Source organism: Balneatrix alpica DSM 16621, assembly GCF_000619885.1.
Classification (GTDB): domain Bacteria; phylum Pseudomonadota; class Gammaproteobacteria; order Pseudomonadales; family Balneatricaceae; genus Balneatrix; species Balneatrix alpica.
In genome coordinates this window covers 1-224,817 of the sequence record NZ_KK211040.1, presented here as the reverse complement: position 1 = coordinate 224,817, position 224,817 = coordinate 1, and the positions used below count along the sequence as shown (strand labels likewise).

The window sequence follows — 224,817 nt, the reverse complement described above, 5'->3', positions numbered from 1 at the left end:
AACAGCGTTCAGGGCGCGCGGATAAGCAAGGGAACGGCTTGGGCTTACAGCAGGGGAGGACATCATAGTCAGTTACCTCGGCGAATTACACCAACTCCTAAACCTTCGATACTGAGTTCTTCTTGGCGCAGGTCGACTTCTATGGGAGAAAAGTCAGGGTTTTCGGCAATTAACAGTACCTGGTGCCCTTGGCGCTGGAAGCGTTTGACGGTGACTTCATCACCTAAGCGAGCAACGACGATTTGACCATTACGCACCTCTTGGGTACGGTGCACCGCCAACAGATCGCCATCGAGGATGCCTGCATCTCTCATGCTCATCCCTTGCACCCGTAGCAAGTAATCCGCTTTGGGGTTAAAGAAGGCAGGGGGGATTTGGCAGTGATCAGCAATGTGTTCTTGAGCCAGGATAGGGCTGCCAGCGGCGACACGGCCAACGATGGGGAGGCCCAGGTTAGCCTCTTCATTGTCGGGTAAACGAATGCCACGAGAAGCGCCGGGGATAATCTCGATTGCACCTTTGCGGGCTAGTGCCTTAAGGTGCTCTTCCGCGGCATTTGGTGACCGAAAACCCAACTCTCGAGCCAAATCGGCGCGAGTGGGGGGGAATCCCGTGGTCTCGATGTAACTGCGGATGCACTCCAGCACTTCCGTTTGGCGTTTGGTCAGTTTGATCATTGCAGTCGCTTCTGTCTGTTTATACAGTATATGGGATTATATACAGCTATTTTGCTTTGTAAAATCGGATCAGTAAAAAACTGGCAGGAGAGAACAGCCTGAATGCTTGAGCAACACCAAAAAGACGCCATCCAGCAGGCTTATCGGACTTACCTGCAAGCGAAGCAGTTAAAGCCCCGCCATGGTCAGCGCCATATGATAGCGGCGATCGCGCGAATGCTGGGGCAAATTGAGCAGAATGATCAGCAGGAGCGCCTGGCAGGTAACCATCTCTGTGTGGTGGAGGCGGGCACCGGTACCGGCAAAACCGTTGCTTACTTATTGGCGACACTGCCCTTACTGCGGGAGTGGAAAAAAACCTTGGTGGTGTCCACCGCGACGGTGGCATTGCAGGAGCAAATTGTCTTTAAGGATTTGCCGGAGCTGCGTCAGCATGCCGGGTTAGATTTTCGCTTTGCTTTGGCGAAAGGGCGAGGGCGTTATCTCTGTCCGCTCAAACTGGAACGTTTGCAGCAGGGGGCGGGAGATCCCACCCTGGCGTTGTTTGAACAGGAGCAAATTCAAGAAGATGACGCCAAGCAGTTATGGCACCAGCTCGGGCAGGCTTGGCAAGGGCAGCACTGGGATGGAGATCGTGATGCCTGGCCAGAGGTCATTGCTGATAATCGTTGGAGTCAGCTGACTACGGATCATCAGCAGTGTTTACGCAGCCGTTGCAGTTTTTTTAATCAGTGTCCTTTTTATAAAGCGCGCGAAGCCCTGGAGCAGGCAGATTGTGTGGTCGCTAACCATGATCTGGTGCTGGCGGATTTGTCTTTGGGAGGGGGGGTGATTCTGCCTGAGCCCGGTAAGACACTTTATGTTTTTGATGAAGCGCACCATTTGCCGGATAAGGCACTTTCCCACTTTACTTACTCCATGCCAGTGCGGGCGACCGATCGTTGGTTAAAGCAGTTAGTTAAAAACACCAATGCAATGGCCGGACAGCTACGTTTGACCGGGGATATGTCCCGTGCGGTGGAGGAAATTCCCAGCGAAGTGGGGGCATTAGAAAAGTCCTTACTCTATCTTGGGGAGTTATTGCGCCCGTTATGGCAAAACCTGGAGCGGGATACGGAGGTGGAGATTCACCGCTTTAGTGAAGGAAGGGTGGGAGTAGACTTACAAGATCTACACGGCCAACTAAGCCAGGGCTGGGAGCGCTTGGCGAAGCTGCTGGATCGGCTGCAACGAGGATTGCAGCAAGTGGTGAAAGGTGAGGTGGCCGATATTCCGGTTAAGGATGCAGAAGCCTGTTTGCCAATGATTGGCCAGTTCTTGGGGCGGGTGGAAGAGGCTCGGGCGTTATGCCGCAGCTATGCAGAGCCTGATCCTGAGGGCAGCATTCCTTTGGCGCGCTGGCTACAGCGGAGTCAGCAGGGCGAGTGGCTGGATACGGAGATTTGCTCCAGTCCTATTTTAGCGGCGGATAAGCTGCGCCAAGCGCTCTGGAATCGTTGCTTTGCCGCAGTGCTCTGCTCCGCCACCCTGACAGCCTTAAATCGCTTTGATCGCATTATGATGCGGGCTGGCTTGCCTAAGGATGCGATCTATGAGCAGGTACAGAGTCCGTTTAATCATGCTGAGGTGGCCAGTTTGCATGTGCCCAGGCTGGCTGCGGATCCTAGCCAGGCACAGGCGCATACTCAGGCCGTAACGGATTGGTTACGGCAACATCTGAATCCTGAAGAAGGGAGTTTAGTGTTGTTCAGCTCCAGACGGCAGATGGAAGAGGTGCAGCAGGGACTGGGTGATGCCTGGCAGGAGTTGATTCTGGCTCAGGGGAGTCGCAGTAAACAGGAAATTCTCAATCAACACCGTCAGCGTCTAGATGAAGGGCAGGGCAGTGTGCTTTTTGGCTTGGCTTCTTTTGCTGAAGGGATAGATTTACCAGGAAATTACTTAACCCATGTTATTATTGCCAAAATACCCTTTGCGGTACCGGATAATCCGGTGGACGCGGGACTGGCGGAATGGATTGAAAAGCGCGGCGGTAATCCTTTTATGGAAATCTCCATGCCCGATGCCAGTATTCGCCTAGTGCAGGCGGCTGGCCGTTTATTAAGAACCGAACAGGATCGCGGGCGCATTACCCTGTTGGACTCACGGGTACTGACTAAGCGCTATGGCAAGTTGCTACTTGATGCCTTGCCCCCTTTTCGTCGTCACCTCGACTAACCTCGACTTACTTTTGAGAGGGATGAATGCTGAAAAAATTTCTGCAGCCTAAAGAAGCAGACCGGAGCGCAGAGCCGGCTACCCAGGATCGCAGTCAGGATGATAACCGCCGTAGTCGCGCGGCAGATGCTGGCGATGGTCGCCAGGATGGGCGTCGGAAAAGACGTAAGCGTAAACCGGCGAGTGGCGGACGGGCTAAGCAGAATAGACCAGAACAGGTAGTCAAGGCAGCCACGGAGTCTGATTGGGTTCCTGCGCAGTTTGAAGTTTACCCCGAGCCGGGTAAGACCCGTTTCCATGATCTCAACCTGCCAGATGTGGTTATGCATGCTATCGCTGATCTGGGCTTCCAATATTGCAGCCCGATCCAGGCGCAGACCTTACCCCATAGCTTGCAAGGTGCTGACATCACCGGCAAAGCGCAAACCGGTACTGGTAAAACAGCAGCCTTCTTGGTGAGCATCATTACCGATCTGGTGGATTATCCGTTAGAAGGTGGGCAAGCCAAAGGAACTCCACGGGCTTTAATCTTGGCCCCGACCCGTGAGTTGGTATTGCAGATCGCCAAGGATGCGCACTCCCTGTCGACTTATACGGGGTTGAATATTCTCACCGTGGTGGGGGGGATGGACTTTGAGCGACAGAAAGAGCAACTGCTGAATGAGAAAATCGATATTTTGGTGGCAACTCCGGGCCGACTGATCGACTTTATCGGTCGCGGCATGGTCAATTTGCGTGAGGTGGAAGTGCTAGTGTTGGATGAAGCTGATCGCATGCTGAGCATGGGCTTCATTCCTGATGTGCGTCGTATTATTCGCCAGACGCCGCGTAAAGGTGAGCGTCAGACGCTGCTGTTCTCTGCGACCTTTTCGCAGGATATTCTGGCCCTGGCGGCGCAGTGGACCGAAAATCCGGTGTATATCGAGATCGAGTCAGAGCGGGTGACTACCGACTCAGTCGACCAGCAAGCCTACTTGGTTGGTGAGCGTGATAAATACAAGGTAGTGCGCAACTTAATTCAGCAACGCCAACTCAGTCGGGTAATGGTATTTGCCAATCGTCGGGATCAGACCCGTCGTTTATTTGAGCGTCTGCAAAAAGATGGTCTCAAGGTGGCGATGCTATCAGGAGAAGTGGTACAGAAAAAACGAATCGCCACACTGGAAGCATTCCGCTCAGGGCAAATTGAGGTATTGGTTGCTACGGATGTGGCGGGGCGAGGTATTCACGTTGAAGATGTGAGTCACGTTATCAACTATAACCTGCCAGAGGATCTGGAAGATTACGTACACCGCATTGGTCGTACTGGACGTGCAGGTAAAACCGGTACTTCAATTAGTTTGATCGGTGAAGATGATGCGTTTTTGTTGCCTGAGCTTGAGGCCATGATTGGTCAGAAGCTGAGTTGCGAGCATCCATCTGAAGAGTTGCTAAACGGATGAAGAGTTGGCAGCAGCTGAGCTTTGTTAACCGCTTTGCCAAGCTGCCAGAGCGCTTTTATCACCGCCAGGGGGTGATTCCTCTGGCAGATATGCAAGTCAGTGCTTGGAGCCCTCAGGCGGCGCAACTGCTGCAACTGCCAGCGGCAGCTCCTGCCGATACGCTCTCTTTATTATTGGGAGAGACTCCTTGGGAGGGGCCTGAACCTTTAGCGATGGTATATGCCGGCCACCAGTTTGGTGGTTATACCCCCAGACTGGGTGATGGGCGTGGACTGTTGCTGGGGGAGGTGCAAAATGACCAGGGGCAGGTGTGGGACTTGCATTTGAAAGGCGCCGGACCTACTCCCTTTTCTCGTCAGGGGGATGGTAGGGCAGTGTTGCGCTCCTGTATTCGCGAGTATTTGGCTAGCGAATACATGGCTAGTTTAGCGATTCCCACAACCCGAGCGCTCTGTGTTTTAAGCTCACAGCAGCGGGTTTACCGTGAACGCCCTGAGCCGGGAGCAATGTTATTACGCCTGGCAAAGACCCACATCCGTTTCGGCCACTTTGAGTATTTCTATTACAGCAAGGAACATGATGCTTTGGCGCAATTGGCAAATTTTGTGTTAGAGCAGCTGTATCCCGAGTGTTTGCAGCAACCTGATCCTTTACAGGCAGTTTTCTCGACAGTGGTTGAGCGTACAGCAGTCATGGTTGCAGGCTGGCAGGCTTATGGTTTTTGCCATGGTGTGATGAATACGGACAATTTCTCTATGGCAGGGGAGACCTTTGACTACGGTCCCTATGCTTTTATGGATGACTTTGTTCCCGACTATGTCTGTAATCATTCAGATACTTCAGGGCGTTACGCTTTTCATCGCCAACCAGGGGTGGCGTTATGGAACCTGCACGCCTTGGCTGAATCCTGGCGGCCACTGTTACCCTTAGAAGGGCTTCGGGCTGCCTTAGCGGAGTTTGAACCGAAACTGGTGGCGGCCTATGCTGATCGCATGCGTCAGCGTTTGGGCTTGCAGCTGGATATTGAAGAGGATGTGGAGTTGGTGCAGGACTGGTTGCAGTTATTGGCAGCCAATGGCACGGATTTTACTCTGGCGTTTCGTCATTTAGCGCTTATGGAGGGAGCTGCTCCGCCTGCGGCACTGCGTGATCTCTTTGTCGATCAGCAAGCGTTATCTCGTTGGTGTAGTCGTTATTGGCAGCGCATCCAGCTAGAAAAAGCGGCTGACAACTTGCGTCAACAGCAGATGTTGGCGGTAAATCCGCTCTTTCAATTGCGTAACTATATGGCGCAGCAAGCAATAGAGGCGGCTGAGCAAGGTGATATGAGTGTGCTAACCAAGTTACAGCAGCAACTTTGCCATCCTTTTATGGCGCTAGAGGGCGCGGATCAACAGACCATTTCTTGGGCAAAAGCCTCGCCAGACTGGGGTAAAGGGATCGCCTTAAGCTGTTCGTCTTAATTAGCTTATTAGGGGAAGCTTTGTAGTGATTGCTTGGTATGGTAGCAATGTTTACTGAGTTTTGCAGGTTTGGCTGTATAGCTCTTTGTAGTAAGGCGGGAGGTATAAGCCTCCCGCTTTAGCTATCAACGATCAGGTAGGGTGATGTTGAGTTCCAGTACCGAACAGTTATCGGTATTTTCGATTTGAATACTGACATCGTCCTGAGCAACCTGCACATACTTCTTGATAACTTCAAGCAATTCGCGTTGAAGATCTGGCAGGTAGTCGGGTTGATGCCGCTTGGATCGCTCATGAGCAACGATAATTTGCAGCCGCTCTTTCGCTACCGCTGCGGAGCTGTTTTTGCGGCTTCGGAAGTAGTCAAAGAAGCTTGCCACCCTTAACCTCCAAACATTCTCTTAAAGAAGCCCTTTTTCGGGGGCTCAAGGAAGCGCATGGGACGGTCTTCGCCAAGTAGACGGGCAACCGCATCCTCATAGGCCTGACCAGCATCACTTTGCTGATCCAAAATGACCGGAATACCCTGGTTGGAGCATTTGAGTACGGTTTCGGACTCAGGAATGACACCAATTAAGGGGATGGCCAGGATTTCTTCTACGTCTTTTACGCTCAGCATTTCGCCATCGATTACGCGTTCTGGATCGTAGCGGGTCAGCAGTAGGTTTTCTTTAATAGGCTCTTCGCCACGTTCGGCACGACGGGATTTGCTATGCAGAATGCCGATAATGCGGTCTGAGTCACGAACTGAAGACACTTCTGGGTTGGTCACTACTACTGCTTCATCAGCAAAGTAGAGTGCCATCAGGGCGCCTTTTTCAATGCCGGCAGGAGAGTCGCAGACAATGTAATCGAAGCTTTCGGAGAGTTCTTCGAGTACTTTCTCTACCCCTTCCAGCGTTAGGGCATCTTTGTCACGGGTCTGAGAGGCAGGCAGGATATAGAGTGTTTCAACCCGCTTATCTCTGATCAGGGTCTGCTTGAGTGAGGCTTCGCCATTGATCACGTTGACAAAGTCATAAACAACACGGCGTTCGCAATTCATGATCAGGTCAAGGTTGCGCAAGCCGACATCGAAGTCGATGACTACCGTCTTGTGGCCCCGCAGAGCCAAGCCAGTCCCGATGGCTGCGCTGGTAGTGGTTTTGCCCACCCCGCCTTTACCGGAGGTTACGACAATAATCTTAGCCACAGTGGTGTATTCCTATTAATTCTTAAACTGTTTGGTATAAGGGTTAGCCGAGCGGGTTTAATTGCAGGCGTTTTTCATCCTCCAGTATAGCCTGCACACTCTGCTTCCATAGGGCGGAGTGCTGTAAATCTTCACTGAGTTTATAATGCCCGGCGATAGATAACAGCTCTGCTTCCATGTTTTGGCAATAAATACGTGCCTGGGTATTGCCGTTTATACCTGCAAGGGCGCGTCCACGCAAAGGGGCGTACACATGAATATCACCATCCGCCAGAATTTCGGCGCCTGCGCTCACTGGGGCTAGTACCACTAGGTGAGCGTCACGAGCGTATATTTGCTGGCCGGAGCGAATCGGGCGGTCAATCACTTTGGTGGTTAAATTGGCTGCGGCAGGTTCTGGGGTATCGGTCTTGCTATTACTTTGGTTGCTACGACTGCTGACATTACCCAAAGAAGGCAGCCCTGCTTCCAATGCAGCTTGTTGTTGAGCCTCACTGCCACCGCGAATTCCCACGGGGTTTAATTGAGCGTTTTGGCACAGTTGTTTGATTTTGGCAAAGTTGAGGTCAGCGTCTGCACTGATCGAATCGAGACCAATCACGATTGGCATGTGCTGAAAAAAACGGGGGGCTTGATTAACCGTTTGTTGCAGTTGGGTTTGAAAAGCCTCAGCCTCAAAGTGGCTGAGTTCTATTACCGATAAAGTGAACATACTGCCTTTAAGGCGAAAACAATCGGGCGTACTTTGAGATTCGGGCGCGGACATAGGTCAGTTGCCTGTGATTTAGCGATTACCTAAATTTAGTCGTCATCATAGCACGTCTTTTTTCTTTCGGTGTGACGAAGACGGCGGAATAATAAGGTGTTTTCCATTTTACCAAGTTGAGTTGGTAGGGCGGGAATAAAGATTTAAAAGCGAGGACACCCTATGCAAGGTCAAACTACTGTCGCTGTGTTAGGTGGGGGCAGTTTTGGAACGGTGTTGGCCAATATTGCCGCACAAAATGGACATTCAGTCAGACTTTGGCTGCGGGATGAAGCACTGATTGAGGCGATTAATCGCGATCATGAAAATGCACGTTATATGCCTGGTTATCCGTTGTCACCCCAGATCCTGGCCGTCAGTGATTTAGCGCAGGCTGTATCGGGGGCTGAAATATTGGTGATGGCAGTGCCAAGTAAGGCATATCGAGAGGTGGCGCGCCAATGTCGGGCGTTACTGACGCCTACAACTGTAGTGCTAAGTACGGCGAAAGGGATTGAGGCAGGTAGCTTTGCTTTAATGAGTCAAATTCTGGCGGAAGAGTTGCCGCAGCAACCTTTGGCTGTTTTAAGTGGACCTAATCTGGCAAAAGAAATTGCCCAGCAACAGCTGACTGCAACCGTAGTGGCTTCAGCTGATGCAGAGGTGCGTAATCGTATTCAGCAGACTTTTAAGTCACCGTTTTTTCGCCTTTATGCTAACAACGATATGTATGGCGTGGAGTTGGGAGGAGCGCTCAAAAATATCTATGCCATCGCCACTGGGATGGGGGCCGCATTAGGTATGGGGGAAAACACTCGTAGCATGCTGATTACCCGTAGTTTGGCGGAAATGAGTCGCTTTGCTGTACGTTTAGGGGCTAACCCTTTGACGTTTTTGGGTATGGCGGGTGTGGGCGACTTAATTGTGACCTGCATGTCTCCTTTGAGTCGCAACTATCGGGTGGGATATGCACTCGGTCAAGGGCGTAGCCTAGAAGATGCGGTGGCAGAGCTGGGCGAGGTGGCCGAAGGGGTAGGAACTTTACAAACCATCAAGGCTTGGGCGGATGAATTAGAGGTGTATATGCCGCTGGTTCAGGGCTTGTATCAAGTGGTGTTTAATGGGCAAGGAGTGGATCAGGTTGTGAAGATGCTCATGACGGGTGAGCAGAGTTCGGACGTAGAGTTTGTATTGCCTAGGGGGAACTGATGTCTGTAAAGGTGAGTTTTGTGCAACGCTTATTTTCTGAATACACCCTGTTAAGGGTGCTATATATGCTGTTATTTATTTTGCTGACCGAGGTTTGTTTAGTGTTTTTGGCTATTTTGGTTCCTCTGCAGTTACTGATCTGGTTGGTGATCGGTGAGCGTAGCCAGGGGCTGAGTGACTGGGCATCGTCAGCGCTTCGTTATTTGCAGCAATGCTTGGCGTATTTGCTGTTGTTAACGGAAAAGAAGCCGTTTCCGTTCAGTGACTGGCCGGCACAGATGGATGAGCATTAATGGCTCGTTTGATTTTGATGCGTCACGGTGAGGCGCAGTGGCGTGCACCAACGGATGCGGAGCGGCCACTGACTGATCACGGTGTGCGGGATAATTTGCGGGTGTTGGGACAAATATTGGGCAGCTATCAACCCCAGGGATTGGTAAGTAGCCCTTATATACGCGCCCGGCAGACGTTACAGCCGTTTTGTGAGCGCTTGCAGTTAACGGCCCAGCACACTTCAGCACTGGTGCCGGAGGCAAGTGTTGCCGTAGCCAGTGTTTGGCTACAGCAGCAGTTAGAGGCGCAGGATTGTGTGCTGGTGGTCAGTCATATGCCGTTACTAGGCTCCTTGGTCACACATTGGGTAGAGGCAGATAATGTCGCTACCTTTCCTTTTGCCACCAGTATGGCGGTGGTACTAGAGGCCGAGTGGTGGGAGCCTGGATGCGTGCAGTTATGCCGTATTATCCAGCCATAACTGCTTGAGTCTCCTGTCGTATTTGGAGGCTAGATGTCTCAGACAACGCTTTTTTTTGCTCATGCAAATGGCTTCCCAATGGGGAGTTACCGCAAGTTACTTGAGCAACTGACACCCTACTATACCGTTCAGGGGATTGACCGCATTGGTCATGATCCTCGTTTCCCTGTCACTAATAATTGGTTGAAGCTCAAGGACGAGCTGCTGTGGCACCTGCGTCAGCAGACTACGCCTGTGATTGGGGTTGGGCATTCTCTAGGGGGAATGCTCACCTATATGGCGGCGTTAGAGCAGCCGGAATTATTTCAGCGTATTGTGTTACTGGATGTGCCCTTGCTGACTCGCTGGGAAGAGTGGTTTTTACGCTTAGCCAAACGCAGTGGTTGGATTGATCGCCTGACTCCCGCGGGACGTACTGTTGCCCGCCGTCGTCATTGGTCTTCTGCAGAGGAAGCTTTTAAATGGTTTAGGCAGAAGCCTACGTTTGCAGCTTTCGATGAGGAGTGTCTACGTGATTATATTGCGGCGGGTACGGTGAATTCTGCATCGGGAATAGAGCTTTCCTTTGATCCGGCCATTGAGCTGGCGGTATATCGCACCTTGCCTCATCACCTTTCCCGCTATTGCCGCCAGCTCAAGGTGCCTGTCACGGTAATATGCGGCTTGCAAAGCGATACGGTGCGTCCTTATCAGCGTCGAGCGATGGCAAAGCGGTCAGGGGTAAAAGTGGAGGTGGTTGACGGAGGACATCTATTTCCGTTGGAACAGCCGGTTTTGACTGCTGAGTATATTTTGCAGGCGGTTAGACAAGGAGAGCAGGGTGTTGCTGCCTGAACATATTGGCGTGATGCAATGGGGACGGCCGGGGGATACGCCAGTATTGGCGTTGCACGGTTGGCTTGACAATGCAGCGAGCTTTGCGCCTTTGGCAGAGTATTTGTGTCAACATTACCCGATCCATTTTGTGGCTATGGATTTAGCCGGGCATGGGTGTTCGGCGTGGCGACAGCATGGTCATTACTATGTTTGGGGCTATTGCCAAGAGGTGCGCGAATTAGTGGAGGCGTTGGCTTGGCGACGCTTTCATTTGTTGGGGCATTCATTGGGGGCTGGGGTAGCAACCCTGTTTGCTGCGGCTTATCCGCAAACGCTGGCATCTTTATTGTTAATAGAAGGGTTGGGACCGGTGAGTGCTGCAGTGCCTAATTTTGTTCATCATTTGCCCAAAGTTAAAAAGGTTGCATCCTCAGCCCCTTCGTCGCGTGAATTTGACAGTATTGAGCAGGCGATAGCCGTGCGTATGCGTGGCATGTGGCCGCTTTCAGCTAATGCAGCCAAGCCGCTAGTGGAGCGGGCGCTGAAGAAGGTAGCGCACGGTCGTTGGCAATGGCGAACGGATCCACGCTTGAAGGCACCATCACCATTACGTTTGACTGAGCCCCAGGTGCGCCATTATCTAGCTCAACTACCGATGCCGATACGCTTATTGTGGGGGGAGGAGGGCATATTGCCTAAGTGGCCGCAGTTGGATGAGCGTAAGTTGTTGCTAGCGCAAATGGAAGAGACCACCTTGCCAGGTGGTCATCATCTGCATTTGGATGAACAGGTTGTCGCCAGCGCACAATGGCTGGCGGCACAGTTGGGTGTTAGCGCTTATGCACCAGCACGCGTTCAGCAAGTACATCCGGCTGGAATTTAGCTAGGAAGTCATCTGCTCCTACTTTTTCAACCATACTCTGGTTGAATACGCCGCTAAGTGAGGTATGGAGCATCACATAGAGGTCTTTTAGATCGGGATGTGAGCGGATTTTCGCCGTTAGGGTGTAACCATCCATTTCTGGCATCTCAACGTCAGAGATTAGAACATAGTAATGCTCGGCGACATTGATCCCTTGGCTGGCTAAATCCAGTAGGTGGTTATAGGCGGCCGCGCCATCATTAACCAGCGTGGTCTCCGCTCCGAGCGCCTCTACGGCGCGTTTAATCTGTTTACGTGCGACCGAGGAGTCGTCCGCAATCATCACGCGGAAGGTGGCAGGACGTTGGTCGGCTGCTTTGGTAACTGCTTCCTCGCTCACTTCATCATGTCGTGGTGCCACTTCGGAAAGAATCTTTTCGACATCAAGGATTTCAATCAAACGATTCTCAAAGCGGGTAATGGAGGTGAGATAGTGACGGTTACCCAGACCGCTGGGGGGGGGCAGAATGTCTTCCCAGTTCATGTTGATAATGCGTTCAACTGCACGTACCAAAAAACCTTGAACTGAAATGTTGTATTCCGTGATAACAGTGAAGCTGCCTTCAATATCGGTTGGCTTTGACCCGCCCATGGCCAGGGCCAAGTCAATCACCGGAATCGTGCGTCCGCGAATATAGGCGGTACCGCGAATCACCGGATGGCTCTCGGGGATTTCAGTCAGCTTCGGCGTTTGGAGAATCTCTCTCACCTTAAAAACGTTGATGCCGTAAATTTGCGGCCCGTTGAGCCGGAATGTCAGCAGCTCAAGACGGTTTTTTCCAACTAGCTGTGTGCGCTGGTTAACAGAGTCAAGTACGCCTGCCATAGAAAATCCTGCCTGTCTGACCCCTCATGGGGTATTGTATGCGTAAGTGTCAGGCTCTATATCGTGCTTATGCCTAATACAATGATGTCGCCTAAAACTTGGAGTATCAATAGTCTAGTATGAGCTTTAACACTCTGATAGCCGGATTCTCACTGATGAGACGTAATATTTTCTCCCTATGGCGCCTAAGCGCGGTTTTGAGTTGGCTGTTGTTGGTGCTGGCCGCCCCAGCAACTGCTAATACTGATCAACGTGGTAGTCAGGATCACCCTCTATTTGAACGTTATCCACTGTCCTGGATTGTTGATTATCGTCGGGAGATAAAGCCCGAATACATGTTGGCTACGGGGCCTATGTTAAAAGTGAATGGGCGAGTCCAGGTAGAAAGTGAAGAGCGTCTACGTGGTCAGTTATGGCAGATTACCTATCAGCTGCCAGCGGAGCATCATCCCCGTGAGGCTTTTACTTTTATGCGTGAGCAACTAGCGGGTTATGAGGCGGAGGTGTTGTTTCAGTGTCGTGCCCGGGCCTGTGGTGACAGCGCCTATTGGGCCAATCAGGTTTTTCGTAAGGCAAACCTATACGGTTTAGATCGTGAGCAGGATTATCTTGCTGCTCGCTTTAGTCAGAATGGTAATGATATCTATGTGGCGCTGTATTCAGTATTAAGAGGCAACAAACGCGCTTTTCTTCATCTTGAGGTGATGCATGCAGGACGTACAGGGGTGAGTGAGGGGCCTTTGCGTCGTCAGGTGCCGGTGGCGTTTAGTAGCGATGACCAGTTAGTCACGCCAGCTTTGCCGCAGGAGTGGTTGGCGCCTTTGCGTAATGGTCAGTGGCGTCAACTGTGGATACTCAGTCATTTAGGTGGGGCAGAGGAGCCTGCGGTGCTCTTGGAGCGCGGTCGTAACCGGGCGGAGCAGTTCAAGCGTTTATTGCGTGATCAAGGTATTGTTGATATTCCCATCGAGGTTTGGCCTCTGGGTAATTTTGCCGGTGCGAAGGCTGCTGAAGCCTATCTCGAGCTTTGGGCGTATCCGCAAGAATAATAAGAGTATCAGGAAGCAAAAAGGGGCGCTGGCGGCCCCTTTTTGTTGTTCGTGCATAACCAGAGCTGGCTTTAACGCACGAGGGAGAGGAACTCGTTGCGGGTGCGCTCATCATCACGGAAGCAGCCGAGCATCATGGAAGTTGTCATGCTGGCATTTTGCTTTTCAACACCGCGCATCATCATGCACATATGCTGTGCTTCAATGACGACTCCTACACCAGCCGCTCCTGTGACTTCAGAAATGGCTTCGGCGATCTGCTTTGTCATGTTTTCCTGGATTTGCAGGCGGCGAGCAAACATATCGACAATGCGAGCAACTTTGGACAGGCCTAGTACTTGTCCCTGGGGAATATAGGCGACATGCGCTTTCCCAATAAAGGGCAGCAAATGGTGTTCGCAGAGCGAGTAAAGCTCAATGTTGCGCACGATGACCATTTCGCTGTTGTCAGAGGGGAAGAGGGCGCCATTGACAACCTCTTCAAGCGACTGATGATAACCCCGGGTGAGGTACTGCATCGCCTTGGCGGCGCGCTTGGGCGTATCCTTCAGCCCTTCGCGATTCAGGTCTTCACCGAGGCTGGTGATGATTTTAGAGAATGCCTGTTCCATAAGGTTTCCTTAACTGCCAGCGGAAAAAGCTGGCTACAGTAAGTCAATCTGAGAGTGGGGTAAAGTCTAGCCGTCGCGCTTTAAAAGCACATAGAGGGCACCCGTTCCCCCATCTTTGGGGAGTGCGCTGCAAAATGCCAATACAGCAGGGATTTGTTGCAGCCACTCATTGACGTGGGATTTGAGTATAGGATGTTTGCCAGCATCGCTTATGGCTTTGCCATGCACCACCAACACTATTCGTTGGTTATAGCGACGAGCATCCCGAATAAAGTTGTGTAATTCTTCCCGAGCATGATCAATTGGGTAGCCATGTAAGTCCAGGCCGCTTTCCCAGGCCAGGCGTCCTTGGCGCAAACGTTTGAACTCTTTCATGCTTAGGCCTGGGACGGCAAACAGCAACGGAGTTTCTGAACCGACCAGTTCGACTTGCGCATCGCTTAAGTCAGATTGTCGGGTGACGACATCTTCACTGGCCGCCTGGCGTCGATATAACAACGCCTCTTTGGTTGGACGGGCAGGGGGAGGAGCGACACGTTGTTTAGTGGAAAGCGGACGGACACCACGCATTTGCGTGTGAAAATCGTCCAAATCGTCATCTTGCATGCCTTGGAATAGCCTTAACCAGCTTGATTCATTATTATCTCAGACTTTTACCAGACTCTGAACCGGGGAGTGTAGGCTTCTGCGGTTATGTTAGTGGGACAGGGCATGCAACTGAATACTGAACAAGCGGTGGAAGAGCTCCGCACGGTACGGGATATGATTCGCTGGGCGGTCAGTCGTTTTAGTGAGGCCAAGCTATTTTTTGGCCATGGCACTGATAATGCCTGGGATGAAGCGGTCAATTTAGTGCTGAATGCATTGCACCTGTCTTGGGATGTGGATAAAGAAGTGCTGGATGCACGCTTAACTCGCCAGGAACGAGAGAAAGTGGTGGAGTGGGTGACACGTCGTGTGCGTGAGCGTATCCCTGCAGCCTACCTAATCGGTGAGGCGTGGTTTGCTGGGCTGAAGTTTTATGTGGACCAACGTGTTCTGGTGCCACGCTCGCCCTTGGCGGAGATCATTGAGCAAGGCTTTGAACCATGGCTGCAATATAAGCCAGTTCAGAGCATATTGGATCTATGTACGGGATCAGGTTGTATTGGTATCGCGTGCGCCAATGTTTTTCAGGATGCTCAAGTTGATTTAGTGGACATCTCCAGCGATGCCATCGCCGTTGCCAAGATGAATATTAAGCGTCATCGCATGGAGGATCGAGTACGGGTGCTGCGCTCTGATGTCTTTAATGCTGTTCCTCCCCACCAGTACGATTTGATTGTGAGTAATCCGCCTTATGTGGATGCTCAGGATATTGCTTCCATGCCAGATGAGTATCGTCATGAGCCTGCGTTAGGACTGGCCTCGGGTGATGATGGCCTGGAGGTGACTCGACGTATTCTGCGTGAAGCAGCGGATTATCTGACCGATGATGGTTTGTTGGTGGTGGAAGTCGGTAACTCTGAAGTACACCTGCAGGAGCAGTATCCACAAGTACCTTTCTTGTGGCTGGATTTTGAGCGTGGTGGTCATGGGGTCTTTATGTTGACGGCCAGCCAGTTGAAGCAGTACGCACATTTGTTTTAAGTCGTGCCTAACGGCATTGCTTCCATTTTTTAACAAAGGGTAGGGAGATGGCTGGAAACAGTATCGGCCAAGTATTTAAAGTCACCACCTTCGGTGAGAGTCATGGCTTGGCACTGGGCTGTATCGTCGATGGTTGCCCGCCTGGGTTGGCAATCAGCGAAGCAGATCTGCAACATGATCTGGATCGGCGTAAGCCGGGGCAGTCCCGACACACTACTCAGCGCCGTGAGCCTGACGAAGTTAAGATTCTCTCGGGGGTATTTGAAGGGGTGACCACAGGTACTTCAATCGGTTTGTTGATTGAGAACCAGGATCAGCGTTCAAAAGACTACTCCAATATTAAGGATGTCTTTCGTCCTGCTCATGCTGACTACACCTACACCCATAAATATGGGGTGCGTGATTACCGTGGTGGTGGTCGTTCCTCGGCCCGTGAAACCGCCATGCGGGTGGCGGCAGGCGCCATTGCCAAGAAGTTTCTGCGCGAGCGTCTTGGCATTGAAGTGCGTGGCTATTTGAGCCAGTTGGGGCCGATTAAAATCGATCCGGCGCGTTTTAGCTGGGATGAAATTGAGCGCAATGCTTTTTTCTGTCCCGATGCTCAGGCCGCGGCTGAGATGGAAGTCTATATGGATGCCCTGCGCAAAGAGGGAAACTCCATCGGGGCGAAAATCAGCGTGATAGCGACAGGTGTGCCTCCTGGTTTGGGCGAGCCGGTATTCGATCGCTTGGATGCAGACCTTGCTCATGCGCTGATGAGTATTAATGCCGTGAAAGGGGTGGAAATAGGGGCAGGTTTTGCCGCGATTGAGCAAAAAGGGACTGAGCATCGGGATGAGATGACCCCGGCAGGATTCTTATCGAATCAGGCTGGCGGTATTTTGGGGGGCATCTCTTCTGGTCAGGATATTTTGGCTCATATTGCTTTGAAGCCGACATCCAGCCTGCGCCTTCCCGGCCAGAGTATCGATAGCCAGGGTAACCCGGTCGAGGTGGTAACCCATGGACGTCACGACCCCTGTGTCGGGATTCGGGCGACGCCAATTGCCGAAGCAATGATGGCAATCGTGCTGTTGGATCATTACCTGCGTCACCGTGGGCAAAACGCAGATGTGCAGGTAGCAACCCCGGTGATACCGGCCCAGGCGGGTTAATATGGACAGCCGGCAAGGATTGCCATATTGGCGTTTGTCCGCCTTCTATGCCGCCTACTTTGCGTTGTTAGGCGGCTTCGCCCCGTTCTGGGGACTCTATCTTAAAGATATAGGCTTTAGCGGCAGTGAAATTGGCCAACTAATGGCCATTTTTATGGCAACCCGTTTGGTTGCTCCCAATTTGTGGGGGTGGTTGGCGGATAAGCGTAAGCGTCGCCTTGGCATTATCCGCTTAGGTGCGTTGCTCTCTTGCCTGACGCTGGTGCTACTGTGGTGGGCGCGTGACTTCTGGCAGATGGCGTTAGCGATGATGGTATTTACCTTCTTCCTGAACGCTGTGTTGCCGCAATTTGAAGTGGTCACGCTGCAATATCTGGGACTCAAACGAGCACGCTATAGCCAAATTCGGCTGTGGGGATCGCTTGGCTTCGTCGCCATCGTGGTGTTGGTTGGTTGGGCGCTTAAGTTATGGTCAATTCAAGGCCTGCCGTTGCTATTAGTTGGCTTGGGCGTACTGATGGTGTGCTCGACCTGGCTAGTACAGGAGCCGCGTGCTGAGCTGGAGAGTGCCCAGGCAGGTGCTTCTTTCTGGGCCCGTTTGGCGGTGCCTCAGGTATGGTTGTTTTACTTCATCTTTATGCTGGCGCAAATCTCCCACGGGCCTTTTAACACCTTTTATTCCATTTTTATGGAAGAGCAGGGCTTTGATAGCTTGCAGATAGGGGGGTTGTGGGCGGTGGGGGTCGTTGCAGAGATACTGGTGTTTATCGGTATGCATCGACTCATGCGTTGGGGGGTAGCCAGACTGATGCTGTGGGCATTGGCGATTACCGTGCTGCGTTGGCTGCTGGTAGCGGCCTATCCTGGTTGGTTGCCCTTGGTTCTCTTCACCCAGCTGATGCATGCCGCGACCTTTGGCATCATGCATGCCTGTGGCGTGCACCTGGTGCAGCAGTTTTTCAGTGGTGGGAATGAGGGGCAAGGGCAGGCGCTTTTTTCCAGCTTCAGCTATGGTGTGGGTGGAGCCTTAGGGGCTTTGTTAAGTGGTTATGTATGGCAGCACTGGGGCCATGGTGAGAGCTTCGCAGTGGCAGCCGTTGTTGCGCTGTTAGCTTGGTTACTGGCTTGGCGTGGTCTGCGAAACCTTAGCAGTGATAGCGAATAGGAGAAAACCATGAAGTTTAATATTCAAGTGGATATCAGTCCTGAAGAGCTGCGTAAGGTACTTGGTTGGCCAGACTTGGAGCCCTTACATCAAGAAATGCTGCAGCGATTTCGTGAACAATTGGATGCAGGCAGTGAAGGCTATGACCCTGCCAATTGGTTGAAGCCCTATATGCCAGGGGCGATTGGTACCATGGATGCCTGGCAGAAAATGTTACTAGGGATGATGAGCCAAGGCATGGGGCGCTCTGAGCAGGATAAAGAGAGCTGAGTTGCCTCGTTAGATGAACATTGGCATGAGTAAGGGCGGCATTAGCCGCCCTGCTTTTGACTGTCCTGCAGCAAGAAATGGCAGGTCTAACTGGCAGGAAGTAGCTGATCTAGGTGAGTAAGCTAGACAGGTTAGCCAGGCGGGCGGTTTAGCGCGTTGTAGGCCGGTGAGCTACCGATTAGGGGGCTGGAGCTCCCCAGGGTTGGATTGGGACGGTGCTGAGCGAGTTTTTTGGTGAGCCCTCCACTAGCTTGTCGGAGTAGGTCAGGTAAACCAAGGTATTCCGCTTGGCATCGTAGAAACGCACTACCCGTAGTTTTTTGAACAGGAGCGAAGTGCTCTTGCGAAACACCTCTTCACCATTCTCTTTGCCCGAACGAATACGATCGCTCAGCGTAATCGGGCCGATTTGCCTACAGCTGATCGAGGCATCGGAGGTGTCCTCTGCCAAGCCCAGTGCTCCTTTAACTCCACCGGTTTTGGCGCGGCTCAGCCAGCAGGCCACATTGCTGACGTCAGGATCATCGAAAGCTTCAATGACAATTTTGTGGTCAGGCCCTAACCATTGAAAAGCGGTATCCACACTGCCAAGGGTTTCGGCTTGTAGCGGGCCACAGACGAGTCCAGCGGCGAGCAGCATCTGGCTTATCGGTCTCATTAGTTTTTCCTCCTGATCAGGGGCTGGAGCCCAGGCCGGGGTCTCCCTACAATGTGCCTAAACTATATGAGGTGATTATGAACTGGCAACTGATCCTTTTTATCCTGGCGGGAAGTTTGAGCATGTCAGCGGCATTGTCTGCCGGTAGCTTCATGAAGCAGGCTCAGCGTGAGGGTAACGTCGCAAACCTGCCCAAAGCGGTATTGCTCTGGGGCAATCTGGGGGCACTGCTACTGATTCTGACCTTGGTGATGGGGGCGTTAGAATTTGCCTGGTGGATTAACTTGAGCGCCCTTTTTATCAGCTTTCCGGCGCTCCATTTCATTGTGCTGCAACGAGTTTTGACTGGTGAGCGGGCGCCCATGTTGGCAACAGTGACCGCGGCAGCATGTTTGTTGCTGTGGGGGAGTACGTTGTTATGAGTCTAAGTATCTGGTTGACCTTTTTAGTCGCCACCCTGGTGTTGAGTATTTCTCCTGGTGCAGGGGCGGTGAATACCATGAGCAATGCCCTGCGTTTTGGGGTGGTCGGCAGCTTGCCGAGTATTCTCGGTTTGCAGGTGGGGCTGGCTGTGCTGGTGGTGGTTGTGGGGGCCGGTTTAGGGGCAATAGTGGCAACCTCTGCCATGGCGTTTACTCTGATCAAGTGGGCTGGAGTGGCCTATTTGATCTACCTGGGTGTGCAGAAGTGGCGTGAGGTAGGGGAGCTTGATTGGCAGAGTGCCAGTGTGAGCCGGCAGGCAGGTAAACAGTTTTATCAGGCTTGTTTGGTTAACATCACTAACCCGAAGTCTATCGTGTTCCTGGTGGCGTTATTCCCTCAGTTTATTGAATTGCAGGCGCCGCAGCTGCCTCAGTATGCCATTCTGGGGAGTACGATGGTGGTGGTCGATACGGTGGTCATGCTGGGTTTTGCCAGCTTGGCTGCGCGTTTGCGCGTGTTCTTCCAGCAACCTGAGCGTTTACGTTGGCAGAATCGCATCTTTGGTGGTTTTTTTGTTGGAGCTGGCGGACTGCTGGCAACCGCCAGACTGTGATGCTGTAGTTAAATGAGATAAGGGGGCTTAGGCCCCCTCTTGTTTACGGCGTGAGTAAGAGTTAGCTCAGTGCCTCAGCAGGGCTGATACTAGGTAGATTAAAGGCTTCCCCTACTCCGGCATGGCAGAGTTTGCCAGCATGGATGTTCAGGCCCGCAGCAAAGCCCTTATCTTCCTGCAGGGCGGCGAGTCCCTTGTTGGCCAGTTGCAAGGCGTAAGGCAGGGTGGCATTGGTTAGGGCCAGGGTGGAGGTGCGGGCGACCGCTCCCGGCATGTTGGCAACGCAGTAGTGAACGATGCCATCGACCACGTAGGTGGGATTGGCATGGGTAGTGGCATGACTGGTTTCAAAGCATCCACCCTGGTCAATTGCTACATCCACCAGAACTGCGCCGCGTTGCATACTGGCTAGGTGCTCACGCCGTACTAACTTAGGTGCCGCTGCGCCAGGGACTAGCACCGCCCCTACAACCATGTCGGCATCACGCAATTGTTCTTCGATATTGTGTGAGGTGGCATAGAGTGTCTTCAGATTTGGGCCATAAAGTTCATCTAGCTGGCGCAGGCGTGGAATCGATTTATCCAAAATGGTGACATTGGCGCCCATGCCTAGTGCCATCCGTGCCGCATTGGTACCGACCACTCCCCCGCCGAGAATCATCACATTGGCAGGAGCTACTCCGGGTACGCCAGCGAGTAAGACGCCACGGCCTTGTTGTGCCTTTTCCAGACAGTGAGCACCGGCCTGGATGGCCATTCGTCCTGCTACTTCACTCATGGGAGCTAAGAGTGGCAGGCGACCTTGAGCATCTTCGACCGTTTCATAGGCCACGGCAGTACAACCGCTGGCGAGCAGTAGGTCGGTTTGCTGACGATCGGCTGCCAGGTGGAGATAGGTAAATAGGAGGTGTTTGCTATTGAGTAGGCGGCACTCTTGAGGTTGGGGCTCTTTGACCTTGATGATTATCTCTGCCTGTTCGAATACTTCCTCCGCGGTGGCAACCAGGGTGGCGCCGGCTTTTCGGTAGTCATCATCACTAAAGCCGATGCTCTCGCCGGCGTGTTGTTGAACCCACACACTGTGGCCTTGGCTGGTAAACTCCTGCACGCCTGCGGGGGTCAGACCGACTCGGTATTCGTGGTTTTTAATTTCCTTGGGTACACCGATACGCATTTAGCTTCTCCTAGGTAGGGCAAAAAAGAGGGGAGCTCCCCTCACTAGGACGCTTGGCCTGATTCAGTCATCACTGTCGGTGGACAGTGGCTGGGCGGACGTCTGCTAATAGATTTGTCTTTTATCTAGAACGCGTGGCCAATTTTTTCAAGCATTGGCCGGAATTACCTTGCGCTATCGCAATTGTTTCACTGCATTTAATCGGTGTCTGGGCTTGGTGTTCTCTAGGCCTTGTGATAAAACCTTGATCCAATCCGTGAAACTTTACTTGTTTAAAAAAATTGACAATAACTATTATTCAACGGGTTGTTGCGCTGATAAAAACTAAGCAAGGGCGTTGTGATGAGCATTGACGTGGGAACACGCTTGAAAGAAGTGCGTAAGCAGCATGGGTTATCCCAGCGAGAGCTAGCGAAACGTGCAGGCGTTACAAACAGTACTATTTCTTTGATTGAGCAGAATCGGGTGAGTCCATCTGTCAGTTCGCTAAAGAAAGTGTTGGATGGTATTCCCATGTCCTTGCAGCAGTTTTTTACCCTGGACGTGCCAGAGAAAAAACAGGTGTTTTATCAATCTGCTGAATTGCCGAATCTTGGTCACGGCAATATCGCCCTGCGTTTGGTGGGCTATAACCATCCCAATCGAACCCTGTCAGTGTTGCATGAGACGTATCCTCCTGGTTCAGATACCGGCGAAGATATGTTGGTGCATGAAGGACAGGAAGGGGGGGTAGTGATCCAGGGGATACTGGAATTAACAGTGGGTGATGAAAGCCGCGTATTGCACCCTGGCGATGGTTATTTCTTTGATAGTCAAATTCCACACCGTTTCCGCAATCCCGGTGAGGTAGACTGTGTGATTGTCAGTGCAAATAATCCGCCTTCGCTCTAAGAGGGTCGGTTAGGTTTCATAACAAGACCCCATTAAAAAAGCGCCTCAGGCGCTTTTTTTGGATTTAGTGCTTGTGTCGGAGAACGCGATTACGTCCTTCCTCTTTGGCAGCATAGAGCACTTTATCTGCCGCCCGCACTAGCATGTCAGCATCAACGAATGGATGGAGTTCGCTGTGGCAGGCAACGCCAATGGAGGTGGTAACGCTAACCGTGTCGCCACGCTCTGATGTGACCTCAATACTATGAATGCCCTGGCGTAAACGGTCAGCCAATTGATAACCATCTTCTTCATTAGTGCCCGGTAGCAGTACCACAAACTCTTCACCACCATAGCGGGTAATAATGTCGGAGCGACGTAGTTCCCGTTGCAGATAGCGGGCAATGGCTTTCAATAGTTCGTCGCCGGTACGATGGCCGTGGGCATCGTTGACCTGTTTGAAGTGGTCGAGGTCGATAAAAAAGAGGGTGAGGGGCCAGTTATTTTGATTCGCCTCTTCAAACTCCATTGGCAGAATACGATCCAGATAGTGGCGGTTATAAAGACCGGTCAGGCTGTCGCGCTTGATTTGTTCTTCCAGTGATCGATTCTTTTCTTGCAGCAACTCTGCCCGTTGTCGTTCTTGGCGTATCTCACGCACTAAGGTGATATTGCGAATGGCTAGCACCTCAGCGGCACTTGCTTGAATCTGGGCGGCATATTGGCTGCTGATCAGCTCGACTTCAAATAGTTGACTGTAATCATCCATTTGCCGGGAGACTTCATCCAGCAAGAACTGGAAGTCGGCATCGGTGAGCTGCATCAGTTTTTGATTGGCGATCATCGCGGCAAAGGCCGCTTGACGGGTATTGCCCAGTAGCCAGATATCAGCAATTCGCCCAGAAATCGCCACGATGGAAAGAAACTGTGCTGTCTCCTCATTCGCTTCCAGAATCGCTAAGTCATCTGAGCTCTGCACGGCTCGGCAGAGTAGCTCTGGAAAGCGCCAATGATGTAATAACCAGTGCCCAACCTCAGTATGGTCAGTGTGAAAGGACTGTCGCTCTACTCGGAGAATATCCTGGTGAGTTTTCACTTCCTGTAATAGCTGGGCGTAGTCTTGTTCACAGACTGAATATAGGGCTAATACGCCGATATCCTGTAATAGCGCGGCTAAAAACAGCTCTTCAGTGTTGTTGAGCTGGCGGAGTCTGCCCAGGGTACGGGCGGCAATGGAAGCAATAAAGGCGCGGCGCCAGAGGCGATTGCTATCCAGTCCTGGCGTAGCACGTTGGCGAAGGTGCATGGACAGGCTAAAGGTCAGGGCTAAAGAAAAAACGGCATTAATACCGAGCTTAATCACAGCCTGTTGAATAGAGTGGGTTTTCTGCCGTTGGCCAAACAAAGGAGAGTTGGCAACACGGATCACCTTGGCGGCTAAGGCCGGATCTTTGGAAATAATGTCGGTGATCTGTTCGGGTTCCAGATCGTCGCTGCCCGCGACCTCAATTAGCTGCATCACCACCGTCGGAAGCGAGGGAAGCTGGGTGCAATGTTGTAAGCGCTGCTCAAACTGCTGATCCATGAAGATATACAACTCTGAATGGGCTTAAAGACCCTGTAACTATCTTGGCGCGGTGCATTTCATTAAGCTAAGGCGCTGATATAATTGCGCGATTGTGTTCGCCAAGCACAAAGGATCACCATTTTCCCTGAAAAAGGGGTGTTTTGAAACTTAGACTTTTATTGGGGTGGAGGCAATAGGAAAACGATGGCCACAGCAGCTGAACAACCGCCGGGGGGAGTAGGCTTCAGTACAGGAAGCGAACCCAAGGCGCTGCTGCAGATTGAGAAGGTAACCAAGCAATTTGGCGAAACCTTAGCGGTCTGTGAGGTGAGTCTGGATATCCGCGAAGGAGAGATATTTGCACTCTTGGGCGGCTCGGGTTGTGGCAAGACCACCCTGTTGCGCATGTTAGCTGGTTTTGAAACGCCGACCAGTGGCCGCATTTTGCTGGATGGGCAGGATGTGAGTAAGTTGCCGCCCTATCAGCGTCCTATCAATATGATGTTTCAATCCTATGCCCTGTTCCCGCATATGTCGGTCGAGCAGAATATTGCCTTTGGTTTGAAGCAGGACAAATTAGCTAAGGCGGAAATCCAGGATCGTGTGGCAGAAATGCTACGCCTGGTGCACATGGAAAAGTTTGCCAAGCGTAAGCCTCATCAGTTGTCGGGTGGCCAGCGCCAGCGTGTGGCCCTTGCCCGTAGTCTGGCAAAACATCCCAAATTGCTGTTGCTGGATGAGCCCATGGGGGCGTTGGATAAAAAGTTGCGTACTCGTATGCAGCTGGAAGTCGTGGATATCATCGAAAAAGTGGGAGTGACCTGTGTCATGGTGACCCATGACCAAGAGGAGGCGATGACCATGGCCGGGCGCATTGGCATCATGGATGCTGGTGAAATTCGCCAAGTGGGTACCCCCACCGATATTTACGAGTACCCCAACTGCCGCATGACGGCCGAGTTTATCGGCTCGGTTAATCTCTTTGATGGCGTGGTGAGCGCTGATGCCGATGGCAGCATGCTGATTAGCAGTGCTGAACTCGGTCAACCTCTGCAAGTTGAGCATAATGCCTCTATCAGCCTTGGGATGGCGGTGAGTGTGGCGGTGCGTCCGGAGAAAGTGCAGTTAACCAGCGAACAGCCTGCACAAGCCTATAACTGGGTGCAGGGGCAGGTAAAAGATATTGCTTACCTGGGTGGGCATTCGATTTATCACGTGCTCTTGCCTGGTGGGAAACAGGTGTTGTGCACCGTGGCTAATATGGAACGTCGCAGTCAGCGTCGCCCTACCTGGGGTGATCAGGTATTTTTGAGCTGGGATGAAGCCAGCGGCGTGGTGCTGACATCATGATGGCGGCCCTGATGCGTGCTTTGCAGCGCGGCCGAACCTGGGTGATAGCGGTACCCTATTTGTGGATGCTGCTGTTCTTCTTTATTCCCTTTGCCATTGTGCTGAAGATCAGTTTGGCGGATTCGGCTATCGCCATTCCGCCTTATACCGATCTGCTTAACTACGAAGAGGGTGTGCTCAATATTCAGTTGAATTTGGGCAATTACCTCTTTCTATTGGAAGACGATCTCTATTTTTTAGCCTATCTCAGCTCGGTCAAAATGGCCTTTGTCTCGACGCTTTTGTGTCTGCTGATTGGCTATCCCATGGCTTATTTCATTGCCCGTAGTACCCCTTCGGTACGCAACGTGCTGTTGATGTTGGTCATTTTGCCGTCCTGGACGTCTTTCCTGATTCGGGTATATGCCTGGATGGGGATTTTAAAGAGTGATGGCCTGGTCAATAGCACCCTGATCAGCCTGGGGGTGATAGATTTGCCGTTGACCATTTTGCATACCGATGTGGCGGTTTATATCGGGATTGTCTATGCCTATTTGCCCTTTATGATCCTGCCGCTGTACGCCAACCTGATCAAAATGGATTTAAGCCTGTTGGAAGCCGCGGCAGACCTGGGGGCGCGTCCCTGGAAAACCTTTATCACCGTGACGTTGCCCCTCTCCAAACGCGGCATTATTGCCGGCTCTATGCTGGTGTTTATTCCGGCGGTAGGGGAGTTTGTGATTCCGGCATTGCTGGGTGGTGCGGATACTCTGATGATCGGTAAGGTGCTGTGGCAGGAGTTTTTTAATAACCGGGCTTGGCCAATCGCCTCAGCGGTAGCGGTGATTATGCTGCTGTTGCTGGTGGTGCCGATTGCACTCTTTAACCGTTATCAGGCCGAGGAGAATCAGCGTGAAGAATAAACTTTCTCTGACGGTATTAACGCTGGGCTTTACTTTTCTCTATCTGCCCATTGCCTTGTTGATAGGTTATTCCTTTAACGAGTCGCGCTTGGTCACGGTATGGTCTGGCTTCTCTACTAAGTGGTATGGAGAGTTATTCGCCGATCGGCAGATGATGGATGCGGTCTGGATGAGTCTGAAGATTGCCATGTCAGCGGCTACCGCGGCTGTGGTATTAGGAACACTGGCGGCATTCACCCTGATTCGCTTTGGTCGTTTTCGTGGTCATACCCTGTTTGGTGGGATGATTAATGCCCCCCTGGTGATGCCTGATGTCATCACCGGCTTGGCATTACTGCTGACCTTTGTGGCGATGGGGCAGGTACTGGGGTGGCCGCAGGATCGTGGCGCCCTGACCATCTGGATGGCTCACGTGACCTTCTGTACTGCTTATGTGGCGATTGTGGTGAGTGCGCGCTTAAAAGAAATGGATGCTTCCTTGGAGGAGGCCGCCTTAGATCTAGGTGCGCCCCCCTTTAAAGTCTTTTGGCTGGTGACGTTGCCTATTATTGCCCCCTCGTTGGCGGCGGGTTGGCTGTTGGCCTTTACCCTGTCGATGGATGATTTGGTGATTGCCAGCTTTGTTTCTGGGCCGGGCTCAACAACCTTGCCGATGGTGGTGTTTTCCAGTGTGCGCTTAGGGGTGAGCCCTAAGATCAATGCACTGGCTACTCTCATTGTGGCGGTCGTGGCGATTGCCGTGTTGGTTGCTTGGTGGTTTGCTCGCAAGGCAGAAAAGGAGCAGGCGCGCGCCTGACCAGCCTTGATCAAAAAAGCCGGATCTTGAGTCCGGCTTTTTTATGGGCAGCGAAAAGATAGGGGGTTAGCCTGGCTGCTTGAGTTGCTGCCATAGTTGGTTAATCAGCGTTTTGTCATCTTCGCTTAGGTGATCAACGGCAAAACCTTCGGCCAGGGCTTGTTCCATTAGCTGATTGTATTGGGCGACGGTCTCAAGCTCTTGGCAGGTAATGAGTCCGAGGTGGCCCATTAGATAGGCGTAGGCAAAGAGTTGATCATCGGCGGCCTGCTCTTCGAGGATGCGTAACTTGGCATCAAGATCATCGCCATAGGTGACAAAAGCAGAGGTCATAAGGGTCTCACGGTTATCGGGTTAGTCGAGGGACTTCAGCACTAAACGATAGGCTTTGTTGTCTTCTTTCTCGATCAATTCCAGCTGAACAATCTGATAATCCAGCGCGGGAGCCATCCAGATTAGGGTTTCCCGATCGCTGCCGGGGTTCTGGATACGGCGTATTTTAACGGCATCAAAGCGCCCTATAGGGGTGGTAATTTGCTCTTGTCCAAGTTGCTCGAAGCTATAGCGTTGCAACTTACCGCCTCCCGCTACGGGGTAGCTGAGGTTTTCGCTGGCACGCAATAGGTCCAAACGTAGCTGAGCTTGGTAGCTGATTTTGTCTTGGGTGCCGGCAGGGATGTCCATCTTCCAGGGCTGTTCTTGGACTTGGTTATGTACATGGCCCTGTTGCCAGTCAAAGGTTAAGAGGGCATCGCGGGTCTTGCTCAAGACTTTGCGGTGGTAACGGTACTCCAGCGGCTGCACTCGCTGATCAGCGAGACGGAAGCGACTGCTCTCCTGCAGGTTGGCGAGCATATTGGAAATGGTAATAGAGAGTTGCCACTCACCATTGCCAAGTGGCTTGAGTTCGCGTACCGCCTCGGCGCTCATATTGACGCCGGCTTCGATCTCAGTGCTGTACACCGCACGGAAGGGCTTCAGTTCATCGCTTAGCCCCTGGAGGGGGATCAAACTGGCCAAGCTTAGACTTAGCGTGGCCATCAACTTGCCCAGTTTCATCTTAGTTTGCTCCGACCTGTATCCCTTCGGCTGGAAGCGGCTGGCCGTCAAGCCAGGCCTGACCATCACGCCATTGCAGACGATCCTGACAAAACCAGGTCACTGCTTGGGGGTAGATTTGGTGTTCGATTTGGTGCACTCGTTGTGCCAGAGTGTCCGCCGTGTCCTGGGCATCAATTGCCACTCGTCCCTGAATAATGACAGGGCCTCCATCCAACTCTGCAGTGACAAAGTGCACACTGGCGCCGTGCCATTGCTCTCCGGCTTCCAAGGCGCGGGCATGGGTATGCAGGCCTTTGAATTTGGGTAGCAGGGAGGGGTGGATGTTGAGTAGGCGACCGCTGTAGTGGCGGGTAAAGTCTTCGGTCAGAATGCGCATAAAGCCAGCGAGTACTACCAGATCCGGTTGGTGCTCATCAATACAGGCCATCAAGGCCTGGTCGTAGGCTTCTCGGCTGGCATAGTCACGATGGTTGAGGCATAGAGCAGGCACGCCCGCCAGGCGTGCTCGCTCCAGTCCGTAAGCATCGGCACGGTTAGAAATCACCGCAACGATGCTGGCGGGGTAACCATCCTGGCTGCTCATATCCAGTAGCGCCTGTAGGTTACTGCCGCTGCCGGAAATCAATACCAGGATACGTTTCACTTAGCGCATCTCCACCTGTTCTTCGCCTGCCTGGGCCGCCTCAATACGGCCAATTACCCAGGCTTGCTCGCCAGCCGCTTGCAGCTGAGCCAGGGCTGCATCGACTTGTGCTTGGGGCACGCAGATGACCATGCCCACCCCGCAGTTAAAGGTGCGGTACATTTCACGCATTTCGACATTGCCAGCCTGTTGCAGCCACTGGAAGACAGGTGGCAGTTGCCAGCTTTGGCTATCCAGCACCGCTTTACTGTTGGCGGGCAGCACACGGGGAATGTTTTCCAGCAAACCGCCGCCAGTAATGTGGGCCAGGGCACGCACATCCACCTGCTTGATCAGTTGCAGTAGCTGCTTGACGTAAATGCGGGTAGGTTGCATCAGCGCATCAGCCAGGCTGGCATCACTGCCGGCCAGAGGCTGTTCAGGGTTGGCGCCGCTGACGCTGAGGATTTTGCGAATCAAAGAGTAACCATTGGAGTGCGGGCCGCTGGAGGCCAGGGCGATCAGCGCATCGCCTTCCGCCACTTTACTGCCATCAATAATGTCGCTTTTTTCCACCACGCCGACACAGAAACCGGCCAGATCGTAGTCTTCTCCCTCATACATGCCGGGCATTTCAGCGGTTTCGCCGCCTACTAGCGCACAGCCGGCCTGTTCACAACCTTCACCAATGCCGGTGACCACACGGGCAGCGATATCAACATTGAGTTTGCCGGTTGCATAGTAGTCCAGGAAGAACAGTGGTTCGGCACCCGCAACCACCAGGTCATTCACGCACATGGCCACCAGGTCGATACCGATACTGTCGTGCTTGCCCAGATCCATGGCTAAACGCAGCTTGGTGCCCACACCGTCAGTGCCAGAAACCAGCACGGGTTGGCGGTAACCAGCAGGGATTTCACAGAGGGCGCCAAAGCCACCCAGCCCGCCCAGTACTTCTGGACGCTTGGTGCGCTTGGCAACGCCTTTAATACGTTCTACCAGGGCGTTGCCGGCATCAATGTCGACACCAGCGTCTTTATAACTGAGAGAGGGCTTGTTGTCGGGGGAGGTCATGGTCATTCGGTTCCAATGCCAAACTAAAAGGGAGAGAGAAAAATCAGGGGGCTATTTTAGCAGCTCAACCGAAGGGAGGCGACTCCTGTACTGGGCGCACTGCCTTGGGGGTGATACTATCCCAGCAGTTTGTCAAAACGACGGCTGTTTCTGGCATGCAGAGCATGTGGTTGCAGGTGGCCCAGGCAGAGCAGCAAAGGTCGTGAATGGATAGCAACAAGGAGCCAAGGGTGAAGGTGCAACGCTACGCCAGTGTGATGCTGTTACTCTGTTTGCTGTGGAGCGGACTACCCGTTCAGGCAGTGACGTTGGGTGAGCTCTACCATGCTCGCATCGAGGTGGCGGAGCAGACGGAGGCGACTCGTCAGGCGAGTATTCAGGCTGGCTTGCAACAGGTGCTGTTGAAGGTGCTTGGGCGTCAGGCTTTATTGCGCAATGACAATATCCAAACGGCGCTGGAGCGACCTGAAAACTACTTACTGACCTATCACTATCAAAATGCCCCCGCTGGCTTTGAGCTGGTGCTGGAGTTTGATGCCAATGCCATCTTGACCCTGCTGAAACAGGCTGGTTTAGCCGCGTGGGGGGATAACCGCCCTGCAGTGCTGCTATGGCTGGCGGTGGAAGAAGAGGGCGCGCGCATGTTAGTGGGGGAGCACCCACTCAGTATTGCTATGCAGCAAGCCGCCCGTGATCGAGGAGTGCCGCTGTATCGTCCCTTACTTGATTTGCAGGATGAGCTGGCACTGGATGAGGCGGCAGTATGGGGCTTTTTTGCCCAACCGATCCAGGCAGCGTCTGAACGTTATCGGGCGGATCAGGTGTTAGTGGGACGGGTTTATCAGCAGGATACCCAGTGGCACAGCCAGTGGCAGCTGCTGGATGCGCAAGGCCGCAAGGTGTCCTTTAGCAGTGAGCAGCCGCAGTTAGAGCAAATCGGCACGGATGTGATTGCTCAGTTGGCTGAGCACTTGGCGGGTAACTACGGCGTTTATCAGGCCACCTCAGGTGAGCATCTTGCCCTTGAGGTGGCAGGGATGCGCAGCTTTACCGACTGGCAGCAGCTAGAGCGCTTTTTGCAGAGCTTGTCCATCATTGAGTCCTATCAATTGGAATGGCTGGTGGGGGACTCGGTGCGAGTCAAAATTAATACCCGTGGTGATTTGAGCCAGCTTGAACAGGCATTGGCTTTGGAGCGACGTTTGCAACAAACCTCCGGCAGCAATCCACAGGTACTGCGCTATTTTTGGCAGGTGCAACCATGACCACGGCGCAGGAACGTTGGCTGCTTTTGATGGCGGCGGGCTGTGCCCTGTTGCTGTATCTACTGCAACCTATCCTGGCCCCTTTCCTGATCGGAATGTTGCTAGCCTATCTGGCTGATCCGTTGGCGGATCGCCTGGAGGCGAGGGGCATGAGCCGCACCTGGGCGGTAGTGACATTGTTCTTCATCATGACATTGATTTTGTTGGGGGTATTGTTGCTGCTGTTGCCGCTGCTGGGGCGACAGTTAGAAGCCTTGGCACAGTTGATTCCCCAGGCTTTGGAGGTGCTGCAAAAGCAGGTGTTGCCCTGGTTGCAGGTCACCCTAGGGGTTGAGCTGGATGCGCAGTTGCTGGCCAAAGTGCGGCAGGCATTAACGGCAAACTGGCAGCAAACCACCGATATTGTCACGGGTCTGTTAACCAGTGCGACCAAGTCGAGCCTGGATGTATTGGCCTGGGGGGCGAACTTGGCCCTGATTCCGGTGGTGACCTTTTATTTACTGCGCGATTGGGATGTATTGGTGGCGAAAATTCGCGAGTTATTGCCCCGCAATGTCGAGCCGGTAGTAAGTAGCTGGGCCAGTGAGTGCGATGAAGTTTTGAGCTCCTTTATGCGCGGACAACTCACTGTCATGGTGGCGTTGGGGGGAATTTACGCCCTGGGTCTATCGCTGGTGGGGTTAAAGCTTGCACTGTTAATTGGCATGCTGGCGGGGTTGGCCAGTATCGTGCCCTACCTGGGTATGATTGTCGGTTTGGGTGCCGCCCTGATTGCGGCGCTACTGCAGTTCGATACCCTTACCCCCCTGATAGGGGTGGGGGTAGTGTTTATGGTGGGCCAAATGCTGGAGGGTATGGTGTTAACCCCCTGGCTGGTTGGCGACCGGATCGGTTTGCACCCTGTGGCGGTTATTTTTGCCATCCTGGCGGGGGGGCAGTTATTTGGCCTGACTGGCATTTTGTTGGCGTTGCCGATTGCTGCGGTGATTCGGGTGTTTCTCAGTCATGTACATGGTCACTATAAGTCGAGTCACCTGTATAATCGCGCGCCCGGCGCGGCGCGGATTAAGCCTGAAAGCAGTGATGATCTTCCTCCACCCCAGTAGCGGCTAGATGACAGCAGCGAGAGATAGAGCCTTAACCATGATGCAAATAGGTATTCAGCATGGTCGCTAAGGGGCCAGTGCAATTGCCCTTGTGGCTACAGCTGCGTGAAGATGCCACCTTGGAAAACTTTGTCGACCAAGGTAATGAACTGGCGGTGGCCAGTGTGCGTGGCCTATGGCAGCCCCAGGCTGAGCAGTTTTTATACCTGTGGGGAAGTACAGGGGCCGGAGTGAGCCATTTGCTGCAGGCAGCCTGTCATCTGGCGGGTAAAGCGGGGCGGGCTGCGGTGTATTTGCCGATGGCTGAGTTGGCAGACTACCCGGTAGCTTTGCTGGAAAATCTCGATCAATTGGATTTGGTATGCCTGGATGATATCCAGGTCATTGCTACCAATCCTGCCTGGCAAGAAGGGGTGTTCCATTTATTCAATCGCCTGCGCGAGCAGCAGAAACCGCTGTTAGTCGGGGCTAGCATGCCTCCGCGGCAGCTACCACTCAGTCTGGCGGATTTACAGTCGCGGCTGAGCTGGGGCATGGTGCTGCAGTTACAGCAGTTGGATGATAATGGGCGCTTACAGGCGTTAAAACTACACGCCCACGCACGGGGAATGGATTTGCCCGATGAGGTGGCGCGCTTTATTTTGTCCCGGGCGCCTCGTGGCAGTCGGGCACTGCTGGCGGTCTTAGAGAAGCTGGATGACGCCTCCTTTGCCGCTAAACGTAAACTCACGATTCCCTTTGTTAAGACTACCCTGGGTTGGTAGTCGTAGTTGGAGCCCAGTATGGCAAAAGCGATTCCCCGTGATTTCTCTAAACGTAGCCAGGATGATCAGCAGGCTTTTTTGCAGCAGACTTGGTGCAACACCTGTATGGAGATGGATCTGGGTATGACCGAACCACAGGAGTATGAGCTGGAAGGGCGTATTTATGTGGAGGGGAAGTGCGTGAAGTGTGGTAGCAGTGTCATTACGGAAATTGAAGAGGACTTTGAATAGCTTCGTTATCCGTTGCTGGACAGGGCTCACTGAGATAGGGCCAAGGTGATGGCGAACCGTTACCTTGGCCCTATTGTTTTATCGGGCTGGCAGGTTAGTTCAGCTCACCTTTCAGCCAGCGGCTTTGCCAGCGGGTATACATCATGGCCGCAGTAAACAGCAGGCAAATTAACGTCAGCTCCACTGCGGCGAGCAGCATTTTGGTCGGTATCATCAGGGCCAGCACCGAGCTGGTAAAGTAAAGCAGCAGTAAAAAACACAGCCAGGCATGGGGACGTAATTTACCTTGGCTAATGCTGGGCAGAAACAGCAACAAGGGCAGCGCATGCAATCCCCAGGGTAACCAGGGGCTGATCCCCTGGGGCGGTAGTATCCATAGGTACCAGGCGCTGTAGAGGGCAATCAGGCCTGGCAGGCAGCTCATCACCAGTAGTCGGCAAAGGCGAAGTTTAAAGGGGGCGGGGGCCGACATCTTAGGCTCCTTGGCGCAGGGTTAGGCTGAGATGCCCCAGGCGCTTGCCTAGAGCTTGGCAGAGTTGGCGTTCTTCATCACTCAGGCGTGGCTGGCCTTCATCGAACAGCGCCACATGACTGGGCCCATAGGGGGTGCCGCCACTGCGGCTATGGTGTAACGCCGGTTCGGAGTAAGGCAGGCCGCAGATCAGCATGCCATGGTGGAGCAAGGGCAGCATCATGCTAAGCAGGGTGCTTTCCTGGCCACCGTGCATGCTGGTGGAGGAGGTGAAAACCCCTGCGGGTTTGCCGATGAGACTGCCATTAGCCCACAGGTTGGCACTGCCATCCCAAAAATACTTCATGGGGGCCGCCATATTGCCAAAGCGGGTAGGGCTGCCAAAGGCCAGGCCGCTGCAATCACGTAAGTCTTCCTGGCTGCAGTAGATCGCCCCTTCGCTGGGAATGGCAGCCAGGCTTTGCTCGGTTTGCGGGGAAACCGGCGGTACTGTCCGTAATCTGGCTTCCAGGCCGCAGCGCTCGACACCACGGGCAATTTCTTCCGCCATTAAACGCGTGGCACCATGGCGGCTGTAATACAGCACCAACACATAGGGCTGGGCCATTAGAGAATCTCCAGAACCTGCTCAGGTGGACGACCAATGCGGGCCTTGCCGTCTTTGATGACAATCGGGCGTTGAATCAGGCGTGGGTGGCTCAACATGGCATCGATAATGGCCTCATCACTGAGGTTAGGATCAGCCAGATTTAGCGTTTTATATTCTTCTTCAGAGGTGCGCAGGAGTTGGCGCGCTGACAGGCCGAGCATGCGCAGGATGTCTTGCAGTTGCGCACGGCTGGGAGTCTCTTCCAGATACTTGCATACCTGGATGCTTTCACCGCGGGCCTCTAGTAAGGCGAGGGTTTCCCGAGATTTGGAGCAGCGAGGGTTATGCAGGATAGTGACGGACATAGCGCTTTCCTTGAGTCTGAAAGCCCCGTATTTTAAGTTTTTCCAGTGATGGCAAGCAAATCGGTAGCAGGAGCCATTGCGCTTGGCAGAGTCAGGGAGTTGTTATGGCTGAGTTAGGACAGGTTGTGCAGCGATTATCAACGGCATCGCCACTGGTGTTAGTGGTGCAGGTGTTACGCGCTTTTATTAAAGGGCAGGGGTTATTACATGGCGCGGCGATGACCTATACCACGCTGTTTGCGGTGGTGCCCTTGATGACGGTGACCTATTCGATGCTGGCGTCCTTGCCATTTTCACAGGAAGTGGGGGCGGATATTCAGACCTTCTTGTTCTCACACTTTATGCCCGAGAGTGGTCAGGCTCTGCAGCAGTATCTGCAGGCTTTTACCCAGCAGGCGCGCCAGCTGACCTGGATCGGGGTGGTATTTTTGATTGTGACGGCCTTTATGATGCTGAAAAGCATTGAAAGTACCTTTAATCGGATTTGGGGGGTGCCACGTAATCGGCAGGGGGTGGCCAGTTTCTTGCTCTATTGGGCCGTGCTGTCATTGGGGCCTTTGCTGCTGGGAGCAGCCTTTGCCATTAGTTCCTATATCAACACTCTGCCGCTTTTTACTGATGTGACGGATTTGGCCGGGCGTTTGCGCCTGCTGGAGTTGATGCCCATTGCTCTGAGTACCCTGGCGTTTGCCTTGTTATATTGGGCGGTGCCCAATTGCCCGGTACCTTGGCGCCATGCTTTGTTAGGTGGTGTGATGGCGGCATTGTTATTTACCCTGGCAAAGGCCGGTTTTGCCTTTTATGTGACGCAGTTCCCCTCTTACCAATTGGTCTATGGTGCCTTTGCCGCTATTCCGTTGTTTTTGTTGTGGGTGTATATCTCCTGGCTGATTATCATTTTTGGCGCTTATTGGGTGCATGCATTGAGCCAGCGCCGTTATCAGGGGCAAGGGCAGTGGGAGCCTTTTACCCTGGCATTGGCACTGATGGGTCTGCTGTGGCAGCGCCAACAGCAGGGGCAGGGAGCGGATGAACCCTGGTTAGGACAACAGTTGCAGGTGGCGGGGGAGCCGCTGGAGCAGGTGTTGGCGGCCTTGGCACATGCCCGCCTGTTGGAGCGCAGTGAGCAGGGCGAGTGGTTATTGCTGGTGGATATTCACTATTTAACCCTGGAGGACTGGCTGCAACGTTTGCCCTGGCCGTTGCCGGAACAGGCACAGGCGGCGATTGAGTTGAGCTGGCAGAAGCAGTGGAGTGCGCTCCTGAGTAGTTGGCGTGAGCAGCGAGGGCAGCATTTTAATGCATCCCTGGCACATCTGATTTTGCCTGCTAAGCAGCAGTGATGGAGGAAAGATGAGTACAGTCAATCAGTTAGCTATCCATGCCCGAGTGGTCGGGCGGGTACAGGGTGTCTGGTTTCGTCAATCCACTAAAGAGCAGGCTCAGGCACTGGGGCTGAGTGGGTGGGTACGTAATCTGCATAATGGCGATGTGGAGGTTTGGGCGCAGGGGGCGCCGCAACAGGTGCGACACCTGGAAACCTGGTTGGCAAAGGGGCCTGAGTTGGCCAAGGTGGCTGAGGTGCAGGTTGTGTTGGCGGAGTGGGACCCGACTTGCCAGGGCTTTGTGGTACTGGCGGATGCGCAAAGATGATTGTTGCACAGTTAATGTTGGCGGGAATCAAGGCTTAGGAGCGGTAGTAAAGCCACCACTTTTGTACTTTAAGAACGTAATTCGCTTGGCCGCTGCTGCCATTGTAACGACTGAGCGCCCAGGCTATCCGACCCTGCTCGCGTTGCAAATAATGATGCAGAATGCGACTGCCCATCCTGATGTTGGTGGGGGTATCGAGCAGATTCGCCCCTTCCTGTTCCAGCTCTTGCCGCCAAAATCCCATAATCTGCATGACGCCAATTGCCCCCGCACGGGAGACGGCAAAGCGATCGAAGTGACTCTCCACATGCATGATGGCCAGTAGCAAATCGGGATCAAGCTGATATTCCGCTGCTGCTGTTAAGGTGGCGTGCAGCAGTTGTTGTCGCTGGTTGGCCTCCGGCAGATAAGGTTGCAGGCGTTCACTTTGGCTGATAAGCCAGACCTGACTTAAATAGGGGTCGGCGTAAGCCAGGGGGTGACGGCTGGCAAACTCAATGCCGGCCAGGTTGTCAGCCTGGCTAGGGTTGCTAAGGGCAATGAAAAACAAACCGCCCCGGAGGGCGGCTTGTAAGTGCCTTAGCAGCGCTCGACCTTGGCGGCTAGCCATGCATCAAGCTCGGCGAGGCTGACGTCTTCGTTGTCAGCGGCGCGACGGTGTTTGTATTCCAGCGTGCCCTTGGCCAGGCCACGGTCGCTGATCACAAAGCGATGGGGAATGCCGATCAGTTCCATGTCGGCAAATTTGACCCCCGGGCGCTCCTTACGATCATCAAGCAGGACGTCATAGCCCATTTGCTGCAGGCGCTGGTAGAGCTCCTCACTGGCTTTGGCAACCTCTTCACTGCGATCGGCGTTAAGGGGGACGAGAGCAATCTGGAAGGGTGCCAGTGCATCGGGCCAGATGATGCCTTTGTCATCATGGTTTTGTTCGATGGCGGAGGCAACAACGCGAGTGACACCAATGCCATAGCAACCCATGGTGACCACGCTGCGCTTACCGTTTTCATCCAGTACGGTGGCGTTCATAGCGGCGCTGTATTTATCACCCAGCTGGAAAATATGTCCGACTTCGATACCGCGTTTGATGCTGAGTGTGCCTTTGCCGTCGGGGCTGGGGTCACCTTCAACCACATTGCGCAAATCCGCTACCTTGGGCAGGGGCAGGTCGCGCTCCCAGTTCAGGCCGAAGTAGTGCTTGCCGTCGATGTTGGCGCCCGCACCAAAGTCGCTCATAACCGCTACGCTGCGGTCAACGATGCAGGGAATGGCCAGGTTTAATGGGCCTAAGGAACCTGGACCGGCACCAATAATCGGGCGAATTTCTTCTTCGGTGGCAAAGCGCAATGGGCTGGCCACTTCCGGCAGTTTTTCTGCTTTGATTTCGTTTAGCTCATGGTCGCCGCGAATCAAGAGGGCGACGAAGCCGGCTTCCACTTCTTCGGAAGCGGCAACGATCAGGGTCTTGATGGTTTTCTCAATGGGCAGGCCATGTTTTTCCACCAAGTCAGCAATAGTACGAGTATTAGGGGTGTCGACCAGGCGCAGTTGTTCGCTGGGGGCGGCGCGTTCCTGGTTGGGGGCGACGGCTTCTGCCATCTCAATGTTAGCGGCGTAATCACTGCTGTCAGAGAAGGCGATTAAGTCTTCACCTGAGTTGGCCAGCACATGGAACTCGTGGGAGCGGCTGCCGCCAATGGAGCCGGAATCAGCCTGTACCGGGCGGAAATCCAAGCCAAGGCGGGTAAAGATGCGGCTGTAGGTGTCATGCATCACATCATAGGTGGCGGCCAGCGATTCCTGGTTCAGATGGAAGGAGTAGGCATCCTTCATAATGAACTCGCGGCCACGCATCACGCCGAAACGGGGGCGAATTTCATCGCGGAACTTGGTCTGAATCTGATAAAGATTGATGGGCAGCTGCTTATAGGAGCTTACTTCACGGCGAAACAGGTCGGTGACCACTTCTTCATGGGTGGGGCCCAGGCAGAAGGGGCGCTCATGGCGATCCTGTAAACGTAGCAGCTCGGGACCATATTGTTCCCAGCGGCCGGACTCTTGCCAGAGTTCGGCAGGCTGCACGCCTGGCATCAGAATTTCCTGGGCGCCAGAACGGTCCATCTCTTCACGGACAATGCGCTCAACCTTGCGTAGGGTACGCAGGCCAAGAGGCAGCCAGGTGTACATGCCGGAGGCTAGTTTGCGGATAAAACCAGCGCGTAGCATCAGCTGGTGGCTGATGACTTCTGCATCAGAGGGGGTTTCTTTGAGGGTGGCGATCAGCAGTTGGCTCGCTCGCATGGCACTCGCTCGTTAGTCAATGAGGGAAAATAGATTGCATTCTAGGGGCTTGGGGCCCCTGCTCACAAGTTTTTGCCGGTCAGAACTGCCATGACCAGTGGGTGCGTTCAACCAGCAGGGCGCAAAGCGCTTCTAGCCCTGCCACATCTTCAGCATCAAAACGGTTGGGTAGGGGGCTGTCGAGATCCAACACACCCAGTAATCGATTCTGGCTGAAAAGGGGGATGACCACTTCTGAGCGGGAGGCTGCATCGCAGGCAATATGGCCTGGGAAGGTATGCACATCTGCAACGCATTGGCTCTGTCCGCTACGGGCTGCGGCGCCGCATACGCCCTTGCTGAAGGGAATGCTGACGCAGGCGACTTTGCCTTGGTAAGGGCCTAGCAACAAAGTGTCGTGACCACGTGCCAAGTAGAAGCCTGCCCAGTTGAGATCTGGAAGCTGGTGATAAAGTAAGGAGGAAATCTGGGCCAGGTTAACAATCATGTCCTGGCTGTCGCTCAGTAATCCCTGAGCAAAACCCTGAAGTTCTTGGTATAGCGTGGTCTTGTCGGTAGCTTGGCTGCTGAAGTCGTACATCGTTATCTGATCCTGATCAATCCGCGCGGGGCGGCAAGCTTAGCGAGTTTCGCTGCTGGCTTCTAGCTGTTGCAGGCAGTCGTCAACCTGTTCCAGTTGATGCTCGTTAAAGACTCGAATGCCAGCCTGCTGCAAGGTGGCAGCGGTCATGCCATCCCCTGGAATCAGTTGGCCGTCAAACTGACCAGCATAGATTTGTCCTTTGCCGCAGGAGGGACTGTTTGCTTTCAGAATCGCAACCTGAATGTGGTGCTGGCGAGCCAACTGGAGAGCCAGTTGCGCACCTTTGGCAAAGGCTTGAGTTTGTTCCTGGCCTTGGTTGTCGACAATGCGCCCTTGTCTGTGTATCAGCCAGCTTCGTCCATCTCCTTGCTGCCATTCTGCGGGAGGACGTGGTGTCGGTAGGCCACCGCTGACCTCTGGGCAAATAGGTACCAACCTGCCTTGTTGTTGCCAGTGGAGCCATAATGGATGCGCTTGGCGGGCATCTTTGCCATCGTAGCGCACCGGTTGGCCAAGAAGGCAGGCACTGACAAGAATTTTGAGCATTAGCACTCCTGCTTTGGTCGAGGATTGATCTAACAAGCTGAAATTACGCCAGAATAGCGCGTCAGAGGTAAGACCTCTTTGTAGAAAATTTACCAATAGCTCTTTATACTTAGCGGGTTTTTTGGTGGGGTGACTAGCTTTGTGTCTATCCCTCTTTTCCGCTTATAACAAACTACAACGGAAAGGAGAGGGTAGTGTCGCGTATTTCTTGCCTTATATATAAGGTGGGGCGCTGACGCCGAGGCGAGTTGCTCCGGTCTGGAACAAGTTCTTAATTTGGGTGAGGCGATGATCAAGATCAGTCGTGGTCTGGATCTCCCTATCTCCGGAGCACCAGCCCAGCGTATCGATGGCCAGCCATCCGTACGCTCTGTTGCCGTTGTTGGCTTTGATTATCATGGATTAAAGCCAACCATGGAGGTCCGGGAAGGAGATCAGGTCAAGCTTGGCCAGGTTCTTTTTACTGATAAAAAGACCCCTGGCGTTCAATACACTGCACCGGCTTCTGGTGTAGTCAAGGCCATTAACCGTGGCGAGAAGCGGGTGTTTCAATCCCTGGTGATTGAAGTGGCTGCGGATGAGAGTGATGCCCTTAGCTTCGCAAGTTACAGTGTTGAGCAGCTGGCCGGCTTAACTGCCGCTCAGGTGCGGGAAAACTTAGTGGCTTCCGGTCTTTGGACTGCTCTGCGTACTCGTCCTTTTAGTCGTGTGCCTGCTGCCGATGCGGAAGCAGCTGCCATCTTTATCACTGCCATGGATACCAATCCATTGGCGGCAGATCCCCAGGTGGTAATTGCTGAGCATGCAGATGACTTTGTCCGTGGGCAAATTCTGCTTTCCAAACTGACTCAGGGTAAAACCTACCTGTGTAAAGCGCCGGGCGCTAATGTGCCTGCCGCGGCGCAAGTCAGTGTGGAAGAGTTTGCTGGCGTGCACCCTGCAGGTAACCCAGGTACTCACATTCACTTCCTTGAGCCGGTCGGCCCCAACAAGACTGTTTGGAACATTGGTTATCAGGATGTGATTGCCATCGGCAAATTGTTTGTCAGTGGCAAACTGTGGATGGAGCGCGTGGTGGCGGTTGCTGGTCCACAAGCTAGCAATCCGCGTTTACTCCGTACCCGTGTTGGTGCCTGTCTGAGTGAAATGTGCCAGCAGGAGCAGAAAGACGGTGATAATCGTCTGATTTCTGGTTCTGTCTTTAATGGCCGTACTGCGCGAGGCCCCTTTGATTATTTGGGGCGCTATCACAGCCAAGTTAGCATTCTGCTGGAAGGTCGTGAGCGTGAATTCCTGGGCTGGATTGCCCCGGGGAGTGAGAAGTTCTCGCTGCTACGTGTTGTTAAGGGTGCACTTAGCAAGGGCAAAACCTTCAACTTCACAACCACGACTAATGGCTCTGAACGTGCCATGGTACCGGTGGGGCAGTTTGAAGAAGTGATGCCGCTGGATATCCTGCCGACTCAGTTGCTGCGTGCACTGGTTGTGGGGGATGTGGATAGCGCCATTAAGCTCGGTTGTTTGGAGCTGGATGAAGAAGACTTAGCACTCTGTACATTTGCCTGTCCTGGCAAGTACGAGTACGGTCCCATCCTGCGTGACAACCTGACCCTGATTGAGCGGGAGGGTTGAGGGTGAGTATTCGTAAAGTTCTCGATCAGATGGAGCCCCACTTTCATAAGGGGGGCAAGTATGAAAACTGGTACGCCCTGTATGAAGCAGTGGATACCATTTTTTATACCCCACCTTCAGTCACCAAGAGCGCCTCTCACGTTCGTGATGCTCTGGATCTGAAGCGCATGATGATCATGGTGTGGATGTGTACCTTCCCCGCTATGTTCTTCGGTATGTATAACGTCGGTAATAATGCCTTGGAAGCCATCGCAGCGGGCGCCAGCCTGCCTGATGACTGGCATGGTACGCTGATTAGCATGCTCACTGGGCTTAATGCTAACAGTCTATGGGACTGCTTCATTTATGGCGCCGTCTACTACGTACCTATTTACGCCGTGACCTTCATTGTTGGTGGCTTCTGGGAAGTGCTGTTTGCCATGAAGCGTGGCCATGAAGTTAACGAAGGCTTCTTCGTTACTTCTGTGCTGTTCTCCCTGATTCTGCCTCCCACTATTCCTCTGTGGCAGGTGGCGCTGGGTATCAGCTTCGGTGTGGTTGTGGGTAAAGAAGTATTCGGTGGTACCGGTAAAAACTTCCTTAACCCTGCGCTGGTTGGTCGTGCCTTCCTGTTCTTCGCTTATCCCGCGCAAATGTCCGGTGATGCGATCTGGACTGCGGTTGATGGCTTCTCTGGCGCCACTGCGCTGGGCTTGGCTGCGGCAGGCGGTGTACAGGCGATGGCTGATGCCGGTATCTCTTGGATGGACGCCTTCCTCGGTAATATCCAGGGCTCAGTGGGTGAAGTAAGCACCCTGGCGATTCTGATTGGCGGCGCTTTCATTATGTTTGCCAAAATCGCTGCGTGGCGCATTGTCGCAGGGGTGTTCGTGGGAATGACAGCAATGTCTACCCTGTTCAACCTGATCGGTTCTGACACCAACCCCATGTTCTCGCTGCCCTTCTATTGGCATCTGGTCTTGGGTGGTTTTGCCTTCGGCATGATGTTTATGGCTACCGACCCTGTCTCTGCCTCCATGACTAACACTGGTAAGTGGGTGTTTGGTGCTTTGGTCGGGGTGATGTGTGTGCTGATCCGTGTGGTTAACCCGGCCTTCCCTGAGGGTATGATGCTGGCGATTTTGTTTGCCAACATGTTCTCCCCTCTGATCGACTACTTTGTGGTTGAGGCCAACATCAAACGGAGGAAGCTGCGCAATGGCTGCTAATAACGACACTATCAAAAAGACCGTCACGGTTTCCGTCGTTCTCTGCGTGATTTGCTCCGTGGTGGTTTCTGCTGCAGCGGTTCTATTGAAGCCGACTCAGCAGTTCAATAAGGCACTGGAAAAGAAAGTAAACATTCTAGCCGCTGCAGGTTTGACACCTGCTGCAGGTCAGAAAGTTGACGAACTGTACCAGCAAATGATCAAGCCGATGGTGGTGGATCTGGAAACCGGTAAGTTCACCGATGCGGTGAGCCCTGACTCCTATGATCAGTACAAAGCGGCTAAAGATCCTCAGACCTCTAAGGCGCTACCTGGTGAGGCTGATATTGCCAGCATCAAGCGTATGCCCCAGTACGCTACGGTCTACGTAGTGGAAAAGGATGGTCAGCTGGACAAGCTGGTGCTGCCTGTACATGGCTATGGCCTGTGGTCCACCCTGTATGGCTTCGTGGCATTGCAGCCTGATCTGAATACCGTCTCTGGGATGGGCTTCTATCAGCATGGCGAAACCCCAGGACTGGGTGGTGAAGTGGATAACCCCGCTTGGAAAGCACTCTGGCCTGGTAAGAAAATTTACGCTGAAGGTGCTGAACAGCCCAGTATTGAGCTGATCAAGGGCAAGGTTGACAGCCAGTCTCCGCAAGCAGCCTATCAAGTAGATGGCTTGTCTGGTGCGACACTGACCAGCAATGGTGTGACCAACCTGATGAAGTTCTGGTTTGGCCAGAACGGCTTCGGTCCCTTCCTGAAGAATCTGCGTGCAGGGGAGGCGTGATATGTCCGAGATGAAAGACGTCCTAACGAAACCCATATTTCGCAATAACCCTATTGCGTTGCAAATTCTGGGTATCTGCTCGGCGCTGGCAGTCACCAGCAACCTGAGCGTGACTTTCGTAATGTGTTTGGCTCTGACCAGCGTAACAGCGTTTTCTAACCTGTTCGTTTCCCTTATCCGGGAACACATTCCCAATAACATCCGTATTATCGTGCAGATGGTTATCATCGCATCGTTGGTAATCGTGGTGGACCAGGTGCTCAAGGCCTATGCCTATGAGATCAGCAAGCAGCTGTCGGTATTTGTTGGTTTGATTATCACCAACTGTATCGTAATGGGCCGTGCTGAAGCCTACGCCATGAAGAATCCTCCGATGATGTCCTTTATGGACGGTATTGGTAATGGTTTGGGTTACAGCGTTATGCTGCTGGCGGTAGGTTTTGTCCGTGAGCTCTTTGGTTCCGGCACCCTGTTTGGGGTGGAAATCCTGCCGTTGGTGACCAATGGTGGTTGGTACTACAGCAATGGTCTGTTGCTACTGCCTCCTTCTGCGTTCTTCGTCATTGGCCTGCTGATTTGGGCATTGCGTGCGTGGAAGAAAGAGCAGGTTGAAGCCCCTGACTTCAAGATCACTGCTAACTCCAAGAAGGAGGCCTACTAATGGAGCATTACATTAGTCTGTTTGTCCGTGCAGTGTTCGTGGAGAACATGGCGCTGGCATTCTTCCTGGGCATGTGTACCTTCCTGGCTATCTCCAAGAAGGTGCAGACTGCAATTGGTCTGGGTATCGCTGTGGTGGTGGTACTGGCGATCACCGTTCCTGTGAACAACCTGCTCTATCAATACATTCTGAAGGATGGTGCCCTGGCTTGGGCAGGTCTGCCGAATGTGGATCTGAGCTTCCTGGGTCTGATCAGCTACATTGGCGTTATTGCGGCAATCGTGCAGATCCTGGAAATGGTGTTGGATAAGTACGTGCCCTCGTTGTACAACGCGTTAGGGGTGTTTCTACCCCTGATTACCGTAAACTGCGCCATCATGGGTGCGGCGCTGTTCATGGTTGAGCGTGATTACAACTTCGCTGAAAGCGTGGTCTATGGCACCGGTGCAGGTGTGGGCTGGGCACTGGCTATCGCCGTGCTGGCTGGTGTGCGCGAGAAGTTGAAGTACAGCGATGTCCCGGCTGGATTGCGTGGTTTGGGCATTACTTTTATCACTGCTGGTCTGATGGCGATGGGCTTTATGTCCTTCTCCGGCGTTCAGCTGTAACAGATCTGCATGAGCAAAAAGGTTAGGTGAACATGGATTACTCAGCGATTATCCTGGGCGTCGTAATGTTCACCGTCATCGTGTTATCACTGGTGGCGGTGATCCTATACGCCCGTGCCAAGCTGGTTTCCTCTGGGGATGTAACCATCGAAATTAACGATGATCCCGAGAAAACCATCCGCGTGCCTGCTGGCGGCAAACTGCTGCAAACCCTGGCTGGACAGGGCATTTTCCTGTCTTCTGCCTGTGGTGGTGGCGGTACCTGTGCCCAGTGTAAGTGTCAGGTTCATGATGGCGGTGGTTCGATTCTGCCGACTGAAGAAGGTCACTTTACTAAGGGGCAAATCCGCGAAGGCTTCCGTCTGGCGTGCCAGGTGGCGGTTAAGCAAGATATGAAAATTGAAGTGGAAGAATCCTTCTTCGGTGTGAAGAAGTGGGTGACCACTGTCGAGTCAAACCCCAACGTGGCAACCTTCATCAAAGAGCTGACCTTGCGTCTGCCTGAAGGTGAGAATGTGGACTTCCGTGCTGGCGGTTATGTGCAGCTGGAATGTCCTCCTCATCACGTGAAGTACTCTGACTTTGATATTGAAGAGAAATTCCGTGGCGATTGGGAGAAGTTCGGCCTGTTCAAACTGGAATCCAAGGTGGATGAAACTGTTATCCGCGCTTACTCCATGGCGAACTATCCAGAAGAGAAGGGTGTGGTGAAGTTCAATATCCGTATTGCTACTCCGCCCCCCGGTAAGATGGATCTGCCTCCAGGCAAGATGTCTTCTTTCGTGTTCAACCTCAAACCCGGCGATAAAGTCGCAGTCTATGGTCCCTTTGGTGAGTTCTTTGCTAAAGAAACCGATGCTGAGATGGTGTTTATCGGTGGTGGTGCGGGTATGGCCCCCATGCGGTCGCACATTTTCGATCAGTTACGTCGCTTGAAATCTAAGCGTAAGATTTCCTTCTGGTACGGAGCACGTTCTTTGAAGGAGACCTTCTACGTTGAGGAATACAACCAGCTACAAGAAGAGAATGAAAACTTCAAGTGGCACCTGGCGTTGTCTGATCCTCAGCCTGAAGACAACTGGACTGGTTACACAGGCTTTATCCATAACGTGCTCTATGAGCACTACCTGAAGGATCATCCTGCTCCTGAGGATTGCGAGTTCTACATGTGCGGACCGCCCATGATGAACGCAGCCGTTATCAAGATGTTGGAAGACCTCGGCGTAGAGCGCGAGAACATTCTGCTGGACGACTTCGGCGGTTAAGACTGTATGACATCCTTGTTCATACGGGTGGCGGGCTGGCTGGGATTTTTCCTAGCCAGCCTGTTGCTTTCTGGCTGTGGTGAATCTGCACCCGAGATTCTTGCCCTTGAGGGGCGCACCATGGGCACGACCTGGCATGTGACGGTGGTTAATGCTCCTGAACATGACCGTGACTTCTATCAGGCTGGCATTCAGGCACAGGTGGATGCTGTGGTGGCAAAGATGTCCACCTATGAGGCTGAGTCTGAGCTGTCTCGTTTTAACCGTGCGCCAGCAGGCGAATGGTTTGCTCTCTCAGCAGACACGCTGAAAGTGATTGAAGAAGGCCAACGTTTATCCGCAATGTCAGCGGGCTCCTTTGATATCACTGTGGGACCTGTGGTGAATCTGTGGGGTTTTGGACCTGATAAACGACCGGACAAAGTGCCGAGTGAGGACGAGCTGGCGGCCGCCTTTGCCCGTGTAGGTTATCAACACATAAACCTTGATCATGAGCAGCAGCGTGCGCAAAAAGCGGTGGATGCTTATGTTGATCTTTCTGCGATTGCTAAGGGCTACGGCGTAGACCGGATCGCTGATTGGTTGGAGCAGCAAGGTGTTATCAGCTACCTAGTTGAAGTAGGCGGAGAGCTCCGTGCCAAAGGGCATAAGCCAGATCAAAAACCCTGGCGGATTGCGATCGAATCACCGCTTGATATCGAGCGCGATGTGCAGCAGGTAATTAAGGTAACAGATGTGGCGATTGCTACCTCTGGTGACTATCGAAACTACTTTGAAGAGCAGGGCGTACGCTACTCTCATACGATTGATCCATCGACAGGCAAACCCATTCGCCATAAGCTGGCGTCAGTGACGGTGCTACAGCCCCAATGCATGACGGCAGATGGCTTAGCGACCACTCTGATGGTGATGGGGGAAGAAAAAGGCTATCAGTTTGCCTTGGCACATCGTATACCGGCTTTCTTCATTATTAAGAGTGAGCAGGGTTTTATTGAGCGTTACACCCCTGAATTTGAGCCTTACCTGGAAAACTAGGAGGTAAAGGATGGAAGTATTATTTTTGACTTTCGCGCTGTTGTTGTTGGTGATTGCTGCCATGGCAGTAGGCGTGATTTTTGGTCGTAAACCGATCGCAGGTTCCTGTGGTGGTATGAGTGCTCTGGGCATGGATACTGCTTGTGATATCTGCGGTGGTGACAAGCAAATCTGTGAAACCGAGCAAGAAAAGCAAAAAGCCGCACAACAAGCAAAAGCAACATCGGAGCTGAGTTACGACGCTACCCAGCGTTAAGCAGACTCCGGGACTAGGGGAAGCGAATGGCAGTTTATCATTATGATGTCGTGGTAATAGGTACGGGCCCAGCTGGTGAAAGTGCAGCGGTGAATGCTGCTAAAAAGGGCAAAAGGGTCGGTGTGGTGGAGAGCTACAAGGTGGTGGGCGGCAACTGTACCCACATGGGTACCATTCCCTCCAAAGCCTTGCGTCATGCGGTTAAGCAGATTATTGAGTTCAACACTAACCCCATGTTCCGGGATATCGGTGAGCCCCGCTGGTTTTCCTTCCCCCGTGTGCTGAAGCAGGCGGAACAGGTGATGGCCAAGCAGGTGCAAATGCGCACCAATTTCTATGCACGTAACCGCGTCGATGTGTTTTTTGGTCATGCCCGCTTTACTGATGCTAATACCGTGTTGGTTGAAGGCGCGCGTGGTAAGGGAGATGAAGAGCTGAAGGCGGATAAGATTGTTATCGCCACTGGCTCCAGTCCCTATTGCCCCCCCGATGTGGACTTTACCCATCCCCGTATATACAACTCCGACACCATTCTGAAACTCAGCCATACCCCGCGTACTCTGATTATTTATGGCGCTGGGGTGATTGGTTGTGAGTATGCCTCTATTTTCAGTGGCTTGGGGGTCAAGGTAGACCTGATCGATACCCGCGAGCGCTTACTGTCCTTCCTGGATTACCAGATCTCTGATGCTCTGAGCTATCACCTGCGCAATAACGGCGTCGTGATTCGTCACAATGAGCAATATGAGTCAGTGGTGGGGACGGACACCGGTGTGGTCTTGACGCTGAAATCCGGCAAAAAGATCCGTGCGGATGCTTTCCTTTGGTGTAATGGACGTACCGGTAATACCGCCGATATGAACCTGGAGGAGATTGGTCTTACTCCCAATAGTCGTGGTCAGCTTGAGGTCAATGAACAGTACCAAACAGAAGTACCTCATATTTATGCTGCCGGTGATGTGATTGGTTGGCCAAGCTTGGCTTCGGCTGCCTATGACCAAGGTCGCTCTGCTAGTTCACATATTTCGGGGTCTTCTGATTATCGTTATGTGGATGAGGTGCCCACAGGTATCTATACCATTCCTGAAATCAGCTCGATTGGGCAGAGTGAAGAAGAGCTAACCGCGGCAAAGATTCCTTATGAGGTTGGACAAGCCTTCTTTAAGGATACTGCGAGGGCGCAAATTACCGGTGAAACGGTAGGGATGTTAAAACTGCTGTTCCACCGGGAAACCCTGCAGTTATTGGGTATTCATTGTTTTGGTGACCGTGCCTCGGAGATCATTCACATCGGTCAGGCCATTATGCGTCAACAAGGTGAGGCGAATACGATCGAGTATTTTATCCATACCACCTTTAACTATCCGACCATGGCAGAGGCCTATCGAGTTGCTGCAATGAATGGTTTGAATCGGATTTCCAATCATTAATGGGTACTAGCCAGTGTTGTGACTGGCTAGTGACAAGATGCGGGAAAGGGCTGTTAATCGGCCCTTTTTTCTTTTGTTTTTGTGGAGTTGAGACGAGCCTATGTCATCCCCTGATGAGCAACAGCTGCTGGCCATGTTTGATCAGCAACTCGCCTTTCGCAAGAAGATGAAAACTCTAATGCTGGCGACTCTGGGTTCGGATCAGGAGGCGGAAGTAAGCTACGCCCCCTATGTAGAGCAACAGGGTTATTTCTATATTTATATCAGTGAGCTGGCCGCCCATACCGGCAATCTGCTGCGCCATCCTCAGCTTAAAGTGATGTTGATTGAGGATGAGTCCAGCGCCAAGCAGCCCCATGCCCGCGAGCGCTTAAGTTTTAAAGCGCAGGCCACGGAAGTGCAACGGGAAACGCAGGAGTGGCAGCAGGTGCAGGCCGCTTTTAGTGAGCGTTTTGGCGAAATTGCCCAGATGCTGGCGGGCCTGGCGGATTTTCACCTTTTCCGCTTGAGCCTGAGTGAGGGGCTCTATGTCAAAGGCTTTGCCAAGGCCTATCGGATTCATGCGGACGGTATTGAGCACCTGCGGGATTTAGGGCATCGGTCGCAAAGCTAGCCTTTCTGGCGTCAAAATGAGTCTTTTTTGACATGAGTCAGCATTTTCTACTCCCTTAGGGGTATGCTCGGCTGCACTCTGGCTAGTCGTGGTAGTGACTCATGTCGATCAAATTCAAAATTTTCTCTGGTTTGTTGGGCTGTTTTGCCTTGATCTTGGCGGTGACCGCCTGGCAAATCGCCTATAACGAGAAAGAGTTAGTGCGTCAGGTGGTAACCCAGCAAACCCAAGATGCCGCTGACTCCTACTTTGATGCTATTAACCTGCTGATGCTGACCGGGCAGATGCAAAATCGCCATGTCTTGCAGGAGAAGATGCTCTCCCGCCCCGGTGTGACGGAGGCGCGGATTATCCGGGGTGATAAAGTGGCCGCCATGTTTGGTCAGGTCGAAGCGGCTAAAGCTGTGGATGAGCTGGATCGCCAGGCTTTGGCCGGAGAGGCCGTTATCCTGGAGCGCAAAGATCAGCAAGATCATGTGCTGACCATTATTAATCCGATGTTTGCCAGCGCCGATTACCGTGGTACCAACTGTTTGGGCTGCCATCAGGCCAAAGAGGGGGAGGTGCTGGGGGCGGTACGAATCAGTTATTCCTTGAAAGAGTTGGATGCTCAGGTTAATGCCAACCTTTATTTCACCCTGGCAATTGAGTTGGCGGTATTTACGCTGGGATTGCTGGGGTTGTCCTGGTTGCTCAATAAAGTAGTTATTCGGCGTATTCGCCGTTTGCGAGAAGTCATTGTGCAGGTTGATAAGGCATCTGACCTGAGGGTGCGTTTGAGTGATGACAGTGATGATGAAATAGGTCAAACCAGCCAGGCTTTTAATGCCATGTTGAACCGCTTTGGCGCTAGTTTGGCGGAGGTCTATCGCACCACAGAAAGCCTGGCAAACTCAGCTCAACATTTGGCCCAGGTCTCAACCGGATCCGCCGCTGCAGTACTGCAACAGCGTTCCAGCGTAGAGCTGGTAGCGACGGCGATGCAGGAGCTGGACTCGCAGGCTCGTGAGGTGCGTGATAGCGCTATTCAAAATGCCCAGGCCTCTACTGACAGCTTGCGTGAAGCTCAAGCCAGTGAAGGCTTAGCCAGCCAAGCGATTGCATCGATTCGAGGATTGCGAGAAGAAACCGTGGCGGTTGCCTCGGTCATCGCCCAGCTGGATCAGCATAGCGATAAGGTGGGGTCGGTGCTGGATGTGATCCGTGAAATTGCCGAACAAACCAACCTACTGGCACTGAATGCGGCGATTGAGGCTGCCCGGGCGGGTGAGCAAGGCCGTGGCTTTGCCGTAGTGGCGGATGAAGTGCGCACTCTGGCTAGTCGTACCCATGCCTCCACCCAAGAAATCAAAACCATGATTGAGCAGTTACAGCAGGAGGCTAAACGTGGGGTTGAGGTGATGACCGAAGCCTCTGACAGCGCGGAAAAGGGGGCAGAGCAAGTGCAACAAGTGGCCCAGGCGTTGGCGGCTATTTTGGCACAGATTAGTCAGGTCAGTGAACGCAATGGTTATATGGCCAGTGCAGCGACCCAGCAAAGCGAGGTGGCCACGGACATGGCGCACAACATCAGCGAAATCCGTGATAGCGCCGATGCCAATGCCCAGGCGGCGGAGCGGGTGGCCCATATCAGTGATGAGTTGGTGAAAATGGCGGGACAGCTGGAAGCCTTGGTACAGCGCTTCCGTTTGCCCTAAATAGCACAGGTGCCAGGCACTGGCTGTCGGTGCCTGGCATGAAGGGTAATGAGTCAGTGTCTGCGACTCTGGTTAACGGTTAAAGCGTTCAATCCAGCGCATGTAGTATTTCCAGCCCCACCAGGCCGGTAACATCCCCACTATAATGGCAATCAGACTGGCGATACCTGGCTCACTGATGAGTCCTTGCCAGTAGTTAAACCAACCTCGCTGTTGTAGGAACAGCAGGTAGAGCATGATGAGTACCAGTCCCAGGCCAACCAGGACTTGATAGAGTAATTTGCCCCCTTCACGCATCTTCTGTTTCCTGTTCCGGGTGTTGATAAAGATAGACGCGCAAGCTTGGCAGAAATACCTCCTCTTGCAAGCGAGCATCGGCGCGAGGCTGGCGGCTGCGGCCTGATTGCTCAGGCAGAGGCGGCGGTGCTTTGAACTGCGGTGGTTGCTGCCCTGGCTGCCAGGGAAAGAGCAACGGCAGGGGCAGGTTCATCGCTTGGCGTTTCACGGGGTCATACTGGGCAAAGACCAAATTGGCACGCAGTAAGGGGGCTTGGCTTTGCACCTGAGCCAGAGGGGTGGCTGCGGCGAGGCTGGCCAGTTTATCCAGCTGAATACGGATATGGGGTGCGCTGGTGTCGAAGCGTTGCAAGCGCTGATAGGCTTCCGCCACGCTGATACGTTTGATGCTGCGGCCATGGCGATACCAACTAAAGCTCACCTTGCTTGGTGCTTCTGGCAGACAGGGTAGGTGGCGATAACAGTGTTTCAGATGTAAGCGACCCAAGCCACGGCGATTGAGTAAGTCCGCCATCTCCGGATGGCGTTCAGGAATTTGCTGCTGCAGGCTGGCCAGATGCTGTGGAAAGGCTTGTTGTAAGGCTAAAACCTGCTGCTTGAAATGATCCTTGCACTGATTAACCCTCTGAGCCGCTTGTAGCAGTACCGGGCTGGCACCTATCAGGCCTGGATGTTGGCGGGTGCGGCGACCATCTCCCTGTTGTTGGTGCCAAAGATCACTGATCAGTTCGCGATAAAAGGCCAGGGCGTTCTGCTGCTCTGGTTGCTCGGGCAGCCAACACCAACTCACCTCTGTACTTAACAGACTGACACAGTTTTGTATTGCCTGGCTGAGGGCTGCGAAAGCTTGCAGACAGTTGAAATTCAGTAGCTCCGCACTAGGGCTGGAATGATTCTTCACCATAAATAGGCTTGATTGACTTGTGCAGGGGCTTTGCCCAGACTAGCGCCAGCTTTTTCAGGGAGTCAGGCATGATTAACTCATGGTCAGCTTGGGTCGGGGGGCGCTATACCCGAGCCAAACGGCGCAATCATTTTATTTCCTTTATTTCCGCTGTGTCGATGCTCGGTCTGATGCTGGGTGTGGCGGTATTGATCCTGGTGCTATCGGTCATGAATGGTTTTGACCGCGAGCTGCGTGAGCGCATCCTCGGTATGGTGCCCCAGGCGGCTATTCTCGGCTATCCGGTGATGGAAAACTGGCAAGAGCTGCAGGAAATGCTGGAGCGGGTGCCTGATGTGAAGGGGGCTGCCCCCTATATCCAGGCAGAAGGCATGTTGAATCACCAGGGTGCGGTGAATGGGGTATTTATCCAGGGGATTTTGCCCAGTGAAGAAACCCAGGTGTCGATTATTGCCGAGCATATTAAAGAAGGCCAACTGCAGGATCTGCAACCAGGTGGCTATGGCATTATCCTGGGCGAGTTATTAGCCCAATTTCTTAACGCCCGCGTGGGCGACAAAGTTACCCTGATTCTACCCGAGGCAACCGCCACCCTGGGCGGGGTCTTCCCACGGATGAAGCGTCTGGATGTGGTTGGCATTTTTGCCGTAGGAGCGGAGCTGGATGCCAATATGGCCATCATGCATCTTGACGATGCCGCCAAGATTCGCAAGTTAGGGCAGGGGGTCGATGGCCTGCGCTTAAAGTTTGACAATCTCTACACCGCCCCGCAGCGGGTGCGGGAGCTGGCTTCTGCCCTACCGGGGGTGTATCGGGTCAGTGATTGGACCCGTACCCACGGTAACTTATTCCAGGCGATCAAACTGGAAAAAACCATGATTGCCTTACTGTTGCTACTTATTGTGGCGGTAGCGGCGTTTAACATCGTATCCACCCTGGTGATGGTGGTCACCGACAAGCATGCGGACATCGCTATTTTGCGTACCCTCGGGGCGACCCCTGCAGAGATCATGGGCATCTTTATGGTGCAGGGCAGCCTGATTGGGGTGGTGGGTACCCTGGTGGGGATGGGCTTAGGCATAGCCGCTGCCCTCAGTGTGACCCATGTTATTGCCTGGTTGGAGCAGGTGCTGGGGGTGCAGTTTTTAAGTGCCGATGTGTACTTCATTAGCTACTTGCCGTCAGAACTGCGTTGGGAGGATGTCGCTGTGGTTTGTGGGGCCTCTTTGCTGATGAGTTTTCTGGCAACGCTTTATCCTTCCTGGCGAGCTTCCCGTACCCAACCGGCGGAGGCGCTGCGCTATGAATAAACCCCTGGTATTGGCTGCCCAGCAGCTGAGCAAAAGTTACCGTGAAGGCGACCGTACCCTGCATATTTTGCAGAACATCAACCTGGCTATCCACGCCGGTGACAGCCTGGCGATTGTCGGGAGCTCAGGCTCCGGTAAGTCGACGCTCCTGAATATGCTCGGAGGGTTGGATCTCTGTGATGAAGGCAAGGTATTGCTTCAGGGGCAGGATCTGGCTGAGCTGTCGGAAGCCAAGCGTGGTCGCTGGCGTAATCAGCATCTTGGTTTTGTCTATCAGTTTCACCATCTGTTAGCCGAATTCACTGCGCTGGAAAATGTGATGATCCCCTTACGGATTCGGGGACTGAGCGCCGCCCAGGCGGCACCTAAAGCACAGGCCTTGCTGGAGCGGGTTGGCTTAGCGCAGCGTGTGCAGCATAAACCGGGGGAACTCTCTGGCGGCGAACGCCAGCGTGTTGCCATTGCCAGAGCCTTGGTGATGGAACCTGCCTGTGTGTTGATGGATGAACCAACCGGCAACCTGGATCACCAAACCGCCTTGGATGTACAGGCATTGATGTTGGAGCTTAACCAACAGCTGCAAACGGCCTTGGTGGTGGTGACCCACGATCTGGAACTGGCCGGGCGGATGCAGCGTCAGGTGCGCCTGCACGAAGGGCAACTTAGCCCGTTGTAACTGTGCAGTGTTGAGACAAGCGAAAAAACGAAGCCCGGTTGAGCCGGGCTTCGTGCTATTCGGTGCTGGGTTTGCTCTTACGCCGGGCTAACCGGGTTGCCCAGTTGCGCCGGACCGACCACATCCAGAACATTTGCATCAATAGATAACCCAGGATACCGAATACTACCCCGCAGACTAACGAGCCAATCAGCAAGGGTTCCCAGATTTGGCTTAAGCCAGAGGTGATGGATTCCAGTGAAAAATGGAATTCTATCGGTGGGCGTTTCAGCAACCAACTGCCAATCTGGTAGCACATATAGAATACCGGTGGCATGGTAATGGGGTTGGTCAGCCAAACCAGAGCTACACTAAGGGGCAAGTTGGCGTGAAACAGAATCGACATGGCTGCCGCAATGGCCATTTGCATCGGTAGGGGTAAAAAAGCGCAAAAAATACCGACGAAGCAGGCACGCGAAACCGAGCCCCGGGTAAGGTGCCAGATATTAGGTCCATCCAGCAGTTCCCCCAACCAGCGCAATGACTGGTGCTTTTTCAGCTCCGTGGGGTGAGGAATTACACGTTTTAGATACTTACGCGGCATGGCGGGTCTTTAGGTGTGGCGTGCACAGCTCGCGCATTATGCCTGCCACCAGGGAGGATGCCAAGCAAATGACCGGGCGGATGCTTAGCGCTTTAGTGGCAGGGGCCTTGGCTGCTTACGCCTGCCCCTGGCTGTTTGCGCCAGTATGGCTGTTGATTGTGACACTGGGATTGATAAGTATCAGTGTGTATCGCCAGGAGGTACGCCTACTCTGTGCTGCCTGGATAGGCTTGGCATTAATGCAGGGTTATTGGCATGGTTACCCCAGTGCGCCGTCGAGCTGGTGGCAGGGTAACCATCCCTTGGTTGGGCGTATCGCTGAATTACCAGAGCCAACTCCTTACGGCTATCGTTTGATTCTTGATGACCTGGTTATTGCCGGGCAGCCCCAGGTGGGGCGGGCCTTGTTGTACTGGCGTCCTCCCTCTGGGTTAAGTCAGGTTGCGTTGCAGCAAGGCTGGCAGGGACGCTGGCAAGCTAAGCTCAAGCCTTTACATAGCCAAGCCAGTGCAGGTGCTTTTGATTTTGAGGCCTGGGGATTAAGCAAGGGGTTACGCTTGCAGGCTTCGGCGCGTGGGCAGGTGGAATGGTTAAGTCAGCACAGTAGTTGGCGTGGTCGTTTGGCGGAGGATTTACAGCAGCGCTTGGATGCTGAGCAACCAGCAGCCACTTCAGGTAAGGCACTATTACGGGCCTTGCTGTTAGCGGATCGCCGTGGGTTACAGGATCAACACTGGCAGCGTTTGCAGGCGTCAGGCTTGGCTCATCTGGTCGCGATCAGTGGCCTGCACCTGGGCTTGGTGTTTGCTTGGAGCCTGGCTGTTGCCGCTTGGCTATTGTCCCGCTTACCCCCTCCATGGCGTCCCCTTAACCGCTGGCCTTGGCAAAGTGCTTTAGCCTTGCTGGCAGCGTTAGGCTACGTGCAGCTGGCGGGTTGGGGATTGCCTGCGACCCGTGCCTGGTTGATGTTAGCGGCGGTGGTGATGAGTTACTGGCTGCCCTGGCAGCTATCCGCCTGGAGCCGCTTGATGCTGGCTTTGCTGTTGATCTTGCTGAGTTGGCCAGCCGCTCCCCTGGGGGTGGATTTTTGGTTATCGGCCTGGGCAGTACTGATTTTGCTCTGGGTGTTGGGCAATAGAGTGGGCAGTGAGCCCTGGTGGCGTCAAGCCTGGCGGAGCCAATGGGCCCTTAGTGTGGCGATGTTGCCCTTGTTAGTGGGGAGTTTTGCCCAGTTTAGCTTGATTGCCTTACCGCTTAATCTGCTGGCGGTGCCCTTGCTGGGTATTGTGCTGTTACCTGCTGCACTCCTGGCCTGGCTGCTTTATTGGCTTAGCCCAGAGTGGGGAGGTGAGCTACTGGGCATGGTCGCCTGGGGGTTGGAAGGGTTGTGGCAGGGGCTAGGCTGGACTTTGCAATGGGGTGGCTATGGGCACTGGCAAGGCCAGCCTAATTGGTTAGCCTTGTCGTTGGCGATGCTAGGGGGATTATTGTTGGTGGCGCCGGCGGGGTTGTTGCCATGGCGGCCCTGGGCCTGGCTATTGTGGTTGCCGTTATTGTGGCCCCGGGTGAGTCAACCGTTGCAGGAGGGGGAGTGGCAGGCGACGGTATTGGATGTGGGGCAGGGGAATGCGGTTGTGGTACGAACGGCCAATCATGTGCTGCTTTACGATACGGGGCCTGCTTGGGGCAGTAGTCCGCAGGCTGAGCGGATTATCTGGCCCTACTTATCGGCACAGGGATTGCTGCCCGAGCGGATTGTCGTCAGCCATGATGACAGCGATCACAGCGGTGGCGCTTCTTGGTTGCGGGCACGCTATCCCCAGGCACTGTGGTGGGCGGGACAACCCCAGGGGCTCAGTTGGCCTGCTGAGCCTTGCCAGGCTCAATGGCAGTGGGATGGGGTGCAGTTTGAGCTTTGGCAGGCGCCGCTTGTGAACTTTGCCGATGATAATGAAGCCTCTTGTCTATTGCGTGTGCAGGGCCAGCATCAACTGTGGCTATTAGGGGATATTTCGGCGCAAGCGGAGCGGGCGTTGCTGCCGAAGCTGCGTGAGCAGGGGCCGGTGGATGCATTGCTGGCGGCGCATCATGGCAGTCGCTACTCTTCCAGCCTGGATTTTATCCGTGCGACTGAAGCAAAACTGGCGATTTTCTCCAGTGGGTACCGCAATCATTTTGGCCATCCGCACCCGGATACACTGGCGCGATTTCACAGCCTGGGGATAGATACTTATAATACCGGCGCAGAGGGCAGCCTGGCGCTATTAAGCCAAGCCCAGGGGCTACAGATACAAGGCTATCGTCAACAAGCCGGACGTTTTTGGTGGCAGCTTGCAGCTGAGTAAGCCAAAACAGGGTCAGGGTTAAATACGAAGGAGTATGCAGGTGTTGGAACTGGTCAAGGCAGGTGGTTGGTTGATGGTGCCGCTACTCTTATGTTCGGTGGTGGCCTTGGCCATTTGCCTGGAGCGGCTCTGGACCCTGCGCACTCGCCGGGTAACGCCGCCGGAGCTGTTGCCACAGCTTTGGCAGGCAATTAAGGATAATCGCCTGGATCAAAGTATGTTGAGTCAGGTGCGCCAGGGCAGTCCCCTGGGAGCGATTATGGCGGCGGGGCTGCTCAATGCCCGTCATGGTCGTGAGATTATGAAAGAGAGCATTGAAGAGGCGGCCAGCTCGGTGGTGCATGAGCTGGAGCGTTACCTCAATACCCTGGGCAGTATTGCGGCGATCGCGCCGTTACTGGGATTGCTCGGCACGGTATTAGGCATGATTACCGTTTTTACCGAGATTACCCAGGTGGGCACCGGCAATACGGCCGCCTTGGCCGGCGGGATCGCGGAGGCATTGATCACCACGGCGGCAGGTCTGGTAATTGCCATTCCGGCGGTGTTTATGCACCGTCTCCTGCAGCGTAAGGTCGACACCCTGGTGGTCGATATGGAAGCTCAGGCGGTTAAATTAGTGGAAATTCTCCACGGAGACCGTGAGTCAGAGCTTAGCCCGCGTCAATCGGTGTTGTTATGAAGTTCCGCCGTCAACGTCGAGAAGAAGCCAGTGTGAATCTAACGCCGCTGATCGACGTGGTTTTTCTGCTGTTGATCTTCTTTATGGTGTCCACCACCTTTGAGCGGGACCGCCCACTGCAATTGAGCCTGCCTTCATCTGCAGCCAGTGTGGAGGAGAGCCCACCTGAGGCGATTGAGGTGAGTATTAGTGCAGATGGTCAGGTGGCGGTGAATGATCAGTTACTCCAGGATGGCGAGCTGGGTACCTTGCTCCAGGCGCTGCGGGCGTTGGGCAAAGGCAACGCCGAGGTCCCCATTTTGATCAGCGCCGATGCCAGTACCCCTCATCAGTTTGTGGTGCGCGCCTTGGATGCGGCGGGTCAGGCAGGGCATCCACAGGTGCGTATTCTGACCGCAGCACAAAGCCAATGAAGTGGTTAGAGCAGGCTTGGTACCGTGATGAGCCGGGTTGGTTGGGCTTGGCGGCGCCGCTAGAGCACTTGTTTCGCCGCTTGGCGCAACGTCGCCGTCAACGGCTACAGCCAGAGGCCTGGCAGGCGCCGGTACCGGTGCTGGTTGTAGGCAATATCAGCCTGGGAGGCACTGGCAAAACCCCATTGACCCAGGCATTAGTGCGTTGGTTACAGGCACAGGGCTGGCGTGTGGGGATTGTTTCCCGTGGTTATGGCGGCCAAGGGCCTTTCCCGCTTTGGGTGACAGCCCAGACCCAGGCGATGGCGGCAGGAGATGAGCCCTGTTTGTTAGCCCGTAGCCTCAAGTGTCCGCTAGTGGTGAGTCCACAGCGGGTAGAGGCAGTTAAGTTGCTACTTGCTCAGGCAGAGGTGGACATCATCGTCGCCGATGATGGCTTGCAGCATTACCGTTTAGGCCGCCAGCTGGAAATCGCCGTTATTGATGGTGCCAGGGGCTTGGGCAATGGTCACTGCCTGCCGGTAGGGCCACTGCGAGAGCCGGCACAGCGTTTGGCAGAAGTGGATTTCTGTGTGGTGAATGGGCCTCTTGCTAAGCCACTTCCGATTGCTGTGCCGTATTGGTCGATGCAGCTGCAGCCCGGTGAGTTGCAGTCGGTAGGGGGGCAGGAGCGACAGCCGCTGGCGGCTTTACAGGGCCAGTCTGTGTATGCGATGGCCGGGATAGGGCATCCCCAGCGTTTTTTTGCGACCCTGGAGGCGGCGGGATTAAAGCCGATTCCTTTGGCAAAACCGGATCATTACGCCTATCAGCCGCACGACTTACAGCCCTATCAGGACTTACCTTTACTGATGACCAGTAAAGATGCGGTAAAATGCCAGGCCTTTGCTCCGGCCAATGCTTGGTATCTCCCGGTGGAGGCCCAGCTTCCGGCCGAATTCTGGCAAGCGCTACAACAGCGTTTGGCCACTGTATTAAAGGTTGACGAGGTTAATCATGGATAAGCAACTGTTGGAATTATTGGTTTGCCCGGTTACCAAAGCGCCGCTGGAGTGGCATCCGGAGCAGCAGGAGCTGGTGTGTTATGCCAGCGGGCTGGCTTATCCAGTGCGGGATGGCATTCCTGTGATGTTGGAATCGGAAGCCCGCCAACTCAGTAGTGAAGAGCGTCAACAACGGAAGAAGAAGCACTAAACATGAGCTTTATCGTTGTTATCCCTGCGCGCTACGCCTCGAGTCGCCTGCCAGGTAAGCCATTGCTGGACTTGGCCGGGCAGACGATGATTGAGCGGGTGTGGCGCCAGGCTAAACAAAGCCAAGCCCAACAAATTTATATTGCTACTGATGATGAGCGGATTGCTGAGGTAGCACGGGGATTTGGTGCCGAGGTCTGTATGACGGCGGCGAGCCATCCGTCCGGCACGGATCGTCTGCAGGAAGTCGCGAGCCAGTTACAGCTGGCGGATGACGCGATTGTCGTCAATGTGCAGGGGGATGAGCCGCTGTTACCCCCCAGCTTGATTGATCAGGTAGCAGGGCTCTTGCAGGTCCATTCGGAAGCTGACATGGCTACTCTGGCGGAGCCTTTAGCGGATCTTGCGCAGTGGCAAAATCCGAATGTGGTGAAACTGGTGCAGGATCAGCAGGGCCGTGCCCTTTATTTTAGTCGGGCGCCCATTCCCTGGCCGCGTGATGCCGCCTTGTCGGGTACCCTGACCAGCTTGCCAGCAGGGTTGCCTGCCCAACGTCATATTGGTCTTTATGCCTACCGGGTGGGATTGCTCAATCGTTTTGTCAGTTGGCCCAGCTCGTCACTTGAGCAATGGGAGTGTCTGGAGCAGTTGCGGGTGCTGGAGAATGGTGGACGTATTCAGGTAGCGCAGGCGCTACAGGTGCCGCCAGCTGGGATTGATACCGCCGCAGACCTGCAGCGGGTGAGGGACTGGTTGGCCGCACAGGGGCAGCCAGGATGAAGCGTGTGCTGTTCGTATGCTTGGGCAATATCTGCCGCTCGCCAACGGCCGACGGGGTGATGCGGGCGCTGGTAGCCCGTGCAGGGTTAACCAAGTCGGTGGAAGTGGATTCCGCCGGTACTTCGGCAACCCACGCTGGAGAGCCGCCTGATCCCCGCACCCAGGCGGCCGCCAGGGCGCGCGGTTATGAGCTGGCCGGGTTACGCTCGCGCCAGGTGGTTGCAGAGGACTTTGTGCGCTTTGATCTGATCTTGGCCATGGATAAGCAGAATCTGGCTAACCTGCGGCGCCTGTGCCCCCCTCATCTTCAGGCTAAAGTGGCACTATTTCTGCAGCCGGTGCCGGGGGTGGCCGAGGACGAGGTGCCAGATCCTTACTATGGTGGGGCAGAGGGGTTTGCTCAGGTATTGGATCTGGTCGAAGCAGGCTGCCAGTATTGGCTAGCTCAGCTGCAACCCCATTGAGATAAGCGGCCGCTACTGTCGGGTGCAGGCCAAGTAAAGGGTAAATAAATTGACACTGGGTGTATCTTCCTCTGTTGCAGTTCCTGCGAACTGGCAGCGCCACTACGACCTGACCAGGTTTAATACCCTGGGTTTTCAGGCAACAGCCGAGTACTTTTGCCAGGTTGATTCTGAAGAGCAGTTGCACCAGGCCATCGCCAGTGCCAAGCAGCTGGGTCTCAGTTGGCGGGTGTTGGGAGGTGGCAGCAATGTTGTTCTGCTAGAGGATTTGCCAGGCCTGACCGTGCATATGCATATTCTGGGCAAGCGCGTGCGGCAACAGGACAGGACTATCCTGCTGGAAGCCGGAGCGGGGGAAAACTGGCATCAGCTGGTGCTCTATAGTCTGGCGCAGGGCTGGCAGGGTTTGGAAAATCTGGCCTTAATCCCTGGCACTTTGGGGGCCGCACCGGTGCAGAATATTGGTGCCTATGGCGTTGAGCTTGCCGATGTGCTGGTCAGGGTGCGTTGTTTGGATAGCCAATCTCTTCGCTTTATTGAGTTGGAAAATCAGCAATGCCGTTTTGCCTATCGCGACAGTTTGTTTAAGCAAGCGGAAGGTAAGGGGTTCATTATTACGGCGGTGGAATTGCGCCTCCAGCCCGATGGTCAGCCCAAGCTGGGTTATGCAGCCCTGAATACGCAATTGGCGGCATGGGGCATCAAGCATCCTACTCCTGCACAGGTGGCCGAGGCGGTGATTGCAGTGCGTCAAAGTAAGCTGCCTGATCCTGCGGTGCTAGGTAATGCGGGTAGTTTTTTCAAAAATCCTTGGGTGAGTGCTGCTCACTATCAAAAGCTTAAGGAAAGTTTCCCTGCTCTAGTCGCTTATCCCGATGGGGAAGGTTATAAGCTGGCGGCTGGTTGGTTGATCGATCAGCTCGGTTATAAAGGCATGCGCCGTCAGGGAGTGGGTGTGCATGAGCAACAGGCACTGGTGCTGGTGCACTACGGTCAGGGAGATGGCCGTCAGTTGCAGGCGTTAGCCGCAGAGATCCGCCAGGCAGTCTGGCAGCGTTACCAGGTTGAGCTGGAGCAAGAGCCACAAATTTTGCCTTAAGCCGGCGATAGTAGTGGGCAGTATTAGCGAAATGGCGATCCGGTGGGTCGCCATTTTCTTTTGGCTATTGCGCTTATTGACGTAGCAAGCCTGGAGGACTGGCACTCAGGCCGGCGTCTGCTCTGCCTGTTCGTCCTGTTCATTAAGGAGCGGCCAGCCCCCTAAGGCCTGCCAGCGATTGACGATGGCACAAAACAGCTCGGCGGTTTTCAGAGCATCATAGCGGGCGCTATGGGCCTCTTTATTGCTGAACTCGATCTGGGCGGCGTCACAGGCTTTGGCGAGGACGGTTTGGCCATAGGCCAGCCCCGCCAGGGTGGCAGTGTCAAAGCTGGAAAAGGGATGGAAGGGATTGCGCTTATAGCTGCAGCGCTCAACCAGAGCATTGACAAAGCCAAGATCGAAAGAGGCATTGTGGCCGACTAAAATGGCCCGCTTGCAGCCATTGGCTTTGACCGCCTGACGAATGGGCTTGAAGACCTGCTCCAGTGCTTCTGGCTCGGAAACGGCAATAGCTTGGCGCTCGGTGGCAAAGGGATCAATACCGGTAAACTCCAGTGCGCTGGCTTCTAAGTTAGCCCCTTCAAAAGGATGAAGGTGGCAGTCCAGCACCTGATCCGGCCAGAGTAACCCCTGTTCGTCCATGCGTAGCGTAACAGCGGCAATTTCCAGCAGGGCGTCGGTGGCCGCATTGAAGCCCGCCGTTTCTACATCGACCACTACCGGAAGATAGCCGCGAAAGCGACTACTCATGGCTGCAGAGGTTGTCATTAGCTTGCTCGCCGTCAATAAAAAGGGAGGCGAATTCTAACAATATGGCCGTGCGCCGACAAACATGAGCATAAAACTTTGTCTGGACGCGCAATGGAGTTTGGCTTGCCGAGGCAGTGGGCCGCCCCTTAAGCTTGTTAGATATTGGCCGATATACAGGCCACATCCATGTCCAGGTGTCGTATTGTTATGGGGATTTTGCGCGGGTTAGCCCTGTGTTTAGCCTTGCTGGTCAGTCTACCTGCCCAGGCGGTTACCTTTGCCGCAGGTTTAGAAAATACCCAATGGCAGTTGGATCAATCTCCTTTTATGTGTCGCCTGAGCCATAACATCCCCGCTTTTGGTGAAGTGGTATTTGAGCATGAAGCGGGCGAGCCGCTGAAGTTTTATCTGGAAGCCTTGCAACGTGAAATGTTGCAAGGTTCTGCTGAGCTGGTAGCGGAGGCGCCGGCTTGGCGTCCAGGTGAGCCTACAGCACGTATAGGCAAGGTTAATCTGAATGAAGGTGAGCGTGCTGGGGTCGCATCTCGTGAAGCAGAGTTGATGCTGGCAAGCCTCTATCAAGGCAAGGTGCCGACCTTTAGTGCGCCGCAATGGCGGGGGAGCAATGAAACCCTGCGGGTACAGGTTTCCTCGGTGAATTTTAAAGCGGCCTACCAAGATTACATGGGCTGTGTTGCCCAGCTGTTGCCGGTTAACTTCCGCCAGATTGCGCGCACCGCGGTGCTCTTTAATGCAGCGGAATGGGAATTGTCGGATGCGGCGAAAGAGCGTTTGAAAGTCATGGCGCACTATCTGAGTGTGGATAAAGAAGTGCATTCGATTTATATCGATGGCCATTCTGATAGTCAGGGACGCCGCCTGCTCAACCGTGATCTGTCGAAAAAGCGGGCGCAGGAGGTAACCGCTTTCCTGGTTAAGCTCGGTATTCCTGAAAACATGATTATTACCCGCTTCCATGGTGAGCGTTATCCGGTGGTGGATAACAAAACACCAGAAAACCGTGCCCGTAACCGCCGGGTAACTATCCGCCTGGACCGCGAAGATCAGGAGCTGGGACTGGACAGTGGTCAAGCACAGGTAGTTGAGCAGGCTGAGGGTAACTAGCCATCCGATCGGGGTGGTGAGCCCGCCCAGGTCGCATTAGCTCAAATGATGACCGGCATCAGTAAAGAAAATATTTCGCTGTTTTGCTTTATCTATAACCCTGTTAGATAATGCCTCCCTGTTGAGCGGGGAGGCTTTCCCCTGTGAATGGCAGCAAGACGGAGCAATCATGTCCAACGTAAAAAAAGTCGTGCTGGCCTACTCTGGTGGTTTGGATACGTCCGTAATCGTCAAGTGGCTGCAGGAAAACTATCAATGTGAAGTGGTGACCTTTACTGCCGACCTTGGTCAGGGAGAAGAAGTGGAGCCCGCGCGAGCCAAGGCCCAGGCCCTGGGGGTGAAAGAGATTTACATTGAAGACCTGCGCGAAGAGTTTGTGCGTGACTTCGTGTTCCCCATGTTCCGTGCCAATGCACTCTATGAAGGGGAATATCTGCTGGGTACTTCAATTGCTCGCCCTCTGATTGCCAAGCGCCTGATCGAAATTGCCAATGAAACCGGTGCTGATGCGATTTCTCACGGCGCTACCGGAAAAGGCAATGACCAAGTACGTTTTGAACTGGGTGCCTATGCGCTGAAGCCCGGGGTTAAAGTGATTGCACCCTGGCGCGAGTGGGATTTGAACTCCCGCGAAAAATTGTTGGATTACTGTGAGCTGAATAACATCCCGGTTGAGATGAAGCGTGGCAAAAAGTCACCTTACTCGATGGATGCCAACCTGTTGCATATCTCCTATGAAGGCGGTCCGCTGGAAGATCCTTGGTTTGAGGCCGAGGAAGATATGTGGCGTTGGAGCGTGTCGCCGGAACAGGCGCCCAACGAAGCAACCTATGTTGAGCTGACTTACGAGAAGGGCGACATCGTTGCGATTAACGATACTCCCATGAGTCCTGCACAGGTACTGGAAACCCTTAACCGTTTGGGTGGGGCGAATGGTATTGGTCGTCTGGATCTGGTGGAAAACCGCTTTGTTGGCATGAAGTCCCGTGGTTGCTACGAGACCCCAGGAGGCACCATCATGCTGAAAGCGCACCGTGCCATCGAATCAATCACGCTTGACCGTGAAGTGGCTCACCTGAAAGATGAGCTGATGCCGCGTTATGCCAGCCTGGTCTATAACGGCTTCTGGTGGTCTGAAGAGCGCAAGATGCTGCAGGCAATGATCGATTATTCTCAGCAGCATGTGAACGGTAAGGTGCGCGTGAAGCTGTATAAGGGCAATGTAATCGTGGTAGGCCGTCAGTCTGAAGACAGTTTGTTCGATGCCAACATTGCTACCTTTGAAGATGACGCCGGCGCTTACGATCAGAAAGATGCGGCTGGTTTCATTAAGCTGAATGCACTGCGTATGCGCATTGCCGCAGGAAAAGGTCGCCAACTGCTGGACGATTGAAAAGCAGAGTAACAGGCCTTATTTACCAACACCCCGGCTTAACCGGGGTGTTTGCATTTGAGCGAGGGAAAAAGGAAGACCAATGCGAATTCTACACACCATGCTGCGGGTAACGAACCTGGAGCGTTCTATCGAGTTTTACACCCAGGTTCTAGGTATGCGCTTGCTGCGTACATCCGAAAATCCGGAATACCGCTACACCCTGGCGTTTGTCGGCTATGGTGAAGAAAGCGAAGAGGCAGTGCTGGAGTTAACCTATAACTGGGATACCCATGCTTATGAGTTAGGCACAGCTTATGGTCATATCGCTATCGAAACAGCTGATATCTATGCGACTTGCGAGCAGATTAAGCTCAGTGGTGGCAAAGTGACCCGGGAGCCTGGTCCTGTCAAAGGCGGCACAACGGTGATTGCCTTTGTGGAGGATCCCGATGGTTACAAAATTGAGCTGATTAATGCCAAGGATGCGGGGAAGGGCTTAGGCCACTAACTCGTTGCCAGGTAGCAGGCATCACTCAATCACATCCTGGTCTGGGAATAAAAAAGGGAGCTGCGGCTCCCTTTTTAGACTTCGATTCTGGCAATTGCCTACTTCTTTAACCATTGACCACTGGGGTTCTGCACCATTTGTCCAGGATTAGCCATTTCAAATAAGCGTTGGCCAATACGCTGTTCCATAATCTCTAGGGTGACGCCGGCGCTTTTAGCATTCTCTTGATAAACGCTACGGCGTTTACGATTGACCTCATCGGCCAGGGCTTGCACCTCTTTGCCACCACTTAAGACGACCAGATAGCCGCGGTTGCTTTCCCCTACCAGGCCTTTATTTTTGGCTTCATCCAGGCTTAACGCCCAGGCACTCAGGCTTAGCAGTAGTGCGCTCAGAAGGCTGAGCAGGTATTTCCAGCTTGCCATAACTGCTCCTTAAAACAGGTCGCTGTGTTCATTTAGCAGAGTGTCAATCTGCTTATCGAGCTTCACCAGTACCTCATGTTCAATTTTTACATTGAGGTTGATGGTGATGGGCTTGTCAGGGGTTTCCACCTTGACGGTCGGGGCACAACCACTTAACACCAGGGTTAGGCCAAGCAAGGCTGGGTAGACTTTGTTCATCGGGTACCCATCTCTCTGTTCATGGCGATTTCTCCAGCTCATTCTTGATGCGCTCTCCCAGTACTGTATTGAGCTTTCCGGTTAGCTGCAAGGAGCGTAATAGTTGCAGTAGGTTTTCCTCAATACGGATATTGAAGTTAACCTGGCGCCCTTGCTCAAATTCAGGGTTGTGGCCACTGAGTTGGGTATTGAGCACCAGGGTGCCATCCGGTGCGTAGTCGACTTCGGCATCCAGGCTCTGATAGCGGAAGTCTTCCAGCAGGGCCGCTACGGAACTGATTTGCGGATACTGCTGAGCCAGCTGTAAGGCGTTTTGGTTAAGGCTGTAGCTCAGGGAGCCACCTGTGGTACTGGTGCTTAGGTAGCCTTGACGAATATGCAGTCCCTGGTGGTCATAACGGATAGGCAGAGCACCTTTCAGAGAGCCCTTACCCCGTACCCCCAGGTTGGGGCGTAGGCCAAGCAGTTCGCTGAGGGAAAGGTCTTCCAGATAGAGATAGGTTTGAATCTCACCTGGCCAGTTGAACTGGGTGGGAGCAACTCTTAGTCGGCCACTGAGTGCTTGCAGGCTGAATTGATCCAGCTGGATGGCATAACCTTCTGGGCTATAACCTATGTGGGATTGCAGACGTAAATCGGCTAAACCGGCTAAAGGATAATGCGCCAAACTGGCATCCAGATTAAGGCTGCCTCGCTCGGGCTCGCCATCCAAGCGATAGGCCAGACTAAGGCCTTTGACTTCTGGCCACTCCGGCCATTGTAAGTTGATGTCGGCACGGCCACGGCCGCTGACGAATAGCGTCTTTTGCCACTGCCATTGCCCCGCCCACTCAGCCTGGCCGCTGATGCTGGCTTCTGGCGGCAGGGACAGCCAGGGCTGCAGCTCGGCCAGTGCCAAGCGTGCACTGAGTTGACCGAGATTGCGCTCAGCCAATTGTCCGCTGGCTTTGAGCTGGCTGTTGGCGCTACTGAGATTGAAGTCAAAACCTGTGCGACCTTCCAGCCCAGTGAGTTTGATTTGGCTGGTTAGGGCGAGGGAGCCTAGCTGCAACTGGCTGCTTTTGCCCTGCATGGCAAAGGCGGGAGGGGCATCAGGAGGGATTAACAGGCGCTCTAGTTGCAGCTGCCAGCGTTGGGGTGCGAGTGCTTGCCAGGCGGCGAGTTCTAGCTGTGCGCTCCAGGGAGCTTGCAGCAGGCTACCTTGCTGAGCCTGCCAAAGCAGGGTTAAGGCGCTGTTCCAGTTCAGCTTGAGCTCAGGGAGCGGGCCTTGTTGCGGGTGCCGTGCTTTCAGCTTGAGATTGCCCCCCTGCAACAGGCTGACCAACCAGCCCTGTTGTTCGGTTGGGGTCAGGCTAAGGGGAAGTGCCAGCTGTAATTGGCCCTGTTCAATACCCAAGCCGGTTAGCTGGCTGAGACTGGCGAGCAGGGTGCCGGCCAAGCGTTCATGGCCGATCTCATCAATCAGTAGCAGTAGTTGATCTTGCGGACGTTCCGGGAAGTGGGTTTGCAGGCTCAGACTTCCAGCCTGCAGTGCAGGCAGATTCTGCCCAGCTTGCCAGAGCAGTTCGGTGGGTTGCTCAACTAATAGTTGTACTTCACCCGAAGGCAGGGGGGCGAGTTGGAGTGGCCCTGCCAGTTCACTGCCGGGGGTGAGGGTCAAGCGTAAACCTTGCTGCTCCAGGGCGAGCTTACCCGCCAGTTGACCATTCAGGCTTGCCAGTGCCGGCCAGGGTAGAGCGCTTTGCCCCTGCAAATTGAAGCGAAATGCCAAAGGTTGTTGTGGGCTGGGTGGTAGCCAGCCGAGCTGCAGGGTGAGCTGCTGCTGATCATTAAAGAGTTCAAACTCAGCTTGGTCATCCGGGCTCAAGCGGGCATTTAAAGCAAGATTGGGACGATCAGGCTGGCGTAGCTCGCCCTGCAGACGCAGCTCTTTGGCATAGCCTTGGATACCAATATCCAACTCCGCCTGGGGGGAAGATATCAGCAGCCGATTGAGTAACACCTCATCGGCAGGCAAGCGTGCCAGCCAGTAGGAAGGCGCTAACGGAGGCAAGGGCGGCAGAGCGCTCTGCCCAGGGTTGCTACTGGTGCGTGGTAGTAGTTGTGCTTCCCGGATGTGCAATTGCTGCAGTCGTCCTTCGCGCCAGAGCTGCAGGGGGTGATAGAGCAGGTTGAGGTCCTTGAGCTGGAGTTCGGCTTCGGGACCTTCTAGCACCAGATGTTGGAAGCGCCAGTGTTCGAGGGTGGGGTGCTCAAATTGAATGCCCTTAAGCTGCCAGCCGGGTTGCTTCCAACCGAGATAGGCATCCAGTGCGAGGGGGAGGCTGGTCGGTAAGGTGAGATAGAGCCCAAACAGGATAAACACCAATGAGAGCAGGGTGTAACCCAGTTTGCGCATGGGATCTCCTTATTCCTTCGCCTAGCTCGGGCCAGGCATGGCTTATGCGAATCAGCTTAGTCTTAGTCGAGTATCTTATCAGCAAAATCACATAAATCCGCCAATACGCAGGCACCGCAACGGGGTTTGCGGGCAATGCAGATATAGCGGCCATGTAAAATCAGCCAGTGATGGGCATCCTGCTTAAACTCACGGGGAACATGGCGCAGCAGCTTTTTCTCAACTTCCAGCACGTCTTTCCCTGGAGCCAAGCCGGTGCGGTTAGCAACGCGGAAAATATGGGTGTCTACCGCGATGGTTGGTTGGCCAAAGGCGGTGTTGAGTATCACGTTGGCAGTTTTACGCCCGACGCCAGGCAGCGCTTCAAGTGCTGCACGGCTCTGTGGAACCTCACCCTGGTGTTGCTGCAACAGGATCTGACAGGTTTTGAGCAGGTTTTCAGCTTTGGTGTTATAGAGACCAATGGTTTTGATGTATTCCTTGAGACCATCAAGGCCAAGGTCCAGCATGGCTTGAGGGGTGTTGGCCACCGGAAAGAGCTTGGCTGTAGCCTTGTTAACTCCTTTATCGGTGGCTTGCGCCGACAGTAATACCGCTACCAGTAACTCAAAGGGGGTACTGTAATCCAGCTCCGTGGTGGGGTGAGGATTCTCCCGCTGCAGACGCTGGAACATTTCCAGCCGTTTAGCCTTGTTCATTGCTCACCCTTAGCTGATATTGCCTGTGACCCGTACCCGTCTACTGGGACTGGGCTCTGCTTTGGGCTGGTGCTTGGCCTGGCGCTCTTTCAGGCGGGCATCAATGATATTTTTCAGCGCTATTAACAGGCCCAGGGCGACAAAGGCGCCAGGGGGGAGGACGGCAAACAGAAAGCCGGGGTAATCGCTGAAAACCACCCATACCCAGTCTTTGGCCATGGGGCCGAAGAGCAACTCCATTTGGCTAAAGAGCGTGCCCTGTCCCAGAACCTCACGAATTGCGCCAAGCAGCACGAGCACCAGGGTAAAGCCTAGGCTCATCATCAAGCCATCCAGCACCGCAGGCACGACGGGATTTTTGCTGGCAAAGGCATCGGCCCGGCCGAGAATGACGCAGTTGGTGACGATCAGGGGGATAAAGATGCCGAGTATTTCGTACAGCTCGTAGGTAAAGCCCTGCATCAACAATTCAACACAGGTGGTGAAGGAGGCGATGATCATCACAAAGGTTGGCAGGCGCACCGCATCCGGCACATGATTGCGAATCAAGGAAACCGCCAGGTTGGAGCCGGTCAGTACGATGATGGTAGCCAATCCCAGACCCAGGGCGTTGACCACTGAACCGGTTACCGCCAGCAGTGGACACAGCCCCAGTAGTTGTACCAGGGCAGGGTTGTTTTTCCATAACCCTTGTTGGGTGATTTCAGTGTAATTAGCCATCTTTGCTTGCCTCCGCGCTGAGCAGCTTGGCACGCTGGTGATTAAAGTATTGCAGGGCACGTTCAACGGCATGAACGATGGCCCTGGGGGTAATGGTGGCACCGGTAAACTGGTCAAACTGCCCCCCGTCTTTTTTGACGGCCCAGGCTTGTTCAGGCACAGCGGTTAGGCTGAGTCCTGCAAAACTGTGAATCCAGTCGGATTTGCGCGTCTCAATCTTATCCCCCAGTCCTGGGGTTTCTTTATGCTGCAGCACCCGCACCCCGGCTAAACGGCCATCCGCCCAGATACCCACAACCAGCTCAATTGCACCGCTATAACCATCGGGTGCACTGACTGGCAGAATGACAGCCTCCACCTTACCTTGCAGGCGTGCCTGATAGGCGGTGGTTTCCTGTTCATAGCCCAGACTACCTGCCGCAATTGGCAGCGGGTGCGCAAAGAAGGGCTCATCATGGGCGCTGGGGGGAATAATTTCATCCAATGCACGGGTGGCGGCGGCGGTGCGGTTGGCTTCAATCCGTGGCGCCGTCCATACCTGGGTCAGGGCAATGGCGGCGGCAGTGAGGATGGCGAAAAGCCCAAGGCCTAAGCTGTTAGTACGAATAGAACTTAGCAACATACTGACTTAACCCTTCTTTGGCAGCCCACGTTTGGCTTTTTGATGGCCATAGGTGCGCGGTTGGGTGTAGTAATCCAAAAAGGGAGCGCTCAGGTTCATTAGCAACACGGCAAAGGCCATGGCATCAGGATAATTGCCAAAGCTGCGGATGCTAAAGAGCAGGATGCCAATACCGGCACCGTAAATCAGTTTGCCCTTATTACTGGTGGCTGCGGTGACCGGATCGGTGGCGATAAAAAAGGCACCGAAGAGGGTTGCACCAGCCAGTAAGTGAAAACTAGGAGTGGAGTAGTTGCTGGGATCGCCAGCATAAAACAACCCTGAAATAAGCAGCAGGCTGGCTACTAAACTGACGGGGATATGCCAGGTGATAATGCGGGTGTAGAGCATATAGAGTCCGCCCAGGGTCCAGGCGAGACTAAGCCATACCCAGGCAGGCCAGGCGGTGGCAAGGGTGGCATGGTTTTGCCAGAGCTCACTCAGCGTCAGTCCGCCTTTATGCCGTACGGCATCCAACGGGGTGGCGGCAGTCAGGGCATCAGGCAAGGCCAGATTGCCAGCGAAGATCAGGCTCAGGGCATCGGAAAAATCAGGCCACTGGGCCAGTTGCAGGGGCAGACTCCACTGGGTCATGGGCACAGGCAGGGCAATTAGTAGCAGGGCATAGCCAATCATGGCCGGGTTGAAGGGGTTGTAGCCCAGTCCGCCGTAAAGCTGCTTGGCAATAATGATGGCCACCGCCGTGCCCAAGACAACCAGCCACCAGGGGCCATATGCCGGTAGCGATAAAGCCAGTAACCAGGCAGTCACCAGGGCGCTGTTATCCTTCAGGTAAAAGCGAATGGGGCGACCGCGCAGGGCTAAGACTGCAGCTTCACAGCAGAGTGCGGTCAAAGAAGCGAGCAAGAGCTGGATCAGCGAGCCCCAGCCAAATAGCCAGGTCAGAGTGGCTAAGCCAGGCAGGGTGGCGAACAGGACGGTGCGCATCACCTTGGCGGTGCTGACTGGTTGATGGGCGTAGGGAGAGCTTGCGTGCATGTAAGCCATAAATACTAACCTTCCGCCGCGGTCAGCGCTTGCTGAGCCAGGGCTACTTGTTGACGGGCTTGCTCGAGCTCCTGGCTAATGGCCTCGGTCTCTTCACCGGCGGCTTGCGCCTGAGCATACTGTCGCTCGGTTTTCTTGAGATGAGCATTAGCCAGCGCCAGGGTAATTTTAAGTTGCTTCAGGGTTTGCGGGTCCGCTTTGTGCTGTGGATTAGCTTGGGCTTCTGCCTCGGCCAATGCCTGCTCGGCGGCCTCAGCCTTGCTCTGTAGTTCAGCCAGGGTCTGGCTGAGGGTAGCGGTTTCCAAGCCTTTATCCTGAGCCAGTTGCAGCGCCTGCTGTGCCTTTTTGACCTTGGTCCGTGCAGTGGCCGCTTCAATCTTGAGAGTCTTGAGATCTGGGCTAGCGGTGACAGCAGTGGCGGTTAGCGGAGCATGGTTAGCTTGTTCAGCCTGCTGCAGGGCTTGTTCAGCCTCGGCATTGGCCTGTTGCAGGCTCTGCAGTTCCGCTTGCAGGGCACTAGTGTCTTCCCCGGCTTCCTGGGCGGCGGCCAAAGCTTTCTCGGCCTTTTTCAGTTTGGTACGGGCGACGGCCGCGGCAGTTTTGAGCGCCTTGAGGTCGACGCTGGCCGTTGCCGCTGGGGCGTTGTTAGCCTGCTCAGCCTGCTGCAGGGCTTGTTCTGCCTCGGCATTGGCCTGTTGCAGGCTCTGCAGTTCCGCTTGCAGGGCACGGGTGTCCTCCCCGGCTTCCTGGGCGGCGGCCAAAGCCTTTTCGGCCTTTTTCAGTTTGGTACGGGCGACGGCCGCGGCAGTTTTGAGCGCCTTGAGGTCAACGCTGGCCGTTGCCGCTGGGGCATTGTTAGATTGCTCGGCCTGCTGCAGGGCTTGTTCTGCCTCGGCATTGGCCTGTTGCAGGCTCTGCAGTTCCGCTTGCAGGGCACGGGTGTCTTCCCCGGCTTCCTGGGCGGCGGCCAAGGCCTTTTCGGCCTTTTTCAGTTTGGTACGGGCTACGGCCGCGGCAGTTTTGAGCGCCTTGAGGTCGACACTGGCCGTTGCCGCTGGGGCATTGTTAGATTGCTCGGCCTGCTGCAGGGCTTGTTCTGCCTCGGCATTGGCCTGTTGCAGGCTCTGCAATTCCGCTTGCAGGGCACTGGTGTCTTCTCCAGCTTCCTGGGCGGCGGCCAAGGCCTTTTCGGCCTTTTTCAGTTTGGTACGGGCTACGGCCGCAGCGGTTTTCAGCGCCTTGATATCAGCGCTGGCGGCGGGAGCTACAGTTGTGCCGCTTGCCGGGGCCGTGGGGGCAGCACTTTTTTGCTGACGCAGGGCCTGCATCTGTGCTGCTTCCGCCGCACGGGCCTTGCGCTTGGCTTCTTTTTCTTCCTGCTCACGGGCCAAGCGTGCCTGACGGGCTTCAAAGCGAATGCGGGCATGCTCGGCTTTTTGCTGTTCCACCTGCTCAAGGCGGATGGCATCCTTGGCATGGCGATAATGTTGCACCAGCGGAATATGGCTGGGGCAAACATAGGCACAGGCACCACATTCAATACAGTCAAACAGGTTGAATTGTTCGGCTTTATCGTACTCTTGCGCGCGGGCAAACCAGTACAGTTGCTGGGGCAGCAGGTCGGCTGGGCAAGCCTGTTCACAAAGCCCGCAGCGGATGCAGGCCTGGCTGGGGGGGGCGGGAGGGAATTCCTCCAGGGTGCCGGCAATCAGGCAGTTGGTCACCTTGGTAATGGGAGTGCCGAGTTCTTCAATGGCAAAACCCATCATCGGGCCGCCCATAATAAGCTGGTTAAGCTGGTAGGAATGTAAGCCGGCATATTGCAGCAGGTGCTGCATGGGCGTTCCCAGCAAGGCTTCGACATTGCAGGGGTTGGCCAAGGCTTGGCCAGTGAGGGTGGTAATACGACTGATTAACGGCTCCCCCAGGCTGGTGGCACGGAAGACTGCCGCGGCAGTACCGACATTACAGCAGATGACTCCAATTTCATGGGAACGGCCGGAGCTTGGGACTTCACGCCCGGTCAGCAGATAGGTGAGTTGCTTGGCGCCGCCTGATGGGTACTTGGTGGGAATGACCACCACCTGCATAGGAATCAGACTGCGGCCAGCGGCTTCCTGCATGGCGCTAATGGCTTCGGCCTTGTTATCTTCAATGCCGATTAATACCCGGGGATTACCCAATAGCCAGGCGAGGACTTCGCCACCCCGCACGATTTCGTCGGCGCGTTCACGCATCAGCATGTCATCGGCGGTGATGTAGGGCTCACACTCGGCACCGTTGAGAATCAGGGTGTCGATAGGGTCATGTTCGGGGGTATTGAGCTTAACATCGGTAGGGAAGCCCGCTCCCCCTAAGCCTGCAATGCCATGTAGGCGCAGGTGTTCCAAGACCTGATCACGGCTGGCATGCATGTAGTCGCGCAGGGGGGTGAGTTCAGTCCAACGCTCTTCACCATCGGGCCGCAAGTGGATGCAGAGGTCTGCCATGCCCGAAGGATGGGGAACAGCATGGGGGGCGATGGCGATGATGGTGCCGGAGGTCGGTGCATGAATGGCGGCACTGACCCGACCATAGGGTTCGGCTAATAGCTGCCCCTTGAGTACCCGTTCCCCGACATTGACGATGGGCTCTGCCGCTGCCCCTGCATGTTGTTTCAAGGGCAGAATCAGCAACTCGGGTAACGGTGGCTGGCTGATCGGCGTGCGGGTCGACTGTGCTTTGTTCTCAGGTGGATGCACACCGCCGTTAAAGTCCCACAAACGTAGCGGTGAGTTCATCAGTGGCCTCCCGCTGCGATGCCGCGACCACGGTCAGTGGCAATGAGCTGTGACTGGGGAGCCGGCCAGGACCAGTTTTGGATAGTGGTTTGCAGAGGAAGCATGTCAATACAGTCAACCGGGCAGGGTTCGACACAGAGATCACAGCCGGTACATTCGCTGGCAATGACCGTGTGCATTTGTTTGGCCGCACCGAGGATGGCATCCACCGGGCAGGCTTGAATACATTTAGTGCAGCCGATGCACTCGTCTTCACGGATATAGGCGACCGACTTGGGCTGTTCAGCGCCATGTTCAGAATCAAGAGGGATCGACTCAACCCCTAGGAGGTCGGCCAAGGAGTCAATCGTTCCCTGCCCTCCAGGCGGGCATTTGTTAATGGCATCGCCACCGGCAATGGCTTCGGCATAGGGACGGCAGCCAGGGTAGCCACATTGGCCGCACTGGGTTTGTGGCAGCAGGGCATCAATTTGATCGACTAAGGGATTGCCCTCCACCTTAAACTGGATGGCAGCGTAACCGAGGATGGCGCCGAAAATCAGGGCCAGGCCGAGAAGGGCTAGGATGGCGTAAATAACCAGGCTCACGGGCGGCTCCTTAAATCTGAACCAGACCGGTAAAGCCAAGGAAGGCCAATGACATCAGCCCCGCAGTGATCATGCCAATCGCTGAGCCTTTAAAGGGCTTGGGCACATCGGCTACGGCAAGGCGCTCGCGCATGGCGGCAAATAGCACCAGTACCAGGGAGAAGCCCAGGGCAGCGCCAAAGCCATAAAACAGGGACTCCACCAGGGAATTTTGTTTGTTGATGTTGAGTAGGGCGACCCCTAGCACAGCGCAGTTGGTAGTAATCAGGGGTAGGAAAATACCTAATACTTTGTACAGGACTGGGCTGGTTTTATGCACCACCATTTCAGTGAACTGCACCACCACGGCAATCACCAGAATAAAGGCAATGGTTTTCAGATAGGCCAGGCCCAGAGGCTCAAGAATGTAGCTAAACGTCAGGTAGCTGCATAGGGAGGAGAGGGTCAGCACAAAGGTGGTGGCCAAGGACATGCCCATGGCGGTTTCCAGCTTATTGGACACCCCCATAAAGGGGCAGAGACCAAGAAACTGCACCAGCACGAAGTTATTAACCAAGATGGTGCTGATCAAAATCAGGGCTATGTCAGACATTCGCTAGATTCGCTCATCCTGCTAAGGAAGGTTCAGTGCCAAGGCTTCTGTCGGGTAGACAGGCTTGGCTTATCAATAAGGTTGCCCCGTTATCCAGCTCAGTACGCTGGGTGCCACCCAGGGCTGTGCCTATTGTACTGATTGCATTGGCTTTTCGCCTAACTAGGGTTAGAACAAAACTACCTTATTTATAGCGATTAAATCTTAAATATTTTTGATTTATTGCTTCAGGTTATTAGATATGGGGCCGGTTAACCGGCCCCATCCTTCATTATTTAACCCGCATGCCGGGCTGGGCACCTTGATGAGGTTCCAGAATCCATAGATCCTGGCCACCAGGGCCCGCTGCCAGAACCATGCCTTCGGACATGCCAAACTTCATTTTGCGTGGCGCCAGGTTGGCGACCATCACCGTCAGCTTGCCTTCCAGTTGTTCCGGTTGGTAAGCGGATTTAATGCCAGCAAACACATTGCGGGTTTCACCACCCAGGTCGAGTGTGAGGCGCAGCAGCTTGTCGGCCCCCTCTACATGCTCGGCTTTGGCAATGCGGGCAATGCGTAAATCCAGTTTGGCGAAATCAGCATACTCGATGGTTTCAGCGATGGGCTCTTGCTGCAACGGCCCTTTGGGTTGGGCAGCTGCCGCTTCTTCCTTGGAGGCCTCGACCATGGCGGCGACTTTGTCGGAATCAACCCGGGTCATCAGTGCGCTAAAGGGATTGACGCGATGTGACAGTAGCAACTGCTGGTGGCTGGCCCAATTCAGCTCTTCGTTGAGGAAGGCTTCGGCACGCTGGCTCATGGCGGGCAGTACCGGTTTGAGGTAGATCATCAGCAGACGGAACAGGTTAATACCCTGGGTACAGACGGCCTGCACCTTGGCGGCCTGGCCTTCCTGCTTGGCCAGCACCCAGGGGGCTTGCTCAGCAATATATTGGTTGGCTTTGTCCGCCAGGGCCATGATGTCGCGTACGGCACGGCCAAATTCACGCTTTTCATAGTAATCGGCGATCTGAGTGGCCGCTTGCTGGAACTCGGCAACCAGTTCTGGTTGATCCAGTTCGGCGGCGAGCTGCCCATCAAACTGCTTGCTGATAAAACCGGCGCAACGGCTGGCGATGTTAACCACTTTGCCGACCAGGTCGGCATTCACCCGCTGGGTAAAGTCTTCCAGGTTAAGGTCAAGGTCATCGACATTGCTGGTCAGTTTGGCGGCAAAGTAGTAACGCAGGTATTCAGGGTCCAGGTGCTCCAGGTAGGTGCGTGCCTTAATAAAGGTGCCACGGGACTTGGACATTTTTTTGCCATTGACGGTGACAAAACCGTGGGCATTGACTGCTGTCGGGGTACGGAACTGTGCAGCAGACAACATGGAGGGCCAGAACAGGGCGTGGAAGCTGATGATGTCTTTGCCGATAAAGTGGTACAGCTCGGTTTTCGAGTCTTTGTTCCAGTATTCGTCAAAGTCCAGGTCATCACGACGATCACAGAGATTCTTGAAGCTGGCCATGTAGCCGATGGGGGCGTCCAGCCAGACATAGAAGAACTTGTCTTTTTCACCGGGAATTTCGAAGCCGAAGTAGGGCGCATCACGGCTGATGTCCCATTCCTGCAGGCCACTGTCGAGCCATTCAGCCAGCTTGTTGGCGACTTCCGGTTGGAGGGTGCCACTGCGTGTCCATTGTTTGAGGAAGGCCTCAAAGTCCGGCAATTTAAAGAAGAAGTGGGTGGACTCTTTGTTAACCGGTGTGGCGCCTGAAATAGCAGAGCGGGGATTAATCAGCTCAGCGGGGGTGTAGGTGGCGCCACAGGCCTCACAGTTATCGCCGTATTGATCTTCTGCCTTACAGCGAGGGCAGGTGCCCTTGATGAAGCGGTCCGCCAGGAACAGGTTTTTTACCGGATCATAGGCTTGCACGATGGTGCGGTTGGCAATGTGGCCGGCCTCTTTCAAGCGCGTATAAATCAGCTCGGAAAGGGCTTTGTTTTCCGGTGAATGCGTGGAGTAGTAGTTATCAAAGGCAATGTGGAAGTCACTGAAGTCCCGCTGGTGATCGGCGTTGACCTGATCAATCAGTTGTTCCGCGGTAATGCCCATCTGCTCGGCTTTGAGCATGATGGCGGTGCCGTGGGCGTCATCAGCACAGACATAGGTGCACTGATGGCCGCGCAGTTTTTGGAAACGTACCCAGATATCGGTCTGCAGGTATTCCAGCAGGTGACCCAGGTGAATAGGCCCATTGGCATAAGGCAGGGCGCTGGTAACAAGAATTTTACGAATAGCGTCAGACATGCGAGGCGCTCGGCTCTTGGTCCATGAAAAGTGGCCAATACTATAAACGAGAGGCCCCTAGGCGTGCATCTTTTTGCGTAAGTTCGCTTGCCTCGCTGTGCTACAATCGCCGCCTTCGAATTTGAGTGTGATTGAGGACAGCAGTGTTGAATTTTACCCCCGAAGCCTATCCCCAGTTATTAGCAGAAAAGGCCGAGGAGCTGCGTCAGCAGTTTGCCCCCTTGCAGGCGCCGGAGTTGGAAGTCTTTGCCTCGGATCCGGCTTATTTTCGTATGCGGGCTGAGTTTCGCCTGTGGCATGAGGGGGAGGATCTCTATTACGCCATGTATGAGCCGGGGGAGGGGCGTAAGCATTACCGGGTGGATCAGTTCCCCATTGCCGGACGCTTGATTAATGAATTGATGCCGAAGCTGCTGGATGCCATTCGTGATAAAGAAATTCTGCGCTTTAAATTATTTCAGGTGGATTTTTTGACCACCTTGTCTGGTCAGGCATTGATTTCCCTGCTGTATCACAAGCCGTTAGATGAGACTTGGCTCGAGCAAGCGCACTGGCTACGTGAACACCTTGGGGTGGAGTTGGTCGGGCGTAGTCGTAAAAAGAAATTCAAAGTTAAGCAGGATTGGGTGGAAGAGACGCTGACGGTTGAGGGGCGCCAACTGCACTACAAGCAGGTCGAGAACTCCTTCACCCAGCCTAATGCCAAGGTAGCTGAGGCTATGTTGGAGTGGGCGCTGAGCGTGAGTCGTGAAGAAGGGTTGGCCGGTGACTTGCTGGAGCTCTATTGCGGTAACGGTAACTTTAGTCTGGCGTTGGCCAGTCATTACCGTCGGGTACTTGGTACCGAAATAGCGAAGAGCTCTGTTTACGCGGCCCAATACAATATCGAACGTAACCATATCGACAATGTTCGCATTGGGCGGATGTCCAGTGAGGAGTTCAGTGCCGCCATGTTAGGCCAGGGCGGTGGCTTTCGCTTTAGTGAGCTGAATCTGGCGGACTATGATTTCACTACGGTGCTGGTGGATCCCCCTCGTGCTGGTTTGGATGAGGATACTATCGAGCTGGTGCGCCGCTATCAGCATATCCTCTATATCTCCTGTAATCCGGATACGCTCTTTGCCAATGTTGAGGCGTTGGCGGATACCCATCGTATTGCTCGTTTCGCCCTCTTTGATCAATTTCCCTATACCCACCATAAAGAGGCGGGTGTGTTGCTCGTGGCCAAGTAGGAGCGGGTGGCTGTGCCCCAGTTGGTTGACGGCTTATCGGCCTGACTGATAAGCCTCATGGGCTTTTAGCACTGTTGTTGATCTAATTCTTGAGTAGAATGCTCGGTTATTGGCTGCGCTTGCCGCACCAGGCTGTAATGGTGTCGCCCAGAATGCACCATGCTGGCTGGCAGGTTGTTAGGCTTCCTGATGCAGATGCTGAGTGTGCGCAGTAGAAAATTGTTCGAGTGATGGAGAACCCTGATGAGTGCTGAGCTGAGTGCCAAACTGGCGACTTTTATCGATCCTTTTTTGCAGCAGCCCTGGCAAACCCTGGCCAGCAGCTTAAATCTGCAGGCTAAGGATGGGGTGTTGGAGGTGGCAGTAAGCTTGCCTTACCCAGCCCAGGCCCAGCAGGGGCTGTTAAGTCAGCAATTGCAGCAGTGGTTAGGGCAGCCTGTCCGTTTGCAAACGACTCTGGTGCTGCCAGCCTCCCAGAGCAAGATCGCAGCCTTGCCAGGGGTGAAGCATGTGGTGGCTGTGGCTTCAGGTAAAGGCGGGGTAGGCAAATCGACGACCACCGTTAATCTGGCTCTGGCCATGGCCTCTCTAGGGGCACGTGTCGGTATTCTCGATGCGGATATTTATGGTCCCAGCCAGGGCATGATGCTGGGCATTGCCGAAGGTACCCGTCCTCAGCCCCTCAGTGAAACCCTGATGGCGCCGCTGCAGGCGCATGGTCTGCAGGCCATGTCGATGGCGTTTTTGGTCGATACCCGTCAGCCAATGGTATGGCGTGGGCCGATGGCCAGTGGCGCGCTGCAGCAGCTGATCAACCAAACCGCTTGGGATGATCTGGATGTGCTCTTTGTCGATATGCCTCCAGGTACAGGGGATATTCAGCTCACACTGGCCCAGCGGATGCCGGTGAGTGGGGCAGTGATAGTGACGACACCGCAGGATATTGCCCTGTTGGATGCCCAGAAAGGGGTGGAGATGTTCCGCAAGGTGCAGATTCCCGTGCTGGGGGTGGTGGAAAACATGAGCCTGCACCGTTGTTCTGCTTGTGGCCATAGCGAGGCTATTTTTGGCGCAGGGGGCGGTGAGCGGATCGCGGCGGATTATCAGACCCAGTTGCTTGGCCAGTTACCTCTGACCCTGAAAATTCGCCAGCAGGCCGACTCCGGTAAACCGACGGTGATAGCCGAGCCGGAGGGAGAGGAAGCCGCTATCTATCGCGATATCGCCTTTAAATTGACCTTGGCTCTTTACCAGCAGGCCGGTCAACAAAGCCTGCCCAGCTTTGAGGTGAGTGACGACTAAATGGCTAACCTGGGTCAAGCCAGCCCGGATTTGCTGGTTTGACCCCTTGGGGAGCTGGAGTATGATTAGCCCACTTTTCGCTCGTTAAAGATGGGTGCTGAATGTCTATTAAGTCTGACCATTGGATTCGCCGTATGGCGGAATCCCACCGTATGATTGATCCCTTTGAACCAGGCCAGGTGCGTCATGGCCCCCAGGGTAAATTGATTTCCTACGGCACCTCCAGCTACGGCTATGATGTGCGCTGCGCCAATGAATTTAAGATTTTTACCAACATCAACTCCTCGATTGTCGATCCGAAGAACTTTGATGATAAGAGCTTTGTCGATGTGCAGTCGGACGTTTGTATCATTCCACCCAACTCTTTTGCCTTGGCTCGCACGGTAGAGTACTTCCGCATCCCCCGTAATATCTTGACGGTATGCTTGGGTAAGAGCACCTATGCCCGTTGCGGCATCATCGTCAATGTCACGCCACTGGAACCGGAATGGGAAGGGCACGTCACCCTGGAATTTTCCAATACCACTCCCTTACCCGCCAAAATATATGCCAATGAAGGGGTGGCGCAGATGCTGTTCTTTGAATCGGATGAAGTCTGCGATGTCTCCTATAAAGACCGTAATGGGAAGTATCAGGGCCAGACCGGTGTAGTGGTCCCCCGTACCTAAGACAGGCATGATGAACCAGCCGCTACTGGGCCTAGATCAGGCCCTGACCCCCGCGCTCAGGGATGCCATCCTCACGCCGCTGCGTGCGGGTGTCGTGCCAGCCCAGGGTTTGGGTTATTTCCAGGTTGGGCGTGAGGCGGAAATCTCAACCCTGAACCGCGATGTTGAGCGGTTGTTGCAAGGGGGAGGCGCGGCTCGCTTTATTGTGGGTCCTTATGGCAGTGGTAAAACCTTCACCCGTCAGTTGCTGCGTACCAATGCGTTAAGCCGGGGATTGGTGGTAATCAGTGCTGATTTATCTCCAGAGCGTCGTTTACATGCCAGCAGTGGTAGCCAGGCACGTACCCTCTATGCAGAGTTGATGCGCAGTCTGGCGACCCGGGCCCGACCCCAGGGGCAGGCGCTGGGGAATGTGGTGGAGCGTTTTATTCTGGCGACGTTGCGCCAGGGGCATCTGCAGGGGCAGGAGGCTCAGCAGGCGCTGCTGGCACGTCTTAGCCCCTTTGAGGAATATCCAGGCGGCTTTGATTTTATCGAGGTGATTCAGCATTACTGGCGCGGGCTGGAGCAGGGCAAACCGGCTTGGCAGAAGGCGGCCTTGCGCTGGTTGCGGGCGGAATATCCGACCCTGAGTGAGGCGCGCAAAGCTTTGCCTGTGCACTCGATTATCGATAGTGGCAACCTCTATGGTGCGCTCAAGCTGTGGAATGAGTTTGTGCGCCTGGCGGGTTATCCGGGCATGTTGGTGTTGCTGGATGAGGTGGCGACCCTGACGGAAATCAGCCATAGCCAGTCGCGGCTAAATAATTACAACCAGCTCCTGACCCTGATTAATGAAACCTGGCTGGGCACTGCTGCCGGCTTAGGCTTTATGTTCTTTGCTACGCCGGAGTTGCTTGAGCATCCCAAGCGAGGTATTGCCGCTTTGCCCGCCCTACAGGCTCGATTACAGGAAAACCGTTTTGCCCAGTTAGGCTTTACCGATGTCAGTGGTCCTGTAGTGCGGTTGCAGCCATTGGGAGAGCTGGAAATTGATCGTCTGTTGAAGCATCTGCGCCATATCCAGGCGTTAGGGCAACCAGGGGATTATCAGTTGTCTGATGTGGAGTTGTGGAATGTACTTATCGCCTGCCGTAAACACTTCGGCAGTGATTACTATGCCAATCCTCGCCTGACCATTAAGACCTTCCTCGATATTCTGGCTTTGCTGGAGCAAAATCCAACTCTGTCATTGCAAACATTACTGCAGGGCTTGCTGCAGGATCTCAGTCGATCCCAATAGGATTGAGGCTTGATCTGGCCGTGAGTGGGCAAGCTCTCAAGACAAGATCAACAAAAAGCCGTCGCCTTGTACCTGATGGGGTAGCAGGGGCGACGGCTTTTTTATTTACAGACGTACCTTCACATAGCTGCCTGGAGCAGCCTGGAGTGCGGGGTACTGCTCACTGCCAGGCTGGCTCGGAGCAGGGATATTTTTACCTGCGCGACGCTTGAGCCAGGTTTTCCAATGGTTCCACCAGCTGCCGGGTTGTTGCTCGGCACTGGCCAGCCATTTTTCGGCATCCTGGTCGCGGTTGGCATTGGTCCAGAAATGCCGACGATTTTTGCTAGCAGGGTTGATTACCCCTGCGACATGACCACTGGCACCGAGGATAAACTCAACATTGCCACCGAAATGACTGGCACCTTTGTAGGTGGTTTTCCAGGGGGCAATATGGTCATCAATGGTGGAGAGGAAGTAACAGGGCTGCTTGATCTTGCTCAGATCCACGGCCTCACCACAGAGCTGCAGGCCGCCCGGTTGCACCAGTTTGTTCTGCAGATACATGTTGTTGATGTAGAAAGAGTACATATCCGCCGCTAAATTGGTCGGGTCGCTGTTCCAGTAGAGGATATCGAAGGCCGCCGGTTGTTTACCCTTCAAATAGTTATTCACCACATAAGACCAAATCAAATCATTGGCTCTGAGGAGGTTAAAGGTGGCGGCCAGATCCCGACCGGAAAGGACGCCTTGCTCCTGTACCCGCTGCTCTAAATGTTTAATTTGTTCCTGGTCGATGAAAACGCTGAGCTCACCGGGGTCGCTGAAGTCGGTCAGGGTGGTGAGGAAGGTAGCGGAGCCAATGCGCTCATCGCCTCGCGCTGCCATCACTGCCATCGCTGAGGCGAGCAGGGTACCACCGACACACCAGGCCACCGCATTGAGTTTGGCATCGCCAGGATGCACAGCCTGCACGACTTCGATTGCCTTGAAAATTCCGCGCTCCAGGTAATCCTCCCAGCTAAGGTGGCGCTGTTCGGCGGTCGGATTAGCCCAGGAGATCAGGAAGGTGTGTTGGCCTTGATCGACGCAGAACTTCACAAAGGAATTATCTGGTTGCAGATCCAGAATATAAAACTTGTTGATGCAGGGTGGCACGATCAGCAATGGACGTTCGCTTACTTCAGCAGTGCTGGGGCGATATTCAATCACCTGAATGAGATCATTCTGGAAAATCACTTCACCTGGGGTGACGGCCAGATTACTGCCAAGCTCGAAGGCAGTCTCATCCGTCATGCTGATCCGGCCCTTTTCCAGGTCGTTAAGCAGATTTTGCATGCCATCAAGCAGGGTTTGGCCTTTGCTCTCCAGTGCAGCTTGAATGACCTCGGGGTTAGTGTGGGCGAAGTTGCTGGGAGACATCGCATCAACGAACTGCCGGGTATAGAAGTTGAGCAACTGTTTCTGCCTGGGCTCTAAGGGAGCGTCAGCGGTGAGTTCGTCGTAGAAATTGGCGGTGAGCAGGTAGGATTGCTTGATGTAGTCAAAAATAGGCTGTTCTTGCCAGCTTTTATCCTGAAAGCGCTTATCTTTGCTGGAGGCGCCTTCCCCAGTCAGCCACTGTTGCCAGAGTTGTAGCTGCTTTTGTTGCAGTTGGCCGAGAGACTGCCACCAATGCAGCGGGTTATCCAGATTGTGCTGCATCAGGGTTTGCCAGGCCTCTGTCAGCTGCCGGGTGACTTCCTGGTTCATGCCATTGCTACTCATCAGCTGCTGCAGTTGCTTTTGGCTTTGTGCACTAAATTGTTGCAACCAGGCCAGCTGAGGGTTGGACTCTTGCATAGGGGAGACTCCTCCATGATTGATCGTTCTTTGCGCATCTTAGAGCCACTATGGGGCCTTGCCCAGTAGTCTTGCGGATAAAGATGACACTTCGATGAGCCAGCTCAAACAGGCAGGCCCCTAGTAAAGGATTAAAACGTGGCTCGCTATGTGACTACATGCAGAAAACGTGCCCTGATAGTGTGCTGTCTGGTAACGGCTCCAGATCGCTGATTAGGTAGAGAAAAAATGCTGGCGAGGTCGAAAAAGTGTTTTCTGAAAATCCAGGTTCCTGCTATAACTCCTGCGAAGTTTCTCTAACCTACGGTAATAAGGGTTATATCATGACCAACCTGGTGAAGACGTTGGTAGCAGGCGCGGTGCTTTCCGCTTCTGCCGTGGCTATGGCAGCTGAGGATGCAGTGCTGCATATCTACAACTGGTCTGACTATATTGCAGAAGACACTATCGCTAATTTCGAGAAGGAAACTGGCATTAAGGTGGTGTATGACGTCTACGACAGTAACGAGATGTTGGATGCCAAGCTGTTGTCAGGTAATAGCGGTTTTGATTTGGTGGTGCCTTCCGACTTCTTCCTGGGGCGCCAGATTGCAGCCAAGATTCACCAGCCGCTGAATAAAGAGCTGCTTGGCAACTATGCCAACCTGGATGAGCAGCTGCTGAAAGTAGTGAGCACGGTTGACCCTGGCAACGCCTATGCCGTGCCCTACATGTGGGGAACCAATGGTATTGGTTATAACCCGGAGAAAGTGAAGGCAGCTTTGGGCGAAAATGCACCGGTAGATTCCTGGGATCTGGTATTTAAGCCAGAGAATATGGAAAAGCTGGCCTCTTGTGGCGTAGCCTTCCTGGATTCCCCGACCGAGATCATGGCGGCGGCCTTGGCCTACATTGGCAAGGATCCCAACTCAGAAGAAAAAGATGACTACGAAGCGGCAAAAGAGATGATGCTCAAAGTGCGCCCCTTCGTGAAATACTTCCACTCCTCGCAGTTCATTAATGATCTGGCCAATGGTGAGATCTGTGTGGCGGTCGGTTACTCAGGTGACATTCTGCAAGCTGCTGCTCGTGCGGAAGAAGCCAAGAATGGCGTCACCGTGGAGTATCGTATCCCTAAAGAGGGGGCGCAGATGTGGGTAGATTCTCTGGTGATCCCCGCAGATGCTAAGCATGCCGAGAATGCGCACAAGTTTATTGACTTTGTGTTGCGTCCCGAAGTGGTGGCAGGTATCACTAACTACGTGATGTACGCCAACCCCAATGCCAAGGCGACCGAATTGGTTGATGAGGCCGTGAAGACCAATGCGGGGATTTATCCCAGTGAAGAGGTGAAGGCCAAGCTGTTCATGGTGACGCCTCGTTCAGCTAAGATTGAGCGCATCATTACCCGTACCTGGACCACTATCCAGACTAACCGCTAAGTTCTCATGTGACTTAGGTTAAGGGTGCGTTTCAACAAGGGGTGCTTAGGCACCCCTTTGTCTTTCCCCGATGTAATTAGGGGGCCTGTAATCGCAGCGGAGAGAGTGTTTTGACGGAGTTAGTGTTGTATTCCACCCTGGGTTGCCACCTATGTGAACAGGCAGAGCAGCTGTTAACGCAGGCAGGGTTAGCTTATCGCTATGTTGATATTGCCGATGAGGATCAACTTTTAGGGCGCTATGGTAGCCGCATTCCGGTGTTGGCAATGAGTGGCAGGGATGATGAGTTAGGTTGGCCGTTTGACCAAGCCAAGTTGCAGCGCTACTTGGCTGGTGAGGTTTTTCCTGATCTGTCTGCCGCAGGTTTTAATCCGCTGGCTGATTAAGGCGAAAAAAAGTACGGGTGGTGGTGAGGCAGGCGGAGGCGATATGTTCGGCTGGCTCAGGTCGGTGGGCAAACACTGTTGCTGCCACTTCTGGCAGATAGGCAGGCTCATTGCGTCGCGACTTCGGTTTAGGGCATAGCGTGCGGGGCAATAGGTAAGGTGCATCGGTTTCCAGCATCAGGCGTTCAAGCGGGATGTCTTTTAGCAAGGGCAAAAGATGTTGGCCGCGGCGCTCGTCACAGATCCAGCCGGTTAAACCTATGTGTAGGTCTAAATCCAAATAGGCATAGAGTGCGGTCTTGTCAGCAGTAAAACAGTGAATAACCCCCTGGCTGAGGTGATCTCGGTAGTCTTTCAGGATGGCGTACTGACGCTTAAAGGCCTCTCTCTCATGCATGAAAACCGGCAAGCCGGTCTGGCAGGCGAGTTCTAGCTGGGCACAGAAGGCTGCCTCCTGTTGTGGGCGCGGAGAGAAGTCACGATTAAAGTCCAGCCCTGTTTCACCAATCGCTTTGACGGCTGGCTCGGAGGCCAGGGCTTTGAGTTGGCTTAAACTGATGTGAGTAAAGTCTTTGGCGTCGTGTGGGTGAACGCCCGCGGTGCAAAACAGGTAGTCAGGGTGTTGCCTGCAAAGGGCTACGGCTTGTTCTGACGTCTCAAGATCGGTGCCGGTGACGATCATGTTAATCACCCCAGCCTCTTGAGCTCGGCGGATAACGTCATCAAGATCATGGGAGAAGTCAGAGTTGGTCAAATTAACGCCAATATCAATGAATTCCATGGTGCTATGGTAAAAAAGTTGATAGATAACAAATGGCTAAACTTAAATAGTACTCTGCAAATGGCTATACTCAGAGCCATTGGCATGATAGCAGGCTTTCCAGAGGGTAAGTAGGCATGGCCGGAATTCTGGACACAGTAGATCAGCGTACGCAACTGGTGGGTGAGAACCGGCTAGAATTGCTGATGTTTAAGTTGCAGTCGCGTCAGCTTTTTGCCCTGAACGTGTTTAAGGTGCAGGAAGTGATGCAGTTGCCGAAGTTGACTAAATTTCCACAGAGTCATCCGATGGTGCGTGGTGTGGCGACCCTGCGTGGTCAGGCGGTCACGGTGGTTGATTTAAGCGCAGCCATTGGCTTAAAGCCTATTGATACCTCAGTAGGATGCAACCTGATCGTGACGGAGTATAACCGTACGGTTCAGGGCTTTGTGGTGGGCAGTGTTGATCGCATTATCAACCTGAACTGGAATCACATCATGCCACCGCCTGCGACGGCAGGGCGAAATCATTATCTCACTGCAGTGACGCGCTTAGACGATAATCAGATTGTTGAAATTATCGATGTGGAAAAGGTGCTGGCGGAAATTGTTAGCTATACCACTGAAATTAGTAGCGGTGTTGTAGAGGAAGAGTTGTTTAGTGTGACACGTGGCATGAAGGTGCTGGTGGTGGATGACTCTACTACCGCACGTTCGCAGGTGTCGGGTATTCTGCAGCACTTTGGTATTGAAGTCATTCAGGCTACTGATGGCGCCAAGGCCGCTCGAATGCTGAAAAAGTGGGCGGACGATGGCCGTAATCTTCCCGGTGAGTTGCTGATGGTGATTACTGATGCGGAGATGCCGGAGATGGATGGTTATCGCTTAACCAGAGTCATTCGGGAGGATCCACGGATGCGGGATCTCTATATAGTGCTCAATACTTCTTTGAGTGGCAGCTTTAACGAGGCCATGGTGGAGAAGGTCGGCTGTGATAAGTTCATATCTAAATTCCAACCAGATGTGCTTGCTGGGATTATTCAGGAGCGCGTTAAGCAGGTCATGGAGCAGGTGTAGTCTCCCAGCGCTCTTGAGTAAGGCAATAAAAAACCACCCTAGGGTGGTTTTTTATTGCCGAGTGCATTGGCTGATAAGCCTGGCTAGCTGGGTGTAACACCCAGCTAGCCTACACATCCTAGGCGTTTTGTTGGCGCTTTAGGCGTGGATCGTTAAGTGCACGGCGGCGGGGGCGAGGTGTTTCCTCAGTATTGTCTGTTTGAGCTTCTGTAGCGGCTACTGTATTGGCTTGTGCCTCCACTGCTACATCAGATGCTTCAGACTCCTGTTCCTGGTGACTGCTACTGTTAATGGTAGCGGTCTCCTGTGCAGTGACTGGCTCACTGACTGTGGGAGCGGTGTCGGAACTGGCAGCAGATTGTTCTGCGTCCGTGACCACTTCAGCCTTTTCGACATTGGTCTCTGCGGTCATCTGTGCAGGCTGTGCTGCAGCAGGCTCAGTGTTTTCGCTGTCACGGCTGGCTGTTGCTTCTTCACTAGGAGTAGCCACTGTGGCATCTGCGTGAGCAGGTGCGGTGTACTCTGAGCACTCCAGGAGAATGGGAGCTGTAACAAAGGGTTCGATAGAGGCAGGAGTAGCTTCCGTCTCAACCTTCTCGTTATTGCTTGCTTCCTTGGCGCGCTGTTTTTTGTCGGCGCGTGGTGAGCGTTCGTGACGATCACGGCGACGACGGCGCTGACGTCCTTCATCCTGGCTGTCATTACTGGCGGTGACGTTGTCCTGAGTCGCTTCGCTGGTTGCCTCTACCTTGGTGGTTTCCTCGGCTGCTTGCTCTTCAGGTGCAGTGGTTTCAACAACTACTGCTTGCTGCTGAGGCTCGGTCGATGGCTCGCTGACAACATTCTCTGAGGGCTGAGCGTTGTTCTCTGCTTGTTCTTCCGCAGCTTGCAAGTGAGCGGGAAGGGGAGTGCGACGACCACTGCGCTCACGGCGGCGACGACTGCGGCCACGGCGGCCATCGGTGTTGACGACCTCTTCCTGGCTGTCCTGCTGCTCGTTGCTTTGGTTGCTGCTGTCGCTATTTTCTTGGGCTTCGCGGGCTTGCTGCTCACGTTGCTGACGACGCTCGTGACGTTCCTGGCGCTCGCGTTGACGACGTTCCTGACGCTCCTCACGAGTTTCGCGGGGTTCATCATTGTTGCGCTCGGTTCGCTCACTGCGATCCTGACGCTCGCTGCGTTCTTCGCGGTTGTCACGATCCTGACGATCACGGCGCTCATTGCGGTCGCGGCGATTACGGCGTTCGCCACGGTCGTTACGCTCAGAGCGCTCACGGCGTTCGCCACGATTGTCAGAGCGGGTTTCGCTCTTGGCTTCTTTGGTTTCGCTGCTGGGTTGTGGCTCAGCTGCTTTGCTATCACCTTGGAACCAGCTAGTGAACGCGCGCAGTAAACGACGACCGAGGCTGGTGTCGCTGGTGGCGGTGGCCGTTACAACCGGTGCGGCAATTGGGGTTTCAACAGCTGCTGGTGCAGGAGTAGTGGGGGGCAGAGATTTAACCGCGGCCTCTTCGCGTAGCAGCGGCTGAGGGGCTTTGAGTTCGGTGACTTCTGCTTCTGGTGCTTCAATCAATTCATAGCTGGCATCGGTCGAACGTGCTTCTACGTTGTCATCACGCAGGCGGATAACTTCGTAGTGTGGTGTCTCCAGGTGCGGGTTCGGTACGATGATGACCTTGACGCCCTGTTGTTGCTCCAGCTTGCTAATGTTGCTGCGCTTTTCGTTCAGCAGGAAAGACGCCACGCTAACCGGCACAAGGGCACGGATTTGTGCGGTGCGCTCTTTCAGTGCCTCTTCTTCGATCAGACGCATGATGGAAAGGGCCAGAGAGCCAACGTCACGGATACTGCCTTGGCCATGGCAACGGGGGCAGGTCATGGCAGTGGTTTCGCCCAGAGAAGGGCGTAGGCGCTGTCGAGACATCTCTAGCAGGCCAAAACGAGAAATGCGGCCGATCTGTACTCGGGCGCGGTCAAGCTTGAGTGCTTCTTTTAAGCGGTTTTCCACTTCGCGTTGGTTGCGGATCGGTGTCATGTCGATGAAGTCGATCACCACCAAGCCACCTATGTCGCGCAGTCGTAGCTGACGCGCGATCTCATCTGCTGCTTCCAGGTTGGTTTGCAGTGCGGTTTCCTCAATATCGCCGCCTTTGGTTGCCCGTGAGGAGTTGATGTCGATGGATACCAGGGCTTCGGTTGGGTCGATAACAATGGAACCACCGGAAGGCAGGCGCACTTCGCGCTGGAAAGCAGTCTCGATTTGGGACTCGATCTGGAAGCGGGTAAACAGCGGAATCTCTTCTTTGTAGAGTTTGAGCTTCTGCTGGAAGTTAGGCATTACCTGGCGGGCGAAGTTAAGTGCATCCTGTTGAACGCTTTCGCTGTCAATTAATACTTCGCCAATATCCTGGCGCAGGTAATCACGCATCGCACGGATGATAACGTTGCTTTCCTGGTAAATCAGGAAGGGTGCAGGACGGTTCTCAGCAGCGGAGCGAATGGATTCCCACAGTTGCATTAGGTAATCCAGATCCCATTGCAGCTCTTCAGCACTGCGGCCAATACCGGCAGTACGTACGATCACGCCGGCACCGTTCGGCACATTGATACCGTCTAGGGCTTCTTTCAGCGCTTGGCGTTCATCCCCTTCAATGCGGCGGGAAATGCCGCCTGCGCGGGGGTTGTTGGGCATCAAAACCAGATAGCGGCCAGCCAGGCTGACGAAGGTTGTGAGGGCTGCGCCTTTGTTACCACGCTCTTCTTTGTCGATCTGAACAATGACTTCCTGGCCTTCGCGCACCATTTCACGAATGTTGCCGCGGCCGCCTTTGGCATTGTCACTAAAGTATTCTTTGGCGATTTCTTTCAGGGGTAGAAAGCCATGACGTTCGGCGCCGTAGTCGACGAAGGCGGCTTCCAAGCTGGGTTCGATGCGGGTGATGCGGCCACGATAGATGTTGGCTTTTTTCTGCTCACGACTGACGGATTCAATGTCGAGATCATACAGGCGTTGACCATCGACCAGCGCGACCCGGATTTCTTCGGGTTGGGTCGCATTAATCAGCATTCTTTTCATTGTGATTCTACTTAGATCGGGTCTGCCGTTCATGCAACCACGCGGGACAGCATCCTATACCAATTTACGCCGGTTCTTCTTGCTGGACGTCGGTGGCGGCCTGGCAGTGAGTGCACTGCTTATAAGCTTAGTTGGCCGCACGGTACCGCGTCAGGGCCGGCTCGGTGCTGTCGATCTCAAATTGTACTTGCCCGCCCACAGGGTTAGCGGATGAAACCATCACTGCCCAGCTTGTTGCCGCACGCGCCTCCAACGGGGAGGGGGGCAAAGGGCCGGAGTGTAAGCCAATCCTGTGGTGTGGCATGAGCATTGAACGGAAGACGGGTTTAATGCTTTGCAGCGCCATCCAGGTCTTCGTGATCGACAGGCTTCGCGGGGGCCCTGGGGGCAGCGGGAAGTATCGGGTGAAGGCTTGGGCTGGCGATGCAGCCAAATTCTTTTTCTCCACGGCCTGGCAGATTAGGCAACAGGTAGGTGGAGCAGGTATCATAAGCTGATATCAGGGCCAGGACACCAGTGTAATGCGGTCTAAACGGCATAAATACTGGACTGGAAGTCTATCAGCGCGCCCCAATATAGCAGCAATTCCGACAGGCGGCAAATGAGCCCCGTACGTTAAAACAGGTGTTATGACAGATTCTCAAGTGACTCCTTTGGGAGCAGTACAGTGGTTGACCATCCCGGCGGATGTGGAAGGTCAGCGAATCGACAATTATTTGCGTACGTTGCTCAAAGGGGTGCCGAAAACCCGCATTTACAGCATGCTGCGCAAGGGTGAGATTCGGATTAATAAGAAGCGGATTAAGCCTGACTATCGATTACAGGGTGGTGAGGAGTTGCGCTTGCCGCCAGTACGTTTGCCAGAGCGTGATGCGCCGCCGCCGGTAAGCCAGGCATTGGGGAATAGACTGGAGGGCGCCATTCTGTATGAGGATGATGCCTTACTGGTGATCAATAAGCCGGCGGGGCTGGCGGTGCATGGTGGTAGTGGTATTAGCCTCGGATTGATCGAAAGTCTGCGTCAGTTGCGGCCGCAGGAACGAATGCTGGAGTTAGTGCATCGTCTTGATCGGGATACATCGGGCTGCATTTTGATTGCCAAGAAGCGCTCGGCACTGCGGGCGATGCATGAGATGTTGCGCAATGGCGGTATCGATAAGGTATATCAGGCGTTAGTGATTGGTCGTTGGCCGAGCCGGCATCAGCATGTTAATGCTCCCTTAAAGAAGAATGAATTGCAGTCGGGCGAGCGAGTGGTGCGAGTGAGTCCAGAGGGGAAGCCCTCTCTGACGGAGTTCCGGGTGTTGGAGCGTTTTGCTCACTTTACGTTGGTGGAGGCTAAGCCCATTACAGGGCGAACTCATCAGATCCGGGTGCATAGTCAGTATGCGGGGCACCCCATTGTGGGTGATGATAAATACGGAACGGATGAGGGTAACCGCCAGGGCAAAGAGGTGGGCATTAGTCGGCTATTTTTGCATGCGGCTCGACTGAACTTCCGTCACCCTTTAACCGGCAAGCCCTTGAGTTTGGTTGCGCCCCTTGATGAGGTGTTGCAGCAGGGGGTCCTTCGCCTGCGGGAGCAGGGTTTAGACCTCACCTAACTGCAGTGCAATCTGCACCAATTCGGCCAGGGAGTTGGCCGCCATTTTCTCCATGGCATTAGCCCGATGAACTTCGATGGTTTTACGGCTAATGCCAAGAGTGTCTGCAATATCTTTGTTGGCTAGTCCCCGGACTACCCAATGCATCACTTCTTTCTCGCGTTTGGTCAAGCTGGCATAGCGATTTTGTAAGCTTTGCAGCTGTTGGCGTTGGCTAAATTGCTGCAAATCCTGGTGTAGCGCTTGCTGGACACGATCCAGAAGGGTTTGGTCGTTGAAAGGTTTTTCCAGAAAGTCGAGGGCGCCTTGTTTCATTGCTGTTACGGCCAGGGGGACGTCACCATGGCCGGTCATGACGATGACAGGCAGTGTGATATGGAGTTCATGCAAGTGTTGCTGTACCTGCAGGCCGCTCATGCCAGGCATGCGGATGTCGAGTAACAGGCAGCCAGGACGCTCTGGGTCGTACGCATGGAAAAAGGCATGGGGATCAGCATAGCCTTGGGCTTGGAGGCCCTCAGCTTCTAATAGCCACTGCAAGGAATCACGCAGGGCGTCATCATCATCCAGGATATAGATGGTGGCTTCGGGTAAGGACACTTAACTCGCTTCCTGTGGGCTGAGGGCGGGCAGGCTCAGGATAAAGCAGCTGCCTTGGCCTGGTTGGCTATTGGCTTCGAGACGGCCGTTGTGGGCTTCGGCCAATGAGCGGCTAATGGCAAGACCCATGCCTAGTCCGCCGCTTTTGGTAGTAAAAAACTGTTCAAAAATTTTGGCAAGCAATTCTGCTGCAATGCCGTGGCCTTGATCCTGTACCCGCAGCTGAATTTCCTCACCTTGTTGCTCAAGGCTAAGTTGAATGCGTTTCCAGCGCTTGGGGCCGGATTCGAGCGAGGCATCGACGGCATTTTTCAATAAATTGACCAGAATTTGTTCGATCTGGATGGGGTCGCCTTCAACCCAATAGCTGCCATTTGCTTGCAGGTTGATCAGAATGTGTTGGCGTCTGGCTTCATCCTCAAACCACTCCAGGGTTTTGCGCACTAATAGATGCAGGTCGAGGCGTTGGCGGCGGTATTCGTCTTTGCGCAAGAAGTGGCGCATACGGCTGATAATGGCAGCGGCACGCATGGCTTGTTCGCTGATCTTGTGTAGCGCCTGGCTGACAAAGGGGTATTGTTGCTGCCAGTGGGCAGGGAGGCGGCGCAGACTGCCACTGGCATAGTTGTTGATTGCGGCCAGTGGTTGGTTCAGTTCATGGGCCAGGCCTGAGGCGAGTTCTCCCATTGAAATAACGCGGCTGATGTGGGCCAGTTCCTGCAGATGTTGTCGATGTTCTGCCTCGGCCTGTAATTCGGGACGGCGGTCGCGGGCCAGTAAGGAGAAAAAGGGTTGGCTGAGATAGCGATGATGATGGCTTTGCAGGTGCAGCTCGACAGGAATGGGCTCATCAGGACTAAGGAGGTCGCATAGCTGGCGCCAGTGTAAGTTGGGGGGGCCTTGTTCGATTTGCTCCGTTAAAGCCTGCCAGTCCTGTGGGGTAAAGAGTTGTTGTAGAGGGTGCTGATTCAACTCTTCAGGCAATTGCAGTAACTGGCGTGCGGCGGAATTGGCATAGGTCAGGTGAAACTGCCCATCAAAAAACAATGCCAGATCGCTACTGGCTTCCACCAGGCTGGCCAGGCGTTGTTGGCTGAGCTGCTGACGCATGCGTCGGCTAACATCGCGGGAGATGCAGATGTAGCCGCTACTATTACCCTGGTCACTGCGCAGTGAGCGAGTGGTGGTTTCCAGCCAGGTATAACTGCCGTCTTTGCGTTTGAAGCGATAGGTGTTGGTGTAAAAGCCTTTTTCGTAAATCACGCTGGGGGCGCGTTCAATCACGGCACGGGCATCATCAGGGTGAAACAGTTCATAGGCGGGTAGGCCAACGACTTCTTCGGGACTGTAGCCTAATAGTGGCGTGATGGCGGCAGAAGCATAGGTGAAGGTCCAGGTGTCGTGAGTGTGGCAGGAGATCATGTCGGTCGACTTCTCGGCAATTTGCCGATAGAAGTGGTGTTCCTGTTGTAAGCGTTGCCTGTCAGCGAGTTCATGCAGGCGAGCCTTAAGCCAGTCCAGCAGTGCCTGGTGTTGTTGGCTGCAGCGGGGGCTAAGGTCGAGTTGCCAGCTGGGGCTGCGATGTGTGTGCGGTTTGCTCGAGGAGGCTGGAGTGAGTTTAGCTTCGCCTGGGGAGTGAGTGTTGATGAAGTTGAAAATGCCCTGCAGCAGCTGATCCTGGCACTTGAGTTGATGCCATTGATTGAGCTGAGATAGCGAGGGTTGGGGGGTGTTGGGTTCTGACATTCGGCTAGACTAGCATGCCGATAAATGAAGAGGGAATGGGGTGGGCGATGGGGCTTGAACCCACGACCGCCGGAATCACAATCCGGAGCTCTGCCAACTGAGCTACGCCCACCATTGACTCTTATTTGCAGCAGGTCGCTGCGAATGGCTGCGTATCATAGTGGCAAATAATTTGGAGTCAAGCCTAAACCTAAGATTTTCTTAAATTTTATCTATAGGGTGGGATGGGTGGCTGGGTTACAATGCCGCCACTGATTAAGTAAGGATTGGATGGGGTTGCTTAGCATGATGGGCAAGACGCAGCGAGAGCTGGTATTTGCAGCGGCAGATGACCTTTTAATGGCCGGGATTGAGCCCAGTGTGCGTCAGCTGGCCGCACGTTTGCCGGAGCTGGACGATATTCTGCTGCAGCAGGCGTTGCAGGATTGGTGGTTGCAGGTACCGCAGCGCGTGCAGTTTCGCATGCCCATAGCTGCTGATTTGCCGAAAGAGGTGGTAACCACGATTTCCCAGTTGTGGGAGCATGCGGTTAAGCATGCTAGTGATCAACTGGAAGCTGAGCGCCGTAATATGCAGATGCGCTTGGATGAGTTGGAGCAGGATAAGGCCCATCAACTAGAGCGGATGCGTGGTGAGTCTGAAGCCCAGGAACTGCGTATTGAGCAGCTCAAAGAGCGGGTGGAGGAGTTGGAGCAGCGCAATAAGGCTCTACAGGCCGAAGTGTCTGTATTGAAGGCTAATCTACATGCAGAAACCCAGACGCGTAATCAATATGAAGAGCGTGAGCGTGAAGCGCGGCATGAGCTGGAGCGGGTGGCGAAAAGCAAAGAAGAGATGCGTCAGCAGTTTGATCAGCGTCTAAAAGAAGAGCAGGCCCGTGCGCAAGAGCAGCTTGCCAAGCAGAAGTCGGAAGTGAGCCACCTGCGTTTGGTGATTGAGCAAAATAAAGATGAAAGTGGGAAGAAGGAAGCTGCTTTAACGCGCCAGATTCATGATTTGCAGGCGGAAGTGGCGCGTGGCGAGGTGAAGGTTGAAACTCAGCAGACACAGATTCGCAATCTGGAGCAGGAGCTGAAGGGCTATCGCCTGGAAACGGCTAACTCCAATAGAGATGCAACGAAGCTCAATGCGCAGATTCTGGCGGAAGTGAATAAGAACAAGCGTCTGGAAGATCGGGTACAGCAGCTTGAGCATGAGTATAAAGAGCTGAACAAAAAGCTTTCTAGTAATGCGATGGATAGCGCACGTCGCGAGGCTGAGTTGCGCCAGCAAGTGAATGAGCGTGATGATGAACTCTTGAAGCTGAAAGCTCAGCTGAAGCAGCAGCAAAGTAATTTGCTTGCTAGAGAGGAAGAAGTGAAACGTTTACAGGCGCGCTTGCACGCTTAAAGGCGTACAGCGTCTGTGTTCTATATTGAAAGAGCCAACCCTGCAGGGGGAGGCAGATTGATGAAAAAGCCGGCTACCCGGCTTTTTTGTTTAGAGCAAATAAAGTGGCTGCGACAAGGATGTGCCTAGCGTAAAAAGGTGCGGCTGATATGGCGAAACTCGTCACTGCCGGCTCGACGTAACCACTCAAATACCACCATTTCTCTGCTGACGATGTGCGCGCCAGCGCTGTCCATTCGAGCTAAGGCTAGCTCTTTGTCTAGTTCAGAACGTGAGCCGACAGCATCGGCTACGACAAAAACCTGTTTGCCGTTCTGTAGTAGTTCCAGCACGCTTTGTAGTACACAAACATGGGCTTCAATGCCGATTACTACCACTTGATTGTAGGGGGCTAGTGCGGCCATGCAGCCGGGGTCTGCCGCACAGGAGAAGCTCATTTTTTCTAATGCAGGCGTTTGGTTGCAGCGCTCCCATAACGGCTCGACAGTGTGGCCTAGTCCACGAGGATACTGTTCGCTAATAATTTGTGGCTGTTTGAGGTAGGTGGCGATTTCGGTCAGCCAGCACTGGTTGGCAAGTAGTTCATCTGCATCAGTAATGGCTGGTAGAAGCTTGTCCTGCACATCTACGATCAGTAAACACGAGTTTTGGGCGTCAATTAGCATGGGCGGTTCTCGCGATTGGCTTATTCGGGGCGGCGGTCAACCATTAATGTGGCTTGGCCGGTGGCAACCACTTTTTCTCCCACTAAACATTCTGTTTTTAACGTCACACGGCGGCGGCGCTCATCAATTGCTTCAATGGTGGCGACGGCAGTCAAGGTATCACCGATAAAGACCGGCGCTTTGAATTTTAACGACTGGTCAACGTAAATAGCGCCGGGCCCAGGGAGGCACATGCCTAGTACAGCGGAAATCAAGCCGGCACTTAGCATTCCATGGGCAATACGCTGTTCAAAGATAGTGTTTGCGGCAAACTCTGCATTGACATGGACAGGGTTAAAGTCACCGGTGATGCCAGCAAACTGGTACACATCAGCTTCTGCAATGGTTTTGCCGAAGGAGGCACTCATGCCAACGGATAAGTCTTCCAGATAATAACCATGTAGTGACTGCATAGGCGATTCCTTGCTAAGACGGGTGGAGGAACAAGTGCTGGCATCTTAGGTGAGGGGGTGAGAGGAGTCTAGCGCTTGCGACTTTTTATTAGGGAAAACCCTAATTTGTTGTGCTATAACAGGCACATCACTCTGCTTTGTTGAAGGGAAAGGATATGAGTTATCAAGCGCCTGTACAGGATATGCAATTTGTCTTGGATGAGTTGGTGGGGATGGCAGAGATTAGCCAGCTTCCTGGCTATGAGGAGGCAACGCCAGATCTGCTGCAGGCGGTGTTAGAAGAAGCAGCGCGTTTGGCTGCGGAGGTGTTGGCGCCCTTGAATCGGGTAGGCGATCAGCAGGGCGCTAAGCTTGAAAATGCTGAAGTGAAGACTGCGGAGGGGTTTGCCCAGGCCTACCAGCAATTGGTTGAAGGTGGTTGGACCAGTTTGGCGGCTTCTCCTGAGTATGGTGGGCAAGGTTTACCCGAAGTGCTGGCGCTGGCAGTGCAGGAGATGTGGCATAGCGCCAATATGGGTTTTGCCTTGTGTCCGATGTTAACTCAGGGGGCGATTGAGGCGCTCAGTTCCCATGCTACGGCAGAGTTAAAAGAGGCCTACCTGGCAAAATTGATCAGTGGTGAGTGGACGGGGACGATGAATTTGACCGAACCCCAGGCGGGATCGGACTTGGCCTTGTTGCGTGCTAAAGCGGAGCCGCAAGGAGATCACTACCTGATTAAAGGGCAGAAAATCTTTATTACCTGGGGGGAGCATGATTGTGCGGAGAATATCATCCACCTGGTGCTGGCACGTCTGCCGGATGCACCGGAAGGGGTGAAGGGTATCTCTCTGTTTGCTGTGCCTAAGTACCTGGTTAATGCCGATGGTAGTCTGGGGCAGCGTAATGATCTGCAGGCCACTGCCTTGGAGCACAAGCTGGGTATCCATGGGAGTCCGACCTGTGTCATGAGTTTTGGTGATCAGGCGGGAGCGGTGGGTTATTTGATTGGTCAGCCGCATCAGGGGTTGGTGTGTATGTTTACCATGATGAATCATGCGCGCCTCTCTGTGGGTTTGCAGGGCGTCGCCATTGGTGAGCGGGCTTATCAGCAGGCTGTTGCCTATGCGCGTGAGCGGGTGCAGGGGGTGCCGGTAGGTCAGCGCGAGCGCGGAGCCATTTTGGCGCACCCGGATGTGCAGCGAATGCTACTTAGTATGCGGGTTATTAATGAAGCGGGGAGGGCATTGGCTTATCAGTGTGCGGCAGCGATGGATCGTGCCCATAAGGGAGATGAGTCGCAGCGTTCATTCTGGCAGGCGCGAGCGGCGTTATTAACGCCGATTGTTAAGGGGTGGTGTACTGAGCTGGCGCAGGAAGTGACCTCGTTAGGCGTGCAGGTGCACGGAGGTATGGGTTATATCGAAGAAACCGGTGCGGCTCAGCATTATCGTGATGCTCGTATTCTGGCGATTTATGAGGGTACTAATGGTATTCAAGCGCTAGACATGATTGGTCGTAAGACTCTTTTTGATAAAGGGCAGGCGGTCAGTCAGTGGTTAGATGAGGTGGCTGATGTTGTGCGCCAGCTAAGTGAGGTGCCGGCGCTGCAGTTGCTTGCTGAGCGCTTACAGACAGCGGAGCAGCAGGGGCGGCAAAGCTTGGCATGGGTGTTGGAACAGGGGAGTGATCAGCAGGCTATGGCGGCGGTTGCTTATCCTTACATGATGCAACTCAGTACTTTGGCAGGTGGATGGCAAATGGGGCTGGCGGCGTTAAAAGCTTGGCCAAAGCGGGAGCAGGGAAGTTTTTATCAGGCTAAGCTGGTGAGCAGTCAGTTCTATATGGAGCAGGTGTTACCCCGTGCTCAGGCCTATGCGCAAACTGTTGCGGCCGGAGGGCTGGCTTTGGCTGGGTTTGCCGCCGACTGGTATTAAGGATTAAGCAGGATAGACCCTGGTAATGATGAGGGGTCTATCCTGCTAATGTTAAGAATGCACAGGATTAGTCGTGCAAGTGATCAGCGGCGTAGAGGGTGTTTTCCATCAAAGTTGCCACTGTCATAGGGCCGACTCCGCCAGGAACTGGAGTAATCCAGCTGGCTCGCTCAGCGGCCGGGGCAAACTCTACGTCACCAACCAGGTTGCCGTCTTCCAGACGGTTAATGCCCACGTCAATCACAATGGCACCAGGTTTGATCCACTCTCCTTTTACGATGCCAGGCTTGCCTACGGCAACCACCACCAGATCCGCGCCCTGAACCTTACCGGCTAGATCTCTAGTAAAGCGGTGGGTTGTAGTCACGGTGCAGCCAGCCAGCAGAAGCTCCAGCGTCATGGGGCGGCCCACAATATTGGAGGCGCCGACAATGACAGCGTCCAGGCCGTACATATCAACTCCGGTGGACTTCAATAACGTCATGATGCCTTTGGGAGTGCAGGGGCGTAACAGAGGCATGCGCTGAGCCAGGCGCCCCATATTAAAAGGATGGAAGCCATCCACATCTTTATCAGGACGGATGCGTTCCAGGATAGAGTCGGCATTTAGTTGAGCCGGGAGTGGCAACTGTACCAAGATGCCATCTATGTTTGGGTCTGCATTGAGGCGATCTACCAAGGCTTCCAGCTCTTCTTGGCTGGTGGCTTGGGGTAAGTCATAGGATTCAGAATAAAAGCCTACTTCCTCGCAAGCGCGTCGCTTGCTACCTACATAAACCTGGGAGGCGGGATCTTGGCCGATTAAGATAACGGCCAGGCCAGGGCGGCGCTTGCCAGCGTCCAAGCGTGCTTGGACACCACGGGCTACCTGATCCCTTACTTGTTTGGCTATGGCTTTGCCATCAATGAGTTGTGCGCTCATGGTGGGGGGAGTCTTCCTCGCTGTCGAATTGCCGCGCAATTTTCGCACGCTTTGCCAAGCGAGCCAAATGGTTGAAATTCACGTGGCCATCGTCAGCGCTAAGCCCTTGACCCTAGAGGATTTCATGATAATATTGCGGCCTCGTTTGGCAGCGCTGCTCACCCTCGAGCAGAAAGATGTGCGCTTGTAGCTCAACCGGATAGAGCATCGGCCTTCTAAGCCGAGGGTTGCAGGTTCGAGTCCTGCCAGGCGCGCCATGTCAAATGGTATCTCTAGGTTATGGTGGGCGTAGCTCAGTTGGCAGAGCTCCGGATTGTGATTCCGGCGGTCGTGGGTTCAAGCCCCATCGCCCACCCCATTCCTTCAGTGCCTAAAACTTTGCCGAGAAACAAGCCCTTAGGTCTTAGGTGCTTGACTCCGAGGTGGGGTTTAATGAGAATGCACGTCTTTAAGATAGAGTTCGCTATCCAGGTCTATTTTGGGCTTTGTTGGTGAGAACCCTGAGTGGTGCTCTTAGCGCACCAGCCATAGCGAGAATTTAGTTAGCGCTAAGCATTGTGAGGCAGATTCATGCAAGTTTCCGTTGAAGCGACTACCTCCCTGGAGCGTCGTCTGACCGTGACCATTCCTGCGGCCCGTATTGATGCGGATGTAGAGAAGCAATTAAAAGATGCTGCTCGTACCGTACGTGTCGATGGCTTCCGTAAGGGTAAGGTACCGGCCAAGCTGGTGAAGCAGCGTTATGGCAAAGGTATTCGCCAGGATGTACTGAGCGATCTGATTCGCTCCAGCTTTTTTGAAGCTGTAACCCAGGAGAAGCTGAATCCCGCTGGTTCTCCTGCTATTGAGCCGACTCAGGATCAAGAAGGTCAGGACTTCCAGTACGTTGCTACTTTTGAAGTGTTCCCTGAAATCAAATTGGCTGACTTTGCAGCCGCGAACATTGAGCAGCAGTCTGCTGACGTAACTGATGCTGATGTTGACACCATGATTGAAACGCTGCGTAAGCAGCAGTCTCAGTGGCAAGACGTTGAGCGTGCGGCTGCTGACGGCGATCGTATTACTCTGGATTTTGAAGGCTTTGTTGATGGCGAAGCGTTCGAAGGCGGCAAAGCCGAGGGTTACGAGCTGGTATTGGGTTCCAACTCTATGATTCCTGGCTTCGAAGCTGGCCTGTTGGGCTTGGCAGCTGGTGCTGAGAAAGATCTGGAAGTGAACTTCCCTGAGGAATACCACGCGGAAAACCTGAAAGGTAAGCCTGCAGTATTCAAGGTTAAAGTCACTAAGGTTGCCGAGCCTGTGCTGCCTGAGCTGAATGAAGAGTTCTTCAAAAAGTTCGGTATTGAAGAAACGACTCAAGAAGCCTTCCGTAGCGAAATCCGCAAGAATATGGAGCGCGAGCTGAAAAACGCGCTACGTAACAAGACCAAGACCCAGGTGCTGGCTGAGCTGCGTCGCTTGAACCCCATCGATCTGCCCAAGGCACTGATCGACGAGGAAATCGATGTACTGCGTCGTCAAGCTGTACAGCAGTTTGGTGGTAACCTGGAAAACTTTGATCTGAACATGCTGCCTGCTGAGCTGTTCCAAGATCAAGCTGAGCAACGCGTGCGTAATGGCCTGTTGCTAGCTGAGTTCATTCGTAGCAACGAACTGAAAGCTGATGAAGAGCGTGTTAAAGCCTTTGTTGAAGACATGGCTTCCGCTTATCAGCAGCCAGAAGAAGTCGTGAGCTACTTCCTCAATGATGCTAATCAGCGTCGTCAGATTGAGTCTGTGGTAGTAGAAGATCTGGCGGTTGAGAAGCTGCTGGCCGTTGCCAACCTGAGTCAGAAACAGGTTAGCTATGAAGAGGCCATCAAGCCCGCTCAGCAGGCTGAAGCTGCAGAATAATACTGGCTTGACTTAGTCAGTACTCTTGAAAAACGATAGTTGTTACAGTCATGCTGTAATGGCTATCGTTTTTTCATCTTGGCGTTAAGGGAGTTGCAGGCAAACCATGAACAAATTTTCTGCTCAGTCAGGTATTCAGGGTACACCGGAAGCGGCCAGTTTGGTTCCCATGGTGGTGGAGCAATCCGCCCGTGGTGAGCGCGCCTATGATATCTATTCACGTCTGCTTAAAGAGCGGGTGATTTTTTTGGTGGGGCCGGTGGAAGATCACATGGCCAACCTAGTAGTTGCTCAATTGCTGTTCCTTGAATCGGAAAACCCCGATAAGGATATTCACCTTTACATTAACTCGCCTGGTGGTGCGGTGACGGCTGGCATGGCGATCTATGACACCATGCAGTTCATCAAGCCTGATGTGAGCACCCTATGTATTGGCCAGGCTGCCAGTATGGGGGCATTGCTGCTGGCTGGTGGTGCAGCAGGTAAGCGTTTTGCCCTGCCTCATTCACGTGTCATGATCCATCAGCCTCTTGGTGGTTATCAGGGGCAAGCAACAGATATTGAGATTCACACGCGTGAAATTCTCACAATTCGTGATAAGCTGAATCGAGTCCTGGCTAAACATACAGGTCAGGATCTGGAAACCATCGCTCGCGATACTGATCGCGATAACTTTATGGACCCGACTGCAGCGCAACAATATGGCCTGATTGACAAAGTATTAAGCCAGCGCGGTGCCTAACTAACAGGCGCAAGGGTGAGGGCGGTTGATTTTATAGGTGCCGGCCCTCATTCTGATTGCAGAAGTCGATAGTTTTACGGGGATGTCGAATGGCCGACGATACACGCAAAAAGGGTGATGACGGAAAGCTGCTGTACTGTTCCTTCTGTGGCAAGAGTCAACATGAGGTGCGTAAGCTGATTGCCGGGCCCTCGGTCTACATTTGCGACGAGTGTGTGGACCTGTGCAACGATATTATTCGTGAAGAAATCCAGGAGCATGGCAAGGAACAGCCGCAGAGTGACCGGTTACCTTCCCCGCAGGAAATTAAGCAGACTCTGGATGAATATGTAATTGGGCAGGATCGGGCCAAGCGGGTCTTGGCGGTAGCGGTTTATAACCACTATAAGCGCCTGCGCATGAGTGACAAGAATGGCGATATTGAGCTGGGCAAGAGTAATATTTTGCTGATTGGTCCTACCGGTAGTGGTAAAACCCTATTGGCACAAACGCTAGCTCGCTTACTTAACGTACCCTTTACCATTGCTGATGCGACTACCCTGACGGAAGCTGGTTATGTAGGGGAAGATGTTGAGAACATCATTCAGAAACTACTGCAGAAATGTGACTACGATGTAGAAAAAGCCCAAATGGGTATCGTCTACATTGATGAAATCGACAAGATTTCGCGCAAATCTGATAATCCCTCCATTACCCGTGATGTATCAGGCGAAGGTGTTCAACAAGCCCTGTTGAAGCTGATTGAAGGTACGGTTGCTTCTGTGCCTCCCCAGGGTGGGCGTAAGCATCCTCAGCAAGAGTTCTTGCAGGTTGATACCACCAATATCCTCTTTATTTGTGGAGGTGCTTTTGCCGGCTTAGAGAAGATCATCCGTGATCGCAGTGAGCGTAGTAGCATTGGTTTCTCTGCAACGGTGAAATCCAAGCTGGACGGCAAAAGTACAACGGAAACCTTGGCCGAAGTAGAAGCAGAGGACTTGGTTCGTTACGGCTTGATCCCTGAGTTTGTTGGGCGTTTGCCGATGGTGGCTACCTTGGGTGAGCTGGATGAAGCGGCGCTGATGCAAATTCTGGTTGAGCCGAAGAACGCTTTAACCAAACAATATGCCAGACTATTTGGGATGGAAGACGTTGAGCTGGAGTTCCGCGATGATGCATTGCATGCCATTGCTAAGCGTGCGATGGAGCGAAAAACCGGTGCCCGAGGTTTGCGTACCATTATGGAAAACGTGTTGCTTGATACCATGTTTGAACTACCTTCGTTAGAGGGAGTCAGTAAAGTGGTAATTGATGCATCGGTGATTAATGGTGAGTCCCAACCTTTGATGATTTATGAAAGTACGGAAGAGGCTCGCGCGGTGCCCGAGCGCTAAGTACAACGCTTTGCCTGGAGCCATTTGGCTTGGGCCCAGCTAGATAAAAAGGGGCGTAGGCCCCTTTTTTGTCGAATCCTGGGTAAATAGCATTGCAAAACAATGACGCAGGCCCCACGTTAGGCTCTAACTGATTTTACGGGTTGGCCGGAATGGCTGGCTCGATTGCCCTGAGGTGTCTATGGAGCAGCAAGCATCCAAACAAGCGGTGACGCTCGTCACTGTCCCCTTGCTACCACTGCGGGATGTAGTGGTGTTCCCCCATATGGTCATTCCCCTGTTCGTTGGGCGCGACAAGTCTGTTGCTGCACTGGAACAGGCAATGCAAGAAAACAAGGAAATCCTACTGGTAGCCCAGCGTAATGCGGCGGATGAGGATCCTGCCTGGGAGGATCTGTTTGGCATAGGCACTGTTGCCACGATTTTGCAGTTGTTAAAGCTGCCAGATGGCACAGTAAAAGTGCTGGTAGAGGGCGAGTATCGTGCTCGTATCCGTGAGGTAGATTTTTCTGATGAGTGCTACCGAGCGAAGGTTACGGCGATTAACGAGCCTGAAGTGCGTGATGCTGAAGCCCAGGTATTAAGTCGTGCGCTGATGACTCAGTTTGAACAGTATGTGCAGCTGAGTAAGAAAGTACCGGCGGAGGTGGTGTCTTCACTGTCTAACATTGAAGAGCCTGGACGTTTGGCGGATACCATTTCTGCCCATATGAATTTGAAGCTGGCTGATAAGCAAAAAGTGCTGGAGCTGGCGGATATCGTTGAACGTGTTGAGCAGCTGATTGCCCATATGGAAGCGGAGATTGACCTGATCCAGGTTGAGCGTCGCATCCGTGGTCGGGTTAAAAAGCAGATGGAGAAAAGTCAGCGCGAGTATTATCTCAACGAGCAAATTAAGGCGATTCAAAAAGAGTTGGGCGACCTGGATGATAATGGCGTCAATGAAATTGAAGAGCTGAAAAAGCGTATTGAGCAGGCTGGGATGTCAAAAGAGGCCCATGCAAAAGCGATGGCTGAGCTCAATAAGCTGAAAATGATGTCGCCGATGTCGGCAGAAGCCACCGTGGTGCGTAGTTATCTGGATTGGCTAATTGGCCTGCCCTGGAGCAAGCGTAGTAAAGTGCGCCATGATTTGGCGATGGCAGAACAGATTCTGAACGAAGACCACTATGGCCTGAATGAAGTTAAGGAACGCATTCTTGAGTTTCTGGCGGTACAGCAACGGGTTAAGAAGGTCAAAGGCCCTGTACTTTGCTTGGTAGGCCCCCCCGGTGTGGGTAAAACCTCTTTGGGGCAGTCGATTGCTCGTGCTACTAACCGTAAATATGTGCGTATGGCCCTTGGTGGGGTGCGTGATGAGGCCGAAATTCGTGGTCATCGCCGGACCTACATTGGCTCTATGCCGGGCAAGTTGGTGCAGAAATTATCAAAAGTAGGGGTGAAAAACCCGCTGTTCCTGCTTGATGAAATCGACAAAATGGGGATGGATCATCGTGGCGATCCAGCTTCCGCCTTGTTAGAGGTGCTGGATCCGGAGCAGAACCATAATTTCAACGATCACTATCTGGAGGTCGATTATGACCTATCAGACGTGCTCTTTGTTTGTACCTCCAACTCCATGAATATCCCTGCACCTTTGCTGGATCGGATGGAGATTATCCGTATTCCCGGTTATACCGAGGATGAAAAGGTCAACATTGCCCAGCGTTATCTGCTGCCTAAACAGATGCAAAATAGCGGTCTGAAGGAAAAAGAGCTGCAGGTTGAAGAGGAGGTTATCCGTGACTTAATCCGCTATTACACCCGTGAAGCCGGGGTGCGAGGGTTAGAGCGCGAGATTGCTAAACTCTGCCGTAAAGTGGTGAAGGCTCGCTTGCTGAGCAAAGACAAAACCGAACAAACCCGAACCATCACTGCCGTTCAGTTAGAAGAGTTGATCGGTGTGCGCAAGTTCAGCTTCGGTAAGGCTGATGAGGAAGATTTGATTGGGCAGGTGAATGGCCTGGCTTGGACTCAGGTCGGTGGTGATATCCTGACAATCGAATGTGCACTGGTACCAGGCAAAGGCCGAGTGATAAAGACGGGCTCCCTTGGTGATGTGATGCAGGAGTCTATTCAGGCAGCCATTACTGTGGTGCGCTCACGAGCTAAAGCCTTGGGCATTGCGCCTGATTTCCACGAGAAACAGGATTTGCATGTGCACGTTCCTGAAGGTGCGACGCCGAAGGATGGCCCCAGTGCGGGTATTGCGATGTGTACGGCAATGGTATCGGTGTTGGCGGGTGTGCCTATCCGCTCTACGGTAGCCATGACAGGTGAGATCACACTGCGTGGTCAGGTGTTGCCCATTGGTGGATTAAAAGAGAAGCTGTTGGCGGCTCACCGTGGAGGTATTAAGACGGTGATTATTCCGGATGAAAACCGTCGTGACTTGAAAGAAATTCCAGAAAATATCAAAGCTGAGCTAGAAATTCGTCCAGTTAAATGGATCGATGAGGTTTTGGCGATTGCGTTGCAGTACGTACCGCAGCCCAAAAATGGCGAAGAAAGCCAAGAAGTGAGCAAAACGACGGCAAAAGCGCAGGGAAAGGAGCAGGATTCTGATCCCAGTGCTCACCCGAGCACACATTAAAATGGCTCCAGGCCCCGTCAATCCTGGCTTGACACCAGTTTGAGGGGCTTGGTATAAATGAGCCCTGCCTGTTTTTGCCATCGGATTAGAACTAAAAGAGTAACGGAACTTCGAAGGGGAATAACGTGAATAAATCTGAACTGATCGACGCTATCGCAGCTTCTGCTGATATTCCTAAAGCTGCTGCTGGCCGTGCGCTGGACGCTATGATTGACGCTGTTACTGAAGCTCTGGCTAAGGGTGACTCTGTTGCTCTGGTTGGCTTTGGTACTTTCGCGGTGAAAGAGCGCGCTGCCCGTACTGGTCGTAACCCTCAGACTGGCGCGCCGATCAATATCGCCGCTGCTAAAGTACCTGGCTTCAAGCCTGGTAAAGCTCTGAAGGATGCTGTGAACGGCTAATCCCGTAATTGGCATGGTTTCATGCCAATACAGCTAGCGAAGAGCGGACAAGGCAGCAAGATGCCAAGCTTGAGGAACCTTCCCTGGCTGTTCCGCTTTTCAAACAAGAGCGCATTCTGTTGAGTGCGCTTTTTTTTTAGCTTAAACCCCTTAGACAACCTGCGCAGGCAAGCCTAACTAGTACGCTTGCATTGCTAAACAGGGAAGCAGGTTTTCTGAGTTGTAACACTGGCAAAGTGGGGGCCACATGCTGCAAAACATCAGAGACAACTCATCGGGTCTTGTCTCTAAAATTCTGGTTGGGCTGATTGCCATTACTTTTGCACTCTGGGGTGTGGATTCTTTGTTTACCCTGAGCGCAGGCAGTGATGCGCCGGCCAAAGTTAATGGTGAAGAGGTCAGTCGTCAGGCTTTGCTGCAGACGGTTGAACTGCAACGCCGCCAACTGCTGAATCAGATGGGGGGGAATATTGATCCTGCTTTGTTGGATGATAATCGCCTGCAACGTCAAGCACTGGATCGCCTGATTGAGGAAGAGGTGGTCTTGCAGCAAGCGGCTAAGCTGGGACTAGGCGTTTCTGATGAGCTGATGGATCAGATGATTGTGCGTACCCCAGACTTTCACGTGGAAGGCAAGTTTGACCAGGAACGCTTCCAGCAAGTCTTGCGTAATGTGGGGCTAACTCCTCTGTTATATCGCGAGTTACTGCGTCGTGATTTGCTGATCAATCAGGTACGTTCTGCCATTAGTGCAAGCGAGTTTATGCTGCCCCAGGAGTTAGAAACACTTTTGCTGCTGGATCGCCAGCAACGTGATGCGCGCATCCAAGTGTTTAAAGCAGATGACTACGAAGCGCAGGTGCAGCTGGATGATGCGGCCCTGCAAGCCTTTTACCAGGCAAACCTGAACAGCTATCGTGCCCCTGAGCAGGTAGTCTTGCGTTATGTGGCACTGCGTAAGGCTGACTTATTGCAGGAGGTCAATGTTGATGAAGCGGAGTTGCAAACGGCCTATCAACAGCATCTGGCGAGTTTGCAGGCGCGGAAACAACAGCAGGTTGCCCATATCCTGGTAGAGGTGAGTGACGAGCAGAATGAAGAAGCGGCTAAAGCTCGTATCGCTGAAGTTCAAGCCAAATTACAGGCTGGTGAATCCTTTGCTGAGCTGGCAAGTCAGTTTTCTGATGATGCCTCCAGTGCTGAGCAGGGTGGGGACTTAGGCTTTATTGAGCCTGGTCTGCTGGAGCCAGTGTTAGATGAGGCTTTGGCTCAGCTAGAGGAAGGTGCGGTGTCTGCGCCTGTGCGCTCTAGCTTTGGCTATCATCTGTTAACCGTTATCAAAGAACAGGAAGAAACACCACCGAGCTTTGCTGATATGCGTGCTGAACTTGAGCAACAAGTGAAACAGCGTCAGGTGGATACCCTGTTTGTTGAGCGAGCAGAGAAACTGGCTGACCTGAGCTTTACCTCTCCGGATTTACAAGAGCCTGCCGATGCTTTGGGTCTACAAGTTGAAGAAACCCCAGCCTTTGACCGTGCCGGCGGTGAAGGAATTGCTGCCAGCCAGCGCCTATTGAGCAAGGTGTTTGATCCTGAGTTTATTAAAGCGGGAGAAAACAGTGAGCCGATTGAAGTAGATGCTGACACCCTGGTGGTAGTGCGGATCAAAGAGCATAAGCCCGAGCGTCAGTTGGAGCTGGCTGAGGTCAAAGATCGCGTCCAAGCGGAAGCTCGCCGTCAAGAGGCACAAAAGCTGGCGGCAGCGGCGGCGGCAGAGCAACTAGCTAGTGTGAAGGCTGATGCGAGTCAGGCTGCCCAGTGGCCATTGTTTGAAGGGCTAACCCGAAATGCTCAAGAGCAAGACCCACAGCTATTACAGGGCCTGTTTGCCATGCCTCATCCGCAGCAGCAACCCAGCGTGGCGCAGTTGACTCTGAGCAATGGCGATCAGGCGCTGGTACAGCTACTGAAGGTGCAGCCTGGTGAAGTGAAGGACCTCCCGGCGGATCAACTGCAAAGCCTGCGTGGCTTTATGGCCAGTCAGCAAGGGCAGGAGTTGTTCCAGCACTTTAACCGTGAGTTGCTGAAGAAAGCTGAAATCGAACGCTTTTAAGGGTTGATTCTGGCTAGGCGGCGCCCTCCTTTGGAGGGCGTTGTCGTTTATAGCGTCGCCTGTTGTGTACGCTGGCGGGACAGTGCCCACTGTAAGTGTTCCGCCACTAGAGGGGTGGCGCTAGGCAGGCGCTGCTCGATGGCAGCAATAATGGCAGGGTTGGACGGGGCATTGCCCAGTGCGACAGCTAGATTGCGTTGCCAGCATTCATAGCCGCTGCGGCGAATAGGGGAGCCTTCGGTAAGGCGCAAGAAGGTGTCCTCGTCCCAGGCAAATAGCTCCAGCAGGGTAGCGCGATCCAGGGCATGGCGAGGGGTGAAGTCTGCCTCTGGACTGAAACGGGCAAAGCGGTTCCAAGGGCAAACCAGTTGGCAATCATCACAACCAAAAATGCGATTGCCAATTAAAGGGCGTAGCTCTAATGGAATGCTGCCTTTGTATTCGATAGTCAGGTAAGAGATGCATTTGCGGGCATCCAGCCAGTAAGGGGCAATAAAGGCCTTGGTGGGACAGAGATCTAGACAGGAAGTACAGCGTCCGCAGTGTTCTTTTTGTTGCTCGGTATTGAGTGGCAAGGGCAGGTCGGTATAGAGCTCACCGAGGAAAAACCAGGAGCCAGCCTGGCGATTCATCACCATGGTATTTTTGCCCACCCAACCTAAGCCAGCCTGATTAGCCAGGGCACGCTCCATCACGGGTGCACTATCTACAAAAGCACGGTAGCCAAAGGGGCCGATGGCAGCTTCAATACGTTTGGCTAACTCAGTGAGGCGCTTGCGAATGAGTTTGTGATAATCACGGCCTAGGGCATAGCGGGAGATATAAGCACGCTCGGGCTGACTAAGCACCTTGATGGTTTCGACCTCAGGGGCGAGATAATTCATCCGTACTGAAATAACCCTGAGGGTACCGGGATGTAACTGTGCTGGTTCTGCACGCAGCTCTGCATGTCGCTCCAGATAGTCCATCTCGCCATGGTAACCCTGTGCAAGCCAGCGTTTGAGATACTCCGGGTGTTCGCCCAACTCAATGCCGCTGATTCCCATTTGTTGGAAACCCAGTTCTTGGCACCAGTGGCCAATATCCAGGCAGAGTTGTTCAAGTTGTGCGGGGCTAAGATGCGTACTCATGTTCTGATCAATAACGGCAAAGTGGGCATTATAGCGGATTCACACTTATTAACGGATTTGTTGCTGTACCTCGCCTACACTTTGACAGCTTTATCGCGGTACTTAAGACAGGGAAGTATGATGAGTAAAGGATGGCGCTATAGCCTGGCACTGCTAATCAGCTGCTGGCATGAACTGCTCTGGGGAGATACCTGGCAGCAAGCGACTTTTCTGGCGGAAAACTATCCCCCTTTTCTCTATAAAAAAGAGAGCGCAGTGCAGGGCATTGCGCTTGAGTTATTGCATGCTTTGGCGGACGAACTTAAACAGCCACGCCCTGTTCCAGAGCTAGTCAGTCAGGGCGAATTGATACAGCGGCTACAGCTTGAACAAGCAGTGGTGGGCATGCCGCTGGTACGTTTGCCTGTACGTGAGCAGCGTTGGCATTGGTTGGGGCCGATTGCACCGGTGCGCTTTGTATTGTTGGCGTTAGCTGAACCTCCACCTGCAACCGTAGCGCAACCTTGGCGTATTGGCGCCTTGGATGCTGAGCTTTATCAGCACTTGATCAAGAAAGTTGAGCACCCTGCAGAGTTGATGCTGGCAAGTTCGCCCTACAGCTTATTGCGTTATTTGCAGCAGGGGCGTTTAGACTTTTGTTTGTTGGAAGAGCATCGTGCCCGTTTGTTACTCCAGCAGGCAGGGCTCGAGTCCAGTGATTTTTACAGCTACCAGAGTTTTGCCAGTCAGGAATTATGGTTTGCTCTAAGTAAGGGGATTCCTGCACAGGAGGTTGAACGTTGGCAGCATGCCTTAGAGCGGGTGAAGGCGCGCCCCCATCCGCTCTACGGTACCTTTTATCAGTCGCTGTTAGTGCGTTATTAGCTTAGGGTGATCACCCGCTAGTGTTGATGGGTATGGGGGCAGGCTAGTTCTTCAATGATGGGGCAATCTGGATCTTCGTTGCCGCCACACTGAGTGACTAACTCTTCCAGGCTGGCTTTCATACTCTGCAGGTGTTCTATCTGCTGCTCTAAGTGGTGGATGCGCTCCAGGGTCAGTGCCTTGACTTTGGCGCTGGCCCGATGCGGGTCCGTGTAAAGCTGCAGCAATTCACTGCACTCCTCCAGATTAAAGCCAAGCTGGCGTGCCCGTTGTACAAACTGCAGTGCGCGCACTTCACTGCTGCCATAGTCTCGATAGCCATTTTCTTGTCGGCTTGGGGCCTGTATCAGGCCAATGCTCTCGTAATAACGAATGGTTTTGCTGCTAAGGCCGGTGAGTTTGGCCACTTGGCTGATCTTCATGCGTGTTCCTCCCACTTAGGCTGCCAGCGTTTCAATAGCAGTGCGTTGCTGACCACTGTGAGGCTGCTTAAGGCCATGGCTGCCCCCGCTAAAGTTGGGTTGAGATAACCCATGGCCGCCAGGGGGATCCCCAGCGTGTTAAAGATGAAGGCAAAAAACAGGTTCTCGGCAATTTTGCGACGGGTCAGGCTACAGAGTTGCAGTGCAGCCGCCACCAGGCGCGGATCGTTGCGTAGTAGGGTGAGGTCTGCCGTTTCCAGCGCGATATCAGAACCACTGCCCATGGCAATACTGAGATCGGCCTGGGCTAATGCTGGCGCATCGTTAATCCCATCTCCCACCATAGCGACCACTTGGCCTTGCTGTTGCTGCGTGCGGATGTAATTTGCCTTATCAGCAGGCTGCTGGCTGGCGGCGTATTCATGGATGGCTAAGACCTTGGCCAAGGGGGCAACCGCTTCTTGACGATCACCACTGAGCATGACCACCTGACGCTTTTGCTGCTGTAGGGCCTGGATAGCACTGGCGGCTTCCGGGCGAGCTTGATCCGCCAGCGTGTAGGCACCCAGCCAACGGCCATCGGCAGCCACCATCACCAGGGTGGCAGCTTGTTGTTGCAGTGCCTGTAGCTGGGGGGATGGGGGAATCTCAATCTGTGCGTCCTGGAGCAGCTCAGCTGTGCCTATTAACAATTGTTGACCTGCCACCTCGGCACGCAGCCCTTTGCCACTGACGGCCTGCATACTGTCCACTGTAGCGAGGGTGAGCTGACGTTGTTTGGCCGCCTCAAGCAAGGCCTTGGCTAAAGGGTGCTCACTGCGCTGCTGGGCGCTGGCAACCAGACGGATCAGCTCTTCTTCGGCTAACACAGGGCTGTATACCTGCTGCAGGCTGGGGTGGCCTTGGGTTAGGGTGCCGGTTTTATCAAAAATCAGTCTATCGACCTTGGGGGCGGTTTCCAGCACCTCCAGGTTGCGGATCAGGATGCCGGCACGGGCGCCAGAGCCGGTTCCAGCCAAGAGAGCGGCAGGGGTGGCAAGACCAAGGGCACAGGGACAGGCAATGACCAGTACCGCTACGGCATTCATCAACAGAGTAGGGGTATCGGCACCGAGCCACCACCAGATAAGAGCGGTGGCCAGGGCGATCAACAGGACCACCGGCACAAAGATAGCGCTGATCTTATCCACTAATTGCTGGATAGGTGCCTTGCCGGCCTGGGCCTGCTCCACCAGTTGGATAATGCGTGCCAGCGCAGTTTGGTTGCCAACCTTCAAAGCCTCAACCGTCAGGCTGCCCTGGCCGTTCAGGGTGCCGGCATGCACCTGTTCCCCTGTCTTTTTACTGACCGGCAGGCTTTCTCCGGTGAGCATGGACTCATCCACTTCGCTGTGACCGCTGATGATTTTGGCATCGACTGGGATACGTTCCCCTGGCTTGATCAACAGCTGTTGACCAGCCTGTACGTCTTCGATGGCAACCTGTTGGGGTTGCCCCTCTACGAGTAAGGTGGCCTGTTCAGGACGCAGAGAGAGTAGCTGGTCCAGAGCAAAGCTGGTTTTACGCTTGGCTTGCTCTTCCAACCACTTACCTAAGGAAATCAGGGTGAGGAGGACGGCGGCCGTTTCAAAATAGAGCTGTCCGTGGCTGGCAGCGCCCTGTTGCAGCATTAACACTAAGCTGTACAGATAGGCGCTGCTGGTGCCCAGCGCGACGAGGACATCCATATTGGTGTAGCCGGCTTTGAGGGCGTGGTAGCTGCCACGGTAAAAACGCCAGCCCAGTATGAGTTGTACCGGGGTGGCTAGTAACCATTCGAGCCAGGGTGAGAGGTGAGTACCCAGACCCAACATCGGCGCAATTAAGGGTAGGCAGAGCAAAGCTGAGCCAATCAGGAGCCAGGGAGTCTTAGTTTGGGGTTCGCTGGCACGGGAGGATGAGGTCGAAGTTTGACTGCTCTCGACTTCATAACCGAGTGCCTGGATGGCTTGACTCAGGTGTGCGCGATCAGGCCCCTGTAACAGGGTTTTTACCCTGGTCTGGCCGCTGGCAAGGTTTACTTCGACTTTGAGCACGCCCTCCAGGCGTTGCAACTGACTTTCAATTTTATTGACGCAACTGGCGCAGCTGAGACCGCTGACGTTAAAGACCTGTTCTTGGGTTAAGACTTCATAGCCGAGCCCGGCAATTGCCGTCAGGCTGTCATCCAGTGCTTGGCTTGAGTGGGGAGTGATCACTGCTTTGTTGGTGGCAATGTTGACCTCTGCCTGGGCGACACTGTCCAGTGCTTCCAGGGTACGACCTACCTTGGCGGCGCAACCTGCGCAGCGCATGCCTTTGATATCGAGGGTAAGGGTACTCATGTTGGTTTCCCTGCTTTGTCCATCTGAATGAGCAGAGTGTAAACCTTCCAGTTGAGTAAAGGTAAAGTCAGGGTTTGCGTTTTTTACACATAATTTTTCAGCAGCTGCCAAGCGTGTTGCACTTGCTTGAAACGCTCACTGTCACCGCCGCGATCCGGGTGGTGTTGCATGGCCAGACGCTGGTATTGCTGGCGGGCCAGATTGGGCCAGTCTGCTTGCTGCAGTGTTTGGGCCGGTAGTTCTAAATCGGCTAAGGCTTGCTGTAGTGTCTCGTCAGGAAGGCCTAAGCGTCGCCAGAAGCGGTCGAGCCATGTTTCCAGGGTGCTGAGCTCGGTGCCGAGATTGTTCCAATCCAGATAAAAAGCAGCGAGGGGATCTGCTGCCTGGAGGAGGGCGGTAGTTTCTTCGTCTGTCTGGACTCCAGCGCCTGGGGGGCGTTGTGACCAGGAGTGAGCCTGAATGTGCAGGGTGTGGATTTCCAGATGAGCATAACGGCGGCTACGCCAGCGCTGTTGCAGCAAGTAGAGGCCGTGAAAAATCAGAAAGTGGCTGTGGAACAGACTGGCTGTATCCCCCATGGGCAGATTGAGGCCTTTACTGCGCAGGGTTTGAATCAGTTGGTACTCGCTCTGACCAGGGGAATCCAGAGGGAGTAGAGGCTCCAGCGCCAAGCACAGATGTTCGCTAATCGAAGTGTTCATGCCCTCAGCCTGCCAGCTTGGCAGCTGAGGTGCAAGCGAGCCTTACTTGTAGCGCAGTTTTAGCGTCAGTACCGTACAGGCTAGTAACAGGGTGATGGTGTTGGCCAGAATGATGGGTAAATCCCCCAGAGCAATGCCGTAGGTGAGCCAGAGGGCGATGCCAACCACAAACATGAGATACATCCCCAAGGAGATGCTGCTAGTGTCGCGGGTGCGGATAATTTGTAAAACCTGGGGGATAAAGGCCAGGGTGGTCATACAGGCGGCAGTAATCCCTAACAGGGTCAGTAAGGGGTCCATAACAAAACCTCAGACATGCGGGAGCGGTTGCTCTTTAGAGTAAAAAGACCGGTGGAGGTTGCGGTAGTTGTTATAGGAAGGGGGCAACAGTAGCCGGAGCGGCTCCATTATAGACTTAATTTTGATCAAGGCTAAGAGGGGTAAAGCATGCAAAGGGCACCTGGAGTGTGCTGTGATTTCCCTAAGGAGAAAACAGGCTATCTAAGATCAGATAGCCTGCCGGAGAGGGTTAGCTGGCAGCCGCTTCTTTGGGCGGAAAACGGGCGGGGAGCAGACCCAACTGCCGTGCTTGGCGGACGTAGTCGAGCAGATCAAGTTTGCTGAGCTCAAACAGCTGATCGAAGTGATCCAGTAAGTAATAAACCGGCTGCATGATGTCGATCCGATAGGGGGTGCGCAGCACGCTTAGTAGATCAAAGGCTTCGATGGCACGGGCATCGCTATTGAAGCAGTAATCGGTTTCGCCAATTGAAGACAGAATGCCGCCGCCATAGATGCGCATCTTATCCTGGGCAGTACGGGTGATGCCAAACTCCACGGTAAACCAGTACAGGCGGGCCAGGTAAACCCGCTCCTCTTTACTGGCTTTATAGCCAAGCTGGCCATAGGTGTGGGTAAAGGCGGCAAACGCCGGGTTGGTCAGCAGCGGACAGTGGCCGAAGATTTCGTGGAAGATGTCCGGCTCTTGCAGATAATCCAGCTCTTCTGGGCGGCGAATAAAGGTAGCTACCGGGAAGGCTTTGTTCGCCAGCAGTTTGAAGAAGTGATCAAAGGAGATCAGCGCTGGCACCTGGGCGACCTGCCAACCAGTAGTACGCGCCAGTACCCGGTTGACCTCATCCAGTTGCGGAATACGGTCATGGGGGAGCTTAAGCTGATCGAGTCCGGCCAGATATTCATCACAGGCTTTGCCTTGAATGGCATCCAGCTGACGGGTAATCAGCGTATTCCAGATCGCGTGCTCCGCTTCGGGGTAATGAATAAAGCCGCTGGCATCTGGGTCACGGGCGACATAGGTAGATGTTTTGCCCATGGTTTACCTCCATCGACAGGGGAAAATGCCCTGCCTCTATTGTTATTGTTTGGGTATGACTCTGCCCCGGGCAAGGGGCAGGGTCAGAGGGGTTAGATCGCATCCGGTTGTTGATCCGGCCATGCCTGGGCAAAGGCCGGTAGCGCTTGGCAGTGATGAAAAATGGCCATGAGCTTGGGGTAAGGGTTCATATCGACCTTAAATCTCAGGGCATTGAAGATCTGCGGGATCAGGTAGAGATCGGCCAAGCTCAAGTTCTCACCCAGGCAGAAGGGAGCGGCAGAGACTTCCTGCTCCAAGGCCTGGAAGCCTTCCGCCATCCAGTGGCTAATCCAGGCTTGCTTCTGTTCATCGCTGATTTGTAACTCGCGACTCAGGTACTGCTGTACCCGTAAGTTGTTCAGCGGATGAACTTCACAGGCGATCAGATTGCACCAGCTACGTACCTTGGCCCGTTGCCAGCTGTCCCTAGGGAGCAAAGCCGGCTCGGGATAGGTTTCCTCCAGCCACTCCAGAATGGCGCTGGATTGATTCAGCAGTAAGCCGTTATCAATCTCCAGGGCGGGGACTAAGCCCTGGGGATTGAGGCGAGTGTAAGCAGTACTTCGTTGCTCACCTTTGAGTAGGTTGACGCCTAGATACTCGAAGGGCAGCCCTTTGTAGTGCAGGGCAATCCGTACCCGGAAGGCGGCGGAGGAACGAAAATAACTGTACAAGCGCAATGACATAGCGGCTCCTGTGGCTGAGCTGGCTTAGCCCTGGTAGGGCTGTACCTGTTGTTCAATGGCACCAAAAATACTCTGGCCAGCCTGATCCAGCATCTCTATCCGAACCTGCTCACCAAAGCGCAGGAAACTGGTGCTGGCGCTGCCCTGGTCGATAATCTCCAGCATGCGGCGCTCGGCGATACAGCATGAGCCAACGCTGCGATCCATATTGGAGATGGTGCCAGAGCCGACGATGGTACCGGCACTGAGATGGCGGGTATAGGCAGCATGGGCAACCAGTCGGGCAAAATTAAAGGTCATATCGACCCCGCAATTGGGCTGACCGAAGAGCTCACCGTTACGCCATACTTTAAGTGGCAGATGGATCTGGCTATCGCGCCAGTGCTCACCGAGTTCGTCCGGTGTGACGAATACCGGACTAAACGCTGAGGCCGGCTTGCTATGGAAGAAGCCGAAGCCCTTGGCTAATTCTGCCGGGATCAGATTGCGCAGGGAGACATCATTCACCAGGCCAATCAGCTTGATATGTTGAACCGCCTGTTCTGGCGAGCTACCCATGGGAACATCACCGGTAATGACGACGACTTCAGCCTCGAAATCGATTCCATAGTCTTCACTGGCCAGGCAAATGGGGTCGCAGGGGCCTAACATCGCATCGGAGGTGCCCTGATACATCAGTGGGTCAGTCCAGAAGGAGGGGGGCATTTCTGCACCACGCGCCTTGCGTACCAGCTCTACATGGTTGACGTAAGCACTGCCATCTACCCATTGGTAGGCGCGTGGCAGGGGGGCGGCGCAGGCTTGGGGAGTGAAGGCTTCTGCTTCGATTTGATTGTCGTTCAGAGCCTGATAGCGCGCCTGTAATTGCGGTTCAAGTTCGTCCCAGTTATCCAGAGCGGCCTGCAAGGTAGGAGCCAAATCGCTCGGACGGTGGGCACGGCTCAGATCGCGTGAAACCACTAAGAGGATGCCGTCACGGCCATGCTTGAGGGATGCCAGTTTCATGGGTGCTCCTTAATCTTGTTTACCGGGTGACTGCCAGGAATTGACGTAGGCTGGCTCTTCCACTGCGAAGGCTGCTGCATCGACCTCAACCGCCTGACGGGTGTCGATCATCACTGCTACCTCATCGGTGAAGGTGGCAGGGTTGTCAAAGCTCTTTTTTAGCGCCTTGGGGTGAGGACCATGGGCAAAGCCACAGGGGTGTAGCGTCATCATGCCGGCATGGATGTTATCGCGGCTAAAGAAGTTACCACGGTGATAAAACAGGATTTCATCGTAGTCGTCATTATTGTGGTAGAAGGGCACTTTCAGCGCGCCGGGATCGGACTCGATCGGACGGGGGCAGAAAGTACAGACCACGAAACCATTGCCGACAAAGGTAGTGTGGGCGGATGGTGGTAAGTGGTAGCGGTGGCTCATTAATGGGCGGATATCGCGCCAATTGATCCGCACCACGGTGTTATCGCCGTGCCAGCCGATAGCGTCCAGCGGATTAAAGGGGAAGGTCACCTTGCTGACTTGGTTCAGGCGCTTGATATGGACCTGCCACTGGCTGTCGTCCTGCTGGGCACGGAAGCGCTCATTGATGCGGGGATAGTCCATCACTGCCGGATCAAAGATCGCATTGCTGCCAAGCATGCCTTTATCGGGTAATTGGTAGGCGCTATCGGTGTTTTCAATCATCAGGATTTGCATGGGCTCAGCGACTTCCAGGCGCCAGGCGGTACCGCGTGGAATCATCAGATAATCACCATCACGGATACTGAGGTGGCCATAGTCGCAGAACAGTTCACCGCTGCCTTCATGGATAAACAGCAGCTCATCGCCATCGGAATTGCGCACCAGCATGGACATAGAGGTGTGGCAGTGCCAGAAGCGCATCTGCATCTTGGGGTTGTGCATCAATAAGGGCGCATCCCAGGGGCTGGCATCGCGGCTGTCGAGCTTGGTCAAGTCGAAGGCACGTGGACGCAAGGGCCCCTCCCAGTCAATCCAGCCGGTGGGGGGGTGCTTATGATGCATATGACTGACCGGGCCAAAGAAGCCTTCACGGCCCAGTTCACGCTCATAGGTGCCGGCGGGTAGGTCGCAGTGAGCCTGACGTGAGACTTCGCCTTCTTGAATGGGGAAGCTGATCCACTTGCGCACGAGCATTCTCCTGGATTAAATGGTTTTATTTGAAACTAATATTGCATCGCTGCTGTGGCATATTCAACCCTTATTTGTTCATATTTTTACGCAATGTTGAAAATATCATTCGTCTTGCTTGATATTTTTGGGTGGGTGTCGCCAAGTGGCTAGGATAGAATGGCGCGCTGATTCAGTGTGGCGCAGTATTGAGGGCATTGAGAGGAGGGTGAGCATGTCAGAGTCCCAACAGGCAGCGGTATTGTTTTTGCCGGAGTTTTTGCCCTACAAGTTAAATCAGTTGTCGGTGCGAATCAGTCAGGCCCTGTCGGCAGTCTATAGCCGTGAGTTTGACCTTAGTATTCCGGAGTGGCGCATCATTGCCACCCTGGGGGCGAGCAGTCAGCCGCTATCGGCGAAGATGATTGGTCAGTTAACCTGGATGGATAAGGCCAAGGTGTCGCGTGCATTGGCAACTCTGGTGGAAAAGGGTTGGATTGACCGGGAGCGGGAAGAGGATGACCAACGGCAAAGCCGGATTGTGCTGAGTCAGGCGGGGGAAGACCTGTATGAGCGACTGGTGCCCAAAGCGCTGGAATGGGAGGCGCAATTACTGGAGGGCATGAGTGCCACCGACTACCGGGATCTACAGCGTCTGCTGAAAACGCTGGAACAAAAGGTGCAGCAGCTCGAGCAGCAGTATCCATCCTAGGGGCGCTTAAGCCCGGCTCAGGATGGCTGCTGTCGTTTTGCTAGTAGGTAGCGGCTAGCTAGGAGCCAATTAAGCAGGTTGTCGTAGGCTGATGGCGCCCTTACCAATCCCTTCGAATGCCTGTACCAGCCACTGGTGTTGCGGCGCGGCTTGGTGCAGGCGCTCCGCCAGGGTGGCGGACAAATACTCAACGGTGGTGTCGCAGTCGAGAATATCGCAACGATGCAATGGCAAGCTAATCGCAAACTCACCCTGTGCTGCCTGATAGCGGCTGGTTAACCAGCCCGCTTCGATACCACTGATATCTTCCCGGCTGACTAAATAGATATCCTGCCAGCGCTGGGCAATTTCCGCCTCGGCATCGGGGGCGCGTTGACCATCCTTAAACACCAGAATACGGGAGCGATGACCATGGGCAATGCGCTGGCAGTTACCCTCATGCTTCTTGAGGCCATGGCTGTAATGGTAATAAGCGCCCTCAATCGGCTCGGCAACCAGCTCAATCTCCAAATTGGTAAGATTGTTTGGCAGCAAGGGCAGCAGCAGCGCTCGCAGGTGGGCGGCGACGCTTTGCGCATCACAGCGAGCACAGTCGATTAAGGAGAAAGCTTGGGCAGGGCCACGGCAGTGCATACCGTTATTGGGGTGATCGTAGTGCAGCTCTAGTTGTGCTGCCTGCGCCTCAATCTGCAGCCCCGGCATACGGGTGGGCAGGAGCAGGGTGTGATCCAGGCTGGCATCAATAGCTTTCTTCAGGCGCTTTTTTACTTCGGAGAAGTCCAGCAGCATACCCTGCCAATCGGGCTGGCCGTGCAGGCGCACATTGACTTGCCAGCTTTCACCAATGAGTCCGCGCTCGGGATCAAAAATCGAGCAGTCGAGGACGCTCAGGTTATCAACAAACAGAATTAACGACATGGCTTAGTCTATGCCCAAATACTTATGGGTTTGCAGGCTGAGTGACCACTGGGGGTGGGCCAGACAGTAGGCAATCGCCGCCTGGGTGTTGGCCTCGCGTTGAGGGCCATCCATCGGCTGTAAATAAAAGTGCTCGAAGTCGAGGTGAACAAAACGCTCCGGTTCTGCGCCAGTTTGGGGGAAAACCAGCTTCAACTCCTGGCCCTGTTGTTGCAACAACTCGGTGCCGGCTTTGGGGCTGATGCAAATCCAATCGATACCGGCGGGGGCTGCCAGGGTGCCGTTGGATTCAATGGCAATGATAAAGCTCTGGCGGTGCAGTGCCTCAATTAATGCTTCATCCAGCTGTAAGAGTGGTTCACCGCCGGTGCAGACGACATAGGGCTGGCCACCCTGGCCTTGCCAGAGTTGACGCAGGTGCTGCGCCAGGCTGTCGGCATCGGCAAAGCGACCGCCATTTTGGCCATCGGTACCGACAAAGTCGGTATCGCAAAATTGGCAGATGGCGCTGGCACGGTGCTTTTCTTTGCCGCTCCAGAGGTTGCAGCCGCTAAAACGACAAAACACCGCCGGGCGGCCACTGTGAGCGCCTTCCCCTTGCAGGGTGTAGAAGGCTTCTTTAACGCTGTACATCAAGCCTCCGCCTGCTCATAGGGCAGTGGATCTTGGGCCTGGTTGAGGCTAAAGGCCTCCAGGCGTTCATGGCAGGCCCCGCATTTGCCGCAGGCGCGCTCGCGGCCGTTATAGCAGGTCCAGGTCTGGCTATAGTCCAGCCCCATGGCCAAGCCATCCCGGAGGATGTCGATTTTACTTTGGCTCAAGTAGGGGCTAACCACTTCAACTGGTTCGTAGTTGGCAATCAGGGAGACGGCGTTCATCTTCTGCACAAACTCTGGGCGGCAATCCGGATAGATGCTGTGGTCGCCAGAATGGGCGCCATAGAACACCTTGCGTGCACCAATGGAAACTGCGTAACCAATGGCCAGCGACAGCAGAATCATATTGCGGTTAGGCACGACGGTGGACTTCATGTTGTCGTCGGCGTAGTGCCCTTGCGGGATTTCAATGTCATCGGTGAGTGATGAGCCGGCCAGCAGGGTATTGATGGCACGAATATCCACGACTTTATGTGGCAGTCCCAGTTGCTGACAAACCGCTGCGGCTACATCCAGCTCTTTGGCGTGACGCTGCCCGTAGTGAAATGAGAGTGGATAGAGCTCATAGCCAGCGGCTAAGGCTTTATGGAGCACGGTGAAGGAGTCCATGCCGCCAGAATAGATAACAACTGCTTTTTCTTTCATGTCGCCCCCCTGACAAAGGGGCGCATTATACGCATTTTTGACTTGCGGGATAAGTTTTTGCGCGCAAGCGGAGGAGGAGCCTCCGCTTGTTGGCGTGAGTTGAGGCGATTACAACTGAGTCAGTTGGTTACGGCCATTATGTTTGGATTGATAGAGGGCTTTATCGGTGCGATCTAACCAGTTTTGATAATCATGCATTTCCAGACAGGCTTGTGCCGCCCCTAGGCTGATCGTAAAGGGGATGGAGGTGCCTTCATGGACGGCAGGGTTTTTCTCAACCTGTTTACGCAATCGCTCGGCGAAGTAGGCCGCGCCCGCTGCGTCGGTATTAATTAAGATCACGCCAAACTCTTCGCCGCCGTAGCGCCCAGCAATATCAGTGGTGCGAATGCAGGACTTGAGAATACGAGAGACGTGGCGAATCACTTCGTCGCCGGCAGGATGTCCATAGGTATCATTGACCTTTTTGAAGTGGTCAATATCAAACATGATCAGGCTGACAGGTTGTTCGGTGCGCTTAAAGCGTTGGAATTCATGCACCAAGCGATCTTCCCAGTAGCCACGGTTAAAGAGGCGAGTGAGGGGGTCTGTTTGGCTGAGCCAAGCCAGCTCGGCGTTGGCCTGTTTAAGATCATTACGGTTGAGCGCAGCTTCGGATTCGTCATACACCATGATGCAGGCATGGTCAGTGCGGCCATCCAGTCCCGTTAAGGGGATAATGGTGATGTTTTGGTACATAAATTCCGCCCGACCAGTAATCGGCTGATAGGTGCGGAAGGGGAACAGGTAGGGACGCTGCTCCCAGGTGGAGAATGCCTTGTTGCCCAGGGTAAAGACCATATTGAGTTGGCGATCCAGCCAATCAACGGGCATTTCAGGGTAGAGGGTGGTGATGTCTTTATCACGCACCACATCGGGTTTCATGCCGCTGTGGTTCTCCATAAAGCCATTCCAGAGTTGGACTTTTTTATCGGCATCAATCACCACCAGGCCCACATCCAAGGTCTGGAGCATGTTGACCATCCAGTGAAACTCTTTGAAGTTTTCGCTCATGGCAGATCCTTGGTTATTCCAAAATCAAGCGGACACGGCTATCGAGGGCCGGCATGGAGTCAGCGGTAAAGAGTAGCAGCAGATCACAGGTGATGTTTTGATCTTCCAGATCGTAGTTTATTTCAATGGCCATTAGCCGCTGTGGTTTCTGGCGTAGGGCGCTGATTAAATCATCGATGCTGCAATGCTGACCCAGAATAACTGGATGCCCTTGGCTGAACTCCACATCAAGTTGCTCGGCGACACCACGTAAACAAGCGCTGATCAGAATGTTGGAGACGTCCATGAGAACGTCCAACTGATCGCTGTCGCTCAAGGGGAGGGTGAAGTTCATCAATTGGCCGATGCTGGAGAAGTCCGCGTCAGAGAACAGCACCATGGCTTCACCCGAAATGCCGGAACCTATAAAGCCCTGACATACCGCCGATAAACTCTTTTGATCAGACACCGCCTGCAGAGCCATCTCCAGCTCGGTTGGCTCAAGAATATTGACCTTGGGTACTGGCAGCTTAACGAATACTCCCAGTAAGCGTGCTAAGCGGTCAGCAGCTTGCCCCATGGCGACGTTGACGACCTCTTGATAGCAGTCGTGCAGGCTAACCTCCAGCCCTGCAGCGGCATCGGCCACCTCGCCTTGTGAAACGAGCTGAAAGCGCTCAATCAACTCATGAATCTGCTCAGTGGAGACCGGCTTTTGCACAAACTCGAGTGCGCCCAGGCTTTTTACCCGCTGTTGGGCTTCGGGTTGAATGTCACCGGAGACGACGATGGTTTTGACCGCAATGCCTTCTTGGCCGATTGCTTCTAGTACCTGATAACCATCCATTTCGGGCATGGTTAAATCCAGGAAGAGTACATCGGTGGGGTTTTGACGCAGCCAGGTCATTGCTTCTCCGCCATGGCAGGCGAAGTTCACTTCACCTGCCCAGTCCTTGGGGAGCGAGCGAGCCATTTGTTTGCGCGCCATGCTGGAGTCATCACAGATCAAAACAGATAGGGACATAGTCTGGTGTCCTGCGGGCGATTGTTATTGTGGGCACTGATGCCGACCGCTGTGTCACAACCCGTGACGGCCTTTGTCAAAAGTGCGCTTTTGTTATTGCGCTCAAGCATGATGTAAAGAAGATGCTGGAGCAATCAAAAGTCGGTTTAAATACGTAAAGAAGTCCTTACAAAGCAAGCGATTACCGGCATAACGTCAACATTCAGGGCGTTTTCGGCGGCAAAGTGCTGCGCTGGCTTTATTTTCTCACCGGAGCGGGTGAAGCCGGTGAGAGGCTCTTGTGAGATATAATGGCGCTGCTTTTTTCATATCTCAAACAAGGGTAGGTGGGTGCAACAAGCACAAGTAACGGGATTAGTACTCAGTCGCCACGCTTATGATGAGGGGGAGCGGCTGCAGCTGCGTTACTGGTTATGGACCCCTGCAGGCCCCCATGCCTGGCAGGTAGCGGATCAAGAAGCGGTCTTTTTTATTCCTGCTGCGCAACGCCAGCAAGCTGAGCAAGTATTGGCGGGATTATCGCACTGGCGCCTGCAAACCCTGGCTTTGCAAGACTTTGAGCGCCAGCCGGTAGTGGGTTGTTACTGCGCTAACCTGAGCAGTTTTTATCGTTGCCGTGAGCGTTTGCAGGAGGCGGGGGTGCGCCTGATGGAAGAGGATATCCGCCCCCAGGAGCGTTATCTGATGGAGCGGGGAATTCGTGCCGGGGTGCAGTTGCAAGCCATCTCCACTGCTTCCGCGGGCTCCCCCGCTTATCGTGCTCGGCCAAGCAGAGTGACGCCAAAGTTGCGATGGTTGTCGCTCGATATCGAAACCTCTATGGATGCTCGTAAGCTCTACTGCATCGGCCTGCTGATGGAAGATAAGCAAGAGGTGCTGATGCTGGGGCAAGGTCAGGATCAAACCTTGCCTGGCGGAGGGCGGCTGTGTTGGTATGCCGATCGACGTAGCCTGCTGCTGGCTTTTGAGCAACGCCTGGTCAGCTGGGATCCGGATGTGATTCTGGGGTGGAACCTGGTTGGGTTTGACTTGCAGGTGCTGGCACGCCACTACCAGGAAGAAAAACTGCCCCTGCAATGGGGACGTGGTGGTGAGCTTGCCAGCATACGTCAGTCCCGCTCGACTCAGCATGTGTTTGTCGATTGGCCAGGGCGGGTCGCCTTAGATGGTATTGATACCCTCAAAAATGCCACCTGGCAGTTTGAAAGTTACGCCCTTAATGCGGTGGCCAAGGAGCTGTTGGGGCGAGAAAAGCTGATTGAAGATCCTGATCAGCGTGGCGAGGAGATCAGCCGCCTCTATCGTCAGGAACCCCAGGCGCTGGCGGCCTACAACCTGGAGGACTGTCGTCTGGTGGCGGATATTTTCGCCAAGGCGGCGTTGCTCGACTATTTATTAGCCAGGGCGGAGCTGACAGGGCTTAGTCTCGATAGGGTGGGGGGCTCAGCGGCGGCCTTTGATAACCTTTATTTGCCCGCTCTACACCGCAAGGGTTATGTTGCACCAGTCTATGCCTCAGGCGAGGCCGCGGTGGATAGCCCCGGCGGCTTTGTGATGAATTCCCGCCCCGGACTATATGAGCATGTGCTGGTACTGGATTTTAAAAGTCTGTACCCCAGCATTATCCGCAGCTTTCTGATTGACCCCTATGCGCTGGTCGAGGGGCTTAGTGGGCAGCATCCAGAGCAAGAGCTGGTGGAGGGGTTCAACCAAGCTCGCTTTTGGCGCCAGCAACCTATCCTGCCGGAAATCGTTACCCGCTGTCATCAGGCCAGGGAAGAGGCGAAAAGAGCTGGTAAAAAGGTGCTGTCGACGGCGATTAAAATCATCATGAATTCTTTTTATGGTGTCTTAGGCTCACCTCTGTGCCGTTTCTTCGATCGACGCCTGTCCTCTTCTATTACTCTGCGTGGCCATCAGATTCTGCAGCAGAGCAAAGAGTGGATTGAGGCACAGGGTTATGGAGTGATCTATGGTGATACGGATTCCCTGTTTGTCTGGCTCAAAGGGCAATATGACGAAGAGCAGGCCTGTAATCTGGGGCAGGCTCTGGCGCAAGCACTGAACCAGTGGTGGGAGCAGCATTTGGCCCAGCAATATGGCCTGGAAAGCTATTTGGAAATTGAGTTTGAAACCCACTACAGCCGTTTTTTTATGCCGACTATTCGGGGCTCTGCTGAGGGTAGCAAAAAGCGCTATGCAGGCTTGGTTTGGCGTCAGGGCGAACCGCAGTTGATTGTGAAGGGGCTGGAGTCAGTGCGTACCGACTGGACGCCTTTTGCCCGTCAGTTACAGCGGGAGCTGTATCTACGCATTTTTCTCGATCAGCCCTACAGCGAATGGCTGCGCGAGCGCATTGCCGAGTTGCGGGCAGGGCGGTGGGATGAGGCGCTGGTGTTTCGAAAACGTTTGCGGCGTCCGTTGGCCAGTTACCAGCGTCAGGTGCCGCCCCACGTGCAGGCAGCGCGTAAGCTGGAGACATGGCGTTTAGCGCAGGGGCTTACCCCGCGTTATCAACGTGGTAGCCATGTGGAATATGTACTGACGCTGCAGGGAGCAGAGCCTCTGGGTCATACCAGTGCCCCCCTGGACTATGAGCTTTATATCCAACGTCAGGTCAAGCCGATGGTGGATGCCATTTTACAGATGTTGGGTAGTAGCTTTGAGCAGGAAGTCGCCAGCCAGCTGTCGTTATTCGACTGATCAGTGTGCCTGAATCCCTTTCATATAAGGCTGCAAGGGATCGACTTCACCGCATTGGCGGTCTATGTTTATCCGATTCCTATCCATCGATCAGAGCACTGTGCAGAAAAGCATCAGGGGTAACCATGGATGAGCCCATTATTCGCTTCTGGAGTTACTACGAGGGCGATGATTCCCTCTTGCATCTCGTCTTGGCTGGGCGCAAGCGAGCTTTGGTATCCCGTCTATACAACCAGCGCCCGGGGTCTTTTGATCCGCATCAGGCGCAACTCGGGCAGATATTGCTGGCGCAGGATAGCCAGGGGCGGCCTCGCGCACGGCTGCAGGTGACCGATCGTTATGAGTTAACCTTTGCGACCATTCCAGAAAAACTGTGGCGGGCGGAAGCCTGCCGCGATGCTGAACATTTACGGGTAATTTTGCGTCATAGTTGGCCAGATGACTTCCTTAGCCCGGATTTTCCGTTACTGGCCATGCACTTTGAGCTGGTGGAAGTGCTGCCGTTGGCTAATGCCAACGCAGGTCACTAACCAGCTGCGTCAGGAGTCCTTATGCAAATCGTCGATTTTCCTTTGCTGCAAGCCAGCCTTAACAGCAATAAGGTGGTGAGTAGCTATCACTATGGTCAGCCTGGTAGTGGCTTAAAAGTCTATATTCAGGCTGGTTTACACGCCGATGAGCATCCGGGGATGCTGGTGGCCCATTATTTACGCTTAGCGCTACAGCAAGAGGAGGCGGCTGGTAATCTGCAGGGTGAAGTCATCCTGGTGCCCTTGGCGAATCCGCTGGGCTTGGATCAGAAAATACTGGGCTATCTGCTGGGGCGTTTCGAGCAGGGCAGTGGGCAAAACTTTAACCGCTATTACACCGACTTGGCGGCTTTGGTGGCCGGGCGGGTTGAGTCGAAGCTCGGCAAGGATGCAGAGGCCAATGTTGTCTTGATTCGGGCAGCGATGCTGGAAGCGCTGGCTGAGCTGCAGCCGGAGAATGAACTGGACTCCCTGCGCTTGCGCTTACAGAGCCTGGCCTGTGATGCCGATATTCTGCTGGATTTGCACTGTGATTTAGAGGCAGCACTGCATCTTTATATCCATAGTGAGCAAATCAAACAGGGGCATGAGTTGGCTCAACATCTGGGCTGTGAGGTAACTCTGTATGCTGAAGCGGGTAATGGACAGCCCTTCGATGAGGCTCATTCTGGCCCCTGGGCTAATCTGGCCACTCGTTTTCCCAAGGCTGCGATCCCGATGGCCTGCTTTGCCGCCACGGTAGAGCTGCGGGGGCAGACGGATGTCAGCTCGGGGCAGGCCAAAGCTGATGCGGAGGCCATTCTGAATTATTTGCGTGCCAAGGGAGTGTTGAAGGGGCAGCCGGAAGCGGCCAGTAAGGTGCGTGAGCCGAAACCCTTAGCTGCGGTAGAAGTGACAAAGGCCCCCAGTGCGGGATTGGTGGATTTTCTGGTGCAGCCAGGGCAGTGGGTAAGTCCAGGGCAGCCGCTATTGCGTGTTATTAACCCGTTAGGGGGGGCGGAGACGGAGCTGTGTTCCTCTATAGAAGGGATTGTCTATGCCCGTAACCGCCAGCGTTATGCCCATACTGGCATGGAGCTCATGTTTGTTTCTGGGGAGGAGCCCATTCGCTCTGGGCATTTACTGTCTCCCTGAGCGAGCTGCCTGGCTGTCATCGTCAGGGATAAACCGCAGGTTATTTCATTGTGGAGTTCTATGATGAGGCAGTTCACCGGTTACATATCAGCGGTAAAAAAAGAGGCCACCCTAAGGGTGGCCAATGCGACATATAAGATTCCGGTACAACAACCGAAGGTGCGGGGAAACTCACTTCCGTAATCAACCTATGGGGCTGTCATCGGCAGAACACAAGGTGTTGTATGAGTTGGTTGCAAATTTTAGTCGATATAGCGCCTCTGACCTGGGCAGGGCTAGGTAGCGCGGCTTTAGCTGGGGGCATTATTGGCCTGGAGCGGCAAATATTAGGGAAGCCTGCCGGGATTCGTACCAGCATGCTGATCTGTGTGGGAACCTATGTTTTTATTGCAGTGTCGTTGTCACTTTCCACTGGGGCGACGGATCCGACCCGTATTGTGGGGCAGGTGATTACCGGTATTGGCTTTCTTGGTGCTGGGGTAATGATTGCCCGGGATGGCATGATTCACGGGGTGACTTCGGCAGCGGTGATCTGGATGCTGGCGGCCATCGGAGTGGCGATAGGGGTGCAGGATCATATCCTGGGAATTAAGCTGGCGGTGTTAACAGTGCTTGGGCTGGTCATCATTGATGTGGTGGAGAAGCGTATCCCAGCACTGCAAAAAGGGGTGCATCGTAACGGCTATCAGGCACGGGCCGAAGGTGGTGTCCCTCCAGCGGGAATGGCGGAACGGCGCAAGAGTCACGAGTAGCTCTGGTAGGGGGCAGCAAAAAAAGCCCGCCTGATCTTGCGATACAGACGGGTGAGAGAGAAGGAAAGCGGCCACAGAGTACAGGCCGTTTTTTTGTTGGCCGAAGTGGGCTCGGCTGAACTTGTCGCTCGGTTAAGGCAGGCTAGTTACTGGCTGCCTTAGGCTGCATGGCCACGGGCGTAGAGCTTCTCCAGCAGTTCGCCGGCCTCCTGGCGTCGCCAGCTCTGGCCTTGGTCGTTGAACAGATGGGCCTGGGCCGGAGTAAAGCCGAGGATGACGGAATCCCCCTGCATAGTCAGGCTTTCACCGTGGGTCTTGGCGATGATTTCCTGGCCGTTTGGCAACTCGACATAGAGGTAGCTGGCCTCGCCCAAACGCTCCACCAGATTGACTTTGCCCGTCAGGCTGGGACCTTGGCTGGGTTGTTCCTGTAAATGCTCCGGGCGAATGCCAAGGGTGACTTTGTCCCCTGCTTTCGCTTCTGTACCTGCGACCGGCAGACTCACTTCCAGACCGATATCCAGGCGCACCCGCACCTGCTTGGCTTCGGCGGCCACCACCTGTCCTGGTAGGAAGTTCATGTTCGGCGAACCGATAAAACCCGCGACGAAGAGGTTGGCCGGGTGCTGGTAGAGCTCCAGCGGGCTACCCACTTGCTCGACCCGGCCATTATTCATCACGACAATTTTGTCTCCCAGGGTCATGGCTTCCACCTGATCATGGGTAACGTAAATAATGGTGGCGTTTAGCTCCTGGTGTAGCTTGCCGATTTCGACCCGGGTTTGTACCCGCAGTGCGGCATCCAGGTTGGAGAGGGGTTCATCAAACAGGAAGACGTTAGGATCACGGACGATGGCGCGACCAATGGCTACCCGTTGGCGCTGGCCACCGGACAGTTCCCGTGGCAGACGATCCAGCAGGTGATCGATTTGCAGGATGCGGGCAGCTTCTTCCACCTTGGTACGAATGGCCTGTTTGTCTTTACCGGCAATCTTGAGGCCGAAGGCCATGTTCTTATAAACATTCATGTGCGGATAGAGCGCATAGGATTGAAACACCATGGCGATACCGCGTTGCGCCGGGTTGAGCTCATTCATGCGTTTGTTATCGATCAGCAGTTCACCATCGCTGATTTCCTCCAGCCCGGCGATCATCCGCAACAAGGTGGATTTGCCGCAGCCGGATTGCCCGACCAGCACCACGAACTCACCGTCTTTAATATCCAGATCAATGCCGTGCAGGATGTTGACGGCGCCGTAGCTCTTTTTCAGATTCTTTAAGGTTAAGTCAGCCATATCAGGTTCCTCATAAAACGGGGTAGATGCTTATTTGACGGCGCCGGCGGTGAGGCCGCGAATCAACTGGCGTGAGAACACCAGGTAAAGCACCAATACCGGAACAATGGCGAGGGTGAGGGCCGCCAGTACCGAGTTCCAGTCGGTAATGAACTGGCCAATAAACTGCTGGACCCCAAGGGTAATAGTTTGGGTTTCGTTGCCCGGAGCCAGAATCAGTGGGAACCAGAGGTCATTCCAGATCGGGATCATGGTAAAGACCGCTACGGTGGCCATCGCTGGGCGAATCAACGGCAGGATGATACTGAAGAAAATGCGGTATTCGCTGACGTTATCGCAACGCGCCGCCTCCTTCAGCTCCTTGGGCACCATGCGGATAAACTCCGACAGGATATACACCGCCAGGGGTAAGCCTTGGGCGATATAGACCAGCACCAGTGCCGTCAGGGTGTTAACCAGGTTCAGATCGACCATCAGGCGCAGAATGCTCACGGTACCCAGGCGGATCGGAATCATAATGCCCATGGCAAAGAGCACGGCGATCAGCAGCCCACCCCGGAACTTATATTCCGTTAACGCCCAGGCAGCCATGGCCCCAAACAGCAACACAAAGAACAGCGATAGCACGGTCACAATCAGGCTGTTAGCAAAGTACAGCTCGAAGTCGGAGCGCAGTAACACCTGCTCAAAGCCCGCAAAGTTAAGATTAGTCAGGCTAGGTAAGCCCAGCGGATCGTTGAAGATAGCCTTACGTTCTTTGAAGGCGTTAAGCAAAATCACCAGGATCGGAAACAAGGCGATCAGGGTGTAGGTGAGCAGCACCGCATGCACGCTCAGGGTTTTCAACCAGTTTTGGCGATTCACGGGCGGCTCCTTACATCTGGAAGCGCTGAATGCGACGCTGAATGAAGAACAGATAAATCATCACGCCAACCAAAATAATCAGGAACATCAGGGTCGCTACCGCGGCACCCATCGTGGGGCTGCCAGGTTGCAGCTGGAAGCCAAAGAAGGTGCGGTAGAACAGGGTGCCCATGATGTCAGTGGAGAAGTTCGGCCCAGCCAAGGCGCCTTTCACCGCGTAAATCAATTCAAAGGCGTTGAAGTTGGCGACAAAGGTCAGGATCGACACCATGCTAATGGTGGGCAGTATCAAGGGCAGCTTGATGTGCCAGAAGGTTTTCCAGGGCGAGCAACCATCCACCACGCTGGCATCCACCAGTTCATCGGGAATGTTCAGCAGTGCGGCATAGATCAGCATCATCGGGATGCCGACAAACTGCCATACCGAGATCAGCGACAGGGTGATCAGGGCGCTGCCCTCTTTACCCAGCCAGGCATCAAAGTACTGGCCCAGGCCAAGGGAGTAGAGGAAGTCTTCACTGATACCCCACACCGGGTTCAGCAGCAGCTGCCAGACAAAGCCGATGATCACCACCGATAACATGGTGGGCATAAAGATCAGGGTGCGATAGGTGTTGCTGAACCTAAGTTTGGGCAGGCTCAGCAAGGCGGCCAGGGCCAGGCCAACCGGGTTTTGCACCAGCATATGGATGATAAAGAACTGGAAGTTATTACCCAGGGCATTCCAGAAGGGTTCAGACCAGACCGCATCAAAGAGTAGCGTCTTGAAGTTCTGTAAACCGACGAAAAACTCCTTGCCGCTGGCATCTTCACTAAAGAGCGCCAAAAACAGGGTGTCGAGCAGAGGGTAGACGCTAATCATTAAATAAATCAGCAGGCCAGGGGCCAGAAAAACCACGATATGCCAGGGAAAAGGACGAGTGCTTGGCGTTGTATTCATATCTTTCTCTCGATCACGGTGGTGCGGAGGGAGCGCTCAGAGCACTCCCTCCAGCGACTTACTTACCCTGTTGCGGGGCGTACCACTGCTCGAGTCCTTTCTGCAACTCTGCGGTTGCTTGAGCGGGAGTCATAGTGCCGTTGATGACCTGGGCGCTGACGTTCCACAACTGGTTTTCCAGGTTCGGGGTCCCGCGGGACAGAATCTGGTAAGAGTTACGGATAGTCGACTTACACTGATGGCGCCAGCTCACGAACTCGCGTGCGACGGGATCTTCCACCACAATTTTGTGGTTTGACAGGGAGAAGAAACCAGGCAGCTCGTTGGTGTATAGCTGAGCAAATTGCTCGGTAGTCATCCACTCCAGGAACGTACGGGCTGCTTCCTGGTTGGGGCTCTTGGCGTTGATGCCCATGCCGATATCGGTGTGGTCACTGATGTAGCAAGTGTCCTGACCCGCCGGTGTGGGAGGGGGGAAGGCGCCGAAAATGAAGTCAGCCTGGGCGCGGAATGTGGGGATGTCCCAGGAGCCAGCAGGGTAGATGGCGCCACGGCCCAAGCTAAACAGGTTTTGTGAATCGGCGTACTTTTGGGCTTCAAAACCGCGACCCAGGTAGTCTTTCCACTTGGCCAGATGCTCAAAGGTTTTGACTTGGGCTTCATCGGTCAGCTTGGCAGAGCCATCCAGCAGGGCTTTACGACCTTCTTCGCCTTTCCAGTAGTTGGGGCCAACGTTTTGGTAACCCATGGTGGCGGCTTCCCACTGATCAGCGGTACCCATTACCAGCGGTGTGTAGCGGCTTTCATTTTTGATGGTTTCCAGCACCTTGAAGAACTCTTCTTCTGTCTTGGGCGGCTGCAGGTTCAGCTCATCAAAAATCTGGGTGTTGTACATAAAGCCGTGAATAACCGAGGCCATTGGCAAGCAGAAAACATCTTGGCCGTCATCGGTGACCCAGGCGCTCTTGGCAACATCGGAGAAATTCTCCAGGCCTGGCAGATCGTTCAGTTTGGCCAGATTACCTTTTTGGTACAGGCCTAAAGACAGGTCAAACGGGCGGCAGGTAATGAGGTCGCCTGCAGTACCACCATCCAAGCGTGCCTGCAAAGCAGAGTTGTAATCAGCGGGAGGGGTGGGGTTAAAGCTGACATCAATCTCAGGGTGCGCCTTTTTGAAGGCGGGCAGAATGACATCGTTCCAGATCACCGCATCGTCACTGCGCCAGCTTTCAATCACTAGCTTTTGTGCGGCTAGAGCAGGGTTTGCCAGCAGGGTGGTGGCGAGGGCCAGGGCGCCGCCAAGGCGGGCCGGGGTATTGAGGTACGGCATTGTTATTGTACTCCTGGTTTATTGCCCACGATGGAAAGGTCGAGTAGACCAGATTCACACAAGTGCGGGGTTAATATAAAACCAATTTGACACCTTTAACAAGAGTTTTGCTTGATTGTTGGGCAGAAGAATGATTTTGGTTTGTTTTTTAGCGGGTGTGTGTAGAGGGTGGCCAGGCTAAATCTGTGCTTTGGTATCTTAATGGTATTGTTATCCTGGTTGACTTGCAGTAGCCTGTTTACCCATTAGCCAGGCAGGGGGGCGCAAGCTCTACTGACTTGACGCTTATATATATTGGGAGTGTGTTATGCAGGTAGTCATCGTGGCGGATGCTGAGGCCGCTGCCCGCACCAGTGCGGCAATCTTGATTGAACAAGTCAGCAATAAACCAGATTCTGTATTGGGGTTGGCAACTGGTAGCACCCCTTTAGCGGTGTATGCGCAGTTGGTGGCAGCCTACCGCCGGGGGGCGGTGTCCTTTGCCAAGGTCAGCACCTTTAACTTGGATGAATACCTGGGGTTGAATGCTGAGCACCCGCAGAGTTATCACTACTACATGCACGAGCATCTGTTTGCACACCTCGATATTCCCGCGCAGAATAGCCACCTCCCGCAGGGTTGGGGGGATCCGTGGCAGGCTGCAGCTGATTATGAAAATGCTATCCAAGCTGCCGGTGGCATTGATCTGCAGTTGCTCGGCATTGGTCGTAATGGCCACATAGGCTTTAACGAGCCAGGCTCCAGCTTGGCCTCTCGTACCCGGATTAAGGCGCTGACGCCGGCGACGCTGGAGGATAACCAACGTTTCTTTGCTGCTGGCGAGTTTCAGCCAACGCTGTCGATCACCATGGGCATTGGCACCATTTTAGAAGCACGCAAAATATTGCTGTTGGCTACCGGTGCAGCGAAAGCCGAAGCGGTGGCCGCGATGGTAGAGGGACCTGTGAGTGCGGCTTGCCCGGCATCCGCCTTACAATTGCATCCCCAGACAATTTTGGTCGTCGATGAGGCTGCCGCGGTTGGCTTGCAATACGTTGACTACTATCGCCAGGCTCAGCGTGAACAAGAGCGCCTGCTGGCACAGCGTGGCCAGTACGCTCAGCCATAGGTTGTACGGTTAGATAGGTCGCGTCAGTATCGTCAGCGCGCACGAATCGAGCGCAAGCATCGATAGCCAGAATAGATCGCCAGAATAGATCGCCAGAATAGATCACTAGAATAGAGAGTTGAGTAATGACAGAACCCTTACTGCTGGGTGTGGATGGTGGTGGCACCTCATGCCGCGCCCGCCTGTATTCCTTAGAAGGAAAGGTACTGGGTGAAGGTAAGGCCGGCAGTGGTAACCCGCGGGTGGGGCTGGAGATCGCCTATGCCAATATCCTGGCGGCGACCCGGCAAGCTTTGCAGCAAGCTCAGTTACCGGAATCGGTATTAGCTCACACCTACGCAGGTTTAGGCTTAGCCGGGGCTGCTCAAGCCCATGAGCAGCAGTTGGTGCTGAATTATCCTCATCCGTTTCGCGCCGTTAAGCTGTTGACCGATGCGCATATCGCCTGTCTGGGGGCTTTTGCTGGTGGTGATGGTTCCATTTTGATTATCGGCACTGGCTCCTGTGGGCTGGTGGCGAAGCAAGGGCAGTTTGAGCTGAAGGGCGGGTGGGGGTTTCCCATCTCTGACCAGGGTAGTGGCGCCTGGCTGGGGCTGCGATTGCTACGGGCAGCGTTATTGGCCCATGAGGGCATGGCAGAGGTGTCAGCCTTGACTGAGCAGGTGATGCAAGGTTTTGAGCATAATCCAGAGCAGTTAGTGGCGTGGCTGAATGAGGCCAAGCCTAAAGACTATGCCGCCTTTGCGCCGATGGTGTTGCAATACGCCGAACAGCAGGACCCGATTGCCCGGCAACTATTACAGCGCCAGGCGCGGGAAATTGATATCCATATTGCCGCCCTGATTGCAGCGGGATCCCAGCATTGTGCTTTGATGGGCGGCTTGGCTGAGCCGATGCTGCCCTGGCTAAGTGAGGCGAGTCGCGCGGTGTTGGTGGCACCCCAGCAGGATGCGCTCTATGGCGCGATGCTGCTGGCCCGTCAAGCTTGGCAGGAGGAAGGCCAATGAGCCAGTCATGGCAAGCTTATCAAGGCGCGCGCATTTTTGATGGGCAGCGTTGGTGGGAAGGGCATAGCCTGGTGATCTCTGCTAATCAGGTGCAGAGCATTGTGGCCGATGAGGCACTGCCTGCAGGTGTGCGCCGTCATCAACTCAGCGGTGGTTTATTAGTGCCAGGGTTGATTGATGTACATGTTAATGGTGGTGGTGGGGTGCTCTTTAACGATCACCCAGAGGCGGCAGCGCTAGGTAAAATTGTTGAGGCGCATCGTCCCTATGGCACCACGGCGATGATGCCCACCCTGATTACCGATCTCGACCCTGTGATGGAACAGGCAATTGCTGCCGTTGCCCAGGCTACCGCTGAGGGCATGCCTGGGGTGCTGGGATTGCACCTGGAAGGGCCTTATCTCAATAGTGCACGTAAGGGTGTACATGATGAGCAGCGCATTCGCCCCATGCCGGCGCAGATGTTGGAGCCTATTTGCCAACTGGCGGGGCAGACTAAGGTGATGCTGACCCTGGCGCCTGAGTGTGTGCCAATGGCCTGGATCAGCCAACTGGCGGCGGCTGGGGTCAGAGTGTGTGCCGGCCACAGTGCGGCTAGCTATGCGCAAATGCAACAGGCATTTACTGCGGGTGTTGTGGGGGTGACCCACCTGTTTAATGCCATGAGTCCCTTGCAAAGCCGCGAACCGGGTGTGGTAGGGGCGGCACTTGAGGATGAGCAGAGCTGGTGTGGTTTGATTGTTGATGGTCTGCATGTGCATCCGGCAACGATGCGTGTGGCGCTGCGTGCCAAACCCCAGGGCAAGGTTATGCTGGTCACCGATGCGGTGCATACCGTGGGGGCTGTAGGAGAAGACTTTAACCTGATGGGTAAGGCGATTAAGCGCATCAATGGCAAAGTGGCCACCCTGGATGGCGTACTTGCTGGTTCCGACCTGAATATGATTCAGGGGGTACGTAACTGTGTGGAGATGCTGCAGCTCGATTTGGCTGAAGCCTTGCGGATGGGGGCGCTCTATCCAGCTCAGTTTCTTGGTTTAACGGAGTATGGTTGGTTGGGGCAGGGTAGCCGGGCTGACTTTCTGTGGTTGTCCGACGCCTTGCAGGTGCAGGCTAGTTGGATAGGGGGGGAAGCGGAGTATTACCGCTAAACCGGCAACACTTAGGGTTTATATACTGCAACAGAGGCCTTTGGGCCTCTGTTGCGTTTTGCAGTGCCCTAGTCCTTTAACGCTGGTGGATAAAGGCTTTGATGGCCGGGCCAATCTGCTCACGGAAGCGACGACCATTAAAGATGCCATAGTGCCCCACGCCAGGTTGTTCCAAATGACGCTTTTTATTGGCTGGCAGGTTGGTACACAGATCCAGTGCTGCCTTGGTTTGTCCACGTCCGGTGATATCATCCAGCTCACCTTCCACGGTCATTAAAGCCGTTTGCTTGATTGCACCTAAATCCAGGGGTTGTCCCCGGTAGGTTAGGGTTCCTCGGGGCAGTTGATGCTCAAGGAATACCCGTTGGATAGTGTCGAGATAAAACTGTGCAGGTAGATCCATCACCGCCAGATACTCGTTGTAAAATTTTCGATGCGATTCAGCGCTGTCGCCATCGCCTTGAATCAAATCACCAAAAAACTTGAAGTGCTTTTGGATGTGCAAATCCGGATTCATCATCATAAAGCCGGAGAGCTGAATAAAACCGGGATACACCAGTTGCCCGGCACCCTCATACTCCTCTGGCACGGTACAGATCACATTGCGCTCAAACCACTCATAATCATGGGTAGAGGCGTAGTCATTCACTTCGGTTGGGTTAATACGGGTGTCGATCGGGCCGCCCATCAGGGTCAGGCTGGCGGGCTGGTGAGGGCTATTTTGCATTGCTAGCCAGGCGCAGGCTGCCAGTGCCGGTACGCTGGGCTGGCACACCGCCATGACATGCACATTCGGCCCGAGCAACTCAATAAAGTCGAGCAAGTAGCTGACATAATCATCGAAGCTAAAGCCCCCTTCACTGACAGGGACATCACGGGCATTGCTCCAGTCGGTGATGTAAACCTCATGGTCGGGCAGAAAATGCTCAACCGTTCCCCTCAATAGAGTGGCGTAGTGGCCGGACAGGGGGGCGACCAGCAGTAGCTTGGGGTGTTTTTCCTGACAGAAACGACGGAAATGGAGCAGATCGCAAAAAGGCTTAGCCTGGGCGATTTCTTCACGAACCAGCACCTTGCGACCATTAATCTGGGTATGGCAGATACCAAACTCAGGCTTTTCGTAGTTGTTGGTGCAACGCTCAAATAACTCAATACCCGCGAGCAGTGTGCGGCCAGAGTAGAGCATGGGCAAAGGGCTACCGGGCAGGGTGAGTTGTTTGCGTGCAGCCTGGGCCCAGAGATGCCAGGGTTGTAACACCTGCTGGCTGAGGGAGTGAAGTTGGTACAGCATGAGGGCTCCTTAGTTAACCTGGCAATTCTCAGCAATCCTGTTGCTCTTGCAGAGGCGGATACCGTTTAGGCGGCATCGGAACTCTGCCTCCTCTGTTATCCCTTAGTGGGTTGCGTTACGCGCTTACTCTTAAAGTTAAACAGGTCAAGATGGCTACTTGATGGCAGCGACTTCATTCTGCTTGTGATTGCAACAACTTGATTGCAGGTCTGACTGCCTTGCTTTGTGCGGTGCAGCAAGTAAAGAATAGGGGTCATTAATCTAATGAACAAGCATCATCGTGTTTTTTCTTGTGAGGGATGGCTACCTGAGGCTAACCGCAGTGGACGGAGATAATCCTCCTCTTGTTAGCGCGGGCGGGATAGTCGCGAGTAATCCAAGGCGACAAGTAAAAAGGGCACCTGATTTGCTCAAGGTGCCCTTGGTGATGCTGGTTGGCCTACGTTGTGTTGGTAGGAAGTCAGACCTTAGCCGTTATCGATACGCATCCGTTTGCGCGGCGCGCTGGGCTTAACGCCGGATTTGCGCTGCTGGCGCTCCCAGCTGGCCTGCTCTTTGGCGGTCTTCTGCGGCACTTTTTTCGGCTCTAGCCCGGCCATTTCATAAATGACCTTGGCATCTTTTTGCTGGATTTCTTCCCACTGACCAGTTTTCAGGCGGCTGGGCAGAAAGACGTGGCCAAAGCGTACCCGCTTCAAGCGGCTGACTTGTACCTGCTGGGATTCCCACAGACGGCGTACCTCACGGTTGCGGCCTTCCATCACCACGCAGTGATACCAGCGGTTAATACCCTGACCATCAAAGAAGCGTACATCGGTGAAGCGGGCAGGGCCGTCGTCCAGCATGACGCCTTTCTTCAGAGTTTCCAGCACCTCATCCTTTACTTCACCCATAATGCGAACCGCGTATTCCCGGTCGATCTGAGTGGAGGGGTGCATGAGTTTATTGGCCAGTTCGCCATCGGTGGTAAACAGCAATAGACCGGAGGTGTTGATATCCAAACGACCCACGGCAATCCAGCGTTGGCCTTGCAAACGGGGCAGGCGATCAAACACGGTGGGGCGGCCATCTGGGTCTTTGCGGGTGACGACTTCACCTTCAGGCTTGTTATAAAGCAGGATGCGGGCTTCGTAATGTTTCAGTGGGCCTGCCTGCAGGGGCTGGCCATCTACCAGGATACTTTCATAGCCAGTGACACGATCACCCAGATTGGCAACGCGACCGTCAATGCTGACGCGGCCTTCACTAATCCAGGTTTCCATTTCACGGCGGGAGCCGAGGCCAGCACGGGCCAGGACTTTCTGTAACTTCTCATCGCTTTGCATGGTGCAGAGTCTCCAGGTTAGCCGCCTCACGGCGGGGAAGGGGCGGCAAGTATAAGGCAAAATCTCTGTTATCCCTAGCGACAAATAGTAGGGTACACCAAGCGTTTGATGCCAAATTTGCTGAGTTTTGAGGCGGGCGGGTGCCAGCGTATTGGGTGCTGGTTAACAACGGCTTGACAATAGCTTTTACTTACATAAAGGTGAGGGTTATGAAAACTTATCTTCAGCACCTCAATAAGCGAATTACCATCACTCCATAGCAGTGGTGGGCTTTGTTACATGCTTATTTTGTCAACCCACCCTAGAGGTGGGTTTTTTGTATCTGCCTCATGGGGACTCTCATGGAGGAATAGATATGAATAAAATAGCGGTGTTTGGTAAGCCTGGTAGTGGTAAATCGACTGTTAGCAAAGCGCTTGCTGTGGCGACGGGAATAGAGCTATATCAACTTGACTCTATCGTATATCAGCCAAATGGTGAGCCAGTTGAGCGTGAGGTATTTGAGAAAATACATGGAGAAATTCTGCAGGTAGAAAATTGGATTGTTGATGGATTGGGTCCTATTTCCTTGTTCTATAAGCGTTTAGAGGCTGCAGATACCTTGGTTTATATTGATCTCCCTTATTTGGTTAGTTATTGGTTTGTGACCAAGCGTTTGCTGAAAAGCTTTTTCGTTAAGCCCGAGGGATGGCCTGAGGGCTGCTCTGTTTTGAAGGGCAGCTTGGAGAGCTACAGAATATTAAAGCTGTGTCCTAAGTTTTGGAATGCTGAGTTTCTTGCTCGTATTCAGGCGATGTCGAGTGTTAAAGAGGTGTATGTGATTAAAACCGTTGCGCAATTAAATAGTTTTGTGGCTAGTCGCCTGAGCAAGTAATAGGGTGGAAATGAATCATGCCTATGCCAATGCTGAATAACCTGCGTCGCGCCTAATTAAAATAGATTAGGGGCAGATAAGGGTGGAGGAAATATAAATGTGCAAGATTTATAAAGGCTCTTGTCTGTGTGGCGCGGTGACCTTTGCGGTTAATGGTTTCAGCGCACAAGCAGCCAACTGTTATTGCTCAATGTGCCGTAAATTTCATGGAGCGGCCTTTGGTACCTTAGTGGCAGTGCAAGGACTGCATTGGCTTTCAGGTGAGTCTTTGCTTAAAGATTTTATTGCGGCTAATGGCACAGTAAGAACGTTTTGTTCAGCCTGTGGCTCCAGTCTTGGCTTTCGTGGCAAACATGCTGGCGTGGATGAAATCGAATTGGCGATCGCCACCTTTGATGATGACATCCCTGTGACAATCGATGCCCAGATTTATACCGCCTATAAGCCGAACTGGTGTGTACTGCAGCCTGATTTATTGGCCTTTGCACAAGGGCGTGAAGGTTAGGGTAAGGGGCGCCGACTATTTGGCTTGGCACTGTTGTTTGGCGGTACTCCCCTGCAACCATGAGTCTGGTGGCTGCAGGGGAGGTCAGGTTTAACTGGCCCAGTAGGCTTTTTCCAGGCTGTCTTCGCGCTCCGGTAAACCACGGGTCAGGCGGGTACGGTGTTGGCTCAACACTTCATAGCTGACGCGATTGGCATAGCGGCCCAGTTGCGACAGGGAGGAATAAGCCAAATAGGGGCGATTGTGTTTGGGGGAGTCCGGACAGCGTCCGGCATGATAATGCTGGGCGGCCAGATCATGCAGAATGGCTGCTAAGGCAGCATCTCCCGCCCCATTGGTATTCACGATCTTGCGTGGGCCACCCATGTAGGGTGCCAGGTGGGTAAAGATTGCCACCGGCTGCTGACATTGTTGGCGGCGCATGGGGCGGCTGTATTCATAGCGATTGTAGGCATCCAGTTGGGGATGGCGCACCAGCGTTTGGCGGGTCGGGCGCAGGCTGCCTTTGTCGCAATAGCCACCCAGATAGAGCCCTTCGGCACCGGCGGTAGTGAGTACCAAATCTGCCAACTCTAAGGCGGCCTGGGTGGCAATGATCGGGTCTGATTCGCCGGTGAGGGCTTCTGCTTCCTGTTCATTCATCGCCAGTACCTGCACATGATCACGAATAAAGGCTCGCAGCATGTCGCGGTACTTGGTCACCAGTAATCCAGTGCCTAGGGTAAAGACCACCGGCACCTGGTGGCGATTGGCAATTTCTACCGCCCGGTAGGTGGCGGCAGCAATGGGGGCATCGGGGTTACTGCAGATCAAATAGGCTGAAATCAGCAGCGCTGAGCTGGTGGCAACGATGTCCTCTGGAATGGATTCCGGGCGCAGGTCGCTCATGCAACCTGGGGAGATGACAAAGGTGCGCTCGTTATCCGGAGTGATCAGGGTAATGCAGCGGCCAATCGCACCCGGTACCGGTTGTAGATGGCTTAAGTCTACCCGGCTGGAGGTGTCACAAAGATAGCGGTAGGCGTAACTATTGAGGGTGATGGTTTCAGACATGACCCCCAGCAATACCGCGTGATCATCTGCCAGCATGGCGTAGTTGTGCAGGGTGTTACCCCCTGTCCCACCGGCATACTCATAGCGGATCAGTTGCTGCGTTTGCAGGTAGGCGTAGAGCTCATCGGCCCGCTCCTGCGGTAACCACTGGGATAGCCCTTTGCCCAGGGCAAAGCGTTCCAGCAGGCTGTCATCGACATGAGCTTCAATATCCACCACCAGTTCATCAATGCCGCAGATGTGGGTCTCGCTTGGGCCCAGATGTGCGCTATCAAAGGTGGGGGTGGCTTGGGTAACAGGGAAGTAATGCTTGGATTTGCGTTGACCAGGGAAACGCATGGGAGTCTCGCTTCCAAAAACCGCTATGCTAGCGAATGCCGAGGGGGAGTGCCAGCTTTTCGCCCTTTTGGTCAAAAAAGCGGGAACAGTCTTTTCTCGTGACTGTAGCTTACCTGGGGTTTAGCCGAACTAGGGTCAAGTGATATCGTCGCTGCTGCATTGAAAGCTGACATCTTCCCCTTAATAAAAGAGATACACATGGATAAGCAGCCCTCTGAATTAGTGGTGTGTTTGCACGCGGCCTTAAGCAGCAAGAGTCAATGGCAGGCTTTAGTGTTAAAGGAGGACCTGCCCTGGCAAACCCTGGCATTGGATTTAGCGGGGCATGGGGCGGAGCCGGCGAAGTTACAGGGATACAGCCTGGATTGGGAGTTGGAGAGGTTGCGCCAACAGGTGCCAGCCGAGCGGGTACACCTAGTCGGACACTCTTTTGGTGCGGTAGTGGCATTACACTGGGCCTGCCGTTATCCAGAGCAGGTGGCGTCATTGTGGTTGTATGAGCCGGTGGCATTTTATTTACTGCAACCAGGCTCTGAAGAGTATCAGCAGCTACAGAGTTTTGGCCAACGCCTGCAGGAGCTGGCTGAAGCGCAGGATTGGCCCGCCGCTGCGGCTTGGTTTGTTGACTACTGGCAGGGTGGGCCAAGCTTTGCCTACCTACCCGAGCCCGCCAGACGACTGTTGAGCAGTCAGATGCCGCAGGTGATGGCTCAGGCGCGGGAGCTATGGCAGCCACGGTCAGCGTTACAGTTACGCATGCCGGTGCAACTGGTGAGCGGCCGTTATTCGCCGACAGTCTTGCATCGGGTAGAAGAAGCATTAGGAAACTGTTGTAGCCAGCTGAGTCAGCAACAGGTAGAAGCAGGGCACATGGGGCCATTATTACAGCCGCAGCGGGTGCTGCCGGAGTTGGAGCGCTGGTTGCAGTTACAGCTACAAGCAAGCTAAGGAGCATGCCGATGGCATCGGTAAACTCGGATGCGTTTCTGGCCCTCGATGAGGAGATGCGCCAGGATTTTGTTGATTGCTACAACGAAGCGGTTGAGGACATTGAGGGCTGCATTAATCGCATGGAGAAGGCCTACAGTGCGGCAGGAGTGGATGAGCTTTTTCGGGCCTTGCACTCCCTGAAAGGCAACTGTGCCATGGTATTTATGGAACCACTGGTGGATGTGGTGCATATCCTTGAAGAGGTGGTGGATGCGGTGCGCAAAGAGCGGGCACCCTGGCGCTCGTTGTATGGCAATTTGATCCTGGAGGGGATTGAGCGCCTGGGACAGGTGCGGGATGAGCTATTAACCGGTGATGCTGATCCGCAGCATTATTTTGAGTTGCTCGATGCGGTTCAACTTATTCAGAAGGCCGAATATGCACAGCATGATGAGCTGATTGCTGGCTGGTTGGGGCTGGAGGCGGAGGTTAGCTACCCAGCTGAAGCTGAGCCAGAGCCTGAGATTGCTCAGCCTCCACAGACGCTACAGGCAGTTGAGGTGGGGGATAAGCAGGCTGACCTGGCGTTGTTCCATGACTGGGCGGAGCGACTGGATAACCTTTCACTGTTTCGTAATGATCGCTCCAGTGAGAACTTAAAACTGGCGTACTGGCTCAATGAGGAGTTGGACTTGCCAGTGGAACCGGATCAGTTAGAAGCTGCTGTGCTGTTACACGACCTGGGGATGGCATTGATTCCTCATGCCATCTTCAATAAGCAGGCGCCTTTGAGTCGTGATGAGCAGCGTCAAATGGCAGACCATGTTGACTTTGGTGCGCAGCTTTTAGAGCGTTTTGGCCACTGGCAGGAGGCGGCCGTGATGGTGCGTCAGCACCATGAGCGTTGGGACGGCAAAGGCTACCCGATGCATTTGGCAGGGGAGGACATTCATATCGGTGCGCAGATTCTGGCTATTTGTGATGCCTATCTGGCGATGACCACTGAGCGTTCTGATCGCACCTTTAAAAAGTCGCTGTTGACCGCGGTGGCGGATATTAATCGCAATAAAGGCCTGCAGTTTGCCGATTATGTGGTCGATGCCTTTAACAATATGCTGCGTAATAAGGTGATTCGCCGAGAGGGCTAAGGCCCCATCCATAGTTACATTCATAGCCTGATTGATCTTCTTTCATAGGTAAGGGGGGCGCTATCGCGGTATAGTGCCCCTTCCTGTTTTTTGCTTGTAGGTATTGGTTTGCGTCCCATGAGTAAGGCTTGTTTGAATTCCCCGTTACAGCGTCTGCGCGAGCAGTTATCCAAGCGTATTTTGGTTTTAGACGGCGGCATGGGCACCATGATCCAGCAGTACAAGCTGGAGGAAGAAGATTTTCGTGGTGAACGTTTTGCCAACTGGCATAAGGATATCAAGGGTAATAATGACCTGCTGGTACTGACTAAGCCGGATGTGATCAGCGCCATTCATCGGGCCTATCTCGATGCTGGAGCCGATATCCTTGAGACCAATACTTTCAATGCCACCCGCATTGCCATGGCCGACTACGACATGGAGGAGTTGTCATATGAGATCAACCTGGAGGCGGCCAGGTTATGTCGGGTGTTAGCGGATGAGTACAGTGCCGCCAACCCTGAGCGACCACGTTTTGTGGCGGGGGTATTAGGACCAACCAACCGCACTGCTTCTATCTCGCCGGATGTGAATGATCCGGGCTATCGCAATGTGACCTTTGATCAGCTGGTGGCAGCTTACACCGAGTCCACCGATGCCCTGGTTAAAGGGGGCGCCGATATCCTCCTGATTGAAACCGTGTTTGATACCCTCAATGCCAAGGCGGCTATTTTTGCCATTCGTCAGTATTTTCAGCACGAAGGCATTGAGCTGCCGATTATGATTTCAGGCACCATCACCGATGCTTCGGGCCGTACCCTGTCGGGGCAGACGACGGAAGCGTTCTACAACTCGGTGATGCATGCTGAGCCCATCTCAATCGGTTTGAACTGTGCCCTGGGCCCCAAGGATTTGCGTCAATACGTGGAGGAATTGTCCCGGGTTAGCGCTACCTATGTCTCTGCCCACCCTAATGCGGGTCTGCCGAACGAGTTTGGCGAGTACGATGAAACTCCAGAGGAAATGCTGGCGGAAGTCGGCCAGTGGGTGGATGCCGGCTTCGTCAATATTCTCGGTGGCTGTTGCGGCACCACGCCGGAACATATCCGTGCCTTTGCCGACTATGTACAAGACAAGGCTCCGCGGCCATTGCCGGAGTTGCAGGTAGCCTGTCGCCTGGCGGGGTTAGAGCCCTGCACCATCGGCGAGGACTCCCTGTTTGTTAACGTCGGTGAGCGTACCAACGTCACCGGTTCGGCGATGTTCAAGCGCCTGATTAAAGAAGGGTTGTATGACGAGGCACTGGTGGTGGCCCGTCAGCAGGTGGAAAACGGCGCCCAGATCATCGATATCAACATGGATGAAGGCATGTTGGATGCCGAGGCGGCGATGGTGCGCTTCCTCAATTTGATCGCCGGTGAGCCGGATATTGCCCGGGTGCCGATCATGCTCGACTCCTCCAAGTGGGAGGTGATCGAGGCGGGTTTGAAGTGTATCCAGGGCAAAGGGGTGGTGAACTCCATCTCCCTCAAAGAGGGGGAGGAGAAGTTTATCGAGCAGGCCCGCCTGGTGCGTCTCTATGGCGCAGCGGTGATCGTCATGGCCTTCGATGAAGTGGGGCAGGCGGATACCGAAGCCCGCAAGGTGGAGATTTGCAGCCGTTCCTACCGCATCCTGACCGAGCTGGGCTTCCCTCCGGAAGACATTATTTTCGACCCCAATATCTTTGCCATTGCCACCGGCATTGAAGAGCACAATAACTACGCGGTGGATTTTATTAATGCCACCAAAACCATTAAGGAAACCCTGCCCTACGCCAAAATTTCCGGTGGGGTGTCCAACGTGTCCTTCTCCTTCCGTGGTAATAACCCGGTGCGAGAAGCTATCCACTCTGTCTTCCTCTATTACGCCATTCGCAATGGTATGACCATGGGCATTGTTAATGCCGGTCAGTTGGCCATTTATGAGGATATTCCCACCGAGTTACGGGATGCGGTGGAGGATGCGGTGCTTAATCGCCATCCGGATGCCACTGAACGCCTGCTGGAGATCGCCCCCAAATACAACAGCAGTGGTGAGGCGGCAGAGTCAAAACAGGATTTGCAATGGCGCAGCCTGGATGTGCGTCAGCGACTGTCCCATGCCTTAGTGAAAGGTATCGCTGACTTTATCGACGAGGACGTTGAGGAGTGCCGCCAGCTCTATGCCCGTCCGCTGGAGGTGATTGAAGGCCCGCTGATGGATGGTATGGGCATTGTGGGGGATCTCTTTGGCGCCGGTAAGATGTTCTTGCCCCAGGTGGTGAAATCCGCCCGGGTGATGAAGAAGGCGGTAGCCTATCTGATGCCCTTTATTGAGGAGGAGAAGCGTCTCAATCAGACCAGCACCGGCAGCTCTTCCAATGGCAAGATTCTGATGGCGACGGTTAAAGGGGATGTGCACGACATCGGCAAAAACATTGTCGGAGTGGTGCTGCAGTGTAATAACTACGAAATTATCGACCTGGGTGTGATGGTGCCGGCGGAGACCATTCTGCGTACCGCGCGGGAGCAAAAGGTCGATATCATCGGCCTGTCTGGGCTGATCACCCCCTCCCTGGACGAGATGGTGCATGTTGCCAAAGAGATGCAGCGTCAGGGCTTTAGCATTCCTTTGCTGATCGGTGGCGCCACCACCTCGAAGATCCATACCGCGGTGAAAATCGAGCCCAACTACCAGAACAATCAGGTGGTCTATGTGGCTAACGCTTCCCGCAGTGTGGGAGTGGCCAGTCAGCTGCTGAGCCAGAGCCAACGCGACGGCTTTGTTAAGGAAATCAAGCAGGAGTATGAGGACTTGCGTGAGCGCCACCGTGCCAAGCGCGGCGATGCCCGCCGGGTAACGTTGGAAAAGGCACGTGACAATGCCCAACCGTTTGACTGGAGCCAATACCAGCCGCCTCGCCCACGCCAGTTAGGGGTGCAGGTGATTGAGGACATGGATTTGGCTGTGCTGAAAGACTACATCGACTGGACGCCGTTTTTTGCCTCCTGGGAGCTGGCGGGGCGTTTCCCACGTATTCTGGATGACGAGATCGTCGGGGAAGAGGCGCGCCGTCTCTATGCCGATGCACAAGCCATGCTGGAGCAAATTATCAGTGAGAAGTGGCTGCGTGCCCGGGCAGTATTTGGCCTGTTCCCCGCCAACCGGCGCGGTGATGACGTGGTGATCTGGCGTGATGAAAACCGCAGTGAGGAGCTGATGGTGGTGCATCATCTGCGTCAGCAGACCGAGAAAATAGCGGGCAAGTATAACCACTGCCTGTCTGACTTCGTCGCTCCCGAGCAAGGGCCCCTCGACTATATTGGTGGCTTTGCGGTAACCGCCGGAGAAGGGATTGATGCCTGGGTGGCCAAGTTTGAGGCGGACCATGACGACTATCGCTCCATCATGGTCAAGGCGCTGGCAGATCGTTTAGCCGAAGCCTTTGCCGAATATCTGCATGAACGGGTGCGTAAACAGGATTGGGGCTACGCCGCTGCAGAGTCGCTGGATAATGAAGCCTTGATCAGCGAAGCCTACCAGGGCATTCGCCCGGCACCGGGGTATCCGGCCTGCCCGGATCACACCGAGAAAACCTTACTGTGGCAATTGCTCGATGCGCAGGCTAAAACTGGTATCTATCTGACTGAGTCGATGGCGATGGTGCCGACTGCGGCGGTATCCGGCTGGTATTTTAGCCATCCGCAGTGCAGCTACTTTGGCGTGGGTAAAATCAGTGAGGATCAGGTGGAGGATTACGCCAAGCGTAAAGGCATGAGTAAGGCAGAAGTAGAGCGTTGGCTGTCACCCAACCTGGGCTATGAGCCTGAAGATTAAATGAGAGAGATTAAAAAACCCCGCCGAGCGGGGTTTTTTAATGGCATTGAGATGAGCTAAATGTGATTAGCTAAACAGCAGCCACTGATAGCCCGCAAAGCAGGTGAGTAATAGCCCACCCTCCAGACGGTTGATACGACCCTGACGCTTCCAGCCAAAGGCAAAGATAAACAGCAGCACACTTAAGCCCAGCATCACCAGGTAATCACGTTCCAGCACCTCTGGTCCCAGTGCAACAGGAGCCAGAATGCCGGGAATTCCCATCACCCCCAGCAGGTTGAACAGGTTGGAGCCAATTACGTTACCAATGGCGATATCCGCTTCACCTTTACGGGCGGCGACAATGCTGGCGGCCAGTTCAGGCAGGCTGGTGCCGATGGCCACAATCGTCAAGCCAATCACCAGCTCGCTGATGCCAAAGCTCTGCGCCAACTCGACCGCCGCCCATACCAGGGCACGGGAACTGGCCAACAGCAGTAACAGGCCAATCAGCGTCCACATCAGCGCCTTGCCAAGGGTCATGGACTGGTCATTCAGCTGCTCTTCAAATTCGGTTTCGAGCAGGTCGCCACCACCTTGTTGGGACTGCTTATAGGTAAACCAGATTACCCCCACCAGACTGGCTAACAGGATCACGCCATCCATTACTCCCAGATGACCATCCAGCAGTAACAAGGCTGCCGCAAAGGTAATGGCCAGCAGCATCGGCAACTCTCGGCGGATAATGCCGGAGGCCACAGAAATAGGCATCAAAATGGCGGTGACGCCCAAAATTAAACTGATATTGGTAATGTTAGAGCCCAGAGCATTCCCCACCGCCAGTAAGGAGTTGCCATCCAGTGCGGCCATGGTGGAAACCATTAACTCCGGGGCGGAGGTGCCAAACCCCACCACAAACATACCGATAACCAGGGTGGATACGCCGAGCTGACGCGCACTGGCGGAGGCGCCAAGAATGAATTTATCTGCACTCCAGACCAGGACGATCAGTCCGGTAATCAAGACGCCTAAATGTAACAGCATAGCTACTCTTCTTTGGCTGAACGGATGGCTAGGCCCATGAGGGGGGCCGGTGAAGGGGCAAATTGGGCAGTTAGACCCTTGCCAATATGGCAGGGCATTGTAAGAGAGGAGGGGGGAATGGCAAGGGAAAATCCCTTGCCATTTGTATCAGCAGGCGAGCTTAGTACAGTGCTTGATAGAGCTTGCGGCGGTAGGTGGCAACCAGGGGATGGCTATTGCCCAGCATATCGAATAGCTGGATCAGGGTTTTGCGCGCACCATCATCCTGAAATTGGCGATCCTGTTTCATCAGGGTAAGCAGTTGCTGCATGGCGCCTTCGTACTGGCCGGCCAGTACCAGGCGGGTGGCCAGCCAGAAACGGGCCTGGCTGTTGCTGTCATCCTGGGCCAGTTGCTGTTCCAGGACGGCCAGTTCGGGCGCATCCCCCACCAGGCGACTAAAGGCCAGGCGGGCTTTGACCTCTTTAGCGCTGGCTAGATTTTGCTGATCGACGGGCAGGCGTTGCAGAATTTGTTCAGCGGTTTCCGCTTCACCATTTTGGGCACAGGCGTTAGCGAGCAGGATAAACAGCTCCCAGTTTTCCGGCTCCTGTTGCAAGGCCTCATTCAGAATGGTTTTGGCATCCTCAAAGGCGCCGTTGGCGATAGCGCTCTGGGCGACTTCCGCTATGCTCACTTCCGGCTCGGGGGCGGGGGGCAGGTGCTTCTCTAACAGGGCCCGTACCTGGGATTCGGGCAGCGCACCGTTGAAGCCGTCAACGGGCTGGCCGTCCTTAAATAAGTAGACGGTTGGCAGGCTGCGGATGCCAAACTGCATCACCAGGGGGCTCAAGCCCTGATCTTCGGTATCGACCTTGGCCAGAATAAAGCGGCCTTGGTATTCCTCGGCCAGCTTGGTCAGTACCGGTAGCAGGGCTTTGCAGGGGGCACACCAGTCGGCCCAAAAGTCGAAGAGTACTGGGACCTGGAAAGACTGCTCAATCAGATCACGAATATTGTCGAGGCTGACTTCAACAATGTAAGGCTTGGCTTGGTCGTTCATGGTAAATCCTTACTGAGACTCGCCATTAAATGGGGCTGTATTGCCTGCTTTCAATGAGGGTTAGAATTCGATTCCTGCTTGCGCCTGAATACCGGCCCGAAAAGCATGCTTGATATCGGCGATCTCACTGACGGTATCAGCCAGTTCGATGAGCCCAGGCTGGGCTGCGCGGCCGGTAATCACCACATTCTGTTGGCTTGGGCGTTGGCGCAGTGCGGTGGCGACTCGTTCAAAGGGTAAATAGCCAAACTTGAACATGTAGGTTAGCTCGTCCATCACCACCAGATCGTAGTGGGGGTCCTGCAGCATGCGTTCCCCCTGTTGCCATAGGCGCTCAGCGGCGGCGATATCCAGCTCGCGGTTCTGGGTTTCCCAGGTGAAGCCGGTGCCCATAATGTGAAACTCGACATCCGGGTGCTGGGCAAAGAACTGACGCTCGCCGCATTGCCAATCTTCGCTCTTGATAAACTGTAATACCCCTACCTTCTGGCCATGGCCCAGGGCGCGTCCGACCATGCCAAACGCCGAGCTGCTTTTGCCCTTACCATTGCCGGTCAGCAGTACCAGGATGCCGCGCTGCTCCTGTGCTTTGGCAACTTGCTGGTCAACGTGGGCTTTCATCCGTGCCATGCGTTTTTGATGGCGTTCATTCTTGTCTGAGCCTGAATTTTCCATATACAACTCCAGTTAGCAGGCGGCGGCCTTGGGCTTATGACAGTCTCGTTACGCTTTGCGGCTTTGTTAGACTAAAATGGCATTGCTTAGTGCCGATTTATGTAAATGGCCAATCTATGCTGATGAGAGCCAAGCTGCCCCGCGCAGTGATCGGGATCAAACATAATAACGTCGAGATGTATCCATGACACTCAAGAAAAAACTACTGATCTTTGTTGCCTTAGTCATCTTTGTGGTGACGGGGCTACTGACCGGTTCTGCCTATTGGCAGTTCAAAGGGGAGATGGAAACCAGTGTGACCCACCAGGTGGCACAAACCAGCCTGCAGGCCAGTCAACGTATTGGCGAATGGTTGCAGAGCAAAAAGCATATTGTCGCCGGGATGGCGAAAGCAGCGCCTGAACCGAGCAACATTTTGCCGGTAATTCAGCAGGGGCAAATCAGTGGTGGTTTTGATATCACCTATCTGGCCTTCTCGGATGGTAGCGTGACCTTCTCGGATCCGAACAATGCCCCGCCTGCAGGTTATGATCCGCGTCAGCGTCCCTGGTATAAGCTGGCGATGGATAAGGGCCAGTTGGCGGTGACGGATCCCTATGTGGATGCCACCAGTGGTGATTTGGTGATTACCATTGTGCAGCCGGCCAAAGACCCGCACTCCAATCGCGATGCGGTCTATGCCGGTGATGTCTTTACCCGGGTGGTGGCTGAGACAGTGTTGTCTATCTCCTTGGGTGAGCAAGGGGCGGCGGCTTTGGTCAACGCCCAGGGCGCAGTGATGGCTTATAAGAATAAGGACTTTATTCTGAAGCCGGTTGATAGCCTGTTGCAGGGCCTGAGTGCTGGCCAATTGCCTACCCTGAGCAAAGCGGAACGTCTGCAGTCAGTGAGTTTGGCGGGTGAGCATAAATTGGCCAAGGTCACTCAGGTGCCAAACAGTGATTGGTACCTGGTGGTGTTTGTCGATCCGGAAGAGGTGTTTGCGCCGCTGGCGCGCTTGCTGCAGTCTGCCCTGTTGATCAGTGTGGTGGTCTTTGTGGTGTTTATTTTGTTAGCCAGTGCAGGCCTAGGCTCGTTATTGCGCCCGCTGAATGCGGTGGCGGAAGCTCTGCATGATATCGCTAAGGGTGAGGGTGACCTGACCAAGCGCTTGAGTGTGGGGAGCCGTGATGAGCTGGGGCGTATCGCCCAGAACTTCAATACCTTTATGGATCACATTCAGCCGATCATGCAGCGTATTTCCCAGTCGATTGGCGAACTGCGTAGTGAGGCCCGTAGTGGTAATGCCAATGCTGATCGCATGACCCGTGAAGTGCAGGAGCAGCAAGGGGAAATTACCCAGGTGGCCACGGCCATGCATGAGATGGCGATGGCAGCCAATGAGGTAGCCCAGCATGCAGAAGAAACCGCCCATGCCGCCCGTCTGTCTGCCCAGGCGGGGGAACAGGGGATGAGTGTGGTGCAGCGTAACCGCGACTCCATCGTTTCTCTGGCTAAAGAGATTGATAGCTCGACCACCATCATCAACGAATTGGATCGTCATGCGCAGGATATCAGCAGCATCCTGGCGACCATCCAGGGCATTGCAGAGCAGACTAACCTGTTGGCGTTGAACGCGGCGATTGAGGCGGCCCGGGCTGGCGAGCAGGGTCGTGGTTTTGCCGTGGTGGCAGATGAGGTGCGGGTGTTGTCCCAGCGTACTCATAGCTCCACTGAAGAAATCCAGCACATGATTGAGCAGCTGCAGTCCACCACCCGTCGAGCGGTGCAGCATATGGAGCGCAGTGGTCAGTTGGCCAGCGGTAATGTGCAGGATGCGGAGCTGGTGAACTCCAGCCTGCAGGAGATCACCGACTCTATCCGCCAAATCAGTGATCGTGCCGTACAAATTGCCAGTGCGGCAGAGGAACAGAAAGCGGTAAGTGATGATATCAGTCGCAACACCACGGCGATCAAAGAGGTGGCGGATCAGTTGGCCGATGTTGCCCAGGCCGGGCATGCCGGGGCGCAAAAGCTGTCACAGGTAGCGGAGGCACTGCAGAAAGAAGTATCCAACTTCAAGCTCTAAATCTCTCTGCGTTCTGTTTAGATAACGCCCCGCTAGTCGGGGCGTTGTTTTTGGGCGTGTTTAGGCTGTCATCACCAGACCAGGGGGCGGCTAAAGTGTACTTTGTGCTTTGCACAAGATGGCGTTAAGCTCCGCTGAAACAGCCCGATGGAGAATGCAGATGACGATTGATTGGTTACCGGATCTCTGTGACCAGTATCCCGACCAGGTGCGGGTACTGGAGCCGATGTTCACCAGTTTTGGCGGCCGCGATAATTTCTGTGGCGAGATCGTTACGGTGAAGTGCTTTGAAGATAACTCCCTGGTGAAAGAGCAGGTGGCACTGCCTGGCAAGGGCAAGGTGTTGGTGGTCGATGGTGGTGGCTCATTACGCCGGGCTTTATTGGGGGATATGCTGGCGGAACAGGCGGTGGCCAATGGTTGGGAAGGACTGCTGATTTACGGTTGCATCCGTGATGTGGTGGCGATTGGGCAGCTCGACTTGGGGGTTCAGGCACTGGATACCCATCCGCTGAAAACCGACAAGCGGGGTATCGGTGACCTTAATGTGCCTCTGCGCTTTGCCGGGGTGGATTTTCGCCCAGGTGAGTATCTCTATGCTGATCTGAACGGCGTATTGGTGTCGGCACAGCCATTACAACTGCCCCAGTAATTGGCAAGGGGGTTGGCAAAGCGGATAAGGGCTGCCTTTATCCGCTTTTTTATGGGTGCTTAAAACGGGATAGGATGCCCGGCTTGTACTTGGCGGCGTTACTGGGTAGGCTGCCGCCGACATTTATGAGGAGTTTGAAGATGCCACAACTTCGTCTACATGGAATTGAATTAGATAAAGCGCTGGCGGGCAGTACCGAGCTGGTGGATCAACTGACCGCGGAAGTACAGTGCCCCCGTGACTACTTCACGATGGAGGTGGTGCAGGGCACCTTTATTCAGGATGGTCAGGTGAGTGCCGGGTATCCCTTTGTGGAAGTGCTGTGGTTTGACCGTGGCCAGCAGGTGCAGGACATCACCGCGAAGGTGTTAACCAAGTGGGTGCAGGGCATGGGCTACCCGAATGTGGACGTATTCTTTATTGCGCTACAAAAGCCGGCTTACTACGAGAATGGCGAGCACTTTGGCTAAGCACCGCTAAGCAAAAAGGGCGACGGATGAATGATCCCTCGCCCTTTTTTTATGGCGCTGTTTGTGGCGGCTCAGTTGTGATCATCCCACAACAGGATGCTGAGCTTACGCGGGCCATGGGCGCCCATCTGTAGACGCTGTTCAATATCGGCACTGCGGGAGGGGCCGGTAATCATATTAACGGTACGTGGCAGGCTGCCCAGCTCGGTGCGCAGTAACTGCCAGGCATCCTCGTAACAGCTTTGAATGCGGCTGCTGCGCAGCAACACCCAGTGCCAGTCCGGTAAAAAATTGAGCGTAGTAGGGCTGTCGGGGCTGGAGTGCAGCATCAGAGTGCCGGTTTCGGCGATCGCGGCGAAACTGCCGGTGAGGCTGGCGCTATCCCCCACGGCGGCTACCCGTTGCTGCAGGGTAATGCCCTGCTCTTGCCAGGGTAGGGCGCTAATCCAAGATTCCTTGCTGATTACTAGCTGGTTGATGCCAGCAGCTGCCAGCAGGGCCGGAATCTCTGCTAGCTGGCTGATGGGATGAATCTCGGCAGCGGCCTCAGTCGCCATCTGGATGAAAACGTGGCGCCGCTGCGTTGCATCACCCTGGCCGCGTGCTGGAATCAGCGAGCGTGGGTGGCTTTGCAGGCGCTGTTGTACCCGAGCCTCGGCGGCAGCCTGTTGCTCCGGATTACGTTTCACCCCTTGGCGCAGTTTGCTGAAAATCTGTTGGCGAGCCTGACTCATGACTGTTTCTCCTGTTGACGACGCCACTGATCCATAAAGGTACCCTGTTGCGGGGCAGGCAGATCACGCCAGTCGGTCCAGCCGCCTGCCAGGGGCACCTTACGTAGGCGTCCCTTGCCGCCAGCGAGTAGGCGCATGCCCCAATTACTCAGTCGGGCTAACCAGCGGTATAGCGCAGGGCGTTTGGCCAGGCTAGCCCAGCCAGCTAAACCGTAACGTACTGCGGCGGGGCTGAGGTGGCGCTCAAATTCCTGTTCCCGCCAGTGGCGCATCAGCTTGGGTAGCGGAATGCGAACTGGGCAAACGGATTCACACTTGCCACAGAAGGTCGAGGCATTAGGCAGGTGTTGCGCCTGTTCGATACCGATCAGCTGTGGTGTCAGCACTGAGCCCATGGGGCCAGGGTAGACCCAGCCATAGCTGTGTCCACCGACTGCGCCATATACCGGGCAATGATTCATGCAAGCGGAACAACGAATGCAGCGCAGCATATCCTGCAACTCGCCACCGAGCATGTCGGAGCGACCGTTATCAAGCAGGATGACGTGAAACTCCTCGGGCCCATCCTGATCCTCGGCACGACGGGGCCCGCTGGAGAGGGTGTTATAGACGGTAAACTCCTGCCCGGTGGCGGAGCGGGCCAGCAGGCGCAGCATCAGACTGAGGTCTTCCAGGGTGGGGACCACTTTTTCGATGCTGGTGATGACGATATGCACCCGTGGCAGGGTCTGGGTCAGGTCGCCATTGCCCTCGTTAGTGACAATGATGGTGGAGCCGGTTTCGGCGACGATAAAGTTGGCGCCGGTAATGCCGACATCGGCGGCGACAAAGTGATGGCGTAATACGGCGCGGGCTTCCGCCATCAGTTTGGCTGGATCTTCTTCGCGCAGGTGATAGCCATAGGGGCCATGGTGAGCGTGGAAGGCATCACTGACATCTTCCAAATTGAGGTGAATAGCTGGGGCGATAATATGGCTGGGGTGATCCTCTCGCAGTTGCAGAATGTACTCGCCTAAATCGGTTTCTACCGGGTGAATCTGATGCTGCTGCAAAAACTCATTCAGATTGATCTCTTCCGACACCATGGATTTGCCCTTGGTAACGGTTTTGGCATTGGCCCGTTGGCAGATTTGTAAAATAGCTTGGCGAGCATCCTCTGCCGTCCGCGCCCAATGCACCTGGCCACCCTGGGCCTGGCAGTTGCGCTCAAAGGTTTCCAGATAAATATCCAGATGTTCCAACACATGATTTTTTAGGTCGCGCGCCTGGTCGCGTAGCTGCTCAAACTCCGGCAAGCGTGCCACCGCAGCGGCTCGCTTTTGCGGAAACCCCTGGCGTAAGTTGCCCAAGGCTTTTTGCAGGGGTTCGTTATGCAGGGCAATGCGGCTGGCGTCCTTGAATTCGGGGCTGTGAATTTGCATGGAGTTACTCCTTCTCGCCTATTGCGGCGTGATGAGTCATCCCCGCCAGCACTTCAGTAACATGATAGGTCTTCACGGCACTGCCGAGGCGCTTGAGTTTTCCTGCCATGTTAAGCAGGCAGCCGAGATCACCACCGACTAGCGTGTCAGCGCCGCTGGCAGCAATATGGCTGGCCTTGTTCTCTACCATGCGATTGGAGATGTCGGGATACTTCACGCAGAAAGTGCCGCCAAAGCCACAGCAGGTTTCGGCTTCTGCCATTTCATTGAATTGGCAGCCTTCTACCTCAGCTAATAATTGCCGTGGTTGCTGTTTGATGCCGAGCTCACGCAGGCCTGAGCAGGAATCGTGGTAGGTGAGGGTGCCGGTATAGCTTGCGGCAATCTGATCGAACTGGCAGACATCCACCAGAAAAGAAGTGATTTCAAAAGCACGCTGAGCCAGACTCTGCGCACGTGCATGCCAGGGATCAGTACTGGCAAACAGGCTAGGGTAGTGATGCAGCATACCAATACAGGAACCGCTGGGGCCGACGACGTAGCGATAGCCTTCAAAGGCGGCAATGGTTTGCTTGGCCAGCTCCTGGCTAGTGGCACTATCACCAGAGTTAAAAGCAGGTTGACCGCAGCAGGTTTGGGTAGGCGGGACTTCTACTCGGTAACCTGCCTGCTCAAGTAACTTGATGCTGGCAAAGCCAATGCTGGGACGAAACATGTCCACTAGGCAGGTGACAAAAAGCCCCACGCAGGGGCGAGAGTCGGCATCTATTGCGCTGGGCATGGCGTATCCTCATCAAAGTGGTGCGACCCTGTGCTGTTATTGGAGTGTGATGGTGCGGTCGCATGGCTGTATTTAAGGTAGCTGCTGTGAAAAAATAAACCCGACTCTGTATAACTGGCCTGACCAATTCATGTCGATCAAGACTAAAGTCGCGGTTCCGCCCCGGCCTTACAATAAAGCCCAGCGTCTTTGCCAGGAGCTGGAGGCGCAGCTATTGGCGGGTGAGTTGTTGCCAGGCAGTCTGTTGCCCTCAGAGCGTATCCTGGCGCAGGAGCATCAACTCTCCCGCTCGGTGGTGCGCGAAGCGATGCAGCTGCTTGCCAGTCGTGGCCTGATTGAGACTTACCAGGGGGGCGGTAGTCGTTTGCTTAACCCGTTAGCGCACTATTTTGAGCAGGCGAGTTTAGGCAGAGGGGTGGCGGAAAATTCCACCGAGCTGCAATTGGCAGTCTTGGAAATGCGCTGGGTCCTGGAGGGGGAAGCGGCGTTCTACTGTGCCCAGCGTGCCACGGATGAGGAGTTGCAGGCCCTGCAGGCCGAGTTTGCCCGGATGGAGGCGCGTCGCGATGAGCCCAACACCCTGGAGCGGGCTAAAGCGGATTTGCATTTTCATATGCTGATTGCCCAGTGCAGCCATCATTTTTTGCTGATAGCCCTGGCGCAGGTGTTATATAGCCGTTTTTTTAATGCCATCTATGGTGTGCTGAGTAAAAATCAGCAGCGCACCGGTAGTTATCCTCCCTATATTGAAAGTCAGCATGAGCGTATCTACCAAGCCATTGTGCAGCGCCAGCCAGAGCAGGCCCGTCAGGCGGCACAAGCTCATATTCTGTATACCCGTCAGCGTCTAGAGGAAATGGACGGCGTGCCTGGTCGTTAAGGGGGTTCGCTCAGGGATTTGTTGGCCGCTTCCCTTGAGCCGTTTTTGCGGATACGGGTATACTGCGCCCCTCGTGTCGCACTTGGTTTGTGCGATTGTTTTTTTATACCGTGAATAGCCTATTCATGGCTTATGTGGCCTGTGGTAGGGGCCACCACTGAGCAGAGGATAAAGCATGCCTGTTATTACCCTTCCTGATGGTAGTCAACGTCAGTTCCCGAACCCCGTAAGTGTGCATGAAGTCGCCGCCTCGATTGGTGCAGGCTTGGCTAAAGCCGCCCTGGCGGGCAAGGTCAATGGCACCCTGGTGGATACCTCCTATGTGATGGAGACCGATGCCGAGCTGTCGATTGTCACGGGAAGAGATGAAGAGGGGCTGGAGGTGATTCGTCACTCCTGCGCACACTTGATGGCTATGGCGGTACAGGCACTCTTTCCTACAGCGCAAGTCACTATTGGGCCGGTGATTGATAACGGCTTCTATTATGACTTTGCCTTTGAGCGCCCCTTTACCCCGGAAGATCTGGAAAAAATTGAAGCCAAGATGGCGGAGTTAGCCAAGGCGGATTTCCAGGTATCACGCTCGGTTTTGAATCGCCCTGAAGCGATCAAACTGTTCGAAGACAAAGGGGAGAAGTACAAGGTTCAGATTATTGAAGCTATCCCCGGTGAAGAGCCGTTGTCATTTTACAGTCAGGGTGACTTTATTGACCTCTGCCGCGGCCCCCATGTGCCCAGTACTGGTCATCTGAAAGCATTTAAGCTGATGAAGGTGGCCGGCGCTTACTGGCGAGGTGATGTGAAGAATGAAATGCTGCAGCGGATCTATGGCACTGCCTGGGCCGATAAGAAACAGCTGAACGAATACCTGCATCGTCTGGCAGAAGCGGAAAAGCGCGATCATCGTAAGCTTGGGAAACAACTGGATCTGTTCCATGTCCAGGAAGAAGCCCCTGGTATGGTGTTCTGGCATCCCAATGGCTGGACCATCTGGCAAGTGGTTGAGCAGTATATGCGTAACCAGCAGCGTCGCCATGGCTATCAGGAGATCAAGACTCCTCAGGTGGTGGAACGTACACTGTGGGAAAAATCTGGTCATTGGGACAAGTTTAAAGAGCAGATGTTTACCACCCACTCCGAAGAGCGGGATTTTGCCATCAAACCGATGAACTGCCCTTGCCACATTCAGGTTTTTAATCAGGGCCTGAAGAGCTACCGTGAGTTGCCGCTGCGTTTGGCGGAGTTTGGCTCCTGTCACCGTAATGAACCCTCGGGAGCCCTGCATGGCATTATGCGCGTGCGTGGGTTCACGCAGGATGATGCGCATATTTTCTGCAGTGAAGAGCAGATTCAGTCTGAAGTGGCGGTCTTTATCGACTTCCTGCACGAAGTTTATGCGGACTTTGGCTTCAGCGAGATCATTTACAAACTCTCCACTCGACCAGAGCAGCGGGTAGGCAGCGATGCCAGCTGGGATAAAGCGGAAAAAGCCCTGGCAGATGCACTGGATGCTAAGCAGTTGCCCTGGGAAGAGCTGCCCGGTGAAGGTGCCTTCTATGGGCCGAAAATTGAGTTTTCATTGAAAGACTGTCTGGGGCGTGTCTGGCAATGCGGTACGATTCAGGTCGACTTCTCTATGCCTGGTCGCCTAGGTGCGCAGTTTGTCAATGAACAGGGTGAGCGGGAAACCCCGGTGATGCTGCATCGAGCCATTCTGGGTTCATTTGAGCGCTTTATCGGTATTTTGATTGAGAACTATGCCGGCGCGATGCCAACTTGGTTGGCTCCCACCCAAGTGGTATTGATCAATATCACCGATAAGCAGGCTGATTTTGTGCAGAAAGCACAAAAATTCTTAGCGGAACAAGGCTTCCGTAGCAAGGTGGACTTGAGAAACGAGAAGATCGGCTTTAAAATCCGCGAGCACACTTTACAGAAGATTCCTTATCAGCTGGTTGTTGGCGATAAGGAAGTTGAATCTAACACTGTTACCGTGCGGACTCGCACAGGCGAAGACTTGGGCAGCATGACGCTGGAGGCCTTCGCTCAGTACTTGCAGCAGGATATCGCGAGACGCGGCCGGTAAAACACGGAGAAAGAGCCATTAAGCGTACTACTAGCGCCCCTGTACGGGGCGGTGACAAGACCCTAATTAACGAGGAAATCCGCGCGCGGGAAGTCCGCCTAGTTGGTCCAGATGGCGAGCAGATCGGCATCGTTTCCTTAAGTGAGGCTTTAGAAAAAGCAGCCGAAGTCGAACAAGACCTAGTGCTTATTGCTGCCGAGGCAACGCCTCCGGTATGCAAGATCATGGATTACCGGAAACACCTGTTTGAAAAGAAGAAACAGCAGGCCGCTGCTAAGAAAAAGCAGAAGCAAACGCAAATTAAAGAAATGAAGTTCCGTCCTGGAACGGAAGAAGGGGATTATCAGGTAAAACTGCGCAACCTGATACGTTTCCTTGAAGATGGTGACAAGGCCAAGGTCTCTCTCCGCTTCCGCGGTCGAGAAATGGCGCACCAAGATCTCGGTATGCAGCTGATGAACCGTATTGAGCAGGATCTGACTGAATACGGCATCGTTGAGCAGCGTGCCAAGATGGAGGGGCGTCAGATGACCATGGTTTTGGCACCGAAAAAGAAGAAGTAACCCCGCCTTTTATTAGGTTGGCCCTGGCAGTAGGGTAATGGGTTGCATTGTTTTATCGAATGCGTGGAGTAAATCATGCCTAAGTTGAAATCTAACAGTGGCGCGTCTAAGCGCTTCAAGAAGACCGCCAACGGCTTCAAGCACAAGCAGTCTTTCCGTCGTCACATTCTGACCAAGAAGACCACCAAGCGTAAGCGTCAACTGCGTGCTACCCACCAGGTAGAAGCATCTGACCAGGCTGCAATCGCTCGTTTGCTACCCTACGCATAAGTCTATTTTAGTTAGTTTGTAATAGAAGGATTAAGAGATGCCTCGTGTTAAGCGTGGAGTGGTTGCACGTCGTCGCCACAAGAAGATTCTGAAGCTGGCCAAGGGTTACTACGGTGCCCGCAGTCGTGTGTTCCGTGTAGCCAAACAGGCTGTTATCAAAGCCGGTCAGTATGCGTATCGCGACCGTCGTCAGCGCAAGCGTCAGTTCCGTGCTCTGTGGATCGCTCGTATCAACGCCGGTGCGCGTTTGAACGGTCTGTCCTACAGCCGTCTGATTGCTGGTCTGAAAAAGGCGGCTATCGAGATCGACCGTAAGGTCCTGGCTGATCTGGCTATGCATGAACAGGCTGTATTTGCGGCAATCGTCGAAAAGGCCAAAGCGGCCCTGTAAGACACCCGCCTGTTGATCACCTCGGTGATCCAGTAGGCTAGCTGCAATAAACAGTTCTCATAGCTACTGTTTAATAGGGGAAGGGTGCCGCTCTTCCCCTATTTTCGTTTTTGGAGCCCCTATTACCATGGAACATCTCGACACTCTGCTCGCGCAAGGGCGCGAGGCGGTTGCCCAGGCGGCCGATTTACAAGCACTGGACGCGATTCGCGTACAGTACCTGGGCAAAAGCGGGGAGCTGACCCAGCTGTTAAAAGGTCTGGGTAAACTATCAGCGGAAGAACGTCCCCAGGCGGGAGCAGCAATCAATGCTGCCAAAGAAGCGCTGCAGGAAGCTCTCAATGGCCGTCGCGATCAGCTGCAGCAGGCTGAGCTGGCAGCACAATTGGCCAGTGAGCGTATCGATGTCACTCTGCCAGGTCGTGGCCAGCAGTTAGGTGGCTTGCACCCGGTGACGAAGACCATTGAGCGCATCCAAGACTTTTTCGGCAGCATTGGTTATAGCGTTGCTGAAGGTCCTGAAGTCGAAGATGACTATCACAACTTTGAGGCGCTCAATATTCCATCCCATCACCCTGCGCGGGCGATGCACGATACCTTCTATTTTGATGTAGGCACTCTGTTGCGTACTCACACCTCACCGGTGCAGATTCGGACGATGGAGGCTCAGCAGCCGCCGATTCGGATCATTTGCCCAGGGCGGGTATATCGCTGTGACTCTGACCAAACTCATTCCCCCATGTTCCACCAGGTTGAGGGGCTCCTGGTAGACAAGGGCATCAGCTTTGCTGATCTGAAGGGTACGGTTGAGCGCTTTTTGCGAGTGTTCTTTGAACAGGATTTGTCTGTACGTTTCCGGCCGTCCTACTTTCCCTTTACCGAACCTTCTTTGGAAGTGGACATCGGTTACAGTGTGAACGGTGAGCAGCGTTGGTTGGAAGTTATGGGCTGCGGCATGGTGCATCCCAAAGTGTTTGAATACGTGGGTATCGACTCTGAGGTGTATACCGGTTTTGCCTTTGGTATGGGTGTCGAGCGTCTGGCGATGCTGCGTTATGGCGTAAAAGATTTGCGCCTGTTCTTCGACAATGATCTGCGTTTCCTGCAGCAATTCCGTTAACACCAGCACGATCAGCGAGGACAGCAATGAAATTCTCAGAAAAGTGGTTGCGTGAGTGGGTGAATCCCGCTCTGGATGCCGAGCAGCTGGTGGCGCAAATTACCCTGGCTGGCTTGGAAGTGGACAGTGTCGAGCCTGTGGCAGCGGCATTTACAGGGGTGGTGGTTGGACAAATTGTCAGTGCCGAGCCGCATCCTAATGCCGATAAATTACAGGTTTGCCAAGTCTCTGATGGTCAACAGACTTATCAGGTGGTTTGTGGTGCGCCCAATGCACGGGCAGGGCTGATCACCGCTTTTGCCCAAATTGGTGCTGAGCTGCCAGGGGACTTTAAGATCAAGAAGGCCAAGCTACGTCAGGTCGAGTCCAACGGCATGTTGTGTTCTGCCCAGGAGCTGGGACTGAGTGAAGATCACTCCGGCATTATGGAATTACCTGTCGATGCGCCAGTAGGGGTGAGCCTGCGCGAGTACCTGAAGCTGGATGATGTGAGTGTTGATGTTGACCTGACGCCGAACCGTAGCGACTGCCTTAGTATTCGCGGTCTGGCCCGCGAGGTTGGGGTGCTTAATCAGGTCGATGTGCGTGAGTTGCAAGTTGAACCTGTGGCGCCCAGTCATGACCAGGTGTTGCCGGTAGAGCTATTGGCCGCTGATGCGTGCCCTCGCTATCTGGGCCGCATTATTCGTGGCATCAACCCTGGCGCTGCCACGCCGTTGTGGATGCAGGAAAAGCTGCGCCGCAGCGGGCTGCGTTGTATTGATCCCGCAGTCGACGTGACCAACTACGTGATGCTAGAGCTGGGGCAGCCGATGCATGCCTTCGACCTGGCCAACTTGCATGGTGGTATTCGTGTCCGCCTGGCGGAGGAAGGGGAAACTCTGACTCTGCTGGATGGTGCAGAAGCCAAGTTGAATGCAGATACGCTGGTGATTGCGGATCACCAAGGTCCCGTGGCGATGGCGGGGATCATGGGAGGGGAGCACTCAGGCATCAATGACGCCACAGCAGATATTTTCCTGGAATGTGCCTATTTTAACCCGCTGGCCATAGCGGGACGGGCGCGTCGCCATGGTCTGCATACCGATTCTTCTCACCGCTATGAGCGGGGTGTCGATCCTGAATTGCAGGCGTTGGCGATGGAGTATGCCACCCGTTTGCTGCTGGAAATTGTCGGCGGCGAAGCCGGTCCGGTGATTGTCGCGGAGTCGGCTGAGCACTTACCAAAACGTGCTCAAGTAACGCTGCGTAAGAGCCGTTTAGCCATGATGTTGGCAACAGAACTGCCAGAAGCTGAAGTGACGGCGATTTTGGCTCGTTTGGGACTGCAGCCACAGTTGACCAGTGATGGTTGGCTGACCCAGGTGCCTTCATGGCGCTTTGATATCAGCCTTGAGGTTGATCTGATTGAAGAGATTGCCCGGGTTTATGGCTATAACAATCTGCCCTCTAAACAACCGACGGCTGCGTTAGAGTTGCCAGCCCTGCCTGAAGCTCAGCTGCAGTTGGGCCAGCTGCGACAAACCTTGATTGCCCGTGGGTATCAAGAAGCGATTACGTTCAGCTTTATTGAACCGAAATTGCAGCAGCAGTTTGATCCGGCTTATCAGGCATTAGCACTGGCCAATCCCATCTCGGCTGATCTGGCGGTAATGCGCACCAGTCTCTGGCCTGGCTTGGTGAAAGCGGTGGTTTATAACCAAAACCGTCAGCAGGATCGGGTACGTTTGTTTGAGACTGGCTTACGCTTTGTGCCTACGGCGGATGGTCTGGTGCAGGAGAAAATGCTATCAGGAGTGCTGGCGGGTTCTCGCCAGCCTGAGGGGTGGCATGGTAAGGCCGAAGCGCTGGACTTCTATGATCTGAAAGGGGATATCGAGGCTCTGTTGGCATTGTCTGGACAAGCATGGCAATGGCAGGCGGCGGAGCACCATGCTCTGCACCCTGGTCAAAGCGCGCGAATTCTGAATGCGGCGGGAGAAGAGCTGGGTTATGTTGGCCGTTTGCATCCGACCCTGCATCAGCAGTTGGATGTGACAGGTCCGCTGTATCTGTTTGAGCTGCGGGTTAAGGTGCTGCAACAGGGGAGCGTCAGTGCTTTCCAGGGAGTGTCTAAATTCCCAGAAGTGCGGCGTGATCTGGCTGTGGTTGTGCAGGATGCGGTTAATTTTGCTGATTTGGCTCAGAGTGTGCGTCGTGCGGCAGGTGAATATCTGCAGGATGTGGTGGTATTTGATGTCTATGCCGGTAAAGGCGTGGCAGAAAATCATAAGAGTGTGGCCCTGGGCTTGACCTGGCAGCATCCATCGCGCACTCTTACTGATGAAGAAATAACCACGGCAGTTGCCAACGTAATCAATGAGTTGGAGCAACAACACCAAGCCGTATTGCGTAGCTGAGGACTAAGCCGGAGGGCGGAGTATGGGATCTCTGACCAAAGCCGATATTTCCGAGCGCTTATTCGAAGAGTTAGGTTTGAATAAACGTGAAGCGAAAGAAGTGGTGGAATCCTTTTTTGAGGAAATACGGGAAAGCCTGAGTGCCAATGAGCAGGTGAAGTTGTCAGGTTTTGGCAACTTCGATCTGCGTGATAAGCGCGAACGGCCGGGGCGTAACCCCAAAACTGGAGAAGAAGTGCCTATTTCAGCCCGCCGGGTCGTAACCTTTAAGCCTGGGCAGAAGCTCAAGGAAAAGGTAGAGGGTTACGACACCCACTAAGCCTCAGGCGCATCTTGCGACACCCGCTTCGGCGGGTGTCGTGTTTTGGGGCGTCTGTTAAAAGGGTTGTGTAGTGTGTGTGATTCGCCCAGTTTTTGCTAAAAAGCGCTTGCAATTTCAATTGGTTAGATTATGATACGCGCCATCTTCTCGCTGCCAAGGCAAGGCAGTTCAATGCAAAAATTGAATGTCTTTGTTTTAGTGTAGAAGAGGTTGTTTGACTCGGGGCGTAGCGCAGCCTGGTAGCGCACTTGCATGGGGTGCAAGGGGTCGCAGGTTCAAATCCTGCCGTCCCGACCAGTTAAACGACAGGCGTCATGCCACAAGGTAATATCTGAATTCGGGGCGTAGCGCAGCCTGGTAGCGCACTTGCATGGGGTGCAAGGGGTCGCAGGTTCAAATCCTGCCGTCCCGACCAGTTCAGATTAAACCAGCTAAAAAAGCCGACTCTATGTCGGTTTTTTGCGTTTAGTCTCATCACTTTCTTATGCTATGACTTATTGAGCGCCGCTATAGCTCAGTCGGTAGAGCAGCGCATTCGTAATGCGAAGGTCGCAGGTTCGACTCCTGTTAGCGGCACCATCTTGATGTATTGCTCCTGTTATCCCCATAGCGCCTGCACGGGGGTGTGCTGGTCAAAATGATGGCTGATTTGCGCTTGCAGTAATTCCGCAGTGGCCAGGGCGTCGGTCAGGGCGTGGTGTTGTTGGTAGGGTGGCAGATGGTAGCGTGCCCGACTGGCGGCAAGGCGTACCGACAGGGGTTGTTGCCCGCGCAGGCGTTGCCACAGGCTGAGCGGTTTACGGTGCAGGCGTGCTTCGAGCTCCAGGGTATCAATCACGGGGAAGGACAGCTCGCTTTGCCATAGGCGCTTAGCTGCCTCAGCCAAAAACTCCCGTTCGATTCGTTTGTAGTGCACCACCACTAGTTTGCCGCTGAGCAGCGGTAAAAGCTGCTCCAATACTTGTTCTGCTTGGGGGGCGCTGGCTAGATCGCTATGGGTAAGGCCATGAATCACCACTGAGGAGGCGGTAAGTGGGCGGTCAGGTTGCAGTAGCCAGTGTTGTGCCTGACGACAGTAGATGCGTTGCAGATCAAAGGGGATCAAACCAATGCTGACAATGGCGTCCTCTTTGGCATTGAGGCCGGTGGTTTCGATATCCAGGGCAAGTAGTGGGGTGTGGTTAATGGGGGTGTTGGCGCTGACGCAGCCTGCTTGGTAAAAGTCCTTTAGAGGGGCTGGCAGTGCTTGCTGTGCTCGCTCTTGGTAGTGTGTGGGCCAGTCATATTGCGTTTGTTTGGTTTGGGTCAGTCCAATATGCAGCATGGTTCAGGCCCGATTAGGTTGATAGCGGAACTTAAGATATTTCTGTGCATCACTGAGGATCTGAAAGGCATCCTTGAGGTTGCGCCGCTCAAAGTCCGATAGGCTGTCAGGCTCAATGTTGTTATCCGGCTCCTGGCCGTTTTGCAGATCGGCGGCCATATGGCGGATCCGTACCATGGCAATAAATTCCAGCGCGTCTCTTAAATCGGGCCCTCGTCCTTTGGGCAGGATATTGGCCTCCATCACTTCGGCAAGACGTTCAAAGGAGTTGAGCGCGGTGCTGCCGATGGCCAGTGCGTGCACCCGAATTAAGTCGGCTAAGGGCGCAGTGCCGCGTCGCTTCAAGTTAATGGAGTTTTTGTGTTCGCCATCCTGCTCCATCACGAAGTCTTTGAAGAAGCCCAGCGGCGGGGTGCGGTTGAGGGCGTTGCGCGCCATGGCGGCAAGAAAGCGTGGATGTTGTTTGGCTTGCTCGGCAATCTGTTGGCGCAATTGCTCAGCCCATTCCACTTGGCCATAGACACCATCTAAATCAAAGAAGATGCTGGCATCCAGCAGGCTTTGCGGATTGGGTTGCTCTATCCAGCGCTGAAAGGTCTCGCTCCATTGTTGCCGAGTCAGGCGCCACTGGGGATTGTTCGCCATCACCTTGCCACTGCAGTAGGGGTAGCCGCAGGCGTGCAGGCCATCACACAGCCAGGTTGCCAGCTGGGCAAAATATTCGCCATGCAGTGCGGGGTCATAGCTGTTATCGAGAATCAGGGCGTTATCCTGATCCGTGACCACTAACTGCTCATCTCTGGCCATCGAGCCCAGAGCAAGCAGGCAATAGGAGATGGGGGCGGGGCCTAGCTGTTCTTCAGCCAACTCCAACAAACGTTGTTTAAAGCTGCGGCCAATGACTGCCATGGCGCTGCCAATCATGTGTGAGTTGGCATCTTCTTGCACCAGACGAATAAAGCCGGCGCGCACTTCAGTTGCCAACTCTTGTAGCCCAGCCAGATCAGGCTGGCGAAAGATGCTACGGGCAACCAGAAGGGCGTTATGAGACTCATGACGGACGATGTCCGATAGTGCCAGCACCCCAAGGGGGCGGTCACGCTCTTCAATCACCAAATGGTGAATATTGTGCCTTAGCATGCATAGCATGGCCTCAAACACATAGGCCTGGGATTCCAGGCTAACTAGTCCAGGTTTGAGGATGCAGCTAACCGGTTGGTTGGCATCCAGTCCTACTGCTAGTACGCGGTTGCGCAGGTCGCGATCGGTAATGATGCCGATGGCGGGGGCGTCAACGCTGGCTTCAGCGCGGATCAGCAGGGATGACACGCTTTCCGTGCTCATCAGAGCAGCGGCGGCCTGGATGCTGGCTTGTTGCTCGATCATCACCGGCGGGCGGCTGAGCAGCTCCTTAACTTTGGCGCTGCTGAGCGGGTGGCTCTGTTGCTGATCGGTGACTGCCAGGTGCAGACGGGCATGGTCATCTGTCTCAACGAAGTAGGCAAAGTGTTCGTATTCATCGCACAGGCGGGTAAAAAGACTGTCTGGAATGCGGTAGACCAGGGTGTCCTCCAGCGCTCTGGCGGGAAAGCGTACCTGCTTCTGCATAAGCAGGCTGAACTGGCCAAACAGATTGCCGCTACTTAGGCGGTTATAGAGGCTGCCGTTACGGCGGAAAATTTCGACGGCGCCACTGCGGATCAGATACAGCTCGGCGATGGGCTCGCCAAAGCGAAGAATGTCTGTGCCGGCACGGAAGTAGCTCACTTCCACTTGGCTGGCGACCTCGGCAAGCACTGATTCGGGTAATGGGCTAAAAGGCTCGTGCTGCTGCAAAAACTGCAGGATTTCACTGATTTCTGCGGCCATACAAAGATCCTTGGCTAGAAATAACAACGGGGCGCAAGGCCCCGTTGTGTCATGCTGATATTAGGGTGGTCTTAGCCTCGGGGTTCAGAGGATAAGCCCTTCAGCACGGCGACGGTGGCAACCAGCAATACGATAGCAAAGGGGAAGCCGGTTGAGACAGCCATTGCCTGCAGAGCAACCAGACCACCGCCCAGCATCAGGGCAATGGCGACCAGTCCCTCAAAGGTACACCAGAATACGCGTTGGGGCTTAGGTGCATCGACCTTGCCGCCTGCGGAGATGGTGTCAATAACCAGTGAGCCGGAGTCAGAGGAAGTGACAAAGAACACCACCACCAGAATGATACCGAGCAAAGAGGTAATCGAGGCCATCGGCAGTGCATCCAGCATGGTGAATAACTGCAGTGGCAGGGCGGATTCCGTGACCGCGCTGTAGCCTTCGTTAAGGAACTGGTGGATAGCGGTGCCACCGAAAGCTGTCATCCAGAGTACGCAGGCTGTAGAGGGAATCAACAGTACGCAGACGATGAACTCACGCACGGTACGACCACGGGATACCCGGGCAATAAACATACCGACAAAGGGTGACCAGGAAATCCACCAAGCCCAATAGAAGGAGGTCCAGCCCTGAGCAAAGTTGACATCTTCACGGCCAAAGGGCGTCGCTAAGGCAGGCAAGTGCTGTAGGTAGGCACCCAGGTTGTCAAAGAATCCGGTCAAAATGGCCAAGGTGGGACCAGCAATAATGACAAACAGCAGCAGCAGTGCGGCCAGCACCATATTGATTTCTGACAGGCGCTTTACCCCTGCATCCAGTCCCGCCAGAACGGAAACCAGGGCAATGGCGGTAATGCCGATAATCAGCACCACATGGGTAGTGGAAGTGTCAGGGATATCAAACAGATAATTTAAGCCAGCAGCGGCTTGGGAGGCGCCCAAGCCCAGGGAGGTTGCCAGACCAAACAGAGTGGCGACCACCGCCAGGATATCAATGATATGGCCGGGCCAGCCCCAGATACGCTCACCAAATAAAGGGTAGAACACCGAGCGCATGGTCAAAGGCAGGCCTTTGTTAAAGGAGAACAGCGCCAGGCCGAGGGCCAGGATGGCGTAAATCGCCCAAGGATGCAGGCCCCAGTGATAGATAGAGGCGGCCATCGCTAACTCAGTTGCGGCCTGAGGATCATTCAGTGCGGCCCCTAAGGGGGCCCAGTCGGTACGCACACCGTTTTCGACACTGGTGCCGCCCAGGGAGCTGGCTAGGTGTGACAGGGGCTCCGATACGCCATAGAACATCAGGCCAATGCCCATCCCAGCAGCAAAAAGCATGGAGAGCCAACCAGCATAGGAGTAATCAGGCTTGGCTTCCGTGCCGCCCAGGCGCACCTTGCCAAGGGGCGAGATAATCAAGAATAGGCACACCAGCACAAAGATATTGCCAGCGCCGAGGAAGAACCAATCGAGGTTGGAAGTCAGCCAGGAGCGCAGGTCGCCAAACCAGGGGCCAACCTGATTTTGGAATGCCAGCGTGAGAAAGACGAAGGCGACAATCGCCAAGCCAGAGATCAAAAAAACCCGGTTATGGATATCCAGGCCGAAGGGGCCGATTTGCAGGGCGATATTGTCTTGCCCGACTTTGTAATCGGTATCTATGGGATTAACCGCTCCCTCAGGCGCCATCAAGTTGTCAGGTCGTTGTGTGCTCACACGATGCTCCTCTTGGTAGCCTTAGGTTATGACTGAACTTAGACCTTACCACCTTCAGTATCTACGCCTAGCTTTACAATAATGTTTAGTCGTATATGGAAAGAAGGTGGTCGTAAACAGGTAGGTCATTGAAGGTTGGCAAGAATGCCTACCTTAAAATGATTAGTCAACTAATTAAAGTGATGGGTTTGAATAGGAATGAGTTTTATTTGTAAGTGTTGGGGAGGGGATAGGCGAGAGTGCGCGCACGGCAAATCTTTATGGGGAGGGTCACTTATCACTCCCGCTCCATCCTGGGGAGTGATAAGTGGATCAAGGTAGCTTTACTGAGGTTTGTGTTCAGACCAAATCTGGCTATCAACCAGGCCGGGATAATCTCCCTTTTGCAGCTGTAAGTGTGGCTGCTGCCCACGTTTGAGCTGCTGCTCATAGTCACGTGTCAGGCGAATGACTACCCCAGAGAGCAATAGCAGTGCAAGCAGGTTGACCAGTGCCATCAATCCCATCGAGGCATCCGCAGCATCCCAGACAATTCCGACCTTTTCCAGTGCTCCCCACAGAACCATCGCCAATACCAGGGCGCGCATGCCCTGAATGACTGGCATTAAAGTGCGTCCACCGAGTAGATAGAGCAGGTTGCTTTCGGCGTACATGTAGTTGCCAATAATGGAGGTGAAGGCAAAGAAGAAGATGGCAATGGCGACTAAATACTTGCCGACTCCCCCTAGGGTGGCATCCAACGCTGCCTGGGTCAGTTCAATACCCGTCAGGCCATTACCGGGTTCAAATACACCCGAGAGCAGAATCACCAAGGCAGTGCAGGTACAGATGACGATCGTATCGACAAAAACTCCCAGTGCCTGAATAAACCCCTGAGAGGCAGGGTGATGGGGGACGGGGATGGCACTGGCGGCGGCATTGGGGGCGGAACCCATTCCTGCTTCGTTGGAGAATAGACCTCGTTTTACGCCATTCATCAGTGCCACCATGAGGCCGCCAGTTACACCGCCAGCTGCTTCCTGTAAGCCGAAAGCGCTACTGAAAATACTGGCAAACATGGCAGGAACTCGTTCCAGGTTCAGAATCAGTACACAGAGGGCAATGCCTAGATACAGCAGCGCCATCAAGGGTACGAGCTTTTCCGCAGTGTGAGCGATGGTGCGAATGCCGCCAAAGATTACCAGTCCTGCCAGACACACTAAGATCAGGCCAGACCACAGGGTGTCGAGAGCAAAGGCACCTTGCATGGCCACGGCGATAGAGTTGGCCTGTACAGCATTAAAGACGAAGCCAAAAGACAGAATCAGTAATACGGCAAACACTTGTCCCAGCCAACGTTGTCCCAGGCCACGCTCAATATAGTAGGCCGGCCCGCCACGATAGGTACCGCTACTGTCTTGGGTTTTGTAAAGCTGGGCCAGTGCGCTTTCTGCATAACCGGTTGCCATGCCAAGCAAGGCAGTTAACCACATCCAAAAAATTGCCCCAGGGCCACCGATATAGATCGCCACGGCAACGCCAGCCAAATTGCCTGTACCTACCCGTGAGGCCAGCGAGGTGCAGAGTGCTTGGAAAGGGGAAATACCATGGCGGTTCTCGCCTCGTCCCTGACGCAGGATGCTAAACATATGGCCAAAGCGCCGTAGCTGGATAGCATGAAGGCGTAGGCTGAAATAGAGGCCAACTCCCAATAACAGGGGAATCAACACTTGGCCCCATAGCAGGTTGTTCAAGAAGTTAATAATGGATTCCATCTCTGACTCTTAGTTGTAATGGATAGTTGTAATGGACGGATGGGCTAGGCCCGTTCGCAAGAACAGGCTTGCGGCTTGGTCAGTGTTGTCTTCGATGCTGCCGTACCCTGTTGTGGTGGATGACGTTGTCGTCATCACGTTGTAGTCGTTCAATAGTGCCAGCAAGGGCATCTATAGCAGGGTAGAGCCTCCGTCTCCTGCGGTAGGATGCGGACGGCGGCGGAGTCTAGCACGGCAAGAAAAGCTGGGAAAAGTATTATTAGTAGGAAGAATACTGCTCAATGCTGTTTGTTATTAGGGTAAGCCCCTAATTTTTAGAGGCTAAGATAAGGAACTACATACGGCCGTAACTCTGCCAAAGGGGGCTTACCCATCCGACAGCGTGGCGGTGCGAGTGGTTCGATAGAGTGGCGGCAAGGAGGAGCGGCTCAGCCACAGCAGTAGGATAGCCAGCAGGCTGGTCAGCATCTCTGCTAATGGAAGCGCCAGCAAAAACGGCAGTTCTGGCCAATACAGCGGTAAGCCGAGCAAAAACAGCACCGGTAGAACCAGACCACGGCTGAGGGCAATGGTCAGGGAGGCCCAGGCGTGTTCCAGCGCCGTCAGGCTGGCGGAAACCAGCACATTAAAGCCATTAAAGACAAAGATCGGCCAGAGAATCTGGATAAAACTCAGGGTCAGGCTTTGTACCTCGGCGGAGCCTTGCGGGAGAAACAGCCGGCTGAGCCAATGCCCTCCACCTAGCAGCAGCGCGATCAACAGCAGGCTGAGGCTGGCGATCAGTACCGCCGCAATGCCAATAAAGCTTCGCACCCGGGCCCAGCGTTGGGCGCCGGCATTTTGTCCGACTAAGGGATGCAGGGCATCGACAATACCGTAGTAACTCATCAGCCCGACAAAAATCACGTAATTCACCAAGGTAAAGGCCGCCACCCCGTCGCTGCCGCTTTGCCGTAATAACTCGGCATTAATCAGCCAGAGTACCAGGCCAACCGAGAGTTCATTCACCAATTCAGATAAGCCGTTACGTATACCCTGGCCTAACTCTCGCCAGGCAGGGGGTTGTGGCAGGCGTAATTGGCGGCGGGGGCTGCGCCAATAGGTGAGTAAAACCGCCAGTTGTAACACCTGGGCCAGCAGCGTGGCCCAGGCAGCGCCTGCTAAACCGCTTTGCCAGACGCCGACGAAGAGGACATCCAGCAGCATATTGGCACAGGCCCCTACGACCAGTGCTTGAGTGGCGCGGCGACCATGTTGATCAGCGCGGACAAAGTAGTAGAGCACCAGAGTAAAGAGCTGCAGCAGCATGGCCCAGAGCATGACTTGCAGATAGGGCTGCATTAACGGCTGCAGTGCGGTGGGGGCACCCAGCAGCTTAAACAGTTGTGGCATCTGCCAGCTGATCAAGGCGAGATTGCCCAGGGTCAACAGCAGTACGGCCAGCAGGGCAGCCGTCAGTAAGGCACTGGCTTGCTGGGTTTTGCCCTGACCCAGCAAATGGCTGGCCCGTACGCTGCCGCCAATGGCCAGCGCCAAGGCTAGCGAAAACACCAGGGTAAAGTAGGGGATAAGCAAGGTGATGGCGGCCATTGCCTCACTGCCCAATACCTGTCCCACCACCAACCCATCAACCAGGGTAGCGCTGCTGATCGCCAAGAGGGCCAAGCTGGCGCTGCTGGCATAGCGTAAAAACAAGGGTAGGGGGGCGGAAGTTAAAACGGGATTGTGCGAGGTAGCTGTCATAGGGCCTGTGAGTGTAAAAAATGTAACTTTAATTTAAATGATAAGTTTTATCATTATCATTCTTTTGTCGTAGGCCGCCAAGCCTGTTTACGCTTGTTAGGATAACCCAGCCGGCGCTGCAGGCGTGAGCCAGGTTGGCAGGATGCCGCCAAGGTGGTGGTAGGGGATTAGCCCGGATGCTAGTTGCCCTGCTTTCTCAGTCTGTCGCGTCGGAATGTTCCGACTGTCAGCCATTGCCATGTCAAAAGGTTGGGACATGAGTCTTACGTCGAGAGAAATCGCAGAAGAAGCCTCTTTTCAGGCTTTCCTCAATTGTTATGTGCGTGAAGTGGAACCGGGACAGTGGTATCCGCAGACCACGCCGTCATCAGGGCCGCTTTGGCATCTGGCGTTGCCGTTAAAACAACACCAGGGCCGTTTATGGGTCGAGGTGCATTACCGCTCCCTGGCCGGCCGTCATCGCTTTGGTCAAGCCTGGCTATTAATGGGCGAGAGTGAAGAAACCCGTCTGGGACCACTCAATCCCTTCACCGCTTTATTGCTGCTTACCCAGGAAGCCTATCGTGGTTACTTGCAGGGCAGCGGGGTGGATACCCATGCCTGTGAGTTGGAGATGCTCTATCGCCTGGTGGATTCCTGGCAGATGATGGCGGCCTACTTGCAGCCTGCCATGCAGCGCGCTACCCCCTGCCCGAGCCAGCAGCGTTTTATCGAAGCGGAGCAATCGCTGGTCTACGGCCACTGGTTGCATCCCACCCCCAAAAGCCGCCAGGGCATGGCGGACTGGCAGCAATCACTGTACGCCCCGGAGCTGGGGGGGCGCTTCCAGTTGCATTGGTTTGCTGCGCCGCGTCAGTTGATCGCGGAAGGCGGTTTGCCTGGAGTGCAATTGGCGCAGCTGGTAGAGGATCTGCTCGGGGAGGATCAGCCGGATTTAGCCGCTGGTGAGGGGCTGTTACCTGTCCATCCGTTACAGGCGCAGTGGTTGCTAGAGCAGCCTTGGTTGCAACCGCTGCTGCAGGAAGGGCGCTTGCGTTCCCTCGGCCTGCTCGGCCGGGAGTTCAGTGCCACCTCCTCGGTACGCACCCTGTATGCAGCGGACTGCGCCTGGATGCTGAAGTGTTCGATTCCGGTGCGAGTGACCAACTCGGTTCGAGTCAATCGCGCCCATGAATTGGAAGCAGGGGTGGCCATGCAACAGTTGCTGGATCGTAGCGCCGCCCTAAGCCGTTATCCCAGCCTGCGTTTACTGGCGGACCCCGCCTACCTGACCTTAAAGATTGCAGGACGGGCCGAAAGCGGTTTTGAGGTGATCTTCCGTGAAAATCCGTTTACGCCGGAGGATAAGGGGGTGATTACCTTGGCGGCGCTCTGTGCTGACCCGTTACCGGGGCAGGCTTCGGCCTTGGCGATCCTGCTGTCACAGCTGGCAGAGCGCGAAGGGCGGTCGTTAGAGCAGGTCGCCAGTCAGTGGTTGGAGCGCTATTTGCAGATCAGCTTTATCCCCCTGATTAGCCTTTACAGTGATGAAGGGCTGGCGTTGGAAGCCCATCAGCAGAACTCGCTGGTCGATGTCAGCCAGGGCTATCCCAGCTGTTATTACTACCGTGACAACCAGGGTTATTACCTGAGCCAGAGCCAACAGGCGCGGATTTGTGCCCTGGTGCCCGGCATTGAGCAGATACCGGCGCTGTTTTTCAGTGATGAACAAATTCAGCAGCGCTTTGCTTACTACCTGTTGATTAACCAGTTGGGTGGCTTGATGAGTCGTCTGGGCAATGACCAGCTGCTGGATGAGGCCTATGCCCTGAGTCTGGTGGTGCGCTCTCTGAGCCGTCTGCGTCCATCCCTGGGGACGTTGGGGCGCAGTTTTATTGATTATTTGCTGAGCCATCAACAGATTCCTGCCAAGGGTAACCTGCTGACCCGTCTCTACGATGTGGATGAGCTGGAGGCCAGCAATGAGCAGGCGGTTTATAGCCTGATTGATAACCCCCTGCTACTGGCTGAAGTGGTGGCGTTACAGGAGCCTGACTATGCCGTGGCCTGATTATCTGCAAGCCAGTGCCAGCCAGCGGGTGTTGGGGCAGCTGTTAGCTGCCTTGTTCTATGAGGGGTGGCTAAAGCCGCAACCCTTAACCGAGCTGGAGCAGGACTACCCCTACTGGCATTGGCCGTTGGCAGGCTATGACTGCCGTATCCGTGCTCGCCGGGGTGCCTTTGGTCGTTATCGCTTGCAGGGTGAAAGTGCCCAGTATCGACGTGGCGATAGCTGGCAGCCGCTGGATCTGGAACTGGCCCTGCGTTGGTTAGAAATTGAAGGGCTGATGCGCCCTACTCTGGAACGGGAGCTGCGCCAAACCTTGGCCGCTTGCCGCATCAATGAGCAGTTGGATGTGACCCAGCCCCGTCGTCAGTTGCCTTACGTCCGTCTGGATGCGGCCCTGCATGAGGGGCATCCCTACCACCCCTGCTTTAAGTCCCGCACGGGTTTTAGTGAGGCGGATCATCTTGCCTATGGCCCTGAGGCTCAACCCAGCGTGCAGCTGGAATGGCTGGCTTTACCGCAGCAGCAGGTACGCCATCAACTGGGCTGCACGGCAGCGGAATTTTGGCAAACGCAGCTAGGTGAGGCGACCTGGCAGTTGCTCAGCCAGCGTTTACAGCAGCAGGGAGGGGATTGGCAGCACTATAGCCTGATGCCGATTCATCCCTGGCAGCGGCGTTATTGTCAGCAGCAGGGCAGCCTGCCGCAGGATGGGCGGGATGGCTATTGGCTAGGAGCGGCTGGCGATCGCTATTTGCCCAGCCAATCGCTCCGTACCCTGTTCAATCTGGATCGCCCCCTGGCGGCAGATATCAAGCTGCCCTTGAATCTGGTGAATACCTCTTCGCTGCGCACTTTGGAGCCACTGGGGCTGACGACCGCCGCCTGGCTTAGTCAGTGGCTGCAGCAAGTGATCGACAGTGATCCACTGTTGCAGCAACGCTATCCCTTAGGGTTACTGCATGAGTTTGGTGGCCAGCGTTGGCAGGCAAATGAGATCACTCAGGGCCAAATTGCGGTGTTGCTACGGGACAGTGTGGCCTCTGCCTTGCAGCCTGGGGAGCAGGCCTGTCCGCTCAATGCCTTGATGCTGCTGGAAGCAGATGGCAGTGCTTTTATCGCCCCCTGGATTGACCAATACGGTTTGCAGCCCTGGTTGCAGCAGCTGTTGGAAGTAGTAGTGATGCCGATTTGGCATCTGCTGGTGGGGCAGGGCATCGCCCTGGAAGCCCATGGTCAGAATTTGGTGCTAGTGCATCGCGACGGCTGGCCCTGTCGTCTGCTGGTAAGGGATTTCCACGAGAGCCTGGAGTACGTGACAGATTTTGTCGCTCAGCCACAGCTGCTGCCGGATTTTTATCAGATCGAGCCAGCCTATCGGCAAGGGCAACCTAACCAGTACTACTGGATGGAATCCCTGGAAGCATTGCGAGAGCTGGTGATGGATACCCTGTTTGTCTTCAACCTCAGCGAGCTCTCCGCCTTGCTGGAGCGCTGTTATCAGTGGCCGGAAAGCCATTTCTGGCGGCAGGTGGCAACGCGTCTGCAGCGCTATGCCGAGGAGCACGGCATGCAGCAGCGTCAGCAGCAACTAGGCTGGCAGGCGCAGTGGATCCAGGTTGAGGCCTTGCTCAGCCGTAAGCTCAGCGCAGATCCGGCGCAGGAGCGACATCGTTTGGTGCCCAATGCACTGGCACCTCAGCAGCAGGCCCTGGGCAACGGGCGTGCAGCCGAGGCCGCCCCTTCTTTATTTCCCTTTATCGTGAATGGTCGTTAAGCCCTATGTTTTATCTCAATGAAGAGTGGGTCAGTCAGGACACTGTGCAGGCCTGGCAGGCTATGTTTGCTCAACATCCCCAGTTACAAGATCTGCAGTCCTGGCGGGTAGCCGTTTGCCTAACGGATACCCGCCATTGGCTGGCCCTGCTGCTGTACATCCGTGACCAGGGCGGCACGGTATTGCCTATTCACCCTGATACGCCTTGGGAGGCAGCGCAGCGACTGGCGCAGCGAGCGGGTTGTAATGCCCTGATCTGGCAGGAGTGGCAAAACTGGCAGAGGGTGGAAGTGGAGCAGCTGGCGCCAGCGGGTTGCCTGCTACAAATGAGTTCAGGCACCACCGGTGAGCCCAAGTGTATTGCCCGAAGCTGGCAGAGCATTGCACAGGAGGTGGCAGCCTATATCCAGCATTTTCCGGAGCCCGCGCAAATGACGCCGCTGCTAGCCTGTCCGGTTAGCCACTCCTATGGCCTGATTGCCGGCTTTTTAGTGGCACTGGCCCGTGGTCAGCAGCCCTATGTGCTGAATACCACTAACCCCAAGTTTGTGCTGAAGCAGATGCTGAGTTTGTCGCAGCCATTGCTGTATTCCTCCCCGGCGATGCTGCATACCCTGGCCCGTTTATTGCCCCCGGGGCAGCGTCTGCATGCGGTGATGAGCTCAGGCACCCTGTTGCCTGAACCCTGGTTCCAGCTGTTGCGGCAGCGCTGTGATTACCTGTTCCAGCAGTATGGCTGTTCTGAGGCCGGTTGTATTGCCATCAGCCGTGACACCCAGCAGGCCAGCACTCTGGGCTTGCCTTTACCCCATTTACAGGTGCAGGCCGGTAGCCCACAGCAGCCGCAGGAAATCCGTGTGTTGCGGGATGAGGGCGAGGTGGCGACCCAGGATTTAGGCTACTTCGATGAGCAGGGGCGGTTGCACTTCGTTGCCCGTCAGGACGACACCATTATTGTGGCGGGGCTCAATGTTTACCCCCAGGAAGTTGAGGCGGTATTGATGGCCATGCCGGGGGTGGAGGATGCAGTGGTCTTCAAGCGCCCCGACCCTTTTAGTGGGGAACGGGTCTGTGCCCTAGTGGTGGGGGCGGTGCAATGGGAACAGGTACGGGCCTGGTGTCAGCCACGGCTGGCTCCCTATCAAATCCCCCTGGAGGTGCAGGCGGTGATGGCGCTGCCGCGCCAGGCCAATGGCAAGATTAACCGGCGCCAGCTAGCCCAGGTATATGCGCTAGGAATGCAGTCTATGCAGGAGGCCGGCTAATGCAGCAGATGAGTCAAGCCGAGATCGTGCATGCCATTGAGCAGGTGCTCAAGGTGAGCATGGCTTACCCCCATGCCCAGCGTTTCCATCCGCAGGCGCGCTTGAATCAGGATCTGTATCTGGATTCTGTGCTGTTGATGCAGTTGCTGGTGCATCTGGAACTGGAGTGGGGGTTGAGTGTGCCTGACAGTGCCTTGAATAAAGAGCAGCTGGTGACGGTGCAGCAGTTGGCTCAGTTGCTGGCGGCACCGCAGCAGCCTGCCAGCGAGGTCGTTACGGAAGAGTATGACGATATTAAGGTGCACTGTGTGGTGAGTTGCCTGAGTGCGGCAGTGAAGGCCGCGGCGGGGGATCAGCGTCCCTTTTATTTTGGCCTCTGGGATGGTGATTTTGCCATTAATGAGCAGGGAGCCTTGAACTATCACCATGCCAGTTTGAATCATCAGGGCTATTGCCGCTGGTTTGAGCGTCTTTATGGCGTGGAGGTCAAACAGTGGTATGAGCCTGCCCTTAGTCAGGAGCAAAACCTGGCCAAGATGGAGGCCTTGCTGGCGGCACGCAGTCCGACGGAGTCGGTGATGGTGATGCTGGATCTGTACCACCTGCCGGAGCGTGAGAACAAGTTCAACCAGAACCCCTTTCCCCATTACGTCATGCTGGAGCAGACGGAAGACCCCGACACCTGGTTAATGTTGGACCCGGACTTCCGTTGGCAGGGCAGATTACCTCGGGCGCAGATACGTCAGGCGATTCTGCAGCCGAGTGTCGCAGGGGGCTTTCACTTTGACCGGGCAAACCTGCGTGCCCCTCAAGTGGCTGATATTGCCGCTTATTTCGTCGAGGGTTTTACCTGGCAGCAACCCCTGACAGAGGCCATGCGTGAGGTTATTAGTGGGCACTGGCAGGGGCGTTGGCCGCTGGCGCAGCTGGGCTTTGCCCTGCGTGAGCTGCCGGTGATCTGCGTACGCAAATATGCCTATGAGCATGGCTTTGCCTACTTTTGGCGGGCATTAGGCCGGGATATGGCGGAGTTTGAACAGCACTGTGAGCAGATCGAAGCCTTGGTGCAGGCCTTCAAACGGCTGCACTATCTGGCCATCAAGCTGGCAGAAAGTCCCAGTGAGGAGCTGTATCAGCAAATCCATGCCTTGCTGCGCCAGATGTTGCTGCAAGAGCAGCAAATTAAAACCTGTCTCTACCAGGCCTACCAGGCTTGGTGTCAGCAACAGCAGTTGGATGCCCCTGTGGCGGAGGTGGCCTGATGCAGGTTCATCTTTGCACCATCAGTTTTCGTCATCATCTGTTATCGCTGCAGCAGCTTGCCCCCTGGGCGCAGCAACAGGGCTTTGCTGGCATTGAATTATGGGGCATTCACGCCCGCCATCTGTACGAATCCTCACCGCAGTTACAGGGGGGCTGGTTGAGCCAGTACCAGCTACGGGTGCCGATGCTGAGTGATTATCTGGATCTGAATGCCCCGGCGGCACAGTTGGAGGCTCAGGCCTTGGCTCTGGCGAAACTGGCGCGCCATTGGCAAGCGCCCAAGGTGCGTACTTTTTCCGGTAATAAGGGCAGTGCCGAGGTGTCAGAGGCAGAGCGTCAGCGTTGGACCCAGCGCCTGGCCGAAGTGGCACAAATGATGGCTGAGCAGGGTTTGCTACTGCTGGTGGAAACCCACCCCCATACCCTGGCTGATAGCGGTGAGGCGACTCTGCGACTGTTGGAAGAAGTCAACCATCCTGCCCTGCGTATCAACTTCGACACCCTGCATGTGTGGGAGGGGGGCGGTGACCCATTACAGTGGTACCGGCGTCTTGCCCCCTGGGTAGCCCATTTTCACCTGAAGAATATCAGTGCGGCGCAATACCTGAGTGTGTTTAGTCCCGCCAATGTTTATGCGGCGGCGGGAAGTCGTCAGGGTATGGTGCCGCTATTTGAGGGGGTGGTGGACTATCGTCACTTTCTCGCCCCTTTGTTAGGGGATGGCCGGGTAGAGGTGTCGTTGGAGTGGTTTGGTCCTCAGGTACAGCAGGTATTGGCAGAGGACTTACGTCAATTGCAAGCCCTGCAGGCGCCAGTACGGCGTCAATCGGCCTAAGGAGTGTAACAAGTGTAAAGAAGGTGGCGATTTACGTAGATCGAATTAAGATGCAGGTCGCAATTCGAATGAGAATGATTATTGATATGATCATGACAGCTACGGAAAGTTAGCCATGGCAGAGCAAAGACAAAACCAGGGGCTGGTGTGGTTGTTGGAGTCGCCCTACGCCAGTCAAACGATTGAGCCATTACAGCGTCAATTGAGTCAGTGGGGGTATGACTGCCAGCGTCGTCCTCGCCATACCCTGGTGGAGGGGGCCGGGCTATGCGTATTAGCCCTGGCCCAGGCCAGTCAATGGCGAGAGTGGAGTCAGGGACCGCAGCAGGCGGGGTGCCCATTGGTGGTTCTACTCGAAACGGGAGGTACGGAAGAACGTATTCAGCTATTGCAGCAAGGGGCAGTTGAGGTATTGACAGCTCCCTTCCACCCACAGGAATGTGCCCTGCGTATTCAGGCCTGGTTACGCTGGCAAGCGTCAGGACCTGCTCCGTGTAATCAGCGCCTGCAACTGGACAAGCGTTTGTATCAGGTGCGTTATGGTGCCGCTGAGACCAGTCTGACCCCTACCCAATTTCGCTTACTGCAGGTTTTGGTTGAGCATCCGGGACAGGTACTCAGTAAGAGTTATCTGTCCGAACAGGTGTTGCAGAAGCACTACTGTAGTTTTGACCGTAGCCTTGATATGCACCTAAGCCGGGTACGGCGCAAGTTGATTGAGCTGGGTGTGCCTGCGGATCGGCTGCAAACCGCCCATGGTCAGGGCTATCGCTTCCAGTAGGGATGCCTGGGAGGAAAACGTAACAGTTGTAAAAAAGGTTTACAGTAGGGTTGTTGATAATAAGAATTTTGCGCAAATGAAAATCGTTATTATCAACGGATGGAACACAGAATGACTCAGACTGTACAGCCTAAGACCCCTCTTACCCTGGTGGCCGTGGCAGTGGCCGCTGCCATCAGCCCCGCTTGGGCGCAGGCGCAAACCTTGGTCAACAACGAAAAAATCGTGGTGGTCGGCAAGGTAAAGGCCGCTAGCGAGACGGTAGTTGATCAGCAAGCGCTGGAGAAAAAGCAAGCCGCCACTCTACACGATGTGTTTAGTGGTGAGCCCTCGGTGGCGGTGGGTGGCGGGAGTTCAGTCGCGCAGAAGATTTATGTGCGTGGCCTGGAAGACACCATGCTGAATGTCACCATCGATGGTGCGACCCAAGCCGGTTATATCTACCATCACCAGGGGCGTTTATCGGTGGAGCCTGAGCTGTTGAAGCAGGTTGAAGTAGAGGCGGGCGCGGGCGCCGCTACCTCTGGCCCCGGTGCGCTGGCTGGTGCGATCCGCTTTGAAACCAAAGATCCGAATGATCTGTTGAAGGATGGGCAGAACTTTGGCGCGACCCTGAAAACCGGTGGTTCGACCAATGCGGATGCTGTTAAAGGCAGTGCGACCCTCTATGGTCGTCTCAATGATAACTGGAGTCTGATGGGCACCTGGTCCGGTGCTGACTACGGTAATCAAAAGGATGGTAAAGGTCAGGTGCAGCAGTATACCGGCAGCGAACAGCAGGCGCAGTTTGCCAAGGTGGTGGGTGAGTTTGACAGCCAGCGCCTGGCACTGAGCTATGATCGTCGTCAGGATGAAGACTACCGTCTGCATCGCCCACACTGGGTGCCAAGTAGCAAAAATACCCCTCTGCAACAAGAAACTCTGCGCGAAACCGTCAGTGTTAACTATGGGTTAAACCCAGTGGATAATCCTTTGCTGGCGCTGAAGGTTAATGTCTATCAGACCGAAGCTTCTCTGGAGCATATCAATGGCCCTTACGGTACTTACAAGGGCAGCCTGAAGAGTAATGGCTTGGACCTGCGTAACACCAGTGAACTGGGCAAGCATGCCGTTACCTACGGGGTGGATTACCGCGAGGATAAAGGTCGTTTGGCGGGGAGCGGTAATGTGGATCGCGAAGAGGGCAGTGTAAAAGGGATTTACCTGCAGGATAACTTCCAGGCTACAGAACGCCTGCTACTGAGCTTTGGTGGACGTTACGACTCTTACAAGCTGGATGAGCCTCGAGCTAAGCAAAGCTTTAGTGAAAGCGGCTTTAGCCCCAATGCTGGGTTGGTGTTTGAGGTGAACGATAACCTCAGCTTCAATGCCAACTGGGCCAAGGCACTGCGTGGTACCCAGGTGAAAGAGTTGTATGTACTGGACTACTACAAAAATGCTGCCGACCGTCGCGAAGAAAAGGCACGCAACTATGAATTGGGGGTGGACTACCACCAGGGTGGTTTCCAAGCCTCAGCTAAGGTGTTCAACACCAAGATCGATGGGGGAGTGGGGCAGGTTTCCAAGGCAGTGCTGGGTAATCTTGGCACCCTGGAAAATAAAGGCTTTAACGCCCGGGTCGGCTATAGCTGGGATAGCTTCAGCACTGGGCTGAGCTTTAGCCGTGCACGTCCAGAACTTAATGGTCAGCCCCTGTCTGATGAGAGCCTGGCGATTGGTACAGCCATTGGTGATACCTGGGTGGCGGACTTTAACTACCGTGCCAGTGACTCACTGGAGTTTGGCTGGCAGGGACGCTTTGTTGAGCGTTTGACTAACGTCGCCTCTGGTTTCCAACCTAAAGCAGGTTATGTGGTACATGATGTTAATGCTCGTTGGCAGCCCTGGCAGCAGCATGATTTCAGCCTCAATCTGGCGGTGAAAAATCTGTTTGATAAGCACTATTACGATCACGCCACCTATGCCAATACCGGTGCTGTGGCTCAGGGTCTACCCGAAGCGGGTCGTGATATTCGTTTAACCGCTACGCTGGTGTTCTAACGCCTGTTTCGTTGCAAGGTAGCCGGGCTCTGTGCCCGGCCTGACCAAGGAAAATTCGCATGCAAGCAAGCAAAAAACTGTTATTAGGCGTGGGATTAAGCGCCTGGATGGGATTGGCCCAGGCCGCCACCACCCTGACGGATTTGGCCGGTCGCAGTGTCACCCTGCCGGAAAAAGTCGAACGCATTATTTTGGGTGAAAGCCGTTATATTCCGGCACTGGCGATCCTGGAACAGGATCAGGTGGTGAACCGGGTGGTGGGCATGATGGGGGATATGCAGGCGATTGACCCTGATACCTATCGTCAATACCAGCAGGCTTTTCCCAATATCGATCAAATTAAACGCTTTGGTCGTGGTTCGGCGGAAACTTTCAGTCTGGAGCAAGCATTGGCATTGAAGGCTGATGTGGCCATCTTTGGCTTGGAAGGGCACGGCCCAGGGGCACGAGATGCAGAGGTGATCAATACTCTGGAGCAGGCTGGGGTGGCGGTGGTGTTCATCGATTTTCGCCACAGTCCGCTGGAAAACACCCCCCGCAGTATGGAAATTCTTGGCGAGGTGTTAGGTCAGCAACAGCGTGCAGCAGACTATCTGGCTTTTTACCAACAGGAACTGAATAGGGTGACCGAGGTACTGGCTAAGCGAGAAGGTCAGGCTCCTAGTGTGTTCCTGCATAGTCGTGTGGGTTTAAGCGATGACTGCTGTGAGGCGATGGCGAAGGGCATGCTGGCAGATTTGCTGGCGATCACTGGCGCGAGCAACATTGCAACAGAGTTGTTGCCAGGCAGTGTTGGCGTGCTGAACCCGGAATACCTGATTACCCGGCAGCCAGATATTTATATCGGTACAGCCATTGGCTCCAGTGAAACCCAGGATACTGACCCGCAGTACTTGGTATTAGGCACCTATATCAAACCCGAATTGGCCCAGCGTTCACTGCATACCGTTACCAGCAAAGATCCGCTGGCCCAGTTGAATGCCGTGAAGGAAGGGCGAGCCAGTTCGCTGTGGCATCACTTCTATAACACCCCGCTGAATGTGGTGGCGGTGCAGGCGATGGCCAAATGGGTGTATCCGCAGTTGTTTGCTGAGCTTGAGCCTCAGCAGACCCTGAGCACCCTGTACCAGCGTTTTCAGCCGGTTCCTTTAGAGGGAACCTACTGGATGACCATGCAGTAAGTGGCTGAACCCCTTCAGTCTCTGGCCAGCCCTGTGCTGGCCGCTTGCTTTTCTAACGCAGATGACGTGATCAAAAATGATGGATTCATCCCTTGTTGAACACACGGTAGTGAGTCAGGGTTCGACCCTGGCCAGCCACTATCGGCAATTTGTCCTCAAGCGAGTGCTGTTGTTGTTGACTCTGGCTGTGGCTGGAGCGCTGGCATTGTTGGCGGATATGGTGCTTGGCCCCTCCAGTTTGGGCTTGAGTGAAATATGGCAGGTATTAATGCAACCAGAGCAAACCGAGCCCTGGATGCAGGCGGTGGTGATGGAGGTGCGGATTCCCTATGCACTGATGGCAGTGGTAGTCGGTGCTTGCCTGGGGTTGGCAGGGGCGGAAATGCAGACCGCATTGAATAACCCCCTAGCCAGTCCTTTTACCCTGGGAATTGGTGCGGCAGCCACGCTAGGGGCGGCAATAGTGATTCTGTTTGACTTCAGTTGGACGGGGCTAAGCTTTACCTACTTATTGCCTCTGGGGGCCTTTGTCTGTGCCTCTTTTGCTTCACTGTTAGTGCTGGCCCTGTCTTGTTACCGCGGCGCGTCGGTGAATACCGTGGTGCTCTTTGGTATCTCACTGTTCTTTGCTCTGAATGCCTTGGTGAGTCTGCTGATGTTTGTGGCGGATACCAACTCCCTGCAGCAGATTGTGTTCTGGACCATGGGATCATTGTCCCGCGCCAATTTGGAAAAAGTCACCCTGGTGGCGGTGGTGTTTGTGCTCTGTTTGCCATTGGCGATGCGCCATGCCTGGGCAATGACAGCCCTGCGCAGTGGTGAGGATCAGGCCAAAGCGATAGGCATCCGGGTGGAGCGGATGCGTCTGGTGGTGCTGCTGCGGGTGAGTTTGCTCACTGCCGCCGCTCTGGCCTTTGTCGGTGAAATTGGCTTTATCGGTTTGGTTGGGCCCCATATGGCACGCATGTTATTGGGGGAGGATCATCGCTTCTTCCTGCCTGGCAGCGCACTGGCGGGGGCATTGCTGTTATCCCTGGCATCGATAGCCAGTAAAGCATTGATTCCAGGGATTATTTTGCCGGTAGGGATCGTTACGGCCTTGGTCGGGATTCCGCTCTTTATGAGTCTGATACTCAGCCATCGGCGGGAGATGTGAAATGAGCCTGCATATCGACAACTTACAACTGGGCTATGGACGCAAAAAAGTCCTGCAAAATATCAGCTTGCCGCCGCTACAGGCCGGTAGTTTGACGGCGGTGATCGGCCCCAATGCGGCAGGCAAGTCGACCTTTCTGAAGGCCTTGGCTGGGTTGCTGTCTTACCAAGGTTCGGTGCGCTTGGGTGAGCAGGATAGGCACAGCCTGTCCTCTGCGCAGTGGGCCAGATTGTTGGGCTACTTGCCCCAGGCTTTGCCGCAGGCAACCTCCCTGGTGGCCTATGAGTTGCTGTTCAGTGCCTGTCGGGCGGTGTGTTATGACTACTCCAAAGCCAAAATTGAGGCGCGTATTGAGCAGGTGCTGGACGAGTTAGGTATCCGCCATCTGGCCTTGATGCCGATGCGGGAAATGTCCGGCGGTCAGCGCCAAATGGTAGGGCTGGCACAGGTGTTGGCGCGTGATCCCCAGGTGTTACTGCTGGATGAGCCCACTAGTGCGCTGGACTTACATTGGCAGCTCAGCGTATTGCAAAGTGTGCGCCGCGCCACCCAGGAAACCGCCGCCATCGGCCTGATTGCCATTCACGATATTAATCTGGCTCTGCGTTATTGTGACCAATTAGTGGTATTGGCCCAGGGAGGCTTGCTGGCGGTCGGTAAGCCCGCCGAGGTGCTCACCCCCGCTATTTTGCAGCAGGCCTATGGTATTGAGGGGCGTATAGAGCACTGTTCTAAGGGATTCCCCATTGTATTAACGGATCGAGCCATTGCTCATCCCCAGCACGGATAGGAGTGACCATGTTAGAAGCCCATACCCAGGTCAGCACCCCGGCGGCCAGCCGTCATCTCAGCCGCCTTTGTCAGCATTTTCAGCAGAAAGTACCCGCCAACTGGAGTGAGCAGCAGGGCGAGGTGGACTTTGGCATTGGCAAATGTTGGTTGCAGGCTGAGCCGCAAGCCTTGCTGATTCGCTGTCAGGCAGCCGATCAGGAGGCCTTAGCCCAGGTGCAGGAGGTGGTGAAGTCTCACCTGGAAAAGTTTGCCCGTAATGAAGGTCTGCAATTGCACTGGTAATGCGATGGCAGGAGGCTTGACCTGCCTCCTGCCAGCTACCAAGATGGCCGCAGTTCTTCAGGAAGCCGGTCATGGCCACGGAAAAAAATACCTCCTTTGGATCCTCTTCAGGCTCACAGCCACTTTATCTGCGTTTACGCGATCAGCTATGGCAGTGGATTGAGCAGCAGCCCGGCGGCAGTCAGTTTCGCTTACCGGCAGAGCGAGAGCTGGCGGAGCGTTTTGCCACCACCCGGGTGACACTGCGTCAAGCGCTGAGTCAGCTGGAGGGCGAAGGGCGGATTTATCGCTCCAATCGGCGGGGCTGGTTTCTGACCCCTGCACGTCTGCAATATGACCCTAACAAAGACACCGGATTTCATCATTACGTCCAGGAGCAGGGTTTGGCTCCACGTACTGAGACCCTGCAAAAGTCGCTGATAGAAGCGCCCCCCTGGCTGGCAGCCTTGAGCGGCTTAGCGCCTGGTGCGCCGGTATACCAGATTCTTCGCCGCCGCTATGTGGATGAGCGGGCGGTGCTGGTGGAGCACAATTATCTTAACCCTGCGCTCTGTCCTGGTTTGCTGAACCAGAGTACTGACCTGTCCATCTTTACCCTGCTAAAAGAACGTTACCAATTGCAGCCTGCGCAGCGTCAACTAAGCATGTATGCCCAGGCGCTGACCGGGCAGGAGGCGGAGGCGCTGGGGGTGAGTCCAGGTTGTGCCGGACTCTTTATTCAACGCCTGAGCCGTGATCAGCAGGGGCGTTTTTTAGAGTTGGATCAGGAGTACTGGTTGCATGATGCATTAACGGTAGTAGTGCAGGTGACGGGCTAATTCTTTTATTGGTATATACCAGATTGCCATGCTAGCCTGAGGAACTCACTCAACGATAGCACCTGCCAGGCCGAGCGATGGATGCCTTACCCCTCAGTTTGATTTTAATTTCTACCCTTCTGCATGCCAGCTGGAACCTAATTGGTAAAAAGCACGGCCAATCGCTGCACTTTTATGCGGAGTTGATGCTGGCCGGCATGCTGCTTTACAGCCCCGTATTAATTTGGCATTGGCAGGCGATCTGGCAATTGCCCGCACCCTTTTGGGGTTGGTTGGCGGCATCTGGTCTATTCCAGGTAATGTACTTGGCTGGCCTCGCCTATGCCTACCGGGGCGGTAATCTCAGCCTGGTGTATCCACTGGCCCGCGCCTTGCCGGTACTGTTGGTGCCGCTCCTGGTGTGGTTGCTGTGGGCACCTCCCCAGTTGAGTGGTGGGGATGGGGTCGGGATGCTGTTGATTTTTCTCGGTGCCCTGGCGCTACCTTTGCAGCGCTGGCGCCAGTGGCACTGGCGTGATTACGCGACCCCGGCCGTGGCTTGGATAGGTTTGGCTGCCCTCGGCACGGCGGGCTATTCCTTGACGGACAGTGCCGCAATCAAGCTGATGGTGGCCCAGGGCATGAGCCCTTTGGCGGCGGGAAGCTGTTTTGTGGTCTTGCAGGCTGCCAGTTGTTTGTTATGGATGGCGCCCTGGCTGAAACGTGTCACTCCTGCGGCTGCATCCCCTCCTGCTTATGGCATGGCCGCCCTCGGGGGGCTATTCATCATTGGTACTTATCTGCTGGTGTTAGTCAGTATGGGAATGGTGGAGGAGGTCAGTTATGTCGTGGCTTTGCGCCAGGTCAGTATCCCCATTGGGGTGTTGATTGGGGTGTGCTGGTTGGGGGAGCGCCTGAGCCTGCCGCGGATGCAGGGTTTACTCTTGATGCTGATGGGGTTGTTGCTGGTGGCGCTGTAGGCTGGGAATAAACCCAGGCCCGTGCGGGCCTGGGGGAGACATTAACTTAGAATGTCAGGGGGCGATCACCTTGCTCGTCTTTAATCCGAGTGGGTAGCCCCATTTGGTTGAGCAGATTGAGGAAGGGTTTAGGATCCAACTGCTCAACGTTGCGCATTTCTGCGACATCCCAGCTGCCATTGGCAACCAGGATGGCTGCAGCAACCGGGGGTACGCCGGCGGTATAAGAAATGCCCTGACTGCCGACTTCGGCGTAGGCTTCTTCATGGTCGGCAACGTTATAAATAAAGACTTCTTTCTCTTGACCGTCTTTTAGTCCCTTCACGACGTCACCGATACAGGTTTTGCCAGTGTAATCGGGCGCCAGGGAGGAGGGATCAGGCAGACAGGCTTTAACCACTTTCAGGGGCACAACTTCCAGCCCTTCAGCGGTTTTAACAGGTTGTTCAGATAACAGGCCCAGGTTCTTTAGGACGGTGAAAACATTAATGTAGTGTTCGCCAAAGCCCATCCAGAAGCGCACATTGGGTACGTTCAGATTCTGTGACAGCGAATGTACTTCATCATGGCCAGTCATGTACGAGGTTTGCTTGCCCACAACCGGTAAGTCATCGGTGCGGCTTACTTCAAACATCTTATTGGTCTGCCATTGGCTGTTCTGCCAGGAGTACACTCGTCCGGTAAATTCACGGAAGTTAATTTCAGGATCGAAGTTGGTGGCGAAATAGCGGCCATGACTACCCGCATTGATGTCGATAATGTCGATAGATTCAACGCTGTCAAAATAGTCGTTGTAAGCCAGGGCAGCGTAGGCATTGACCACACCAGGATCGAACCCAACCCCTAGAATGGCGGTCACCCCTTTTTCTTTACAGGCGGCTTTACGCTTCCACTCATAGTTAGCGTACCAGGGTGGGGTTTCGCAGATTTTGGCCGGATCTTCGTGAATGGCGGTGTCCAGATAGGCCGCACCTGTTTCCAGACAGGCTTGCAGCACGGACATGTTCACGAAGGCAGAGCCTAGGTTAATGACGATTTGCGATTCAGTTTCCTGAATCAGTTGCACAGTGGCAGATACATCAAGAGCATCAAGGGCATAAGCCTGAATGCGGCCCTCGGTCTTCATGCTGCCTTTTTCCAGAACACTGGCCACAATATCTTCGCATTTCGCGAGGGTTCGCGAGGCTATGGCAATATTGCCCAGTGTATCGTTGTGTTGGGCGCATTTATGTGCCGCTACGCGGGCCACCCCTCCGCCACCAATGATCAGGACGTTTTTCTTCATCGTATTTCGTTCTCCAGGTATTACCTATTAAAGGTATTAAGGTATTACTGCGGTGTTTGTTGCCGCAGTACTGAACAGACACATCTACCTGCCAGGTGTGTCCTGAGGGTGGCTGAACAAAGGGATACTTTCTTCAGCTAGCCTCCAAACCCCAAAGGTTCTTAAAGGGATGGGGTCACCATCGCCTTAAGACAAATTATTGACGAAGTCGGTGTAATCAAACTCCCGCACCAACTCAATGCTGCCATCCAATTGTTTCACTGCGATGGAGGGCATTTTGACGCCATTAAACCAATTCTTTTTCACCATGGTGTAGCCGGCAGCGTCCTGGAAGGACAGACGATCGCCAGGCTGTAATGGTTGGGCAAAGTTAAACTCACCAAAGATATCGCCGGCCAGGCACGACTTGCCGCACACCATATAGGTATGGGGGCCGTCACAGGGCGCCATCTTGGCGCTTTCGCGGTAGATCAGCAGATCCAGCATGTGGGCTTCGATGGAGCTATCGACGATGGCCAAATTTTTGCCATTGAAGAGGGTGTCCAAAACGGTGACTTCGAGGCTGGTGCTCTGGGTAATTGCTGCCTCACCCGGTTCCAGATAGACCTGCACCTGGTACTTGTCGGCAAAGGCTTTCAAGCGTTGGCAGAAGGCATCCAGTGGGTAGTCTTCACCGGTAAAGTGGATACCGCCGCCGAGGCTGATCCATTGCATACGAGCGATCAGATGACCGAAGCGCTCCTCGATCAGATTGAGCATCTCATCGAAGCGGTTAAAGTCACGGTTCTCACAGTTGTTGTGGAACATAAAACCGGAAATCTGCTCGATAACCGCTTCGATTTTGACAGGGTCCCATTCCCCCAGACGACTATAGGGGCGGGCGGGGTCAGCAATAATAAAGGCTGAAGTGCTGACCTGAGGGTTGACCCGCAGGCCGCGGGGTTTGCCTTCGCTGACCTCAGCAAAGCGCTGCAACTGGCCAATGCTGTTGAAAATAATCTTGTCGCTGTTGGCCAAGACTTCTGCAATCTCGTTGTCAGCATAGGCCACGCTATAGGCATGGGTTTCACCGGCAAATTTTTCTTTGCCAAGCTTCACTTCATACAGGGAGGAAGAGGTGGTGCCATCCATGTAATCCTGCATCAGGTCAAACACGGACCAAGTAGCAAAGCACTTGAGAGCCAACAAGGATTTAGCGCCTGAGTGCTTGCGCACATAGGCGATTTTTTCCATATTTTTCAGTAGTTTGGCTTTGTCTACCAAGTAATAAGGTGTTTGCAGCATGATCTACCGCCCCCGCAAAAACGAAAGGGGGCGATTTTAGTCAAAGTGAGAATGTTTGTCATTAAGCACTGTTGCAATTATTAGTGCAAAAAAGCGACAAAATTTTCAGCTCAGTTACCGCGTGTTAGCAGCTTACTTATTTGCCTCCAGCGGATGGGTTAACCCTTGTGACAGCCGCCGACATGGCTGGCATCCAGCTCTGTACCCAGCGGCTGACTAGGGTGGGTTAACTCCTGCAAAATGCCACAGCTATCGACGGCACCCTGGCCCTGACATTGGCTGCGAATGTCTTGCAGCTGGCGAGCCAGCTCACTGAGCTGGGCAATACGGCATTGGACGTGTTGTAAATGATGATCAAGCAGCTGGTTGATTTCCTGACAGGGCTGCTGAGGATGCTGACGCGCCTCTAACAAACGGCGGATCTCCTCCTGGGCCATATCCAGGGCACGGCAATGCCGAATAAAGTTCAGGGTATCCAGATGTTCCTGGCTATAACGGCGGTAATTATTGTCTGGATTGCGCTGGGGCGGAGGGATTAAGCCAATGCGTTCGTAGTAGCGGATGGTTTCCACCGCACAGTCGGCTTGTTCCGCCAAGTCACCAATTTTCATCTTGTGCTCCTGCTTGACCCTGTAGCTACTACAGGCTGTTAACTCCTTGCTTATAACGTAACGCGCTGGGAGGCATTTGCCAATCTACGGCGCCCATCGGCCCAAGACCAAGGAGAGCGCCATGAGTGCAGAGTGTTGCCGCCATGATCATCATTCACAGGCTAAGGTGCCTGAGCAGTCAACACCCGCGAGTGGGATGGATATCGCCCAAGCTACCGCCATCCACATTAAGGAAATGGACTGCCCCAACGAGGAAAGTCTGATCCGTAAGGCACTGAGCGGGCAGTCGGGTATCCAGAATTTACATTTTGATTTACTGAATCGTGTGCTCTATCTGCAGCATAGCGAGGAGGTATTGCCCGCCGTGCTGGCCAGTATTCGCCAGCTGGGTTTTAACCCCGAGTTGCAACGTGCCGCCACTGGCACAGCGGCAACTCCGGCGAAGCCCTGGTGGCCATTGGCGCTGGCATTGCTGGCGGCGGTTGCGGCGGAAGCACTGGCATTTGCCCAACTGGGTAGCAATATCTGGCAGCTAGGTTTGGCCATGCTGGCGATAGGATTGACCGGCTTAACCACTTACCGCAAAGGCTGGCTGGCGCTGCGTCATTTAGATTTCAACATTAATGCTTTGATGAGCATCGCGGTCAGTGGCGCCATTCTGATTGGTGAATGGCCGGAGGCGGCGATGGTGATGGCCCTCTTTGCCCTGGCGGAGCGGATTGAGGCGGCCTCCTTTGATCGTGCCCGGCAGGCGGTGCAGGCTTTGTTAAAGTTGGTGCCGGAGCAGGCCCTGGTGCAACAGGATGACGGCAGCTGGCACACTCAACTCGCCAGTGCGGTAGCTCTGGGGGCCAGGGTGCGGGTCCGCCCAGGCGAGCGGGTAGCATTGGATGGCGTGGTGCGTAAAGGCCATTCCTCCCTGGATCAGGCACCTATTACCGGTGAGAGTCTGCCGGTGGATAAGGCACCGGGGGATGCACTCTATGCCGGCAGTATTAATCAACAGCAGGAGCTGGAGTATGAAGTCACTGCCGTGGCCAAAGACTCTACCCTGGCGCGCATTATTCATGCGATTGAACAGGCGCAGAGTCGCCGTGCGCCAACCCAGCAATGGGTCGATCGCTTTGCCCGGATCTATACCCCCGCGGTACTGCTGCTGGCGCTGTTGATTGCGCTCTTGCCTCCTTTATTAGGCTGGGGTGAGTGGCTGGAATGGCTTTACCGTGCCCTGGTGCTATTAGTGATTGCCTGTCCCTGTGCCCTGGTGATTTCCACCCCCATTACCCTGGTCAGTGCCCTGGCCCGGGGGGCGCGACTGGGGATTCTGATTAAAGGCGGTATTTATCTGGAACAGGGGCGCCACTTACACAGTATTGCTCTGGATAAAACCGGCACCCTGACGGCGGGCAAGCCGAGCATGACGGATGCCGCCTGGCTGGCCGAGGCACTGAGCCAGCAACACCTCACCGCCTTAACCCTGGCCTTGGCCAGTCGTTCTGATCACCCGTTAGCACAGGCGCTGTACCGTGATTTACAGCCGCAAGCCCCCTATGCCTTAGCCGAGGTAGAGGGCTTTAGTGTGATTCAAGGGCAGGGGGTGACAGGGCTGATCGATGGCCAACGCTATTGGCTAGGCAACCCGGCGTTGATGGCGCAACAAGCCACCCTCACCCCCGGCGTGCAACAACAGTTGTTGCGCTGGCAGCAGCAGGGACAGAGTACTGTGAGCCTGGCGGGGCCCCAGGGGGTGTTAGCCTGCTATGCCCTATCTGATCAGCTGAAGGCGGGCAGCCGTGAGGCGATTGCCGAGTTACAGCAATTGGGCCTGCGTACCCTGATGCTCAGTGGTGATAACCACCAGAGTGCCGCCAGTATTGCTGCCCAGGTGGGGATAGATGAAGTGGCGGCGGAGCTTCTGCCGGAGCAAAAAGCCGAGCAAATTCGCCAGCGGGTGGCACAGGGCCAACGCCTGGCGATGGTGGGGGATGGCATTAACGATGCGCCAGCCCTGGCCAGTGCCCAGGTGGGCATCGCGATGGGGGCACTGGGTACGGACGTGGCGATTGAAACCGCCGATGTGGCCTTGATGGATGATGACTTGCGCAAGCTGCCGCAGTTTATCCGTCTTTGCCGCCGTACCTGGCAGATCCTGCTGCAGAATATCATCCTGGCGCTGGGGTTGAAGTTGGCGATATTGCTGCTCACCCTGGCAGGGGGCGGCAGCCTGTGGCTGGCGGTATTTGCCGACATGGGTACCAGCTTGCTGGTGGTGGCCAATAGCCTCCGGCTGCTGCGTATGCGCTTATAACAGCCGACATCGGTCAAGGCAGCGAAAGGCAGGTAGTCTGCCTTTCGCTACTACATGCTTAGGGTTTGGCGACCTCCCAGACGTCCTTGACCCCATGGCCGCTGGTATCTCCAGGTTGTTGGTCTTTCACCCACAGGTACAGCGGCATCCCCTTGTAGGCCCATTGCTGGCCGCCATCTTTACGGGTTACCAAACTGTAGTCGCCCTCAGCCATGTCACCTGCGGTAGCCATCAGAGGGGGCCAGTTTTGCGCACACTGGTCATAGCAGTTACTTATTCCTTCGCTATCTTTTTTAAAGGTATAAAGGGTCATGCCTGCCTGGTTGGCCAGCACCTCACCCATGGCACTGTTGTGCACCTGAATGGGGGCTTCCGCCCAAACGCTGCCAGCGGCCAGGAGAGAAAAAGCAAAGGTACTGATGGATATCATCTTGTTCATGTTATGACTCCCTGTAGGGTGTTGAGGTATTCCCTCTATCAATGCCTGAACGCCAGACTTAGATGCAGCGCAATAGCCGTTTTTTTCTTGCATCCAAAACGGCTACCTGGACGTTGAAGCAAAAAAAAGGAGCCTAGATGACGGAGTTGGAGGATTGCCTGCTGGCCTTGGGCCAGGGGGACAGCCAAGCCCTGGCGAAGATTTATCAGCATTACAGTCGTCCCTTGCTGGCGATGCTATGGCGGTTGGCGGGGGAGCGTAATCTGGCGGAAGAGTGGCTGCACGAGGGGTTTGAGCGCCTATGGCAACGGGCGGGGGAGTATCAACCTGGGCAGGGGCGGGCAGAAGCCTGGCTGTGGGCGCTGTTTCGCCATCATGGCCTGGATCAGTTGCGTACCCGCAAGCGGCGCCTGCGCTTACTGCAGCGTTGGCAGACTGAGGCAGAAGAGGAAGCATCCCCCGCGACAACCCGCTTGCCCCACCAGCCCTTGGCCCAGTGTCTGGCGCAATTACCAGGCGAGACCCGTCAAGCGTTGGTGCTGAGTTATAGCTATGGCCTGAGCCATGATGAATTACAGCAACAGTTAGGGGTGCCCCTGGGCACCCTGAAGTCCTGGATACGCCGGGGCGCAGAGAGGTTAAAAACATGCCTGTACCAGCTCGGTATCACCAGCCTGAATTAATTGAGATGCTGGCCCAGGGTTATGTATTGGGGCAGCAGTCGTTACGGGTGCGCCACCGTGTACAGCGATTACGTGGACAAATAAGTGCGCTGGATGACGCCATCTGGCAATGGGAGTTACAGCTATTGCCTTTGGCCAAGCAGGTTGCCCAGCCCAGCCAGATCCTGCCCTCCGCCCGTCAGCAGGCACGTTTTTATCGCTGGCAGCAGCAGTTGCAGCCAGGCAAGGCGGCGCAGGCAACAGGCGAGGAGCCGTCCGTACAGCCACGCAAGGCTACCTCTGCCCAACAAGGCTGGCGTGCCTTGGCACTGGTAGCTTGTCTGGCCGTGGTAATGTTGGCCGTGGGCTGGTGGCAGTGGCCACAGCAGCAAATGGTTACCCCGCATTATCTGGCCAGCATGAGCGATCATCAGGGAAGGCAGCAGCTGTTGGTGAGTTCGACTCGTTTTGCGCCAGGACAGGCGCATTTGCAACTGAACCTGGCTGATGGACAAAACTGGCCGGAGGCGGCGCTGGAGTTATGGGCAGATCTTGGCCCTGAAGCTGCGCAGCGTTATGTGATGCTGGGCAAGCCCAGTGCGAGTAACCCTGACTGGCCACTGGATAAGGCGCGTTGGCTGGCAGTGACTCAGGCCCAGGCACTGTTATTGGTGGAGGCCGGCAAAAGCGCAGCGGAGCCGGCAAACTGGTTAAGTCGCGGCCCCTGTTGGCAATTACGACCCTGGCAGAGCTAAGCTCCGCCAGGGGTGGCTCGGCTAGTGGACTTAGCGCTGTGCCAGCAAGGCCTGCAGCGGGTGCGGCAGCTGCTGGTTTTCCATACGCTTGACCTGACTACGGCAGGAATAGCCTGTCGCCACCAATTGCGGTTGGTGTTGCGGGTTACGCACAATACCTTGCCAGCTCAGCGAGTAAATCTGCTGGGAGCGGGCCAGGTTAAGTGTCTCATGGCCAAAGGTGCCGGACATGCCGCAGCAACCGGCATTCAGTACCTCCAGCTCCATCCCCAGGGCTTTAAATACCTGCTGCCAGGCTTGGATACTGGGGGCCGCATTGGTTTTCTCGGTGCAGTGCGCCAGCAACTTAAAGCGGGCCGGGCGGAAGTGTTCCGCCTGGCTTTGCAGCTGAGGCAGCTGCTGCTGTAACCATTCCTGCAGTAACAGCACCTTGGGTGCCTGCTCCGCCCCCAGATATTTGGCGTACTCACTGCGGTAGGTCAGGGTCATCGAGGGGTCGATGCCCACCAGCGCAATGCCGCTGTCACGGTAGCTGTTCAGCAGTTCCGCCTGCTTGGCGGCGGTGCGCTCAAAGGCACTTAAAAAGCCGTGTACATGCAAGGGCTTACCGTTAGGACGGAAGGGCGCGACCAGGGGATTAAAGCCAAGCTTTTGCAATAAGGCCAGGGTATCGAGCACCAGCTGGGTTTCGAAGTAACTGGTGAAGGCATCCTGTACCAGAATCACCGTGCGGCTTTTTTGCTCGTCACTGAGTCGAGCCAGTGTCTGCGCATCGGCCAGCCCAACCCCTAACTTCTCCAGACCGCTTTGTAGCGAGATGTCACTTAACAGCGGGCTATCCACCATCCCGGCATAGCGTGCCAGCAAGCGCTGAACCCAGGCTTGTTTGAGCGGCCAGTTATAGAGTGCAGGGAATTTCGCCAGGGTGGGGATGACCATCTCCAGGCCGCCAATCAGGTAATCCTTCAGCGGACGCAGGTAACGGCCATAGTACAGCTCCAGAAACTGGCTACGGAACTCCGGCACATTCACCTTGATCGGGCACTGTCCCGCACAGGATTTACAGGCCAGGCAACCGAGCATGGACTCATGGACTTCATGGGAGAAGTCATATTCACCCCGGCGTTTGGCCAGGGTGTTTTTAACCTTGGGAATAAAGGTTTGCACCGCACTGCGGCTACGCTGTTCAGCACGCAGTTGCTCGGCATCCTGGCCTTGCTGTTGGAGCAGGCGCAGCCATTCACGAATCAGGGAGGCACGCCCTTTAGGGGAGTGAATACGCTCACGGGTGCCTTTCCAGGAGGGGCACATCTGATCATCAGGATCGAAGTTAAAGCAGGCACCGTTGCCGTTACAGTTGATCGCATCCTGCCAGTGAGCACGGGTGCTGGCCTCGATCTGCCGATCATGCTGGCCACGGGTTGCCACGCCATCGATCTTGTACAGCTCGGCGCCGGACTCCAGCGGCGTGGCAATCTTGCCTGGGTTCAGTTGGTTGTGTGGATCAAAGGCAGCTTTAAGCTGTTGCAGACAGGGGTAGAGGGGGCCGAAGAAGGCTGGCGCATATTCCGAGCGTACCCCCTTGCCATGTTCGCCCCAGAGCAAACCATGGTATTTCTGGGTCAGGGCTACTACCTCATCGGTAATGCGGCGAATCAGCGGCTCCTGGGCCGGATCTTTTAAATCCAGCGCCGGACGTACATGGAGCACCCCGGCGTCCACATGGCCAAACATGCCGTATTCCAGGCCTTCACGATCCAACACCGCCCGAAACTCGGCAATAAAGTCGGCCAGGTTTTCCGGAGGAACGGCAGTATCCTCGACAAAGGGCAGGGGGCGCTTGTCGCCCTTGGCGTTGCCGAGCAGGCCGACGGATTTTTTTCGCATCGCCCAGATTTGTTTGACCGCCTGATGGCCACGGGCCAGGGTAAAGCCCAGGCGACCGCCTTGCTCCCGTTCTTGCTCCAAACGTTGGGTCAGGCGGGCCAGAGCTTGATCAAGCTCTTCTTCACTGTCGGCGGTGTATTCCACCAGGTTAATGCCGCGAATGGGGGCTTTGTCACTGGCGGGGAACCATTGCTCAACGCTGTGCCAGACAATGTCCTGCATCGCCAACATCAACACCTTGGAGTCAACGGTCTCGATGGAGGTGGGGGCGGCTTTCATCAGCTCGGTCGCATCACGCAGGGCGGCATCAAAGCTGTCGTACTGGACATTGACCAGCGCGGCGACCTTGGGGATCGGCAGAACATTGAGTTTGGCCTCGGCGATAAAAGCCAGGGTGCCTTCGGAGCCGCAGAGCAGCGAATTGAGGTTGAACTGCCCCTGTTCATCACGGATATGGGCCAGATCATAGCCGGTCAGGCAGCGGTTAAGTTTGGGGAAGCAGCGCTCAATCTCATCCTGCTTGTGCTGATAAATCTCATCGGCCAGACGGTGAATGGCACCGACCCGGTCCGGACGCTGTTTAATCCGCTGCAGTTGTTCTTCCTGCAAGGGTAGGGAGTGCCACAGGGTGCCATCGAGCAGGACCGAGCTCAGCTCCAACACATGGTCACGGGTTTTACCGTATAACACCGAACCCTGGCCGCTGGCGTCGGTATTGATCATGCCGCCAATGGTGGCGCGGTTGCTGGTGGAGAGTTCTGGGGCAAAAAACAGGCCGAAGGGCTTCAACGCCGCATTAAGCTGATCCTTGACCACCCCCGCCTGTACCCGTACCCAGCGCTCTTTGGCGTTGATTTCGAGGATGCGGTTCATGTGTTTGGAGACATCCACCACCAGACCATCATTGAGGGACTGACCATTGGTGCCGGTGCCGCCCCCCCGGGGCGCAACCCTGAGGTGAACAAAGCGTGGTTCGTTCAGCAGCTTGGCAATGCGTTGTAAGTCCTCCACGCTGCGGGGGTAAAGCACTCCCTGGGGCAACACCTGATAGATGGAGTTGTCGGTGGCCAGCACGGTGCGGTTGGCGTAATCGGGGTTGATGTCCCCCTCGTAGCCATCCTGGCGCAGGGCATCGAGAAAGTTCAGGTAGTCTTGCTGAATCGGCGAGACTGCGGCGATACGGGGAATCATGGGCTTACCTTCATTATTTTGGGCGAGCTAATCACGGGAAAGTCATACAGGGTGGCGGGGTTATCCACCAGAATTTGTTGGCGCAGACTGGCATCCGGGCACCAGAGCCCGAGCAGGTCAAGCAGGTCGCCATCATTAGGCATGGCGCCGGGTAAACAGGTATGGGGCCAGTCGGAGGCCCAGAGTAAACGCTGGGGATTGGTGGCCAGCAGTTGCTCGGCTAACGGGCGAATATCCGTATAGGGCCAGGGTTCCAGGCTGAGGCGCTCGGCACCGGAGAGCTTAACCCACAGCTTGCCGCTTTCCAGCAGGCGCAGCAGGCTGATGAAACCAGGATGCTGGGGGCCAAACTCGGCGGGCATATGGCCCAGGTGGTCGATCACCACCGGCACCGGCAACTGGCCCAATACCCCGGCCAGATCCGGGAACTCGGATACATCGGTCAGAATCTGCAGATGCCAGCCCAGGTGAGCAACCTTGGCCGCCAGGGTGCGCACATCGGAAACGGCCACGCCGGATTTAAATAGCAGATTTAGGCGTACCCCCCGCACCCCCAGGGCATGCATGCGCTCCAGTTCGGCCTGGGGGGTATCGGGCCGAATGACCACCACCCCACGAAAATCATGGCCTGCCGCCGCCAGGGTGGCCAGGGTGACGCTGTTATCGGTGCCATAGACGCTGGGCTGCACCACTACTGCCCGCTGGATACCAAGGCGTTGCATCAGCGCACGATAATCCGCTAACGAGGCAGGTGGCGGGGTATAGGAGCGGTGGGGGGTAAAGGGCGCCTGTTGTTCTGGCCAAAACACGTGCATGTGGCAATCGCAGGCGCCCGCGGGCATGGCAAAGCGGGGTGGGCGCGGGTTGGCATCCGCCGCCGCACAGAGTGGTGCATAGGGTTCTGACAGGCTGCTCATGCGGGTTTGCTCCCAGCCTTGCAGACCGCGAATACCGAGGCGGGCAGCGGTATCCATCAGGTAACGCCAGTGTTGGCGGCGGGCCAGGTCAGGGTCACCGACCTTCAGGGCATCCCACAGCAGTTGCCAGGCTTGGATAAAACCGGGGCGATCCTGTTGCCAGGGGTGCGCCTGCTGTACCGGCTTGGCCAGGGCGCCATTGAGATAGCGCAGAAAATCACTCAGGTATTCATTGCCGGTGGCGCTGGCTAGGCAGGTGATCAGCTGTTGTTCACACTCCGCCAGGGATAAATCGGCCTGCAGCAGTTGTTGCCATTGCGCCAGGTGCGCAGGCAAACGGCGACGGGCTGCCATGCTGGCGGCGGCGACTTCCAGCTCTAGGCGAAACTCCAGCAGTTTACGCAGGGCTAGCCTGTCCTCTTGCCCTGGCAGGATGCGAAAGCTCTGGTGGGCGTCGGCGGCCAGCACAAACACTCCCGCTCCCTGGCGACTCTCCACCAGACCATTGGATTTCAGGCGGGCCATGGCTTCACGCACGACGTTGCGACTGATGCCGTATTCCTGGCAGAGCTGATGCTCACTGGGCAGCTTGCTCCCCACGGGCAGTTGGCCATCGCGGATGCGGCTTTCCAGGGTTAGGGCCAGCTCGTCAGCCAGGCCAGTATTGCGACGCAAGGGGGTAGACATGGGTAAGTTGTCAGCTTGTAGGACAAGTTGTTCCACTTTAATGAAGCCAAGGCAGTGGAGCAAGCCCGTCACCGCAGTCAGGAGGGCAAAAGTAGAAAAACAGGTCGCTGATACGCCTGTCAGCCATTGTTGATCCGTGCTGAGGCTGGCGCTTTATTTCAACGCGGTTGCAGCTGGTCGAGTGCCTGTTGCCAGTGCATCTGCTGTTGTTGACAGAGCTGCTGGATTTGCTGACGTAACCAGGCCAGTCCTTGGTCACGCTGATGACGGCGATGCCAGGCCAGGCTGATGGGGGCGCCGCCCAGGGGGAAGGGCAAGGGGCGAGCCTGCAGGATGCCCTGTTCTACCCACTGACTCATCACGGGATAAGGCAGCGTAGTAATCAGATTGCTCTGGGCTAATAACAGTGGGACGGAGGCAAAGCTGTTGATGGTGACGGCTATCCGCCGAGTCAGCCCTTGTTGCTGCAGATAACGATCCACCGCCCCCTGGGCATGGCCGGTTAAGGAGACGAGCAGGTGCCGGGCGTGCAGATAGTCCTCCAGCGTCAAGGGTTGCTGGGCCAGGGGGTGATCTGGGCGGTGCAGGCAGACAAAGGGATTGTCAAACAGCAGCACCTGCTCAATCTGGTTATCCCGTCCAGCGTAATAGTCGGCGACCAGGTCAACCTCTGCCTGTTGCAGTAAGGTTTCGCCATTGGCCTGAAACGGTACAGCATGCAGGTTGATACCGGGGGCTTCGCGCTCCAGCAGCTGGTTGAGCCTGGGCCATAACAACAGGCCCATGCCATCGGACAGGGCAACACGAAAGGTGCGCTGGCTGCGGGCGGGGACAAAGGGCTCCGACTGCAGGGCTTGCTGAATATCCCCCAGGGCGAGGCGGGTCTGCTGCCACAGTTGCTCGGCATAGGGGGTGGCTTTGAGTCCACGCCCCTGTTTTACAAATAAAGGGTCTTGCCACTGATGGCGCATGCGGGCGACGGCGTTGGAGACTGAAGGTTGGGTCATGGCCAGGCGATCTGCCGCGGCGGTAATGGATTGCTCCTGCATGATGGCATCGAAAATCAGCAGCAGATTAAGATCGGTACGGGGCATAACACATCACGCTCATCAATGGATAGCATCTTAATAATCAATTAGACGCTATAGGTAAAGCTCTCGATACTGGCGCCATCCCTTTTCAAGCAGGAGTAACAACATGAAAGCGATGGTGATTCATCAATACGGCGCTGCAGAACAGTTACAGCTGGCCGAGTTGCCACTACCCATTCCAGGGGAAGGACAGGTGCGGATCAAGGTGGCAGCAGCAGGGGTAAATCCGGTAGATTTTCATGTGCGTAATGGCCTGCTGAAAGACACGGGCACCCATCAGTTGCCATTGGTATTGGGCTGGGATGCAGCGGGGGTGATTGATGCCCTGGGGACTGGGGTGCAGGCATGGCAGCCAGGGCAAGAGGTGATGGTGTTTGCCCCCATTGGTGGTCAGGGATGCTATGCCGAATATATCTGTGTTGACGCAGACTTGCTGGCCGCTAAGCCCAGCCAGCTGAGTATGACGGAGGCAGCGGCGGTTCCCTTGGCGGCGGTGACGGCCTGGCAGGGGCTGTTTAAGGTGGGTCAACTACAGCCAGGGCAGCGGGTTTATATTCATGGCGCCTCGGGTGGGGTTGGTGGTTTTGCCGTGCAACTGGCGAAGGCACGTGGTGCCTTTGTGTATGCCAGCTGTTCTGCCCGTAGCCGTGATTATGTGGCAAGCCTGGGGGCGGATGTGTGCCTGGATTATCAGCAACAGGATTTTGCCGAGCAGCTGACTGAGTTAGACCTGCTGTTTGCCTGTGTCGGCGGCAATCAGGTGTTGCCCCGGGCATTGCCGACACTTAAATCCGGCGGACGTTTGATTTCCACCTTCGATGAGATTGATCCCGCCCTGGCTCAGGCACAGGGGGTGGATTACCAACGGATGTGGGTGCAACCCTCGGGGGCCGATCTCAAGCAATTGGCCGAATTGCTGCAAAGTGGCCAGTTGAGGGTGCAGCTTGATCAGGTATGGCCGCTACACCAAGCCCGTGAGGCACTGGCACGCAGTGAGAGTGGGCGGGCATTGGGCAAGGTGGTGTTACAGCTAGCGGCGGACTGAGGGGCAGTCAGGCTTGGCGGCTTGCACCGCTTAAGCCTGCCTCTGTTACACTGGCGGGCCCACTCAACAGCAAGGAGAGCAGCGTGCCTGCCAGCCAATACTTAGCCGCCATCAGTTTATTAGTCGCAGATTATGACGAGGCCATTGCCTTTTATTGTGGCCAGTTAGGGTTTGTTTTACTGGAGGACAGTCCCCAGGGGGAGGGCAAACGCTGGGTCAGGGTCGGCCCAGCAGGGGCGACGACTCAGTTTGTGTTGGCCAAGGCGCAAGGCGAGCAGCAATTAGCTGCTGTGGGTAATCAGGGTGGCGGTCGTGTGTGGTTATTTCTATATACCGATGACTTTATCGCCGATTATCAGCGCATGCAGGGGGCTGGGGTACGTTTTCTGGAGCCACCACGACATGAACCCTATGGCACCGTCGCGGTGTTTGAGGATCTGTACGGTAATAAGTGGGATTTGCTGCAGCCTCGCTAAGATCGTGGCAGGCATACCAATAAGGGGTCTAAATTGACCCCTTATTGGTTGCGCTGGGGAAGCGCGATTAACGCTTTCTCCACCAATGCCACAGTGCCAGCAAGGGAACGGCTAGCAGTAACCAGGGTAAAGCACTGATCACCAGGGTCAGTAACTGCGCCAGGCTGCGGAAGAACACCGCCCCTGCATTATAGAGGGCATCCCACAAGGGTTTGAGGATGCTGGCATTAGCCACCTGAGGTTGGGGTTCGTAGCTGATATCCAGACGGACTTTTTCGGTTAGGTTGGCGAGGTAAGCACGTCGACCCTTGGCGGCATCCAGTTCGCTCTGTACCCGTCCCAGTTCCCGTTCAAGTTGAATCACTTCGCCCAGTTTGGCATCGGTGCTATTGAGTAAGGCACGCAGGCGGTTGCGGACTTCTTCCAGGTTGGTTAAACGGGCATCGGCATCAATCACTTCAGCGCTGCGATCATTGCGGTCAATGCGGCTTTCCAGCAGGCCCTGACTACCGAGGGCGGTGACGAAGGCGTCCAGTTCGCTGCGGGCAACGCGTACGCTTAAGTAGGCACTCTGATAGCCACCATCGGGGCTGTTATTGAAGCTGGCTTGTAGCACATCACAGCTGGGAGGCTGGCAGCGATTGGCATCGGCTTGCCAGCGGCTTTCCAGTTGCGAGCTGGCGAGCTGAAAGCGTAGGTAGCGGCTCTCTTCAATAAATTGGACAGTGTTACCGGCAGCCTGATCGGCAGCTTCCATGCTGGCAGGGGCAACGGCCATTTTCAGGGCTGCCCCCCCGCTCATTTGTGGAGAAGCTTCCATCATCGCCTGGGGCTCAGAGAGGTGATATTGGGCGTTGGGGTCTGTTTCTTGGCAGCCGCTTAGGACGAGGCTAGCCAAGCTGAGTAGCAGGGTACTCAGTAGGCGAGGGGAAGTTGGCAGCATCTGGTATGGCTCCTTGGCTTTGTTAAAATGGCCGCCTCTTTTCCGGGCGGTAGGTTCGGGGCGTCATTATTGCTGGGGATGGTCATATGAATAGACAGGCACTCAATCCACTGGCCGCTTATGCGCAAAGCCTGGCTCGCCAAGCGGGCACCCTGTTAGTACAGGAGCGTCAACAGGCCAGTTTTAGTCTGGAGCTGAAACGCGGGATCGAGCTGGTGACCAGTGCGGATATTAAGGCGGACGCCTGCATCCGACAAGGGATTGAAGCCTGCTATCCAGATCATCTTATTCTGTCGGAGGAGTCTTCCCCTCACTTGTCACCACAACAGCTAAAGCAGGGGCCGGTGTGGATCATTGACCCTATTGACGGCACGGTGAACTTTGCCAATGGCCAGCCAGCGGTAGCGGTTTCGATTGCCTTTGCCTGGAATGGTGAGGTGCAGGTAGGGGTAGTGCACTGTCCCTTCTTGCAGGAAACCTTTAGCGCGGTGCGTGGCCAGGGCGCCTACTTAAATGGTCTGCCGTTGCAGGTACAGCCACCTTTAAGTGTTGCTTCGGCGCTAGTGGCGACCGGGTTTCCTTATGAGCGGGCCCCCCGTGCAGCCCTGTTGGCCCGTTTGAGCCGGGTTATGGCCGAGGTGCAGGATGTGCGGCGCTTGGGTTCAGCCGCGATTGATCTGTGCTATGTGGCGGCGGGGCGCCTGGCTGGCTACTTCGAAACGGTCAAGCCCTGGGATATGGCGGCAGGGGCCTTGATCGTCCACGAAGCAGGTGGGGTGATCGGGCGCAGTGGCGCATTAACCTCAGGCCTGCCGGCTGAATTGGATGGTGAGCACTTGGTAGCTGCCAGCCCGGCTTTTTTACCGCAGTTGTTGGAGTTGTTAGGTGAGCCAGAGCATTGATTGGCGCCAGCGTTTTAGTGCGTTAGCGGAGATCCTGGCGCAGTGGCAGTTTGTCTGGCAGCCCCTGCCGTTTAAACAGTTGCCGCCAGAGTGGACACAGCAATTACCGCAGTTGAGTCAGTATTTGCTGGCGCTGGATGACAGCCAATGGCAGCAACTGGAGGAGAACATCCAACAGGCCAAAGGTTTATCCCCCTGGTTGCCGGTGGTGCAGTTGGCTGAGCTCGTTCAGGTGCCGGACTGGTCTACAACACTGAACCTGCCGGAGGACTGGTCTGAGCATATCAGTGCACGGAAATGGCAACAGCTACAGGCTTTTGTGGCCCAGATCCGTTGGCAGCCGCAGCAACAATTAGTGGATTGGTGTGCGGGTAAGGGGCACCTCTGCCGTACCCTTAGCCGTTGGCAAGGCTGTGCGATTACCGCGTTGGAGTGGGATGAGGCACTTTGCCAGCAAGGGCAGCAGTTGGCTGATGCGCTGGGTTTGCCTGTACAGCTCCAGCAGCAGGATGTGTTGGCAGATTCGGCGGCACGCTGGATTAAAGCCGATAGCCATACCTTGGCTCTGCATGCCTGTGGTGATTTGCATGGCCGTTTATTGCAGCTGACGGCGGCGGCACAAGCCAGTCTTACCTTAGCCCCCTGTTGCTATCAGGTGACGGCGGCGGAGCACTATCAGCCATTTTCCGCATTGGGTCAGCAGTTACAGCAGCAATTAAACTGGCAATTAACGCGGGAGGATTTGCGCCTGGCGGTACAGGAGACAGTCACGGCGCCGGGGCCGGTGCGCCAGCAGCGCCAGCAGGCCAGTGCCTGGCGTTTGGCTTTCGATGCGTTACAACGGGAATTGCGTGGTGTGGATCAATACTGGCCGGTGCCCAGTCTGTCCTACGGTCAGTTGAAACAGGGTTTTTCCGCCTTTGTCCATTGGTGCGCGCAGCGCAAGGGCTTGGCCTTGCCTGCCGAGTTGGATTGGCAGTACTGGGAACAGCTTGGTTGGCAGCGTTTAGCCCAGGTGCAGCGTTTTGAATTGGCTCGCCATCTGTTCCGTCGGCCGTTGGAGTTATGGCTGGTGCTGGATCGCCTGGTGTTTTTGCAAGAGGCGGGTTTACAGGTGGAGTTAGGCACCTTTTGCAGCAAACCGCTCACTCCCCGTAATTTACTTATCCGTACGATTCGCTGATTTTTGGCATTAACACGTAGCTATTTGACCCTTTGAGTTCGTTTTTGACTTTGCGGGCTGCGGCGCTGGAATCTAAGCTTTCGCTAACATTATCAGCAAGCTTAGGGATGAGCGCAGGAGAATCGTGCATGAGCATTCGCCATAAGCTAATCGCCGGGTTTCTGGCAACGCTTCTAATTCCTTTGCTTGTGATTGGCTTAGGCCTGGGCTGGCAAATTCAACAACTGGCCCGTGATCATTTTGTTGATGCTTCGGGGCGGGAAATTGCCCAGGTCGATGGGGCCATGACCATCTTTTTCCGAGGGGTGTTCGATAACGTCGATTATCTGGCTACCCACCCGACCCTGCAAAAAGCCGATGCCTCCATTAAAAACTATCTGAATGCGCCGGATAATCAGCCCATGACACCTAGTAAAAACGGTGGTGTTGAGGGGGAGATATTTGCGTTATTTGACCACTTTGCTAAAACCCATCCCGGCTTTGCCTACGTTTATATGGGTACCAAAGAGGGCGGCTACATACAGTGGCCAGAGGGCAATACCAGCGGTGCTTATGATCCCCGTGCTCGTCCTTGGTATAAGGCGGCACTGGCAGCTACAGGCAAAGTTAAGCTGACAGAAGCCTATTACTGGGCGCCGGATGATGAAACCATCATCAGCGCGGTAAAAACCATTGATCAGGCTGGCACGGTATTGGGGGTGATGGCGATTGATGTTTCCCTCAAGGGGTTAACCGAAATGGTGAAGCAGATTCGCATCGGTGAAACCGGCTATCTGATGCTGATTGAAGACTCGGGCACCGTGCTGGCAGATTCCGCTAAGCCTGAGAACAACTTTAAAAAGCTCAGTGAGTTATCCGGTGCGGCCTACGCCACCTTGGCTCAGGCCAATGGCGAGGTAGAGGTTGAAATTGATGGGGTGCGCTATCTCGCCAATGTATATAAATCCCCCACGTTAGGATGGAAATTCATCGGTTTGATTGAGGCTTCTGAGGTGTATGCCGAATCGACCGCCATGCTGATCAAGCTGGCGGTATTGGGGCTGATTTTGACTCTGGTGTTTGTCGCCTTGGCGATCATGATGTCAGGCATGATTGCCAGACCTATTCAGCAGGTGGCGGCAGGGTTGAAGGATATTGCCGAAGGGGAGGGGGAGCTGACCAAGCGCCTGACCATTACCACCAAGGATGAAACCGCCGAACTGGCCCACTGGTTTAATCGCTTCCTCGATACCATTCAGGGCCTGGTGAAGCAAACTAAAGAGAGTGCTCAGGGTGTACATCAGGCATCGGAGCGGGCGATAGCAGTCTCTCATGAGATGGATGCGGTATCTCAGCAGCAATTACAGGCGCTGGAAATGGTCTCGACAGCCTTTAATGAGATGGTAGCAACCGCTAATGAAGTGGCCAATTCTTGCGTGAAGGCTGCGGAGTCAGCACAGACGGGGCAGCGTTCGGTCAGTAAAGGGCAAAAGATGATTGAGGACGCGGTGGTCAGCGTCAATGAACTTAGTCAGGCTATTCGCCGGGCATCCGGCTCGATTGAGCAGCTGGAGGAGTCGAGCAACAGTATCACCACGATTTTGGATGTGATTCGGGGCATTGCCGAGCAGACTAATCTGTTGGCCTTGAATGCGGCGATTGAGGCGGCCCGTGCCGGTGAGCAGGGGCGTGGCTTTGCGGTGGTGGCAGATGAGGTACGGGCATTGGCTCAACGCACTCAGGAGTCGACTCAGGAAATCAATCAATTACTGGAAAAATTGCGCTCCGGTACACAACAGGTTGCTACAGAAATGAATCGTAGCCTGCATCAGTCTGAGCAGACTGTTGGGCGGACGTCAGAGGCGAAAACCTCCTTTGATGAGATCGCCGAAGCGGTGGAGGTGATTAAGGATATGAACACTCAGATTGCCAGTGCAGCGGAAGAGCAGCATCAGGTATCCGAAGATATCAATCGCAATATCGCCCAGATTCACACCTCCTCTAACGAAGTGGCGGATACGGCCCGTCAGGCGGCAGCTAACAGTGGCAAACTGGAGGACGTGGCTAAGCATCTGAATGCCTTGGTTGGGCGTTTCAAAGCCTAGTCTGAGGATCTTTCAAGCAGGTCAACAAGGGTGCCTTGCCGGCCTTTGTTGATCTGCATCAACGAGCTCGATGGCTACTCATTTATCATGCCGAGGTCTTGCATGGATTGGTAAGACTGACCTCGTCATTCTGTGTGCGGGATGACAGGAGGCATATCACACCAAGGGGATGGTGAACGACATAACAGCCTGTGTGGCCTGGACCCTTTTGCTGACTGGCATAAGGGTTTTGTTGTTAGCACCTCCCCTTCGCTAAGCTGCGGTTGTTATGCGTTCACCTTCTCCAGCTCAATTTGGATGGCAGGAGTATCAAAATGGAATGTGTTACACGTCGAGATTTACTTCAGCAGCTAAGTGGCGATGAGTGTTTCTTTATCGCCCGTCAGCCAGTCTATGACGCCAAACTCAATATTGTGGGGTATGAGCTGCTCTACCGTAGTCAATGCGAGCAGCAGGCCAATTTTACCTGTGGCAATCAGGCTACCGCCTCGGTATTGGGTATTTCTCTAACGGAAATGGGCATTCCTGAGCTGGTGGGGCCGCATCTGGCCTTTATCAATATGACCCGCTGGGCGTTGCTCTCGGCACAGGTGATGCTGTTGCCCCCCCAGAAAGTCGTGCTGGAGATCCTCGAAGATGTTGAAGTTGATGAGGTCTTACTCAATCGTTTACAGCAGCTGAAGCAGGCCGGTTATCGTCTGGCTCTAGATGACTATGCTCTGCAACCCGGTAAAGAAGCATTGATCGCGTTGTCTTCGTTAATCAAGTTGGATGTACGCCAGCTGTCCTCTACCCAGGTACGTCAGCTAGTCCGCTATTTCAAAGGGCAGGGGCGCCAGGTACTGGTGGAAAAGGTGGAAACCTGGGATGAGATGGAGCTTTATCGGCAGGAGGGAGCCGACTATTTCCAGGGTTACTTTCTTGCTAAACCCCAGTTGTTATGCGGGCGTAAAGCGCCTTATAACCACCGCGTGACGCTGGAGTTATTGCAGCGTCTGTATGACCCGGAGATTGGCATGCGTGAACTGACCGAGCTGATCTCGCAAGATGTGTTTCTCTGCTATCGCTTATTGCGTTATCTCAATTCGGCGGCCTCGGGTTTGAGTGTCAAGGTAAGCTCAATTCAGCATGCGATTGTCATGCTGGGGTTAGAGCCCTTACGTGCCTTGGTGACACTGTTGTCCTTGATGAAGGATGGCCAGCATCCGCCAGCGCTGGTTCACTTGCTGCTAGTGCGGGCGCGCTTTTGCCAGTTGAGTGCCCCCCTCTTCAAGCTTAGGGAACAGCCATCCAGTCTATTTACAGTTGGCATGCTGTCTATGCTGGATGTGTTTTTGGCGAAACCCTTACCTCAGCTATTACAACAGTTACCTCTGCAACCGGAGTTGATACGTGCCGTGTTAGAGCGACAGGGGGAGATGGGGCAGATCTTGCAGCTGGCGGAAGCCTTGCAAAATGGCAAACCCTTAACCAGGGTGGGGGTGGACGCCGAACAAGTACAGCAGTGCTATCAGCAGGCATTTGTCTGGGCAACCTTGTCTATGGCGCAGTTGGGGAGTGTTTAGCCGATGGAGCGGCGGCTGGCAGTGACAGAGCTGCGTTTGGGGATGCGAGTGGTACGTTTGGATTGTCCTTGGCTCGATTCACCGTTTTGGCGCCATCAGTTTGAGATTCGTGATCACCAGCAACTGCAGTTGCTGCGACAGCATTGCCGCTATGTGTATGTTGAGAGTAGTAGCCTCGTGGAGCCTGGGGAACTGCCTCGCCCGCGTGTGAGCCAACCGCAGACGCTGGTGAAAGCTAGCACAGGTAAGGCATTCACTGTGCCTGAAAAGAAGCTGAGTCAGGCGTTCCAGCAGCAACTGGGCCGTATCGATCAGCTCTTTAATGATATCCGCTTGGGACGGGCGCTAGATGCCAGGCGCAGCCGTGAAGTGGTCGAGGCACTGCTTGTAGGCGTCTTGCGTGATCCGCAGGGCATGTACCTGTGGGGGCAAATGCAGGTGGATGCTCCTGCTTTGGCGCATAAATCATTAAACGTCTGTGTGCTAGCTCTGGCACTGGCACGATTCATTGGCCTGCCCAATAAGAGTTTGTTAGAGCTTGGCTTGGGGGCGCTGCTGCATGATATTGGTTTGTTGGCGTTACCAGAAAGCCTGTTAGCCAAGCGGGGGCGTTTGCTTGCCGGGGAGCGTCAGCAAATAGAACAGCATTGTCACCTGGGTCAGGAAATGCTGCGTGATCAACCCGGGCTTTCCCGCTGTGTGCGTCATATCGTTGCCCATCATCATGAGCGGATAGATGGCCAGGGCTATCCAGCCCGTCTGCAAGACAGACAAATTCCTTTGACGACACGGCTAGTGGCAACGGTAGCTTGTTATGAGGCCATGACCCGTGAGCGGCCCTACGCGAAGGCTGTTTCTCCCGCCCAGGCGCTGCGTGATTTGCTACTGCTGCGTGACACCATGCTTGATGGCCGTTTGGTGATGAAGCTGATTCGTATGTTGGGAATCTATCCGCCCGGCTCGGTATTACGCCTCAAAGATGACCGAGTAGGGATGGTGCTGGATCGGCAGGAAACCAATATTCGTTTGCTGCTCATTGGCCATTATCCCAACCAGCCCTGGGCGACACCGCAGCCGTTACAGTTAGAGGAGCTAAGGGTGGTACAGGTACTAGAGCCGGATGACCCCTTTCTTGAGCAAGCGCGGGAAGGGTTGAGTGCGTGGTTGCGTTCATTAGGCTAAAAAAGAGGGCCCTGGTGGGCCCCAAACTGCGAGATTGATAGAGATATAACCCCATCTCCAAGGGAGCGGGGGAGGGCTAACCAACCCAGACCTTCCCCACTTCTGCATCAGTGATGCAGAATCTGGCTCAGGAACAACTGAGTACGTTCGTTTTGCGGATTATCGAAGAAGTTGTTCGGATCGTTTTCCTCGATAATCTGTCCGCCATCCATAAAGATCACCCGGTTAGCAACGGATTTGGCAAAGCCCATCTCGTGGGTGACGCAGAGCATCGTCATACCGGATTCAGCCAGGCTGATCATAGTATCCAATACCTCTTTCACCATTTCGGGGTCGAGGGCAGAGGTAGGCTCGTCAAACAGCATGACGTCAGGGTTCATGCATAACGCACGAGCAATGGCAACACGCTGCTGCTGACCACCGGATAATTGGCCGGGGTATTTCAACGCCTGATCAGGGATTTTGACCTTTTCCAGGTAGCGCATGGCGATGGCTTCAGCCTCTTTGCGGGGGATCTTTTTCACCCAAATAGGGGCCAGGCAGCAGTTTTCCAGCACGGTCAGATGAGGGAACAGGTTGAAGTGCTGGAACACCATGCCAACATCGCGGCGGATCGCTTCGATGTTCTTCAGGTCATTACTGAGGGTGACGTTATTGACAATAATGTCGCCCTGGTGGTGCTCTTCCAAACGGTTAATGCAGCGAATCATAGTGGACTTACCTGAGCCTGAAGGGCCGCAGATAACGATACGTTCGCCTTTTTTAACGTCCAGGTTGATGTTTTTCAGTACGTGGAAGTTGCCGTACCACTTGTTTACGTTTTTCAGTTGAATCATCAACTTATCGGATACGGTCAGGGTGCTCTGAGACATATTCAGCTCTCCGAAATCAGGTACGGTTAACGCTTGTGGCCAGTGTGCAGCTTACGTTCGAGGTGTTGGCTGTAACGGGACATGCCGAAGCAGAATGCCCAGAACATGAAGCCAACAAACACGTAGCCTTCGGTGGCAAAGCCCAGCCACTTGGGATCGGTCAGCGCTGCCTGAACGATAGCCAACAGGTCAAAGAGGCCGATAATCAATACCAGACTGGTATCTTTGAACAGGGCAATAAAGGTGTTGACGATGCCAGGAATCATCAGCTTCAGGGCTTGAGGCAGAATAATCATCGACATCATGCGCCAGTAGCCCAGTCCCAGTGCCGCTGCAGCTTCATATTGGCCTTTGGGAATAGCCTGTAAGCCGCCGCGTACCACTTCTGCCATGTAGGCAGACTGGAACATGGTGATACCAATCAGCGCCCGCAGCAGTTTGTCAAAACTTAGCTCCGCAGGAACAAACAGGGGCAGCATGACCGAAGCCATAAAGAGCACGGTAATCAAGGGTACGCCGCGCCAGACTTCAATGAAGACCACGCAGAAGCTTTTAACGATAGGCATCTCGGAGCGACGACCCAGGGCCAGCAACACACCGATTGGCAGGGAGGCAACAATGCCTACCATTGCCAATACCAGCGTCAGCATCAGGCCACCCCATTTGTGGGTCTCTACAACTTTGAGGCCAAAGGCACCGCCATACAGCAGGAAGAAAGCAATGACCGGGAACACTACCAGAGTGAAGGTGGCGACCCATTTCTTCCAGGGTAAGTTGGGGATCATTAACCACAACAGGCTGACGAACATGATGAAGAACATCCAGTTTACCCGCCAGTATTCGGACTCCGGATAAAAGCCATAGATAAACTGGTTAAAGCGGACGGTGATAAATACCCAGCAAGCACCACCGCTGGTGCAGGCGCTACGGTCTTCACCGAACCAGTCGGCATTGATAAAGGCCCACTGAATCGTTGGAATCAACGCGGAGACCAGCAAGTACAGGGTCACCAGAGTGATGACACTGTTGACCGGGCTGGAAAATAGGTTGGTGCGTAGCCAGCCAATCAGTCCTGTTGAGGCAATGGGTGCTGGCAGGCTAGGTAAGGGCTGAAACTTTTCCATATCAACGCTCCACCAGTGCCATACGGTTATTGAACCAGTTCATAAACATCGAGATCGAGAGGCTGATGAACAGATAGACGGCCATGGTCATAAAGATGATTTCAACGGCCTGACCGGTCTGGTTAAGGGTGGTGCCGGCAAAGACCGAGACCAGATCGGGGTAGCCGATGGCGGTGGCCAATGAGGAGTTTTTGGTCAGGTTAAGGTACTGACTGGTTAACGGTGGAATGATGACACGCATCGCCTGGGGAACGATAACCAGACGCAGAGTGCGGCTGTGGGGAAGACCCAGGGCGTGGGCAGCTTCACTCTGACCATGGTGAATGGCTTGGATGCCGGAGCGCACGATCTCGGCAATAAACGCAGCGGTGTAAATGGTCAGTGCCATTAACAGGGCCAGCAGCTCTGGGATGATGGTGATCCCACCACGGAAGTTAAAGCCCTTCAGTTCGGGGTAGTCCACGCTCATTGGGCTGCCCATTAACCAGTAAGTCAGCAGCGGCAGGCCAATAATCAAGGCCAGGGAGGTGGAGAATACCGGGAAAATCTGACCGGTTTCATCTTGGCGCTTATGGGCCCAGCGTACCAGTGCGACGCAAGCTGCGATGGCAATGAACAGGGCTACGACCACCATGCCAAAGCCGTCTTCAAACACCGGTGCAGGGGTGTAGATGCCGCGAATATTAAGGAAAGTATTGGGCAGGAACTCAATACTGTTACGCGGGTTGGGCAAGGCACGTAGTACGGCAAAGTACCAAAAGAAAATCTGCAATAGCAGCGGAATATTACGGAAAATCTCGATATAGGCAGCGGCAATCCGAGACACCAGCCAGTTAGGCGAGAGTCGGGCTACGCCGATAATGAAACCGAGAATAGTCGCTAAGGCAATACCCAGTCCGGAGACTAACAGGGTATTGAGCAGACCGACTACGAAGGTGCGTCCATAGCTATCGGTTTCAGTAAAAGGAATCAGTGACTGGAGTATTCCAAAACCAGCAGGTTGGGAGAGAAAAGCAAAACCTGTGGTGATACCACGTTGCTCTAAGTTAGTGAGGGTGTTGTTTACAATCCACCAAATAAACCCTCCGACAGCAATGATCAGCAACGCCTGGAAAAACAGCGCACGTTTTTCTGGATCATTCCAGATGTGCGTCTTCTTGCTGGGCATGCTAGCTGCGGTGGCCTGAGGCTGGTTGGCATCAGACATTCGCAAACCTCCTGAAAACAAGCTTGAGGAAAGGGTGAGCAGTGACCTGCTCACCAGGGTAGTTACGGGCTCCGAGCCTGGTTGGGTGCGAGGGGCACCCGTCCAGGTCTTTTTCTCGAGGGTAGAACCCTAACTCCGGATTAACGCAGAGGAGGAGCGTACTGCAGGCCGCCTTTGCTCCACAGAGCATTCAGACCACGTGCAATACCCAGAGGAGAACCAGTACCTACGTTACGCTCAAACATCTCGCCGTAGTTACCAACCTGCTTAACGATCTGGTAAGCCCAGTCAGCAGGTACGCCCATTGCGGTACCGAAATCACCTTCTTTACCAACGAAGCGCTTCACGTTGGGATCGTCGCCATTGGACATTTCATCGATGTTAGCAGCAGTCAGACCCATTTCTTCGGCGTTGATCTGTGCAAACAGTGACCAACGAACCAGGTTGAACCACACATCGTCACCTTGGCGTACCACGGGGCCCAGAGGCTCCTTGGAGATAACTTCAGGCAATACGGATGCGCTGGAGGGGTCAGCCAGTTTGATACGCAGTGCGTACAGCTGAGATTGGTCAGAGGTCAGTACGTCGCAACGGCCTGCTTCGAAGCCCTGTACAGTTTGGTCAGAGGTATCGAATACAACAGGCTGGTAAGTCATGTTGTTAAGGCGGAAATAGTCAGCCAGGTTCAACTCAGTGGTGGTACCTGCTTGGATACAGAAGGTGGCACCATCCAGTTCCAGCGCACTGCTTACGCCCAGTTTGTTGGAAACCATGAAGCCTTGGCCATCATAGTAGTTCACACCGGCGAAGTTCAGACCCAGAGAGTTGTCACGGGTGATGGTCCAGGTGGTGTTACGGGACAGCATGTCCACCTCGCCAGACTGCAGCGCGGTGAAACGCTCTTTGGCGTTCAGCGGGATGTATTTTACCTTGCTGGCGTCGCCCAGTGCGGCAGCGGCCACGGCGCGGCAAACGTCAACGTCCAGGCCCTGCCAGTTTCCTTTGTCATCAGGAGTGGAGAAGCCGGGCAGGCCGGTGCTCACACCACACTGCAGGAAACCGCGCTCTTTCACGGAATCCAGGGTGCCAGCCTGAGCCTGAGCAGACATTGACAGCGCCACCGCAGCGGCTGCAGCCACAGAACCGATTTTTTTCATGTTACTTGTCCTCGGTCTATCTATCACTGGTTTGGGGGATAGTCACGACATGTGACGATCTCGCGGCTAGGATGTAGCAATAAGCGTGCCTAATCTTAGACTGTCGAAAATTTAATGATTCGAAGGGGAGGAGAAGGGCGCACTGCTGTTCTACTTTGGTGGTATAAGGCACTAAATCCCCTGTAACGGCGTTATTTTGACGAGGCATGACGCCATTTAGAGTAGGTGGGCAAATACTCTTGCAAAATAACAGTTTATGGTCTAGCGAAGAACGCCTAGGATGGTGGATGGGGTAACAGGTAACACTTTTGCACTGGTTAGAAGCAGGGTGTCACCTCTCGTTGCCGTTGATGATTCTTTACAGAGCATTTTCTTTTGGCTGGGAGAGCAAGCAGGTGCATGAGGCGTTGTTATGCCATGAGTGTGATGCATTGGTGGATTTGCCCGAGCTGCAGCCAGGGCAGGACGCCTTTTGTCCTCATTGTGGCGCACATTTGGCCAGCGCGCGTCCAGATACATTGCGACAGACACTAGCCTTGGCCCTGGCTGGATTGCTGTTATATGTGCCGGCCAATCTGTTGCCTTTATTGAGCATGGATGTGATGGGGCAACATCGTCAGGTGACATTATGGGAAGCCGTATTGGCGCTTTATCAGAATGGTGCTTGGGTGGCTGCAGGACTGGTGTTGCTGTGCAGTATGCTGGTGCCTTTATTAGAACTCTGGATTTTGTTTCAAGTTTCGCTGTTGTTGCTGTTAAAGCAGCGTTGGGGCGTGCGTACTTTATTTGCGGCTTGGTACTGGCTGCGGGATTGGGGAATGCTGGAGGTGTATATGATCAGCATTCTGGTGTCGATGGTGAAGTTGCTTGATATGGCACAGATTCACATTGGTTTAGGTTTGTATACCTTCGCGGCGATGTTATTGGTGGCGCTGTTGATTGGCCTGACCTGTGATCCCCATGAAATATGGCAACGTCTGGAGGCTCTTGATGACTAAGGTTGCACGTGGCATCGATCTGGGCTTAGCGGGGTGCCGCCGTTGTCATAAGGTGTGTCAGCTGGCTGAGCAGGATACTCTGGCGATGCCGCAATTCTGCCCTCGCTGTGGTGCGCGCTTACATTTGCGTAAGCCCCATAGTCTGGAGCGTACCTGGGCTCTTATACTGGCGGCCTTTATTTGCTTCTTCCCGGCTAATCTCTATCCGATGATGACGGTGACCAGTTTAGGTCGCGGCGATCCGAGCACCATCATGGAGGGGGTGATCACCCTGGTGCAGCATCAAATGTATGGTATTGCTCTGGTAGTCTTTGTTGCCAGTGTGGCGGTACCCCTATTAAAGCTGGTGGGGTTGGCGATGTTGCTGTTGGGGGTGCAGGGGCAGGTGGGGTTAACGGCCAAGCAGTGCACGGTCATCTATCGGTTGGTGGAGATAGTGGGGCGCTGGTCGATGTTGGACTTGTTTGTCATCGCCATCTTAGTGGCTTTGGTGGATTTAGGGGCAATTGCCAAGATTGAAGCCGGCCCTGCCGCATTGGCATTTGGGTTGGTGGTGGTATTAACCATGTTGGCGGCGATGAGTTTTGACCCCCGTCTGTTGTGGGATAAGGAGTGGCGAGATGAGTGAAGGGCAGCAGCCAACCGCAGGGGTAACCCAGGCCCTGGTACGTAGACGCAAGCGTTGGTCCATGGTTTGGTTTTTGCCGCTGTTAGCCCTGGCAATTGGTATCTGGCTGTTATGGCGTAGTTACAGCGAGGCTGGCATTGGCATTGTGGTGCGCTTCCAGAATGGCCAAGGGCTGGAAATAGGTAAAACCGAGTTGCGTTATAAAGGTTTGCGCATAGGTGTGCTTGAGCGCCTGGAGTTTGCCGATGATTTGTCCTGGGTAGATGCACATATCAATGTGGAGCGCAGTGCCGAAGGGGCGTTGCGCCATGGCTCGCGTTTTTGGTTAGTTAAGCCGCGTATTTCTTTGGATGGAATTACCGGATTAGATACCTTGGTGTCCGGCAACTATATTGCTATTCGTCCCGGTGATGGCAGTTTTGCCCGTGAATTTGAAGCGGATTTACAGCCACCGCCGGTGGATGTGACTGAACCCGGTTTGCACCTGACGCTGAAGGCGCGCTCTTTGGGGTCCCTCTCTCCTGGTGCACCGATCTATTACAAGCAAATCAAAGTGGGTTCGGTACAGGAGTACCGCCTGGCGGATAACTTCACCAGTGTGGAGTTGGATGTGTATATCCCCGCTCCCTATGATCGCCTGGTTAGCCCCTCAACCCGCTTCTGGAATGCCAGTGGCATCAGTATTCGGGGCGGTTTGGGCGGCTTCAACGTACGCACCGAGTCCCTGGCGACCTTATTGGTGGGGGGTATCGCTTTTTATACCCCGGATGAGCAGGCACAAACACCGGTGCCGAATGGCAGTGTTTTTACCCTCTATGAGGACTATGCCAGTGCTGAGGCTGGGGTGCCGGTGCAAATCCGATTCCAGAGTGCAGAGGGGTTGGTGGCGGGTTCGACTCCGGTGGTATATCGCGGCATTACCTTAGGAACGGTGCAGGATGTCAGCCTCAGCGAGGACCTCAGTGAAGTGGCTGCCAAGGTGTTATTTGATCCCCGGGCGAAGGCGCTGCTCAATACCGGAACACGTTTTTGGTTGGTGAAACCAAGTATCAGTCTGGCCGGCCTATCGGGGCTCGACACCTTGCTCAAGGGACAGTACATCGCTCTGGAGCCTGGAGAAGGGGAGCCTGCCCGGGAGTTTCAGGCATTGGCTGAAGGGCCTAATTTGGATCAGGTGGAAGATGGCCTGACTCTGACGCTAAAAGCCCGCTCGTTGGGTTCGGTGTCGGCGGGTTCGCCGGTGTACTTCCGTCGGATCGAAGTGGGTAAGGTATTGGGCTACCAACTCAGTGATGACCATGAGCAAATCCTGATTGAGGTCAATATTCGCCCGGCCTACAGCCACTTGGTCAATACCGCTGCGCGTTTTTGGCATGCCAGTGGTATTCAGCTTAGTGGGGGGTTAAGTGGCATTAAGCTGGAAACCCAGTCGCTGTTGTCATTAATCAGCGGTGGCATCGCTTTTGATTACCTTGAAGATGCGAAAACGGCGAAGGCTAAACCCAGTACGGAATTTATCCTCTATGACAACGAACGGGTTGCTTTGCGCCGTGGTCGTTATGTGCAGATTCGCTGGGATGATGCCCAGGGGTTGCAGCCCGGCGCAGAACTGCGTTGGCAAGGGCTGAAAATGGGCGAGGTTACCGCCATTCAACCCTTGCAAAACTGGGCTGGCGTGCTGGTAGAGGTGCTGCTACAGCCTGAGGCCTACAGCCTGGCGGTCGAGGGCAGTCGCTTCTGGGTGGTGAAGCCAGAAGTGGCACTCAGTGGCGTGCAGGGGTTGGATACCCTGGTGAGTGGAGCCTATATTCGCGTCCTGCCGGGACGGGGAGAGGCAGCCAAAACCTTTATTGGCTTAGCCCAACCTCCCGTGGTGGAAAAAGAGCAAGGCTTGCGTCTGGTGCTGGTGTCAGCGGAGCTAGGCTCCCATAAGGCCGGTGAGGGTGTTTACTATCGTGGTGTACAGGTCGGCAAGGTGGTGCGCACCGCCTTGTCACACACTGCTCAGGATGTCTTGATCGAGGTCTTAATTGAGCCGCGCTACGCTAACCTGGTGCGGCAGAACAGTCGTTTTTGGAATATCAGCGGCATAGGGGTGGACTTTGGCCTGTTTAAAGGTGCCACCATTCGTACCCAGTCCTTGGAGACCATCCTGGCAGGGGGAATTGCCTTTGCCACACCTCCCGAGTTGGCAGCGAAGGCGCCATCGGGTGCTTACTTTAATCTTCATAAAGAAGCGGAGCCGACTTGGTTACAGTGGCGTCCGCAGATAGACCTGCCTGGTGACACCCTCGGACTCTCACCCCCTGCTGCGCAGGAGGATAAGGCTGAAGTGGCGCTGGTAAAGGAGTAAAACGTGAAAGTGGCGGTTATTCATACGGTTGTGGCGCTGGCTCTCGCCAGTTGGGTTCCTCAGAGCGTGGCGGCGCCTACCTTTGGCGAGTATCAACAACAGACCAGGGAGCGTTTGCAAGCGACCAAGCCGGCCTTTGCGGGTGTCTCTGCAGAGCAGGCAATTGAGGCTGTGATGCCCTTTGAAGTGGGGCCGCCGGAATCGCCCCATGCATTACTGCTGGTACATGGTCTGACTGACTCTCCTGCTATGTTGCGTTCGGTAGCGGAGCGTTTAGGGGCGCAGGGCGTGCATGTGCGGGTACTGCTGCTGGAGTGTCATGGTTCAGTGCCGCAAGCCTGTTTTGATGTGCAAGCGGACACCTGGCGTCAGCAGGTGCGTGAACAGTTGGAAAACATGCTAGTTCTGCATGAGCAGGTCTATCTGGGCGGTTTTTCCATGGGGGGAGTGCTGGCAACACTGGAGGGGCTGGAGCATCCTCGGGTGCCGGGATTGCTGCTATGGGCTCCGGCCTGGAAGGCAAGCAGCTCCATGTTGTGGTTAACGGATTGGCTGCATCCTTTTATGGACTGGTTGGGGCAGCAGCCTGAGTTGGATTACGGCAAGTATGCCAGCTTAAGTCTGAATGCTGTACGCCAGTATCATCACCTGGCGAAGGCCTCTCGTGCTCTGTTACAACGCCATGATAGTTTTGGTAAGCCTGTACTGGTGGTGGCTAGTGCGGATGATGGCACCATTGATAGTCAGTATCTCTGGCAACAGTTCAGCCGGATGGGGCAGTTTGATGCTCAGTTGCATTGGTATGGTGAACTGCCTGAGCCTTATCAGGGGCCTGCCACCCTGAAACACTGGCCTGGGTATGATGAACAGGCACGGATTTTGGGGATCTCCCATCTGGGGCTGACTAATTCCGCGCAACATCCCCACTATGGTGTGCAGGGGGATTACCGCAACTGCTTATCTCATTGGCAAACGCCGGCTTATCAATCCTGTATGGAAACAGAGACCCCCTGGTATGGCGAAGAAGGGATGGAGGGAATGGAGCAGCACCAAGCCGCACGATTAATGTTTAATCCCTACTTTGAGCCGATGATGGAGGCGGTGGAGCAGTTTATTCTGCAGCAGCCGCAGTAACGTCGTAGAGCGGTGTGGTGGGGAGTGCAGCTTTTGAGAGTCGCTTGTACTGCCAAAGAAAAACCGCCCCGAAGGGCGGTTGAAGGGGTTACAGCTGGCGCAGGGCCTGGATGCGTTCATCCAGGGGAGGGTGGCTGGCCATCAGGGCAGCGAGGCCACCTTTTAAGCCTCCGCGAATACCAAAGGCAACCAGTTGATCGGGCATGCTGGAAGGCATTTCGTACTCTGCTTTCAAGCGTTGCAGGGCGCTGATCATGGCGTCCTTACTGGCCAGACGGGCACCTGCTTCGTCGGCACGGTATTCACGTCGACGTGAGAACCACGCCACCACAAAGGAGGCCAGGATGCCGAACAGAATTTCCATAATCAGGGTGGTGACAAAGTAGGCAATGCCGTGGCCGCCGCTGTTTTCTTCATCGTTACTGCTGAGAAAGCGGTCAACGGTGTGGCCAATGATGCGGGCAAAGAACATAACGAAGGTATTTACCACGCCCTGTACCAGGGTCAGAGTGACCATGTCACCATTGGCAACGTGGCCAATTTCGTGGGCCAAAACAGCACGCACCTCTTCGGGACGGAAGCGGGTCAAGAGACCTTCACTCACCGCTACCAGGGCATCATTTTTGTTCCAGCCAGTGGCAAAGGCATTAGCTTCCTGGGCAGGGAAAATACCGACTTCAGGCATTTTGATCCCGGCTTTCTGCGACAGTTCTGCCACCGTATCCAGCAGCCATTTCTCATGCGCACTGCGAGGAGTTTCAATAATTTGAGTGCGGGTGCCCATTTTGGCCATGGTTTTGGACAAAAAGAGCGAGATAAAAGAACCGGCAAAGCCGAATACCGCACAGAAAACCAGGAGGTTGGCGAGATTCAGATCAACTCCGTTGGCCTGCAGAATGGAGCCCACACCGAGTAGATTAAGCACTATCCCTGCGACCACCATCACTGCCAGGTTGGTTGCTAGGAAAAGCAGAATTCGCATCATAAACGCATCACCTCAAACAAAGGGGGAATGCTGTCTAAGATAGGGCGAGCCGGTTGGGATGCAAGGGGCGCGCTTTATCAATATGTTTCCTGCTTGAAGTAAGTCGTAGCCCTCCGTTAGGATGCGCGCTTTATCTGGTTGCCAGCCGTTTGCTCCGAAGGGGGAGAAGGTTGGTGGATGTCCTTGTCCGGTGAGATGGAGTGGCATGGAGTTTTCATCCTGGCGACAGGCTGCACAGTGGTTACAGCAACAGCCGCCGCATCAGTATGTATTGTTACAGGTGGGAGAGGCCTGCTTGCGTTTGGTGCAAACCCCGTTGGCCTGTTGGGGCATGCTGAGCCGGGCTGAACAGGTACCGGCGGAAGTGGCTCGCTTGTTAGTGGCCAGTGGACGTTATTGCAGTATTCAAACAAGCAGGCGTTTGTGGCAACGAGGGCAGTTAAGTGCGAACTGCTATGCCCTGGCGGGGCAGTATCTTTGGTTGGAGCCGGATGCAGAGGCAGGTCTGCTAGGGGGCGACCCGCTGAACTGGGCTCTGGCGCCGCAGTGGGTGGCGCAGCTGTCAGCCACTGCCTGTTTGTGCTTGCAGCCGGTGGATGCCTTTTTGCCCAGTGTTTTGCTCAAGCAAGGGATGAAGGTGTTGAGTGTTAGTCCCGCGGCTAAGGTGCAAAACCATTGGCAGAGGGCGCGCCGGGCACTGCAGTGGCGCCAGGATCAATGGGCTCTGCTCGAGGCAGATACGGAGCATTGTTGGGGGCGTTTACCCAAGGATTGGGAGTTCGATGCGGCGGTGTTAACGGTGCCGGATGAGTTGGCGAATCCGCGAACCTGGCTGAGCCGTCATTTACGCCGCCTGGAAACGACATTAGTCCCTGATGCCAGCCTGATTTTGCAGTGTCGGGCCAGTTGGGTGACAGAAGGGATGGTCAATTGGGTGGAAACGGAAGGTCCAGACTTTCGCTTACGTCATATTTTTAAGCAACAGGACCGTTTGGCCCTGCTGCTTGGTTATGAGCCCTGAATTATTGCTCGTAGGTTTGCAGGAAGCGGGCAATACGGTCAATGGCTTCTTCCAATACCTCACGGTGGGGCAGGAATACCAGACGGAAATGCTGGGTATCGGGCATGTTAAAGCCACTGCCTTGGACGATGAGCACTTTCTCTTGTTGCAGTAGATCAAGTGCCATCTTCTCATCGTTGCGAATGGGGTAGCGCTCAGGATCCAGGCGTGGGAACAAATAAAGGGCACCCTGCGGTTTGGTGCAGCTCACCCCGGGAATGGCGTTAAGTTTTTCATAGGCGATATCGCGTTGCTCGCGCAGGCGCCCACCGGGAATAATCAGGTCATTAATGCTCTGATAACCGCCCAATGCGGTCTGAATAGCATGCTGGGCTGGCACGTTGGCACAGAGACGCATAGAGGCCAGCATGTCTAACCCTTCAATATAGTCACGGGCTTTATGTTTGGGGCCGGTGAGTACCATCCAGCCAGAGCGGAAGCCTGCTGCACGATAGGTTTTGGATAAGCCGTTGAAGGTTAGGCAGAACACATCTTCGCTCAAGGAGGCGAGGGGAGTATGTTCGGCCTCATCAAACAGGATGCGATCATAGATTTCATCGGCAAACAGAATCAGGTCGTGTTTGCGCGCCAGTTCGGTAATGCCAAGCAGGGTGTCTTTGGAATAGAGCGCGCCGGTGGGGTTGTTGGGGTTGATGACCACAATGCCACGGGTGCGAGGGCTGATCTTGCGCTCGATGTCTTCCAGATCCGGTTCCCAGTTATTGCTTTCGTCACAACGATAATGCACGGCATGGCCGCCAGACAGGGTGACGGCGGCGGTCCAGAGTGGATAGTCGGGGGCCGGAATCAGCATCTCATCGTTGTCATTGAGCAGGGCCTGCATGGCCATCACAATCAGTTCGCTCACGCCATTGCCGAGATAGATATCCTCAATGCCCACTCCGGGAATCTGTTTTTGCTGACAGCTTTGCATGACTGCCTTGCGTGCGGAGTAGAGTCCTTTGGATTCACAGTAACCCTGGGAGTTAGGCAGGTTGTGGATCACGTCGGTGATGATTTCTTCCGGAGCATCAAACCCGAAAGGGGCGGGGTTGCCAATATTAAGCTTAATAATGCGCTGGCCTTCGTCTTCCAGGCGTTTGGCTTCCTGCATGACGGGACCGCGAATGTCATAACAAACATTAATTAACTTGTGGGACTTGCGAATGACTGGCATGGCAACCCTGCTCTCTTAAAAGGAATGCTTGAACTGGGTGGATATTAACCTTATGAACAACCAATGGCTTGCAGATGAGTGCAGGTCTAGTTGTGTCTGGTCAGCGGCGAGCAAACCATCATACGCAGCCTGTTCAGGGTTGCAAGGGGCCGCATCGAGCAGACGTGGCATCTGTTGTCACTCCTTAGTAAAGGTGTTGCAAAGAGAGGGGGAGAGCCCTCCTTTGTTTGGACTCCCGCACTAATCAATCCTGGATAAACACAATAACGACGGTGAAGGAGGACCCCATATGCAGTTAGTCATCGAACTTAAGAGTCTGGATGAAGCGCAATGGCGCGAGCGCTTAACGCCAGATCAATATCGTATTTGCCGTCAGGCGCAAACGGAGCCACCTTTCAGCGGGCGTTATTATTTCCATGATCAGGTAGGTTGCTATCACTGTGTCTGCTGTAATGGCGCGTTATTTTCTTCAGAACAAAAGTATTTGTCTGGGCAGGGCTGGCCAAGTTTTTGGGCACCGCTGCATCAGCGGGCCATTAAAACCCGCTTGGATGAACGCGGCGATGTGGTTCGTACCCAGGTGGTTTGTGCACGTTGCCAAGCGCATTTGGGGCACTTGTTTGAAGATGGGCCGCCACCGACAGGCTTGCGTTTTAGTATCAATTCGGCAGCGCTGAAATTTGTGGCTGTTGAGGTCTGATCAGTAAGCGATACCACTGGGTGCAGTAACACAAAAGGGGCCGCAGCCCCTTTATTACTAGCAACCTACGCAGTGTATTACTGCAGTGCTTGAATCAGCTTGGGATCGCGGAAAGCGCGGCTGAGGGTTTCAGAGAATAGCTCGTTAATAATCTGCTGGTTAGTCTCTTCATTGGGTTTGCGCACAAACTCGTGGTGTTTCTCACTCTGATAGCGTCCGGTGTAGTTATAGTTGCTCCGGCTGGCAACTACTCGTACTGAGGTGGCTAGATCAACGGTAGTGAGCAGATTCTTCACGCCGCTATCATAGGTAAGCTGATCAATGATAACGGTCAGGTTGGCGTCACCCTGTCCGGGGGGCGCAATCCGGAAACCCATTTGTTGCATGGTGCGGGCCAGGCTATTGCTAAGGGTAGTATTCAGATTGTTGTTGAGTGACAGCGTGCTGGTCTTGGGATAAACGCCGCCACGGGTGCCGATAATAGGTGAGGGGCGGCGATCTTCTACCTGGATGCTAACGATTTGACCCTGGGCGGCAAACTGGCCAGGTTGAATCGTGGGGGCCAGAGTAATGCTTTGCGGGCTGAGTGCGCACCCAGCCAGGGTCAGCGACAGTGCAGCTGCAAACAAAGCCGAACGCATAGTGTCTCCTTAGCTTCATCATGGAGTCGTGGAAATTGAGTGCACATTAAGCCCAGCGGTGCTCTTTAGCAATATCTGCAGTCCTCCTCATCTTTGTAAAGCAGGCCTTCTCTAGAAAGGGTGTCAAAAATCAAAAAGAAGGGGCTTGGCGCTATTTAGAGCAGATTGGCTTGATCTAACCGGAAAAGAAAAAAGTGATTTAACTGTTTGACAACACTTAGGAAATGCGTAAAATGCGCACCCACGTCAACGGCGCTGCCGATAAAGTTGTACGGTGGTGTTGGCGAGTGGAGCGGTAGTTCAGTCGGTTAGAATGCCGGCCTGTCACGCCGGAGGTCGCGGGTTCGAGCCCCGTCCGCTCCGCCACTTGTTCGG

At 54.5% G+C, this 224,817-nt stretch carries 211 protein-coding genes and 7 tRNA genes (1 of these 218 only partly in view); 125 read left to right on the top strand and 93 right to left on the bottom strand.

Annotated features, from left to right (window positions below; translation table 11 throughout):
* A protein-coding gene (locus Q334_RS19215; RefSeq protein WP_051527812.1) for a SulA-like leucine-rich domain-containing protein crosses the window boundary here: on the bottom strand, positions 1-66 show its beginning. Its footprint begins 420 nt before the window's first position; 66 of the gene's 486 nt are visible here — the first part of the coding sequence; it begins with the start codon at positions 64-66; its stop codon lies beyond the left edge, outside the window.
* A 2-nt stretch (positions 67-68) separates the two neighbouring features.
* A complete protein-coding gene (lexA, locus tag Q334_RS0113875; protein WP_211249549.1) occupies positions 69-677 on the bottom strand; it encodes a transcriptional repressor LexA in 609 nt (202 codons plus the stop codon).
* Positions 678-779: 102 nt separating this feature from the next.
* Between lexA and dinG the strand changes: the two genes are divergently transcribed.
* Genes dinG through Q334_RS0113860 form a run of 3 tightly spaced genes read left to right on the top strand, consistent with a single transcriptional unit; the run spans position 780 to position 5,799 of the window.
* A complete protein-coding gene (dinG, locus tag Q334_RS0113870; RefSeq protein WP_027313738.1) occupies positions 780-2,894 on the top strand; it encodes an ATP-dependent DNA helicase DinG in 2,115 nt (704 codons plus the stop codon).
* A gap of 26 nt (positions 2,895-2,920) precedes the next feature.
* Positions 2,921-4,336, top strand: a complete 1,416-nt coding sequence (gene rhlB, locus Q334_RS0113865; protein WP_027313737.1) for an ATP-dependent RNA helicase RhlB — start codon at positions 2,921-2,923, stop codon at positions 4,334-4,336.
* A complete protein-coding gene (locus Q334_RS0113860; RefSeq protein ID WP_027313736.1) occupies positions 4,333-5,799 on the top strand; it encodes a protein adenylyltransferase SelO in 1,467 nt (488 codons plus the stop codon). The genes rhlB and Q334_RS0113860 overlap by 4 nt, the downstream gene beginning before the upstream one ends.
* 125 nt (positions 5,800-5,924) lie before the next feature.
* Here Q334_RS0113860 and minE read toward each other — a convergent pair whose 3' ends face one another.
* From minE to minC, 3 genes are read right to left on the bottom strand one after another with little or no spacing between them, the layout of a single operon-like run.
* Positions 5,925-6,179, bottom strand: a complete 255-nt coding sequence (gene minE / locus Q334_RS0113855) for a cell division topological specificity factor MinE (protein ID WP_027313735.1) — start codon at positions 6,177-6,179, stop codon at positions 5,925-5,927.
* A gap of 2 nt (positions 6,180-6,181) precedes the next feature.
* Positions 6,182-6,991 carry a septum site-determining protein MinD gene (gene minD, locus Q334_RS0113850; protein ID WP_027313734.1) on the bottom strand — a complete coding sequence of 270 codons (810 nt, stop codon included), beginning with the start codon at positions 6,989-6,991 and terminating at the stop codon, positions 6,182-6,184.
* A gap of 43 nt (positions 6,992-7,034) precedes the next feature.
* Entirely contained in the window at positions 7,035-7,757 is a 723-nt protein-coding gene (gene minC, locus Q334_RS0113845) for a septum site-determining protein MinC (RefSeq protein ID WP_027313733.1), read from the bottom strand.
* 162 nt (positions 7,758-7,919) lie between these two features.
* Here minC and Q334_RS0113840 point away from each other — a divergent pair, with 162 nt between their 5' ends.
* Genes Q334_RS0113840 through Q334_RS19200 form a run of 5 tightly spaced genes read left to right on the top strand, consistent with a single transcriptional unit; the run spans position 7,920 to position 11,398 of the window.
* Positions 7,920-8,945 (top strand): NAD(P)H-dependent glycerol-3-phosphate dehydrogenase, encoded by a 1,026-nt coding sequence (locus Q334_RS0113840; protein WP_027313732.1) that lies wholly within the window; start codon positions 7,920-7,922, stop codon positions 8,943-8,945.
* Entirely contained in the window at positions 8,945-9,238 is a 294-nt protein-coding gene (locus tag Q334_RS19210; RefSeq protein ID WP_051527810.1) for a DUF4389 domain-containing protein, read from the top strand. Before Q334_RS0113840 ends, Q334_RS19210 begins: the two co-directional genes overlap by 1 nt.
* Positions 9,238-9,699, top strand: coding sequence for a SixA phosphatase family protein (locus Q334_RS19205; protein ID WP_051527809.1), 462 nt, complete (start codon positions 9,238-9,240; stop codon positions 9,697-9,699). The genes Q334_RS19210 and Q334_RS19205 overlap by 1 nt, the downstream gene beginning before the upstream one ends.
* Positions 9,700-9,732: 33 nt before the next feature.
* A complete protein-coding gene (locus Q334_RS0113825) occupies positions 9,733-10,533 on the top strand; it encodes an alpha/beta fold hydrolase (protein WP_027313731.1) in 801 nt (266 codons plus the stop codon).
* Positions 10,520-11,398: an alpha/beta fold hydrolase gene (locus Q334_RS19200; protein ID WP_051527807.1), complete on the top strand. Its 879-nt coding sequence runs from the start codon at positions 10,520-10,522 to the stop codon at positions 11,396-11,398. Before Q334_RS0113825 ends, Q334_RS19200 begins: the two co-directional genes overlap by 14 nt.
* Here the strand turns inward: Q334_RS19200 and Q334_RS0113815 are convergent.
* Positions 11,346-12,263, bottom strand: coding sequence for a chemotaxis protein CheV (locus tag Q334_RS0113815; RefSeq protein ID WP_027313730.1), 918 nt, complete (start codon positions 12,261-12,263; stop codon positions 11,346-11,348). The two genes, Q334_RS19200 and Q334_RS0113815, sit on opposite strands and share 53 nt — an antisense overlap.
* A gap of 155 nt (positions 12,264-12,418) precedes the next feature.
* On the opposite strand from Q334_RS0113815, the gene Q334_RS20115 reads away from it, so the two are divergent.
* Positions 12,419-13,312 carry a DUF4892 domain-containing protein gene (locus Q334_RS20115; protein WP_162157436.1) on the top strand — a complete coding sequence of 298 codons (894 nt, stop codon included), beginning with the start codon at positions 12,419-12,421 and terminating at the stop codon, positions 13,310-13,312.
* 71 nt (positions 13,313-13,383) lie between these two features.
* Here Q334_RS20115 and folE read toward each other — a convergent pair whose 3' ends face one another.
* Together folE and Q334_RS0113800 are read right to left on the bottom strand one after the other, a co-directional pair.
* A complete protein-coding gene (gene folE / locus Q334_RS0113805; RefSeq protein ID WP_027313729.1) occupies positions 13,384-13,923 on the bottom strand; it encodes a GTP cyclohydrolase I FolE in 540 nt (179 codons plus the stop codon).
* 66 nt (positions 13,924-13,989) lie between these two features.
* The gene (locus tag Q334_RS0113800) at positions 13,990-14,529 is read right to left on the bottom strand and encodes a Smr/MutS family protein (RefSeq protein WP_027313728.1); all 540 of its coding nucleotides are present in this window, start codon (positions 14,527-14,529) and stop codon (positions 13,990-13,992) included.
* Positions 14,530-14,634: 105 nt separating this feature from the next.
* On the opposite strand from Q334_RS0113800, the gene prmB reads away from it, so the two are divergent.
* Genes prmB through Q334_RS0113780 form a run of 4 tightly spaced genes read left to right on the top strand, consistent with a single transcriptional unit; the run spans position 14,635 to position 18,141 of the window.
* Entirely contained in the window at positions 14,635-15,552 is a 918-nt protein-coding gene (prmB, locus tag Q334_RS0113795) for a 50S ribosomal protein L3 N(5)-glutamine methyltransferase (RefSeq protein WP_027313727.1), read from the top strand.
* Positions 15,553-15,599: 47 nt separating this feature from the next.
* Positions 15,600-16,706: a chorismate synthase gene (aroC, locus tag Q334_RS0113790; RefSeq protein ID WP_027313726.1), complete on the top strand. Its 1,107-nt coding sequence runs from the start codon at positions 15,600-15,602 to the stop codon at positions 16,704-16,706.
* Between the two features lies 1 nt (position 16,707).
* Positions 16,708-17,871: an MFS transporter gene (locus Q334_RS0113785; RefSeq protein ID WP_051527805.1), complete on the top strand. Its 1,164-nt coding sequence runs from the start codon at positions 16,708-16,710 to the stop codon at positions 17,869-17,871.
* A gap of 9 nt (positions 17,872-17,880) precedes the next feature.
* On the top strand, positions 17,881-18,141 hold the full coding sequence (locus Q334_RS0113780) for a DUF6489 family protein (RefSeq protein ID WP_027313724.1): 261 nt from the start codon (positions 17,881-17,883) through the stop codon (positions 18,139-18,141).
* A 178-nt stretch (positions 18,142-18,319) separates the two neighbouring features.
* On the opposite strand, the gene creA is transcribed toward Q334_RS0113780, so the two are convergent.
* On the bottom strand, positions 18,320-18,799 hold the full coding sequence (gene creA / locus Q334_RS0113775; protein WP_027313723.1) for a protein CreA: 480 nt from the start codon (positions 18,797-18,799) through the stop codon (positions 18,320-18,322).
* Between the two features lie 77 nt (positions 18,800-18,876).
* Here creA and Q334_RS19190 point away from each other — a divergent pair, with 77 nt between their 5' ends.
* Together Q334_RS19190 and rhtB are read left to right on the top strand one after the other, a co-directional pair.
* A complete protein-coding gene (locus Q334_RS19190) occupies positions 18,877-19,221 on the top strand; it encodes a hypothetical protein (protein ID WP_051527804.1) in 345 nt (114 codons plus the stop codon).
* On the top strand, positions 19,218-19,835 hold the full coding sequence (rhtB, locus tag Q334_RS0113765) for a homoserine/homoserine lactone efflux protein (RefSeq protein ID WP_027313722.1): 618 nt from the start codon (positions 19,218-19,220) through the stop codon (positions 19,833-19,835). The genes Q334_RS19190 and rhtB overlap by 4 nt, the downstream gene beginning before the upstream one ends.
* A gap of 61 nt (positions 19,836-19,896) precedes the next feature.
* Here the strand turns inward: rhtB and ald are convergent, their stop codons facing one another.
* Entirely contained in the window at positions 19,897-21,009 is a 1,113-nt protein-coding gene (gene ald, locus Q334_RS0113760; RefSeq protein WP_027313721.1) for an alanine dehydrogenase, read from the bottom strand.
* 342 nt (positions 21,010-21,351) lie between these two features.
* Between ald and Q334_RS0113755 the strand changes: the two genes are divergently transcribed.
* On the top strand, positions 21,352-21,900 hold the full coding sequence (locus Q334_RS0113755; protein ID WP_035461636.1) for a cupin domain-containing protein: 549 nt from the start codon (positions 21,352-21,354) through the stop codon (positions 21,898-21,900).
* Between the two features lie 64 nt (positions 21,901-21,964).
* Here Q334_RS0113755 and Q334_RS0113750 read toward each other — a convergent pair whose 3' ends face one another.
* The gene (locus tag Q334_RS0113750) at positions 21,965-23,464 is read right to left on the bottom strand and encodes a sensor domain-containing diguanylate cyclase (protein ID WP_027313719.1); all 1,500 of its coding nucleotides are present in this window, start codon (positions 23,462-23,464) and stop codon (positions 21,965-21,967) included.
* A gap of 186 nt (positions 23,465-23,650) precedes the next feature.
* Here Q334_RS0113750 and potA point away from each other — a divergent pair, with 186 nt between their 5' ends.
* From potA to Q334_RS0113735, 3 genes are read left to right on the top strand one after another with little or no spacing between them, the layout of a single operon-like run.
* On the top strand, positions 23,651-24,796 hold the full coding sequence (potA, locus tag Q334_RS0113745) for a polyamine ABC transporter ATP-binding protein (protein WP_027313718.1): 1,146 nt from the start codon (positions 23,651-23,653) through the stop codon (positions 24,794-24,796).
* Positions 24,793-25,698: an ABC transporter permease subunit gene (locus Q334_RS0113740; RefSeq protein ID WP_155889003.1), complete on the top strand. Its 906-nt coding sequence runs from the start codon at positions 24,793-24,795 to the stop codon at positions 25,696-25,698. Before potA ends, Q334_RS0113740 begins: the two co-directional genes overlap by 4 nt.
* Positions 25,688-26,494: an ABC transporter permease subunit gene (locus Q334_RS0113735; RefSeq protein WP_211249548.1), complete on the top strand. Its 807-nt coding sequence runs from the start codon at positions 25,688-25,690 to the stop codon at positions 26,492-26,494. The genes Q334_RS0113740 and Q334_RS0113735 overlap by 11 nt, the downstream gene beginning before the upstream one ends.
* A 66-nt stretch (positions 26,495-26,560) precedes the next feature.
* On the opposite strand, the gene Q334_RS19185 is transcribed toward Q334_RS0113735, so the two are convergent.
* From Q334_RS19185 to purM, 4 genes are read right to left on the bottom strand one after another with little or no spacing between them, the layout of a single operon-like run.
* Entirely contained in the window at positions 26,561-26,827 is a 267-nt protein-coding gene (locus Q334_RS19185) for a YfcL family protein (RefSeq protein ID WP_035461634.1), read from the bottom strand.
* 21 nt (positions 26,828-26,848) lie between these two features.
* Positions 26,849-27,553: a DUF3108 domain-containing protein gene (locus Q334_RS0113725; RefSeq protein ID WP_027313715.1), complete on the bottom strand. Its 705-nt coding sequence runs from the start codon at positions 27,551-27,553 to the stop codon at positions 26,849-26,851.
* A 1-nt stretch (position 27,554) separates the two neighbouring features.
* Positions 27,555-28,199 (bottom strand): phosphoribosylglycinamide formyltransferase, encoded by a 645-nt coding sequence (gene purN / locus Q334_RS0113720; RefSeq protein WP_027313714.1) that lies wholly within the window; start codon positions 28,197-28,199, stop codon positions 27,555-27,557.
* Entirely contained in the window at positions 28,200-29,252 is a 1,053-nt protein-coding gene (purM, locus tag Q334_RS0113715; RefSeq protein WP_035461731.1) for a phosphoribosylformylglycinamidine cyclo-ligase, read from the bottom strand.
* A gap of 230 nt (positions 29,253-29,482) precedes the next feature.
* Between purM and Q334_RS0113710 the strand changes: the two genes are divergently transcribed.
* Genes Q334_RS0113710 through Q334_RS0113695 form a run of 4 tightly spaced genes read left to right on the top strand, consistent with a single transcriptional unit; the run spans position 29,483 to position 32,618 of the window.
* Positions 29,483-30,517 carry a DUF2066 domain-containing protein gene (locus Q334_RS0113710; RefSeq protein WP_027313712.1) on the top strand — a complete coding sequence of 345 codons (1,035 nt, stop codon included), beginning with the start codon at positions 29,483-29,485 and terminating at the stop codon, positions 30,515-30,517.
* Positions 30,514-31,623 carry an AI-2E family transporter gene (locus tag Q334_RS0113705; protein ID WP_051527803.1) on the top strand — a complete coding sequence of 370 codons (1,110 nt, stop codon included), beginning with the start codon at positions 30,514-30,516 and terminating at the stop codon, positions 31,621-31,623. The genes Q334_RS0113710 and Q334_RS0113705 overlap by 4 nt, the downstream gene beginning before the upstream one ends.
* A gap of 59 nt (positions 31,624-31,682) precedes the next feature.
* Positions 31,683-32,387, top strand: coding sequence for a DnaA regulatory inactivator Hda (hda, locus tag Q334_RS0113700; protein WP_027313710.1), 705 nt, complete (start codon positions 31,683-31,685; stop codon positions 32,385-32,387).
* Between the two features lie 18 nt (positions 32,388-32,405).
* On the top strand, positions 32,406-32,618 hold the full coding sequence (locus tag Q334_RS0113695; protein WP_027313709.1) for a hypothetical protein: 213 nt from the start codon (positions 32,406-32,408) through the stop codon (positions 32,616-32,618).
* 94 nt (positions 32,619-32,712) lie between these two features.
* On the opposite strand, the gene Q334_RS0113690 is transcribed toward Q334_RS0113695, so the two are convergent.
* From Q334_RS0113690 to arsC, 3 genes are read right to left on the bottom strand one after another with little or no spacing between them, the layout of a single operon-like run.
* Complete coding sequence (locus tag Q334_RS0113690) at positions 32,713-33,090, bottom strand: DUF2069 domain-containing protein (RefSeq protein WP_027313708.1); 378 nt, start codon at positions 33,088-33,090, stop codon at positions 32,713-32,715.
* A gap of 1 nt (position 33,091) precedes the next feature.
* Positions 33,092-33,697 (bottom strand): NAD(P)H:quinone oxidoreductase, encoded by a 606-nt coding sequence (gene wrbA / locus Q334_RS0113685; RefSeq protein WP_027313707.1) that lies wholly within the window; start codon positions 33,695-33,697, stop codon positions 33,092-33,094.
* The gene (arsC, locus tag Q334_RS0113680) at positions 33,697-34,044 is read right to left on the bottom strand and encodes an arsenate reductase (glutaredoxin) (protein ID WP_027313706.1); all 348 of its coding nucleotides are present in this window, start codon (positions 34,042-34,044) and stop codon (positions 33,697-33,699) included. The genes wrbA and arsC overlap by 1 nt, the downstream gene beginning before the upstream one ends.
* Positions 34,045-34,148: 104 nt before the next feature.
* Between arsC and Q334_RS0113675 the strand changes: the two genes are divergently transcribed.
* Both Q334_RS0113675 and Q334_RS0113670 read left to right on the top strand, forming a co-directional pair.
* Positions 34,149-35,387 (top strand): YihY family inner membrane protein, encoded by a 1,239-nt coding sequence (locus tag Q334_RS0113675; RefSeq protein WP_051527802.1) that lies wholly within the window; start codon positions 34,149-34,151, stop codon positions 35,385-35,387.
* Between the two features lie 10 nt (positions 35,388-35,397).
* Positions 35,398-35,697: an acylphosphatase gene (locus Q334_RS0113670; RefSeq protein ID WP_035461633.1), complete on the top strand. Its 300-nt coding sequence runs from the start codon at positions 35,398-35,400 to the stop codon at positions 35,695-35,697.
* A gap of 34 nt (positions 35,698-35,731) precedes the next feature.
* Here the strand turns inward: Q334_RS0113670 and Q334_RS19180 are convergent, their stop codons facing one another.
* The 4 genes from Q334_RS19180 to Q334_RS0113650 all read right to left on the bottom strand — a co-directional run bounded on the left by Q334_RS19180 (position 35,732) and on the right by Q334_RS0113650 (position 39,127).
* The gene (locus tag Q334_RS19180) at positions 35,732-36,307 is read right to left on the bottom strand and encodes a transglycosylase SLT domain-containing protein (RefSeq protein ID WP_081414485.1); all 576 of its coding nucleotides are present in this window, start codon (positions 36,305-36,307) and stop codon (positions 35,732-35,734) included.
* Positions 36,277-37,998, bottom strand: coding sequence for a proline--tRNA ligase (locus Q334_RS0113660; RefSeq protein WP_027313703.1), 1,722 nt, complete (start codon positions 37,996-37,998; stop codon positions 36,277-36,279). Before Q334_RS0113660 ends, Q334_RS19180 begins: the two co-directional genes overlap by 31 nt.
* Before the next feature lie 79 nt (positions 37,999-38,077).
* The gene (locus Q334_RS0113655) at positions 38,078-38,578 is read right to left on the bottom strand and encodes a GAF domain-containing protein (RefSeq protein WP_027313702.1); all 501 of its coding nucleotides are present in this window, start codon (positions 38,576-38,578) and stop codon (positions 38,078-38,080) included.
* Positions 38,579-38,617: 39 nt separating this feature from the next.
* Positions 38,618-39,127, bottom strand: a complete 510-nt coding sequence (locus Q334_RS0113650) for a DUF523 domain-containing protein (RefSeq protein ID WP_027313701.1) — start codon at positions 39,125-39,127, stop codon at positions 38,618-38,620.
* 288 nt (positions 39,128-39,415) lie between these two features.
* On the opposite strand from Q334_RS0113650, the gene Q334_RS0113645 reads away from it, so the two are divergent.
* The 11 genes from Q334_RS0113645 (at position 39,416) to Q334_RS0113595 (ending at position 50,307) form a co-directional block, all read left to right on the top strand.
* The gene (locus tag Q334_RS0113645; RefSeq protein ID WP_027313700.1) at positions 39,416-40,759 is read left to right on the top strand and encodes a Na(+)-translocating NADH-quinone reductase subunit A; all 1,344 of its coding nucleotides are present in this window, start codon (positions 39,416-39,418) and stop codon (positions 40,757-40,759) included.
* A gap of 2 nt (positions 40,760-40,761) precedes the next feature.
* Positions 40,762-41,967, top strand: a complete 1,206-nt coding sequence (locus Q334_RS0113640) for an NADH:ubiquinone reductase (Na(+)-transporting) subunit B (protein ID WP_027313699.1) — start codon at positions 40,762-40,764, stop codon at positions 41,965-41,967.
* Positions 41,957-42,742: a Na(+)-translocating NADH-quinone reductase subunit C gene (locus Q334_RS0113635; RefSeq protein ID WP_027313698.1), complete on the top strand. Its 786-nt coding sequence runs from the start codon at positions 41,957-41,959 to the stop codon at positions 42,740-42,742. The genes Q334_RS0113640 and Q334_RS0113635 overlap by 11 nt, the downstream gene beginning before the upstream one ends.
* Before the next feature lies 1 nt (position 42,743).
* Complete coding sequence (locus tag Q334_RS0113630; protein ID WP_027313697.1) at positions 42,744-43,403, top strand: NADH:ubiquinone reductase (Na(+)-transporting) subunit D; 660 nt, start codon at positions 42,744-42,746, stop codon at positions 43,401-43,403.
* On the top strand, positions 43,403-44,011 hold the full coding sequence (gene nqrE, locus Q334_RS0113625; RefSeq protein ID WP_027313696.1) for an NADH:ubiquinone reductase (Na(+)-transporting) subunit E: 609 nt from the start codon (positions 43,403-43,405) through the stop codon (positions 44,009-44,011). Before Q334_RS0113630 ends, nqrE begins: the two co-directional genes overlap by 1 nt.
* Positions 44,012-44,043: 32 nt before the next feature.
* Positions 44,044-45,276 carry an NADH:ubiquinone reductase (Na(+)-transporting) subunit F gene (nqrF, locus tag Q334_RS0113620; RefSeq protein WP_027313695.1) on the top strand — a complete coding sequence of 411 codons (1,233 nt, stop codon included), beginning with the start codon at positions 44,044-44,046 and terminating at the stop codon, positions 45,274-45,276.
* Positions 45,277-45,282: 6 nt separating this feature from the next.
* Positions 45,283-46,311, top strand: coding sequence for an FAD:protein FMN transferase (locus Q334_RS0113615; protein ID WP_035461631.1), 1,029 nt, complete (start codon positions 45,283-45,285; stop codon positions 46,309-46,311).
* 10 nt (positions 46,312-46,321) lie between these two features.
* Entirely contained in the window at positions 46,322-46,567 is a 246-nt protein-coding gene (gene nqrM, locus Q334_RS0113610) for a (Na+)-NQR maturation NqrM (protein WP_027313693.1), read from the top strand.
* A 26-nt stretch (positions 46,568-46,593) separates the two neighbouring features.
* Positions 46,594-47,997, top strand: coding sequence for a Si-specific NAD(P)(+) transhydrogenase (gene sthA / locus Q334_RS0113605; protein WP_027313692.1), 1,404 nt, complete (start codon positions 46,594-46,596; stop codon positions 47,995-47,997).
* A gap of 100 nt (positions 47,998-48,097) precedes the next feature.
* A complete protein-coding gene (locus Q334_RS0113600; protein ID WP_027313691.1) occupies positions 48,098-48,610 on the top strand; it encodes a pyridoxamine 5'-phosphate oxidase family protein in 513 nt (170 codons plus the stop codon).
* Positions 48,611-48,711: 101 nt separating this feature from the next.
* A complete protein-coding gene (locus Q334_RS0113595; protein WP_027313690.1) occupies positions 48,712-50,307 on the top strand; it encodes a methyl-accepting chemotaxis protein in 1,596 nt (531 codons plus the stop codon).
* 72 nt (positions 50,308-50,379) lie between these two features.
* On the opposite strand, the gene Q334_RS0113590 is transcribed toward Q334_RS0113595, so the two are convergent.
* Entirely contained in the window at positions 50,380-50,604 is a 225-nt protein-coding gene (locus tag Q334_RS0113590; RefSeq protein WP_027313689.1) for a hypothetical protein, read from the bottom strand.
* Entirely contained in the window at positions 50,597-51,508 is a 912-nt protein-coding gene (locus Q334_RS0113585) for a hypothetical protein (protein ID WP_027313688.1), read from the bottom strand. Before Q334_RS0113585 ends, Q334_RS0113590 begins: the two co-directional genes overlap by 8 nt.
* A 68-nt stretch (positions 51,509-51,576) precedes the next feature.
* Between Q334_RS0113585 and Q334_RS0113580 the strand changes: the two genes are divergently transcribed.
* Together Q334_RS0113580 and lolD are read left to right on the top strand one after the other, a co-directional pair.
* Positions 51,577-52,818: a lipoprotein-releasing ABC transporter permease subunit gene (locus Q334_RS0113580; RefSeq protein WP_027313687.1), complete on the top strand. Its 1,242-nt coding sequence runs from the start codon at positions 51,577-51,579 to the stop codon at positions 52,816-52,818.
* A complete protein-coding gene (gene lolD, locus Q334_RS0113575; RefSeq protein WP_027313686.1) occupies positions 52,811-53,494 on the top strand; it encodes a lipoprotein-releasing ABC transporter ATP-binding protein LolD in 684 nt (227 codons plus the stop codon). Before Q334_RS0113580 ends, lolD begins: the two co-directional genes overlap by 8 nt.
* Positions 53,495-53,549: 55 nt before the next feature.
* On the opposite strand, the gene Q334_RS0113570 is transcribed toward lolD, so the two are convergent.
* On the bottom strand, positions 53,550-54,077 hold the full coding sequence (locus Q334_RS0113570; protein ID WP_027313685.1) for a DUF2062 domain-containing protein: 528 nt from the start codon (positions 54,075-54,077) through the stop codon (positions 53,550-53,552).
* 80 nt (positions 54,078-54,157) lie between these two features.
* On the opposite strand from Q334_RS0113570, the gene Q334_RS19175 reads away from it, so the two are divergent.
* Genes Q334_RS19175 through murB form a run of 8 tightly spaced genes read left to right on the top strand, consistent with a single transcriptional unit; the run spans position 54,158 to position 61,053 of the window.
* Positions 54,158-56,422: a ComEC/Rec2 family competence protein gene (locus Q334_RS19175; RefSeq protein WP_211249547.1), complete on the top strand. Its 2,265-nt coding sequence runs from the start codon at positions 54,158-54,160 to the stop codon at positions 56,420-56,422.
* A 40-nt stretch (positions 56,423-56,462) separates the two neighbouring features.
* Entirely contained in the window at positions 56,463-57,104 is a 642-nt protein-coding gene (locus tag Q334_RS0113560) for a MotA/TolQ/ExbB proton channel family protein (RefSeq protein ID WP_027313684.1), read from the top strand.
* The gene (locus Q334_RS0113555) at positions 57,101-57,517 is read left to right on the top strand and encodes an ExbD/TolR family protein (RefSeq protein ID WP_027313683.1); all 417 of its coding nucleotides are present in this window, start codon (positions 57,101-57,103) and stop codon (positions 57,515-57,517) included. The genes Q334_RS0113560 and Q334_RS0113555 overlap by 4 nt, the downstream gene beginning before the upstream one ends.
* Positions 57,514-58,521: a tetraacyldisaccharide 4'-kinase gene (lpxK, locus tag Q334_RS0113550; protein ID WP_027313682.1), complete on the top strand. Its 1,008-nt coding sequence runs from the start codon at positions 57,514-57,516 to the stop codon at positions 58,519-58,521. The genes Q334_RS0113555 and lpxK overlap by 4 nt, the downstream gene beginning before the upstream one ends.
* A complete protein-coding gene (locus tag Q334_RS0113545; protein ID WP_035461629.1) occupies positions 58,514-58,711 on the top strand; it encodes a Trm112 family protein in 198 nt (65 codons plus the stop codon). The genes lpxK and Q334_RS0113545 overlap by 8 nt, the downstream gene beginning before the upstream one ends.
* Positions 58,712-58,713: 2 nt before the next feature.
* Entirely contained in the window at positions 58,714-59,490 is a 777-nt protein-coding gene (gene kdsB / locus Q334_RS0113540; RefSeq protein ID WP_027313680.1) for a 3-deoxy-manno-octulosonate cytidylyltransferase, read from the top strand.
* On the top strand, positions 59,487-59,954 hold the full coding sequence (locus Q334_RS0113535) for a low molecular weight protein-tyrosine-phosphatase (protein WP_027313679.1): 468 nt from the start codon (positions 59,487-59,489) through the stop codon (positions 59,952-59,954). The genes kdsB and Q334_RS0113535 overlap by 4 nt, the downstream gene beginning before the upstream one ends.
* A gap of 49 nt (positions 59,955-60,003) precedes the next feature.
* Positions 60,004-61,053 (top strand): UDP-N-acetylmuramate dehydrogenase, encoded by a 1,050-nt coding sequence (gene murB, locus Q334_RS0113530; RefSeq protein ID WP_245593691.1) that lies wholly within the window; start codon positions 60,004-60,006, stop codon positions 61,051-61,053.
* A 105-nt stretch (positions 61,054-61,158) separates the two neighbouring features.
* Here murB and rnt read toward each other — a convergent pair whose 3' ends face one another.
* Positions 61,159-61,824 carry a ribonuclease T gene (gene rnt, locus Q334_RS0113525; protein ID WP_211249546.1) on the bottom strand — a complete coding sequence of 222 codons (666 nt, stop codon included), beginning with the start codon at positions 61,822-61,824 and terminating at the stop codon, positions 61,159-61,161.
* Positions 61,825-62,013: 189 nt separating this feature from the next.
* Here rnt and Q334_RS19170 point away from each other — a divergent pair, with 189 nt between their 5' ends.
* The 3 genes from Q334_RS19170 to gloA all read left to right on the top strand — a co-directional run bounded on the left by Q334_RS19170 (position 62,014) and on the right by gloA (position 64,814).
* Complete coding sequence (locus Q334_RS19170; protein ID WP_081414461.1) at positions 62,014-62,931, top strand: flagellar protein MotY; 918 nt, start codon at positions 62,014-62,016, stop codon at positions 62,929-62,931.
* A gap of 169 nt (positions 62,932-63,100) precedes the next feature.
* Entirely contained in the window at positions 63,101-64,324 is a 1,224-nt protein-coding gene (locus Q334_RS0113515; protein WP_027313676.1) for an argininosuccinate synthase, read from the top strand.
* Positions 64,325-64,406: 82 nt separating this feature from the next.
* A complete protein-coding gene (gene gloA, locus Q334_RS0113510) occupies positions 64,407-64,814 on the top strand; it encodes a lactoylglutathione lyase (RefSeq protein WP_027313675.1) in 408 nt (135 codons plus the stop codon).
* Positions 64,815-64,912: 98 nt separating this feature from the next.
* Here the strand turns inward: gloA and Q334_RS0113505 are convergent, their stop codons facing one another.
* The 11 genes from Q334_RS0113505 to metG form a co-directional block, all read right to left on the bottom strand.
* Entirely contained in the window at positions 64,913-65,239 is a 327-nt protein-coding gene (locus Q334_RS0113505; protein WP_027313674.1) for a YdbL family protein, read from the bottom strand.
* Positions 65,240-65,248: 9 nt separating this feature from the next.
* Positions 65,249-65,437: a YnbE family lipoprotein gene (locus Q334_RS0113500; protein ID WP_027313673.1), complete on the bottom strand. Its 189-nt coding sequence runs from the start codon at positions 65,435-65,437 to the stop codon at positions 65,249-65,251.
* Between the two features lie 19 nt (positions 65,438-65,456).
* Complete coding sequence (locus Q334_RS0113495; RefSeq protein WP_027313672.1) at positions 65,457-67,835, bottom strand: intermembrane phospholipid transport protein YdbH family protein; 2,379 nt, start codon at positions 67,833-67,835, stop codon at positions 65,457-65,459.
* A gap of 62 nt (positions 67,836-67,897) precedes the next feature.
* Positions 67,898-68,533 (bottom strand): endonuclease III, encoded by a 636-nt coding sequence (gene nth / locus Q334_RS0113490; protein WP_027313671.1) that lies wholly within the window; start codon positions 68,531-68,533, stop codon positions 67,898-67,900.
* Positions 68,534-68,542: 9 nt separating this feature from the next.
* Complete coding sequence (locus tag Q334_RS0113485; protein ID WP_027313670.1) at positions 68,543-69,253, bottom strand: electron transport complex subunit E; 711 nt, start codon at positions 69,251-69,253, stop codon at positions 68,543-68,545.
* A complete protein-coding gene (rsxG, locus tag Q334_RS0113480) occupies positions 69,246-69,875 on the bottom strand; it encodes an electron transport complex subunit RsxG (protein WP_027313669.1) in 630 nt (209 codons plus the stop codon). Before rsxG ends, Q334_RS0113485 begins: the two co-directional genes overlap by 8 nt.
* Before the next feature lie 6 nt (positions 69,876-69,881).
* Positions 69,882-70,922, bottom strand: a complete 1,041-nt coding sequence (gene rsxD, locus Q334_RS0113475) for an electron transport complex subunit RsxD (protein WP_027313668.1) — start codon at positions 70,920-70,922, stop codon at positions 69,882-69,884.
* 5 nt (positions 70,923-70,927) lie between these two features.
* Positions 70,928-73,702: an electron transport complex subunit RsxC gene (gene rsxC, locus Q334_RS19165; protein ID WP_081414460.1), complete on the bottom strand. Its 2,775-nt coding sequence runs from the start codon at positions 73,700-73,702 to the stop codon at positions 70,928-70,930.
* Positions 73,702-74,289, bottom strand: a complete 588-nt coding sequence (gene rsxB / locus Q334_RS0113465) for an electron transport complex subunit RsxB (protein ID WP_027313667.1) — start codon at positions 74,287-74,289, stop codon at positions 73,702-73,704. Before rsxB ends, rsxC begins: the two co-directional genes overlap by 1 nt.
* A 10-nt stretch (positions 74,290-74,299) precedes the next feature.
* Positions 74,300-74,881: an electron transport complex subunit RsxA gene (rsxA, locus tag Q334_RS0113460; protein ID WP_027313666.1), complete on the bottom strand. Its 582-nt coding sequence runs from the start codon at positions 74,879-74,881 to the stop codon at positions 74,300-74,302.
* A 271-nt stretch (positions 74,882-75,152) separates the two neighbouring features.
* The gene (gene metG / locus Q334_RS0113455; protein WP_027313665.1) at positions 75,153-77,174 is read right to left on the bottom strand and encodes a methionine--tRNA ligase; all 2,022 of its coding nucleotides are present in this window, start codon (positions 77,172-77,174) and stop codon (positions 75,153-75,155) included.
* Positions 77,175-77,317: 143 nt separating this feature from the next.
* On the opposite strand from metG, the gene trmA reads away from it, so the two are divergent.
* The 4 genes from trmA to Q334_RS19160 all read left to right on the top strand — a co-directional run bounded on the left by trmA (position 77,318) and on the right by Q334_RS19160 (position 81,658).
* Positions 77,318-78,406: a tRNA (uridine(54)-C5)-methyltransferase TrmA gene (gene trmA / locus Q334_RS0113450; RefSeq protein ID WP_027313664.1), complete on the top strand. Its 1,089-nt coding sequence runs from the start codon at positions 77,318-77,320 to the stop codon at positions 78,404-78,406.
* 243 nt (positions 78,407-78,649) lie between these two features.
* On the top strand, positions 78,650-79,708 hold the full coding sequence (gene apbC, locus Q334_RS0113445; RefSeq protein ID WP_035461624.1) for an iron-sulfur cluster carrier protein ApbC: 1,059 nt from the start codon (positions 78,650-78,652) through the stop codon (positions 79,706-79,708).
* A 101-nt stretch (positions 79,709-79,809) separates the two neighbouring features.
* On the top strand, positions 79,810-80,376 hold the full coding sequence (gene dcd / locus Q334_RS0113440) for a dCTP deaminase (RefSeq protein WP_027313662.1): 567 nt from the start codon (positions 79,810-79,812) through the stop codon (positions 80,374-80,376).
* 10 nt (positions 80,377-80,386) lie between these two features.
* The gene (locus Q334_RS19160) at positions 80,387-81,658 is read left to right on the top strand and encodes an ATP-binding protein (protein ID WP_051527799.1); all 1,272 of its coding nucleotides are present in this window, start codon (positions 80,387-80,389) and stop codon (positions 81,656-81,658) included.
* 105 nt (positions 81,659-81,763) lie between these two features.
* Here the strand turns inward: Q334_RS19160 and Q334_RS0113430 are convergent, their stop codons facing one another.
* On the bottom strand, positions 81,764-83,479 hold the full coding sequence (locus tag Q334_RS0113430) for a PHA/PHB synthase family protein (RefSeq protein WP_027313661.1): 1,716 nt from the start codon (positions 83,477-83,479) through the stop codon (positions 81,764-81,766).
* 323 nt (positions 83,480-83,802) lie between these two features.
* On the opposite strand from Q334_RS0113430, the gene Q334_RS0113425 reads away from it, so the two are divergent.
* Both Q334_RS0113425 and Q334_RS19155 read left to right on the top strand, forming a co-directional pair.
* Positions 83,803-84,900 (top strand): polyamine ABC transporter substrate-binding protein, encoded by a 1,098-nt coding sequence (locus Q334_RS0113425; RefSeq protein ID WP_027313660.1) that lies wholly within the window; start codon positions 83,803-83,805, stop codon positions 84,898-84,900.
* Between the two features lie 110 nt (positions 84,901-85,010).
* The gene (locus Q334_RS19155; RefSeq protein ID WP_051527798.1) at positions 85,011-85,286 is read left to right on the top strand and encodes a glutaredoxin family protein; all 276 of its coding nucleotides are present in this window, start codon (positions 85,011-85,013) and stop codon (positions 85,284-85,286) included.
* On the opposite strand, the gene Q334_RS0113415 is transcribed toward Q334_RS19155, so the two are convergent.
* A complete protein-coding gene (locus Q334_RS0113415; protein WP_027313659.1) occupies positions 85,267-86,067 on the bottom strand; it encodes a TatD family hydrolase in 801 nt (266 codons plus the stop codon). The genes Q334_RS19155 and Q334_RS0113415 overlap by 20 nt on opposite strands.
* 116 nt (positions 86,068-86,183) lie before the next feature.
* Here Q334_RS0113415 and Q334_RS0113410 point away from each other — a divergent pair, with 116 nt between their 5' ends.
* Positions 86,184-87,122: a chemotaxis protein CheV gene (locus tag Q334_RS0113410; protein ID WP_027313658.1), complete on the top strand. Its 939-nt coding sequence runs from the start codon at positions 86,184-86,186 to the stop codon at positions 87,120-87,122.
* 118 nt (positions 87,123-87,240) lie between these two features.
* Here Q334_RS0113410 and rne read toward each other — a convergent pair whose 3' ends face one another.
* The gene (rne, locus tag Q334_RS19150; protein ID WP_155889002.1) at positions 87,241-90,198 is read right to left on the bottom strand and encodes a ribonuclease E; all 2,958 of its coding nucleotides are present in this window, start codon (positions 90,196-90,198) and stop codon (positions 87,241-87,243) included.
* A gap of 629 nt (positions 90,199-90,827) precedes the next feature.
* Between rne and rluC the strand changes: the two genes are divergently transcribed.
* Positions 90,828-91,802 carry a 23S rRNA pseudouridine(955/2504/2580) synthase RluC gene (gene rluC / locus Q334_RS0113395; RefSeq protein ID WP_027313656.1) on the top strand — a complete coding sequence of 325 codons (975 nt, stop codon included), beginning with the start codon at positions 90,828-90,830 and terminating at the stop codon, positions 91,800-91,802.
* Here the strand turns inward: rluC and Q334_RS0113390 are convergent.
* The 3 genes from Q334_RS0113390 to Q334_RS0113380 form a co-directional block, all read right to left on the bottom strand.
* Positions 91,788-92,402 (bottom strand): response regulator transcription factor, encoded by a 615-nt coding sequence (locus Q334_RS0113390; protein WP_027313655.1) that lies wholly within the window; start codon positions 92,400-92,402, stop codon positions 91,788-91,790. The two genes, rluC and Q334_RS0113390, sit on opposite strands and share 15 nt — an antisense overlap.
* Positions 92,403-94,148: a PAS domain-containing sensor histidine kinase gene (locus Q334_RS19145; RefSeq protein ID WP_051527796.1), complete on the bottom strand. Its 1,746-nt coding sequence runs from the start codon at positions 94,146-94,148 to the stop codon at positions 92,403-92,405.
* 36 nt (positions 94,149-94,184) lie between these two features.
* Positions 94,185-94,260, bottom strand: a tRNA-His gene (locus tag Q334_RS0113380).
* A 173-nt stretch (positions 94,261-94,433) separates the two neighbouring features.
* Here Q334_RS0113380 and Q334_RS0113375 point away from each other — a divergent pair.
* Complete coding sequence (locus Q334_RS0113375) at positions 94,434-95,537, top strand: DNA-binding protein (protein ID WP_162157434.1); 1,104 nt, start codon at positions 94,434-94,436, stop codon at positions 95,535-95,537.
* 125 nt (positions 95,538-95,662) lie between these two features.
* Here the strand turns inward: Q334_RS0113375 and Q334_RS0113370 are convergent, their stop codons facing one another.
* Positions 95,663-96,202, bottom strand: a complete 540-nt coding sequence (locus Q334_RS0113370) for a hydrolase (protein WP_027313653.1) — start codon at positions 96,200-96,202, stop codon at positions 95,663-95,665.
* Between the two features lie 20 nt (positions 96,203-96,222).
* Positions 96,223-96,654: a MaoC family dehydratase gene (locus Q334_RS0113365; RefSeq protein ID WP_027313652.1), complete on the bottom strand. Its 432-nt coding sequence runs from the start codon at positions 96,652-96,654 to the stop codon at positions 96,223-96,225.
* Positions 96,655-96,809: 155 nt separating this feature from the next.
* Here Q334_RS0113365 and Q334_RS0113360 point away from each other — a divergent pair, with 155 nt between their 5' ends.
* Positions 96,810-98,570: an acyl-CoA dehydrogenase family protein gene (locus Q334_RS0113360; RefSeq protein ID WP_027313651.1), complete on the top strand. Its 1,761-nt coding sequence runs from the start codon at positions 96,810-96,812 to the stop codon at positions 98,568-98,570.
* 67 nt (positions 98,571-98,637) lie between these two features.
* Here Q334_RS0113360 and folD read toward each other — a convergent pair whose 3' ends face one another.
* Entirely contained in the window at positions 98,638-99,492 is an 855-nt protein-coding gene (gene folD / locus Q334_RS0113355) for a bifunctional methylenetetrahydrofolate dehydrogenase/methenyltetrahydrofolate cyclohydrolase FolD (protein WP_027313650.1), read from the bottom strand.
* A 180-nt stretch (positions 99,493-99,672) separates the two neighbouring features.
* Here folD and Q334_RS0113345 point away from each other — a divergent pair.
* From Q334_RS0113345 to Q334_RS0113310, 8 genes are all read left to right on the top strand, one after another.
* A tRNA-Arg gene (locus tag Q334_RS0113345) sits at positions 99,673-99,749 on the top strand.
* A 25-nt stretch (positions 99,750-99,774) separates the two neighbouring features.
* Positions 99,775-99,850, top strand: a tRNA-His gene (locus tag Q334_RS0113340).
* A 212-nt stretch (positions 99,851-100,062) separates the two neighbouring features.
* Positions 100,063-101,385 (top strand): trigger factor, encoded by a 1,323-nt coding sequence (tig, locus tag Q334_RS0113335; protein WP_027313648.1) that lies wholly within the window; start codon positions 100,063-100,065, stop codon positions 101,383-101,385.
* A 106-nt stretch (positions 101,386-101,491) separates the two neighbouring features.
* Positions 101,492-102,127, top strand: a complete 636-nt coding sequence (gene clpP, locus Q334_RS0113330; protein WP_035461622.1) for an ATP-dependent Clp endopeptidase proteolytic subunit ClpP — start codon at positions 101,492-101,494, stop codon at positions 102,125-102,127.
* Between the two features lie 89 nt (positions 102,128-102,216).
* Positions 102,217-103,500, top strand: coding sequence for an ATP-dependent Clp protease ATP-binding subunit ClpX (clpX, locus tag Q334_RS0113325; protein WP_027313646.1), 1,284 nt, complete (start codon positions 102,217-102,219; stop codon positions 103,498-103,500).
* A gap of 181 nt (positions 103,501-103,681) precedes the next feature.
* Positions 103,682-106,132, top strand: coding sequence for an endopeptidase La (lon, locus tag Q334_RS0113320; protein WP_027313645.1), 2,451 nt, complete (start codon positions 103,682-103,684; stop codon positions 106,130-106,132).
* 125 nt (positions 106,133-106,257) lie between these two features.
* A complete protein-coding gene (locus tag Q334_RS0113315; protein WP_027313644.1) occupies positions 106,258-106,533 on the top strand; it encodes an HU family DNA-binding protein in 276 nt (91 codons plus the stop codon).
* 247 nt (positions 106,534-106,780) lie between these two features.
* The gene (locus Q334_RS0113310; protein WP_027313643.1) at positions 106,781-108,646 is read left to right on the top strand and encodes a SurA N-terminal domain-containing protein; all 1,866 of its coding nucleotides are present in this window, start codon (positions 106,781-106,783) and stop codon (positions 108,644-108,646) included.
* A 47-nt stretch (positions 108,647-108,693) separates the two neighbouring features.
* Here the strand turns inward: Q334_RS0113310 and queG are convergent, their stop codons facing one another.
* The gene (gene queG / locus Q334_RS0113305; protein WP_035461619.1) at positions 108,694-109,776 is read right to left on the bottom strand and encodes a tRNA epoxyqueuosine(34) reductase QueG; all 1,083 of its coding nucleotides are present in this window, start codon (positions 109,774-109,776) and stop codon (positions 108,694-108,696) included.
* Between the two features lie 120 nt (positions 109,777-109,896).
* Between queG and Q334_RS0113300 the strand changes: the two genes are divergently transcribed.
* Positions 109,897-110,640, top strand: coding sequence for a substrate-binding periplasmic protein (locus tag Q334_RS0113300; RefSeq protein ID WP_027313641.1), 744 nt, complete (start codon positions 109,897-109,899; stop codon positions 110,638-110,640).
* 17 nt (positions 110,641-110,657) lie between these two features.
* On the opposite strand, the gene cueR is transcribed toward Q334_RS0113300, so the two are convergent.
* The 8 genes from cueR to Q334_RS0113260 form a co-directional block, all read right to left on the bottom strand.
* On the bottom strand, positions 110,658-111,062 hold the full coding sequence (gene cueR / locus Q334_RS0113295) for a Cu(I)-responsive transcriptional regulator (protein ID WP_027313640.1): 405 nt from the start codon (positions 111,060-111,062) through the stop codon (positions 110,658-110,660).
* Positions 111,059-113,425: a heavy metal translocating P-type ATPase gene (locus Q334_RS0113290; protein WP_027313639.1), complete on the bottom strand. Its 2,367-nt coding sequence runs from the start codon at positions 113,423-113,425 to the stop codon at positions 111,059-111,061. The genes cueR and Q334_RS0113290 overlap by 4 nt, the downstream gene beginning before the upstream one ends.
* Positions 113,426-113,508: 83 nt before the next feature.
* The gene (locus Q334_RS0113285) at positions 113,509-114,126 is read right to left on the bottom strand and encodes a DNA-J related domain-containing protein (protein WP_027313638.1); all 618 of its coding nucleotides are present in this window, start codon (positions 114,124-114,126) and stop codon (positions 113,509-113,511) included.
* 42 nt (positions 114,127-114,168) lie between these two features.
* The gene (locus tag Q334_RS0113280; protein ID WP_245593689.1) at positions 114,169-114,426 is read right to left on the bottom strand and encodes a SemiSWEET transporter; all 258 of its coding nucleotides are present in this window, start codon (positions 114,424-114,426) and stop codon (positions 114,169-114,171) included.
* A gap of 229 nt (positions 114,427-114,655) precedes the next feature.
* Positions 114,656-115,459, bottom strand: coding sequence for a phenylalanine 4-monooxygenase (gene phhA / locus Q334_RS0113275; protein WP_027313636.1), 804 nt, complete (start codon positions 115,457-115,459; stop codon positions 114,656-114,658).
* A gap of 92 nt (positions 115,460-115,551) precedes the next feature.
* Complete coding sequence (maiA, locus tag Q334_RS0113270) at positions 115,552-116,187, bottom strand: maleylacetoacetate isomerase (protein WP_211249545.1); 636 nt, start codon at positions 116,185-116,187, stop codon at positions 115,552-115,554.
* Positions 116,188-116,211: 24 nt separating this feature from the next.
* Complete coding sequence (locus Q334_RS0113265; RefSeq protein WP_027313634.1) at positions 116,212-117,192, bottom strand: fumarylacetoacetate hydrolase family protein; 981 nt, start codon at positions 117,190-117,192, stop codon at positions 116,212-116,214.
* Positions 117,193-117,201: 9 nt separating this feature from the next.
* Positions 117,202-118,338 (bottom strand): homogentisate 1,2-dioxygenase, encoded by a 1,137-nt coding sequence (locus Q334_RS0113260; protein ID WP_027313633.1) that lies wholly within the window; start codon positions 118,336-118,338, stop codon positions 117,202-117,204.
* A gap of 214 nt (positions 118,339-118,552) precedes the next feature.
* On the opposite strand from Q334_RS0113260, the gene Q334_RS0113255 reads away from it, so the two are divergent.
* Complete coding sequence (locus tag Q334_RS0113255) at positions 118,553-119,029, top strand: MarR family winged helix-turn-helix transcriptional regulator (protein WP_027313632.1); 477 nt, start codon at positions 118,553-118,555, stop codon at positions 119,027-119,029.
* A gap of 69 nt (positions 119,030-119,098) precedes the next feature.
* Here the strand turns inward: Q334_RS0113255 and Q334_RS0113250 are convergent, their stop codons facing one another.
* The 5 genes from Q334_RS0113250 to Q334_RS0113230 all read right to left on the bottom strand — a co-directional run bounded on the left by Q334_RS0113250 (position 119,099) and on the right by Q334_RS0113230 (position 123,304).
* Complete coding sequence (locus Q334_RS0113250; protein WP_027313631.1) at positions 119,099-119,947, bottom strand: 6-carboxytetrahydropterin synthase; 849 nt, start codon at positions 119,945-119,947, stop codon at positions 119,099-119,101.
* A 3-nt stretch (positions 119,948-119,950) separates the two neighbouring features.
* Complete coding sequence (gene queE / locus Q334_RS0113245) at positions 119,951-120,580, bottom strand: 7-carboxy-7-deazaguanine synthase (protein WP_155889000.1); 630 nt, start codon at positions 120,578-120,580, stop codon at positions 119,951-119,953.
* Entirely contained in the window at positions 120,580-121,248 is a 669-nt protein-coding gene (gene queC / locus Q334_RS0113240; RefSeq protein ID WP_027313629.1) for a 7-cyano-7-deazaguanine synthase QueC, read from the bottom strand. The genes queE and queC overlap by 1 nt, the downstream gene beginning before the upstream one ends.
* A 108-nt stretch (positions 121,249-121,356) precedes the next feature.
* Positions 121,357-122,301: a sensor domain-containing diguanylate cyclase gene (locus Q334_RS0113235; RefSeq protein ID WP_027313628.1), complete on the bottom strand. Its 945-nt coding sequence runs from the start codon at positions 122,299-122,301 to the stop codon at positions 121,357-121,359.
* A 13-nt stretch (positions 122,302-122,314) separates the two neighbouring features.
* Positions 122,315-123,304, bottom strand: a complete 990-nt coding sequence (locus Q334_RS0113230; protein WP_027313627.1) for a response regulator — start codon at positions 123,302-123,304, stop codon at positions 122,315-122,317.
* 330 nt (positions 123,305-123,634) lie between these two features.
* Between Q334_RS0113230 and Q334_RS0113225 the strand changes: the two genes are divergently transcribed.
* The 4 genes from Q334_RS0113225 (at position 123,635) to Q334_RS19140 (ending at position 128,423) form a co-directional block, all read left to right on the top strand.
* Positions 123,635-126,007 carry a DNA polymerase II gene (locus Q334_RS0113225; protein WP_027313626.1) on the top strand — a complete coding sequence of 791 codons (2,373 nt, stop codon included), beginning with the start codon at positions 123,635-123,637 and terminating at the stop codon, positions 126,005-126,007.
* 125 nt (positions 126,008-126,132) lie between these two features.
* Positions 126,133-126,537, top strand: a complete 405-nt coding sequence (locus Q334_RS0113220) for an ASCH domain-containing protein (protein WP_027313625.1) — start codon at positions 126,133-126,135, stop codon at positions 126,535-126,537.
* A gap of 21 nt (positions 126,538-126,558) precedes the next feature.
* Positions 126,559-127,671, top strand: coding sequence for a succinylglutamate desuccinylase/aspartoacylase family protein (locus Q334_RS0113215; protein WP_027313624.1), 1,113 nt, complete (start codon positions 126,559-126,561; stop codon positions 127,669-127,671).
* A gap of 224 nt (positions 127,672-127,895) precedes the next feature.
* Positions 127,896-128,423: an MgtC/SapB family protein gene (locus tag Q334_RS19140; protein ID WP_051527795.1), complete on the top strand. Its 528-nt coding sequence runs from the start codon at positions 127,896-127,898 to the stop codon at positions 128,421-128,423.
* 158 nt (positions 128,424-128,581) lie between these two features.
* Here Q334_RS19140 and Q334_RS0113205 read toward each other — a convergent pair whose 3' ends face one another.
* From Q334_RS0113205 to Q334_RS0113190, 4 genes are read right to left on the bottom strand one after another with little or no spacing between them, the layout of a single operon-like run.
* Positions 128,582-129,718, bottom strand: a complete 1,137-nt coding sequence (locus tag Q334_RS0113205) for an ABC transporter ATP-binding protein (protein WP_027313623.1) — start codon at positions 129,716-129,718, stop codon at positions 128,582-128,584.
* 30 nt (positions 129,719-129,748) lie between these two features.
* Positions 129,749-130,582, bottom strand: coding sequence for a carbohydrate ABC transporter permease (locus Q334_RS0113200; protein ID WP_027313622.1), 834 nt, complete (start codon positions 130,580-130,582; stop codon positions 129,749-129,751).
* Between the two features lie 10 nt (positions 130,583-130,592).
* Complete coding sequence (locus Q334_RS0113195) at positions 130,593-131,522, bottom strand: carbohydrate ABC transporter permease (protein WP_027313621.1); 930 nt, start codon at positions 131,520-131,522, stop codon at positions 130,593-130,595.
* A 58-nt stretch (positions 131,523-131,580) separates the two neighbouring features.
* Positions 131,581-132,852, bottom strand: coding sequence for an ABC transporter substrate-binding protein (locus tag Q334_RS0113190; RefSeq protein WP_027313620.1), 1,272 nt, complete (start codon positions 132,850-132,852; stop codon positions 131,581-131,583).
* Positions 132,853-133,159: 307 nt separating this feature from the next.
* Here Q334_RS0113190 and nagB point away from each other — a divergent pair, with 307 nt between their 5' ends.
* The 3 genes from nagB (at position 133,160) to nagA (ending at position 136,118) form a co-directional block, all read left to right on the top strand.
* The gene (nagB, locus tag Q334_RS0113185; protein ID WP_027313619.1) at positions 133,160-133,960 is read left to right on the top strand and encodes a glucosamine-6-phosphate deaminase; all 801 of its coding nucleotides are present in this window, start codon (positions 133,160-133,162) and stop codon (positions 133,958-133,960) included.
* Between the two features lie 125 nt (positions 133,961-134,085).
* The gene (locus Q334_RS0113180; protein WP_027313618.1) at positions 134,086-134,967 is read left to right on the top strand and encodes a BadF/BadG/BcrA/BcrD ATPase family protein; all 882 of its coding nucleotides are present in this window, start codon (positions 134,086-134,088) and stop codon (positions 134,965-134,967) included.
* Positions 134,964-136,118 carry an N-acetylglucosamine-6-phosphate deacetylase gene (gene nagA / locus Q334_RS0113175; protein ID WP_027313617.1) on the top strand — a complete coding sequence of 385 codons (1,155 nt, stop codon included), beginning with the start codon at positions 134,964-134,966 and terminating at the stop codon, positions 136,116-136,118. The genes Q334_RS0113180 and nagA overlap by 4 nt, the downstream gene beginning before the upstream one ends.
* Positions 136,119-136,194: 76 nt before the next feature.
* Here nagA and Q334_RS0113170 read toward each other — a convergent pair whose 3' ends face one another.
* Together Q334_RS0113170 and rluB are read right to left on the bottom strand one after the other, a co-directional pair.
* Positions 136,195-137,409 carry a polyhydroxyalkanoate depolymerase gene (locus Q334_RS0113170; protein ID WP_027313616.1) on the bottom strand — a complete coding sequence of 405 codons (1,215 nt, stop codon included), beginning with the start codon at positions 137,407-137,409 and terminating at the stop codon, positions 136,195-136,197.
* Positions 137,410-137,876: 467 nt separating this feature from the next.
* Positions 137,877-138,734: a 23S rRNA pseudouridine(2605) synthase RluB gene (rluB, locus tag Q334_RS0113165; protein ID WP_027313615.1), complete on the bottom strand. Its 858-nt coding sequence runs from the start codon at positions 138,732-138,734 to the stop codon at positions 137,877-137,879.
* Between the two features lie 355 nt (positions 138,735-139,089).
* On the opposite strand from rluB, the gene Q334_RS0113160 reads away from it, so the two are divergent.
* Together Q334_RS0113160 and Q334_RS0113155 are read left to right on the top strand one after the other, a co-directional pair.
* Positions 139,090-139,608, top strand: a complete 519-nt coding sequence (locus Q334_RS0113160) for a P-loop NTPase family protein (RefSeq protein WP_027313614.1) — start codon at positions 139,090-139,092, stop codon at positions 139,606-139,608.
* 97 nt (positions 139,609-139,705) lie between these two features.
* Positions 139,706-140,113: a GFA family protein gene (locus Q334_RS0113155; protein ID WP_027313613.1), complete on the top strand. Its 408-nt coding sequence runs from the start codon at positions 139,706-139,708 to the stop codon at positions 140,111-140,113.
* A 90-nt stretch (positions 140,114-140,203) separates the two neighbouring features.
* Here the strand turns inward: Q334_RS0113155 and Q334_RS0113150 are convergent, their stop codons facing one another.
* The gene (locus Q334_RS0113150) at positions 140,204-141,505 is read right to left on the bottom strand and encodes an inosine/guanosine kinase (RefSeq protein ID WP_027313612.1); all 1,302 of its coding nucleotides are present in this window, start codon (positions 141,503-141,505) and stop codon (positions 140,204-140,206) included.
* A gap of 198 nt (positions 141,506-141,703) precedes the next feature.
* On the opposite strand from Q334_RS0113150, the gene Q334_RS20110 reads away from it, so the two are divergent.
* The 3 genes from Q334_RS20110 (at position 141,704) to metH (ending at position 147,420) form a co-directional block, all read left to right on the top strand.
* The gene (locus Q334_RS20110) at positions 141,704-142,453 is read left to right on the top strand and encodes an alpha/beta fold hydrolase (protein ID WP_027313611.1); all 750 of its coding nucleotides are present in this window, start codon (positions 141,704-141,706) and stop codon (positions 142,451-142,453) included.
* An 11-nt stretch (positions 142,454-142,464) separates the two neighbouring features.
* Positions 142,465-143,583 (top strand): HD domain-containing phosphohydrolase, encoded by a 1,119-nt coding sequence (locus Q334_RS20105; RefSeq protein WP_051527794.1) that lies wholly within the window; start codon positions 142,465-142,467, stop codon positions 143,581-143,583.
* Between the two features lie 117 nt (positions 143,584-143,700).
* On the top strand, positions 143,701-147,420 hold the full coding sequence (gene metH, locus Q334_RS0113135; RefSeq protein WP_027313610.1) for a methionine synthase: 3,720 nt from the start codon (positions 143,701-143,703) through the stop codon (positions 147,418-147,420).
* Between the two features lie 66 nt (positions 147,421-147,486).
* Here the strand turns inward: metH and Q334_RS0113130 are convergent, their stop codons facing one another.
* The 3 genes from Q334_RS0113130 to cobO form a co-directional block, all read right to left on the bottom strand.
* Entirely contained in the window at positions 147,487-148,443 is a 957-nt protein-coding gene (locus Q334_RS0113130) for a calcium/sodium antiporter (protein WP_027313609.1), read from the bottom strand.
* 160 nt (positions 148,444-148,603) lie between these two features.
* Positions 148,604-149,485, bottom strand: a complete 882-nt coding sequence (locus Q334_RS0113125; RefSeq protein WP_027313608.1) for a thioredoxin family protein — start codon at positions 149,483-149,485, stop codon at positions 148,604-148,606.
* A 60-nt stretch (positions 149,486-149,545) separates the two neighbouring features.
* Positions 149,546-150,160, bottom strand: coding sequence for a cob(I)yrinic acid a,c-diamide adenosyltransferase (gene cobO / locus Q334_RS0113120; RefSeq protein WP_027313607.1), 615 nt, complete (start codon positions 150,158-150,160; stop codon positions 149,546-149,548).
* A gap of 184 nt (positions 150,161-150,344) precedes the next feature.
* Here cobO and Q334_RS0113115 point away from each other — a divergent pair, with 184 nt between their 5' ends.
* The 3 genes from Q334_RS0113115 (at position 150,345) to Q334_RS0113105 (ending at position 153,350) form a co-directional block, all read left to right on the top strand.
* Entirely contained in the window at positions 150,345-152,228 is a 1,884-nt protein-coding gene (locus tag Q334_RS0113115; protein WP_027313606.1) for a methyl-accepting chemotaxis protein, read from the top strand.
* A gap of 160 nt (positions 152,229-152,388) precedes the next feature.
* On the top strand, positions 152,389-152,880 hold the full coding sequence (gene rraA / locus Q334_RS0113110; RefSeq protein WP_027313605.1) for a ribonuclease E activity regulator RraA: 492 nt from the start codon (positions 152,389-152,391) through the stop codon (positions 152,878-152,880).
* Positions 152,881-153,020: 140 nt separating this feature from the next.
* A complete protein-coding gene (locus Q334_RS0113105; RefSeq protein WP_027313604.1) occupies positions 153,021-153,350 on the top strand; it encodes a DUF1904 domain-containing protein in 330 nt (109 codons plus the stop codon).
* A 71-nt stretch (positions 153,351-153,421) separates the two neighbouring features.
* On the opposite strand, the gene Q334_RS0113100 is transcribed toward Q334_RS0113105, so the two are convergent.
* Genes Q334_RS0113100 through Q334_RS0113090 form a run of 3 tightly spaced genes read right to left on the bottom strand, consistent with a single transcriptional unit; the run spans position 153,422 to position 156,286 of the window.
* Positions 153,422-154,084, bottom strand: a complete 663-nt coding sequence (locus tag Q334_RS0113100) for a LutC/YkgG family protein (protein WP_027313603.1) — start codon at positions 154,082-154,084, stop codon at positions 153,422-153,424.
* Positions 154,081-155,505, bottom strand: a complete 1,425-nt coding sequence (locus tag Q334_RS0113095) for a LutB/LldF family L-lactate oxidation iron-sulfur protein (protein WP_027313602.1) — start codon at positions 155,503-155,505, stop codon at positions 154,081-154,083. The genes Q334_RS0113100 and Q334_RS0113095 overlap by 4 nt, the downstream gene beginning before the upstream one ends.
* A 4-nt stretch (positions 155,506-155,509) precedes the next feature.
* Entirely contained in the window at positions 155,510-156,286 is a 777-nt protein-coding gene (locus Q334_RS0113090; protein WP_027313601.1) for a (Fe-S)-binding protein, read from the bottom strand.
* A gap of 130 nt (positions 156,287-156,416) precedes the next feature.
* On the opposite strand from Q334_RS0113090, the gene Q334_RS19125 reads away from it, so the two are divergent.
* The 11 genes from Q334_RS19125 to Q334_RS0113030 all read left to right on the top strand — a co-directional run bounded on the left by Q334_RS19125 (position 156,417) and on the right by Q334_RS0113030 (position 164,896).
* Positions 156,417-157,166, top strand: a complete 750-nt coding sequence (locus Q334_RS19125; RefSeq protein ID WP_051527793.1) for a FadR/GntR family transcriptional regulator — start codon at positions 156,417-156,419, stop codon at positions 157,164-157,166.
* Positions 157,167-157,341: 175 nt separating this feature from the next.
* Positions 157,342-159,252 (top strand): threonine--tRNA ligase, encoded by a 1,911-nt coding sequence (thrS, locus tag Q334_RS0113080; RefSeq protein ID WP_027313600.1) that lies wholly within the window; start codon positions 157,342-157,344, stop codon positions 159,250-159,252.
* Positions 159,253-159,269: 17 nt separating this feature from the next.
* A complete protein-coding gene (infC, locus tag Q334_RS0113075; protein WP_027313599.1) occupies positions 159,270-159,815 on the top strand; it encodes a translation initiation factor IF-3 in 546 nt (181 codons plus the stop codon).
* 75 nt (positions 159,816-159,890) lie between these two features.
* Positions 159,891-160,085: a 50S ribosomal protein L35 gene (gene rpmI, locus Q334_RS0113070; protein ID WP_027313598.1), complete on the top strand. Its 195-nt coding sequence runs from the start codon at positions 159,891-159,893 to the stop codon at positions 160,083-160,085.
* Positions 160,086-160,122: 37 nt separating this feature from the next.
* Positions 160,123-160,476, top strand: a complete 354-nt coding sequence (gene rplT, locus Q334_RS0113065; RefSeq protein WP_027313597.1) for a 50S ribosomal protein L20 — start codon at positions 160,123-160,125, stop codon at positions 160,474-160,476.
* Positions 160,477-160,603: 127 nt separating this feature from the next.
* Positions 160,604-161,596 (top strand): phenylalanine--tRNA ligase subunit alpha, encoded by a 993-nt coding sequence (gene pheS, locus Q334_RS0113060; protein WP_027313596.1) that lies wholly within the window; start codon positions 160,604-160,606, stop codon positions 161,594-161,596.
* Between the two features lie 26 nt (positions 161,597-161,622).
* On the top strand, positions 161,623-163,995 hold the full coding sequence (gene pheT / locus Q334_RS0113055; protein WP_027313595.1) for a phenylalanine--tRNA ligase subunit beta: 2,373 nt from the start codon (positions 161,623-161,625) through the stop codon (positions 163,993-163,995).
* 22 nt (positions 163,996-164,017) lie between these two features.
* Positions 164,018-164,314: an integration host factor subunit alpha gene (ihfA, locus tag Q334_RS0113050; RefSeq protein ID WP_027313594.1), complete on the top strand. Its 297-nt coding sequence runs from the start codon at positions 164,018-164,020 to the stop codon at positions 164,312-164,314.
* Positions 164,315-164,537: 223 nt separating this feature from the next.
* Positions 164,538-164,614: transfer RNA gene (locus Q334_RS0113040), tRNA-Pro, on the top strand.
* A 41-nt stretch (positions 164,615-164,655) separates the two neighbouring features.
* Positions 164,656-164,732: transfer RNA gene (locus tag Q334_RS0113035), tRNA-Pro, on the top strand.
* 88 nt (positions 164,733-164,820) lie between these two features.
* Positions 164,821-164,896: transfer RNA gene (locus Q334_RS0113030), tRNA-Thr, on the top strand.
* A 19-nt stretch (positions 164,897-164,915) separates the two neighbouring features.
* Here the strand turns inward: Q334_RS0113030 and Q334_RS0113025 are convergent.
* The 5 genes from Q334_RS0113025 to Q334_RS19120 form a co-directional block, all read right to left on the bottom strand.
* Positions 164,916-165,641: a 3'-5' exonuclease gene (locus Q334_RS0113025; protein ID WP_081414455.1), complete on the bottom strand. Its 726-nt coding sequence runs from the start codon at positions 165,639-165,641 to the stop codon at positions 164,916-164,918.
* 3 nt (positions 165,642-165,644) lie between these two features.
* Positions 165,645-167,510 carry a putative nucleotidyltransferase substrate binding domain-containing protein gene (locus tag Q334_RS0113020; RefSeq protein ID WP_027313592.1) on the bottom strand — a complete coding sequence of 622 codons (1,866 nt, stop codon included), beginning with the start codon at positions 167,508-167,510 and terminating at the stop codon, positions 165,645-165,647.
* A gap of 71 nt (positions 167,511-167,581) precedes the next feature.
* A complete protein-coding gene (locus Q334_RS0113015) occupies positions 167,582-169,189 on the bottom strand; it encodes a BCCT family transporter (protein ID WP_211249557.1) in 1,608 nt (535 codons plus the stop codon).
* Positions 169,190-169,539: 350 nt separating this feature from the next.
* A complete protein-coding gene (locus tag Q334_RS0113010) occupies positions 169,540-170,970 on the bottom strand; it encodes an alanine/glycine:cation symporter family protein (RefSeq protein ID WP_027313590.1) in 1,431 nt (476 codons plus the stop codon).
* 366 nt (positions 170,971-171,336) lie between these two features.
* Entirely contained in the window at positions 171,337-172,713 is a 1,377-nt protein-coding gene (locus Q334_RS19120; RefSeq protein ID WP_051527792.1) for an MATE family efflux transporter, read from the bottom strand.
* A 256-nt stretch (positions 172,714-172,969) separates the two neighbouring features.
* Here Q334_RS19120 and Q334_RS0113000 point away from each other — a divergent pair, with 256 nt between their 5' ends.
* The 13 genes from Q334_RS0113000 to Q334_RS0112940 all read left to right on the top strand — a co-directional run bounded on the left by Q334_RS0113000 (position 172,970) and on the right by Q334_RS0112940 (position 187,909).
* Entirely contained in the window at positions 172,970-174,763 is a 1,794-nt protein-coding gene (locus Q334_RS0113000; RefSeq protein ID WP_035461611.1) for an IucA/IucC family protein, read from the top strand.
* A complete protein-coding gene (locus Q334_RS19115) occupies positions 174,750-176,537 on the top strand; it encodes an IucA/IucC family protein (protein ID WP_051527791.1) in 1,788 nt (595 codons plus the stop codon). Before Q334_RS0113000 ends, Q334_RS19115 begins: the two co-directional genes overlap by 14 nt.
* A 5-nt stretch (positions 176,538-176,542) precedes the next feature.
* Positions 176,543-177,802, top strand: a complete 1,260-nt coding sequence (locus Q334_RS0112990; RefSeq protein WP_027313588.1) for an AMP-binding protein — start codon at positions 176,543-176,545, stop codon at positions 177,800-177,802.
* Positions 177,802-179,064: a DUF6005 family protein gene (locus tag Q334_RS0112985; RefSeq protein WP_051527790.1), complete on the top strand. Its 1,263-nt coding sequence runs from the start codon at positions 177,802-177,804 to the stop codon at positions 179,062-179,064. Before Q334_RS0112990 ends, Q334_RS0112985 begins: the two co-directional genes overlap by 1 nt.
* Positions 179,064-179,900 (top strand): sugar phosphate isomerase/epimerase family protein, encoded by an 837-nt coding sequence (locus Q334_RS0112980; RefSeq protein WP_027313586.1) that lies wholly within the window; start codon positions 179,064-179,066, stop codon positions 179,898-179,900. Before Q334_RS0112985 ends, Q334_RS0112980 begins: the two co-directional genes overlap by 1 nt.
* Positions 179,901-180,015: 115 nt before the next feature.
* Positions 180,016-180,681: a response regulator transcription factor gene (locus Q334_RS19110; RefSeq protein ID WP_051527789.1), complete on the top strand. Its 666-nt coding sequence runs from the start codon at positions 180,016-180,018 to the stop codon at positions 180,679-180,681.
* Between the two features lie 111 nt (positions 180,682-180,792).
* A complete protein-coding gene (locus tag Q334_RS0112970) occupies positions 180,793-182,721 on the top strand; it encodes a TonB-dependent receptor domain-containing protein (protein WP_027313585.1) in 1,929 nt (642 codons plus the stop codon).
* A gap of 59 nt (positions 182,722-182,780) precedes the next feature.
* Positions 182,781-183,902 carry an ABC transporter substrate-binding protein gene (locus Q334_RS0112965; RefSeq protein ID WP_035461608.1) on the top strand — a complete coding sequence of 374 codons (1,122 nt, stop codon included), beginning with the start codon at positions 182,781-182,783 and terminating at the stop codon, positions 183,900-183,902.
* A gap of 79 nt (positions 183,903-183,981) precedes the next feature.
* Positions 183,982-185,058, top strand: coding sequence for a FecCD family ABC transporter permease (locus Q334_RS0112960; protein WP_035461605.1), 1,077 nt, complete (start codon positions 183,982-183,984; stop codon positions 185,056-185,058).
* 1 nt (position 185,059) lies between these two features.
* Positions 185,060-185,848 carry an ABC transporter ATP-binding protein gene (locus Q334_RS0112955; RefSeq protein ID WP_027313582.1) on the top strand — a complete coding sequence of 263 codons (789 nt, stop codon included), beginning with the start codon at positions 185,060-185,062 and terminating at the stop codon, positions 185,846-185,848.
* An 8-nt stretch (positions 185,849-185,856) separates the two neighbouring features.
* Positions 185,857-186,132 carry a DUF2218 domain-containing protein gene (locus tag Q334_RS0112950; protein WP_027313581.1) on the top strand — a complete coding sequence of 92 codons (276 nt, stop codon included), beginning with the start codon at positions 185,857-185,859 and terminating at the stop codon, positions 186,130-186,132.
* A gap of 71 nt (positions 186,133-186,203) precedes the next feature.
* Positions 186,204-186,950, top strand: coding sequence for a UTRA domain-containing protein (locus Q334_RS0112945; RefSeq protein WP_051527788.1), 747 nt, complete (start codon positions 186,204-186,206; stop codon positions 186,948-186,950).
* A gap of 77 nt (positions 186,951-187,027) precedes the next feature.
* A complete protein-coding gene (locus Q334_RS0112940) occupies positions 187,028-187,909 on the top strand; it encodes a hypothetical protein (protein WP_027313579.1) in 882 nt (293 codons plus the stop codon).
* 46 nt (positions 187,910-187,955) lie between these two features.
* Here the strand turns inward: Q334_RS0112940 and Q334_RS0112935 are convergent, their stop codons facing one another.
* The 3 genes from Q334_RS0112935 to cadR all read right to left on the bottom strand — a co-directional run bounded on the left by Q334_RS0112935 (position 187,956) and on the right by cadR (position 191,089).
* Positions 187,956-189,194, bottom strand: coding sequence for a saccharopine dehydrogenase family protein (locus tag Q334_RS0112935; RefSeq protein ID WP_027313578.1), 1,239 nt, complete (start codon positions 189,192-189,194; stop codon positions 187,956-187,958).
* Between the two features lie 186 nt (positions 189,195-189,380).
* Entirely contained in the window at positions 189,381-190,478 is a 1,098-nt protein-coding gene (locus Q334_RS0112930; protein ID WP_027313577.1) for a carboxynorspermidine decarboxylase, read from the bottom strand.
* Between the two features lie 158 nt (positions 190,479-190,636).
* Positions 190,637-191,089, bottom strand: coding sequence for a Cd(II)/Pb(II)-responsive transcriptional regulator (gene cadR / locus Q334_RS0112925; protein WP_027313576.1), 453 nt, complete (start codon positions 191,087-191,089; stop codon positions 190,637-190,639).
* A 121-nt stretch (positions 191,090-191,210) separates the two neighbouring features.
* Between cadR and Q334_RS19105 the strand changes: the two genes are divergently transcribed.
* Positions 191,211-193,397, top strand: a complete 2,187-nt coding sequence (locus Q334_RS19105) for a heavy metal translocating P-type ATPase (RefSeq protein WP_051527787.1) — start codon at positions 191,211-191,213, stop codon at positions 193,395-193,397.
* A 58-nt stretch (positions 193,398-193,455) separates the two neighbouring features.
* Here the strand turns inward: Q334_RS19105 and Q334_RS0112915 are convergent, their stop codons facing one another.
* Positions 193,456-193,836, bottom strand: a complete 381-nt coding sequence (locus Q334_RS0112915; protein ID WP_027313575.1) for a COG4315 family predicted lipoprotein — start codon at positions 193,834-193,836, stop codon at positions 193,456-193,458.
* Between the two features lie 137 nt (positions 193,837-193,973).
* Here Q334_RS0112915 and Q334_RS0112910 point away from each other — a divergent pair, with 137 nt between their 5' ends.
* Together Q334_RS0112910 and Q334_RS0112905 are read left to right on the top strand one after the other, a co-directional pair.
* Positions 193,974-194,519: an RNA polymerase sigma factor gene (locus tag Q334_RS0112910; RefSeq protein ID WP_027313574.1), complete on the top strand. Its 546-nt coding sequence runs from the start codon at positions 193,974-193,976 to the stop codon at positions 194,517-194,519.
* Positions 194,483-195,253 (top strand): hypothetical protein, encoded by a 771-nt coding sequence (locus Q334_RS0112905; protein WP_155888998.1) that lies wholly within the window; start codon positions 194,483-194,485, stop codon positions 195,251-195,253. The genes Q334_RS0112910 and Q334_RS0112905 overlap by 37 nt, the downstream gene beginning before the upstream one ends.
* A gap of 30 nt (positions 195,254-195,283) precedes the next feature.
* On the opposite strand, the gene ydiJ is transcribed toward Q334_RS0112905, so the two are convergent.
* The 3 genes from ydiJ to Q334_RS19095 form a co-directional block, all read right to left on the bottom strand.
* The gene (ydiJ, locus tag Q334_RS0112900; protein ID WP_027313572.1) at positions 195,284-198,331 is read right to left on the bottom strand and encodes a D-2-hydroxyglutarate dehydrogenase YdiJ; all 3,048 of its coding nucleotides are present in this window, start codon (positions 198,329-198,331) and stop codon (positions 195,284-195,286) included.
* On the bottom strand, positions 198,328-199,935 hold the full coding sequence (locus Q334_RS19100) for an amidohydrolase family protein (RefSeq protein ID WP_051527786.1): 1,608 nt from the start codon (positions 199,933-199,935) through the stop codon (positions 198,328-198,330). Before Q334_RS19100 ends, ydiJ begins: the two co-directional genes overlap by 4 nt.
* A gap of 158 nt (positions 199,936-200,093) precedes the next feature.
* The gene (locus tag Q334_RS19095; protein ID WP_051527785.1) at positions 200,094-201,029 is read right to left on the bottom strand and encodes a LysR family transcriptional regulator; all 936 of its coding nucleotides are present in this window, start codon (positions 201,027-201,029) and stop codon (positions 200,094-200,096) included.
* A 103-nt stretch (positions 201,030-201,132) separates the two neighbouring features.
* Here Q334_RS19095 and Q334_RS0112885 point away from each other — a divergent pair, with 103 nt between their 5' ends.
* Both Q334_RS0112885 and Q334_RS0112880 read left to right on the top strand, forming a co-directional pair.
* Positions 201,133-202,071, top strand: a complete 939-nt coding sequence (locus tag Q334_RS0112885) for an NADP-dependent oxidoreductase (RefSeq protein ID WP_027313571.1) — start codon at positions 201,133-201,135, stop codon at positions 202,069-202,071.
* Positions 202,072-202,154: 83 nt separating this feature from the next.
* Positions 202,155-202,547: a VOC family protein gene (locus Q334_RS0112880; RefSeq protein WP_027313570.1), complete on the top strand. Its 393-nt coding sequence runs from the start codon at positions 202,155-202,157 to the stop codon at positions 202,545-202,547.
* A gap of 67 nt (positions 202,548-202,614) precedes the next feature.
* Here the strand turns inward: Q334_RS0112880 and Q334_RS0112875 are convergent, their stop codons facing one another.
* Positions 202,615-203,490 carry a DUF4349 domain-containing protein gene (locus Q334_RS0112875; protein ID WP_027313569.1) on the bottom strand — a complete coding sequence of 292 codons (876 nt, stop codon included), beginning with the start codon at positions 203,488-203,490 and terminating at the stop codon, positions 202,615-202,617.
* A gap of 86 nt (positions 203,491-203,576) precedes the next feature.
* Here Q334_RS0112875 and Q334_RS0112870 point away from each other — a divergent pair, with 86 nt between their 5' ends.
* The 5 genes from Q334_RS0112870 to Q334_RS0112850 all read left to right on the top strand — a co-directional run bounded on the left by Q334_RS0112870 (position 203,577) and on the right by Q334_RS0112850 (position 210,406).
* Positions 203,577-204,392 (top strand): inositol monophosphatase family protein, encoded by an 816-nt coding sequence (locus Q334_RS0112870; RefSeq protein ID WP_027313568.1) that lies wholly within the window; start codon positions 203,577-203,579, stop codon positions 204,390-204,392.
* The gene (locus Q334_RS0112865) at positions 204,376-205,575 is read left to right on the top strand and encodes a methyltransferase (protein WP_027313567.1); all 1,200 of its coding nucleotides are present in this window, start codon (positions 204,376-204,378) and stop codon (positions 205,573-205,575) included. The genes Q334_RS0112870 and Q334_RS0112865 overlap by 17 nt, the downstream gene beginning before the upstream one ends.
* A gap of 128 nt (positions 205,576-205,703) precedes the next feature.
* A complete protein-coding gene (locus tag Q334_RS0112860; protein ID WP_027313566.1) occupies positions 205,704-207,659 on the top strand; it encodes a methyl-accepting chemotaxis protein in 1,956 nt (651 codons plus the stop codon).
* 314 nt (positions 207,660-207,973) lie between these two features.
* Entirely contained in the window at positions 207,974-209,224 is a 1,251-nt protein-coding gene (locus Q334_RS19090; protein WP_051527784.1) for an EAL and HDOD domain-containing protein, read from the top strand.
* Between the two features lie 3 nt (positions 209,225-209,227).
* Positions 209,228-210,406, top strand: coding sequence for an HD-GYP domain-containing protein (locus Q334_RS0112850; protein WP_027313565.1), 1,179 nt, complete (start codon positions 209,228-209,230; stop codon positions 210,404-210,406).
* 107 nt (positions 210,407-210,513) lie between these two features.
* On the opposite strand, the gene Q334_RS0112845 is transcribed toward Q334_RS0112850, so the two are convergent.
* The 4 genes from Q334_RS0112845 to Q334_RS0112830 all read right to left on the bottom strand — a co-directional run bounded on the left by Q334_RS0112845 (position 210,514) and on the right by Q334_RS0112830 (position 214,766).
* Complete coding sequence (locus Q334_RS0112845; protein WP_027313564.1) at positions 210,514-211,278, bottom strand: amino acid ABC transporter ATP-binding protein; 765 nt, start codon at positions 211,276-211,278, stop codon at positions 210,514-210,516.
* 26 nt (positions 211,279-211,304) lie between these two features.
* A complete protein-coding gene (locus Q334_RS0112840) occupies positions 211,305-212,402 on the bottom strand; it encodes an amino acid ABC transporter permease (RefSeq protein WP_027313563.1) in 1,098 nt (365 codons plus the stop codon).
* A gap of 1 nt (position 212,403) precedes the next feature.
* Positions 212,404-213,609 (bottom strand): amino acid ABC transporter permease, encoded by a 1,206-nt coding sequence (locus tag Q334_RS0112835; RefSeq protein WP_081414451.1) that lies wholly within the window; start codon positions 213,607-213,609, stop codon positions 212,404-212,406.
* Positions 213,610-213,749: 140 nt separating this feature from the next.
* Positions 213,750-214,766 carry an amino acid ABC transporter substrate-binding protein gene (locus tag Q334_RS0112830; protein WP_027313561.1) on the bottom strand — a complete coding sequence of 339 codons (1,017 nt, stop codon included), beginning with the start codon at positions 214,764-214,766 and terminating at the stop codon, positions 213,750-213,752.
* A gap of 395 nt (positions 214,767-215,161) precedes the next feature.
* On the opposite strand from Q334_RS0112830, the gene Q334_RS0112825 reads away from it, so the two are divergent.
* From Q334_RS0112825 to Q334_RS0112810, 4 genes are read left to right on the top strand one after another with little or no spacing between them, the layout of a single operon-like run.
* Entirely contained in the window at positions 215,162-215,764 is a 603-nt protein-coding gene (locus Q334_RS0112825) for a paraquat-inducible protein A (RefSeq protein WP_162157433.1), read from the top strand.
* Complete coding sequence (locus Q334_RS0112820; protein ID WP_035461603.1) at positions 215,757-216,392, top strand: paraquat-inducible protein A; 636 nt, start codon at positions 215,757-215,759, stop codon at positions 216,390-216,392. Before Q334_RS0112825 ends, Q334_RS0112820 begins: the two co-directional genes overlap by 8 nt.
* Positions 216,385-218,745, top strand: coding sequence for a PqiB family protein (locus Q334_RS19085; RefSeq protein WP_051527783.1), 2,361 nt, complete (start codon positions 216,385-216,387; stop codon positions 218,743-218,745). Before Q334_RS0112820 ends, Q334_RS19085 begins: the two co-directional genes overlap by 8 nt.
* Before the next feature lie 3 nt (positions 218,746-218,748).
* Positions 218,749-219,879 carry an alpha/beta hydrolase gene (locus Q334_RS0112810; protein WP_027313558.1) on the top strand — a complete coding sequence of 377 codons (1,131 nt, stop codon included), beginning with the start codon at positions 218,749-218,751 and terminating at the stop codon, positions 219,877-219,879.
* A gap of 88 nt (positions 219,880-219,967) precedes the next feature.
* Here Q334_RS0112810 and htpX read toward each other — a convergent pair whose 3' ends face one another.
* Positions 219,968-220,864, bottom strand: coding sequence for a protease HtpX (htpX, locus tag Q334_RS0112805; protein ID WP_027313557.1), 897 nt, complete (start codon positions 220,862-220,864; stop codon positions 219,968-219,970).
* A gap of 205 nt (positions 220,865-221,069) precedes the next feature.
* On the opposite strand from htpX, the gene Q334_RS0112800 reads away from it, so the two are divergent.
* Positions 221,070-221,885, top strand: a complete 816-nt coding sequence (locus Q334_RS0112800; RefSeq protein ID WP_027313556.1) for a hypothetical protein — start codon at positions 221,070-221,072, stop codon at positions 221,883-221,885.
* Position 221,886: 1 nt separating this feature from the next.
* Here Q334_RS0112800 and Q334_RS0112795 read toward each other — a convergent pair whose 3' ends face one another.
* Entirely contained in the window at positions 221,887-223,101 is a 1,215-nt protein-coding gene (locus Q334_RS0112795; RefSeq protein WP_027313555.1) for a pyridoxal phosphate-dependent aminotransferase, read from the bottom strand.
* Positions 223,102-223,390: 289 nt separating this feature from the next.
* On the opposite strand from Q334_RS0112795, the gene msrB reads away from it, so the two are divergent.
* Positions 223,391-223,801: a peptide-methionine (R)-S-oxide reductase MsrB gene (gene msrB / locus Q334_RS0112785; RefSeq protein WP_035461601.1), complete on the top strand. Its 411-nt coding sequence runs from the start codon at positions 223,391-223,393 to the stop codon at positions 223,799-223,801.
* 77 nt (positions 223,802-223,878) lie between these two features.
* Here the strand turns inward: msrB and Q334_RS0112780 are convergent, their stop codons facing one another.
* Positions 223,879-224,442, bottom strand: a complete 564-nt coding sequence (locus tag Q334_RS0112780; protein WP_027313553.1) for a YajG family lipoprotein — start codon at positions 224,440-224,442, stop codon at positions 223,879-223,881.
* Positions 224,443-224,731: 289 nt separating this feature from the next.
* Between Q334_RS0112780 and Q334_RS0112775 the strand changes: the two genes are divergently transcribed.
* Positions 224,732-224,808 (top strand) — tRNA-Asp (locus Q334_RS0112775).
* Positions 224,809-224,817: the final 9 nt, after the last annotated feature.

What these genes read in the sequence shown, in the direction of transcription:
- Q334_RS19170 (WP_081414461.1), top strand. Translation starts at nt 62,014, where the DNA reads ATGGGGATTTTGCGCGGGTTAGCCCTGTGTTTAGCCTTGCTGGTCAGT.
- Q334_RS0113555 (WP_027313683.1), top strand. Translation starts at nt 57,101, where the DNA reads ATGAAGTTCCGCCGTCAACGTCGAGAAGAAGCCAGTGTGAATCTAACG.
- tig (WP_027313648.1), top strand. Translation starts at nt 100,063, where the DNA reads ATGCAAGTTTCCGTTGAAGCGACTACCTCCCTGGAGCGTCGTCTGACC.
- Q334_RS0113655 (WP_027313702.1), bottom strand. Translation starts at nt 38,578, where the DNA reads ATGTACGACTTCAGCAGCCAAGCTACCGACAAGACCACGCTATACCAA.
- thrS (WP_027313600.1), top strand. Translation starts at nt 157,342, where the DNA reads ATGCCTGTTATTACCCTTCCTGATGGTAGTCAACGTCAGTTCCCGAAC.
- dinG (WP_027313738.1), top strand. Translation starts at nt 780, where the DNA reads ATGCTTGAGCAACACCAAAAAGACGCCATCCAGCAGGCTTATCGGACT.
- Q334_RS0112990 (WP_027313588.1), top strand. Translation starts at nt 176,543, where the DNA reads ATGTTTTATCTCAATGAAGAGTGGGTCAGTCAGGACACTGTGCAGGCC.
- lpxK (WP_027313682.1), top strand. Translation starts at nt 57,514, where the DNA reads ATGAAGTGGTTAGAGCAGGCTTGGTACCGTGATGAGCCGGGTTGGTTG.
- Q334_RS0112860 (WP_027313566.1), top strand. Translation starts at nt 205,704, where the DNA reads ATGAGCATTCGCCATAAGCTAATCGCCGGGTTTCTGGCAACGCTTCTA.
- Q334_RS0113695 (WP_027313709.1), top strand. Translation starts at nt 32,406, where the DNA reads ATGGCAAAAGCGATTCCCCGTGATTTCTCTAAACGTAGCCAGGATGAT.
- Q334_RS0113105 (WP_027313604.1), top strand. Translation starts at nt 153,021, where the DNA reads ATGCCACAACTTCGTCTACATGGAATTGAATTAGATAAAGCGCTGGCG.
- Q334_RS0113500 (WP_027313673.1), bottom strand. Translation starts at nt 65,437, where the DNA reads ATGAACAAAGTCTACCCAGCCTTGCTTGGCCTAACCCTGGTGTTAAGT.
- Q334_RS0113705 (WP_051527803.1), top strand. Translation starts at nt 30,514, where the DNA reads ATGACCACGGCGCAGGAACGTTGGCTGCTTTTGATGGCGGCGGGCTGT.
- pheS (WP_027313596.1), top strand. Translation starts at nt 160,604, where the DNA reads ATGGAACATCTCGACACTCTGCTCGCGCAAGGGCGCGAGGCGGTTGCC.
- queC (WP_027313629.1), bottom strand. Translation starts at nt 121,248, where the DNA reads ATGAAAGAAAAAGCAGTTGTTATCTATTCTGGCGGCATGGACTCCTTC.
- Q334_RS19115 (WP_051527791.1), top strand. Translation starts at nt 174,750, where the DNA reads ATGCCGTGGCCTGATTATCTGCAAGCCAGTGCCAGCCAGCGGGTGTTG.
- purM (WP_035461731.1), bottom strand. Translation starts at nt 29,252, where the DNA reads ATGACCTCCCCCGACAACAAGCCCTCTCTCAGTTATAAAGACGCTGGT.
- Q334_RS0113205 (WP_027313623.1), bottom strand. Translation starts at nt 129,718, where the DNA reads ATGGCTGACTTAACCTTAAAGAATCTGAAAAAGAGCTACGGCGCCGTC.
- Q334_RS19090 (WP_051527784.1), top strand. Translation starts at nt 207,974, where the DNA reads ATGGAATGTGTTACACGTCGAGATTTACTTCAGCAGCTAAGTGGCGAT.
- lexA (WP_211249549.1), bottom strand. Translation starts at nt 677, where the DNA reads ATGATCAAACTGACCAAACGCCAAACGGAAGTGCTGGAGTGCATCCGC.
- Q334_RS0113485 (WP_027313670.1), bottom strand. Translation starts at nt 69,253, where the DNA reads ATGGCTAATTACACTGAAATCACCCAACAAGGGTTATGGAAAAACAAC.
- Q334_RS0113545 (WP_035461629.1), top strand. Translation starts at nt 58,514, where the DNA reads ATGGATAAGCAACTGTTGGAATTATTGGTTTGCCCGGTTACCAAAGCG.
- Q334_RS0113415 (WP_027313659.1), bottom strand. Translation starts at nt 86,067, where the DNA reads ATGGAATTCATTGATATTGGCGTTAATTTGACCAACTCTGACTTCTCC.
- Q334_RS0113130 (WP_027313609.1), bottom strand. Translation starts at nt 148,443, where the DNA reads ATGCTGTTACATTTAGGCGTCTTGATTACCGGACTGATCGTCCTGGTC.
- Q334_RS0113025 (WP_081414455.1), bottom strand. Translation starts at nt 165,641, where the DNA reads ATGCTGCATATTGGACTGACCCAAACCAAACAAACGCAATATGACTGG.
- Q334_RS0113570 (WP_027313685.1), bottom strand. Translation starts at nt 54,077, where the DNA reads ATGCCGCGTAAGTATCTAAAACGTGTAATTCCTCACCCCACGGAGCTG.
- rne (WP_155889002.1), bottom strand. Translation starts at nt 90,198, where the DNA reads ATGAAAAGAATGCTGATTAATGCGACCCAACCCGAAGAAATCCGGGTC.
- Q334_RS0113265 (WP_027313634.1), bottom strand. Translation starts at nt 117,192, where the DNA reads ATGAAACTGGCATCCCTCAAGCATGGCCGTGACGGCATCCTCTTAGTG.
- Q334_RS0112820 (WP_035461603.1), top strand. Translation starts at nt 215,757, where the DNA reads ATGACTAAGGTTGCACGTGGCATCGATCTGGGCTTAGCGGGGTGCCGC.
- nagA (WP_027313617.1), top strand. Translation starts at nt 134,964, where the DNA reads ATGAGCCAGTCATGGCAAGCTTATCAAGGCGCGCGCATTTTTGATGGG.
- rsxG (WP_027313669.1), bottom strand. Translation starts at nt 69,875, where the DNA reads ATGTTGCTAAGTTCTATTCGTACTAACAGCTTAGGCCTTGGGCTTTTC.
- Q334_RS0113100 (WP_027313603.1), bottom strand. Translation starts at nt 154,084, where the DNA reads ATGAGTCAGGCTCGCCAACAGATTTTCAGCAAACTGCGCCAAGGGGTG.
- Q334_RS0113505 (WP_027313674.1), bottom strand. Translation starts at nt 65,239, where the DNA reads ATGGCAAGCTGGAAATACCTGCTCAGCCTTCTGAGCGCACTACTGCTA.
- gloA (WP_027313675.1), top strand. Translation starts at nt 64,407, where the DNA reads ATGCGAATTCTACACACCATGCTGCGGGTAACGAACCTGGAGCGTTCT.
- Q334_RS0113285 (WP_027313638.1), bottom strand. Translation starts at nt 114,126, where the DNA reads ATGAACACTTCGATTAGCGAACATCTGTGCTTGGCGCTGGAGCCTCTA.
- folE (WP_027313729.1), bottom strand. Translation starts at nt 13,923, where the DNA reads ATGGAACAGGCATTCTCTAAAATCATCACCAGCCTCGGTGAAGACCTG.
- Q334_RS19105 (WP_051527787.1), top strand. Translation starts at nt 191,211, where the DNA reads ATGAGTGCAGAGTGTTGCCGCCATGATCATCATTCACAGGCTAAGGTG.
- Q334_RS0113190 (WP_027313620.1), bottom strand. Translation starts at nt 132,852, where the DNA reads ATGCCGTACCTCAATACCCCGGCCCGCCTTGGCGGCGCCCTGGCCCTC.
- Q334_RS19125 (WP_051527793.1), top strand. Translation starts at nt 156,417, where the DNA reads ATGTCGATCAAGACTAAAGTCGCGGTTCCGCCCCGGCCTTACAATAAA.
- ydiJ (WP_027313572.1), bottom strand. Translation starts at nt 198,331, where the DNA reads ATGATTCCCCGTATCGCCGCAGTCTCGCCGATTCAGCAAGACTACCTG.
- Q334_RS0113095 (WP_027313602.1), bottom strand. Translation starts at nt 155,505, where the DNA reads ATGCAAATTCACAGCCCCGAATTCAAGGACGCCAGCCGCATTGCCCTG.
- Q334_RS0113430 (WP_027313661.1), bottom strand. Translation starts at nt 83,479, where the DNA reads ATGCAAGAGTCCAACCCTCAGCTGGCCTGGTTGCAACAATTTAGTGCA.
- Q334_RS0113195 (WP_027313621.1), bottom strand. Translation starts at nt 131,522, where the DNA reads ATGAATACAACGCCAAGCACTCGTCCTTTTCCCTGGCATATCGTGGTT.
- cadR (WP_027313576.1), bottom strand. Translation starts at nt 191,089, where the DNA reads ATGAAAATTGGTGACTTGGCGGAACAAGCCGACTGTGCGGTGGAAACC.
- Q334_RS19120 (WP_051527792.1), bottom strand. Translation starts at nt 172,713, where the DNA reads ATGACAGCTACCTCGCACAATCCCGTTTTAACTTCCGCCCCCCTACCC.
- Q334_RS0113670 (WP_035461633.1), top strand. Translation starts at nt 35,398, where the DNA reads ATGAGTACAGTCAATCAGTTAGCTATCCATGCCCGAGTGGTCGGGCGG.
- Q334_RS19190 (WP_051527804.1), top strand. Translation starts at nt 18,877, where the DNA reads ATGAACTGGCAACTGATCCTTTTTATCCTGGCGGGAAGTTTGAGCATG.
- sthA (WP_027313692.1), top strand. Translation starts at nt 46,594, where the DNA reads ATGGCAGTTTATCATTATGATGTCGTGGTAATAGGTACGGGCCCAGCT.
- Q334_RS0113290 (WP_027313639.1), bottom strand. Translation starts at nt 113,425, where the DNA reads ATGAGTACCCTTACCCTCGATATCAAAGGCATGCGCTGCGCAGGTTGC.
- Q334_RS0113660 (WP_027313703.1), bottom strand. Translation starts at nt 37,998, where the DNA reads ATGCGAGCGAGCCAACTGCTGATCGCCACCCTCAAAGAAACCCCCTCT.
- Q334_RS19180 (WP_081414485.1), bottom strand. Translation starts at nt 36,307, where the DNA reads ATGGCTAGCCGCCAAGGTCGAGCGCTGCTAAGGCACTTACAAGCCGCC.
- Q334_RS0113020 (WP_027313592.1), bottom strand. Translation starts at nt 167,510, where the DNA reads ATGGCCGCAGAAATCAGTGAAATCCTGCAGTTTTTGCAGCAGCACGAG.
- Q334_RS19110 (WP_051527789.1), top strand. Translation starts at nt 180,016, where the DNA reads ATGGCAGAGCAAAGACAAAACCAGGGGCTGGTGTGGTTGTTGGAGTCG.
- Q334_RS0112915 (WP_027313575.1), bottom strand. Translation starts at nt 193,836, where the DNA reads ATGAACAAGATGATATCCATCAGTACCTTTGCTTTTTCTCTCCTGGCC.
- prmB (WP_027313727.1), top strand. Translation starts at nt 14,635, where the DNA reads ATGCAACTGAATACTGAACAAGCGGTGGAAGAGCTCCGCACGGTACGG.
- Q334_RS0113800 (WP_027313728.1), bottom strand. Translation starts at nt 14,529, where the DNA reads ATGCAAGATGACGATTTGGACGATTTTCACACGCAAATGCGTGGTGTC.
- Q334_RS0113495 (WP_027313672.1), bottom strand. Translation starts at nt 67,835, where the DNA reads ATGCGCAAACTGGGTTACACCCTGCTCTCATTGGTGTTTATCCTGTTT.
- Q334_RS0113410 (WP_027313658.1), top strand. Translation starts at nt 86,184, where the DNA reads ATGGCCGGAATTCTGGACACAGTAGATCAGCGTACGCAACTGGTGGGT.
- Q334_RS19205 (WP_051527809.1), top strand. Translation starts at nt 9,238, where the DNA reads ATGGCTCGTTTGATTTTGATGCGTCACGGTGAGGCGCAGTGGCGTGCA.
- rluB (WP_027313615.1), bottom strand. Translation starts at nt 138,734, where the DNA reads ATGCAAAGCGATGAGAAGTTACAGAAAGTCCTGGCCCGTGCTGGCCTC.
- Q334_RS0113690 (WP_027313708.1), bottom strand. Translation starts at nt 33,090, where the DNA reads ATGTCGGCCCCCGCCCCCTTTAAACTTCGCCTTTGCCGACTACTGGTG.
- Q334_RS0113180 (WP_027313618.1), top strand. Translation starts at nt 134,086, where the DNA reads ATGACAGAACCCTTACTGCTGGGTGTGGATGGTGGTGGCACCTCATGC.
- Q334_RS0113360 (WP_027313651.1), top strand. Translation starts at nt 96,810, where the DNA reads ATGAGTTATCAAGCGCCTGTACAGGATATGCAATTTGTCTTGGATGAG.
- nqrF (WP_027313695.1), top strand. Translation starts at nt 44,044, where the DNA reads ATGGATTACTCAGCGATTATCCTGGGCGTCGTAATGTTCACCGTCATC.
- queG (WP_035461619.1), bottom strand. Translation starts at nt 109,776, where the DNA reads ATGAGTACGCATCTTAGCCCCGCACAACTTGAACAACTCTGCCTGGAT.
- Q334_RS0113750 (WP_027313719.1), bottom strand. Translation starts at nt 23,464, where the DNA reads ATGGATCAGCAGTTTGAGCAGCGCTTACAACATTGCACCCAGCTTCCC.
- creA (WP_027313723.1), bottom strand. Translation starts at nt 18,799, where the DNA reads ATGAGACCGATAAGCCAGATGCTGCTCGCCGCTGGACTCGTCTGTGGC.
- Q334_RS0113725 (WP_027313715.1), bottom strand. Translation starts at nt 27,553, where the DNA reads ATGAAACTGGGCAAGTTGATGGCCACGCTAAGTCTAAGCTTGGCCAGT.
- Q334_RS0112950 (WP_027313581.1), top strand. Translation starts at nt 185,857, where the DNA reads ATGTTAGAAGCCCATACCCAGGTCAGCACCCCGGCGGCCAGCCGTCAT.
- Q334_RS0113860 (WP_027313736.1), top strand. Translation starts at nt 4,333, where the DNA reads ATGAAGAGTTGGCAGCAGCTGAGCTTTGTTAACCGCTTTGCCAAGCTG.
- Q334_RS0112780 (WP_027313553.1), bottom strand. Translation starts at nt 224,442, where the DNA reads ATGCGTTCGGCTTTGTTTGCAGCTGCACTGTCGCTGACCCTGGCTGGG.
- Q334_RS0113000 (WP_035461611.1), top strand. Translation starts at nt 172,970, where the DNA reads ATGAGTCTTACGTCGAGAGAAATCGCAGAAGAAGCCTCTTTTCAGGCT.
- Q334_RS0112935 (WP_027313578.1), bottom strand. Translation starts at nt 189,194, where the DNA reads ATGAAGAAAAACGTCCTGATCATTGGTGGCGGAGGGGTGGCCCGCGTA.
- Q334_RS0112980 (WP_027313586.1), top strand. Translation starts at nt 179,064, where the DNA reads ATGCAGGTTCATCTTTGCACCATCAGTTTTCGTCATCATCTGTTATCG.
- Q334_RS0113255 (WP_027313632.1), top strand. Translation starts at nt 118,553, where the DNA reads ATGTCAGAGTCCCAACAGGCAGCGGTATTGTTTTTGCCGGAGTTTTTG.
- wrbA (WP_027313707.1), bottom strand. Translation starts at nt 33,697, where the DNA reads ATGGCCCAGCCCTATGTGTTGGTGCTGTATTACAGCCGCCATGGTGCC.
- nagB (WP_027313619.1), top strand. Translation starts at nt 133,160, where the DNA reads ATGCAGGTAGTCATCGTGGCGGATGCTGAGGCCGCTGCCCGCACCAGT.
- Q334_RS0113010 (WP_027313590.1), bottom strand. Translation starts at nt 170,970, where the DNA reads ATGGAATCCATTATTAACTTCTTGAACAACCTGCTATGGGGCCAAGTG.
- Q334_RS0113590 (WP_027313689.1), bottom strand. Translation starts at nt 50,604, where the DNA reads ATGCGTGAAGGGGGCAAATTACTCTATCAAGTCCTGGTTGGCCTGGGA.
- rplT (WP_027313597.1), top strand. Translation starts at nt 160,123, where the DNA reads ATGCCTCGTGTTAAGCGTGGAGTGGTTGCACGTCGTCGCCACAAGAAG.
- Q334_RS0113230 (WP_027313627.1), bottom strand. Translation starts at nt 123,304, where the DNA reads ATGTCCCTATCTGTTTTGATCTGTGATGACTCCAGCATGGCGCGCAAA.
- Q334_RS0113785 (WP_051527805.1), top strand. Translation starts at nt 16,708, where the DNA reads ATGGACAGCCGGCAAGGATTGCCATATTGGCGTTTGTCCGCCTTCTAT.
- rnt (WP_211249546.1), bottom strand. Translation starts at nt 61,824, where the DNA reads ATGACAACCTCTGCAGCCATGAGTAGTCGCTTTCGCGGCTATCTTCCG.
- metG (WP_027313665.1), bottom strand. Translation starts at nt 77,174, where the DNA reads ATGTCTGACGCTATTCGTAAAATTCTTGTTACCAGCGCCCTGCCTTAT.
- Q334_RS19185 (WP_035461634.1), bottom strand. Translation starts at nt 26,827, where the DNA reads ATGACCTCTGCTTTTGTCACCTATGGCGATGATCTTGATGCCAAGTTA.
- Q334_RS19210 (WP_051527810.1), top strand. Translation starts at nt 8,945, where the DNA reads ATGTCTGTAAAGGTGAGTTTTGTGCAACGCTTATTTTCTGAATACACC.
- clpP (WP_035461622.1), top strand. Translation starts at nt 101,492, where the DNA reads ATGAACAAATTTTCTGCTCAGTCAGGTATTCAGGGTACACCGGAAGCG.
- arsC (WP_027313706.1), bottom strand. Translation starts at nt 34,044, where the DNA reads ATGTCCGTCACTATCCTGCATAACCCTCGCTGCTCCAAATCTCGGGAA.
- Q334_RS20115 (WP_162157436.1), top strand. Translation starts at nt 12,419, where the DNA reads ATGAGACGTAATATTTTCTCCCTATGGCGCCTAAGCGCGGTTTTGAGT.
- metH (WP_027313610.1), top strand. Translation starts at nt 143,701, where the DNA reads ATGAGTAAGGCTTGTTTGAATTCCCCGTTACAGCGTCTGCGCGAGCAG.
- queE (WP_155889000.1), bottom strand. Translation starts at nt 120,580, where the DNA reads ATGTACAGCGTTAAAGAAGCCTTCTACACCCTGCAAGGGGAAGGCGCT.
- Q334_RS0112905 (WP_155888998.1), top strand. Translation starts at nt 194,483, where the DNA reads ATGCCTGTACCAGCTCGGTATCACCAGCCTGAATTAATTGAGATGCTG.
- Q334_RS0112800 (WP_027313556.1), top strand. Translation starts at nt 221,070, where the DNA reads ATGGAGTTTTCATCCTGGCGACAGGCTGCACAGTGGTTACAGCAACAG.
- Q334_RS0112960 (WP_035461605.1), top strand. Translation starts at nt 183,982, where the DNA reads ATGGATTCATCCCTTGTTGAACACACGGTAGTGAGTCAGGGTTCGACC.
- Q334_RS19160 (WP_051527799.1), top strand. Translation starts at nt 80,387, where the DNA reads ATGAACCAGCCGCTACTGGGCCTAGATCAGGCCCTGACCCCCGCGCTC.
- rsxA (WP_027313666.1), bottom strand. Translation starts at nt 74,881, where the DNA reads ATGTCTGACATAGCCCTGATTTTGATCAGCACCATCTTGGTTAATAAC.
- Q334_RS0112985 (WP_051527790.1), top strand. Translation starts at nt 177,802, where the DNA reads ATGCAGCAGATGAGTCAAGCCGAGATCGTGCATGCCATTGAGCAGGTG.
- ald (WP_027313721.1), bottom strand. Translation starts at nt 21,009, where the DNA reads ATGCGTATCGGTGTACCCAAGGAAATTAAAAACCACGAATACCGAGTC.
- cueR (WP_027313640.1), bottom strand. Translation starts at nt 111,062, where the DNA reads ATGAAGATCAGCCAAGTGGCCAAACTCACCGGCCTTAGCAGCAAAACC.
- rsxC (WP_081414460.1), bottom strand. Translation starts at nt 73,702, where the DNA reads ATGAACTCACCGCTACGTTTGTGGGACTTTAACGGCGGTGTGCATCCA.
- hda (WP_027313710.1), top strand. Translation starts at nt 31,683, where the DNA reads ATGGTCGCTAAGGGGCCAGTGCAATTGCCCTTGTGGCTACAGCTGCGT.
- apbC (WP_035461624.1), top strand. Translation starts at nt 78,650, where the DNA reads ATGAGTGCTGAGCTGAGTGCCAAACTGGCGACTTTTATCGATCCTTTT.
- Q334_RS0113150 (WP_027313612.1), bottom strand. Translation starts at nt 141,505, where the DNA reads ATGCGTTTCCCTGGTCAACGCAAATCCAAGCATTACTTCCCTGTTACC.
- aroC (WP_027313726.1), top strand. Translation starts at nt 15,600, where the DNA reads ATGGCTGGAAACAGTATCGGCCAAGTATTTAAAGTCACCACCTTCGGT.
- potA (WP_027313718.1), top strand. Translation starts at nt 23,651, where the DNA reads ATGGCCACAGCAGCTGAACAACCGCCGGGGGGAGTAGGCTTCAGTACA.
- nqrM (WP_027313693.1), top strand. Translation starts at nt 46,322, where the DNA reads ATGGAAGTATTATTTTTGACTTTCGCGCTGTTGTTGTTGGTGATTGCT.
- pheT (WP_027313595.1), top strand. Translation starts at nt 161,623, where the DNA reads ATGAAATTCTCAGAAAAGTGGTTGCGTGAGTGGGTGAATCCCGCTCTG.
- Q334_RS0112955 (WP_027313582.1), top strand. Translation starts at nt 185,060, where the DNA reads ATGAGCCTGCATATCGACAACTTACAACTGGGCTATGGACGCAAAAAA.
- Q334_RS0112875 (WP_027313569.1), bottom strand. Translation starts at nt 203,490, where the DNA reads ATGCTGCCAACTTCCCCTCGCCTACTGAGTACCCTGCTACTCAGCTTG.
- Q334_RS0112930 (WP_027313577.1), bottom strand. Translation starts at nt 190,478, where the DNA reads ATGCTGCAAACACCTTATTACTTGGTAGACAAAGCCAAACTACTGAAA.
- Q334_RS0112885 (WP_027313571.1), top strand. Translation starts at nt 201,133, where the DNA reads ATGAAAGCGATGGTGATTCATCAATACGGCGCTGCAGAACAGTTACAG.
- Q334_RS0113370 (WP_027313653.1), bottom strand. Translation starts at nt 96,202, where the DNA reads ATGCTAATTGACGCCCAAAACTCGTGTTTACTGATCGTAGATGTGCAG.
- Q334_RS0113825 (WP_027313731.1), top strand. Translation starts at nt 9,733, where the DNA reads ATGTCTCAGACAACGCTTTTTTTTGCTCATGCAAATGGCTTCCCAATG.
- Q334_RS0113015 (WP_211249557.1), bottom strand. Translation starts at nt 169,189, where the DNA reads ATGGCGCCTGAGGGAGCGGTTAATCCCATAGATACCGATTACAAAGTC.
- Q334_RS20110 (WP_027313611.1), top strand. Translation starts at nt 141,704, where the DNA reads ATGGATAAGCAGCCCTCTGAATTAGTGGTGTGTTTGCACGCGGCCTTA.
- Q334_RS0112870 (WP_027313568.1), top strand. Translation starts at nt 203,577, where the DNA reads ATGAATAGACAGGCACTCAATCCACTGGCCGCTTATGCGCAAAGCCTG.
- Q334_RS19100 (WP_051527786.1), bottom strand. Translation starts at nt 199,935, where the DNA reads ATGTCTACCCCCTTGCGTCGCAATACTGGCCTGGCTGACGAGCTGGCC.
- Q334_RS0112945 (WP_051527788.1), top strand. Translation starts at nt 186,204, where the DNA reads ATGGCCACGGAAAAAAATACCTCCTTTGGATCCTCTTCAGGCTCACAG.
- Q334_RS0113585 (WP_027313688.1), bottom strand. Translation starts at nt 51,508, where the DNA reads ATGGTGAAGAATCATTCCAGCCCTAGTGCGGAGCTACTGAATTTCAAC.
- Q334_RS0113645 (WP_027313700.1), top strand. Translation starts at nt 39,416, where the DNA reads ATGATCAAGATCAGTCGTGGTCTGGATCTCCCTATCTCCGGAGCACCA.
- Q334_RS0113650 (WP_027313701.1), bottom strand. Translation starts at nt 39,127, where the DNA reads ATGCTCAAAATTCTTGTCAGTGCCTGCCTTCTTGGCCAACCGGTGCGC.
- Q334_RS0112835 (WP_081414451.1), bottom strand. Translation starts at nt 213,609, where the DNA reads ATGTCTGATGCCAACCAGCCTCAGGCCACCGCAGCTAGCATGCCCAGC.
- Q334_RS19145 (WP_051527796.1), bottom strand. Translation starts at nt 94,148, where the DNA reads ATGTCAGAACCCAACACCCCCCAACCCTCGCTATCTCAGCTCAATCAA.
- Q334_RS0113310 (WP_027313643.1), top strand. Translation starts at nt 106,781, where the DNA reads ATGCTGCAAAACATCAGAGACAACTCATCGGGTCTTGTCTCTAAAATT.
- Q334_RS0113615 (WP_035461631.1), top strand. Translation starts at nt 45,283, where the DNA reads ATGACATCCTTGTTCATACGGGTGGCGGGCTGGCTGGGATTTTTCCTA.
- nqrE (WP_027313696.1), top strand. Translation starts at nt 43,403, where the DNA reads ATGGAGCATTACATTAGTCTGTTTGTCCGTGCAGTGTTCGTGGAGAAC.
- rsxD (WP_027313668.1), bottom strand. Translation starts at nt 70,922, where the DNA reads ATGGCTTACATGCACGCAAGCTCTCCCTACGCCCATCAACCAGTCAGC.
- Q334_RS0113425 (WP_027313660.1), top strand. Translation starts at nt 83,803, where the DNA reads ATGACCAACCTGGTGAAGACGTTGGTAGCAGGCGCGGTGCTTTCCGCT.
- Q334_RS0112850 (WP_027313565.1), top strand. Translation starts at nt 209,228, where the DNA reads ATGGAGCGGCGGCTGGCAGTGACAGAGCTGCGTTTGGGGATGCGAGTG.
- Q334_RS0112840 (WP_027313563.1), bottom strand. Translation starts at nt 212,402, where the DNA reads ATGGAAAAGTTTCAGCCCTTACCTAGCCTGCCAGCACCCATTGCCTCA.
- Q334_RS0113740 (WP_155889003.1), top strand. Translation starts at nt 24,793, where the DNA reads ATGATGGCGGCCCTGATGCGTGCTTTGCAGCGCGGCCGAACCTGGGTG.
- Q334_RS0113300 (WP_027313641.1), top strand. Translation starts at nt 109,897, where the DNA reads ATGAGTAAAGGATGGCGCTATAGCCTGGCACTGCTAATCAGCTGCTGG.
- phhA (WP_027313636.1), bottom strand. Translation starts at nt 115,459, where the DNA reads ATGGGCAAAACATCTACCTATGTCGCCCGTGACCCAGATGCCAGCGGC.
- Q334_RS0113580 (WP_027313687.1), top strand. Translation starts at nt 51,577, where the DNA reads ATGATTAACTCATGGTCAGCTTGGGTCGGGGGGCGCTATACCCGAGCC.
- lolD (WP_027313686.1), top strand. Translation starts at nt 52,811, where the DNA reads ATGAATAAACCCCTGGTATTGGCTGCCCAGCAGCTGAGCAAAAGTTAC.
- folD (WP_027313650.1), bottom strand. Translation starts at nt 99,492, where the DNA reads ATGAGCGCACAACTCATTGATGGCAAAGCCATAGCCAAACAAGTAAGG.
- rpmI (WP_027313598.1), top strand. Translation starts at nt 159,891, where the DNA reads ATGCCTAAGTTGAAATCTAACAGTGGCGCGTCTAAGCGCTTCAAGAAG.
- Q334_RS0112845 (WP_027313564.1), bottom strand. Translation starts at nt 211,278, where the DNA reads ATGTCTCAGAGCACCCTGACCGTATCCGATAAGTTGATGATTCAACTG.
- Q334_RS0113235 (WP_027313628.1), bottom strand. Translation starts at nt 122,301, where the DNA reads ATGAGCGAAAACTTCAAAGAGTTTCACTGGATGGTCAACATGCTCCAG.
- Q334_RS0113365 (WP_027313652.1), bottom strand. Translation starts at nt 96,654, where the DNA reads ATGCAGTCACTACATGGTTATTATCTGGAAGACTTATCCGTTGGCATG.
- Q334_RS0113215 (WP_027313624.1), top strand. Translation starts at nt 126,559, where the DNA reads ATGCAAATCGTCGATTTTCCTTTGCTGCAAGCCAGCCTTAACAGCAAT.
- Q334_RS0113155 (WP_027313613.1), top strand. Translation starts at nt 139,706, where the DNA reads ATGTGCAAGATTTATAAAGGCTCTTGTCTGTGTGGCGCGGTGACCTTT.
- Q334_RS0113170 (WP_027313616.1), bottom strand. Translation starts at nt 137,409, where the DNA reads ATGCTGTACCAACTTCACTCCCTCAGCCAGCAGGTGTTACAACCCTGG.
- Q334_RS0112910 (WP_027313574.1), top strand. Translation starts at nt 193,974, where the DNA reads ATGACGGAGTTGGAGGATTGCCTGCTGGCCTTGGGCCAGGGGGACAGC.
- Q334_RS0113635 (WP_027313698.1), top strand. Translation starts at nt 41,957, where the DNA reads ATGGCTGCTAATAACGACACTATCAAAAAGACCGTCACGGTTTCCGTC.
- Q334_RS0113125 (WP_027313608.1), bottom strand. Translation starts at nt 149,485, where the DNA reads ATGAACGACCAAGCCAAGCCTTACATTGTTGAAGTCAGCCTCGACAAT.
- Q334_RS0113595 (WP_027313690.1), top strand. Translation starts at nt 48,712, where the DNA reads ATGTCGATCAAATTCAAAATTTTCTCTGGTTTGTTGGGCTGTTTTGCC.
- Q334_RS0113630 (WP_027313697.1), top strand. Translation starts at nt 42,744, where the DNA reads ATGTCCGAGATGAAAGACGTCCTAACGAAACCCATATTTCGCAATAAC.
- Q334_RS0113675 (WP_051527802.1), top strand. Translation starts at nt 34,149, where the DNA reads ATGGCTGAGTTAGGACAGGTTGTGCAGCGATTATCAACGGCATCGCCA.
- Q334_RS0113250 (WP_027313631.1), bottom strand. Translation starts at nt 119,947, where the DNA reads ATGTCGTTAATTCTGTTTGTTGATAACCTGAGCGTCCTCGACTGCTCG.
- Q334_RS0113220 (WP_027313625.1), top strand. Translation starts at nt 126,133, where the DNA reads ATGGATGAGCCCATTATTCGCTTCTGGAGTTACTACGAGGGCGATGAT.
- Q334_RS0113515 (WP_027313676.1), top strand. Translation starts at nt 63,101, where the DNA reads ATGTCCAACGTAAAAAAAGTCGTGCTGGCCTACTCTGGTGGTTTGGAT.
- Q334_RS0113780 (WP_027313724.1), top strand. Translation starts at nt 17,881, where the DNA reads ATGAAGTTTAATATTCAAGTGGATATCAGTCCTGAAGAGCTGCGTAAG.
- msrB (WP_035461601.1), top strand. Translation starts at nt 223,391, where the DNA reads ATGCAGTTAGTCATCGAACTTAAGAGTCTGGATGAAGCGCAATGGCGC.
- Q334_RS0113160 (WP_027313614.1), top strand. Translation starts at nt 139,090, where the DNA reads ATGAATAAAATAGCGGTGTTTGGTAAGCCTGGTAGTGGTAAATCGACT.
- Q334_RS0112965 (WP_035461608.1), top strand. Translation starts at nt 182,781, where the DNA reads ATGCAAGCAAGCAAAAAACTGTTATTAGGCGTGGGATTAAGCGCCTGG.
- rhlB (WP_027313737.1), top strand. Translation starts at nt 2,921, where the DNA reads ATGCTGAAAAAATTTCTGCAGCCTAAAGAAGCAGACCGGAGCGCAGAG.
- Q334_RS0113375 (WP_162157434.1), top strand. Translation starts at nt 94,434, where the DNA reads ATGATGGGCAAGACGCAGCGAGAGCTGGTATTTGCAGCGGCAGATGAC.
- Q334_RS0113755 (WP_035461636.1), top strand. Translation starts at nt 21,352, where the DNA reads ATGAGCATTGACGTGGGAACACGCTTGAAAGAAGTGCGTAAGCAGCAT.
- Q334_RS0113115 (WP_027313606.1), top strand. Translation starts at nt 150,345, where the DNA reads ATGACACTCAAGAAAAAACTACTGATCTTTGTTGCCTTAGTCATCTTT.
- maiA (WP_211249545.1), bottom strand. Translation starts at nt 116,187, where the DNA reads ATGTCATTGCGCTTGTACAGTTATTTTCGTTCCTCCGCCGCCTTCCGG.
- rraA (WP_027313605.1), top strand. Translation starts at nt 152,389, where the DNA reads ATGACGATTGATTGGTTACCGGATCTCTGTGACCAGTATCCCGACCAG.
- Q334_RS0112795 (WP_027313555.1), bottom strand. Translation starts at nt 223,101, where the DNA reads ATGCCAGTCATTCGCAAGTCCCACAAGTTAATTAATGTTTGTTATGAC.
- Q334_RS19175 (WP_211249547.1), top strand. Translation starts at nt 54,158, where the DNA reads ATGCTTAGCGCTTTAGTGGCAGGGGCCTTGGCTGCTTACGCCTGCCCC.
- rluC (WP_027313656.1), top strand. Translation starts at nt 90,828, where the DNA reads ATGACAGATTCTCAAGTGACTCCTTTGGGAGCAGTACAGTGGTTGACC.
- lon (WP_027313645.1), top strand. Translation starts at nt 103,682, where the DNA reads ATGGAGCAGCAAGCATCCAAACAAGCGGTGACGCTCGTCACTGTCCCC.
- Q334_RS19140 (WP_051527795.1), top strand. Translation starts at nt 127,896, where the DNA reads ATGAGTTGGTTGCAAATTTTAGTCGATATAGCGCCTCTGACCTGGGCA.
- minC (WP_027313733.1), bottom strand. Translation starts at nt 7,757, where the DNA reads ATGTCCGCGCCCGAATCTCAAAGTACGCCCGATTGTTTTCGCCTTAAA.
- Q334_RS0113280 (WP_245593689.1), bottom strand. Translation starts at nt 114,426, where the DNA reads ATGGACCCCTTACTGACCCTGTTAGGGATTACTGCCGCCTGTATGACC.
- Q334_RS0112940 (WP_027313579.1), top strand. Translation starts at nt 187,028, where the DNA reads ATGGATGCCTTACCCCTCAGTTTGATTTTAATTTCTACCCTTCTGCAT.
- nth (WP_027313671.1), bottom strand. Translation starts at nt 68,533, where the DNA reads ATGAACAAGGCTAAACGGCTGGAAATGTTCCAGCGTCTGCAGCGGGAG.
- Q334_RS0113600 (WP_027313691.1), top strand. Translation starts at nt 48,098, where the DNA reads ATGTCATCCCCTGATGAGCAACAGCTGCTGGCCATGTTTGATCAGCAA.
- ihfA (WP_027313594.1), top strand. Translation starts at nt 164,018, where the DNA reads ATGGGATCTCTGACCAAAGCCGATATTTCCGAGCGCTTATTCGAAGAG.
- kdsB (WP_027313680.1), top strand. Translation starts at nt 58,714, where the DNA reads ATGAGCTTTATCGTTGTTATCCCTGCGCGCTACGCCTCGAGTCGCCTG.
- Q334_RS0113815 (WP_027313730.1), bottom strand. Translation starts at nt 12,263, where the DNA reads ATGGCAGGCGTACTTGACTCTGTTAACCAGCGCACACAGCTAGTTGGA.
- clpX (WP_027313646.1), top strand. Translation starts at nt 102,217, where the DNA reads ATGGCCGACGATACACGCAAAAAGGGTGATGACGGAAAGCTGCTGTAC.
- Q334_RS0113535 (WP_027313679.1), top strand. Translation starts at nt 59,487, where the DNA reads ATGAAGCGTGTGCTGTTCGTATGCTTGGGCAATATCTGCCGCTCGCCA.
- Q334_RS0112970 (WP_027313585.1), top strand. Translation starts at nt 180,793, where the DNA reads ATGACTCAGACTGTACAGCCTAAGACCCCTCTTACCCTGGTGGCCGTG.
- htpX (WP_027313557.1), bottom strand. Translation starts at nt 220,864, where the DNA reads ATGATGCGAATTCTGCTTTTCCTAGCAACCAACCTGGCAGTGATGGTG.
- cobO (WP_027313607.1), bottom strand. Translation starts at nt 150,160, where the DNA reads ATGGAAAATTCAGGCTCAGACAAGAATGAACGCCATCAAAAACGCATG.
- Q334_RS19085 (WP_051527783.1), top strand. Translation starts at nt 216,385, where the DNA reads ATGAGTGAAGGGCAGCAGCCAACCGCAGGGGTAACCCAGGCCCTGGTA.
- Q334_RS19095 (WP_051527785.1), bottom strand. Translation starts at nt 201,029, where the DNA reads ATGCCCCGTACCGATCTTAATCTGCTGCTGATTTTCGATGCCATCATG.
- Q334_RS0113090 (WP_027313601.1), bottom strand. Translation starts at nt 156,286, where the DNA reads ATGCCCAGCGCAATAGATGCCGACTCTCGCCCCTGCGTGGGGCTTTTT.
- Q334_RS20105 (WP_051527794.1), top strand. Translation starts at nt 142,465, where the DNA reads ATGGCATCGGTAAACTCGGATGCGTTTCTGGCCCTCGATGAGGAGATG.
- dcd (WP_027313662.1), top strand. Translation starts at nt 79,810, where the DNA reads ATGTCTATTAAGTCTGACCATTGGATTCGCCGTATGGCGGAATCCCAC.
- Q334_RS0112830 (WP_027313561.1), bottom strand. Translation starts at nt 214,766, where the DNA reads ATGAAAAAAATCGGTTCTGTGGCTGCAGCCGCTGCGGTGGCGCTGTCA.
- Q334_RS0113840 (WP_027313732.1), top strand. Translation starts at nt 7,920, where the DNA reads ATGCAAGGTCAAACTACTGTCGCTGTGTTAGGTGGGGGCAGTTTTGGA.
- rhtB (WP_027313722.1), top strand. Translation starts at nt 19,218, where the DNA reads ATGAGTCTAAGTATCTGGTTGACCTTTTTAGTCGCCACCCTGGTGTTG.